This is a genomic window from Pseudomonas sp. yb_9 (assembly GCF_043103635.1).
Classification (GTDB): Bacteria; Pseudomonadota; Gammaproteobacteria; order Pseudomonadales; family Pseudomonadaceae; genus Aquipseudomonas; species Aquipseudomonas monteilii.
This window is the reverse complement of the sequence record NZ_JBICKA010000079.1, coordinates 1-230686: the sequence shown is the minus strand read 5'-3', so window position 1 is coordinate 230686 and position 230686 is coordinate 1. Positions and strand designations below refer to the sequence as shown.

Here is a 230686-nt window from a genome sequence, read left to right as displayed (position 1 = left end):
AAATGCCTCGGACGACGAAGCCTTGAACCAGGCACGCGAAGAGGCGCTCCAGCGTCTTGGCCAGCATCGCACCGCGCTGTATGAACGACTCGCCGAGCTGGAAAAGAACGCAGAGTGGAACACGTTCACCATCGCCTTTTACGGCGAAACCGGCGCGGGCAAATCCACCCTTATCGAAACCTTGCGCATCCTGCTTCAGGAGCCTGGCAAGCGGGCCAGCCAGCAGGCATTCCGCAAGCTGCGCGAGCAATATGGGGTGACGGAAGAAAACCTGCAGCGCCTGCAACAGGACATTGAGCAAGCCGAAGCGCGCCTTGGCGAACTGACGCAACAGCTGAATGCCACGAGGCAGCAGTTTGAACTGCCGTTCAGCGAGGCCCAAAGCGCCCTCGACCAAGCCAATGCAAAAGCCAATGAGCTGACTCAACGGCTTGGCGCTGCACTTGAACAACACGAGCAAGCGCACAAGGACGCATTATCGGCCGTCACCCGACTGCATACGCTGCTCGCCACACGCAAAAGTACCGCCTCGCTCTGGCAAACGCTCTTGGGCCTGTTCAGAAAAATGCCGGAAGAGCTCGAGCTGAATGCAGCCACCGCGTCGCTGACCGAAACCACTCAAGCACGCGATAGCGCTGCCGCGACCTTTAACGCCGAACAGCAGAAGACAAGCCAAGAGTGCCTTACGCTGGAACGGCAGTTGGTAGAGGTAACGACAGCACGTGACCAAGCCTGTGCGGCGCTTGCCACCCAGCAGACACAGGCAACACAACAGCATCAGGCACTTGTGCAGCAGCGCCTTGAAAATGAAAGCCAATTGGCGGACTTGGTGGCCCAACTGCAGCTCCATGCCGATGGTGAAATCATCGGTGACGGCCAAGCCGACTACACCCGAACGACACAGCGCTATGAGTTCGAGCTGGACGGCCAGCCATTCGCGTTGCTGGACGTACCAGGTATCGAAGGAAAGGAAGGCTTGGTACTCGACCAGATTGAGCGCGCGGTGCAAACCGCTCACGCCGTTTTCTATGTCACCAACCAGCCCGCCCCCCCTCAAACGGGCGATGGGCAGCATCAAGGCACACTGGAGAAAATCAAGCATCACCTGGGGGCACAAACCGAGGTCTGGACCATTTTCAACAAGAAAATTACCAGCCCCAAGCACTCCCTGGGTAACCGACCGTTGATCTCCGACGATGAACGCATCAGCCTTACCGGGCTTGACGAGAAGATGGGCGAACAGCTTGGCAAACACTATCAGGAGGTGTTCCCGCTAAGCGCGCTGCCAGCATTTCTTGCTTCAACCGATCACCTCGCGCCGGGGTCACAGAATGCCAAACGGCGCAGCAAAGCGCTTGAAGACTTCGGCGCTGACGAGTTGCTGGAAAAGTCACGACTGCGCGCCTTCCTGCAACTGCTCGGCGACCGGTTAATCCATAACGGCAAAGCCAAGATCGTCCGGGCGAACTTCAACAAAGCCAATGATGTGCTTAACCAGACCACCACGACGCTTTCAGGCGTGCAGCAAACCTTGGGCGCGCTGTCGAGAAAGCTCTCTCAAGAAGAGCAAAGTGCCAAAAGCCAGCTGAACAGTAGCTTCCAAGCGCTGAAAAAACGCTTGGAATCCAGTGGCGAAACCTTGATCGACACGTTCGCCAGCAACGTGCGTAACAGTGTGTATGCGCAGATCGAAGAAAATATCAGCAACGACGCTTTCAAAAGCGCCCTGGCCGAAGCACTCGAAGACCAGAAGCATCAGCTGAGCGAAAAACTGCCCGACGCCGTGAACGCTGAAGTTGGCAAGTTCCAAAAGGCGGCCGAAGATATTCTCAAACGCTTCGAAAAACATGCTCAAGAGCTGACCACAAGCTACGCAAAGCTGGGTAGCTTGCGCTTCAACGAGCATTTCAACCTCAACATAAAAATCGATAACGGCATCAAGGTCATGGGATTGCTGGCCAGCCTTGTGGGGATCGCAGCAGCACCGTTCACTGGCGGTGCCAGCCTGTGGGTCGCTGGTGGGGCAGCACTTACCTTCCTGATCGCGGTCGGCAAAGCGCTTTGGAGCGCAATCGACAAGGACTACAAGAAGTCACAGCAGCGTCAGGCCACTGATAAAAACCTGCGCAGCGCCACCGAGCAACTGAGCGACACGTTGCGCGAGAGCCTTGATAGCGCCCTGGAGGATATGCAAGGGACGATCGAGCAACTCGACCTTGCGCTGGAAGCTCCGGCCAAACAGGCTGCCAACCAGGTGAACACACTGTCTCGCTCGACCAACCGCCTGAAAATCCTCTCTCGCCAAATTGAAATCGCAGGAAATCTGTAATGGAAAACACCCTAAAGACATTCAAGGCCCAACAGACAAGTGCGCTGACACTGCTCGACAGGCTGCAAGGTTTTCTCGCACAGGGCGCACAGGCGGGTATACCGATTGACCCTGCGTTAATCAGCAAGCTGCAGAATGTCATCAACAGCATGTCCGGTGAAAAACTCAAGGTCGCGTTGATTGGCGGCTTCTCGGAAGGCAAAACCTCCATTGCGGCGGCCTGGATGGAAAAACTGGACAGGTCGAGCATGAAGATCAGCCACCAGGAGTCTTCCAATGAGGTGAAAGTCTACGAGGTCGGCGAAGACTTCGTGCTGATCGACACCCCCGGGCTGTTTGGTTTCAAGCAACAGGAGAATGCCGAAACGCACACCATCGAAAAGTACAAGGACATCACCAAAAAGTACGTGAGCGAATCGCACCTGGTGCTTTACGTGATGAACTCGACCAACCCCATCAAGGAAAGCCACAAGGATGACCTGACCTGGTTGTTCCGCACCTTGGACCTTTTGCCCCGTACCGTTTTCGTCCTCAGTCGTTTCGATGAAGTTGCCGATGTAGAGGACGAGCAGGACTACCAGTCCAACCTACAGGTAAAACGCAAGAACGTGGCAGGTCGCCTTCGCGAACAGATCGGACTGACCGATCAGGAAGAAGCCGAACTGTCCATCGTCGCAGTCGCTGCCAACCCCTTCGACATGGGCGTGGAGCACTGGCTGGCCAACCTTGAGCAGTTCAAGGAGCTGTCGCATATCGCTACCTTGCAGACGGCCACCACTGGCAAGATCCAGCAGAACGGTGGCAGCGCCGCACTGGCCAACGAGATGCGCGCCAGCGTAATCCGAGATGTGCTCAACAACCAACTGCCTGTTGCCATCGAGAACGACGAGAAGGTTGCCCAGGAAGTTGGCCGGCTTGAAGAACTCAACACGCGTCTGGTCAATCAACTGGCCGTGACCGGGCAGCAGATCGAAGAGGCGCGCATCAGCCTGCGCAACTTCGCCACGCGCTACTTCTCTGACTTGATTCTTCAAGCCAAAGGTTCCAGCCTGGAAACCTTCGGCGACTTTTTCGAGCGTGAAATCGGTGCTGAAGGCATCATCGTGTCCACCCGCCTGCAAAACGAATTCAGCCGCCAGACCCAATCGATCACGCTCGAAGTTGAAAAGATGCAAGTTGGCTTCGACAGCGAGGTCAACCACTTCAATACCACGGTCAAGGCACTGGGCAAACAAGGCATCAACCATGTGCTCAAAGGCAACCTTATCAGCAACACTACGGTATTGGCCGCGCGCGATGGCATCACGACAATCGCCAAGACGGTAGGCATGGATATCGGCAAATACCTGAAGTTCAAGCCGTGGGGTGCTGTGAAATTCGCCAAAGGTGCCAACGGGGCCCTGGCCTTCGTAGGCGTAGCGCTCGAAGCCTGGGATAGCTGGGAGCAATACAAGCGCGAAGAGGCATTCAAGAAGTCTGTTGCGAACATCGTCAGCAACTTCGAACAACAGCGTCAGGACTTCCTTGACCTGGTGAACTCCGAAAGCTTCAAAGAAAAGTTCTTCCCCGACTACCTGCAGCTCAATTCGCGCCGCCAGGAACTTCAGGCCAACGTAGATGAAAGCCGTGTCCGTCAGCAGCGGTTCCTGGCATGGCGCAATGAGGCAGAAGCCATCGACGCCGAATTCAAAAGGTTGAGCTAACCCGCCTCAGATGCCCGCTGCATGCAGCGGGCACACTACAAACACGGCTGGTTACCAAGCGGACGCACACCGCCGTTCCCAACGTCTTCCTTGCCCGCTATTCAGCTAGCCCCTCGCCGCGCCAAAAACTCCGCTACAGCAGCCTCCAGCCACCCCGCCGCTCGCATCTTCAAATCGGTGCTACCGCACCGCGGGCACACCATAAACCATTCACTCGGCCTCAATGCATCGCTACGCGGGGCGATAGTCTTCTTCCAGTTGCAGTCTTCACACACCAGCGTGAAGGGCTTTGGTTTTATCGGCATGAATGCCTACTCCTATAGAACGTTACCAAGCATCACTGCCCAACCGGCATCACCCCCTGCAACAACTCCACCTTGCGCCGCAACTGCGCCACATGCTCCCGCTCCGCCCGCACCGCCGCCCTCAGCTCACGGTTCTCCATCTCCCAAATCTGCAACCAGCGCAAATCCTTCTGGCAGTGCTGTACCTTCTTGCCAAGCTCCCCCAGCCTCAACCCCTGCTGAATCAGCACCAGCAGAATGATCCCCATCGCCACCAGGGCCCCCGTCGCAACCACTTCCGGCATTGTCATGCTCATATCCTTTGCAGCCCCCGATGTATTCCGAAGACGAGCCAAAGATATGTAATGCAAAACTACACGTCCAGAATGTAGACTTATACAGGTAAAGTAATCGCGCACATGGAGAGGGTATGAAACGCAAGCAATCCATCGAGCAGGTACGCTGGGACCTGGCACTTCGCTATCGCCTGATCGAAACCGTTGCCTGGTGGGAAGGCCGGCTGACCACGGGCCACCTGATGCAGAGCTTTGGCATCAGCCGCCAGCAGGCGTCGAAGGACATCAATACCTACATCACCGAACATGCGCCCGAAAACTTGACGTATGACAAGCAGATCAAGGGCTATGTACCGAGCGAACAGTTCGAACCGCTGTTCATCGACAACAGCGCCAGCGCCTATCTACACCTGCTGTACCAGAACAATGAACGCGCGCCGCACATCGACGGGCTGGCGCTGGCTTATGCGCACACCCGGGTGCTGGAGGTGCCTGACCGCCCCATTCGGCCCGAGGTGCTGCGCCCCTTGCTCAAGGCCTGCCGTGAAGGCCGGCGGCTGGAAACCGAATACGTGTCCTTCAACACCCCCAACGTCGAGGTGCGCCTGATCGCCCCGCACACGCTGGTGTATACCGGCATGCGCTGGCACGTACGGGCTTACTGTGAAAAAAACGGCCAGTACCGCGACTTCGTGCTCAGCCGTCTGCGTGGGCAGCCCGATTTGCTCGACGCATCGCCGAACACACGCGAGCAGGATGAAGACTGGAATGTCGAAGTGCCGGTTATCTTCGCGCCGGATGAGCGGCTGAACGCGGCGCAGAAGGCAATCATCGAAACCGACTACGGCATGACGGATGGGCAACTGGTGGTGCCCAGCCGCAGGGCGCTGGTGAAGTATGTGTTGCAGCGGTACCAAATTGACCACCGCAACATGGCGGTACTGCCCGAGGCCCAGCAGCTGGTGGTAAGCAACCTCAAGGAACTGAAGCCGTGGCTGATGAATGACTAATGCCTGAATGCCGGGGTTATCTCCGGCTTACTTGCGCAGTAGTTCGTGCCTGAAGCGCGCTTCCAGCGAGGGTATTTCAAGCAGCACGTCTTCGTCTTCCCATACGTCGTAGGAGCGTTCCATCTCGATGTCGCCGGCCATGAAATTCTCATCGAAAGGGGCATCTTCATCGATTTCCTCGTAGAGCGACGTGGTGTACCCCTTGATCCAGAGCTTGCGCTTTTCGGCACTGATCACATAGCCGGAGGTGTACTCGCTACCCAGCAAACGCTGGGGTTCTGCCGAACCTTTGCGAGCAAGGCCGGTAACTGCAATGACCAGATGCGCCAGTTCATCCATGTCTGGGCAGACGAACTCGTGAAACGCGGGCCAAAACTCCATATCAGCCTCAGAAGCTCGCCAGCCTTTCGCGTCGTTGACCTCGCTGAGGTCTTCATAGGGGTGCGAATGAAAGGTGCCGATAAGCTCCAGTTGCGGCCAGTACTCTGCAAAGAAATCGCGCTTCATCGCGATGGATTCAAAATCGGGCTTTACCCATTCCGAGTGCCTGAGTGCAGACGTTTCGACCGTTGCTACAACCGCAACCAAGCGCGCAGGCTGGTTGTTGCGCACGGGCAAGGCATACCCCCACAGCAAACCGAATGTTTCGAGCTTTTTGTTGCTCTTGCCCCGCGCGTGCGACCTGTGCGACACCTCGTAAGCTTCGATTGCCGAGGTGAGCAACTGTGGCAGGACGTGATCCTCAATAATTACCTGTGTGCGCATTTATTCCTTCCTGGGGATTGCTGCTGGTCTTTACCGTTCCATGAGTGCCCAGGACACTACCCAGGCGAATAATGGCAATTCGCCTTAATCTTACCTCGTTCAGTTGTTTGAAGTGCGGTAGAGGCGGGCTGAATTCCCCAACAGCCACCCGCCCCATACCCTGGCCTTACCAGCTATAACTCAACTTGGCCGTAACCTCCCGCCCCGGGTTGTAGTAGTTCGCCGTCCCCGACCCCACCACATGCTGTTCGTCAAACAGGTTGCTCACATTCAGCGCAAGGTCCGTCCCTTTGGCAATCTTGTAGTTCAGCGCCGCGTCAAACAGTGTGGTGCCGTCGCTTTTCTTGGTGTTGGCAGCATCCATGTAATAGCCACCCACGTACCGAGCCCCCAGACCAACGCTCACATCCGTGTTGGCAATGTCGTAGTAGCTCCACAGCGAAGCCGTATGCTTCGGCGCCACGGTGAATTCCTTGCCCTTGAGCGAAGTACCGTCATACAGCGCACCGCGCAGCACCTCCGTTTCCATGTAGGAATAGGCACCGATGAGGCTGAGGTTTTGCGTAACTTGCGCCTTGGCTTCCAGGTCCAGGCCACGTGCACGCGACTCACCCACCGTCTGCTGCTCGATGATGCCGCTCGGCAGCACGACGGCGATGGTGACGTTTTCCTGGGTCAGGTCATAAACGGCAGCAGAGAACAACGCGTCCATGCCCAGTGGCGAGTACTTCACGCCCACTTCGTACTGCCTGCCGGTCTGCGGCGTTACGCCAACCTGCGGAGGCGAAACCGACTCCACCATGCTCACGTAAGTGGAAACCTCATCGTTGACGATGTACGTCAGCGCGCCACGGTAGGACGTTTCAGAGAAGTTGTCGCTTTGCTTGTTCACCCCGCCGACGTACTCCGTGCTGGACAGGTCCATGGAGTCATTACGCACACCCGCTGTTGCGATCAGGCGGTCATAGAAGGACAGGTTCTGCTGCAGGAACACGGCCTTGGTGGTGGCGTCGTTTTTCTTGCGGGTGTAGGGCGTAACGCCGCCCGGCACGCCGGTGAATACCGGGTTGGCGATATCGATGGAGGGCGCCAGGCTGTAGACGGAACTCTGTCTGGTGGTCGAGTCGAGGTACTCCACACCCACCAGGGTGCTGCTGTCGATGTGCTCGAACTGGGCGTCGTATTGCAGCATCAGGTTGCCGTTGAGCTGATCGGCATCGCTGTCAGTTCCGAACACATAGCGCGGGATGGTGGTACCCACCCGCGAAGCGCTGTCGCTCAGGTAGACATAGCCAAAGTCATCGCTTAATTCGCTGTAGCGCAGGTTACCGCGCAGCGTGAAGCCGTTATCGAAGTCATGGGTGATGTTGCCACTGAGGCTGGTGCGCTCGACATCGTGGAAGTTGTAGCCGGGCTCGCCGTAGAAGTCGCTGCGATCGTATTCCTTGTCCAGAGGGTAACCCCCGCTGTTTGGCGAGCTGTTGGTCTTCAGGTAATCGAGGATCACTGTGGCCGAGGTGAAGTCGGTAGGTGCCCAGGTCAGCCCGCCCATCACGAAGCGGCTGTCGTCCTGCGAATGGTCGTACTCGCGGTCGCTGTTCTGCATTTTGGCAGTGAAGCGGCCCGCTAAAGTCTGTTCGTCGTTTAGGGCATCGCCCACATCGATGCCGGTCTCGGCATGGTCATAGGAGCCGTAGGTCACGTAACCCTGGCCAAACCTTTCGAAGCGCGGCTGTTTGGTCACGAAGTTCAACGAGCCGCCCGGGTCTGCCGGGCCGAACAGGGTGGAGTTGGCGCCTCGCAGAATTTCGATGCGCTCGTAGGCGTAAGGGTCTTCGCGCACACCCCGCATCGAGCTCAAGGTCAGGCCGTCACGGTACGTGGTGGCCTGAAAGCCGCGGATCTGGAAGTAGTCGTTGCGGTCATCCGAGCCGTAGAAGTCGCTGACCACGCCAGGGGTGTATTGCAGCGCCTCTTCCGTGGTGCTCACACTGCGCTGCTGCATTTCCTTGTTGGTGACCACAGACACGGAAGCTGGTGTGTTGAGGATGCTGGTCGCTACCTTGCCACCTACCCAAAGCTCCTTGGCAACCACCGAGTTGATGTCGTCATCGGCACTGGCCTTGACCTTGGCGTTGATGATGATGGGCGCCAGGCGGTAATCCTCAGTCGCACCAAGCTCCAGCGGGCCGGCAGGTTTTGGCTGCGGCACCACCAGATAGGCACCCGGGCCTTGCTGCTCAGCCTGAAGCTCGGTCCCCTGCAACAACGACGAGAGTGCAGCCGACGTGCCCAGCGTACCCTGCACGCCCGCCGTGTTGCGGTTGGCGATGCTCTGTGCATCGTAGGACAGGCTGATATCAGCCTGGCGCGCAAAGTGGTCAAGCGCCGGCGCCAGCGGGCCGCCAGGAATGTTCCATTGCTGGACCTGGTTGTTGTGCTCAGCGTTTGCAGCTTGCGCAAGCGCAGGCAACGCAGCGCTGCTGACAACCAGGCCCAGGAAAGCAGCGTGCACAGCACGGCTCAAAGGATGGCGCTGTGAAACCGGGGTAGAACTCATTCTCTCGCTCCGTAGGGGGTCGGCGGGGCGGCCTGTAATCCGGCCTTGTTTACAGGCCGGACGAGAATGAGAAATCACCTCATTTATTTTACGACACTATCAGCACGTCCTGCCGGGTGGGCAGCGGGCGGTTCAGCAGCACGCCAACCAACACCGCAAACAACAGCGCGGCAACACCCGCAACCTGCAACACGGCCTGAAAACCACCCATGAAGGCCTGCCGCGCAACGGGAGCTACTGCTTCACGTAACCCCGGGTCGATCAACGCCAGCGCTGCCTGCAAGTCCCCTGCGGCAACCCGCGCGGCCATCGCAGCAACCTGGCCCGTTTGCGCGGGGGCTACAGCAGCCATGGATGCGTGCAGCAACTGCCCGCTGCGCGTAGCCAGCACACCGCCGAGCACGCCAATGGCCAGCACGATCGCGCCAAACCGAATGGTGGTACTCAACCCCGAGGCCATGCCGGTTCGCTCACGCGGCACACACGCCATGATGTTCTTCTGTGTATCGCCATTCAGCAGGCCGGCACCCGCGCCCAGCACCAGGCTGGCCAGGGCGAATGCGCCATAGCCGCCGTGGCGCGTGGCCCAGGCACACAGCAGGTTGCCCGTGCCCACCAGCACCAGGCCCAGTGCAAATATTTGCGCCGGGCTCATGTGGGCAGCCAGGCGCATACCCAAGCGCGGTGTCAGCAGCATGGCGATGGCGAATGGCAACATGCCTGCGCCAGCCGCCAAGGGTGACAGTTGCAAGCCGCTCTGCAAGTAAAGCGGCAGCAGGGTCATCATCACCTGGGCGCAGGCTGCGTAGGCGAACATGCCCAGCAAGGCACCAACGAAACGCCCGCTACGCATCAGCTGCAGGTCGATCATCGGCCGCGTCTGGCTGCGCTCCACCATGATGAACAGGCCGAACAGGAAGGCACTGATCACCAGTCGACCGAGGGTTTGCGCGCTGCCCCAGCCCACCTGGTTGGCATCGATCATCGCCCAGATCAGGTAGCCCAGGCTGCCGGCGAAGGTCAGGCTGCCCCAAGGGTCGAGCCGCGCGGCGGCGCTGTCGCGAGATTCCTCGACACTGCGCAAGACCATCACCGCCAGCAATGCCACCAACGGCAGGTTGATGTAGAAGATCCAGCGCCAGCCCAAGGTGCTGGCAATCACGCCACCCAGCAGCGGCGCCAGGGTGATGGTGGCGCCCATGCAGGCCCCCCAGAAGGCCCAGGCACGCATGCGTTCCTGGGGTTCATGAAAGCGGTTGCCGATCGCCGCCAGGGCCGAAGTCAGCAGCAACGCGGCACCAATCCCCTTGGCGGCCCTGGCCAGGTCGAGGAACAGCAGGTTGGGCGCCGCACCGCAGGCCAGCGAAGCGATGCCGAACAGGGCCAGGCCAAGCAGCAGCATGCGCCGCCGGCCGAAGCGGTCGGCCAGGCTGCCGGCAGGCAGAAGGCAGGCGGCGAAGGCCAGCAAGTAGGCACTGACCACCCACTCGATATCGGCGAAAGAGCCGGACAGGTCACGGGCGATACTGGGCAGGCTGACGGCGACAATGTTGGTGTCGAGGATGATCAACGCACAGACCAGGGAGGCAGTGAGCAGGGTAAAGCGTGCAGAGGGGGCAGGCATGGCAGGCTCCAGATACGGGCTGGTCGCCGCAGCGCCAGCCTTGTAGTGTTGGCCTCACCATAACGCCGCCAACCCCAGGCCTTGTTAGCCCAGGCGGCCTGCGTCATTACCCTGTAGGTAACACCCATGGAAATCCGCCATTTCCGCTATTTTCTCTGCGTTGCCCGCCACGGCCATTTCACCCGGGCCGCCGAGCAACTGGGCATCGCCCCGCCTACCCTCAGCCGGCAGATTCAGGACATGGAGCGTGAGCTGGGCGTACGCCTGTTCGAACGCAACCAGCGGGAGGTCAACCTGACCGCTGCCGGCCAGGCCTTGTTGATCGAGGCCGAGCACGCCGTGCGCCAGTTCGACGCCGCACAATTGGGCGCACAACGGGCCGCCCGTGGTGAAAGCGGGCGCATCGAACTGGGCTATGTGGCTTCAGCCGCCTACTCTGGCATGCTCCAGCAGCAAGTCGCCCGCTACAGCGAAACCTGCCCCGGCGTGCGCCTGAACATCCGCGAACTGCCCATGGCCGAATTGCCCGGCATGGTTCGCGATGGCCTGCTCGATCTGGCCTATGTGCGCTCGCCAATGGAGTTGCCGGAAGAACTTGATGCCATCGCGTTGCATCAGGAAGGCTTTGTTCTCGCCCTGCCCGCCAGCTCACGCATCAACGAAGTGCCGCACGTTCCGGCCGCGCGCCTGGCCAATGAAACCTTCATCCTGCCGGAGCAGATTTCCGGCACGCTGGAGGTGGCGGCACAGGGTGGGTTCGTTCCCCGCCTTGGCCCGCAGCCCGGCAGCCTGGTGGCGGTGATTACGCTGGTATCGCTCGGGCAAGGTGTCGCAGTGGTCCCAGAATCGGTGGTGCAGCGCATCAACCTGCCACAGGTGAACTACCGCCGTATCGTCGATTGCCAGGCCAGCTCTTGGCTCAGCCTGCTTCACAGGCGTTACGAAAAAGCACCGGCGGTAAAGCGCTATGTGGAAGGCGTGAAATGCGGTGCATGACCAATGTTCCTGTATGGCCATGCGTGCTTAAAACTCACGCTCATCATGCTGCTTGCACTACCCAAGAATGATGAGGTTGTGGCTCCAGGACAATTGTGTCAGCAGTGCTGACACTTTCTCATCACCTCGATATAGATCGTAAACTGCCGCATCCTGGACAAATTCAAAAAAACAAAGGGCCCCCATCCACAGGTGCCCTTTGTTTTACAGCCAAGTGAACTCAATCACCCCATCGAACGCGCCCCCACCGGTTGCGCATGGCCGCGCGAAGTCACGATCCCCAGGAAGGAAATCACGATCGCCAGGCCCAATGTCGAACTCACTTCCGCCCGGTGCTCAGGCGTGTACATCATCACCGCCAGCGCCCCGGCGATGAAGATGATCACCGCCCAGGTCAGGTACGGGAAGAGCCACATACGGAACTTCAGCTCGGTGTTCTCCCGCTCCAGGCGGCGGCGCATGCGCAGTTGCGAGATGGCGATGACCATGTACACCAGCAGGGCGATGGCGCCAGAGCTGGCCAGCAGGAACTCGAACACGCCCTTCGGCGCGAAGTAGTTGAGGATGGCGATGGCCGCGCCGATCAGGGTGCTGCCAAACACTGCAGCACGCGGTACGCCAACCGTGGAGGTCTTGTTGAGGAAGGCCGGGGCATCACCGCGCTTGGCCAGCGAGTACATCATCCGCGAAGCAATGTAGATCGACGAGTTCATGCAGCTGGTCACGGCCACCAGGACCACCAGGTCGACCATGAACGCCGCATTGGGGATGTTCATGATTTCCAGCGCACGCTGGTACGAGCCCACCACGGCCAGTTGCGGGTCGTTCCATGGCACCACCGAGATGATCACGAAGATCGACAGGATGTAGAACGTGCTGATACGCCAGATCACCGAGCGGGTGGCCTTGGCGATGTTGCGCGACGGGTCGCTGGACTCGGACGCGGCGATGGTCACCGCCTCGGTGCCGATGAAGCTGAACATCACGGTAATGAACGCGCCCACCACGGCCGACCAGCCCTTCGGCGTAAAGCCGCCGTGCTCGGCCATCAGGCTGCTCAGGCCGCTGACCTCGCGGTTAGGCAACCAGCCCATCAGCGCGGCAAAGCCCAGGCCGATGAAACCCAGAATCGCCGTTACCTTGAGAATGGCGAACCAGAACTCGAACTCACCGTACTTGGCCACGCTGAACAGGTTGGTGCCGGCCAGCAACAGTACCGAGGCCAGGGCGAAGATCCAGCTGTCCACCTGGGGGAACCAGGCGTTCAACACATGCCCGGCGGCCAGCGCTTCGATAGGGATCACCAACACCCAGAACCACCAGTACAACCAGCCGATGGTGTAGCCGGCCCAACGGCCGATGGCCTGGTCGGCATAGGTGGAAAACGACCCGGTGTCAGGGTGCGCTACGGCCATTTCGCCGAGCATGCGCATAACCAGAACCACCAGGGTCCCGGCCACGAAATAGGAAATTATGGTAGCTGGCCCGGCCGCCGCGATGGCATGGCCAGAGCCTACGAAAAGTCCGGCGCCGATGATGCCGGCGATGGACAGCATCGTTACATGACGTGGCTTGAAACCTTGTGCAAGGTTGCCATCAGATCCCACGGTGTTCATTGATGTTGTTCTCTTTTTGCTGACACAAGGATGGACGGGCAGGCGTAGGCGAAAATATCTCCTTTCAAATCAATAAGTCGACAGGATGCTCGCGCGCTGTTGTTGATCTTTGGCACGCATCACAGAGCAAGGTGTCATTGCGGTTCGGGCTTCATTTAAGCCCCGTAAGGCTGTGGGAAATTACACGAGAACGCCTCGGAACTGTTCGATCACGACAGGGCAATTCCATTCACGCCAGATGTCGCGAATGGCATATCCGATCGCGCCATCGGGCCGTCTGAAGCTTTTGTTTTTCATTTGAATGTGCCACTTGGTCTGGCCACGTTCGAGCGCCCACAAAAAAGCCCCAGTCTCCCGGGGCCTCTGTTGCCAAGGCGTCTGCCTACGCCTGCCCGGTGCGCTCGAAGCGCCGGGCCAGCAACAGGTAAGCGAGGATTCCCAGCACGCCATGGGCGGCCACGAACCAGAGTGCGTTGTGGAACGAGCCGGTGCTGGCCACCACATAACCGATCACCAGCGGGGTGACGATACCGGCGACGTTGCCAATGCCATTGAACACGCCGCCGCACAGGCCAACCATCTTCTTCGGCGCCACATCCGACAGCACCGCCCAACCTACCGCTGCCAGGCCCTTGCCGAAGAAGGCCAACGTCATCATGGCAATCACCGCCGCGTTGCTATCCATGTAGTTGGCCAGCACCAGGCTGGTGGACAGCGCCATGCCGATGATGAACGGCGTCTTGCGCGCCCTGGACGGATGCACGCCACGGCGGATCAGCCAATCGGAAACGAACCCGCCAAGGATGCCGCCCGTGAAACCACAGATGGCCGGCAACGCAGCCACCCAGCCTGCCTCCATGATGGTCATGCCACGGCCCTTGATCAGGTAGATCGGGAACCAGGTGATGAAGAAGTAGGTCAGCGCCGTGATGCAGTACTGGCCCAGGTACACCGCCCACAGGTTGCGGCTGGTGAACAGTTGCATCACTTCGGCACGGGTCGGTTTGCTTTTGGTCGCCTTGCGTTCCTTTTCCAGGTCGACCAGGGCGCCGCCTTCACGCATGTAATCCAGCTCTTCGCGGCTCAAGCCTGGCGCGCTGTGCGGTTCGTGGTACAGGCGGAACCACACCACGCTCAGTACCAGCCCCAACACCCCCATCCAGATGAACACCTGCTCCCAACTCAGCGTATGGGTCATCCACGCCATCAGCGGAGCAAACACCACCACAGCCATGTACTGCGCCGAGTTGAACAGCGCCGAGGCGGTTCCACGCTCACGGGTGGGGAACCAGCAACTGACGATGCGCGAGTTGGCCGGGAACGCCGGCGACTCCACCAGGCCCAGCATGAAGCGCATGGAAAACAGCGCGACCGCAGCGGACACACCGGCCAACCCCATCCAGCCGACAGTCCCTTGCAGCAGCGTGAACAGCGACCAGAGGATCAGGCTGATGCCGTACACACGGCGGGCACCGAAGCGGTCGAGCAACCAGCCCCCGGGCACCTGGCCCAGGGCGTAGGCCCAGGCGAACGCGGAAAAGATCATGCCTAGCATGACCGGGTCCAGGCCGAGGTCCTTGAGCACCTCGGTGCCGGTAATCGACAAGGTGGCGCGGTCGGCGTAGTTGATGACGGTGATGACGAAGATCAGCGCCAGGACCAGGAAGCGATGGCGACCGACCCCGGCCACGGCCTGCGGTGCGGCGACGGCGGATTTGCTGTTCATGTAAACCCTCTTGCTTCTCGATGGAAGCGATTGTTCTTGTGAAGAGAAGGTGTGGCCCTTGGGCCTTTTGTTGTCTGCACTGGCCTCTTCGCGGGCGTGCCCGCGAAGAGGCCCTTGAGCTAAACCACCCGATTCGGTGGTAACTCACCCTGAAAACAGGCTTCGAGGTTGTGCAAAACCATGCGCCCCATCTCCAACCGGGTCTGCAACGTGGCACTGCCCCGATGCGGCTGAAGGCTGACCTGGTTGAGGTCCCGCAAGGCCGGCGGCACTTGCGGCTCATCGACGAACACGTCCAGCCCGGCACCGGCGATACGCTGCTCGCGCAATGCCTCGACCAGCGCGTCTTCATCCACCAACTTGCCGCGCGCCACGTTGATCAGGTAACCATTCGGCCCCAGTGCCTCCAGCACCTCGGCCGTTACCAACACCTGCCCACCATCGGCAGCAGCGGCGACCACCAGCACGTCCACCGAACGCGCCAGCTCGACCAGGTCAGCCTCATAGCGGTAACCCGCATCCTGCTGTTCACGCCGCCCGTTGTAGGCAATGCGCATGTCGAATGCCGCCGCACGCCGGGCAATCGCCTTGCCCACCTGGCCAAGTCCGACAATGCCCAGGTCGATACCGCTGGCCCGCCGCGCCAGCGGCAGCTCGACCGTGCCCCACAAGCCATCGCGCACCAGCCGTTCGCCCTCGCCCATACGGCGCAAGGTGTTGATGATCAGGCCCATCGCCAGGTCAGCCACATCGGCGGTGAGTACACCCGGTGTTGTGGTGACATGGATGCCGCGGCTGGCAGCATGGCGAAGGTCCACGGCGTCGGTACCGATGCCGCTGATGGCGATGATCTCCAGCGCAGGCAGCTGATCCATCAGCGCATTGGGCAGCCCTTTGGCACCGCCAGTTACAACACCGCGAACGCGTGGGCCAACGTCGTTGATCAGCTGTTGCGGGTCACGGTGTTGATACAGGCGATGCACCTGATAAGCGCGGACCAATTGGGCATCGATGGCCTCGGGGACGGGCTGGGTCAGCAGCACTTCGATGGCGTTTTCGTTCATGTTGAGCATCCGGCAGTTCGAAGACATGACTCGATGCTAGGCCTGCAATTGATACAGGTCTAATATAGATACTGGATCGAATAATTCAGGAATTGAATCATGGAGCTGCACCAGTTGCGCTGCTTCGTGGCCGTTGCCGAAGAGCTGCATTTCGGCCGTGCCGCCACGCGCCTGCACATGACCCAGCCACCCTTGAGCCGGCAGATACAACTGCTGGAACATTCCCTGGGGGTACTGCTGCTTGAGCGTAACAACCGCCAGGCGCGGCTGACCCTGGCGGGCCAGAGCTTTCTTGAAGACGCCCGGCGCATCCTGCAAATCGCCGACTCGGCCAGCCACTCGGCACGGCGCATCGCCCATGGCGAGGCAGGCCGGCTGACCCTGGGATTCACGGCGGTGGGGGCCTACAGCATGATCCCGCGCTTGCTCGTGCATGCCGGGCAGACGTTGCCGGACATCGAACTGGTGCTCAGCGAACGGGTTTCCAGTACCCAGGTGCACGACCTGGAAGCCGGCCTGATCGATGTCGGCCTGGTGCGCCAGGTGCTGCCCAGTGCGCGCGTGGAGTACCTGCCGATTCACCGCGAACCCTTCGTCGCCGCCCTGCCCGCCGGGCATGCGCTGGCACCGCGTGAGCGGATCAGGCCGAGCGATTTCGATGAGCAGCCGTTCGTGATGTACAGCGCCAACGAAGGGCGCTACTTCCATGACCGCATCGCCAACCTGTTTGCGCGGCATGAAGTGCAGCCGAAGTACCTGCACCAGCTGGGGCAGACGCATTCTATTCTGGGCCTGGTCAATGTGGGGTTGGGGTGTGCGGTGGTGCCTGCCTCGGCGCAGGCGCTGCGCCTGGAGCAGGTGGTCTTCAAGCCCCTGGTGGGGATGGAGCAGCAGGCGGAAATATTTTTGGCGTACTGCCGGGATAACCCTAATCCGGTGCTGGAGGCATTTGTAGAGATGGCGCGGGCCTTCTTTGAAGCAGGATAAAAGGTGATGGCCTCTTCGCAGGCAAGCCCGCGAAGAGGCCGGCAGCCTTAACGCACCAGGCAAGGCCGCTTGTTATCGAAGCTCCACCCCGGAATCAGGAACTGCATCGCCACGCTGTCATCCCGCGCGCCCAGGCCCATGTTGCGGTAGCACTCATGCGCCTTGGCCAGCTGATCCTCATCCAGCTCCACCCCCAGCCCCGGCCGTGCCGGTACCCGCACATGCCCGTCCACAATGCGCAGCGGCTCACGGGTCAGGCGCTGGCCATCCTGCCAGATCCAGTGGGTGTCGATCGCGGTGATCTCACCCGGCGCCGCAGCCGCCACCTGGGTGAACATCGCCAACGAAATGTCGAAGTGGTTGTTCGAATGCGAACCCCAGGTCAGCCCCCAGTCATTGCACATCTGCGCCACCCGTACCGAACCCTGCAAGGTCCAGAAGTGCGGGTCGGCCAGCGGGATGTCCACCGACTGCAACTGGATTGCATGGCCCATCTGCCGCCAGTCGGTGGCGATCATGTTGGTGGCGGTCGGCAAGCCGGTGGCGCGGCGGAACTCGGCCATCACCTCGCGGCCCGAGTAACCGTTCTCGGCACCGCACGGGTCTTCGGCGTAAGCCAGCACGTCGTGCTTGTCGCGGCACAGGGCAATGGCTTCCTTCAACGACCAGGCACCGTTCGGGTCAAGGGTGATACGGGCTTCGGGGAAGCGCTCGGCCAGGGCCGTTACCGCCTCCATCTCTTCTTCTCCCCGCAGTACACCGCCCTTGAGCTTGAAGTCGCTGAAGCCATAACGCGCCTTGGCGGCCTCGGCCAGGCGCACCACTGCTTCCGGGGTCAGGGCCTTTTCGTGGCGCACGCGGAACCAGTCATTCTCGGCATCGGCTTCGTTGCGGTAGGCCAGGTCGGTCTGCTGGCGGTCGCCGATGTAGAACAGGTAACCCAGCATCTTCACGGCATCACGTTGCTGCCCTTCACCCAGCAATGCCGCCATCGGCACGTTGAGGTGCTGACCGAGCAGGTCGAGCAGCGCCGATTCGATGGCCGTTACCGCATGCACGGTAATGCGCAGGTCGAAGGTTTGCAGGCCGCGCCCCGCCGAGTCGCGGTTGGCGAAGGTCTGGCGCATGGCATTGAGCACGCGCTGGTAATGGCCGATCGGCTGGCCGACCACCAGGCTGCGGGCGTCTTCCAGGGTTTGCCGAATTTTTTCCCCACCCGGCACTTCACCCAGCCCGGTGTTGCCCGCGCTGTCGCGCAGCACCACTACGTTGCGGGTAAAGAACGGGCCATGGGCGCCACTGAGGTTGAGCAGCATACTGTCGTGGCCAGCCACGGGGATCACGCGCAGGTCGGTGACCACCGGGGTGCTGGTGTGGACGGCGGGATTGGTCTGCATATTCATGGTTGTTGTCTCGCAGTCATCAGTGGGTCTGGCCCAGGGCCGAACGGGCCTTGAGGTCATCGGAAGGGGCGCCCTTGGGGCGAGTGCGTACAAAGAAGATGGCGATGGCCGCCAGCACCGAGGTCATCGCCAGGCCATACAGCCCGCCCTGGATCGAGCCGGTCTGCTGCTCCAGAAAACCGAAGGTGGTAGGGGCTACGAAGCCGCCGAGGTTGCCGACCGAGTTGATCAGGGCGATCACGGCCGCGGCGATGCGGGCATCCAGATATCCCTGTGGAATCGGCCAGAACAGTGACGACGCCGACTTGAAACCGATGGCGGCGAAGCACACGGCCACGAAGGCAAACACCGGCCCGCCGGTGGTGGACATGAACATGCCGATGGCGGCGACCACCAGCGCCCCGGCCACCCACGCCTGCTGGAACTTCCAGCGCGCAGAGCCGGCCGCGAAGGCGTACATGGCCAGGATCGAGATCAGCCACGGGATCGAGTTGAAGAAGCCGACCTGCAAGTCGCTGAGGTCGCCCATGCGCTTGATGATGCTCGGCAGCCAGAAGGTGGCAGCGTAGATGGTCAGCTGGATGCAGAAGTAGATGAGGCAGAACAGCACAATCTGGCGGTCTTTCAGCAGGCTCCAGGCCGAGGGTTTGACCGCCCCCAACGCTTCGCGCTCTCGCTGCTCGCGGTCGATGGTAGCTACGAGCGCGTCTTGCTCGGCCGGGCTCAACCACTTGGCATCCTGTGGTTTGGAATCCAGCCAGAAGAACACGAAGAAGCACAGCACCACCGAGGCCATGCCTTCGATGAACAGCATCCACTGCCAACCGTGCATGCCCAGGCCCTGAATCTGCATCAGCGCACCGGCCAACGGCCCGGAAATCAGCGAGGCCAGCGCCGAGCCGCTGAGGAAGATGGCAATCGCCTTGCCGCGCTCTGCACCTGGCAGCCAGCGGGTGAAGTAGTAGATCACACCGGGGAAGAAGCCCGCTTCGGCAACACCCAGCAAAAAGCGCAGTACGTAGAACTGGGTTTCGTTCTGCACAAAGGCCATGGCCGTGGCCACCAGCCCCCAGGTGAACATGATGCGCGTCAGCCAAAGCCGCGCCCCCACCTTCTGCAGCAACATGTTCGAAGGCACTTCGAACAAGGCATAGCCAATGAAGAACAGGCCGGCACCAAAACCATAAGCTGCGGCACTGATGCCCAGGTCGCTTTCCAGGTGCGGTCGGATGAAACCGATATTGACGCGGTCGAGGTAGTTGACGATGAACATGATGACGAACAGCGGCAGGACGTGGCGCTTGACCTTGGCCACGGCACTGGCCAACGCGTCGCCTTCAGTCCGCGCAGACGGAGCGAGGGTGTCGTTCACTTGTGAATCTCCCACTAATTGTTTTTGTGCGGGTCTGGGTTGTCTGACATGGCAGTGGGACGAGCATATGCCCGACGAAGTTGTACGACAAGATCAACAAAATCGACAAATACGCAAAATACAAGCTATCAAAATGACCATTTGCTTCGATCTTGCAAAAACTGATTGGCTACGCGTGGGATTGGCAACAGGAAAAAACGGCAAAAAATATTTTTATGGTTTAACTTGTCGTACAAGTACAGCTAGAAGTGGCTCACACCATGGAACCCGAACACACGCACAAACGCGGCCATAGCCGCGCCCATGACTTGGTCTCCAGCCTGACCCAACAAATTTTGTTGGGCACCTTCAGGCCTGGGGACAAATTGCCCTCGGAGAACACCCTGGTGCGCGAGCATGGCGTCAGCCGCACGGTGGTGCGTGAAGCCTTGTCGAAATTGCAGGCCTCGGGGCTGGTGGAGCCGCGCCACGGTATCGGTACCTTCGTGATGGAGCGCCAGCCACAGGCGGGGCTGCGCATCGGCGCGGAGAGCGCAGCCAATGTGCGCGACCTGTTGGAACTGCGCATTGGCCTGGAAGGCCAGGCCGCTGCTCTGGCCGCACTGCGTCGTGACGAGGGGCACCTGGCTCGCATGCGCCAGGCACTGGATGACTACCAGGACCTGGCGGCGGCCGGTGACAGCTGCATCGAGGCGGATCGGCGCTTCCACCTGCTGATTGCCGAGGCCACCGGTAACCTGTACTTCACCGAGATGCTGCTGCAACTGGGCAACAGCCTGATCCCACGCAACCGCATGGCGCTGGCCGAACGCGGCGGGGCGAAGCTGGCGCGGCAGGCCTACCTGGCGAACCTGGAGCATGAGGCCGTGCTCAATGCCATCCGCCGGCAAGACCCGGATGCAGCGCGGGCGGCGATCTGCCTGCACCTGTCCAACAGCCGTGACCGGTTGCTGCCGGATTAGAGGTTGTGCCCACCCGGCCGTTACATCCGGCCGGATCACCTCACCAGGTCAGGCAAATCTTGCCGAAATGCCGGTTGCTTTCCTGGTAACGGAACGCCTCGACGATCTGCTCCAACTCGAAGTGCTTGTCCACCACTGGCCGCAGCCCGTTGGCATCGATTGCCCGCACCATCGCCTGTTGCTGCGCACGGCTGCCCACCAGCACACCTTGCAGGCGGATTTGCCGCACCAGGGCCTGTACCAGCGGCAACTGCCCCGCCACGCCGGTAAGGATGCCGATCAGCGACACATGCCCGCCAATGCGAGCAGCAATCATCGACTGCTCCAACGTCGCCGGGCCGCCCACTTCAATCACATGATCGACGCCGCGATTACCGGTCAGCTCGCGCACTTTTTCACCCCAGGCCGGGGTGCTCTTGTAATTGATAAGGTGATCGGCCCCCAGGGCCTTGAGGCGCTCCAGCTTGGCATCGCTGGAAGAGGTGGCGATTACCGTGGCGCCGGCCAGCTTGGCGAACTGCAGCGCGAAGATCGACACGCCACCCGTGCCCTGTACCAGCACCGTGTCGCCCGGCTTGAGGTGGTCATCGCTCATCAACGCACGCCAGGCGGTAAGGCCGGCTGTAGTCAGCGTAGCCGCCTCGGCGTGGCTGAAGCCCTTCGGTGCCAGGGTGAACGCGGTAGCGCGGGCAGTGACCTGCTCTCGGGCATAACCATCGATGCCATCGCCGGGCACTCTGGCAAAGCCTTCGACATTGGCCTGGCCGTCGAGCCAGTCGGGGAAAAAGGTACTGACCACGTGGTCGCCAACCTGGAACTCGGTGACACCAGCCCCCACCGCGACCACTTCGCCGGCGCCATCGGCCATGGGGATGCGCCGCTCGCTCGGGCCCCACATGCCGCTGACCACAGCGAAGTCGTGATAGTTGAGGGAGCTGGCGTGCAAGCGCACGGTGATCTCGCCGGCCTGGGGTGCGGCAGCCTCGCGGGTGCCGACCTCGACCTTGTCGTAGCCGCCGCCGGGTTGTACGTAGATGGCTTTGCTGGTCATGGGTGGGTCTCCGTATCAGGGGAAAGAGTGGGGTTCAGCATAGACAGGTCCGGCCCTTTCGCGGGCAAGCCCGCACCACAGTGACGCCGCAGGACCTGAAACTTGCACACTACCTGTGGGAGCGGGCATGCCCGCGAAAGGGCCCGTACAGACGACACAACGGTCAGCCCAGCATCACCTTCAGCGCCCGGCAATCGGCAGCATGCCAATCCACCAGTTCCGGCCATGGGTTATCCGGCAAATTCACCAGCACTGTCCGCGCCCCAGCCGCGCGCCCGCAGTCCAGGTCGAACCGGTAATCCCCCACCATCACCAGTTCACTCGGCGCCACGCCCCAGGCACTGGCAATCTTCAGCAACCCATCCGGGCTCGGCTTGGGTGAGGCCTCGTCACGTCCCAGAATGTGCTCCACCGGGAAGCAGTCCGCCAGGCCGATGGCCTCCAGCGTCACATGCGCCAGCTCACGTGCATTACGGGTGAGAATACCCAGCCGGCACCCACGCTCGGCCAGCTCACGCACCAGCTCCACCGCGCCGGTAGCCGCTGTGGACGCAAGCGCCAGGTCGCGCTCATGCTCCAGCAGCCAGGCATGCTTGGCTGCCGCTTCGTCTACCGGCAAGGCCGCCAGGTGGGTGAGGATGTCGTGCTCGGCTGGGATGTCCAACGCCACGCGAATGGCGGCAAAGTCATGCACGGCCACGGTCAGGGTGCCGTCCATGTCGAACACCCAGTTGCGGACCTCGCCCAGGCTCATGCCCAGTCCTTACGGTGGCGAATCAGGCCTTCCTGGCTCGACGATGCCACCAGTTGCCCGGCCTGGTTGAAGATGCTGCCACGGCAGAAACCACGGGAATTACCGGCCCACGGGCTGTCGGTGGCGTACAGCAGCCACTCGTCGGCACGCAGGTTGCCATGGAACCACAGCGAATGGTCGAGGCTGGCGATCTGCATGTCGCGCTGCCACACCGATTTGCCATGCGGTAACAGCGAAGTGGTCAGTAGACCAAAATCCGAGGCGTAAGCCAGCATGTATTTGTGCAGGGCAGGTACGTCGGGCAGGTTGCCGTCGGCGCGGAACCACGCGTACTTCACCGGGTCGCCAGGCTTAGGGTTGAACGGGTCGCGCTCGGTGACCGGGCGAATTTCGATCGGCTTGGCGCACAGCACCTTGTCGCGAATGCGCTCTGGCAACTGGTCGGCCATGGCGCGCGCCAGCTCCACTTCGGTGGGCAGGTTTTCCGGGCCGACTACGTCAGGCATCTGCGCCTGGTGCTCGAAGCCTTCCTCGTCGTACTGGAACGACGCGCTGCAAGTGAAGATGGTCTGGCCCTTCTGAATCGCCGTCACCCGACGGGTGCTGAAGCTGCCGCCATCTCGCACGCGGTCCACCGAGTACACCACCGGCAGGCTGGCATCGCCCGGGCGCAGGAAGTAGCCGTGCAACGAATGCACATGGCGAGCGTCCTCGACCGTCTGGCTGGCCGCCGACAAGGACTGGCCCAGCACTTGCCCACCGTACAGCTGGCGGAAGCCCAGGTCCTGGCTACGTCCACGGAACAGGTTCTCCTCGATGGCTTCGAGGCTCAACAGGTCGACCAGGTCGTCCAACACATGACTCATTGGGGGTTCTCCTCGCAAGGCAACACGTCTCTACAGCGCTCTTTGATAAGGGCAAATGATACAGGGTTTGTCATTCGCGCCGGGCATGGCCGTGCATTCAGGCACGCAGGGTCTTTTCCCAGTGTGCGCGGTCGATGCGGTACAGCACATGCGGGCGCAGCGGGTGGCCCTCGGGCAGGCGGGGGTGTTCGAAGCTGCCGTTCAGGTCCTGCTGCATGCCAATGGCCTGCATCACCTTCTGCGACGGCAGGTTGCTCTCGCTAGTGAACGACACCACCTCTTCCAGGCGCAATTGGGCGAAAGCACAACGCAGGCAGGTCCACGCCGCCTCGCTGGCGAAACCCAGGCCCCAGTGCCGCCGTGCCAGGCGCCAGCCAATTTCCACAGCCGGCGCAAAATCGGCATCGAAGCCGACATGCAGCAACCCGGTCATGCCGATGAACGCACCGCTGTCCTTGCGCTCCAGCGCCCATAAACCAAAACCGTACTCGTTGAAGTGCCCACGCACGCGGCCAATCAGTGCAGCCGCTTCAAGGCGTGTCAGCGGCGCCGGGAAGTAGCGCATTACCTGGGGGTCGGCACACAGCGCGGCGAACTCGCGCAGGTCGTCGTCATGCCATTGGCGCAGCACCAGCCGTGCGCTTTCCAGTTCAAGAATGGGGGTCATCAGGCCTGCTCCGGTTTTGCCGTGTTGCAGTTTACAGCGTAGGCGCGGGCGCAGGTTTCACCCAGCCACCATCAACCGAATGCAATTTTCACATGCTCTTCACTGCCTCCCAACAGGGCGCTTGGCAGGATGCCGCCATCACTGCCGTGCCTGTCGCGGCCATGCCAAATGGAGCAACGCATGCTATCGAGCAATACCCTGGGGCACCCTGCCATCCACGCCCGGCGCAAGCGACGCCTCTCCCGCAAAGCCCTCGGTGCCGCCCTTGGCCTGTGCATGGTCGTGGCGGCGTTGACCACCTGGCTGGCGACGAGGACGCACATCGTGGACCTTGGCAACGAGCAACAACTGAGTGACAGCGGCCTGCTGCAGGATTGGGCCGATGGCGCAGTGATCGTGATGATCCGCCACGCCGAGCGCTGCGACAGCGCGCCCGGCCCCTGCCTGGACGACCCCACCGGCATCACCGTGGCCGGCAGCCAGGCCGCTGGCCGCGTTGGCCAGGGGCTGCACCAACTAGGCCTGAACAACACCGATATGCTCAGCAGCCCGAAACTGCGCACCCGGCAAACCGCACACTTCATCCTCGGCCAGGCGGTGGCCAGCGAGGACTGGCTGGAAAGTTGCGATAAACAGTTCGCCAGTGAAGCACTGTCACGCAAGCGCCCCGGCCACAACCTCGTGCTGGTGACCCACAACGGCTGCATCGACCACTTCGCCCGCCAGCAGAACGTTACCGGTGGCGAGCGTCAGAGTGGCTACGCCAGTGCCCTGTTCGTGTCGGTCGATGGCAACGGAAAGGCACGCATCCTGGGCCGCCTGAACGAACCCGACTGGCAGCGGGTGCTGGCCAGCGCCGCCAAATAGCTCAAGCCCCTGACGCGGTCCCTGTGGGAGCGGGCATGCCCGCGAACACGGGCGCAGCCCGTGCCAAGCACCGCGGTGCCTGCTTCGCGGGCGCGCCCGCTCCCACAAGCGCCTGCGACACCCCACAACCAAGGGCTCCCACAGCACTCACCCGTCATGGCAAGATCAGCACTGGCCCTGATTGCGACCCCACCCATGCCGCTGCCGCTGATCTACCACGAAGACTACAGCCCGGAGTTCCCCGCCGAACACCGCTTCCCGATGGACAAGTTCCGCCTGCTGCACGACCACCTGGTCGACAGCGGGCTGACCACTGATCAGGCCCTGCTGCGCCCGGACATCTGCCCCAACGAGATCCTCGCCCTGGCCCACGACCGCAGCTACATCGAACGCTACATGAACGGAGAACTGTCCCCCGAGGACCAACGCCGCCTCGGCCTGCCCTGGAGCGAAGCCCTGGCCCGGCGCACCGTACGCGCGGTAGGTGGCTCGCTGCTGACCGCCGAGATGGCGCTGCAGCACGGCATTGCCTGCCACCTCGCTGGCGGCACCCACCACGCCCATTACGACCACCCCGCCGGCTTCTGCATTTTCAACGACCTGGCCGTGATCAGCCGCTACCTGCTGGAGGCTGGCCGGGTACACCGGGTGCTGATCTTCGACTGCGATGTGCACCAAGGCGACGGCACGGCACGCATTCTGCACGACACACCCGAGGCCATCACCGTGTCGCTGCATTGCGAACAAAACTTCCCGGCACGCAAGGCACAAAGCGATTGGGACATCCCCCTGCCACGCGGCATGGGCGACGCGGCCTACCTGGAGGTGGTGGACGACGCCCTCAACTACCTGCTGCCCCTCTACCAACCCGACCTGGTGCTGTATGACGCTGGCGTCGATGTGCACAAGGACGACGCGCTGGGTTACCTGCAACTGACCGACGCTGGCGTTGCTACCCGTGACGAAGCAGTGCTGCGCCATTGCCTGGGCCGCGATATCCCGGTGGTGGGTGTGATCGGCGGCGGCTACAGCAAAGACCGCGAGGCCTTGGCCAGGCGCCACGGCATTCTTCACCACAGCGCTGCACGGGTCATCGGTTGTTCACAATGACTGTGGAACCGCTTGTGGATAACCTGCGGGAAAGGCGCTGTAGCCCTTTGCCGGCAAGGCCTGCAGAACACTGATTAATTTTTGACCAGTGCTTCCATGGGCAGCGCTGCGCTAGAATGCGCCTCTTTTCCACAGCCTGCTGCCCACCATGCCCGAACTCAACCCCGCCCCTTCTCCCCTCGCTGTCGTCATCGGTGGCGGCCCTGCCGGCCTGATGGCCGCAGAAGCACTGGCCCACGCGGGCCTGGCGGTCGAGGTGTTCGATGCCATGCCGTCCGTGGGCCGCAAGTTCCTGCTGGCGGGTGTTGGCGGCATGAACATCACCCACTCCGAGCCCTACCCGGCCTTCGTTTCACGCTATGCCGGACGTCAGGGCGAAATCGATGCGCTGCTGCGCGACTTCGATGCCGACGCCTTGCGCCAGTGGATTCACGGTTTGGGCATCGAGACCTTCGTCGGCACCTCGGGCCGGGTATTCCCCACCGACATGAAAGCCGCGCCATTGCTGCGCGCCTGGCTCAAGCGCCTGCGCGACGCCGGGGTAGTTATCCACACCCGCCACCGCTGGCTGGGCTGGAACGCCGATGGCGCCTTGCGGATTGCTTATCCACAGGGCGAGCGTGCGGTGAAAGCTGCGGTCGTGGTGCTGGCGCTGGGCGGTGGTAGCTGGGCGCGATTGGGCTCCGACGGCAGCTGGCAACCGCTGCTGGCCGAACGAGCTGTGGATATCTCACCTTTGCAGCCAAGCAACTGCGGTTTTGAAGTTGAGGGCTGGAGCGCACTGCTCAAGGACAAGTTCGCGGGCGCACCGCTGAAGAACATCGCCCTCAGCGTTCCGGGCAGCGCACCGCGCAAGGGCGAGTTCGTCCTCACCGCACAAGGGGTGGAAGGCAGCCTGGTGTATGCCTGGTCGGCGCCGGTGCGCGAAGCCATCAACCGCAGTGGCCGAGGGGTGCTGTTGCTCGACCTGCTACCGGACAAGCCTGTGGACAAGATTGCCCAGGCACTGGCCAAACCACGCGGCTCGCGCTCCATGGCCAAACACTTGCACAGCCAGTTGGGCATTGATGGAGTGAAGGCTGCGCTGCTGCGCGAGCTGACCGATCAGGCGACCTTTGCCGACCCGCAGGCGCTGGCCCGGGCGATCAAGGCATTGCCGATCACGCTGGTGCGTACACGGCCGCTGGATGAAGCGATCAGCAGTGCGGGCGGGGTGCGCTTCGAGGGGCTGGATAAGGGGTTGATGGTCAAGGGCATGCCGGGGGTGTTCTGTGCCGGCGAGATGCTGGACTGGGAGGCGCCGACCGGGGGGTATTTGCTGACGGCGTGCTTTGCCAGCGGGCTGCGTGCAGGGCGGGCAGCGGCGGATTGGGTTACGCGGATTTCCTGAAAGATTGTCGGGGCCGCATAGCGGCCCCAAAAATCTCAAGGCTTACGCTTACGCGGCCCACCATTGAAGCTCGGCACCTTGCGCACTGCCTTCACCGCCGGCTCCGCATTACCCGCTTCAGTGCTGTCCATCCAGCGCCCCAGCCCACGCTTGGCGCTGTTCTCTTTCGGCTTCTTGGGCTTCTTCGGCTTCTTGATCACCTGGCCCGTGGCATCGGTCATCGGCACCCGGTGATCGGGGATGAAGTCCGGTTCTTCATGGCGCGGCAGCGTCTGGCGAGTCAGCACTTCGATGGCCGCCAGCAGTTGCACTTCATCCGCACACACCAGCGAAATCGCCTCGCCCTTGTTGCCGGCTCGCCCGGTACGGCCGATGCGGTGCACGTAGTCCTCGGCCACGATCGGCAGGTCCAGGTTGACCACCAGCGGCAGGTCATCGATATCCAGACCACGGGCCGCCACGTCGGTTGCCACCAGCACCTGAATCTCGCGGGCCTTGAAGCTGTCCAGCGCGCGCTGGCGGGTGGCTTGCGGCCGGTCACCGTGGATACCATCGGCATTCACACCCTCGGCCAGCAAGCGCTCTACCAGCTGGTCAACGCCGTTGCGGGTTTTGGCGAACACCAGCACCTGCTTCCAGCGCTGTTTGCGCAGCAGGTGGCAGAACAGGTCGACCTTGCGTTTTTTATCCACAGGCACCAGCCACTGCTTGACGCTGGCGGCCGTGGCATTGCGCGGGCTCACTTCGATGCTGAGCGGGTCATTCAGCGCCAGCCCCGCCAGCATGCGGATCTGGTCGGAAAAGGTGGCGGAAAACAGCAACGTCTGGCGCTTGCGTGGCAGCGCGGCGTACACCGATTGCAGTTCTTCGGCAAAACCCAGGTCGAGCATGCGGTCGGCCTCGTCCAGTACCAGCGTTTGTACCTGGTTGAACTTCACCGCGTTCTGCCGGAACAGGTCGAGCAAGCGGCCCGGGGTGGCCACCAGCAGGTCCACGCCACGGCGCAGGCGCATCATCTGCGGGTTGATGCTGACCCCGCCGTACACGGCGTAAGTGCTCAGCGGCAGGTTCTCGGCGTATTCGCGCACGTTGTTATGCACCTGCTCGGCCAACTCGCGGGTGGGCACCAGCACGAGCGCACGGATCGAGTTGCTGGCCACTTTCTCACCCTCCAGGGCCAGGCGCTGCAGCACAGGCAAGGCAAAGCCCGCAGTCTTGCCGGTGCCGGTCTGGGCGGCGGCCATCAGGTCGCGGCCAGCCAGCACGGCAGGGATGGCCTTGGCCTGCACCGGGGTCGGGGTGGTGTAGTCCAGTTGCTGCAGCGTGCGCAGCAGCGGTTCGATCAGGCCGAGTTTGGCGAAATTCATGGCAATACCGTCAGGGGGTTCAGCGAAGGCGGCAAGTTTACCGCATCGCCCCTGCCTACTTGCAGATTTCGCCTTTCAACGGCTGAGGGGGCTGGGGCGCCTTGCGCCACTGTGGCAGGCCGATCAGCACCACCGCACCGATGATCACTGCCATGGCCACGCACTCTTCGGCACCAATCTGTTCACCGGCAAAGACAATGCCCAGCAGCACCGCCACTGCCGGGTTGACGTAGGCATAGCTGGTGGCGGCAGCCGGGCGCACATGCTTGAGCAGGTACATGTAGGCACTGAACGCCAGGATCGAGCCGAAGAACACCAGGTAGGCCAACGCCCCCCAACCGGCTGCGGTCGGCATCTGCGTCATGCGCTCACCCGACACCACGCTGCCCAGCAACAGCACCGCACCGCCCACCAGCATTTCCGCAGCACTGGCCATCGGCCCTTGGGGCAACGGCAAGGTCTTGCTCCACACCGAGCCGAATGCCCACGACGCCGCGGCAAAAATGATCAGTGCCGCACCAATCGGGCTTGCCTGCAAGTTGGAGCCCAGGTTCAGCAGGCCGATACCCACCAGCCCCAGGGCAATGCCTGCCCACTCCAGCTTCGAGTTGCGGTGCCCGAACAGCAGGCCAAACAGCAAGGTGAACAAAGGTACTGTCGCCACCGCCAGTGCCGCCACGCCCGATGCCACGCCGGCATGCTCGGCCACCGTCACGCCGCCGTTGCCACAACTGAGCAGCAGAAAACCGATCGCCCCTGCCGCTCGCCACTGCGGCCAGGTAGGCGCCGGCACACCGCGCCAGCGCAAGAACCCGTACAGCAGGCCACCGGCAATCAGAAAGCGCACCCCGGCCATGAACATCGGTGGCCAGCTCTCCACACCAATTCGAATGAACAGGTAGGTAGACCCCCAGACCAGGTACAAGGCCAGGAAAGCACCAATGAGCAACAACGGGAAACGACGGGCGGCAGGCATGGGAAAACTCGAAATCCGTTTACGGGTGAGTCAGTTTAACGGCCAGCCTGCATGGAGTTACGTTACAGAATGTGTGCAAATGAGCGGCACACTTCTGGTGCGTTCGGCTTGGGGTATGGGGCGCCTCGCCAATCGAGCGCCGCCCGCGCGGCGCATCGCGAGCTGCGCTCGCTCCTACGTTTGTTTCGGGCCAGTTTTCACCGGTATCTGGCGAGGGTTTCGCGGATCTTCGCAGCGGGCACTTTCTGCAAGCGGCACAGGAAGTCGTGTGAAAGTTGCTGGATACCATGGGCCTGACGCAGTTCACCGGCCAGGTGTTGCAACAGGTTGGCCGCCATCTCGGCATCGGCCATGGCCCGGTGCGCGGTACCGGTGTCCGGCAACCCGGCCCAGCGGGTCAGGGTGCCCAGCTTGTGGTTCGGCGCCATTGGCAGCAGGCGCCGCGACAACAGCAGGGAGCAGGCGAACGACTGGCGGCGGCTACGGCCGATGCGGCTCAGTTCGTAGTCCCAGAACTTCTGGTCGAACGCCGCGTTGTGTGCCAGCAACGGGGTATCGCCGACAAACTCGGCCACTTCGTTCATCACCCTGTCCACCGGCGGCGCGCTGCGCAGCATGGCGGTGGTGATGCCAGTCAACCCGGCAACGAAAGCTGGTACCGGTACACCGGCGTTCATCAGGCTCTGGTAGCGCTCGACGATGCGCCCGTCCTCCAGCATCACCACAGCCACTTCAGTGGCGCGGCAGCCTGCGCTGGGGGTGATGCCGGTAGTTTCAAAGTCGATGACAGCAATACGTTCCATTAAAGGGCCTCAATGTTTGAGCAACAGCTTACCTTCAATGGGCACGTAACGGGTGGCCGCGCGGATCAATGACAAGGCGGTAAGCCCAGGCACGCCATACACCACGGCCTCGGTACCGTGGCGCTGGATCACCCGCTCCAGCAGCAGGTCGAAATCACCATCGCCGGAGGCCAGCACCACCTGGTCGACCCGGCTGGCTGCATCGATCACATCCAGGGTGATACCCACATCCCAGTCACCCTTGGCCGAGCCATCGCTGCGCTGAATGAAGGGTTTGAGGCGCACATCGAAACCGAGGTTGCGCAAGATCTGCTGGAACTGCTGTTGCTTGCTGTCGCCACGGTCGATGGCATAGGCCACGGCTTCGACGATCTGGCCTTCACGGCTGACGTCAGCCCATAACGCGGTGTAGTTGAAATGGCAGCCGTGAGCCTGGCGCACGGTGTAGTAGAGGTTCTGCACATCGGCGAACAGCGCGATCTTTTTCACCTTGAACCTCATGGTCGGCCTGGAATACAGAGGGCTGCAAAGCAGCCCCCATAAATGCCAGCAGTATGCCAGACCTGTCAGACGTACGAATCGTCGTCCGAGAAGAACCCGCCATCATCGCTGCCGTAATCGGTGTCGGCATAACCGCCCTGGTCATTCCCCCAACCCCCGTTGTCAGCCACGTGCTGCTGCCCGCCCTGGTCGTTCCAGCCGCCGCTGTCACTGGCCGGTGTCGGCTCTTCCTTGATCACCTCGACCACCTCTTCCGGCTGCGAGTTATGGTTGAACAGGCTGCTGATACCCTGCGCCAGCAACACGCCACCGGCCACACCGGCCGCCGTTTGCATGGCGCCGCCAAGGAAGCTGCTGGCACCACTGCGCGCCGGTGCCGCACCAAAGCCAGGCTGCTGCGCTTGAGGCTGGGAAAAGCCCGGCGCCGAAGGCTCACGCCAGCCACCGCCGGATGCTACGGGGGGCGCCGAAGGGCGTTGTTGTGGCTGCGCGACAGGAGCCGCATTGCGCCCACCCGAGCCAAAGATGCTGGACAGGAAGCCACCACCGCCAGTGCTCTGTGCACTGCTGCTGGCCTGTGCAGCCTCAGCCTGGGCACGGGCCTGCTTCAGTTCGGCTTCCAGCTGCTTGTTCTGCTCGTCGAGGCGCTTGATTGCCGCCTCCTGCACCAGGATGGCCTGGGCCATGTAGTACGGCGCCGCCGGCTGCTGGCGCAGGTGTTGCTCGATGCACGCCTGGGCCTGCGCGTCACGCGGCTGGCTTGGGTCTTCAGCTTGCTTGATGCGGCCGAACAGGCCGTCGATCAGGGATTGTTCTTCAGTGTTCATGGGCGACCTCGTGGGGTAGCGGGACATCGGACAGCGTCAAAGATGGGGCGTACGGCCACAGGATTCAATCACTGTCGCGGTGAAACTTTTTTCAGCAAGTGACAGCCGCACGCCCGCTTTGGGCTAAAGTTACGCCCCTGTTTTATTGCCATGCGATGTTGACTGATGAATCCGCTGAGCGTTCTGCGCGACTCCCTGTACTTCTTCCGCCGCCACCTGCCGAACATCCTCCAGCTGTGCCTGCCGCTGGTGGTACTGGAAGCCCTGCTCACCCAGCTGCTGTACCGGCAGATGGGCGACCAGGCATCACCGGCCTACGGCATGCTGGTGAGCCTGCTGTTCTACCCGCTGTACAGCGCCGCATTGATCCTTTACCTGCACACCCGCAGCAATGGTCAGGACATCGGCAAGCGCGACCTGTTCGCCCGCGCCTTGCAGCTGTGGCCCCAGTTGGCCTTGCTGATACTCATCAGCTCGCTGCTGATCATGGCCGGCCTTGCGCTGTTCATCTTCCCGGGCGTGTGGATCATGATCAACCTGGTGTTTGCCGAGTACCTGCTGGTGCTGCGCGGCCGCCCAGTGGTGCAGGCGATGCGCGAAAGCGCAGCCATGACCACCGGGCACTTCATGCGCATCATGATCTGCGTGGTGGCGGTGCTGGCCCCGATCTGGCTGATCGACGGGCTGCTGCTGATGGCCTTCCCCGAGCCATCACCCGGCATGGAGCTGGGCATGGATAGCCTCAGCGGCTTCCTGCAGCTGTTCAGCACTGTGGTGCTCTACCGCCTGTTCATGCTGCTGGAGGGGGAAGCCGGGGCGTGATGCCCCGGCCCAGCCTGATCAGGTACCCCGCGGCTTGGCCCGCGCCGTGGCTTCGGCCACCAGCGGGTCGTCCGGCCAATAGTGTTTCGGATAGCGCCCCTTCAAATCCTTTTTAACCTCGGCATAGGTCGTACGCCAGAAGTTGGCCAGGTCTTGGGTTACCTGCACCGGCCGACGCGCCGGTGACAACAGGTGAAGCTTGACCTGTTGCCGGCCATTGGCGATGCGCGGGGTGTCGGCAAGGCCGAACAACTCTTGCAGGCGCACAGCGAGAATCGGCGGGTATTCGCTGTAGTCCAGGCGGATATTCGAGCCCGATGGCACCGCCAGGTGAGCTGGGGCCTGTTCTTCCAGACGTTGCGGCAATGGCCAGGGCAACAGGTTGCGCAGTAGCGACGGCAAGTCCAGCGCGGCAAAGTGACTGAGGCGCGATACCTTGCCCAGATAGGGCTGCAACCAGTCTTCCAGGCTGGCGAGCAATGCTTCGTCACCCAGGTCAGGCCATTCGCTTTGCCCGTCCTTGTCCAGGTCCAGCTGGCGTAGCAGTGCCACCCGCGCCTGCCACTGGCGCAGCTCCGGAGTCCAGGTCAGCAGGTTCAGGCCTTTGCGCCGTACCAGGCCAAGCAGTGCCTTGGCGCGCGCTTCGTCACTCAAGCCAGTCAACGGCTCTCGGCTAAGTATCAGCTCCCCGACTTTGGTCTGGCGCTCGGCACGCAGCACTTGCTCACGCTCATCCCAATCAAGCAGATCAACCCGCTCTACCTGTTCGGCCAGCACGTCATCAAGCAATGTCGGGTCGAATTCTGCCGCCAGGTAGATACGTTCTTCGCGCTGGCCTTGACGGCTGCCCAGATCGGCGATCACCAGCCATGGGCTTTTCATTAACGCATCGACCTCGCCGAACAAGGCTGCGCGGCCATTGGCCAGGCGATACTCGGCGCCCCCTTCACGGCGCTGCTGCGCCACCCGGTCGGGATAGGCCAGCGCCAGCAAGGCGCCAAGCCAACGCGGATGATCGGGGTCGGCAACGGCGGCCCCGGCCTTACCGCGCAACAGGCCACGGTATTGGCGTGCCAACTGTCGGGCGCGCTGCACGCCACCCTGGCCGCCACGGCTGGCCTTGCTCTCGCCGCTGACCAGGGCCAGCCGACTGTGCAGGTCGGCACCGCCGCCGCGCTGGATATCCCGCTCGCCAAGCAACGCTGCCACATCACAGGCCATGGTGGCCAAACCCAGGTACTGGCCACGCAGCAACAAATGGGCGATACGGGGGTGGGCCGGCAGTTCTGCCATGGCCTGGCCGTGGTCGCTGAGGTTGTCGCGGCTGCCCGGTTTGAATGCCCCCAGCCGCGCCAGCAGGTCCTGGGCCTGGGAAAACGCCGCATTGGGCGGTTGATCGAGCCAACTCAGCTGGTCAGGTGCAACCCCCCAGCGCGCCAGTTGCAGGGCCAGCCCAGCTAGGTCGGCCTGGAGGATCTCGGCGCTACCATATGCCGCCAGCTGGTCATGCTGGGCCTCGGACCACAGGCGGTAACACACGCCCGGCTCCAGACGGCCGGCACGGCCGGCGCGCTGGGTGGCACTGGCACGGGAGATGCGCTGGGTGTCCAGACGGGTCATGCCACTGCCGGGGTCGAAGCGCGGCACCCGGGCCAGGCCGGCGTCGATCACCACACGCACACCGTCGATGGTCAGGCTGGTCTCGGCGATGTTAGTGGCCAGCACCACCTTGCGCAGGCCTTTAGGCGCCGGGTCGATGGCGGCGCGCTGGGCGTTGAGGTCGAGTTCGCCATGCAGCGGGCACAACAAAATCTCGGGGCGCTCGCCCAGTGCCTCCTGCAAGCTCTGGTGCACACGCCGGATTTCCGCCTGGCCCGGCAGAAACACCAGCACACTGCCGGTTTGGTCGGCCAGCGCCTGCAGCACGCTGTCCACCACCCGTGGCTCGATGAACTCGCCCGGCTGGAAAGGCCGCCCCCAGCAGATATCCACTGGATGCATGCGGCCCTCACTGCTGACCACCGGGGCATCGTCTAGCAACCGCGACAGGCGCTCGCCTTCCAGGGTGGCGGACATCAGCAGAATCTTAAGCGGCGGGTCGTCACGCAGCAACTCGCGGCCATTCAGGCTCAACGCCAGGGCCAGATCGGCGTCCAGGCTGCGTTCATGAAATTCGTCAAAGATCAGCAAGCCCACGCCTTCCAGCGCCGGGTCTGCCTGTAAGCGACGGGTGAGGATACCTTCGGTTACCACTTCAATGCGGGTGTTCGGCCCAACCTTGCTGTCCAGGCGAATGCGGTAGCCCACGGTCTGGCCCACCTGCTCGCCCAGTTCGCTGGCCAGCCGCTCGGCGGCCGCACGCGCCGCCAGGCGCCGGGGCTCCAGCATGAGAATGGTTTGCCCGGCCAGCCACGGCTCGTTCAGCAACGCCAGCGGCACGCGGGTGGTCTTGCCGGCGCCGGGGGGGGCTTCGAGCACGGCTTCGTCACGTTTTCCCAAGGCTTGGCGCAAGGCGGGCAAGACGGCATCGATCGGTAATGAAATCATGGTGGTCCTCGAACAGTCTCGGGAGTATAACGGCGAACCCAGCCTGCTCTATCATGGTCTTAAGCTTCAGGCGCAGGCGCTTCGCTTGCCCTGCTGAATACCTTCTCGGAGATTTACATGCGCATCTCGACCCGCGTCATCGGTGGCACCCTCATCGCCACACTGCTGACCCAACTGACGGCCTGCGGCACCATTTTCTATCCAGACCGGCGCGGCCAGATCGGCGGCAAGATCGACCCTGTGGTTGCCGCAATGGACGCCATTGGCATCCTGTTCTACGTGATCCCGGGCCTGATCGCCTTCGGCATCGACTTCGCCACGGGCGCCATCTACTACCCGGGTGGCCGCACCGCCCAGGTCGACCCGGCCAAGCTGCAAGAAGCCGTCAGCCCCGACGGCAAGGTCGACAACCTGAAGCTGCAGGCCATTCTTGAAAGCGAGCTGGGCCAACGCCTGCCGCTGAACGACCCAAGGCTGATCCAGCACCGCGGCAGCGTCGAGCAACTGGCCAGCCTTGGCCTGGTGCCGGCAGCCTGAAACCCACACGGACATTGACCACGGATGATCACCCCGGCTGAACACCAGCGCCTGCTACGCCTGGCCACCCGCGCATCACTGACGGTGGCCAGCATCCTTGTACTGAGCAAGGCGCTGGCCTGGTGGCTGAGCGGCTCGGTTAGCCTGCTGGCCGGGCTGACCGACTCGGCACTGGATGCCGTTGCCTCGTTTCTCAACCTGCTGGCCGTCCATTACGCCCTGCGACCGGCCGACGACGACCACCGTTTTGGCCATGGCAAGGCCGAAGCGCTGGCAGGCATGGCGCAGGCGCTGTTCATCGCCGTCAGTGCAGTGCTGATCGGCGTGCAGGCAGCCGAACGCCTGCACACACCGCAACCCTTGGGCGGTACCGGTATCGGTATTGCCGTGATGCTGCTGTCACTGGCGCTGACCCTTGCCCTGCTGGCCTTGCAGCGCAAGGTCATTCGCCTGACCGGCTCCACCGCCGTGCGGGCCGACTCCCTGCACTACCGCTCGGACCTGCTGCTGAACGGCAGCATCCTGTTGGCCCTGTTGCTGGCGCGTTTTGGCTGGCCGCAACTGGATGCGCTGTTCGGCCTTGGCATAGCCTGCTACATCCTCTGGAGCGCGCTGCAGATTGCCCGCGAAAGTACGGCGATCCTGATGGACAAGGAACTGCCCGGCGATGTTGGTGAAGGCATGGCCGCCCTGGTACTGGCCATTCCCGGCGTGAAAGGCGTGCACGACTTGCGCACGCGGGTATCGGGCAACCAGTGGTTCGTGCAGTTGCACCTGGAGCTGCCGGGGCAGTTGCCGCTGCATGAGGCGCACGGGTTGTGCGTTGAGGCATCAAAGGTCATCCGCCAGCGTTATCCACAGGCGGATGTGATGGTGCATGCAGACCCGGTATAGCGATCAGTTGATGCTGTAGCCTCGCCCGCTGAAGCAAGCCCCCAGCGCCCGTCGGTAGTTGTCCAGCACATTGGCAGGTTGTGCATACGTCGCCGTCGCGGGGTCGAAGCCAGACTGGCTCACCGCCCAGCGATGGCACTGGTAGCGGTCCTGGTCCTGCTGTTGTTGCCCCTGCCCATACATCGGGTAAGCCACCACGTCATACCCGCCGTTTGACGGTGCTACCGGCATAGGCGCCGGTGCAGCAACGGGCGGGTTGACCACCACATACTCCTGGCTGTCCGCCAGGTACTGGTAATAGGTATCGGCCACCAGGAAGAACAGCGCCCCTCCCAGCCAGACCTCACGCGCATAGGAAGGCAGGTAACTGACCCGTACGCCGTAGGGCGGGGCCACTACGATGTAACTGCCACCGTGTGGGCGGTACCAGTAGCCACCGGAATAGAAGTAATCCGCGCCACGGTAGGGCACTTTCCAGTAACGGTCGGGGAAATGATCAATGGTGTGGCCCGGACGATACTGGGGCCCAGGCCCCCAGCCATTGCCATGGCCATCCGGGCGCCCCTGCCAGTCACCACCGGGCCGTGGGCCACCGGCTTGCCAGTGGTGGTCGTCGCCATGGCGATGGGGAATGTCCTGGTAATAACCCTGGCGCGGCGGCTGGGTCTGGCGCACTTCATCGCGCGAGTTGAGCGGGCGGCCAGGCCAGCCCTCGCCTTGCACCTGCTGGCCGCGCTCGCCATGCCCCTCGCCCGGCCCTTCGGCCAGTGCCCCGAGGCTGATGCTCAAACCCAGCAAACCAACACCTGCCGACTGCCAGATGCGCGACTTCATGGTATTCCTCTCGGTAGAAAATACTGCAACCACAGCCAGTCTACCGCGCCCGTCACGCAGGCCAATTAAATTTCCAGACATGAAAAAAGGGAGGCCGCAGGGCCTCCCTTCAGGAATTGTCGTCCGTGCTCGGCACTTGTGGCGCCGGCTCACCTCACACCGTCTTCTGGAGGGTGTGTAGCCCGGGGGCCTGCAGATCCTGTTGGATGGCTGGCCGCGACCGCCCGCCTAGGGCGCGTCGCCGTGGACTGATGTCCGGGCAGTGATTCTGGTGATAAAGATACCGGACAGGTTGCGGCAGAGGATTGCGAATATTGCTCGGATAAATAGCACTTGCGCAATTTTTCACCCTGGATTGATAATTCGCCGCAATACGAACAGAAAAGGCAAATGCCATGAGCAAACTTGACCGCTACGACCTGAGCATCCTCGCCGAATTGCAGCGCGATGCGCGCATTTCCAACCAGGAGCTGGCCGAACGCATCGGCCTGTCGCCTTCGCCATGCTCGCGTCGGGTCAAGCAATTGGAGGACGACGGCTATATCTCCCGCCAGGTAGCCCTGCTCGACCGCAAAAAGCTGGGCCTGAGCCTGACCGCGTACGTGCTGATCGGCATGGACCGTCACACCCCGGAGCGCTTCGAGACCTTCGAGGCAGCCATCCGCAACCTGCCACAAGTGCTCGAATGCAGCCTGGTCACCGGCATGGATGCCGACTATCAGCTTAAGGTGGTGGTACCCGACATGGACCACTACCAGAAACTGCTTCTAGGCAGCCTGACACGTATCGAAGGCGTTACCAGCGTGCGTTCGAGTTTCGTGCTCAACCAGGTGCTGGCCAGTACCGAGATGCCATTGACCCACCTGCGTTAATTGCCATGGCAGCCGGCGTATAATCGGCTGCTCAGACTGCCTGGAGAACACCGATGGATCCCGCCGTATTCGAAGAATGGATGATGATCATCCTGGTCACCGTGCTGATCGGTTTCATGGGTTTCATCGTCTGGGACCTGGCGAAAAAGTCCAAGGCCGGCAAGTTCGGTACGTTGATCCTGTTCTTCGTGCTGGGGCTGGGGGTGTTGGCCTTTATCATCAAAAGCGTGGTGGTGGGGTTTCTCGAAGGCGTGTAGAAACTTCAGGGCCATTCGCGGGCACGCCCGCGAATAGGCCCTTGAACGAAACTAAAGCTTGGCGGGGACTTCGCGCCAGCAGCCCTGCTCCAGCCCATCCAGCGCCCAATCCCCGATCCGCACCCGCACCAGGCGCAAGGTCGGCAGCCCCACCGCCGCCGTCATCCGCCGCACCTGGCGGTTACGCCCTTCGCGGATCACCAGCTCCAGCCAGCTGGTCGGCACGCTCTTGCGAAACCGTACCGGCGGGTTGCGCGGCCACAGCTCGGGTTCGTCCAGCCGCCGTGCCTCGGCGGGCAAGGTAGGCCCATCGTTCAGCTCCACACCATCACGCAAGCGCTGCAACTGCTCGTCGCTCGGTTCACCCTCCACCTGCACCCAGTACGTTTTGGCCAGCTTGTGCTTGGGGTCGGCAATGCGCGCCTGCAGCCCGCCATCGTTGGTGAGCAACAGCAAGCCTTCACTGTCGCGGTCCAGCCGCCCTGCCGGGTACACGCCCGGGATGTCGATGAAGTCCTTGAGCGTCGCCCGCCCGTCGCCGTCGCTGAACTGGGTCAGCACGTCGAACGGTTTGTTGAACAGGATCAGACGCGGCTCGGCGGGTGGCGCCTTGGGCTGGCGACGTGGGCCGGTGGCAGGCCGCGCCTGGGGGCGGCGCGGCTTGTTACGGGGTGGCAGTGACATGGATCCTCAGCGGAACGGCGGCTCATCGAAGCTGCGCAGTTTACGCGAGTGCAGCGAGTTGAGCTCGGTGCGCAGCAAGTCGAGCGCGGCGATGCCGATCTTCAGGTGCTGGCTGACCGCCCGGTTGTAAAAGGCGTTGGCCGAACCCGGTAGCTTGATCTCGCTGTGCAGCGGCTTGTCAGACACACACAGCAGGGTGCCGTAAGGCACGCGCAAACGATAACCCTGGGCGGCGATGGTACCGCTTTCCATGTCCACGGCTACGGCACGCGACAGGTTGATGAGCGGGCGTTCCTGAGCCCAGCGCAACTCCCAGTTGCGGTCGTCGTAGGTCAGCACGGTGCCGGTGCGCAGGCGCTTCTTCAACTGCTCGCCACGCTCGCCGGTGACCTGGGCTGCGGCTTCCTGCAAGGCCAGTTGCACTTCGGCCAGGGCCGGGATCGGGATGTTCGGCGGTACCACCCGGTCGAGAATGCCGTCACGGCGCATGTAGGCGTGCGCCAGCACATAGTCGCCGATGGTTTGCGACTGCCGCAGGCCGCCGCAGTGGCCGATCATCAGCCAGCAGTGTGGGCGCAGCACGGCCAGGTGGTCGGTGATGTTCTTGGCGTTGGACGGGCCGACACCGATGTTGACCAGGGTGATGCCGTCGCCATCGGCGGCAATCAGGTGGTAGGCCGGCATCTGGTAGCGGTGCCAGATCACGCTGGCCACCAGCGCCTGGGTTTCACCGTGGTCCATGCCCTTTTCGATCACCACATTGCCCGGTAGCACCATGCGCACGAAACGCGGGTCGTCACGCAGCTGCTCCAGGCCATGGCTGATGAACTGGTCGACATAGCGGTGGTAGTTGGTCAACAGGATCCATGGCTGCACATGGCGCCAGTCGCTGCCGGTGTAGTGCACCAGGCGGCGCAGCGAGAAGTCGACGCGGGCGGCATCGAACAGCGCCAGCGGGAAAATTTCGGCACGGTCCCAATCGTACAGGCCATCGGCGATGTTGTCGGTGGCGGCCGAAAGGTCGGTGCTGGGGAACACACGCGCCAGTTGCGCGGCGGTAATACCGCTACCGGCCAGCTCGTCGCCCTGGTCGACCACGTAGGGGTAAGGGATGTTCTGCTCGCTGACGCCGACCTCTACCGTGACGGTGTAGTCGTGCATCAATGGGCGCAGTTGCTCCAGCAGGTAGCTACGGAACGCGGCTGGCTGGGTGACGGTAACGCTGTAGGTGCCGGCCACCTGGACCTTGGCGTAGGCCCGCGTGGTGGCGGCCACTTCGCCGTGGCTGTGGTAGGTCAGGCGCAGTGCCGGGTAGCGGAACAGGTCGCGCTCATCGGCGCCTGGCTCGGTACGGTCCTTCAGGTAACGCTTGAGGGCCTGGCTCAGGGCGCCGGTGGCCTGTTCATGCAAGGCCGCCAGACGGTCGACGGCCTGTTCGGGTGTATCAACGACTACAAAAGCGTGGCTCACACTGTGCTTCCTGTCTGGACATGCATGTGAACCATCTTGCCTGCCTTCTTGGGTAAATACATCCCCATTGATCGGTGTTGGCTTCTTCGCGGGCACGCCCACTCCCACACGATATTCGCAACCCTGAGATCAGCGCGGTTTCTGTGGGAGCGGGCGCGCCCGCTAAGAGGCCAACTCAGCCCTCCCAGACGGGTGTTGCTCTTGCCACCAAAGCCTCAACATCCACACCCCGCGGCAATGCCCCATACACCCGGCCACCAGCTGTCAGCCGGCTACCGATAAAGGCATCACTCACCACCGCGTTCCCCGCCTCCAGCAACAGCTTGGCCTGCAACGCCAGGGCAATGTCCTCCGTCAACTGCCGCGCCCGGTACTGCATGTCGCCCGTGTCGGCAAACGCCCCCTTGAGGTTACCGATGTGCGCTGCCAACCGGGGGTCACCCTGCCCATCGCCCAGTTCGGCAAACAACGCGTCCAGCACGCCCGGCTCCTTGGACAAGGCCCGCAGCACATCCAGACATTGCACATTGCCCGAGCCTTCCCAGGTCGAGTTGACCGGTGCTTCGCGGTACAGCCGAGGCAGGATGCTGTCCTCCACATAACCCGCACCGCCCAGGCATTCGGCTGCCTCGTTGATCATGGCCGGCGCTCGCTTGCAGATCCAGTATTTGCCCACGGCCGTGACCAGCCGGGCGAAATGCGCCTGCTGCGGGTCGTCGGGCTGTTCCAGCGCCTGCCCCATGCGCAGGCTCAGGGCCAGCGCGGCCTCGCTTTCCAGGGCCAGGTCGGCCAGCACGTTCTGCATCAGCGGTTGTTCGTTCAACACCCGGCCACCGACCTTGCGGTGCGCGCAGTGGTGAGCCGCCTGAGTCAGCGCCTGGCGCATCAAGGCGCTGGAGCCGACCATGCAGTCGAAGCGGGTCATGGCCACCATCTCGATGATGGTCGGCACGCCCCGCCCTTCCTCGCCAATCATCCACGCCAGCGCCCCCCGGAACTCTACTTCGCTGGAGGCATTGGAGCTGTTGCCGAGCTTGTTCTTCAGCCGCTGGATGTAGAACTGATTGCGGTTGTCGTCCGGGCGATGGCGCGGCAGCAGGAAGCAGCTCAGGCCTTTTTCAGTCTGGGCCAGGGTCAGGAAGGCATCACACATGGGCGCCGAGCAGAACCACTTGTGCCCCACCAGCTCGTAGGCCTGGCCCGGGCCGGGTGCCCCCACCGGATAGGCCCGCGTGGTATTGGCGCGCACATCGGTGCCGCCCTGCTTCTCGGTCATGGCCATGCCCAGGGTAACCCCCGCCTTGTGCCGGTCACCGATGTTGCGCGGGTCATATTCGCAGGCCAGGATTTTCGGCAGCCAGTATTCGGCCAGCTCGGGCTGCAGGCGCAGCGCCGGCACGGCGGCGAAGGTCATGGTCAGCGGGCAACCGGTCCCGGCCTCGGCCTGGCTGTGCAGGTAGGTCATGGAAGCCCGCGCCACATGGGCACCAGCGCGGGGCTCGGCCCAGGGCAAAGAAGGCAGGCCGTGTTCGACGGCCGTTCGCATCAGTTCGTGGTAGGCGGGGTGGAACTCGACCAGGTCGATGCGATGACCGTAGCGGTCGTGGCTGATGAATTCCGGTTTGTGTGCGTTGGCCAGGAAACCGGCCTGCATCAGCGGGCCGCCAGCCAGGGCACCGTAGGCGTCGATCCGCGACTCGGCCCAGCCTGCACCGAAACGCCGGGACCATTCCTGCAGCGGCAGGTCGAGGCGGTAGAGGTTGGCGCCGTCGAGGGGCGGAGGCTGGTTGGTGACTTCGTGGGTTTCAGCGTACTGGTGCAGGTTCATCGGGGGCTCCTGGATCCGGGTAGGCGTGAAGCCCCCAGTGAAGCACCCCGTGCTGTTCCGTCAAAGTGACATTAATGACTAAACGTGTGGTGGGGTGCCCAAGAGGCCATCGGCGTTACAGCGAACGCCGCGCCTGCAGAATGCTCGGGCTCATCTGCACCTGCGAAATCGCCATGTTCAAGCTCAACTCGAACCGGCTCCCCAACCCGCGCGTCGACTCATGCGCCAACCGCGCCCCCAGCAACTCCCCCATCTGCCGGCAGATCGACAAGCCAATCCCCAACCCGCCATAGCGCCGGGTCATCGACCCATCCACCTGGAAGAACCGCTGGTACAGGGTCGATTGCTCAAGGTCATCAAAACCAATCCCGCTGTCACTGACCGTAAAGGTCAACGCCAGATCCCCCGGCCCTACCCGGCGCCCGCGCACCTGGATCATCACCCCGCCCTGGTGGGTGAACTTCAACCCGTTCTCCACCAGGCAGCCAAGGCAGCGGGCCAATTTCTCTCCATCGCCCTCCAGCGCATCCGGCAGGTCAGCCGGGATATCCAGGCTCAGGTACAAGCCTTTGCCCAAGGCCTGCCCGGCATAACCGGCGCGCAACCCCTGCAACAGTGTGCGCAGGCTGAACGGCGCCGGCTGCGCACGCAGGCGGCCGGCCTGCAATTCAGACAAGGTGAGAATGGCATCGACCATGTCCATCATCCCCTGCGCAGACCCCACCGCCGTGCGGTGATACTGGGCCATCTCGGCCTCCATCGGCAGGGTGTGCATCAGTTCCAGCGAGCCGATCACGCCATTCATCGGGGTGCGCAGTTCGTGGGTCACGCTGGCCAGAAACTCATCCTTCAACCGGTTGCTCCTGGCCAGTTGCAGGTTCAACTGCTCCAGCGTGCGTCCTGTTTCGCGCAAGGTTTGCGCCTGCTGCTCGCGCAGGCTGTTGATGCGGTCGGCCAGCGCCAGCGACAGCAGTGCCACCTCCAGCGCCGAACCCAGCTGGCTGGCATACATGGTGATGAACACGTTCGGCAGGTACCCCAGCACCATCAGCGTGTTGACCAGCCCGCCGAGCAGGAAGGCCGTCCAGGCGATGATGAACCAGCGCGCCACGCGCAAGCCCCGCCACCAGGCGTACAGCCCCGCACTGAAGATGCTCACAGTAAACAGCAAGGCCAGCAGCGTGGCCATGCGCAGGGCAATACCGTAGGGCGCGCTCATCGCCATCACCATGACCAGCGCACCGCCCAGCATCAGTAACTGCAGCAACCGGTCGCAACCACGACTGATGTTGTCCAGTTGCAGGAAATGCCGGGCAAACTGGCAACCGAACAGGCCTGCCGCACCGATGAACAGCGGTGTCGAGGCATTCGCCCACCAGGGGCTGTCCGGCCAGAAATAAGCGACACCCGCACCGTTCACCGACACCTGATAGAAACCGAACGAGGCGATGTAAAGGATGTAATAGAGGTAGCTGACGTCCCGCACACTGAGGTAGATGAACAGGTTGTACACCAGCATCACCAACAACACGCCGTAGATCATCCCCAGCACATACAGGCGCGTGGGCTGCTCTTCCATATAGGCTTCAGGGGACCACAGCGCCAGCGGTGCCTGCACCGAGCCCTGGCTGTGCAGGCGCAGGTAGGCGGTGGTCACCTCGCCTGGCGGCAACTGCAGTTCGAACAGGTAGTTGTTCTGTCGGATCTGCCGGCTGTCGTACGGCAAGGCATCGCCGGTGCGCTGCGCCAGGCGGTAGCCGCCACCGCTATCAGGCAAATACAGCTCCAGGTGGTCCAGCGGCGGGTAAGCGAGCTCCAGTAGCCACTGCCGAGGGGCAGCGCCGGGCGCGGCAACCGGGCGCAGCTCGACCTTGAGCCAGAACACCGAGGTGGAGTAACCGGCATTCAGCACGTCTTTATCGTGGGGGCGGAAATGTTTGGCGAACCCGGGGGCACTGACCTGGGCGATGCTGGCACTGCCATCAAGGTCTTCATACACCTGCATGGCCTTGCCCAATGGAAGGTGCTGCGTAGCGCTGTCGAAATCGACCGCTCCAGCCAGCACGGGCAGCAAGCCCAGAAGCACAATCAGCAAATAGCGCATACAGCCCCAGCATGGTCTGTCCGGTCGCGTCGCGTTTGCCTCCCATCCGTTTGAGACGACGTGATCCTGCAGAACCCGTTTGTCGAGTTATCCGAGCACTCTAGCATAGCTTCGCAACCTGGCAATCGGCCATATCAAAAATCAAGAAAAAGGCTCTAAATCAATACTTTCAGAAGAACTCAACAAATAATTCTGACCGATTGATCAACAAAACTCGTTTGTCGGACGATCCGCCCAAACAGGTTTGGTGGTAAGCTCGCCGACCATGAATACCTACAGCTCCCGCCCCGTTGTCCTCTGTCTCTCCGGCCACGACCCAAGTGGCGGCGCCGGCTTGCAGGCAGATATCGAAGCCCTGATCGCCCAAGGCTGTCACGCCGCGCCCGCCGTGACCGCCCTGACTGTGCAGGATACCGTCAACGTTTCCGACTTCCGCGTGCTCGACCGCGAGTGGGTACTGGCCCAGGCCAATGCCGTGCTGGCCGACTCCACGGTGGCCGCCGTCAAGCTGGGCATGCTCGGCTCGATCGAGATGGTCGACACCGTGGCCGAGCTGCTGGCTGCCCATCCGCACCTGCCGCTGGTGTGCGACCCGGTGCTGCGTGCCGGTGGCGGTGGCCGCCTGGGCAAGGACGAAGTGGGCTACGCCCTGCGCGAACGCCTGCTGCCACTGGCGACCATCGCCACGCCGAACCTGCCTGAGGCGCGCATCCTCGCCGAACTGCCCGAAGGCACCGCCGACGCGTGTGCCGAGAAACTCTTGCCGTTCTGTAGACACCTGCTGATTACCGGCGGTCACGGCGACGAAGACGAAATCCACAACCGCCTGTACACCCAGGACGGCAAGCACCACACCTGGACCTGCCAGCGCCTGCCGGGCAGCTATCACGGCTCAGGCTGCACCCTGGCCAGCGCCCTGGCCGGCCGCCTGGCCCTTGGCGAGCAACTGGAAAGCGCCGTACGCAGCGCACTGGACTACACCTGGCGCACCCTGCGTGACGCCGAACAGCTGGGCAAAGGCCAGTACGTGCCGCGTCGCCTGCCCCTGGACTTCTGCTCCTGATACGAGGCCTTTCATGAAGCTACGCGGTCTGTACGCCATCACCGACAGCCAGCTGCTCGCCGGCCGTTTCCTGTCCCATGTCGAGGCGGCACTGGAAGGCGGCGTGTGCCTGCTGCAGTACCGCGACAAAAGCGACGACGCCGCGCGCCGCCTGCGCGAAGCCGAAGGGCTGATGAAGCTCTGCGAGCGCTACGGCACGCAACTGCTCATCAACGACGACGCCGAACTGGCCGCACGCCTGGGCGTCGGCGTGCACCTGGGCCAGACCGATGGCCCGCTGACCCCGGCCCGTGCCCTGCTCGGCCGCCAGGCGATCATCGGCTCCACCTGTCATGCCAGCCTCGACCTGGCCGCCCAGGCCGCCAGCGAAGGGGCCAGCTACGTGGCCTTTGGCCGCTTCTTCAATTCCGTCACCAAGCCGGGTGCGCCCGCTGCCAACGTCCAACTGCTGGAGCAGGCACGCGCCCAGGTGAAACTGCCGATCGCGGTGATCGGCGGCATCACCCTCGACAACGCCGCCCCGCTGGTCGCCCACGGCGCCGACCTGCTGGCGGTGATCCACGGCCTGTTCGGTGCCGACAGCGCGCAGGAAGTTACCCGCCGCGCCCGCGCCTTCAATGCCTTGTTAGCATCCTGATTTCGAGAGAACCTTTCATGTCCCGTTCCGAAGACCTGTTCGCCAAAGCCCAGAAGCACATCCCCGGTGGCGTCAACTCGCCAGTGCGCGCGTTCAAAAGCGTGGGCGGCACGCCGCTGTTCTTCAAGCATGCCGAAGGCGCCTACGTCGTTGACGAGGACGACAAGCGCTACGTCGATTATGTCGGTTCCTGGGGCCCGATGATCCTCGGCCACGGCCACCCGGACGTGCTGGAGTCGGTACGCAAGCAGCTGGAGCACGGCCTGTCCTATGGCGCACCGACCGCCATGGAAACCGACATGGCCGACCTGGTCTGCTCGCTGGTACCGTCCATGGAAATGGTGCGCATGGTCAGCTCGGGCACCGAGGCCACCATGAGCGCCATCCGCCTGGCCCGTGGCTACACCGGCCGTGATGCAATCATCAAGTTTGAAGGCTGCTACCACGGCCACTCCGACAGCCTGCTGGTAAAAGCCGGTTCCGGCCTGCTGACCCAGGGCGTGCCAAGCTCGGCGGGCGTACCGGCCGACTTCGCCAAGCACACCCTGACGCTGCCGTTCAACGACATCGCCGCCGTCGAGAAGACCCTGGCCGACGTCGGCCAGACCGTGGCCTGCATCATCGTCGAGCCGGTGGCAGGCAACATGAACTGCGTACCGCCGGCGCCCGGCTTCCTTGAAGGCCTGCGCGAGCAGTGCGACAAACACGGCGTGGTGCTGATCTTCGACGAAGTGATGACCGGCTTCCGCGTTTCCCTGGGCGGCGCCCAGGGCCACTACGGCATCAAGCCGGACCTGTCCACCTTCGGCAAGATCGTCGGTGGCGGCATGCCGGTCGGCTGCTTCGGCGGCAAGCGTGAAATCATGGGCTGCATCGCCCCGCTTGGCCCGGTCTACCAGGCCGGCACCCTGTCGGGCAACCCGCTGGCCATGGCCGCCGGCCTGACCACCCTGAAGCTGATCAGCCGCCCAGGCTTCCACGCTGAGCTGACCGACTACACCAGCCGCATGCTCGACGGCCTGCAACAGCGCGCCGATGCCGCTGGCATACCGTTTGTCACCACCCAGGCCGGCGCCATGTTCGGCCTGTACTTCAGCGGCGCCGACGACATCGTCACCTTCGAAGACGTGATGGCCAGCGATGCCGAGCGTTTCAAGCGCTTCTTCCACCTGATGCTGGAGGGTGGCGTGTACCTGGCACCGAGCGCGTTCGAGGCGGGCTTCACCTCCATCGCCCATGGCGACAAGGAGCTGCAGATCACCCTGGATGCGGCTGAAAAGGCCTTTGCAGCCCTGAAGTAACTGCCAGCCTGCACCGGCCTCTGTGGGAGCGGCGGTTCGGCGCCCCGACTTGCCCGCGAAGAGGCCGGTACAGGAAATAATTACCCCAGCACAATCAGCTGACTTCCCCAGCCAAGCAGAAATTCGAGTAAAACTTTGTAAGGTTGGCGCTGCTTATCCCATAATGTGCCACCAGAGACATTGGCCGCAGCTTCACAGAGGTAAGTCGATCCCCATGAACCGCACCGGCCGCGCCCTGACCCTGGGCTGCCTGTTGCTTCTTCAGCCCCTGCTGGCCCTGGCGGAGGGCGGTAACTCGTTGCTCATTCCGGCGACGGGCCGCTGCACCTTGAACGTTCAGCCTGAAGACCTGGCAAACGCCCTCAAGGCCTGCGAGCAGACGGCAACCGCAGGGGATGCCCAGGCACAGTTCGAACTGGGCGAGTACTTCTACACGCAAACGCCAAAAAACCTCGACAAAGCCCTGGACTGGTTCCAGAAGGCTTCGCTGCAAGGCCACGCCGACGCGCAGTACCGCCTGGGGGCCATGTTCTTCCATGGCGAAGGGGTCAAGGCCAACAACGTGCAGGCCTACATCCTGCTGAAGATGGCCGCCGTCAACGGCGCAGAAGATGCGCTGGACATGGCCGACGAAGTGACCGAGCAAATGCCCCGCGACGAGCTTGAGCACGCCACTCAGGTGCTCGGCCAGATCTTCCGCAAGTACCTGCTGGAACTGCAGAACGCCGAAGGGCGTACGCCGTTCTCGCCGCTCCCCTGAGGCTTACTTTTCCGGCATCGGCATCGGGAATGGCATGACATTGCCGCCGCCCTTGGCTTCGCTGATCTTGGCCGTGCCCAGGCGCTCCACCTCATCGATGCGCACGATCGAGTGCATCGGCACAAAACTGCGGACTACCCCCTCGAACTGGCTCTTGAGCTTTTCCTCGCTCGGGTCCACCACCAGTTGCGAGCGCTCGCCGAACACGAACTCCTCGATTTCCAGAAAGCCCCACAGGTCGCTCTGGTAGATCTGCTTGGCATACATCTCGAAGACCTGCCCCTGGTTGAGGAAGATCACTTTATAGATGGCAGGTTCGCGTTTGCTCATGTTCGGCGGGATAACACATGCGTAAGAAAAGGCGGGCATCATAGCAGACAGGTTTGCTGATCTGTGTCGGCTGTACCGGCCCTACATACCGTTGAACGTTTCAGTGCTTTCGCCACTGCCATTCAAGGGTTATTCTTGAGTTCACATCCATTGCCGTCGAGCGGCTAAAAACGACCTTGAACGCACCCATAGAACCCCATCGTTTCATCCTCGAGCCCTTCGAGGCCCACCGTTTCGCCAACCTGTGCGGCCAGTTCGACGAGCACCTGCGCCTGATCGAACAGCGCCTGGCCATCGAAATCCGCAACCGCGGCAATCAGTTCGAACTGATCGGCGAACCCAAGACCACTTCCGCTGCCGAACAGCTGCTGCGCCGTCTCTACCGCGAGACCAAGGCCACCGACCTGTCGCCGGAAACCGTACACCTGTACCTGCAGGAGTCGGCCGTCGAGAACATCGACAACCCGGCCGTCAACGAGGTCAGCGTGTCGTTGCGTACGCGCAAGGGCAACATTCGCCCGCGCGGGCTCAACCAGCAGCGCTACGTGAAGGAAATCCTGGCCAACGACATCAACTTCGGCATCGGCCCGGCCGGTACCGGCAAGACCTACCTGGCCGTGGCCTGTGCCGTTGACGCACTGGAGCGTGAGCAGGTACGCCGTATCCTGCTGGTACGCCCGGCGGTCGAGGCGGGCGAAAAGCTCGGCTTCCTGCCCGGCGACCTGGCGCAGAAGATCGACCCGTACCTGCGCCCGCTGTACGACGCCCTGTACGAAATGCTCGGCTTCGAACACGTGGCCAAGCTGATCGAGCGCCAGGTGATCGAAATCGCCCCGCTGGCCTACATGCGTGGCCGCACCCTGAACAACAGCTTCATCATCCTCGACGAAAGCCAGAACACCACGCTGGAACAGATGAAAATGTTCCTCACCCGCATCGGTTTCGGCTCCACGGCGGTGATCACCGGCGACATCACCCAGGTCGACCTGCCGCGTGGCACCAAATCGGGCCTGGCGCACGTCATCGAGGTGCTGAAAGACGTTCCGGGTATCAGCTTTACCCACTTCCAACCCAAGGATGTGGTTCGTCACCCACTGGTGCAGCGCATTGTCGAAGCCTACGACCGCTTCGAAGCCCACCAGGCCAAGCCCGAGGCGCCCGGCAAAGATGCTTGAACTTGATATTCAACGGGCCACGGACGCTGCCGCCCCGGATGACGCCGCCTTCCGCCGCTGGTGCGAACTGGCCCTGCGCCAGCGCAGTGCCGACTCGGAAATGACCATTCGCCTGGTCGACGAAGCCGAAGGCCGCGAGCTGAACCACACCTACCGGCACAAGGACTACGCGACCAACGTGCTGTCGTTCCCGGCCGACGTGCCTGACGACCTGCTCGATATCCCGTTGCTGGGCGACCTGGTCATCTGCGTGGCGGTGGTCGAGCGCGAAGCGGCCGAACAAGGCAAATCGCTCGAAGCGCACTGGGCACACCTGGTCATGCACGGTTGCCTGCACCTGCTCGGCTACGACCACATCGAGGATGAGGAAGCCGAGGAAATGGAAAGCCTGGAACGGGAATTGCTGGCAGAACTGGGTCACCCCGACCCGTACGCCGACGATGAAACCGACACTCTCACACACTGAAACACGAAGGATCACGAGAACCGCCATGAGCGAAGATCGATCGAGCAACGGGCAGAAGTCCTGGCTGGGTAAACTGACCCAGGCTTTTGCCCATGAGCCGAAAAACCGCCAGGAGCTGCTTGAGCTGCTGCGCGAAGCGCACCAGAACAAGCTGCTGGACAGCGAAGCACTGACCATCGTCGAAGGCGCCATACAGGTCGCCGACCTGCAGGTTCGCGACATCATGGTCCCGCGTTCGCAGATGATCAGCATCAAGGCCAGCCAGTCGCCGCGTGAATTCCTGCCGGCGGTGATCGACGCCGCGCACTCGCGCTACCCGGTAATCGGCGAAAGCCACGACGACGTACTCGGGATCCTGCTCGCCAAAGACCTGCTGCCGCTGATCCTCAAGGAAAACGGCGACAGCTTCAACATCAAGGATTTGCTGCGCCCGGCCACTTTCGTGCCCGAGTCCAAGCGCCTGAACGTGTTGCTGCGCGAGTTCCGTGCCAACCATAACCACATGGCCATCGTCATCGACGAATACGGCGGTGTGGCGGGCCTGGTGACCATCGAGGACGTGCTGGAGCAGATCGTTGGCGACATCGAGGACGAGCATGACGTCGAGGAGGACAGCTACATCAAGCCGCTGCCCAGCGGTGACTTTTTGGTGAAGGCGCTTACCCCGATCGACAACTTCAACGAGTTCTTCGACAGCGAGTTCTCCGATGACGAGTTCGACACGGTCGGCGGCCTGGTGATGAGCGCCTTCGGCCATCTGCCCAAGCGCAACGAAACTACCGAGATCGGGTCTTACAAGTTCCGTATTCTCAACGCCGACAGCCGGCGGATACACTTGCTGCGCCTGACCCCGATCACCCGTTAAGGACTAACATGCGTTGGATCACCCGCCCCGGCTGGCCCGGTAACCTGCTGGCCCTGGCGGCCGGTGCCTCTACCCTCCTGGCCCTGGCGCCGTTCGACATCTGGCCGCTGGCCGTGTTGTCCATCGCCATGCTCTACCTTGGCCTGCGCGAGCTCAGCCCGCGCCAGGCCATGTGGCGTGGCTGGTGGTTCGGTTTTGGCCTGTATGGCGCCGGCACCTGGTGGATTTACGTCAGCATGAACACCTACGGCGGCGCCTCGCCGCTGCTAGCGATTCTGCTGCTGCTGGCGTTCTTCGCCGCGCTGGCCTGGTTCTTTGCCTTGCCGACCTGGCTGTGGGCACGCTGGCTACGGCGCAACGAAGCGCCGCTGGCCGATGCCCTGTGCTTCGCGGCGCTGTGGCTGCTGCAAGAGGTCTTCCGCGGCTGGTTCCTGACCGGTTTCCCCTGGCTTTACGCCGGCTACAGCCAGCTGGACGGCCCGCTGGCGGGCCTGGCTCCGCTGGGCGGCGTGTGGCTGATTTCCTTCACGCTGGCGCTCACTGCTGCCCTGCTGTGCAACCTGCACCGCCTGCGTGCCCGCCCCTCGTTCCTGGCCGTGGGCTGCCTGCTGTTGTTGGCCCCATGGGCACTGGGCCTGGCGCTCAAGGGCCACGCCTGGACCAAACCGGTAGGTGACCCGTTGAAAGTGGCGGCCATTCAGGGCAACGTCGAGCAAGACCTGAAATGGGACCCAGCGCACATCGACGCGCAACTGGCGCTGTACCGCGACCTGAGCTTCAGCTCAAAACCCGTGGATTTGCTGGTGTGGCCAGAAACGGCGGTGCCGGTGCTCAAGGACCAGGCCCAAGGCTACATCGACGTGATGGGCCGTTTTGCTGCCGAGCGGCATTCGGCGCTGATCACCGGCGTGCCAGTGCGGGAAGTGGTGCACCATCAGCACCGCTACTACAACGGCATCACTGTGACCGGTGAAGGTGACGGCACCTACCTCAAGCAGAAGCTGGTGCCGTTTGGCGAGTACGTACCGCTGCAGGACATGCTGCGTGGCGCCATCGAGTTCTTCAACCTGCCCATGTCGGACTTCGCCCGTGGGCCGGAAGACCAGCCACTGCTGCAGGCCAAGGGTTACCAGATTGCGCCGTACATCTGCTACGAAGTGGTCTACCCCGAGTTTGCCGCTGGCCTGGCGGCACGCAGTGACCTGCTGCTGACCATCAGCAACGATACCTGGTTCGGCACCTCGATCGGCCCGTTGCAGCACCTGCAGATGGCACAGATGCGCGCGCTGGAAGCCGGACGATGGATGATCCGCGCCACCAACAACGGCGTGACCGCGCTGATCGACCCGTTTGGCCGTATTACCACGCAGATTCCGCAGTTCCAGCAGGCTGTGCTGTATGGTGAGGTGGTGCCGATGCAGCAACTGACGCCTTACCTGCAATGGCGTTCGTGGCCGCTGGCGATTGTCTGCGCATTGCTGCTGGGCTGGGCGTTGCTGGCAGGCCGCATCGCCAAAACCGTCTGAGTTTTCCTGTACTGGCCTCTTCGCGGGCAAGCCCGCTCCCACAGGATTTTCACAGCCTGGAAGGCATGTGCAGTACCTGTGGGAGCGGGCTTGCCCGCGAAGAGGCCTGCACAGGCGATGCAAGGCTCAATAGAAAACCCGATACCCCACCAACCCCACCACCTCATTAAGCAACTGCCCGCCCTGCCACATCGCCCGGCTCTCCGGCAGCAATCCGCCAAACGGCCGCGCATGATCCTGCCCCAGGAACCCCACCGGCGCCGGCACCACCTCGAACCCCGCTTGCTCGAAGCTCCAGCGCGAGCGCTGCATGTGCCAGGCCTGTGTCACCACCACCACACGGCGAATCCCCAACGGCTGCAGCACCTTGGCCGTGAACTGGGCATTTTCCCAGGTCGTGCGGCTGGCCTCTTCGCGCCACTTCACGTCAACAGCAAAGTCGTCGTGGAGGCGATCCGCCATCAACCGCGCCTCACTCGGCGGCGTGCCATAGTGCAGCCCGCCACTGGTCAGCACCGGCAAGCCCGAGGCCTTGGCTAACTGCGCAGCAAAACGCATGCGTTCCAAAGCCGTGGCCGTGGGCTGGTCGCTACCGCCCCAGGCCGGGTCGCCGCGCTCACGCCCTGCGCCCAGCACCACGATGGCATCCGCCCGCCGCGCAAGACCGGCCCAGTCGTTTACAGCCAACGGAGGCTCGCTTTCCAGCCTATGGGCGGTTTCCTGCACCACCAGCGGCAAACTCATCAGCCACAGGCCACCAAGCCCCACGGCAAAGCACAGCGCCGCCAACCGTGGCCGCCGGGCACGCAGCCACCACGCCGCAAGCAGCAGCAGAAACAGGATGCCCGGCGGCATCAGCCATTGTTTGATGAAGAATCGGATCGGCATCGGCCACACCTCCTTGGCAGGCGTGCAGCCTAGAAGGATCGGCGCCGGTCAACAAGGGTGCGGCCGGCGCCGATCGTGAGTTGTGTGATAGTGAAGAACCGGCGCGCGATAGCCCGCGCCTGGCGTCCTGAACGGCTAGCGATGTGGCAGCGTCCTGGATCTCGCCGTATTGGCGGGGCGTTTCTTGTCCTTGAGCCAGATGATCTTGGCCGATGTCGGCTCCGCTTGCGGGTAACTGCCGACAGAGGCATTGTGGCGCTCCGGGAGGGATTCCAGGTAAGCCTTGATCACTTCGAACTCTGCGTGGCTCAGGCCGCGCAACTCCAGCTCGGCTGGCATCTCGTCGCGCAATCGTACCGAGGTCCTTGCCACTTCCAGTGCCAGGCCAAGCCGGTCGATCAGGCGCTCGTAAAGCTCCGGTTTCATTGCGGGTAGCTGCGTCTCTCCCATCCGTTCACCTCAATTGAAGATAAAGAATATCTCCCCCCACACCTGAGCTTAGCGGCGCCATGAAAAGCAGCCGGGTGCTGCGACCAGCGGCCATTCGCAACGAAGGTTTCCCACGATGCGCAGCGCTGCTGTATGCTACGGCGTTCACTCTAAACGACACCGGAGTGCCGGACGCAGCGAGGTTCCGCTGCCTGGAACAAGGTCTCTCCTCTCTCAGCCAAAAGTAGCCATGCACGAACAATACACGCCCCGTGATATCGAAGCCGCCGCCCAGAAGTTCTGGGACGAGCAACAATCGTTCGCTGTTACCGAACAGCCAGGCAAAGACACCTACTATTGCCTATCGATGTTCCCGTACCCGAGCGGCAAGCTACACATGGGCCACGTTCGCAACTACACCATCGGCGACGTGATTGCCCGTTACCAGCGCATGCTGGGCAAGAACGTCCTGCAGCCGATGGGCTGGGACGCATTCGGCATGCCCGCGGAAAACGCGGCGATGAAAAACAACGTCGCCCCGGCCAAGTGGACATACGAAAACATCGATTACATGAAGACCCAGCTCAAGAGCCTGGGCCTGGCCATCGACTGGGCACGTGAAGTCACCACCTGCAAACCCGACTACTACCGTTGGGAGCAGTGGCTGTTCACCCGCCTGTTCGAGAAAGGCATCATCTACCGCAAGAACGGTACCGTGAACTGGGACCCGGCAGACCAGACCGTACTGGCCAACGAGCAGGTCATCGACGGCCGTGGCTGGCGTTCGGGCGCGCTGATCGAAAAGCGCGAAATCCCGATGTACTACTTCCGCATCACCGACTACGCCGACGAGCTGCTGGAAAGCCTCGACGAGCTGCCGGGCTGGCCTGAGCAGGTCAAGACCATGCAGCGCAACTGGATCGGCAAGTCGCGCGGCATGGAAGTACAGTTCCCGTACGACCAGGCCAGCATCGGCCACGAGGGCACCCTGAAGGTCTTCACCACCCGTCCCGACACGCTGATGGGCGCCACCTACGTCGCCGTCGCCGCCGAGCACCCGCTGGCCACCCAGGCGGCCCAGGGCAACCCGGCGCTGCAAGCGTTCATCGACGAGTGCAAGAGCGGCAGCGTTGCCGAGGCCGACATGGCCACCCAGGAGAAGAAAGGCATGGCCACTTCCCTGCTGGTAGAGCACCCGCTGACCGGCGAGAAGCTGCCGGTATGGGTCGCCAACTACGTGCTGATGCACTACGGCGATGGCGCCGTGATGGCCGTGCCGGCCCACGACGAGCGCGACTTCGAGTTCGCCCACAAGTACAACCTGCCGGTCAAGGCCGTGGTACGCACCAGCGCGGGCGATGAAGTGGGCAGCGACTGGCAGGCCGCCTATGGCGAGCACGGCCAGCTGATCAACTCCGCCGAGTTCGATGGCCTGGACTTCGCCGGCGCCTTCGACGCCATCGAAGCCGCCCTGATCCGCAAGGAACTGGGCAAGTCGCGCACCCAGTTCCGCCTGCGTGACTGGGGTATCAGCCGCCAGCGCTACTGGGGCTGTCCGATCCCGATCATCCACTGCCCGTCCTGCGGCGACGTGCCGGTGCCGGAAGACCAGCTGCCGGTCACCCTGCCCGAGAACGTGGTGCCGGATGGCGCCGGCTCGCCGCTGGCGCGCATGCCGGAATTCTATGAGTGCACCTGCCCGAAATGCGGCACTGCGGCCAAGCGCGAAACCGACACCATGGACACCTTCGTCGAGTCGTCCTGGTACTTCGCCCGCTACGCCTCGCCGAACTACGACAAGGGCCTGGTAGACCCAAAAGCCGCCAACCACTGGCTGCCGGTCGACCAGTACATCGGCGGTATCGAGCACGCGATCCTGCACCTGCTGTACGCGCGCTTCTTCCACAAGCTGATGCGTGACGAAGGCCTGGTTACCTCGAACGAGCCGTTCAAGAACCTGCTGACCCAGGGCATGGTCGTCGCCGAAACCTACTACCGTGTGGCCAGCAACGGCGGCAAGGACTGGTTCAACCCGGCCGATGTCGAGATCGAGCGCGATGCCAAGGCCAAGATCATTGGTGCTCGCCTGAAGACCGACGGCCTGCCGGTGGAAATCGGCGGCACCGAGAAGATGTCGAAGTCGAAGAACAACGGCGTCGACCCGCAGTCGATGATCGAAGCCTACGGTGCCGACACCTGCCGCCTGTTCATGATGTTCGCCTCGCCGCCCGACATGAGCCTGGAATGGTCCGACTCCGGCGTCGAAGGTGCCAGCCGCTTCCTGCGTCGCGTCTGGCGCCTGGCTCAGGCGCACGTCAGCCAGGGCCTGCCGGGCAAGCTGGATGTCACCGCACTGGACGACGCGCAGAAGGTCATCCGCCGCGCCATCCACGCGGCCATCAAGCAGGCCAGCACCGACGTGGGCCAGTACCACAAGTTCAACACCGCCATCGCCCAGGTGATGACCGTGATGAACGTGCTGGAGAAGGCCCCGCAGGCCAGCGAACAGGACCGCGCACTGCTGCAGGAAGGCCTTGAAGCCGTCACCCTGCTGCTGGCCCCGATCACCCCGCACATCTCCCACGAGCTGTGGCAGCAACTGGGCCACCCAGGCTCGGTAATCGATGCCGCCTGGCCGAGTGTCGACGAACAAGCGCTGGTGCAGGACACCATCACCCTGGTGGTGCAGGTCAACGGCAAGCTGCGTGGCCAGGTCGAAATGCCGGCTGCTGCCAGCCGCGAAGAAGTCGAAGCCGCTGCCCGCAGCAACGAGAACGTCGTGCGCTTCATCGATGGCCTGACCATCCGCAAGGTCATCGTGGTACCGGGCAAACTGGTAAACATCGTCGCCAACTGATGGCAGCGCCCGCTCGCAGTCACTGCGGGCGGGCGTAACAGGCCCACAAGGGAGCAACAACATGATCAAACGCAATTTGCTGGTAATCGGCCTGGCGGTCATGCTCAGCGCCTGCGGTTTCCAGCTGCGCGGCACCGGCTCTACCGAGCTGAGCGTGAAGGAAATGGACGTCAGCGCGCGCAACGCCTATGGACCGACCGTGGTCCAGCTGCGTGAAGTACTGGAGCGCAGCGGTGTCAACGTACACGCCGGTGCGCCCTACCGTCTGGTGCTGACCAACGAGCAGGAAAACGAGCGTTCGGCCACCTACAGCAGCGGCAACCGTACTGCCGAATACGAGCTGACCACAGTGCTGAACTACAGCATCCAGGGCCTGAACAACCTGGAACTGATGAGCGACAAGCTGGAAGTACGCAAAATCTACGTGCGTGACGGCTCGAACATCACCGGTTCCGAGCAGGAAGCCAACCGCGCCCGTGAAGAAATGCGCCGCGATCTGGTCAACGCCATGGTCGTGCGTCTGCAGATGCTGAGCCCGTCTCAGCTGGACGAACTGCAGCGCAAAGCCGACGAACGCGCCCAGGCCGAAGCCGCCGCGCTGGAAGCTGCCCGCCGTCAGCAGGCCGAAACGCCTCAGCAGTCGCCGCTGGAAGTACCGGGCAACTAAGCCCGTGCGGGGCACCTTCGGGTGCCCCACCTGTTTCCCATGAAACTTGCCCCCGCCCAACTCAACAAGCACCTGCAAGGCGCCCTGGCACCGGTCTACGTGGTCAGCGGCGACGACCCGTTGCTGTGCCAGGAAGCTGCCGACGCCATCCGTAAGACCGCGCGTCAACAAGGTTTCGACGAGCGCCAGGTGTTCAGTGCCGACGCCAACTTCGACTGGGGCACCCTGCTCCAGGCTGGCGCCAGCCTGTCGCTGTTCGCGCAACGCCGCCTGCTGGAACTGCGCCTACCTTCGGGCAAGCCCGGTGACAAGGGTGCCGCCGCACTGATGGAATACTGCGCCAACCCCGCCGAAGACACCCTGCTGCTGGTCAGCCTGCCCAAGCTCGACGGTAGTGCGCAAAAGACCAAGTGGGGCAAGGCGTTGATCGAAGGCGCGCATTGCCAGTTCATCCAGATCTGGCCGGTGGACGTGCATCAGCTTCCGCAGTGGATCAACCAGCGCCTGCAACAGGCCGGCCTGTCGGCACAGCGTGACGCTGTCGACCTGATTGCCGCGCGCGTGGAAGGCAACTTGCTGGCAGCCGCACAGGAAATCGAAAAGCTCAAGCTACTGGCCGACGGCAACCAAATCACCGTGGAAACGGTGCAGGCCGCGGTTGCTGATAGCGCTCGCTTCGATGTCTTCGGCCTGGTGGACGCCATTCTCAACGGAGAAGCTGCGCATGCCCTGCGTATGCTCGAGGGGTTGCGTGGCGAGGGGGTAGAACCGCCAGTCATCCTCTGGGCCCTGGCCCGTGAGCTGCGCCAGCTGGCTGGGCTAGCCCAACAATTCAGCCAGGGTGTACCGCTGGACAAGGCCTTCAGCCAGGCCCGCCCGCCGATCTGGGACAAACGCCGACCGTTGGTCAGCAAGGCCCTGCAACGTTTGTCAGCACAGCGCTGGGCTCAGTTGTTGCAGGATGCTCAGCGTATCGATGCGCAAATCAAGGGGCAGGCCGAGGGCTCTCCTTGGACGGGTTTGGCTCGCCTGTCGCTGCTGATGGCTGGCCAGCGTCTGGCGCTCCCCCCGGAATAACGGGGGTAGCTGTGGGAGCGGGCATGCCCGCGAATCAGGCGACGCGGTCGATGGCACCGGCTTCGCCGGTGTTCGCGGGCACGCCCGCTCCCACAGGACTGCGATCGACCATAAACATTATCAATTGGCCCCTACCCGCACCAAGCCCTACAGTGCGCCCCGAAACCCACCCAACCCGGGAACCCCGCTATGAGCAAAAAGCCGAAAAAGCACGGCCCCAACAAGGCCAAGTCGATCATCGCCCAGCCCCTGTTCCGCTGCCGCCAGGAACAACCGGTCAAGGGCAAAGGCAGCTACCGCCGCGAAGCCTTCCAATCGAGAGATTGGGAGGCTTCCTACTTTTTGGCTGCATGAAAGCATCGCAAGCGCAGGCATGGTATGGTCGTCACCTGACCTGCAATTCTGGATCTGTGCATGCTCTTCCGTCTTATCCCCCGTTGGGAAACCCGCCAGCTGATCGCGGCCTCCAGCTTCATCCTGCTTGTGGCATGCGCGGAAAAACCCACCGCCGCCGACGCACTGCCGCTGGCCCCTGCGCAACCCGCTCCCGTGGTAACTGTGCCCGGCGCGACGCCTGACGTCAGCACCGAAATCCAGCCTCTGCAAACCTTCGCCCAGTGGCAGGCCGGCTTCCGCCAACAGGCCCTGCAAGCCGGGATTTCACCCAGCACCTTCGACCGCGCGTTCCTCGGCGTCACCCCTGACATGGACGTGATCAAGGCCGACCGCAGCCAGCCAGAGTTCACCCGCCCGGTGTGGGAATACCTCGAAGGCGCCCTATCGCCCCTGCGCGTGCGCAACGGCAAGAAGCTGCTGGAGCAGAATGCCGAGTTGCTGACACGCATCGAACAACGCTATGGCGTGGACCGCCAGGTGCTGGTCGCGGTGTGGGGGATGGAAAGTAATTTCGGCCAGTTCCAGGGCAGCAAGTCGGTGATCCGCTCGCTGGCCACCCTGGCCTACGAAGGCCGCCGCCCACAGTTCGCCCAGGACCAGCTGATCGCTGCGCTGCAGATCATCCAGCATGGTGATATCCAGCCTGAAGCCATGCGCGGCTCATGGGCCGGCGCCATGGGCCAGACCCAGTTCATCCCGACCACCTACAACACCCACGCCGTTGACTTTGACGGCGATGGCCGCCGCGATATCTGGAACAGCACACCCGATGCCCTGGCTTCGACCGCCCACTACCTGCAGAGCTCGGGCTGGAAGCGTGGCCAACCGTGGGGCTTCGAGGTACAGGTGCCGGCTGGTTTCGACTTCTGGCAAGCCGATGGCGCGCTGCGCAAACCGGTGAGCGAGTGGCTGGCGATGGGTGTGAAACTGCCTGCAGGCACGCAACTGCCCGCCAACAGCAACCAACTGTCTGCCGCCCTGCTGCTGCCGGCGGGGGCGCGTGGGCCGGCGTTCCTGGTGCTGGACAACTTCCGCGCCATCCTCAAGTACAACAACTCGTCGTCCTACGCGCTGGCGGTGAGCTTGCTGGGGGATCGTTTCAGCGGCTGGGGCTTCATTGCCGGCAGCTGGCCGAAAGAAGACCTGCCGCTGAGCCGCAGCGAGCGCATGGAGTTGCAGAACCTGCTGAACAGCCGCGGGCATGAGGCCGGGAATGCCGATGGCATCATCGGCGCCAATACCCGCAAGGCCATTCGCAATGCCCAGCAAGGGCTGGGGTGGCCGGCGGATGGCTACCCGACCCACAGGCTGCTTGAGAGCCTGCGTCAGCAGTGAGATTGCTGGGGGCGCGTTGCGCCCCTTCGCGGGCACGCCCGCTCCCACAGATATCGCACCAAACCCTGTGGGAGCGGGCGTGCCCGCGAAGGGCTGCAAAGCAGCCCCGACAATCTCAAACCTCGAACAGATCCTGCTCCAGCACCAACTCCTGCCGATCACTGTCCAACCTCACCCGCGCCCCTAACGGCAAGCACACATTCGGGTCACAGTGCCCGCTGCGCCACCCCGCCAGCACCGGCACACCCAGCGGGGCAAAGGTTTCCTCCAGCAACGGTGCAAGCGCCGCCGTTGTAATCCCGGCAAAATCCCCAACCAGCACGCCCTTCAGCCCTTCCAGCTTGCCCGCCAGACGCAACTGCGTCAGCAGCCGGTCCACCCGGTACAACGGCTCGTTGACGTCCTCGATAAACAAAATGCAGCCCTGGGTATCAAGCTCGGCCAGCGTCCCCATCGTCGCCCCCAGCATCGACAGGTTACCGCCCAGCAGCGGACCACTGGCCACACCCGCCAATACACTGCTCAAGGCATAGTCCGTCGGGTGCACGATCTGGTCGCCTGCCCGCACATGCCCGCCCAACTGCGCCAACAACGACGACTCGGTCGGCGGCAACTTCGCCCCCAGCAAGTCGGCATTGAGCATCCCTCCATGGAAGGTGATCAGCCCGGCATGCCGATAGATGGCCGTGTGCAGCGCGGTTATGTCGCTGTAGCCGATCAACGGCTTGGGGTTGCGCCGAATCAGGTCAAAGTCGAGCCGATCAAGCAGGCGCATGCTGCCGTAACCACCGCGCATGCACAGGATGGCGTCGATGGTCGGATCGGCAAAGGCATCGTGCAAGTCTTGCAAGCGCTGCTGGTCAGAGCCTGCCAGGTAGCCCTGGGCCTGGTTGACAGCGGGGTACAGGCGGCAGCCGTAGCCACGGTCGGCAAACCACTGGCTGACCTTGTGCGTATCCAGCCTCGCCGCGCCTGCCGGGGCGACAATGGCAAAGCAGGCGTTAGTCGGCAACGCGGCTGGCAGGCTCGGTAGTAACGTTTCGGCACAGTTCATTGCGGCTCCTTGCAGCGCTTGGTACACAAACAAAAATGCCGATGCCGCCCTTCGGCGTGCATCGGCATGCGTGCCTCAGACCAGGCTCAGAGCTTGATCTTGGCTTCGTGGGCCTGCTGGTCAGCGTGGTACGAAGAACGCACCAGCGGGCCAGAGGCGACGTTCTTGAAGCCCATCTTGTAACCTTCCTCGGCGAACCAGGCGAAGGTGTCCGGGTGCACGAAACGCTGCACCGGCAGGTGGCTGCGCGACGGCTGCAGGTACTGGCCGAGGGTGAGCATGTCGATGTCATGCTCGCGCATGCGGTGCATCACTTCGATCACTTCCTCGTCGGTCTCGCCCAGGCCGAGCATCAAGCCCGACTTGGTAGGTACATGCGGGACCATCTGCTTGAACTTCTGCAGCAGGTCCAGCGACCAGTCGTAGTCCGAGCCCGGACGCGCAGCCTTGTACAGGCGCGGTACGGTTTCCAGGTTGTGGTTGAACACATCTGGCGGCTCTTGCGCGGTGATTTCCAGCGCGACGTCCATACGGCCACGGTAGTCCGGCACCAGGGTTTCCAGCTGCACGCCCGGCGACAGCGCGCGGATTTCGCGGATGCAGTCGGCGAAGTGCTGGGCACCACCGTCACGCAGGTCGTCGCGGTCCACCGAGGTGATCACAACGTACTTCAGGCGCAAGTCGGCAATGGCGACAGCGAGGTTTTTCGGCTCGTCCAGGTCCAGCGGCTTCGGCCGGCCGTGGCCTACGTCACAGAACGGGCAACGACGGGTGCAGATGTCACCCATGATCATGAAGGTGGCGGTACCACCGGAGAAGCACTCGCCCAGGTTCGGGCAGGAAGCCTCTTCACACACGCTGTGCAGCTTGTGCTTGCGCAGCAGTTGCTTGATGCGGTCTACCTCGGGCGATACCGGAATACGCACGCGAATCCAGTCAGGCTTTTTCGGCAGCTCTTCGGTGGGGATGATCTTCACCGGGATGCGCGCCACCTTTTCGGCGCCACGCAGTTTTACCCCAGCTTCCACCTTCTTCGGCGCTGGGCGCGGGGTGACATCCTGGTTGGGTATCAGGTTCGGCACGGCTTCTTGCACAGTTGTCATATTCAGTCGATTCCGCCCGTGAGGGTCGTCTGCTCAGCGTAGTCGAGGTGCTTGACCAGCTGTCCGCGCAGCCTTGTCCTGACCTCGTCGAGTTCGATCGGACCTGCCAGGTCGCGCAGCTGGGTCATCGCCAGCCCCGCATAGCCGCAGGGGTTGATTCGGCGGAATGGCGCAAGGTCCATGTCCACGTTCAGGGCAAGGCCGTGGAACGAACGGCCGTTGCGAATTCGCAGGCCGAGGGAGGCGATTTTCGCTCCATCGACATAGACGCCCGGGGCGTCGGGCTTGGCAGAAGCCTGCACGTCGTAACTGGCCAGCAGGTCGACCAGCGTCTGCTCGATACGGCTGACCAGCTCGCGCACGCCAAAGCCCAGCCGGCGCACATCCAGCAGCAGGTAGGCCACCAACTGCCCGGGGCCATGGTAGGTCACCTGGCCGCCGCGGTCGGTCTGCACCACCGGGATATCACCCGGCACCAGCAGGTGCTCGGCCTTGCCAGCCTGGCCCTGGGTGAAGACCGCAGGATGCTCGACCAGCCAGATTTCATCCTGGCTGTCCGGGGTGCGCTGCTCGGTGAAGCGACGCATGGCCTCCAGCACCGGTTCGTAGGGCTGCAGGCCAAGCTCGCGAAAACCGAGGCAGGCGGACATCAAAGCACCATTTTCACGAGGCCGGTAGCGCGCAGGGCGCTGTTGATATCGTGCAGCTGGTTCTCGCTTTCGGCAACGATGTGCAATTGCACGGTGGTGTACTTACCTTCCTTGCTCTGGCGCTCGGCCAGGGTGGAAAGGTCGACTTTCGCGTGCTTGCTGAGGATTTCGATCACGGTGTCCTTGAAGCCGACAACGGTATCGCCGATTACCTTGATCGGGTAATCGTCGCAAGGGAATTCGATTTTATGCGACTTGACGTCTGGTTCGCTCATGGCGGAAACGGCCTCGTAAGCCGTGGCAACAACAACGCCCCCGCGAGATACGCGGGGGCATGCAGGTCACGTATCAGTTGAACAACCCGTAGAAGAATAGACGGATGCTATCCCACATACGGCGGAAGAAACCACCTTCCTCGACGCCATCGAGGGCGATCAGGTCGGCACTGTGAACCACTTTCTCGTCCAGTTTGACTTCCACTTTGCCGATCACGTCACCTTTGGCGATGGGTGCGGTGAGCTGCGGGTTCATGGTCATCGAAGCCTGCAGGCGCTTCAATTGGCCTTTAGGCATAGTCATGGTCAGGTCGTCGGCCAGGCCAGCCTTGATCTGGCCGGTGGCGCCCTTCCAGACAGGAGCCTGGGTCAGCTCGGTGCCCTTCTGGTAGAAGGTCTGGGTTTCGAAGAAGCGGAAGCCATAGGTCAGCAGCTTCTGGGTTTCGGCAGCACGCGATTGCTCGCTGTTGGTACCGAACACCACGGCGATCAGGCGCTGGCCGTCGCGAACGGCCGAAGCCACCATGCAGTAGCCAGCTTCGTCGGTGTGGCCGGTTTTCAGGCCATCGACGGTCTTGTCACGCCACAGCAGCAGGTTGCGGTTCGGCTGCTTGATGTTGTTCCAGAAGAATTCCTTCTGCGAATAGATGGCGTAGTGGGCCGGGTCGACGGTGATGATCGCACGGGCCAGGGTGGCCATGTCGTGCGCAGACGAATAGTGGTCCGGGTGCGGCAGGCCGGTCGGGTTCATGAAGTGGCTGTTGGTCATGCCCAGGTCGGCAGCCGTCTTGTTCATCATGTCGGCGAAGGCATCTTCGCTGCCGGCGATGTGCTCGGCCAGGGCGACCGAAGCGTCGTTGCCGGACTGGATGATGATGCCGTGCAGCAGGTCGCTGACGGTCACCTGGCTGCCCACCTTGATGAACATGCGCGAACCGCCAGTACGCCAGGCGTTTTCGCTGACGGTGACCGGGTCGTTTTCACCGATCTGGCCACGGCGGATGTCCAGGGTGGCGATGTAGGCGGTCATCAGCTTGGTCAGGCTGGCCGGCGGCAGGCGCTCGTCACCGTTGTTCTCGACCAGCACGTTGCCGCTGGACGCGTCCATGAGTACGTAGGACTTGGCTGCCAATTGAGGTGGTGCCGGCGTCATCTGCTCAGCCGCGAAGGCGGCAGGCGTGATCATCAGCAGTACAGGCAGGCAAAGTCGTTTGGCAAGGTTGGTGATGTTCATCCGTCTCTCGAAAATCGCTAATGGTCTGAGATGTTCCCTGGGCAAGATCGTGTGCCCAGCGCCAGTCAGTCTAGTTTTTTGGCCGTCGGCCTGGCCCACGAACGTGCGGCTTTATGTCGCTGCGGGCAAAAGCCGTCATTGTACATGGGCGCGCCCGGCAATTCATGACAAAACCGACAGTTTGGTTGCGGCCACGCTGATGGCCGCCCCATATAAACGGTCAGTCTGCTGTGACCAGCTTGGCCTGCCCCAAGTTCGCCAGGCGGATGCTGTCTTGTGCCTGCTGGATCTCGCCCTGGCTGCCAATCGGCCCCAGGCGTACGCGGTGCAGGGTCTGCTGGTTACGCACGATCGAGCTGATGAACACCGGCGCATTGACCATGGTGCTGAGCTTGGAGCGCAGCAGCTCGGCTGCGTCCGGGTTGGCAAAGGCGCCTACCTGCAGGAAGCTGCCGCCGTTGCCCGCCGGCACGTTGTTGCCCCCCACCTGCACCGGCACCACCGGCGCTGCGTGCTGCTGAGGCGGCGGGGTCCATTGCTCGACACGCCCGGTGTTGGCCGGGATCGCCTGGGTCTGGGCTACCTGCGGTTCTTTGAGCACCATCGGCGGCGTCTGGCCACGCTGGGCCCACCACTGCTGCGGGTCGATGCCCTCGACGCGCACATGCGCGGTGCCGATCTCGGCGTAACCGAGCTTTTTCGCAGCCGCATAGGACAGGTCGATAATACGGTCGGAATAGAACGGGCCACGGTCGTTCACCCGCAGAATCACGCTGCGACCGTTGGCCAGGTTGGTCACCCGCACATAGGCCGGCAGCGGCAGCGTCTTGTGTGCTGCGCTCATGCCGTACAGGTCATACAGCTCGCCGTTGGCGGTGTTCTGCCCATGGAACTTGGTGCCATACCACGACGCGGTGCCCTCGGCGCGGTAGTTGCGCGAGTCCTGCATCGGGTAATAGGTCTTGCCCAGCACCGTGTACGGGTTGGCCTTGTAGTTGCCCGTATGCACGGTCGGCGTGGCATCGGGGATCTTGTTCACATCCACGTCCCACCACGGCGCGCCGTCCTTGTGTGCCCGGTTGATGTCCAGGCCTGGCTGACTGCGCACGACGTTGCCACTGCTTTGCTGGGCCGGGCGGTTGGAGGAGCAACTGGCCAGCAGCACGCCAACGGCGAGGCAGGTGAGCAGCTTGAAAGAATTGGCAGAGATGATTGCGCGCATTACTTGACGCCCCGTACTTGAACCAGCTGTTCCGCAAGCTGATGCACCGCCATGGCATACATCACGCTGCGGTTGTAACGCGTGATCGCGTAGAAGTTCTTCAGGCCCACCCAGTACTCGGGGCCATTGTCACCCTCAAGGCGGAAAGCGGTAACCGGCAGATCATCGCGCAGCGAATCATGAACCGACCAGCCGAGCGTGCGCAACTCCCCGACGGTTTTCACAGGCTCGATGCCTGTGGTCAGGCCTTCGTCGGCGCGCGCGCCATCCACCCAGGCGCGGCTGACCACGCCCCCACCGGCCACCCAGCCATGGCGCTTGAAGTAGCTGGCGACGCTGCCAATGGCATCGTCCGGGTTGTTCCAGATGTTGATGTGGCCATCGCCGTCGAAGTCCACCGCAAAGTTGCGGAAGCTGCTCGGCATGAACTGCGGCAGGCCCATGGCGCCGGCGTAGGAGCCTTTGAGCGTGAGCGGGTCGAGCTGTTCATCGCGGGCCAGCAACAGGAATTCGCGCAGTTCCTTGCGGAAGAATTCAGCCCGAGGCGGGTAGTCGAAGCCCAGGGTCGACAGGGCATCGATCACCCGGTAGTTGCCGGTGTTGCGGCCGAAGAACGTTTCCACACCGATGATGGCGACGATGTACTGTGCCGGCACGCCGTATTCCTGCTCGGCACGGGCCAATACCGCCTCGTGCTGGCGCCAGAAGTCCACACCACGGGCGATGCGCGCGTCGGTGAGGAACATCGGCCGGTAGTCCTTCCACGGCTTGACCCGTTCGGCCGGGCGCGAGATAGCGTCGAGGATCGACTGCTTTCGCTGCACGTCAGCGAACACGCCCATCAGCTGCTCAGGGGCAAAGCCATAGTCGCGGCTCATTTCGCCGACAAACTGGGCCACCTGCGGCGAGCCTTGGTAATCACCGGCGTGGGCCAGCTGTACAGCGCCGAACAGGCCCACCGCGCCGATCCACGGCGCACAACGGGCAGCCCAGTTACGCACTGCTTGCATGAAATTCTTCACCTTATTCAAACCTGTGCGATCCATTTGCGGTGCGTGTGGATCGACATCAGAACGCCAAACGCTGACAGCAGCGTCACCAACGATGTTCCGCCATAGCTGATAAACGGCAGCGGCACGCCCACCACGGGGAGAAGGCCGCTGACCATTCCGATATTGACGAACACGTATACAAAAAAGGTCATGGTCAGGCTGCCCGCGAGCAGCTTGCCGAACAGGGTCTGCGCCTGGGCTGTGATCATCAGGCCACGGCCGATCAGCAACAGATAGACAATCAGCAACAGGCAGATGCCGACCAGGCCGAATTCCTCGCCCAGTACGGCGATGATGAAGTCGGTGTGGCTTTCGGGCAAAAAGTCCAGGTGCGATTGGGTACCGAGCAGCCAGCCCTTGCCGAACACTCCGCCCGAACCGATTGCGGCCTTGGATTGGATGATGTTCCAGCCCGTGCCCAACGGGTCGCTCTCCGGGTCGAGGAAGGTCAGTACCCGCTGCTTCTGGTAGTCGTGCATCACGAAGAACCACATCGCCACCGCCACCGGCACTGCCGCTGCCAGCACGCTGAGGATCCAGCGCCAGCGCAGGCCACCCATGAACAGCACGAAGGCACCGGAGGCAAGGATGAGCAGCGCGGTGCCCAGGTCGGGCTGGCGTACGATCAATATGAACGGCACGCCAATCAGCACAAGGCTGATGGCCACGTGCTTCAAATGCGGAGGCAAGGTGCGCTTGGACAGGTACCAGGCGATGGTCGCCGGCATGATGATCTTCATGAACTCCGAGGGCTGGAAGCGGATCACCCCGGGGATGTTGATCCAGCGCGTGGCGCCCATGGCGTTGTGGCCCATCACGTCCACCACCACCAGCAGCAGCACTCCGGTCAGGTACGCCAAGGGTACCCAGCGGGCCATGAATCGCGGCTCCAGCTGGGCGATGACGAACATGGACACCAGGCCTATGCCAAACGAGGTAGCCTGTTTGAGCAGCAGGTCCCAGTTCTTGCCACTGGCCGAATAGAGCACGAACAGGCTGCCGGCCGCGAGGGTCAGCAGGATGATCAGCAAGGGGCCGTCGATGTGGATGCGCTGCAGGAAGCTGGCGCGCCGACGCATCACATCCTCGCTGGAGAGCATGCGATCGAAATTGTTCATCACAGGGCCGATTCCTGGGTCACGGTGGCAGGCGCGAACTCGGGCTTGAGCCGGCCGTTTTCGTCGAGCAGCCAGGCGTCCATGATCTGGCGTACCACGGGGGCAGCAACACCAGAGCCGGACTCACCGTTCTCGACCATCACCGAGACCACGATTTTCGGGTCATCGGCCGGGGCAAAGGCGACGAACAGGGCGTGGTCGCGGTGGCGCTCCTGGAGCTTGTTGCGGTCGTACTTCTCACCCTGCTTGATCGCCACCACCTGGGCGGTACCGCTCTTGCCGGCAATGCGGTACTGGGCGCCAGCAGCCGCCTTGCGTGCGGTACCACGGGCGTTGTGCATCACCTGCTCCATGCCGTGGGTGACCTTGGCCCAGTCGGACTTGTCACGCAGCACGATGTTGTCCATGGGGTTTTCATCCACCGGCGGCTGGCCTTCGATGGTCTTGGCCAGGTGTGGGCGGTTCCACACGCCCTTGTTGGCGATCAATGCCGTGGCCTGGGCCAGTTGCAATGGTGTGGCCTGCATGTAGCCCTGGCCGATGCCGAGAATCAGGGTTTCACCCGGGAACCAGGCCTGGCGGCGCGTGGCACGCTTCCATTCACGCGATGGCATCAACCCGGCGGACTCCTCGAACATGTCGAGGGAAACCCGCTGGCCGATGCCGAACTTGTTCATGTAGCTGGACAGCCGATCGATGCCCATCTTGTGCGCAAGGTCATAGAAGTAGGTGTCGTTGGAACGCATGATCGCGGTGTCCAGATCGACCCAGCCATCGCCGGAACGGTTCCAGTTACGGTATTTGTGGTCGTAGTTGGGCAGTTGGTAATAGCCCGGGTCGAACACCCGGCTGCTGGCGTTGACCACGCCACTGTCCAGGCCGGCAATCGCTACGGCCGGTTTGATGGTCGAACCCGGCGGGTACAGGCCACGCAGCACGCGGTTGAACAGCGGCCGGTCTATCGAGTCGCGCAGTTCGGCATAGGCCTTGAAGCTGATGCCCGTCACGAACAGGTTGGGGTCGAAACTTGGCTGGCTGACCATCGCCAGCACCTCGCCAGTACGCGGGTCGAGCGCCACCACTGCGCCACGCCGGCCGCCTAGCGCGGCTTCGGCGGCTTCCTGCAGCTTGATGTCCAGGCTCAGTACGATGTCCTTGCCAGGTTGCGGGTCGGTGCGTTTGAGCACGCGCAGCACACGGCCACGGGCGTTGGTCTCGACTTCCTCGTAGCCGACCTGGCCGTGCAAGGCGTCCTCGTAGAAGCGCTCGATGCCGGTCTTGCCGATATGGTGGGTGCCGCTGTAGTTCACCGGGTCGAGGGTTTTCAGCTCTTTCTCGTTGATGCGCCCCACATAACCCACCGAATGGGCGAAATGCGCACCCTGCGGATAATGCCGCACCAGCTGGGCAACCACTTCCACACCTGGCAGGCGGAACTGGTTTACCGCCACCCGGGCGATCTGCTCTTCATTCAGCTCGAACAGGATCGGCACGGGTTCGAAAGGCCTACGGCCCTGACGCATGCGCTTTTCGAACAACGCGCGGTCGTCGGCCGTCAGCTCCAGCACTTCGACGATGGTATCCAGCACTTCTTGCCAGTTACCCGCACGTTCGCGGGTCATCGACAGGCTGAAGCTGGGCCGGTTGTCGGCAACGATCACCCCGTTGCGGTCGAAAATCAGCCCGCGAGTCGGCGGAATCGGCTGCACATGCACCCGGTTGTTTTCCGACAGCGTCGAGTGGTAGTCGTACTGGATGATCTGCAGGTAATACAGCCGCGCGATCAGCACACAAATAAGCAGCATGATCGCCACCGCGCCGACCACGACGCGGTTGCGCACCAGGCGGGCGTCTTTCTCGTGGTCCTTGAGACGGATCGGCTGCGACATCGGACTGCTTACAGGCTCATTTGTGGTAAGGGTGCCCGGACAACACGGTCCAGGCGCGGTAGATCTGCTCGCCGATGAGTATCCTTACCAACGGGTGCGGCAGGGTCAGCGGCGACAGCGACCAGCGTTGCTCGGCGCGCGCACAGACCTCAGGCGCAAGGCCTTCCGGGCCCCCCACCATCAAATTCACCGTGCGCGCATCCAGGCGCCAGCGGTCCAGCTCGGTCGCCAGCTGCTCGGTACTCCAGGGCTTGCCATGGACCTCGAGGGTGACAATGCGTTCCCCAGGCTGCACCTTGCTCAGCATGGCTTCGCCCTCCTGACGGATCAGGCGGGCGACGTCGGCATTCTTGCCACGGGTGTTCAGCGGGATTTCCACCAGCTCCAGCGACAGCTCGGCAGGCAGGCGCTTGGCATATTCATGCCAGCCTTCCTCGACCCACCTCGGCATGCGCGAGCCGACCGCAATCAGGCGCAAACGCACAGCGCTGCCCTTATTCGCGGTCTTTGAGCTTGTCGGAGTACTCGTGAGCGTGGTCCGGGCTGTGGTGCTTGCCATCGGCAGCACGGCTTTGCTCGGCACCCTGCCACAGACGCTCTAGGTCGTAGAACTGGCGGGCAGCGGCAGTCATCATGTGCACGATGACGTCGTTCAGGTCCAGCAGCACCCAGTCGCTGTCGCCCTTGCCTTCTTCACCCAGTGGTTGGGCGCCCTTGGCCTTCACGGCTTCGCGGACCTTTTCCAGCATCGCGTTGATCTGGCGGTTGGAGGTACCGGTGGCAATGATCATGTAGTCGGTCAGGCTGTGCTTTTCGCGCACGTCGATGACCTGAATGTCCTGGGCCTTGACGTCTTCCAGCGCTGCCTTGGTCAGGGCGACCAGTTCTTCGCCGTAAATTTTCTGCTTGGTCATATAAAACTCGTTCAACTCGTTGGATGAGGCGCCAGAGGCACCGTCAGTTGGGCGCACGATACAGTTCGTGCGCCTCGATGTAGGCCAGTACGGCGTCCGGCACCAGGAACCTCACCGATTTGCCGCTGGCCAGCAGCTGTCGGATCTGTGTAGCCGACACCGCAAGCGGCGTCTGCCAGACGAACGAAATATTTCCCGCCGGGCCGGACATGGCGGCAGGATCGCTCTCCGAGCGCGCAGCCAGCAGGTTGCGCAGCTCGTCAGGGGGTTCGACGTCGGCATCCGGGCGTTGCAGCACCAGGATGTGACAGTGTTGCAGCAGTTCGTCCCAGCGGTGCCAGGTAGGGAGGCCACAGAAGGCATCCCAGCCCAGCACCAGGAACAGCTGGTCGTTGTCGGCCAGTTCGGCGCGGATCGACTCCAGCGTATCGATGGTGTACGACGGTTTGTCACGCGCAAGCTCGCGGGCATCGACGCTCAGGCAGGCAACGCCTTGCACCGCTTCACGCACCATGGCCAGGCGGTCCTCGGCGGCCACCTGCGGGGTATCGCGGTGCGGCGGCCGGGCGTTGGGCAACAGGCGCAACTCGTCCAGCCCCATGAACTCGGCCACTTCCAGCGCGCTGCGCAGGTGGCCGATGTGCACGGGGTCGAAGGTGCCGCCTAGAATGCCGATGCGCCGGACTGCCTGGGCCTTGCTCAACTCAGCACGACCCCTGGCCGCGCAGCTGGCCATCGCCGATGACCACGTACTTCTCGCAGGTCAGGCCTTCCAGGCCGACCGGGCCACGGGCATGCAGCTTGTCGGTGGAAATGCCGATTTCCGCACCCAGGCCGTACTCGAAGCCGTCGGCGAAGCACGTCGGGGTGTTGAGCATGACCGACGCCGAGTCGACTTCAGCCATGAACTGGCGGGCTTCGCCCTGGTGTTCGCTGATGATCGAGTCGGTGTGGTGCGAGCCATAGTGGTTGATGTGCTCGATGGCCTGGTCCAGGCCGTCCACGACGCGGATCGACAGGATCGCGTCCAGGTACTCGGTGTGCCAGTCGTCTTCGCTGGCCGGTTTGGCTTCAATCAGCGCGCGGGTACGCTCGCAGCCACGCAGCTCCACGCCCTTCTCCTGGAAGCGGCGGGCCATTTCCGGCAGGAAGCGCTCGGCCACCTGCTGGTCGACCAGCAGGGTTTCCATGGCGCCACAGATGCCATAGCGGTAGGTCTTGGCGTTGAAGGCCACGTTCCAGGCCTTGTCCAGGTCGGCATGCTGGCTGACGTAGACGTGGCAGATACCGTCCAGGTGCTTGATGACCGGCACCCGGGCATCGCGGCTGATGCGTTCGATCAGGCCACGGCCGCCGCGCGGCACGATGACGTCGACGAACTGCGGCATGCTGATCAGCGCACCCACGGCTTCGCGGTCAGTGGTCTCGACCACTTGAACCACGGCTGCCGGCAGGCCGGCTTCAGCAAGGCCACGCTGGATGCAGGTGGCGATGGCGCGGTTGGAATGGATCGCTTCGGAGCCGCCGCGCAGGATGGTCGCGTTGCCCGACTTCAGACACAGGCTGGCAGCATCGATGGTCACGTTCGGGCGCGATTCGTAGATGATCCCGATCACCCCCAGCGGTGTGCGCATCTTGCCGACCTGAATGCCCGACGGGCGGTAGCTCATGTCGCGAATCGCACCGACCGGGTCCGGCAGGCTGGCCACCTGGCGCAGGCCGGTGATCATGCCGTCGATGCGTGCTGGGGTCAGCGCCAGGCGGTCCAGCAGCGCCGGCTCCAGGCCATTGGCGCGGCCGGCGGCCAGGTCCTGTTCGTTGGCGGCAGTCAGCTCGGCACGGGCAGCATCCAGCGCATCGGCGGCGGCTTGCAGGGCGCGGTTCTTCTGCGCGGTGCTGGCACGGCCGATCACCCGGGAAGCCTCACGGGCAGCGCGACCCAAGCGGGTCATATAGTCAAGAACGGACTCAGTCATGGGTTCGGTGTCTTGGCGAAGGGGAAATCGGCTGATTATAACTGCCGCGCAGGTGTACGCCCAGCGGCGGGTGGCGGATGGTAGAAAATGGTAGTTCGTCTCACGATTATCTGCGCCTGTGAAATCGAGCGCCGCCCGCGCGGCGCATCGCGAGCTGCGCTCGCTCCTACGTTTGTTTCGGGCCAATCAATCCTGTGGGATTTGCGCGCGAACGCCTTGGCGCAAGGCTCGATATCGTGTCGTACGAACAGGGCGGTCGCGCGCGTTGGCGCAGGTGTTACTGGCCCGAAACAAACGTTGGAGCGAGCGCAGCTCGCGATGCGCCGCGCGGGCGGCGCTCGATTTCAACAACAACGAATACACCACGGCGAGCACACCGAAACCCCACCAATGAAACATACAGATACCATTCAATCGCGCCCCTGGTTCAGCCTCGATTAAGCCATTCATTGCTATCATCCCGCCTCCCCAGCCATGAACCGCCCGCATGCCAGCCCTGCCCGACAGCTTTTTCGACCGCGACGCCCAGACCCTGGCCAAAGCCCTGCTCGGCAAGGTTATCCGCCATCGCCACGGCGACCTGTGGCTTGCCGCGCGCATCATCGAGACCGAGGCTTACTACCTCGCCGACAAAGGCAGCCACGCCTCGCTCGGCTACACCGAAAAGCGCAAAGCGCTGTTCCTCGATGGCGGGCACATCTACATGTATTACGCCCGCGGCGGCGACTCGCTGAACTTCAGCGCTCACGGGCCGGGCAATGCGGTGCTGATCAAGTCCGCCTATCCTTGGCAGGATGCCCTTTCAGGCCCCAACAGCCTGGCGCAGATGCAACTGAACAACCCCGATGCCAGCGGCCAGCTGCGCCCGGATGAGCGCCTGTGCGCGGGCCAGACCCTGCTATGCCGGGCCCTGGGCCTGAAAGTGCCGCACTGGGACGCCCAACGCTTCGACGCCGAGCGGCTGTACGTGGACGATTGCGGCAACGCCGTACCACGGGTCATCCAGGCCGCGCGCCTGGGCATCCCGCACGGGCGTGACGAACACCTGCCCTACCGTTTCGTCGATGCCGAATACGCCCGCTTCTGCACGCGGAACCCGTTACGCCGCGGCCAAGTCGAAGGCCGGGACTTCTTCATTCACGAACAAGGAAGCTGAACATGGGCCAATGGCTCGACAGCCTGACCGGCTGGCTAAGCGCCAACCCACAGTGGCTTGGCCTCGCGATTTTCCTGGTGGCCTGCATCGAATGCCTGGCCATCGCCGGCATCATCGTGCCGGGTACCGTGCTGCTGTTCGCCGTCGCGGTACTGGCCGGCAGTGGCGCCTTCAGCCTGGGGGAAACCTTGCTGCTGGGCTTCCTTGGCGGCCTTTTGGGTGATGCGCTGTCGTATACGGTGGGCAAGTACTTCCACCAGAACATCCGCCGCCTGCCCTTACTGCGCCACCACCCGGAATGGATTGGCAGCGCAGAGACCTACTTCCAGCGTTATGGCATTGCCAGCCTGCTGGTAGGCCGGTTTATCGGCCCTCTGCGGCCAATGCTGCCGATGGTGGCCGGCATGTTCGACATGCCACTGCCGCGCTTCATCGCCGTCAGCCTGGTGGCCGGCGCCGGCTGGTCGGTCGCCTACCTGCTGCCCGGCTGGGCCACTGGTGCGGCCATGCGCCTGCCGCTGCCGGAAGGCTTCTGGCTGGATGCGGGCATCATCGCCGGCACCCTGGCCGTGCTGATCGGCCTTAGCCTCAACAGCAGCCTGCGTGACCAGCGCCACGGCACCCGGCTGGTAGCGGGCCTCAGTTTCATCGCCCTGGCCGGGATATTTATCGGCTGGCCTTACCTACATGAGTTCGATCAAGGCGTTATGACACTGGTTCAGGAACACCGCAGCCAGGCCATCGATGGCACCGTGGTTCTGGTGACGCGGCTGGGTGACTTCCGGACCCAGTTCTTCCTTGGCGGGCTGCTGACAGGCCTGTTGCTGCTTGCCCGGCAGTGGCGACACGCCCTGTTCGCTGTCGGCGCCCTGATGGGCACGGCGATTGCCAACGGCACACTCAAATGGCTGTTCGCCCGGGCACGGCCGGAAGTGCTGACCGACCCGTTGACCAGCTACAGCATGCCCAGCGGGCACAGCTCGGCGTCGTTTGCATTCTTTCTGGTGATGGCCGTGCTGGCGGGGCGTGGGCAGCCACCGCGGATGCGCCTGACCTGGGTGATGCTGGGTTGCATTCCGGCCCTGGCGATTGCCCTGTCGCGGGTTTACCTGGGGGCTCACTGGCCGACAGACATCCTGGCCGGGGCGCTGCTGGCGTGCTGTGTGTGTGCGCTTAGCCTGACCCTGGTGCAACGGCGCCAGACACTGCCAGCCTTGCCGCAGCGGGTGTGGTGGCTGGTGTTGCCGGCGTGTATTGCGCTGCTGGCGTTCTTTGCCATGCATGCGCTGCCACAGGCGTTGCTCAGATATCAGTATTGATGTTGCCTGTACCGGCCCTTTCGCGGGTAAACCCGCGAAAGGGCCGGTACAGGCACTACAGAACCATCATGCAAACAACTCACCCTGAATCCGCTCCAGCAGCTTCTGGATCTCCCCCAACCGCTGCTGCGGTGAGTCCAGGGTCAACAAATCCAACTTGTCCTCTTCCATGAACGGCAGCAGGTACGCCAGCTGATTGGACAGCGCCTGCCGCCCGTCCACTGGCCTCGGCATGTCCAGCGCTTCGACCATCGGGTGCTCACCCAGCGCCACCAGCAGCGCCAACAGGTCGTCGTCCGCCTCCAGCAACGGGCTGTCCGCCTGCTCCGGCAACCATTGCACCTGCCCTACCAGCAACTGGTCCTTCTGCACTTCGGTGCTGTCGAGGTTGAAGCGCCGCACACCTTCGACGCGAATACCCAGCAACCCGTTGTCTTGCTGGACGAAGTCGCGGATGACCGCCTCACAGCCAATCGAGGCGACCATAGGTGGCGCTTTGCCAACCTGCTCGCCCTCAAGGATGCACACCACACCAAAACCTTCGCCCTGCTTCATGCAGCGGCTTATCATGTCCAGGTAGCGCGCCTCGAAAATCTGCAAATCGAGAAAGCAGCCAGGAAACAGCACGGTATTGAGCGGAAACAGCGGTAGCGTCATCACAAGTCCTCAAGCCACCAGGCTGACCGCCAGCGGCAGGAACACCGCCGTGGCCACGCCCATCAGGCTCATCGCCAGCGCGGCAAAGGCGCCGCATTCGTCACTTTCCTGCAGGGCCACCGAAGTGCCCACCGCGTGCGCGGTCACGCCCAGCGACATGCCTCGCGCCTCAGGGCTGTGCACCCCGAAGCGGCTCAGCAGGGCCGGACCGAAGATGGCCCCGATCACCCCGGTAATCAACACGAACACCGCAGCCAAGGCCGCCACGCCCCCCATCTGTTCGGCCACCAGCATGGCGATCGGCGAAGTAACGGACTTCGGCGCCATGGTCATCAGGATCATGTGTTCGGCACCGAACCACCAGCCCAGCAACAGGCAGCACAGGGTGGCGAACAGGCCTCCGACTACCAGCGTAGTAAATGTGGGCCAGAACAGCTGGCGGATACGCCGCAGGTTGAGATAGAGCGGCACAGCCAGGGCGACGGTGGCAGGCCCCAGCAGGATGTTCATGATTTCGGTGCTTTTGCGGTACTCGCTGTAGTCAATACCGCACAGCAGCAATACGCCGATGACCAGCAACATCGACACCAGCACCGGCTGCAGGAAGATCCAGCGGGTCTTTTCGTAGGCCGCCAGCACAACCTGGTAGGCACCGAGCGTAATGCCGATACCGAACAACGGGTGATGGACGACTGCGTCAAGCGCGCCTTGCCAGTCGAGCATCATGGCTGCTCCTCACGTTTGCCCTGGCGCTGGATGAGCTTTTGCATCAGCACCCCGACAAACACCAGCGTCACCAGGCAGGAAATCAGCAAGGCTCCGGCAATGGCCCAGAAATCAGCGGCAATGTCCTTGGCATACACCATTACCCCTACCGCCGGCGGCACCAGCAACAGCGGCAGGTAGCGCAGCAGGCTACTGGCGGCCTCGTTCAACGGCTTGCCCACCTCACCGCGAGCCATGAGAAAGAACAACAGCAGCAACAGGCCAATAATCGGCCCCGGCAAAACCGGCACCAACAGGTGATTGATCGCCGTCCCCAGCAGCTGGAACAGCACCAGCCAGGTCAAACCACGCAACAGCATAAGCATCTCCCTCGGGCATGGTGGCCATTATAAGCACGCCCGGCTATAGACCGATATTCGCCGAAAAGCGGGCAACTTGACTGAAACGGTTAGCCGTGCTGATCTTGCACTTTCGTACCAACTGACAACCTGGAGAGTCCGCGATGCCCTATGTACCGGTTACAGAGCTTTCGCAGTACGTTGGTAAGGAACTGGGCCGCTCTGCCTGGCTCAAGATCGACCAGCAGCGCATCAACCTGTTCGCCGAGGCAACCGGCGATTTCCAGTTCATTCATGTCGACCCTGAGAAGGCGGCAAAAACACCGTTTGGCGGCACGATTGCCCACGGTTTCCTGACCTTGTCGCTGATTCCCAAGCTGATCGAGGACATCCTGATCCTGCCGCAAGGGCTGAAGATGGTGGTGAACTATGGGCTGGACAGCGTCAGGTTCATTCAGCCGGTCAAGGTCGACAGCCAGGTGCGTTTGAAGGTGGACCTGGCCGAGGTGACCGAGAAAAAGCCGGGGCAATGGCTGCTGAAGGCGATTGCCACGTTGGAAATAGAAGGTGAAGAAAAGCCTGCTTACATAGCTGAGTCGCTGTCGCTCTGCTTTGTCTGATGGTTTTTGGGGGCGCTGCGCGCCCCCTTCCCAAGCCGATCCACAAATCCCCCGCACTCGCGTAAACTGCCAGCCTTCGCGCAGCCTAGGGCTGCCCCTGTCGATTTACCAAAGGTGCCCGCCATGCCCTGGCTGCAAGTACGCCTGGCCATCAGCCCGGAACAAGCCGAAACCTACGAAGACGCCCTGCTTGAAGTCGGCGCCGTCTCGGTCACGTTCATGGACGCCGAAGATCAACCGATCTTCGAGCCAGACCTCAACACCACCCCGCTGTGGTCGCACACCCACTTGCTGGCATTGTTCGAGGCCGATGCCGACCCTGAGCAGGTGTTCGCCCACCTGCGCCTGCTGACCGGCGCAGATCTGCCCGAGCACCAGGCCGAAGTGATCGAGGACCAGGACTGGGAACGCAGCTGGATGGACAACTTCCAGCCGATGCGTTTCGGCCAACGCCTGTGGATCGTGCCGAGCTGGCACGATGCCCCGGAAAAGGACGCCGTCAACCTGCTGCTCGACCCGGGCCTGGCCTTCGGCACCGGCACCCATCCCACCACTGCCCTGTGCCTGGAATGGCTCGACGGCCAGCAACTCGAAGGCACCCAGGTGCTGGACTTCGGCTGCGGCTCGGGCATCCTGGCCATTGCCGCGCTGCTGCTGGGCGCCCGTGAAGCCGTCGGCACCGACATCGACGTGCAGGCCATCGAGGCTTCGCGCGACAACGCCCAGCGCAACGGCATTGCCGATGAAAAGCTGGCGCTGTACCTGCCCGAGCATATGCCGGCCATGCAGGCCGACGTGCTGGTCGCCAACATCCTGGCCGGCCCGCTGGTATCGCTGGCGCCGCAATTGTCCCGCCTGGTCCGCCCAGGTGGCCTGCTGGCCCTGTCGGGCATCCTCGCCGAGCAGGGCGAAGAAGTGGCTGCCGCCTACGCTGCCGACTTCGAACTGGACCCGATCGTCGTACGCGACGGCTGGGTGCGCATCAGTGGTCGCCGCCGTTAAGCGGGCCTAGAATAGTCTTCTGCACAGCTCCCGGATTGCCGCATGACCGACAGTTTCGTCACCCAGTGCCCGCATTGCCAGACCAGCTTTCGCGTCACCCACCACCAGCTGAGCGTGGCTCGCGGTGTGGTGCGCTGCGGTCACTGCTTGCAGGTGTTCAATGCCGCCAAGCAGTTGCTGGAGCAGAACCGCGCCAATGCCCCAGCGGTGGCTGCGCCAGTACCCGCTGTGCCGGCCGAACCGCTGATCGAGCAGGCGCCCCCCCCTGAGCCCGCCGTCGAAGTACGCAACGATAGGCCTGACGATGCCTGGGCGCTTACCGCCCAGGCCCTGGATGAGCTTGACCTCGACAAGGAACTGGAGCGCCTGGAACGTCGTGGCCAACCGGCCCCCACACGCCCGACCAACCTGGATGGCGGGCTGCAGGCACGGCGCGACGAACTGCACCCGGACGAGCACGCAGACGACCTGTTCGGCACAGCCACCGACGAGCCCTTTGAACCCCAACAGCCGGCAGAAGCCGCCCCGGTGCTGTTGGAGCCAGAGCCCCTGGCACTGGACCTGAAACCGGCACCCGGCGAGCGCACCGAACCGACCCTGGGCAGCAACCTTGACCTGGAGATCGATGACGAGCCACCCGTCCACCGCGCCCCCGAAATCGATGAGCAGCCCGCCTTCAGCGAGCCACTGGGCGCCAGCGATGACGAAATACCGGAAAAAGGCCTGAGCGCCCGCGACGATGAGCCGCTGGCGCTGCACCTGTCGGCCCGCGACGACGAACCTGACGAGCCCCTACCCGGCGGCCGCCTTGAACCAGGCCTTGCCAGTAAACCCGAGCGCCCGGTACGCAAGGAACCGCTGGTCGACGTGGTCGACGACCCGCTGCAGCTGGGCTGGGAAAAACCCGCCCCCAACTGGGGCAAGCGTTTGTTGTGGGGCTTTCTGACCTTGCTGGCTGCTGGCCTGCTGGCCTTCCAGTACGTGTGGTTCCACTTCGACGAAATGGCCCGCCAGGACCAGTACCGGCCAATCTTCCAGCAGATCTGCCCGATGGTCGGTTGCCAGGTGCCCACCCGGGTCGATATTGCACGCATCAAGAGCAGCAACCTGGTAGTGCGCAGCCACCCCGACTTCAAGGGTGCACTGATTGTCGATGCGATCATCTACAACCGCGCCCCCTTCTCCCAGCCGTTCCCGCTGCTGGAGCTGCGCTTTGCCGACCTCAATGGCCAGCTGATCGCCAGCCGTCGCTTCAAGCCCAGCGAGTACCTGTCGGGCGAGTTGGCCGGGCGTGGCGACATGCCCAGCCAGACGCCGATCCATATCGCCCTGGACATCCTCGACCCGGGGCCGAAGGCCGTGAACTATAGCCTGAGCTTCCGTTCGCCGGAATAAGCGACAAGCGGCAAGCTTCAAGCCACAAGACAAGCGAGCCGATAGCCGGCCTGCTCCCTCTTGCAGCTTGAAGCTTGCTGCTTGTCGCTCGCCCTGATTGTTCAGATTTTATCCAAATCCATCTTTATCCGGTCACCGAGAGCGGGTATCATGCCAACCCTTTTTCGAACTCCAAGATTCGGCCCCACAACAGGGATCACCTATGTCGGCGGTACGCATCGGCCAATACACACTACGTAACAACCTGATCCTCGCGCCCATGGCCGGGGTCACGGACCAGCCTTTCCGTACACTTTGCCAGCGCCTGGGCGCGGGCATGGTGGTGTCGGAAATGGTCAGCAGCGATATGAGCCTGTGGAACAGCCGCAAATCGAGCCTGCGCCGCATCCATGAAGGTGATCCCGAGCCACGCTCGGTGCAGATCGCCGGCGGTGATGCGCAAATGATGGCAGCGGCGGCAAAGGCCAACGTCGAAGCGGGCGCCCAGATCATCGATATCAACATGGGCTGCCCGGCAAAAAAAGTCTGCAACAAAGCTGCAGGCTCTGCTTTATTGAGAGATGAAGCCTTGGTCCACGAAATCCTCCACGCCGTTGTCGGCGCCGTGGATGTTCCGGTGACCCTGAAGATCCGCACCGGTTGGGACCGGGCGAACAAGAACGGCCTGAACGTGGCGAAGATCGCCGAACAGGCCGGCATCCAGGCGCTGGCGGTGCATGGCCGCACACGCGCAGACCTGTACACCGGCGAAGCCGAATACGACACCATCGCTGCCATCAAACAGGCGGTGTCTATCCCGGTTTTTGCCAACGGCGATATCACTTCGCCAGAAAAGGCCCGGGCGGTGCTGGATGCCACCGGGGTCGACGGCTTGTTGATCGGCCGCGCCGCCCAGGGGCGGCCGTGGATCTTTCGCGAGATCGAGCATTACCTGCGCACTGGCGAACACCTGCCAGCGCCGCAGCTGGACGAAGTGGAACGCATCCTGCTGGAGCACCTGGCCGCGCTGCATGCCTTCTATGGCGATGTGATGGGCGTACGTATCGCCCGCAAGCACGTTGGCTGGTACCTGGCAACACGACCCGGCGGCAAGGAGTTTCGCTCCCGGTTCAACGCTTTGGAAGACACACAAGCGCAGTGCGCCAACGTTCGCGCGTTTTTCAGTGAACGTCGACAGAGCCTTGAGACAGAGGACGGACAAGGGGTGGCCGCATGACGATGATGACCGAGACATTTGTGAGTGGAACAACGCCCGTGAGCGACAACGCCAACCTGAAACAGCACCTCAACACGCCGAGCGAAGAGGGCCAGACCCTTCGCGACAGCGTCGAGAAGGCGCTGCACAACTACTTCGCCCACCTGGAAGGCGCGACCGTCACGGACGTGTACAACCTGGTGCTCTCCGAAGTCGAGGCGCCCCTGCTCGAATGCGTGATGAACTACGTGAAGGGCAACCAGACCAAAGCCAGTGAGATGCTCGGGCTGAACCGAGGCACACTGCGCAAGAAGCTCAAGCAGTACGACTTGCTGTAAGCCAGAATCCCAACCAGAAAAGGCGGCTCCCTGAACAGAGGCGCCTTTTTTGCTGACTCCACCGCGTTATTGGAACCCGAAATGACCGACCAGACTACCCGCCTGCCAGTCCGCCGCGCCCTGATCAGCGTCTCCGACAAGACCGGTATCCTCGAATTCGCCCGTGAGCTGCAACAGCTCGGTGTCGAGATCCTGTCTACCGGCGGCACCTACAAGCTGCTCAAGGACAACGGCGTGAACGCGGTGGAAGTGGCCGACTACACCGGCTTCGCCGAAATGATGGATGGCCGGGTCAAGACCCTGCACCCGAAGATCCACGGCGGCATCCTCGGCCGTCGCGGCACCGACGACGCCATCATGAACGAGCACGGCATCAAGCCGATCGACCTGGTCGCGGTCAACCTGTACCCGTTCGAAGCCACCATTTCCAAGCCTGGCTGTGACCTGCCGACCGCTATCGAGAACATCGACATCGGCGGCCCGACCATGGTCCGTTCGGCTGCCAAAAACCACAAAGACGTGGCCATCGTGGTCAACGCCAGCGATTACGCCGGTATCGTAGAAGGCCTCAAGGCCGGTGGCCTGACTTACGCCCAGCGCTTCGACCTGATGCTCAAGGCGTTCGAGCACACCGCTGCCTACGACGGCATGATCGCCAACTACATGGGCACCATCAACCAGGCCAAGGACACCCTTTCGACTTCCGACCGCAGCGAATTCCCGCGCACCTTCAACAGCCAGTTCGTCAAGGCCCAGGAAATGCGCTACGGCGAGAACCCGCACCAGAGCGCGGCGTTCTACGTAGAAGCCAAGAAAGGCGAAGCCAGCATTTCCACCGCCATCCAGCTGCAAGGCAAGGAGCTGTCGTTCAACAACGTGGCCGACACCGACGCCGCGCTGGAGTGCGTGAAGAGCTTCGTCAAGCCGGCTTGCGTCATCGTCAAGCACGCCAACCCGTGCGGCGTGGCCGTTGTGCCTGAAGACGAAGGCGGCATCCGCAAGGCCTACGACCTGGCCTATGCCACCGACACCGAGTCGGCATTCGGCGGCATCATTGCCTTCAACCGCGAGCTGGACGGCGAAACCGCCAAGGCCATCGTCGACCGCCAGTTCGTCGAAGTGATCATCGCGCCGAAAATTTCCCAGGCTGCCCGTGAAGTGGTTGCCGCCAAGCAGAACGTACGCCTGCTTGAGTGCGGCGAATGGCCTGCCGAGCGCGCTGCCGGTTGGGACTTCAAGCGCGTCAACGGTGGCCTGCTGGTACAGAGCCGCGATATCGGCATGATCACCGCCGATGACCTGAAAATCGTCACCAAGCGTGCCCCGACCGAGCAAGAAATCCACGATCTGGTATTCGCCTGGAAAGTGGCCAAGTTCGTCAAGTCCAACGCCATCGTCTACGCCAAGCAGCGCCAGACCATCGGCGTAGGCGCTGGCCAGATGAGCCGGGTCAACTCCGCCCGCATTGCTGCAATCAAAGCTGAGCATGCTGGCCTGCAGGTGCAGGGCGCGGTCATGGCCTCAGACGCGTTCTTCCCGTTCCGTGATGGCATCGACAATGCGGCTAAAGTGGGTATCAGCGCCGTGATCCAGCCGGGTGGTTCGATGCGTGATGCTGAAGTCATTGCTGCAGCCGACGAAGCCGGCATTGCAATGGTCTTCACCGGCATGCGCCACTTCCGCCACTGATTTACGGCAATCGGCCGCACTGAAGCAGGCATCTGCTGCGTTGGGGCCAGTTCCGCTGATGCTCATTGCCAGAAGGCAACTCCGCTCATCGGAACCGGCCCCGCCTTGCATCTACCTGCTTCATTGCGACCTCGTACAGTGTGAGGCCTTGCCTCCCGTCCGAAAGAATTCGAGGTTTTGACATGAAAGTTTTGATCATCGGCAGCGGCGGCCGTGAGCACGCCCTGGCCTGGAAAGTTGCCCAGGACCCACGCGTCGAGAAAGTCTTCGTTGCCCCGGGCAACGCCGGCACCGCCATTGAAGCCAAGTGCGAAAACGTCGCTATCGACGTCTGCGCCCTGGAGCAACTGGCCGACTTCGCCGAAAAGAACGTCGACCTGACCATCGTCGGCCCTGAAGCACCGCTGGTCATCGGCGTGGTAGACCTGTTCCGCAGCCGTGGCCTGGACTGCTTCGGCCCAACCAAGGGCGCGGCCCAGCTGGAAGGTTCCAAGGCCTTCACCAAGGACTTCCTGGCACGCCACAAGATCCCGACCGCCGACTACCAGAACTTCACCGAAATCGAGCCTGCACTTGCCTACCTGCAAGAGAAAGGCGCACCGATCGTGATCAAGGCCGACGGCCTGGCTGCGGGCAAAGGCGTGATCGTCGCCATGACCCTCGAAGAAGCCGAAGCCGCCGTGCGTGACATGCTGGCCGGTAACGCCTTTGGTGAAGCCGGTTCGCGTGTGGTGATCGAAGAGTTCCTCGACGGCGAGGAAGCCAGCTTCATCGTCATGGTCGACGGCCACAACGTGCTGCCCATGGCCACCAGCCAGGACCACAAGCGCGTCGGCGACCAGGACACCGGCCCGAACACCGGCGGTATGGGTGCCTACTCCCCTGCCCCGGTGGTCACCGCCGACGTGCACCAGCGTGTGATGGACCAGGTCATCTGGCCGACCGTGCGCGGCATGGCCGAGGAAGGCAACGTCTACACCGGCTTCCTCTACGCAGGCCTGATGATCGACAAGGCGGGCAACCCCAAAGTCATCGAGTTCAACTGCCGCTTCGGCGACCCTGAAACCCAGCCGGTCATGCTGCGCCTGGAGTCGAGCCTGGTGCTGCTGATCGAAGCCGCCTTCGCCAAGGCGCTGGACAAGGTCGAAGCCCAATGGGACCCGCGCCCAAGCCTGGGCGTGGTGCTGGCAGCTGGCGGTTACCCGGGCGACTACGCCAAGGGCGACGCCATCAGCGGCCTGGACGCTGCGGCCAAGATCGAAGGCAAGGTGTTCCATGCCGGTACTTCGCTCAAGGATGGCCAAGTGGTCACCAACGGCGGTCGCGTTTTGTGTGCCACTGCCATGGGCAGCACCGTCGCTGACGCGCAGCAGCAGGCTTACCGTCTGGCCAAGGAAGTAAGCTGGAACGGCAGCTTCTACCGTACCGACATCGGTTATCGGGCCATCGCCCGCGAGCGCGGTGAGCACCAGCAGTAAGTACAACCGGAACGCCGTAGCGCTTTCAGCGCACGGCATCCGGCTCGTCGACAAGGCCCGGCACGGGCCTTGCCTTCGACTTGGCGCGCCGCGCATAGTTAGTACCCGGCACATCGGCTAAGAAGGGATTTCGTAGTGCGTCGGCTTCGGATTGCCTCAGCTCTGATCGTCAGCTTGCTGACCTTGCTCTGCATGTTCCCGGCAGCTGCCGAACATGACGGAGGCTGGACCGTTCTGCTCGACGAACAGGCCAACCTGCAACTGAGCGATGTGCGCTCCGAGCGCTACCGCAACCAGTTCAGCCCCCTGATTCTCGCCGAGCTGGATGCAGCGCCTGCGGAACAAGCCTTATGGCTGCACTACCGCCTGCAACCCGGCGACCAGGAACAACTGTTGCGGGTATTTGCCCCAGACCTTTCCGGCCTGGACCTCTACGCCCTCGAGGGCGACCAACTTCTGCGTCAGCTGCACCACGGACGCCTGGCCGGCAACGCCAGCCCCACCCTGCGTGGCAGCGACCATGTATTACCCCTGCCCAACAGCAAACAACCGCTGGACATCTACCTGCGCCTCGTTTCCGAACACCAGCTGCGCCCGGCCATCAGCCTGGAGCCGGCAGCCGTAGCGGCCTCAGACCAAAGCCAGCCCCTGCTGTTCGGCATGCTGTTCGGCGGCCTGGTGATGCTGATCATGCACAACCTGATCCGCTTCCTCTACAGCCGCTCCACCACCACCCTGATCCTGGCGCTGTACCACGGCCTGATGCTGCTCAGCGGCCTGATCCTGCTGAACCTCAGCGGCCCTTGGTGGCATGTGTGGCACAACGCGCAAACACCGGCCGCCTACCTGACGCTGGTGCTGGCAGGCCTGGCCGGGCTGTATTTCACCCAACACTTCTTCACACCGTGCAATTCGCCACGGCTTAACCGCCTGCTGCAAGGTGAAATGCTGGTGGTCGGGATCAGCGGCCTGGTGCTGCTGTTTGTCGACACCCTGCCCCTCAACCTGATGACCTACGCCCTGCTGGCCTTGGGCAGCGTGAGCATGCTGCTGGTCAGCAGCTACCACTGGTACCGTGGCTATGCACCCGGACGCCTGTTTAGCCTGGCCATGGTGGTGTTCAACCTGGGTGGTCTGGTACTGCTGCCGGCCTTGCTGGGCTTGACCCGCACCTCGACGCCCTGGTTGCTGTGCATCCTGTTGGGCCTGACCGTGGTCAGCGGCCTGCTGCTGAACCTGGCCGTCAGCGAACGCCTGCGGCGCATGAGCGAGGAGCGCTTCAGCGCCAGCCGTGCATTGGCCGCCAGCGATGCCGAAATCAACGCCAAGGCTGAGTTCCTGGCCAAGATCAGCCACGAAATCCGCACCCCCATGAATGGTGTACTGGGCATGACCGAGCTGTTGCTCGGCACACCGCTGTCGGTCAAGCAACGCGACTACGTGCAGACCATCCACAGTGCCGGCAACGAGCTGCTCACGCTGATCAACGAAATTCTCGACATTTCCAAGCTGGAGTCCCGGCAGATCGAGCTGGATGATGTGCAATTCGACCTTAACGCGCTGATCGAGGACTGCCTGAACATCTTCCGCGCCAAGGCCGAGCAACAGAACATCGAGCTGATCAGCTTCACCCAGCCACAGGTGCCGCGCGTGATCAGTGGCGACCCGACACGCCTGCGCCAGGCCTTGTCGAGCCTGCTGGAGAATGCGCTGAAAAACACCGACCAGGGCGAGATCCTGCTGGTGGTGGCGCTGGACCAGCGTGGCGATGTGCCCCGTTTGCGCATTGCCGTGCAGGACAGCGGCGAGCCGTTGCCCGCCGCCGACCGCGAAGCCTTGCTGCAGGCCGAGTTGCACAGCCACCATTTCCTGTCCAGCAACAAGCTGGGCGGGCACCTTGGCCTGGTCATTGCCAAGCAGCTGATCGGCCTGATGCAGGGCGAGTTCGGCATCAAGAGCAGCACGGGCATGGGCAACACCCTGTGGCTGACCCTGCCGCTGGACCCTTCACGCCTGGAGCAACCACCGGCCGACCTCGACGGCCCCCTACGCGATGCCCGTGTGCTGGTGGTGGACGACAACGACACCTGCCGCAAGGTGCTGGTACAGCAGTGCAGCGCCTGGGGCATGAACGTCAGCGCGGTGCCATCGGGCAAGGAAGCCCTGGCGCTGCTGCGTACCAAAGCGCACCTGCGTGACTACTTCGACGCCGTGCTGCTGGACCAGAACATGCCCGGCATGACCGGTATGCAGTTGGCCGCCAAAATCAAGGAAGACCCGAGCCTGAACCACGACATCCTGGTGGTGATGCTCACCGGCATCAGCAATGCGCCGAGCAAGGTCATTGCGCGCAATGCCGGGGTCAAGCGGATACTGGCCAAGCCGGTGGCCGGCTACACGCTGAAAACCACCCTGGCCGAAGAGCTGGCCCAGCGCGGCCGCGAGCAGGCGGTGCCTGCCAGCCTGCCAGGCATCCCTCAAGCGCTGGACCTGCCCGGCAACTTCCGCGTGCTGGTCGCCGAGGACAACAGCATTTCGACCAAGGTGATCCGCGGCATGCTCGGCAAGCTCAACCTCGAGCCCGACACGGCCTGCAATGGCGAAGAAGCCCTGCAGGCGATGAAAGCGCAGCACTATGACCTGGTGTTGATGGACTGCGAGATGCCGATACTGGACGGCTTCTCCGCTACCCAGCAACTGCGCGCCTGGGAAGCGGCCAACCAGCGCCAGCGCACGCCGGTGGTGGCGCTGACGGCGCACATTCTGGCCGAACACAAGGAACGCGCACGGCTGGCGGGCATGGACGGGCACATGGCCAAGCCGGTGGAATTGTCACAGTTGCGGGAGCTGATCCAGTACTGGGCCAACCAGCGGGAAACCAAGGCAGATCCGGCGCATACTTCCTAGCTGACACAAGCATCTGCATTGCTGAGGACTACGCCCCATGCTCCATGAGTTGTTCAGCGTCTACCTGAAAATGCTCGTGCTCTACAGCCCGTTCTTCGTGCTGTCGTGCTTCATCAGCCTGACCCGTGGCCACTCCAGCAAGGAGCGCAAGCAACTGGCCTGGAAGGTGGCCTTCGCGGCGCTGGTCGCCAGCGTGCTGCTGTACCTGTTCGGGCGGGTGATTTTCGGTATTTTTGGCATCACCGCCGATGCCTTCCGCATCGGTGCCGGCAGCGTGCTGTTCATCTCGGCCCTGGGCATGGCCCAGGGCAAACCGGCCGTGCAGGCCGACAACGTGCAGCAAGATGTGACCATCGTACCGCTGACCATCCCACTGACCGTCGGCCCCGGTACCATTGGTGCCCTACTGGTGATGGGCGTCGGCCAGCCGCACTGGGATGACAAGTTGCTGGCCATCATCAGCATTGCCCTGGCCAGCTTCACCGTAGGCCTGGTGCTGTACCTGTCACACGGTATCGAACGCATTCTTGGCGAGCAGGGCCTGCAGATCGTCAGCCGCTTGATGGGCCTGTTTGTCTGCGCATTGGCAGCGCAGATCATCTTTACCGGTATTAAAGGTTACCTGATGCCCTAAACCTCCATTTCATGGATTTCCTTCAAGGCAATCTTTACCAGTGCCCGCTCGACACTGCGGCGACGTTCCTGATTGAACAGGCGTGTATTGAAACGCACCAGCTCTGCGGCCACCCACATGTTGCGGCGCTCGCGAAACAGAAAGCCATTGGTGAATACCGCCGTGTTGCCAGCCTCGTGGTACACCACAATGTCCACGTAGTTGCCGCTGACTGGCGCACAGGACAACAGTTGAAACTGCGCTCGGTCCCTGCTGCGAGACTCGAAATGCAGCAAGGGTTTGCCGTTTCTCTTCAGCGCCTCGAACGCCAGCGCCATGCTGCTGGAATGCTGAGCCCCTGCCACGGCGTCGATCTTGCTCAACGCTTGATCGACAATTCTGGGCCGCTGCGGGTCCGGCCAATGGACTTCTTCAGCAGACGTCGCGTCCCACCCCAGGTACATCAACTTCTTGCGGTAGTAATCGTATTGTTCCTGCTGCGGTTCTTTAGCCATGTCTTGCAACGTCACGGTCTCGGCCCATAACGAAGCAAGCTTCACGGCCTGGCGCTGCTCAAGGCTGACGCCGGGAGTGAAAGACACCAAGCTTGTGCCTACGACTACGGCTTCATGCTGTTGCATCGCCACCCTCCGGCTTCAACACGCCCAGATCAATGATTTTTCCGACATGCTGTGTTCGCTCAAGCAGATCGTGCAGGCCTTGGCGATCAGCGACAGTCAGGTATTCGCTCAATGTTCCGGCACTGGCCCGCAGGTCTATCCCCTCGGCAGGTGTAGGCTGCAAACGGGTATCGGGACGAATCTGTGATGCAGGCAAGGCACTCTTGAACGCCAACCCACACATATCCAGAGACGCATCAGGCAACATCACGCCCAGCTCGTAGGCGCACTGTGTGGTCTTGTCCTGCTCCGCCAGCGTGAAGGGCTGTAGGTGCTTCTGAATCACCACCTGCGAGAGCAGGGTAACGGCAGCCCGCAGATGGCCCGACAGGCTGGGATGACGGGCCTGCAAATCGTCGCTGAGCCGCTGAACCGGCACCAGTGATTGCCCAACCTGCGCCTGCTGGTGATCACTGCGACTGCGCACGATCACCCAGCCTCGCTCCTCCAGGGCCGTACGGTATCCGCTGTACCAGCGCCCGTAGTGGGTAAACCGTGAGCCGTTCAATTTGTCCGAACGCAGTTGGGCAAACAGAATCGAGTCCAGCGCATACTGCCTCAAAGGCTGCGCCGCGTCCGCGACCAGCAGCGCGGTGCCGCCAACGAGCCACAAGGAGTAGTCTTCCTTACTCATTGCAATACCTCGAATTTCAAACGTGCAGAATGAAGAACGGGGCCCGCAGGCCCCGTTTGCTGTCAAATCTCGTATTCGTCGGCGGCCTTGACGGCCTTGTCCGCGAGTTTCTGTTCGATCGTTGCACGAACCTGATCGGTGTACACCACTTCGTTCAAGGCAAGTACAGCCGAACCGCAGTAACGGTCCTTGCTCGAACTCTTCCATTCGAACACCGTGGTATTCAGGTCGTTTTCGCTTGGCGAAGCGCTGAATGCGTTGACCAGCATGAACAATTCGCCCTCGGGCGTTTCGATGCACGTCCCCAATCCCGTGGTCGAGACGGGGTTGCCTTTGACGTTCTGTTTGTAGATTTTCTGTGCGTCTTCGATGTTGCCGAGTGCAGTGATGGCATCGCCGGCCAGCTTGGCCATGGCCTCGCCTACCGGCCCGCCGAGCAGGGCTTTACCTGCGGCACTGGCGACCTTGAACGCGATCGGGCCCATGGTCAGCGATGCGCTCTTGTCATAGTCACGTTCGTAAGAACGTCGGCCCGCCACCCAGCCCAGGGTGCGCATCACTTCCAGAAACTTGTTGAACCAGGCTTCGGACTCTCCGTCACGGTCATGCAGCCTGGACGCCACGCGAGAAGCAAACTGGAAGGTGGTCTTGGCATCGCGCCGGCTTTGCGCCGACATACCTGCGCTCAGCGCCAGAAGAGATTGTTCGACAACAGCGATGCTATCGCCACTGGAAGCGTTGATATCGTTCATGTAAAGGGTCCTTGAATGCCCCGATGGGAATCATCGAGGGGCATTCACCCTATGCCGTAAACGACGAGGGAACAGGCATGAACCGGTTCCCTCGGTACCTCACTCGGCTGCCGGGTACCAGCGAGGGGTATACACCCACTGCTTGCCGTCAGCACTGGGGAATTGGCAGGTCGTGGACGACCCGACCAGAACCATGGTGCGCATGTCGACCATTTCTGGCAGCAATTCGGCCAATTTGACTACCTTCAGCGTCTGCCCCGGCCTACCGATGTCACGGCCAAGGACTACAGGGGTGTTGCCATCGCGATGACGGCGCACGACTTCCAGCGCCACCCCAAGCTGGTGCGGTCGGGACTTGGAAATCGGGTTGTAGAAGGCCAATACCAGGTCAGCCTGGGCCGCCAGGTCCAGGCGCTTCTCGATGATGGACCAGGGTTTCAGGTTGTCCGAGAGCGACATCACGCAGAAGTCATGCCCCAGCGGTGCACCTGCCTGGGCGGCCGTCGCGAGCGAGGCAGATACGCCAGGCAGTATCTCGAGGTCGACACGGTGCCACGCCGGGTCAGTGGACTCATGCAACGCTTCAAGCACGGCAGCAGCCATGGCGAACACTCCCGGGTCACCCGACGACACCACCACCACCGAACGGCCCTGAGCCGCCAGCTCGAAGGCATGCCGGGCGCGCTGCATCTCTTCACGGTTGTCGGTGCAGTGCAGCACCTGTTCGTCACGGAACGGCCCGGCCATGCGCACGTAGGTTTCATAGCCGAGTACGTCTTCGGCACGCGCCAGCGCGGCCTTCACCGCCGGCACCATCAGTTCGGCAGCGCCCGGCCCCAGGCCGATCACGGCCAGACGACCACGACGGCGGCCAACCTGCGCCACCTCGACCGGGGCTGGCGCCACGGCAATGGCCACACCCTCAAGCTCGGTCAGCCGGGCATCGGGCAACGCCGCCGCAAGCATGCTGGCCACACCGTCTGGGTTGGCAGCGAAACGCAAGGCCACACCCAACGCCTGCGCGGCCTCACGCAAGCCGCTGTCGGCCATGGCCTGCTCGTCCGCCAGCAGGCAAGCCACTGATGGCTCGGCGATGCCGGCCTGCTGCAGTGCGGCACGAATACCGTGCAAGTTACCACCTGCAACAGCCACAACCACCGAACGCGGGTGAATCAGCAGTTCGTCGCGGTTGGCCGGGCGCGCCTGATGCCCCACATGAATGGTGCGCCGAGCCGCCTCGCTGGCCGGTAACTGCGCCTGCTGCAGCCAGGGGGCATCACCTTCGATACGCACCGATTCGCCGGCCAGCAAGTCGGAGACAAAGCGCTTGCCCTGCTCGATATCCGCCAAGGCATAACCCTGCGGCGGGTTCAGCAAGCAGGTACCAAAACGCAGCTCGCCACTGGTGGTAATGGCAGCGGCAACCCCAAGCGCTTCAGCCAGTTCACGCGCCATCACGTTCACGCCGCTCAGGCCACCGAGAAGCGGCACTACCGCGCTGCCATCTTCGGCCACGGCCAGTACAGGCGGCTCGACGCCCTTCTCGCTGAGCAGGCTGGCCAGGCTGCGGATGACGATACCTGCAGCACACAGGGCGATGATCGGCGTGTCCTGCTGGTACAGCCGGCGCAGGGTGTCGCCGAACGCGGCGTAGTGAAGGTCGACACCTTCGACCCGGCCTTCCAGGCCATGGATCGACGCCTGCGGGTAACGCTTCTGGATACGCTGCGCGGTGGCCAGGCTGCCTGGGCCAAGGATGACGATGGCGGGTGCCTTGTGCATGTTCAACCCTGCCATTTTTCACCCGGCACGATGATCAGCGAGAAGTACGGCGACGACTGCGGGTCGACCTGGTCCAGCGGCACGATCTTCTGATTGGCCATGGTGGCCCGCTCCACATACAGCGCACGCCCGTCCAGGCCCAGTTCGGCGAGCACCTCGCGCACCTTGGGGAAGTTGCGGCCAAGCTTCATGATCACCGCAGCATCGGCGTCGGCCAGGCGGCGCTTGAGCTCTTCGGCCGGCAATACACCCGACAACACCGACAGGCTCTGGTTGCGGTACACCAGTGGCGCGCCCAGCACCGAAGCCCCACCCAGCATCGAGCAGACGCCCGGGATCACTTCGGCCTCATACCGCTGCGCCAGGCGATCGTGCAGGTACATGTAGGAGCCGTAGAAGAACGGGTCGCCTTCGCAGATCACCGCCACGTCGCGGCCGGCATCCAGGTGCTCGGCCACCTGCACGCTGGCTTCGTCGTAGAAGTCGCTGATCACCTGCTCATAGGACAGCGGCGCCGGCAGGGCCTCGGTGGTGACCGGGTAGACCAGCGGCAACAGCGTCTGCTCGGCTTGCAGGTGCGCCTCGATGATGCCGAAGGCGTTGCCACGCTTGCCCTTGGCCACGAAGTAGCCCACCACTGGCGCCTCGCGCAGCATGCGCAGGGCCTTGAGGGTGATCAGTTCAGGGTCGCCAGGGCCCACGCCCAGGCCCAGCAGTCGTCCGCGCGGCGCCATCATTCAACCTCCGTGGCCAGGGCGTTGACCGCGGCGGCGGCCATCGCGCTGCCGCCCAGGCGGCCCTGCATGATCACGAACGGCACGCCACGGCTGTCGGCGGCGAGCATGGCCTTGGACTCGGCAGCGCCGACGAAACCGACCGGGAAGCCGAGGATCAATGCCGGCTTGGGCGCGCCAGCGTCAATCATCTCCAGCAGGTAGAACAGCGCGGTTGGCGCGTTGCCAATCACCACCACGCTGCCTTCCAGATAGGGGCGCCACAGCTCAAGGGCTACGGCGGAGCGGGTATTGCCAGCATCCTTCGCCAGGCCCGGCACGCTCGGGTCACGCAGGGTGCAGATAACTTTGTTGTCTGCCGGCAGGCGTGCCCGGGTAATGCCTTCAGCCACCATGTGCGCATCGCACAAAATCGGCGCGCCGTTCAGCAGCGCTTCGCGCCCGGCCCGGCCGGCACCTTCGGAGAACTGCAGGCCGTCGATGGCATCGACCATGCCGCAGGCGTGGATCACGCGCACGGCGAGCTTTTCGAGGTCTGCGGGGATCCGCTCGAGCCGGGCTTCCTCACGGATGATCCGGAAGGAATTGCGATAGATCTCCTGACCATCGCGGATGTAGTCAATCATCAAGGTGCTCCGTCGGCAGGTCGAGCATGGCGCCTGCTTCATTCAAGGTAAGGTCGGTGGCGCGCAGGGCTCCGAAGCCGGGATGGCGCGCATCACGCAGGTACAGGTCATAACGGCCCGGTGAACGGGCCAGCAAAGTGGCCGGGGCTACATGGGCCACGGCGCAGGAACGAGGGCAACCGGACAGGTGCACGCTGGCGGGTACACCAGGGCCCAGCAGCGCGGCCAAGGCAACGGCGTCGGCCTTGGTTTCGCCAAGGGCCTTGGCGCAGCCGCTGGCGCCGGTGCAGGCGCTGATGCGCGCCAGGGGTTCATGGTCGTGGCACAGCAAGCCCAGCGCAGACAGTTCGGCCTGGGCCTGGTCGATGCGTCGTTCTTGCAGATGGGTCAGCACCAGGCTTTGCCAGGGGCTAAGGCGCAGGCTGCCATCGCCCCATTCACGGGCAATACATGCAGCACCGCGCAACATGGCTGGGGTCAGGCGGCCTTGGGGCGGGGCAACGCCGAGGGCAAGGCCTTGAGCCTGGGGCAGCACCCCCAGCCAGGACGCACGGTGTGGTTCGCGTCGCCATGTGAGCACAGCGTCGTCGCGGCGGATATCCAGCCCGAGCCCATCGACGAAATCGCTTGCCGGGTACACCTCAAGCAACTGGCGCATGCGCGACTGCGCAGGGGTTGCCAGGTCGAGAAAACGTTCCAGCACAGCACGCACCAGTGCCAGGCCTTGCTCCAGCGGCACCGCACCGAGCACCTGGCCATCTGCCGGGCAACCCGCCAGGCCGAACGCCAGCCAGGTCTGCTGCTCCAGGCGCAGGGCCGACAGCCACAGGTCGTGAGGGTGTTCGAGCATGGCCAGGCGTTCGCCGGCATCCAGCTGCACGGCGAACTTGGCCGACAGTTGATGGAAGCGCGGGGTGCTTTCCAGCATAAGGAGGATCTGCTCGGCCAACGGCCGCGCATCCAGCAGCATGGCTGGGTCATGCCCGGCCAGCGGGCTGAGCATCAGGTTGCGCACATCGTCACCGGCCGCTTCACGCGGGCCAAGGCCGGCATCGAGCAACGTGTCGATCAGGGCACGGTGATCGTCGCCGATACCACGGATCTGCAAGTTGCCACGGTTGGTGGCCTCAATTACACCCCCAGCAAACCGCTCGGCTGCCGCCGCCACCGCTTCGGCCTGGTCGGCCAGCAGCAGCCCGCCCGGCAGCTTGATGCGGCAGATGCCGCCATCACGGGCACTGACGATGCGCCAAAACCCCGGGCAGGCCGAGGGGCGGGGCGAAACGTTGGGAGCATGGGCCTGCGTCAAAGGGGCGTCCGGCAATCTGTGAAAATGCGCTTGAGTGTAGAAGGCGCGGTATTATGCCTGCTTTGTCCGGCGGCATGAAAAGCCGGTGGTCGAGCATCCTTAGCGATTAGCAGAAATTAAGCACCGCGTCGCCTTCTTGGCGGGCTCGCCCGCCAAGGGGCGCGAAGCGGCCCCAAAAATGGCGGATTGAAATACATGACCCCTTGGCTGACAGTAGTAGGCATCGGCGAAGACGGCTTCAGTGGCCTGGGCAAACAAGCCCGGCGCGCGCTGCTGGGTGCTGCGCGGATCTTCGGCAGCCCGCGCCAGCTGGCCTTGCTGCCACGCTGCGTGCCCGGCGAACGGCTGGGCTGGCCAAGCCCGTTCTCGCTGGCCCCGGTGCTGGCGTTGCGCGGCGAGCCGGTGTGCGTGCTGGCCAGCGGCGACCCGATGTTCTACGGGGTCGGCGCCAGCCTGGCGCGCCAGGTGCCTGCCGATGAAATGCGCGTGCTGTCGATGCCCTCCTCCTGCGCCCTGGCCGCTGCGCGCCTGGGCTGGCCGCTGCAGGACGTGCAAGTGGTGTCGCTGGTCGCCCGCCCCTTGGCGGCGCTCAATGCCCACCTGCACAGCGGTGTGCGCTTGCTGGTGCTGAGCAACGATGGCGACAGCCCGGCGGCCGTTGCAGCATTGCTTCGCGAACGGGGCTTCGGGCCAAGCCGCCTGCAGGTTTTCGAGCACCTGGGTGGCCAGGAAGAACGCGCATTGGCCGGCACCGCCCAAAACTGGCCGCACGCCGAAGCCGCAGCGCTCAACCTGGTGGCCATCGAATGCCTGGCCTCACCCGAAGCGCCACGCCTGCATCGCCTGGCCGGGCTACCAGACAGTGCCTTCCGGCACGACGGCCAGCTGACCAAGCGCGATGTCCGTGCTATCACGCTGGCGCGCCTGGCGCCCCAGCCCGGCGAACTGCTGTGGGACGTGGGCGCGGGCTGCGGCTCGATCGGCATCGAATGGATGCGTGCCCATCCGGCCTGTCGCGCACTGGCCATCGAGGCCGACGAAGGCCGCCAGGGCTTCATCGAACATAACCGCGATGCGCTGGGTGTACCCGGCCTGCAACTGGTTCGTGGCAAGGCGCCAATGGCACTGCAAGGCCTGGAACAGCCCGATGCCATCTTCATCGGCGGCGGCGTCACCCGTGAAGGCGTGCTGGGCCTGTGCTGGGCGAACCTGCGCCCCGGCGGCCGGTTGGTGGCCAACGCAGTGACCTTGCAAAGCGAACTGGCCCTGGCGCACTTTCGCGATCAGCACGGGGGTGAACTGACCCGCCTGCATGTCGCCCATGCCCAACCCTTGGGCACGTTCGACACCTGGCGCCAGGCGCTGCCGATCACCCTGCTGGAAGTGATGAAGCCCGCCGATGCGTGAAGAAACCCGCGAACAGCCGGCGCCCCTGCGCAGCGGCCTGACCACCGGCAGCTGCGCCACCGCCACCAGCCTGGCAGCGGCCAAGCTGCTGCTCACCGGCCAGCAAGACGATGCAGTGGATATCACCCTGCCCAAGGGCAAGGTGGTACAGATGCGCCTGGAGTTCTGCCGCCTGGTCGGCGAACGCGCCGAAGCCGGCACCCTCAAGGATGCGGGCGACGACCCGGACGTGACACACGGCGCCTTGCTCTACAGCCAGGTGCGTCTGTTGGCCGAGACGGGCATCCGCTTTGTCGCGGGGACCGGCGTCGGCACCGTGACCCGCCCGGGGCTGGTGCTTGCGGTGGGCGAGCCGGCCATCAACCCGGTACCTCGGCGCATGATCACTGAACACCTGCAGCGCCTGGCCGATGAGTGCGGCTATCCCGGCGGTTTCGAGGTCACGGTCAACGTGCAGGGCGGTGAGCAACTGGCCCTGAAAACCATGAACCCGCGCCTGGGCATACTGGGCGGGCTGTCGATCCTCGGCACCAGCGGCATCGTCCGGCCGTTCTCCTGTGCAGCCTATATCGCCTCGATTCATCAAGGCATCGACGTGGCCCACACCAACGGCTACACGCATATCGCCGCCTGCACCGGCAACGCCAGCGAAGACACCATGCGCCGCGTCTACGGCCTGCCAGAAATCGCCCTGATCGAAATGGGCGATTTCGTTGGCGCAGTGCTCAAGCACCTGCGCAAGGTGCCGGTACCACGCCTGAGCCTGTGCGGTGGCTTTGGCAAGATCAGCAAACTGGCGGCCGGGCACATGGACCTGCACAGCCGCCACTCCAGCATCGACCTGCCGCAACTGGCGGGCTGGGCTGCAGACATTGGCGCTGACGAAGCGTTGCAGGCCGCCATCACCGGCGCCAACACCAGCCAGCAAGCACTCGCTCTGGCTCACGCGGCCGGCGTTGCCCTCGGTGACGCAGTGTGTGCCCACGCGCTGGCCTTCGCCCGCAGCGTGGTGCCGGCACAGGTGCAAGTGGAAGTGTTCGCCATCGACCGCCAAGGCGGCATCGTTGGCCGGGCGGGTGTGCAATGACCGCGCGCATTCTGCTGTTGGGCGGCGTCACCGAGGCCTTGGCCATCGCCCGTCGCCTCGGCCCGCAGCACGTCTACAGCCTGGCGGGTATCGGCCGCGTGCCGCAGGACCTGCAATGCCAGGTGCGGGTCGGCGGCTTTGGCGGCGCCGAAGGCCTGGCCAGCTACCTGCGCGAGGCCGGTATCACGCTGCTGATCGATGCCACCCACCCTTATGCCGCGCAGATCAGCCGCAACGCCGCCAGTGCTGCGCGTATTGCCGGCATCCCGTGCTGGGCCTTGCGACGCCCGGCCTGGCAGGCGCAAGCGGGGGACGACTGGCGCGAGGTCGAGGACTGGGCGGGGTTGATCGAGGCGCTCAAGCCGTTCCGCAGGCCGCTGTTCACGCTGGGGCGAGAGCCGCTGCAACATCTGGACGAAATACCGCCGGAGCAGTTCTGGACCTTGCGGGCGTTGGAGACATACGCTGGCAACTCTCGGTGCGAAGTCATTGGTGCGCGGGGACCCTTCAAGATCGAAGACGAACGCAGTCTTTTTGATGAGCGGGGTATTGATGTGCTGATCAGCAAGAACAGTGGCAGCGTGGCGACGGAACCGAAACTGGATGTGGCTCGAGAACGAGGAATTCCGGTTCTGATTCTGAAGCGACCACTTTTACCTGGCGTGGATCGCGATTTCGACTCTCAGGAATTGCTGGTGGCTGCATTGGAAGGCTTCGATGATGATGCCGGCGCGGATTTCATGGTCACCCGGGATCAACCGGAAGATCAAAAACGGGAAGATTTATAGGTCGCTGCACTTTCTGCTCGGTACGACGAAAGTTATTTGTCGCCCTCAAGATCGAGCGCCGCCCCCGCGGCGCATCGCGAGCTGCGCTCGCTCCTACGTTTGTTTCGGGCCAATTATTCCAGTGGGCATTGCGCGCGAATTCTTTGGCGCATGGCTGGATATTGCGTCGTACAAACAAGGCGGTCGCGCGCGCCTGCCACAGGCGTTACTGGCACGAAACAAACGTAGGAGCGAGCGCAGCTCGCGATGCGCCGCGCGGGCGGCGCTCGATCTCATAAGCGCTGCATACCTGTCGGCAAGCACCTGTCAGCCTCACATCTTCTCTGTCAGCACACAGCCAATTTCAGAACACTCCTACAGTCCGCTCGGTCTCACCTGAATAGCCTTCGCCCACCCCGCTGAATTAAGCTTTAGCCCCCCCCCCCGGAAGGTTTCACCCATATGGAAATGCAATGGTGGATCTGGCTGGTCTTCGGTATCGCGCTGATCCTGCTCGAACTGGTCCTGCCGACGTTCTTCATCCTCTGGTTCGGCATCGGTGCCGTGCTGGTCTCGCTCATCTCGCTGGCCGCCCCCAGCCTGCAACTGGACATGCAGGTACTGCTGTGGGTATTGCTGTCGTCGGTCACCACCGCGTGTTGGTTCAAGCTGTTCCGGCGCAAGCAGCCGGATGTGCGCTGGACCGCCGACAGCGTGATCGGTGAAGTGGGCTTGCTGACCGCTGGCGTTTCGGAATTCCAGAAAGGCCGCGTACGCTTCCAGAAGCCGATTCTGGGTAACGAAGAATGGACCTGCATCGCCGACAGCGAGATCCCTGCTGGCGAGCGGGTGCGCCTTACCGCCATTGAGGGGAACACCGCCCGTGTCATCCGGGCCTGAACCTGCACTAAAAGGGATTTATCATCATGACCAGCCTAATCGTCGTCGCGGCCATCGCCCTGTTCGTCCTGATCACCGTGTTCAAGGGGGTGCGTATCGTGCCTCAGGGCGAGGAATGGATCGTCGAGCGCCTGGGCCGCTACCACAGCACGCTCAAACCCGGCCTGAACATCCTCATCCCCTACATGGATGTGGTCGCCTACCGCCTGCCGACCAAAGACATCATCCTCGATGTGCAGCAACAGGAAATCATAACCAAGGACAACGCAGTCATCGTCGCCAACGCGCTGTGCTTCGCCAAGGTGGTCGACCCGCAGAAGGCCTCCTACGGCGTGCAGAACTTCTCGTTCGCCGTCACCAGCCTGACCATGACCTCGCTGCGTGCCATCGTCGGTGCCATGGACCTGGACGAAGCCTTGTCCAGCCGCGAGCAGATCAAGGCACGTTTGCGCGATGCGATGTCCGAGCAGACCGAAGACTGGGGCGTGACCGTACGCTCGGTGGAGATCCAGGACATCAAGCCTTCGGAAAACATGCAACTGGCCATGGAGCGCCAGGCGGCAGCCGAGCGTGAGCGCAAGGCCGATGTAACCCGTGCCGAAGGGGCCAAGCAGGCGGCGATCCTTGAAGCGGAAGCTCGCTTGCAGGCCGCCAGGCTGGATGCAGAGGCGCAGATCAGCCTGGCCGAGGCCTCGGCGCGGGCGATTTCGCTGGTGAAGGAAGCGGTGGGCAACGAGACCGTGCCGGCCATGTACCTGCTGGGCGAGCGCTATGTCGGGGCCATGGAGAACCTGGCGGGCAGCAGCAATGCCAAGGTGGTGGTGCTGCCGGCAGACCTGCAGGAGACCGTGCGGGGGTTGATGGGCCGTAACAAGGCTTGAGAGTGTCGGGGCGCATTGCGCCCCCATTAACCGGCAACCTGCGGCACTTCACCGCACCCCGCCATTTTTACCTATACTCCGCCTTACAATACCCACCACGATTCCTGACCGGATCTCTCCATGCCCCCACGTCGGCACATTGCCTGGATAGCCTGCCTTGCAGTGCTGTTCAACCTGCTGGCCATGCCGCTGTCTTCTGCTGCGCCCAAGGGCCCGGCCGAGCAGCTGCTGTGGGGGGCTTTCTGTTCCAGCATGGCCAACAAGGCCAAAGTCGACGTCCAGGCCCTGGCCAAGATCGACCTCGGCACGCAAAACGACGACAGCGCCAGCATGATGAACTGCTGGTGCTGCTCGGGCGCCGCACCGCTGCTGGCCCTGCCCGGCTACCCGACACAGTTGCACAACCCGCCGACACTGCTCGCCGGGCTGTTGTCGCCACCCGCTGACTACCAACTCACGCCGCGCCAGCTTTGGCCTGCGCTCAACCCCCGTGCCTCTCCGCTGGCCTGAGTTCATCACGCTGTCTGCCTGAACCTGAACAGAACGGAGATTCACCATGCTCAAGTACGCCCTCGTCATGGCCGCCCTGCTGCTGCCCGGCGCCTTTGCCAATGCCCACGAATACAGCGTGGGCGACCTGCACATCGCCCACCCCTGGTCGCTGCAGTTACCACCCAACGCGCCAAACGTCGCCGCGTATTTCGTGGTGCACAACAACGGCAAGGCCGACGACCGTCTGCTCAGCGTCGACAGCCCCATCACGAATGATGCACAACTGCACGAGCATGCCATGAGCGCCAGCGGCGCCATGAAGATGCAGCAGGTGCCCAACGTGGTGGTACCTGCCGGCAAGGACCTGACCTTCGCCCCCAGCGCCTACCACGTGATGCTGATGCAGCCCAAGGACCGCAGCCTGCTCACCGACGGCAAGCGCTTCCCGTTGACCCTGCACTTCGAAAAAGCCGGCGACATCACGGTTGAAGTGGCCGTGCAGAAGCAGGCGCCAGCGGACCAGCCGCAAGCCCACGAACACGCACACTGACACCTGCTGACAGGCACTCGCCATGAGCCTGCCGCGCAACAGCATCAGCCGTACCACCCGCCCTGACCGTAGGCGCGCCGGTGGCGGATGGCTGAGCCTGTTCGCCATGTGGATGATCTTCATCGGCCCGCTGATTTCCCAGTCGATGCCGATGGACCACCATGTCGGCATGAGCATGCCGATGACGGCTGCCCATCAGCATGGCGGCGACACCCATCACGGCCATGGCAACGATGGCCAGCTCCATGTGATGTGGGAAAAGTGTGGTTACTGCAGCCTGTTGTTCAACTGCCCGGCCCTGCCCCAGGCCCTCAGCCCGCTCAGTGCCGGCAGTGTCGTCCCCACCACCCACCTGCTTGCGCCAACGCACCAGGGCCATGCCCGGCAGGCTGTATTCCCCGGTGCGCGCAGCCGCGCCCCACCTTCCTCGATCAGCGTCTGAACCCATATTTTGCGCACGGAGCCAGGAGGCTTCGCGCTAACTCATGACTGATCGACTGGAATCATTATGTCCGGCTGCACCCCTGTTTTTGCCTTGTCCCTGCGTGGGACCATCGCCGCCCTCTGCGGCTCGCTGCTTGCGCCCGTGGCCCTGGCCGCCGACCCTGGCCATGAAGGCCATGTGCACGAAGCGCCCGAGCTGAGCCCGACGGTAATCACCGCCGTGGCCCCGCGTTCGCCGCTGACCGTGGTCACCAACCCGAAAGACCCGCGCCAGCCCGTACCGGCCAGCGACGGCGCCGACTACCTGAAGACCATCCCCGGCTTCTCGGCAATCCGCGCCGGTGGCACCAACGGCGACCCGGTACTGCGCGGCATGTTCGGCTCGCGCCTGAACATCCTCACCAACGGTGGCTTGATGCTGGGCGCCTGCCCCAACCGCATGGACGCACCCACGTCCTACATCTCGCCGGAAACCTACGACCGCCTCACCGTGATCAAAGGCCCGCAAAGCGTGATCTGGGGCCCGGGCGGTTCGGCAGGCACCATCCTTTTCGAACGCGAACCAGAGAAATTCGGCACCCTCGGCAGCCGGGTAAATGCCAGCCTGCTGGCCGGCTCCAACGGCCGCTTCGACAAGGTGCTGGATGCCGCCGCCGGCAACAGCCAGGCCTATGCCCGCTTCGTCGGTAACCAGTCTCGCTCGGACGACTACCACGACGGCAACAACGACACCGTTCCGTCGCGCTGGGAAAAATGGAACGGCGATGTCGCCCTCGGCTGGACGCCCGATCAGGACACCCTGCTGGAGCTGACTGCCGGCAAGGGCGATGGCGAGGCCCGCTATGCCGGGCGTGGCATGGACGGCTCGCAGTTCAAGCGCGAAAGCCTGGGCCTGCGCTTTGAAAAGTCCAACCTCGGCGAAGTGCTCGACAAGGTCGAGGCGCAGGTCTACTACAACTACGCCGACCATGTGATGGACAACTACAGCCTGCGCACCCCTTCGGGCAGCGGCATGATGGGCATGCCGATGGTCAGCAATGTCGACCGTCGCACCATGGGTGCACGTATCAAGGCCACCTGGCGCTGGGCCGACGTGCAACTGATCAGCGGCATCGACGCGCAGACCAACGAACACCGCCAGCGCGGCGGCATGGGCGTGGATGCGCACAAGGGCCAGGCCTGGACCAAGGACGCCGACTTCCATAACTACGGTGCTTTCAGCGAACTGACCTGGTACGTCAGCGGTGAAGACCGGCTGATTACCGGTGCCCGCCTGGACCGCGCCTCGGCCCGTGACTTCCGTAAAGGCAGTGCCACCGAAGGCGACACCCGCGCCGACACGCTGCCCAGCGGCTTCGTCCGCTACGAGCACGACCTGGCAGCCATTCCGGCCACCACCTACATCGGCCTCGGCCACGCCCAGCGCTTCCCCGACTACTGGGAGCTGTTCTCGCCCAAGCTGGCACCACCCGGGGCGGCCAACGCCTTTGACGGTATCAAGCCGGAGAAAACCACCCAGCTCGACTTCGGCATCCAGTACCGCACCGAGCGCCTGGAAGCCTGGGCTTCGGGCTATGTCGGGCAGATTCGCGACTACATCCTGTTCGACTACCGCACCGGCATGATGGGCATGAGCACCTCTCAGGCACAGAATATCGACGCCCGCATCATGGGCGGCGAACTGGGCGCGGCCTACCAGCTGACCGAAAACTGGAAGGCTGACGGCACGCTGGCCTACGCTTGGGGCAAGAACAGCAGTGATGGCAAAGCGCTACCTCAAATGCCGCCCCTGGAGAGCCGCCTGGGCCTGACCTACAGCCGTGACGTGTGGAGCGTCGGCGCACTGTGGCGGTTGGTGGCGGCGCAAAACCGCATCGCCGAGAACCAGGGCAACGTGGTCGGCAAGGACTACGACAAGAGCGCCGGCTTCGGCGTGTTCTCGCTCAACGGCGCCTACAAGGTGAACAACAACCTCAAGCTCAGCGCGGGGGTCGACAACCTGTTCGACAAAACCTACGCCGAGCACTTGAACCTGGCCGGGAACGCCGGGTTCGGCTACCCGGCTACAGATCCACAGCCGGTCAATGAGCCAGGCAGGACCTTCTGGACCAAGGTCGATTTCAGCTTCTGATAACAACAACGGGCGCAACTTTGGTTGCGCCCATCAGCTGGTCACACAGGAGGTTCCCATGAGAGGAACACGCATCAATTTCTATAACTTGGCCTGGCGTTGGCACTTCTATGCGGGGCTGTTCGTGGCCCCGTTCATGATCCTGCTGGCAATCACCGGGATCATCTACCTGTTCAAGCCGCAGCTCGACCCGCTGCTGTACCGCGACCTGATGGTGGTCGAAGCCGGCCACCATCGACAGAGCGCCGACCTGATGCTGGCCGAAGTGCGCCAGGCCTACCCTAAGGCCCACGTCGGCCAGTACCTGCCGCCGCTGAACGCCGAGCGCAGTGCGCAGTTCGTGGTGCATGACGGCGGGCGTGAACTGAATGTATTTGTCGACCCGTACAGCGGCAAGGTCCTCGGCGAGCAGGACGGCAAGCAAAACCTGCAGGCCATCGCCCGCGCCCTGCATGGCGAACTGATGGTCGGCACGGTCGGTGACCGCCTGGTGGAGCTGGCGGCCGGCTGGGGCATCGTGCTGGTGGTGTCGGGCCTGTATTTGTGGTGGCCGCGCGGGCGCAACGGTGCCGGCGTGCTATGGCCACGGCTGTCGTCACGCGGCAGGCTGTTGTGGCGCGACCTGCATGCGGTAACCGGCTTCTGGGGCTCGGCCTTGCTGTTGCTGATGCTGGTCAGCGGCATGACCTGGACCGGCTTGTGGGGCAAGCAGTACGCCGATGTGTGGAACCGCTTCCCGGCGGCCATGTGGAACGACGTGCCCAAGTCGGACCAGCAGGCGGGTGAATTGAACAGTGCGCACCGCCAGACCGTACCCTGGGCGATGGAGAACACGCCGATGCCGCAGTCCGGCGCGCACGCCGAACACGCCGGGCACCACATGATGTCGGACATGCCCGCAGCACCCCAGGTGAGCTTGCAGCAGGTCGAGGACATCGCCACTGTCCGCCAGGTCGAGCCGGGCTACAGCATCACCCTGCCGACCACGGCAGAGGGCGTGTTCACCATTGCCGTGTTCGCCGACGACCCGCGCAACGACGCCACCCTGCATGTCGACCAGTACACCGGCAAGGTCCTGGCCGATGTGCGCTGGCAGGACTACAGCCCGGTCGCCCGCGCCACCGAGTTGGGGGTCATGCTGCACGAAGGCAAGATGTTCGGCGCCCTCAACCAGATCATCATCCTGCTGGTGTGCCTGATGATCCTGCTGGGCTCGGTGAGCGGCCTGGTGATGTGGTGGAAGCGCCGGCCAACGGGTGGGCTGGGCGTACCGCCGCTGCGCCATGACCTGCCGCGCTGGAAGGCGGCGGTGGGGGTGATGCTGGTGCTGGGGGTGATGTTCCCGCTGGTGGGGGTGTCGATGGTGGTGATGTGGGTTGTCGATAGCCTGGTTGTGAGGCGCCGTCGGGTGCTGGCCAACGCCTGAGCCCTGCATTGCCTGTACTGGCCTCTTCGCGGGCAAGCCCGCTCCCACAGGTTCTGCGCCAAGCCTGAGGGCAGCGCGGCACCTGTGGGAGCGAGCTTGCCCGCGAAGAGGCCGGCACAGGCAGAAGACTGCTACCCAAAAGTCGAGTCGATCTGTCGCGCCCTGAACTGGAACGCGCGTGTTAGCCTAGCCGGCTACCTCAGACAAGAAGACCGACCTTACAAGGGAATGCAGCCTATGACGCAAACCTCATCCACACCGCCCGAAGAGCAACACCTGCAACGCAACCTGACCAACCGCCACATCCAGCTGATCGCCATCGGTGGCGCCATCGGTACCGGTCTGTTCATGGGCTCGGGCAAAACCATCAGCCTGGCCGGGCCATCGATCATCTTCGTCTACATGATCATCGGCTTCATGCTGTTCTTCGTCATGCGCGCCATGGGCGAACTGCTGCTGTCGAACCTCAACTACAAGTCGTTCATCGACTTCTCGGCCGACCTGCTCGGCCCCTGGGCCGGCTACTTCACCGGCTGGACCTACTGGTTCTGCTGGGTGGTCACCGGTATTGCCGACGTGGTGGCCATCGCGGCGTACACACAGTTCTGGTTCCCGGACCTTCCACAGTGGATACCCGCGCTGACCTGCGTAGGGCTGCTGCTGTCACTGAACCTGGTCACCGTGAAGATGTTCGGCGAGATGGAATTCTGGTTCGCCCTGATCAAGATCGTTGCCATCCTCGGCCTGGTCGCCACCGGGTTGTACATGGTCATCACCGGCTTCACTTCACCCAGCGGGCGCACGGCGCAACTGGCCAACCTGTGGAATGACGGCGGCATGTTCCCTAATGGCCTGATGGGCTTCTTCGCCGGTTTTCAGATTGCCGTGTTCGCGTTCGTCGGTATCGAACTGGTGGGCACCACCGCAGCCGAAGCAAAGAACCCGGAGCGCACCCTGCCACGGGCTATCAATTCGATCCCGGTTCGGATCATCGTTTTCTATGTGTTGGCGCTGATTGCGATCATGGCCGTGACGCCGTGGCGCGACGTGGTGCCGGGCAAGAGCCCGTTCGTGGAACTGTTCGTACTGGCCGGCCTGCCGGCGGCAGCCAGCATCATCAACTTCGTGGTACTGACCTCGGCGGCCTCTTCGGCCAACAGTGGCGTTTTCTCCACCAGCCGCATGCTCTATGGCCTGAGCCAGGAAGGTGACGCCCCCAAGGCGTTCGAAAAACTGTCGAGCCGCTCGGTGCCGGCCAACGGCCTGTACTTCTCCTGCACCTGCCTGTTGCTGGGTGCGGTGCTGATCTACCTGGTACCGAACGTGGTCGAGGCGTTCACCCTCGTGACCACCGTTTCGGCGGTGCTGTTCATGTTCGTGTGGACACTGATCCTGCTGTCGTACCTGAAGTACCGCAAAAACCGTGCGGCACTGCACCAGGCGTCGAAGTACAAGATGCCGGGCGGGCGCTTCATGTGCTACGTGTGCCTGGTGTTCTTTGCTTTCATCCTGGTGTTGCTGAGCCTGGAGGCAGATACGCGTTCAGCGTTGGTGGTGACGCCGATCTGGTTCGTACTGCTGGCGGTGACCTATCAGGGTGTGCGCAGCAGGCGCCACCCACGCTCGGCTGTGCGCAACGGCTGATTTCGCCGGGGCTGCTTTGCAGCCCCAATCCTGTGCACATAAATATCCCAGGCACCAATCTGGATCCAACCAACGCCCCAACACCTCGCACACCCCCTCTATTACGCACCTTTTGCCACTAGGCACACCCCTTGCAACACCCCTCCCCGCTTGCCCAACACATAAAAACTCAGCGGAGAGAGCACATGAAGCGTCGCAGTCTGATCAAGGCCTTTACCCTTAGCGCATCGATTGCCGCAATGGGCCTGAGCTGGAGTATCCAGGCCGCCGAGACCATCAAGGTCGGCATTCTGCATTCGCTGTCCGGGACCATGGCCATTTCCGAGACCTCGCTCAAGGACATGGCGCTGATGACCATCGACGAGATCAACGCCAAGGGTGGTGTGAACGGCAAGATGCTAGAGCCGGTCGTGGTCGACCCGGCCTCCAACTGGCCGCTGTTCGCCGAAAAAAGCCGCCAACTGCTGACACAGGACAAAGTCGCCGTGGTGTTCGGCTGCTGGACCTCGGTGTCGCGCAAGTCGGTACTGCCCGTGTTCGAAGAGCTGAACGGCCTGCTGTTCTACCCAGTGCAGTACGAGGGTGAAGAGATGTCGCCGAACGTGTTCTACACCGGCGCTGCCCCCAACCAGCAAGCCATCCCGGCTGTGGAATACCTGATGAGCGAAGACGGCGGCAGCGCCAAGCGCTTCTTCCTGCTGGGCACCGACTACGTCTACCCGCGCACCACCAACAAGATCCTGCGCGCCTTCCTGCACAGCAAGGGTGTGGCCGACAAGGACATCGAAGAGGTGTACACGCCGTTCGGTCACGCCGATTACCAGACCATCGTCGCCAACATCAAGAAGTTCTCCGCTGGCGGCAAGACGGCGGTCATCTCCACGGTCAACGGCGACTCCAACGTGCCGTTCTACAAGGAACTGGCCAACCAGGGCCTGAAGGCCACCGACGTGCCGGTGGTGGCGTTCTCGGTAGGCGAAGAAGAGCTGCGCGGCATCGACACCAAGCCGCTGGTGGGCCACCTGGCCGCCTGGAACTACTTCGAGTCTGTGGATAACCCGGTCAACCAGAAGTTCGTTGCCGACTGGAAGGCCTACGCCAAGGCCAAGGGCCTGCCGGGCGCCGACAAGGCCGTGACCAACGACCCGATGGAGGCCACCTACGTAGGTATCCACATGTGGGCGCAAGCCGTGGAAAAAGCCAAGTCCACCGATGTGGACAAGGTGCGTGAAGCGCTGGCCGGGCAAACCTTCAAGGCGCCATCGGGCTTCACCCTGACCATGGACAAGACCAACCACCACCTGCACAAGCCGGTGATGATCGGCGAGATTCAGGATGACGGGCAGTTCAGCGTGGTGTGGGAAACCGAGCAGCCGCTGCGGGCGCAGCCGTGGAGCCCGTTCATTCCGGGCAATGACAAGCGCCCCGATTACGCAGTGAAAGGTAACTGAGTGTACGGGGCCGCTGTGCGGCCCATTCGCGGGCAAGCCCGCTCCCACAGGGACCGCGCAGTTTTCAAACCGTCCACCGTACCTGTGGGAGCGGGCTTGCCCGCGAAGAATCCAACGCCGATTACCAGGATTACCCGCATGCTCAGACTCCTGCTCACCCTGCTCCTGCTATTGCCCCTGGCAACCCAGGCCAGCGAGGGCGAATTCTTCCTCACCGCCAAGTCCGCCGAGCAGGCCACCCTGCTCGAAGGCTGGGCGGCGCAACCCGATGCCACTCGCCTGCCGCTGCTCGAAAACCTGCGCCAAGGCCGCATCGCCGCTGACGACACCCGCAAAGTACGCCTGAACAACCGCCTGCGCGGCCTGATCGACAACGCCCTGGCCAGCCACCAGTTGCTCAGCGACAACAGCGACACCCGCCTGGCCGCCGCCCAGCAACTGCAAAAAAGCGCACAACCCGCGCAAATGGCCTTCCTCGACCGGCGCTTCGCCAGCGAACCCGACGCCGCGGTGCACGCCGCCCTCGGCCTGGCCCTGGCCAACCTGCAACTGGGCGCCAGCGAGCCGGCAGTACGCCTGGCCGCCGTGCGCCTGCTGGGCGAAACCGGTGACCCGCTGGCCCGCACCCGCCTCGAAGCCCTGCTGCAGCCCGATGCAGAAAGCGACCCAGGGGTGCGCACCGCTGCCGAAACCAGCCTGGCCCAGGTCAAGCGCAAGCTGCTGGTCGGCGAGCTGCTCGGCCAGGCCTTCAGCGGCCTGTCGCTGGGCTCGATCCTGCTGTTGGCCGCGCTTGGCCTGGCCATCACCTTCGGCCTGCTCGGGGTGATCAACATGGCACACGGCGAAATGCTGATGCTGGGCGCCTACAGCACCTACATGGTCCAGGTGCTAGTGCAACGCTACGCCCCGGGCGCCATCGAGTTCTACCCGCTGATTGCCCTGCCGGTGGCCTTCGCGATCAGTGCCGGGGTGGGCATGGCGCTGGAGCGCACGGTCATTCGCCACCTCTACGGCCGCCCGCTGGAAACCCTGCTGGCTACGTGGGGCATCAGCTTGATCCTGATCCAGGCCATCCGCCTGCTGTTCGGCGCGCAGAACGTCGAGGTGAGCAACCCGGCCTGGCTGTCGGGGGGCATCCAGCTGCTGCCCAACCTGGTGCTGCCGTACAACCGCCTGGTCATCATCGGCTTTGCCCTGGCCGTGGTGCTGCTCACCTGGCTGCTGCTCAACCGCACACGGTTGGGCCTGAACGTGCGCGCTGTCACCCAGAACCGCAACATGGCCGCCTGCTGCGGCGTGTCCACCGGGCGCGTCGACATGCTCGCCTTCGGCCTGGGCTCTGGCATTGCCGGGCTCGGCGGCGTGGCCTTGAGCCAGGTCGGCAACGTGGGCCCGGACCTGGGCCAGAGCTACATCATCGACTCGTTCCTGGTGGTGGTGCTGGGCGGCGTCGGCCAACTGGCCGGCAGCCTCTGGGCCGCCTTCGGCCTTGGCATCGCCAACAAGCTGCTGGAGCCGCAGATCGGTGCAGTGCTTGGCAAGATCCTCATCCTTGCGTTGATCATTCTGTTCATCCAGAAGCGCCCGCAAGGCCTGTTCGCCCTCAAGGGACGGGTAATCGACTGATGAACCAGCCACTGCTTGTCACCGCTACGCAAAAGGCCGGCCCGCGCCTGACGCTGGCCATCGGCGCCCTCGTCGTCCTACTGCTGGTCGCCCTGCCGCTGTTGTCACTGCTGCCGGCAGACCATGCCCTGCAAGTGTCGGCCTACACCCTGACCCTGGTCGGCAAGATCCTCTGCTACGCCATCGTCGCCCTGGCCCTGGACCTGGTCTGGGGCTACGCCGGCTTGCTGTCGCTGGGCCACGGCCTGTTCTTCGCCCTGGGCGGCTACGCCATGGGCATGTACCTGATGCGCCAGGCGGCCGGTGACGGCCTGCCGGGGTTCATGACCTTTCTGTCGTGGACCGAGCTGCCGTGGTACTGGGCCGGTACCCAGCATTTCGCCTGGGCCCTGTGCCTGGTGGTGCTGGCGCCGGGGCTGCTGGCGCTGGTGTTCGGCTGGTTTGCCTTCCGCTCGCGGATCAAGGGCGTGTACTTCTCAATCATGACCCAGGCCCTGACGTTCGCCGGCATGCTGCTGTTCTTCCGCAACGAAACCGGCTTTGGCGGCAACAACGGCTTCACCAACTTCCGCACCATTCTCGGTTTCGACATTACCGCGCAAGGCACCCGCGCGGTGCTGTTCCTGCTCACCGTCGGGTTGCTGCTGGCCAGCCTGTACCTGTGCTGGCGCCTGACCCGCAGCAAATTCGGCCGCCTGCTCACCGCCGTGCGCGATGCCGAAAACCGCCTCATGTTCTGCGGCTACGACCCGCGTGGCTTCAAGCTGCTGGTGTGGGTGCTGAGCGCTGTACTGTGCGGCCTGGCGGGTGCGCTGTACGTGCCACAGGTGGGCATCATCAACCCCAGCGAGATGTCGCCGACCAACTCCATCGAAGCCGCCGTGTGGGTGGCCCTGGGCGGGCGCGGCACGCTGATCGGCCCGTTGTTCGGTGCCGGCCTAGTCAATGGCATGAAAAGCTGGTTCACCGTGGCCTTCCCGGAGTTCTGGCTGTTCTTCCTTGGCGCACTGTTCATCCTTGTCACCCTGTACCTGCCCAAGGGCGTGGTCGGCCTGCTGAAGAAAAGGAGCCAGCCATGAGAGGCGTACCCCCGGTCCACCCGGAATTCATGCTGGAACCCGTGTTCGACACCCTCGGCGCCGGGCGTGAGGCCATCGGCCTGGGCCAGAGCCGCAAGGCCGGCCTGGATACCCGCCACGGCACGGTGCTGAGCCTGGAGGACATCAGCGTCAGCTTCGATGGCTTCAAGGCACTCAACGCGCTGAACCTGTACATCGGCGTGGGCGAACTGCGTTGCATCATCGGCCCCAACGGCGCCGGCAAGACCACGATGATGGACGTGATCACCGGCAAGACCCGCCCCGACACCGGCAGCGCCTATTTTGGCGATACCCTCGACCTGACCCGCATGAGCGAATACCAGATCGCCCAGGCCGGCATTGGCCGCAAGTTCCAGAAGCCCACGGTATTCGAGGCGCTTACGGTATTCGAAAACCTGGAACTGGCGCTGAAGACCGACAAGTCGGTGTGGGCCAGCCTGGCCGCGCGCCTGGGCGGTGAGCAGCGCCAGCGTATCGAAGAGGTGCTGACCACCTTGCGTCTGCTGCCCCTGGCTCAGCGCCAGGCCGGCTTGCTGTCCCATGGGCAGAAGCAGTTCCTGGAGATTGGCATGTTGCTGGTGCAAGAGCCGCAATTGCTACTGCTGGACGAACCGGTGGCCGGCATGACCGATGCCGAAACCGAGTTCACCGCCGAGCTGTTCAAAAGCCTGGCCGGCAAGCACTCGCTGATGGTGGTGGAGCATGACATGGGGTTTGTGGGGAGCATTGCCGACCATGTGACCGTGCTGCACCAGGGCAGTGTGCTGGCAGAAGGGTCGCTGGAGCAGGTGCAGGCGGATGAGCGGGTGGTTGAGGTGTACCTCGGCCGATGATCTATTCCAAGGACATGACATGCTGAAAATCGATACGCTGCACCAGTACTACGGCGGCAGCCACATTCTCCGGGGCCTGTCCTTCGAAGCCAAGGTCGGCGAAGTCACCTGCCTGCTGGGCCGCAATGGTGTGGGCAAGACCACCCTGCTGCGCTGCCTGATGGGCCTGGTACCCGCCCGCGATGGCAGCATCGAATGGGAAGGCAAACCCATCACCCGCCTCAAGCCCCAGCAACGAGTACATGCCGGTATCGCCTATGTACCCCAGGGCCGCGAGATCTTCCCGCGCCTCACCGTCGAGGAAAACCTGCTGATGGGCCTGTCCCGCTTCCCGGCCCGTGAAGCCCGCGAAGTCCCCACGTTCATCTACGAGCTGTTCCCGGTACTGGAGCAGATGAAGCAACGCCGTGGCGGTGACCTGTCGGGCGGCCAGCAACAACAACTGGCCATCGGCCGCGCCCTGGCCAGCCGCCCGCGCCTACTGATCCTCGACGAGCCGACCGAAGGCATCCAGCCCTCGGTCATCAAGGAAATCGGCGCAGTCATCCGCCGCCTGGCCGAGCGCGGTGACATGGCGATTCTGCTGGTGGAGCAGTTCTACGACTTTGCCGAAGCACTGGCCGACCAGTACCTGGTCATGGCCCGCGGTGAGATCGTCCAGCGCGGCCGTGGCGAAAACATGCAGGCCGAAGGTGTGCGTGGGCTGGTAACCATTTAATCTGCAAGCAACGACCCTGCGAGACGCTGTCATGAGTTACGAATTACGCGATGCCCTGCCTGCCGACGTGCCAGGCATCCTCAGCATCTACAACGACGCCGTGCGCAACACCACGGCGATCTGGAACGAAACCCCGGTAGACTTGGCCAACCGCCAGGCCTGGTTCGATGCACGCGCGCAGCAGGGGTATCCGATCTTGGTGGCGGTGGATGAGACGGGGGTACTGGGGTATGCCTCGTTTGGCGACTGGCGGCCGTTCGAAGGGTTTCGCCTGACGGTGGAGCACTCGGTGTATGTGCGGGGTGACCAGCGTGGCAAGGGGTTGGGGCCGGCGTTGATGGCGGCGTTGGTCGAGCGGGCACGCGGTTGCGGCAAGCATGTGATGGTCGCAGCCATCGAAAGTGGCAATGCGGCCTCGGTGCGCCTGCATGAGCGGCTGGGGTTTGTGGTGACCGGGCAGATGCCACAGGTGGGGGTGAAGTTTGGCCGGTGGCTGGATTTGACCTTCATGCAGCTGGTGCTGAACCCAGGTGCAGAGCCAACCTGAGATTGATGTTGTCTAAACTGGCCTCTTCGCGGGCACGCCCGCTCCCGCAGGGATCGCACATTCCCCGAGACCTGTGCAGTACCTGTGGGAGCGGGCTTGCCCGCGAAGAGGCCGGTGCAGGCAAACACACTCACATCTGGGTAAACCTGCCCAGCCGCTGGCGCAGCATGCTGTTCTCGCTGCGCAGCGCCTGCACCTCCTGCAACAGCTCCAGCGCCAGCGCCACCCCTTCCCACTCCAGTTCCAGCTCCTGGTGCAGCTTGGCTGCACGCCGGGTCAGCAGCGGCGCCTGATCGTCGAACAACCAGTCCTCAGGCGTTCGCCCGGAGGGTTCGACAATGCCGTGCTCGACGATTTCGATCACGCAGTCCGCCGTGACATCGGCTTCCTGACACAGGGTACGCATGTCCAGTTGAACGATCAGGGTGCTGCTCATGATCACTTACTCCATTGTGCCCTCGGGTTGAACGCGGCCTTTTCGGAAAGCTTGGCCCACAGTTCACGGGTAGATTCGTCAGAAGTCGTCGGCATGACCACCTTGAGCTGCGCGTAAAGGTTGCCGCGCTCGCCCTGCTTGTTCGCCAGGCCTTTGCCCGGTACGCGCAGGCGCTGACCGCTCTGGCTGTCGGGGCGGATGGTCAGGTTGATCTTGCCGTCCAGGGTCGGCACCGCCACCTTGGTGCCCAGTGCCGCCTCCCACGGTGCCAGTGGCACAGTGATGATCAGGTCATGGCCTTCGACATCAAACAGCGGGTGCGGTGCCATGCGGATGGTCAGGAACAGGTCGCCATTGGCCCCGCCACCGCTGCCCGGTGCGCCCTGGCCTTTAAGGCGGATACGCTCGCCGTCGGTCACCCCGGCCGGGATCTTCACGTTCAGCGTCTTGGTGGTGAAGCCGGTGCGCTGGCCCATGGCATTGGTTTGCGGCACCTGGAAGCTGATCTGCTTGGACTCCTTGCTCAGGGTCTCTTCAAGAAACACCGCCAGTTCAAGCTCCACGTCCTGCCCTCGCCTGCCGGCACTGCGTTGTTGCTGACGGGCGCCGCCGAAAGGGTTGCCACCCCCTCGCCCACCGAAGATCGAGCTGAAGAAGTCGGAGAAGTCGCCGCCCTCGAAGCCGCCGCCACCGCCACGGCTTTCCCAGCCCGGTGGTGCCTGGAACGGCCGGCCATGCTGGCCGCCGTACTTGCGGATTTCGTCGAACTCGGCACGTTTCTGCGCGTCGCCCAGCACTTCGTAGGCCTCGTTGGCCTCTTTGAATTTGTCCTCGGCGTCGCGCTCCTTGCTGACATCGGGGTGATACTTACGGGCCAGCTTGCGGTACGCGGCCTTGATCGCCTTGTCGTCCGCCGTGGGCTCTACGCCAAGTATCTTGTAATAGTCTTTGAAGTCCATTTATGGATCACCAATATAAATGTGCGTGTTGCCACTGAAGATAGGGGTCAAGCATAGCCTTTCAAGGCCGCTTTGGGTTTGCCCCATGGCAGACGACTGGTCTTGATTCTGTAGCCAACTGGCATACACTGCGCGGCCGTTTTGCCTCCGGAAGCTCATTCCCCATGTCTGACGTATCCCCGGCCCGCGCCCTGGGCATCGACTTTGGCACCTCCAACTCCACGGTCGGCTGGCATCGCCCTGGCGTGGAATCGCTGATCGCCCTGGAAGACGGCAAGATCACCTTGCCCTCGGTGGTGTTCTTCAACATCGAGGAACGTCGCCCGGTGTATGGCCGCCTGGCACTGCACGAGTACCTGGAAGGCTACGAAGGCCGCCTGATGCGCTCGCTGAAGAGCCTGCTGGGCTCCAAGTTGATCAAGCACGACACCAGCGTGCTGGGCAGCGCCCTGCCGTTCAAGGACCTGCTGGGCATGTTCATCGGCGAGCTGAAAAAGCGCGCCGAAGCTGCCGCTGGCCGCGAATTCGACCAGGTGGTGCTGGGCCGCCCGGTGTTCTTCGTCGACGAAGACCCGGCTGCCGACCAGGAAGCCGAAGACACCCTGGCCGACGTAGCGCGCAAGATCGGTTTCAAGGATGTGTCGTTCCAGTACGAGCCGATTGCCGCAGCCTTCGACTATGAGTCGAGCATCAGCCGCGAAGAACTGGTGCTGATCGTCGACATCGGCGGTGGTACGTCCGACTTCACCCTGATCCGTCTGTCGCCCGAGCGCCACCTGGTCGCCGAGCGCCAGAGCGACATCCTCGCCACCGGCGGTGTGCACATTGGCGGTACCGACTTCGACAAGCAGCTGAGCCTGCAGGGCGTGATGCCGCTGTTCGGCTACGGCAGCCGCATGAAGAGCGGCGCGCTGATGCCCACCAGCTACCACCTCAACCTGGCCACCTGGCACACCATCAACGCCCTGTACTCGCAGAAGTCGCAGCTGGCGCTGGGCAGCATGCGCTATGACATCGAAGACAGTTTTGGCATCGACCGCCTGTTCAAGCTGATCGAACAGCGCGCAGGGCACTGGTTGGCGATGGAAGTCGAGGCCAGCAAGATCGAGCTGACCAACAGTGAAAGCCGCCACATCGACCTTCGCCGTGTCGAGCCTGAGCTGACGGCAGAGTTGACCCGTGTGCTGTTCGAAGAAGCGATCGAAGGGCTGCTGGAGCGAGTGCGGGGTAGCGTGACCGAGCTGCTGGCCAAGGCTGGCGTGAGCGAAGGCCAGGTGGACACGGTGTTCTTCACTGGCGGTTCCAGCGGTATTCCAGCGCTGCGCAACAGCGTTGCGGCGATGCTGCCGAATGCTCGGCATGTGGAAGGCAATATCTTTGGCAGCATTGGTAGTGGGCTGGCCATCGAGGCGCGCAAGCGGTACGGCGCAGCCTGATACATCTCTATGGCATGTACCGGCCTCTTCGCGGGCAAGCCCGCTCCCACAGGGACCGCACAGTACCTGAGACCTGTGCTGTACCTGTGGAGCGGGCTTGCCCGCGAAAGGGCCGGCACAGGTCAGTGAAGAATCAGACCAGCTCGGCCCGCTTCAGCTCACTCTTCAGGTAGGCGTAGTAGATCGGTCCCGCCACCACCCCAGGCAACCCGAATGCCGCCTCGAACACCAGCATCGCCAGCAACAACTCCCACGCCTTGGCACTGATCTGCCCCCCCACGATCCGCGCGTTGAGGAAGTACTCGACCTTGTGGATGACAATCAGGTAGCCCAGCGCCGCCGCCGCCACCCAGATCGACAGCGACAAGCCCACAATGGTGATCAGGGTGTTAGACATCAAGTTGCCGATCACCGGCAGCAAGCCCAGCAGGAAGGTCAGCACGATCAGCGTCTTGGTCAGCGGCAGGTGCACGCCGAACAGCGGCATCACCACCGCCAGGAAGATGCCGGTGAAAACCGTGTTGAGCAGCGAGATCTTGATCTGCGCGAAGACGATGTTGCGAAACGCCTTCACCAGGAGATTGAGGCGCTCGAACAGCGCCGCCGCCAGGGGCTTGCGCCGCGAAACATCAGGGATGCGCTGCAACGCGATGATGGCACCGAGGATCATGCCGATCAGCAGTGTCACGAACATGTGCGCCATGCCCTTGCCCACCAGTTGCAGATCGCTCAGGTGGCTCTTGATCCAGTCACCGATGGCCACCTTGAACTCGGCGGCGCTGGCGGGCAGGTAGCCCTCGATGAAGGGCGGCAGTTGCCCACGGGCGCGCTCGACCAGGGCCATGAACTTGTCCAGCGAGGCGCCGGGGTTTTCTGCCTCGTGCAGCAAGAAGCTGAAGGCACCGGCAATCAGCAGCGTCAGGGTACTGACCACCAGCGTACCGAGTAGCGCCACGGCCAGCCAGCGGGCGCGTTGGCCGGCCAGCAGCGGTTGCAGGCGCGGGGTGAGCATGTTGACCAGCTCGAACACCAGCAGGCCGGCAAGCAGGCTGGGCAGCAACTTCAGGGGCAAGGCCAGCAGCAGCCCGGCCATGACGATGATCAGGCTGGCCAGGGTGATCTGACGGGGGGTAAAGGTCATACAGCCTCGACGGCAGACAGCGGGAATGCCCGCAGTCTGCCAGCCTTGCGCCTGCAGGCATAGGCGCAGGTCATTTCTTCTTCAGGCAGTCGCTCATGAAGGCTTTGCGTTCGTCACCCTTCAGGGCCTTGGTGGTGGCGTCGGCGTTGCAGGTTTTCATCTTCTCTTGCTGGGTTTGCGGCACGTCCTTTTTCAGGCAGGTGCTCATGAAAGCTTTGCGATCATCGCCCTTGAGGGCCTTGGCGGTGGCGTCGGCGTTGCAGGTTTTCATCTTTTCCTGCTGCGCGGTGTTGGCCGCGAAGCCTTGGGCGCTGAACAGCACGGCCAGCACCAGTAATGGAATGTGCAGTACTTTCATGGAGTGGTCTCCTTCGCTCCGCGCCCGATGCACGGGGGTCGAGCTGAGTGTAGCCAAGAGATGCCTGACTTGAGTTTTTAGGTGGTGCAAAGTGGTGCAAAGATCGAGCGCCGCGCGGGCGGCGCTCTATCTCAAAGGCGCCGCCGCTATCGAAGGCGAACGCCTCCAAAATCTGCTTTTCCGAATACCTGTTCCATGAACTACCTGTTCCCCCTCACCGCCATCCTCATCTGGGCCGGCAACACCGTGGTCACCAAGATGTCCGCCGTGTGGCGCAACCGCGCGGCGATCCGCCCGCACCTGGGCAAGGTGTTCGCGCTGGGGGTGCTGGGCATGGCGATGTACCAGAGCCTGGCCTATTTCGCCGCCGGCATTACCAGCGCCACCAACATGGGCATCATCCTCTCGCTGATGCCGCTGATGTCACTGGCACTTTCCATCGCCTGGCTGGGCCAGCGCCTGAGCTACGGTGCCCTGCTGGGCGCAGCGGTGTCGTTCTTTGGCGTACTGGAAGTGGTCAGCGCCGGCCATCCTGCCAGCCTGCTGGCGCACGGCCTGAACAGCGGTGACCTGCTGATGCTGGTGGCCACCCTGGCTTACGCGCTGTACAGCTTCCTGCTGAAGAAATGGCAGCTACGCCTGCCGCCCCTGCAGTTGCTGTACCTGCAGGTGCTGGTGGCCATCGTCGTGCTGCTGCCGTTGTTCCTGCTGTCGGACAAGACCGGCCTGAACAGACACAACATCGGCCTGGTGCTGTACGCCTGCGTGCTGGCCTCGATGATCGCGCCGCTGGTGTGGATGCAAGCGGTGCATCGTCTGGGGCCAAGTCGCACCACGCTGTTCTTCAACCTGCTGCCGGTTGTCACCGCAGTAATCGCCGCCGTGGTGCTTGACGAACAACTGGCCCGCTATCACCTGGTCGGCGGCTTGCTGACCTTGGCCGGGGTGGTGCTGGCCGAGCGATGGACCACGCCCATTCGCCGCTAAAGGCCTGCAGCCTTGAGCCGGGCGGCATGTTCAGTGAACAGCCGCACCGGCTCTGCACCTTTGCCCACGGCGCCGAGCGACTGGTTGACGATATCCAGATGGTCCAACGGGTAGTCGTCGCCAATCACCTGGCCCAGGTGCGAACTGAAACGCCCGACCATGCCGTCACATTGGCCCTTTTCCTTGACGAAACTGCGCGCGAACAGGCGGCAGAATCGGTTGCTGCCGTCTAAGCGGTTGCGCCCCTGGTCGGTCAGGCCGGGCTGCAAGGTGCCGGACCAAGAGTAATAGCGAACACCATCGACTTCATACGCCCCTTCCCCACCCCAGGTCTGCGGCAGGCCCTGTGGATAAACCTGGTTGAACAGCGCCACCCCGGCGCTGGTCAGCGACTGGTGCGAGGCATGCACATCCACCGGCAGCGGGTCGCGGCGCCAGCCGGTTTCCAGCCACACCAGCAACACGGCAAAACCATGCAATACGGCCTTGAGAATACGACCCTGAGGGGAATCGCCCGGTGCCGTGCGTTCCAGGTGGTCAGCCAGCTCGGAACCATGGTTGGGGCCAGCCACCGAGGTGACCGAAGCCACCCGATCCGGCCGCTTGGCCGCAGCGTAGCGCGCACTCAGCGCACCCTGGCTATGGCCGATGAGGTTGACCTTGGCGGCGCCGGTGCGCTGGCAAATGTCTTCGATGATCGCCAGCAACTGATCGCCACGCACTTCACTTGAGTGCAGCGGCGAAACCTGCACCGGAAACACCCGTGCCCCACCCTTGCGCAGGGCCGGCACGATGCCGAACCAGTACGGGTAGAGCACCAACCGGACAAACCCGAGCATGCCCGGCACCAGCACCAACGGGTATCGCGTGGCCAATTCCTGCTGCATTGCCCCAGCCCCTTTCCGTGGACGACCGGCCCACACTACAGCGGCCATCATGACCATCGCAATCGAACTCCGGGCGCGCGCTGTGGTTCCAAACCATACAGACCCTTTGCACGGAGCGGGACCATGTACAAGCAGACCCTGGCAATTCTTCTGGCAAGCGCCACCCTGGCCGCCTGCGGCAGCCGCCCGGAAAACCCGGTGGACTACGTCACCTACCGCGACGAGCCGCTGGTCAAGCAAGTGGAACACGGCATGACCATGCAGAAGGTCATCGCCATCGGCGGCAGCCCGTCGAACGTGATCGACCTGCCGCACGGGGGCACCTGCAACGACTACATCCTCAACCGCGACGGCAAGCAGCAGCCCTACTACGTGCGCTTCGACGCCACCGGCCATGTCGACGCCAAGGGTTTCAAAACCTGCAAACAACGCCAAGAGGACAGCGACGCCTTGCATGGCGCCTGAGTCCCCCCCTCATCTACCGTCCTGACCCGTCTGGAGATAACCATGAGCAACGTTGAACTGACCGATGTGCAAACCCTGCGCGAGCGTGCCCGCCAGCATGTCGAGCAAGGCGCGGTGACCGAAGGCTACAACGCCGACCGCACGGAGATCCTGCGCCTGCTGAACGAGTCACTGGCCACCGAACTGGTCTGCGTGCTGCGCTACAAGCGCCACTACTTCATGGCCAGCGGCATCAAGGCCAGTGTGGCGGCCAGCGAGTTTCTGGAGCATGCCAACCAGGAAGCCGAGCATGCCGACAAACTGGCGGAGCGCATCGTGCAGCTGGGCGGGGAGCCGGATTTCAACCCGGATAACCTGAGCAAGAATTCCCATGCCCAATATGTGGCGGGTAATTCGTTGAAGGAGATGGTGCTGGAGGATCTGGTGGCCGAGCGGATTGCCATTGATAGCTACCGCGAGATCATTCAGTACATCGGCGACAAAGACCCGACTACGCGGCGCATCTTCGAGGACATCCTGGCGCAGGAAGAAGAGCACGCGGACGACATGTCCGATCTGTTACAGGGGCTGTAATCGCAAGGGGCTGCTTTGCAGCCCATCGCGACACAAGGCCGCTCCTACAAGGGATCGCATTCCCCTGTAGGAGCGGCCTTGTGTCGCGATAGGCCGCACAGCGGCCCCCTGCTATTTCCGCCCTTTCACCGCCGCCGGCGCCTTGCCCGCCTTCATTTGCTGCAACAACGGCGTGCACTGGTTAGGATCATCCCCGCTGCTAGGCGCAATCAGCGCCAGCAACCCCGCCGCCGGGCCGGCCACGACACCGAGCGCCACCATTCCCGCACCGCGTAGCGCCAACGGCAGCGCCTGTACACCTGCGCTGGGCTTGGCAAACGGCCCGCGCACATACAGCGGCGAGCGCAGCGAGAACAGCCGCAGCCCTTTCGATTCTGGTGTGATTTTCAAGTCCAGCTGCTCGCTGGCGAAATTGGCCGTACCGTTGATGTAGATAATGGCGTTCTCGGTATCGAAGATGAACAGGCGCGTTGTGGCCAGGCCATCTTTAATCCCCACATCCGCCGCCGCACAATTGATTTTCACATCCTCGTCACCAAACAGTTTGCCGACCACGTAGTTGCCCACATTCAAACCGGCAATCTCCATCAGGCTGCGACTGATGGCGCCATCGTTGATCAGCATGCGCAGGTCACCATTGGCCGTGCCCAGCAAAGCCGCTACCGAGTTGCCACGGCCGCGGATGTCAGCATCACCGTTCAGCTCGCCAAAGCTGGTCTGCATCGGTGCAAAGGAAGGGAACAGTTGCTTGAGCTTGAAACCACGTGCAGTCAGCTGGGCATGTCCCTGCAATGGCACGTTGCGCCCGTCCAGGCGGATCTTTGAGGCCAGGTTGCCGCCCGCCACGCCAAACCGCAGGGGCTCCAGGCGCAGCAGGCCGTCCTCCAGAATCACGTGGGCCGACAAGTCATTGAACGGCAGTTGCGCGCTGTGCACGATGCGCTTGCCCGCAAAGGTGACATCCGCGTCCATGGCGCGCCAGCGCTCGGTGCGGAACTCTTCCACCGGCAGCACCTTGCCGGTCGGCTGTTTGCTGGCACCGCCACGGGCCTTCTGTTCGGCGTTGGAGTCTGCACCGATCAGCGGTGCCAGGTCCTTGAACAGCAACTGGTTCGAAACCAGGTTGCCCGACAGCTTGGGCCGTGGCTGGCTGGCGACGAAGGCCAGGTCACCGTGGATATCACTGTCACCGATCTTGCCGTTGAAGCCCCGGTAGTTGAATGTCGCCCCTTGCGCCGCGTGGAGGTTGGCGTTGAGGCGGCCGTCAGTGGAGTAGGCCGGGGTGTCTGGCAGGGTCACGCCGGTCAATGGATAGAGGTTACCCAGGCTGGCGCCGGACAAGCGCAGGCGCAGGTCGAGGGCACCGAGGTTGCGTGGATCGGTCAGGGTACCGGCGAGCACCACATGGGTATCGGCAATCCGCACGTCGGCCTGCAGCGGGAACGGCTGGCTGGCGTCCTGCAAGGCCAACAGGCCGCCGATTTTGCCAGTGCCGGACACCGGCTGGCCCTTGTAGCGGCCCTGGGCCTTTAGCCCGAAGGCGTAGTCCTGGGCACCACCGGCTTTCTCGGCGCTGGCCTTGCCGACGATTTCGCTGAACGGGATCGGCTTGCCCAGCGGGTCGATCTGCACCTTCATGCTGGTGTGCAGGGTCTGGTCGTCGAAGCTGACATTGCCCTGGTCGAAACCGATGGCGCCGATGTCCAGCTGCCATTTTGAAGGTTCTGCGTTTTCGTCCTTTGGCCCGAGGTCAAAGGCCCAGTTGGCCCGGCCATCGGCCAGGCGGGTGAGGCTGGCCGTAGGTTTGGTGAGGTTGATGCGCGGGATGCTGATCTGCTGGAACAGCAACGGCAACGGCGCCAGGCGGAACTCGACACGCTCCAGGCCGACCATCTTCGGCTCCTTGAGCCAGTCGGGGTTGCCCAACGTCAGGTCTTCGGCGATGAAGTGCGGCCATGGCACCCAGGCACGCCAGCCACCTTCCTCGGGGTCGGTATGCCACTGCACGTCAAGGTTGCCATTGATCGCAAAAGGCCGGTGCAGGGCCTCGGAAACCTTCTCATTCAGCAGCGGCTTGACGCGGTTCCAGTCAAAGGTGGCAATCACAACCACCAGGATCGCCAGCAGTGTCAGCAGGCTGGTGAGAGTCCAGACGAGAATTCTGGCGGGACGCGTCATTGCGGGGTTCTCCTTGCGGCATGGCACAAAACGGGCGCAGCGGTGGCACTTAGTATCTGGGACTGATGAAAACCCGCAGGGTTTTATCGATGGCGCCATGATAGCGAAGTTTTTCCTGGCCTTTTGCTCAGCAATTTGTCGCGCCAGGCCCTACCTGTTACCCGCCCGCAGCAGGGGAAATTCGCCCTACCCATCCCTGAAATGTACGGGATAGAGCCTTTTCAAACCTCTATCAATGCGGTCGATTGTTACCATTACCCGTATGAACTTCTCTCTGGCGTTACGCGGCGTAGCATTGGCTTCGTACCCACTTTCCAGCCCCCGAGAGGAGCACCGACATCATGAAACGCCATCTGCTGACCCTGACCCTGTCCATCCTGGCTGCCAACGCTTTTGCCCTGCCCGCCGCCGAACAACACCTGACCGCTGAGTCGCGCTCCAGCGCTGCCGAAATCGCCCAACCGCTGAAAACCGTAGCCGAAGGTGGTTCTGACCGCCTGATCGAACGCAGTGGCCGTGTCGCCGAAGGGGGTTCTGACCGCCTGATCGAACGCAGTGGCCGTGTCGCCGAAGGTGGCTCTGATCGCCTGATCGAACGCAGTGGCCGCGTAGCTGAAGGTGGTTCGGATCGTCTGGTTGAACTCAGCCGTGTGAGCTGATCGCCATGGTCGAAAAGAACAACTCATGTCACAACGCTTGCTCCCCTCCAGGCCCGGTCATTGACCGGGCTTTGTTTTTTTAACTAGAGTGCCCAGCCTTACCGTCACAGAAGCCCGCACCATGCTGCCGCGCGCCGAACAGAAGCTACAGACCCGCCAGGCCCTGCTCGATGCCGCCTGCCTGCTGATGGAGAGCGGCCGGGGGTTCGGCAGTATCAGCCTGCGTGAAGTGGCAAAGACGGCAGGCATCGTGCCCACCGGGTTCTACCGGCATTTTTCCGACATGGACGCCTTGGGCCTGGCCCTGGTGGCCGAAATCGACACAACCTTCCGTCAGACCATCCGCCTGGTACGGCAAAACGAATTCGAACTGGGCGGCATCACCGACGCCTCGGTGCGCATCTTCCTCGATGTGGTGGCCGCCCACCGCGCGCAGTTCCTGTTCCTGGCCCGCGAGCAGTACGGTGGTTCACAAGCCGTGCGCCAGGCCATTGCCCGCCTGCGCCAGGACATCAGCGACGACCTGGCCACCGACCTTGCGCGCATGAAGCGCTGGCAGCACCTGGACAGCGCCGCGCTGGCGGTGATGGCCGACCTGGTGGTGAAAACCGTGTTCGCCACCCTACCAGAGCTTATCGACAGCCCGGAACCGGGTTATCCACAGGCACTGACGCCGCAGGAAAAGATCACCCAGCAACTGCGCTTCATCTTTGTCGGGGCGCGGCATTGGCAAGGGCTGGGCAACCCACAACCCTAGTTCTGCTACCATGGCGCCCTGCCCGACAGCGACGAGCGCCGAAATGTCCAACCCCCGCCTCACCCTGCCCGAACTGGCCCGCTTCAACCAGCACTTCGCCGAACGCATCGTGCCGCTGTGGCAAGGCCCGGGCTGGAATGCCGACATGGCCCTGCCCTACGAAGCCCTGGATGCCCAGCACCAGCCCTTGCCGGTGCAGCGCTACCGGGCGATGGCCTGCGCACGCCAGCTGTACCTGTTCAGCAGCCGCATCGGGCAACCCGGCGCAGCCGAACGCGCGGCCGCCTTGTTCCGCTCGCTGCAAAAGCATTTCCACGACGCCGAGCACGGTGGCTGGTTCTACAGCATCGACGCCCAGGGCAAGCCGCTGGATCGGCGAAAGGACCTGTATACCCACGCCTTCATCGTCTTTGCCTGCGCGCACTATTGGGGCAAGGTGCGCGAAAGCCTGGTCGAGTCCACCTTGAACGCTGCGCTGGATATTATCGACCAGCAGTTCGCCCGTGACGACGGCCTGTACGAAGCCAGCCTGGGCGAAGACTGGGCCGACCTGGGCAGCGGCCCGCTGCAGAACCCGCAGATGCACCTGGCCGAAGCGTTCCTGCAAGTGCTGGCGGTGCGTGATGATGAACATACCCAACAGTCGCTGCTGCAATTGTGCGAAGCACTGCAAACACACTTCATCGAACCGGCCCACGGCTTGATGCTGGAAAAGCCACGCGGGGCTGTGGATAACTGGTTTGAGCCGGGGCACCAGTTCGAGTGGTTCTACCTGCTGCATACCTCACCGCTGCTGTGTGACACGCCACTGCATGCGTCCCTCGACCGGGCATTCGGCTTTGCCGAGCAGTACGGGGTGAAAGATGCGGCAGTGCTGGCAATGCTGGATGTGGATGGCAAGGTGATCGACGCCACCCAGCGGATCTGGGCGCAGGCGGAGTACCTGCGGGCGCTGGTGCTACGTGAGGCGGGTGAGGCGAAATTGGCCAGCCAGATGCAGGCGCTGGAAGCGCGGTTCCTGCGGGAAGCGGGCTGGTATGAATGCCGGGATGGGGAAGGTAATGTCAGCCGGCATGATATGCCTTCGACTACGCCCTACCACTTGGCGACCTGCCTGGAAGGGTTGCAGCGCCTGGGCTGACGCCATCGCCGGCAAGCCAGCTCCCACAGGTACAGCGCAGCTCCTGAGGATTGCACAATCCTGTGGGAGCTGGCTTGCAGGCGATGGCCCGCAACCCGGCCCCAGTCGTTTAACCGACTGACATTAACCTTTGACCGACCGGTCGATGGAGAACCCTGCCCAATCCTGGCTCACCGGCATCAGCTCCAGGCTATTGATGTTGATGTGAGCCGGCTGGTTGAGGATCCAGAAGATGGTCTCGGCAATGTCCTGCGGCTGGATCGGCTCGGCACCCGCGTAGGTCGCGTCGTACTTGGCCTGGTCCCCCCCGAAGCGCACCAGCGAGAACTCGCTCTCGCACAGGCCCGGCTCGATGTTGCTCACCCGCACGCCAGTCCCGCGCAGGTCGCAGCGCAGGCTCAGCGAGAACTGGCCAACGAAAGCCTTGGTGCCGCCGTACACGTTGCTGCCCGGGTACGGGTAGTTGCCCGCCACCGACCCCACGTTGAGGATCGACGCCCCACGGCCGTGGGCGATCAGGCGTGGCAGCAGCAGCCGGGTGGTGTACATCAGGCCCTTGATGTTGGTGTCGACCATGGTTTCCCAGTCGTCCAGGCTGCAGTTCTGCGCCGCATCCACGCCCAGCGCCAGGCCGGCGTTGTTCACCAGGCCGCGCAGCTTGTCGAAGCCGGCCGGCAGGGTGGCGATGGCCTGTTCCATGGCCTTGCGGTCACGTACGTCCAGCACCAGGCCATGCACTTCGGTCTTGGCCGACAGTTCCGCGCACAGGGCGTCCAGGCGCTCCTTGCGACGGCCAGTGAGCACCAGTTTCCAGCCGGCCTCGGCAAAGCGGCGGGCGGTGGCCTCGCCGAAACCGGACGTGGCGCCAGTGATGAATACGGTGGACGTCATGCTCTGTTCCTCACGGTAGGTTGTCATGGCAGCTTTGCAGCATGCCCGCGCCGGGCGCGGGCAGCAAGCCAGTCAGGCGGCTGTTCATTTTTTGTTCATCTGCGGCAAACCCTTGCAGCAGAGGGCCCGGCGCCAGCTATGCGCATGTTATCCACAAGGCTTTCCCCACGGATTGGGGGCAACTTGTCCACGGTGCGGAACCCTTTCAGCGCTGCGTGGTCAGTGGATATCTTTTCGATGATGACGCAAGGCTTTCAAGCATGCCGCCTGCAGCGCTCTATCCAAGGTTTTTTCACAGACTTATCCACAAGGCATGCACTGTCATCGAAGTGCTTGCAGGGCTTTGAAAAAACGCGAAAAATCATCCACAAGCACGACATGATCAAAAAATGATCAGGCCTCTACAGAGCCTGATATTGAAGGGCTTGAGCGAGATGCCACCATGTTTTCCACAGGCGGTTCCACATTATCCGTGGAAAAGATCCGGCCTGTGGAAAGATGGGCTCGGGAAGGAAAACCGGGGTATGAGGAAACAGGCCCACGGCAAGTTGTCCACATTGAGAATGGGGCCGCTCAGCGGCCCCGAATGAAACTCAGTGCCCGCCAAGGTAGGCGTTGCGCACCTCTTCGTTGACCAGCAACTCCTGCCCGGTCCCGGTCATGCGGATCTGCCCGTTGACCATCACATACGCCCGGTCCGACAGCTTCAGCGCATGGTTGGCGTTCTGCTCCACCAGAAAGATGGTCATCCCGCTCTTGGCCAGCTCGCGCAAGGTCGAGAAGATCTGCTTGACCACAATCGGCGCCAGCCCCAGCGACGGCTCGTCCAGCAGCAGCAACTTCGGCCGGCTCATCAGCGCCCGGGCAATCGCCAACATCTGCTGCTCACCCCCGGACATGGTCATGGCCCGCTGGTTACGCCGCTCCTTCAAGCGCGGGAACAGCTCGTACATACGCTGCATGTCTTCGTCGGCATGCTTGTCGCCGATGGGGATGGTGCCCATCATCAGGTTCTCCTCGACGGTCATGTCGGGAAACACCCGGCGCCCTTCCGGCGACTGAGCGATGCCGTTGGAGGCGATGTAGTGCGACGACTTGCGGGTGATGTCGGTGCCGCGATAAACGATGTGCCCCGACGCTGCCCGAGGCTGGCCGAAAATAGACATCAATAGGGTCGACTTGCCCGCACCGTTGGCACCAATCAGGCTGACCGTCTCGCCCTCATTGATGTGCATCGACACCTTTTTCAGTGCCTGGATCGGCCCATAAAACACGTCCAGGTCCTTCAGTTCGAGAATGGGCGCACTCATACCAGTTCCTCTTCGTCTGCACCCAGGTAGGCGGCGATCACCGTCGGGTTGTGGCGGATGTCTTGCGGGGCGCCTTCGGCAATCACGTTGCCGTGGTCCAGCACCACGATATGGTCGGAAATGCTCATGACCATGCCCATGTCGTGCTCGATCAGCACCACGGTGATGTCGTGCTCGTCCCGCAACACACGGATCATGCGGCTGAGAGCTTCGGTTTCCTGCGGGTTCAGGCCTGCTGCCGGTTCGTCCAGGCAGATGATCTTTGGCCGCGTGCACATGGCCCGGGCAATTTCCAGGCGGCGCTGCTGGCCGTAAGACAACTCGCCGGCCAGGCGGTTGGCGCAGTCCACCAGGTCGACCACTTCCAGCCAGTAGAAGGCGTGGTCCAGCGCATCGCTCTCGGCCTTGCGGTAGGCCTTGGTGTTGAGCACACCGGCCAGCAGGTTGCGGTTGACCCACATGTGCTGGGCCACCAGCAGGTTTTCCACCACCGACATTTCCTTGAACAGGCGAATGTTCTGGAAGGTACGGGCCAGGCCTGCGCGGTTGACCAGGTGGGTGCCGCCGAACATTTTGTAGTACAGGCGGTTGGCAAAGCGCGCCGGCGACACGAAGTCCGCCGCCTGGAAGCGCTCGCCAAGCAGCTGGATGACGTTGGTGTGGGTGCCACGCACGTTCAGCTCGATGCGCCCACCGCTGGCCTTGTAGAAGCCGGTCAGGCAGTTGAACACCGTGGTCTTGCCCGCGCCATTGGGGCCGATCAGGGCGAAGATCTGGTTGCGCTTGACCTTGAGGCTGACGTCGCTGAGCGCCTTGATGCCACCGAACTGCATCATCAGGTTGTCGACCGAGAGAATGATATCGTCGCTCATGGCGCCACTCCTTTACGCGGGGTCACACCGGTACGGCTGATGCGGATCAGCCCACGCGGTCGCCAGATCATCATCAGCACCATCAGCACGCCGAACAGCAGTACCCGGTATTCGGAGAAGCTGCGCAGCAACTCGGGCGCCACGGTCAGCACGAACGCTGCGATCACCACGCCCACCGTCGAGCCCATGCCACCCAGTACGACGATGGCGAGGATCAGCGCCGACTCGAAGAAGGTGAACGACGACGGGTTGACGAAGCCTTGGTAAGTGGCAAAGAACACCCCGGCCAGGCCGGCAGTGGAAGCACCCAGGGTAAAGGCCGAGAGCTTGACCAGTACGTGGTTCAGGCCCATCGAACGGCAGGCGATCTCGTCTTCGCGCAGCGCTTCCCACGCCCGGCCGACCGGCATGCGGGTCAGGCGGTGCTTGATGTACAGCACAGCCAGCACAACGATGAACAGCACCGCGTAGATGAACACGAACTTGAGGTTGGCGTTGTAATCGAAGCCGAAGAACTCGTGAATCGGTACGCCGCCGTCCTTGGCCCGACGGCCAAACTCCAGGCCGAAGAAGGTTGGCGGCGGGGCCGGCATGCCGTTGGGGCCACCGGTGAACGACAGCCAGTTGTTCAGCACCAGGCGGATGATTTCGCCAAAGCCCAGGGTCACGATCGCCAGGTAGTCACCGTGCATCCTTAGCACCGGGAAACCGAGAATACATCCCGCCAGCGCTGCGGCGATGGCCGCCAGCGGCAGTACGCTCCAGAAGCCCAGGCCCAAATACTGGTAACCCAGCGCCAACCCGTAGGCACCAATGGCATAGAACGCCACATAACCCAGGTCGAGCAGGCCGGCCAGGCCGACCACGATGTTAAGGCCAAGGCCCAGCAACACGTAGATCAGGCCGAGGATGACCACGGTCAGCAGGTACTTGTTGGCAAACACCGGGAACACAATGGCAATCACGATCAGCGCGGGGATGATGTAACGCAAGCGCGACTTGTAGTCCGGTGCGTTCACATGCACGCCCGAGCCACCGCTTTCAAAGCCCTGGAGCATGCGCGTGCCTGCAGCGGTCTGCAGGTACAGGCTGAGCAGGAAGCGCCCCAGCATCACCCCGCCCACCAGCCAGGCCACGCGCCGCGGCTCGGCATTGAAGCTGTAGCCGTCGAGCACCACGCCGACGACCGGGCCAAACACTATGAGTGCCAGCAGGCCGGCGACGATGGTCTCCAGCAGGCTGCGTTTAAGGTCGAAACCCTTGGTTTCGGTAACAGCGGCAGTTTTGGCAACGGACATGTTCACACCTTAGCCACGAGCGGGCGACCCAGCAGGCCTTGTGGGCGGAAGATAAGGATCATCACCAGCAGCGAGAAGCTGAACACGTCCTTGTAGTCGGAGTTGATCAGGCCAGAGAACAGCGACTCGGAAATACCCAGGATGATCCCGCCGAGCATGGCGCCAGGCAGCGAGCCGATACCACCGAGCACAGCGGCGGTGAACGCCTTGATGCCGATGATGAAGCCGGCGTAGAAGTCGAAGGTGCCGTAGTTCATGGTGATCAGCACGCCGGCCAGCGCGGCCATGACTGCACCGATAACGAACACATAGGAAATCACCCGGTCGGTGTTGATGCCCAGGATCGAGGCCATCTTGCGGTCTTGCTGGGTGGCGCGGCACATGCGGCCGAGCTTGGTGTACTTGATCACGTAGGTGAGCAGGCCCATGCCGACGAAGGCTGCCACCAGAATGAAGATCTTGGTGTAGGTCAGTTGCACGAAGCCGGTGCCGACTTCGACACGCATGGCACCTTCAAGCAAGGTCGGAACACCTTGCTGGCGGGCACCCTGGCTGATCTGTGCATAGTTTTGCAGGATCAGCGAAATACCGATGGCGCTGATCAGCGGTGCCAGGCGGGTAGAGTTACGCAGGGGTTTGTAAGCGATGCGCTCGATGGTGAAGCCGTATACGCCCGTAACGACGATGGTGAACAACAGCGTGCCCAGCATCAGCAGGGGGAACGACTCGACACCGAAGTAAGCCAGCAATGCCAGGCTGATCGCCGCGAGGTACGCGGAGATCATGTACACCTCGCCGTGCGCGAAGTTGATCATGCCGATAATGCCATAGACCATTGTGTAGCCGATGGCGATCAGGCCATAGACCGACCCGAGGGTCAGGCCGTTGACCAGTTGCTGCAGGAAAATACCATCCATAACGCAATCTCACCTGATTGAGATTGCACGAGCGCCGACCACGGCGCGGGCCACCGGTGCGGGGCCCTCGCAGCGCAGAACTGTGCAGATCTACGAATAAAGACAGGTACCGCGGGGCTTGGGCCCGAGCATCAGCCCGGGCCGTGGGCCGTTGTTATTTTTGTTTTTCCAGCTGGTGGTATTTACCGTCTTTGTCCCACTGGTAGACCACGTAGTCGGACACGGTCAGGTCACCCTTGCTGTCCCACTTCTTCTCGCCCATCACCGTCTTGACCGGGTTGGCCTTGAGCCACTTGGCGGCGTCTTCGCCCTTGTTCGACTTGGCGCCATTGAAACCGGCGGCCAGGGCTTCCAGGGAGGCGTAGGCATACAGGGTGTAGCCTTCAGGTTCGGTGCCGTTCTTGCGGAACTCTTCAACCACCGCCTTGCTGTCTGGCAGCAGGCGCGGGTCGGCGCCGAAGGTCATGTACACGCCATCGACGTATTGCGCACCGCCAGCGGTGGCCACCAGTTCGTCGGTGACGATGCCGTCATCGGACATGAACTTGACGTCCTTCAGGCCCTGCTCACGCAGCTGGCGTACCAGCGGGCCAGCCTCCGGGTGCAGGCCGCCGAAGTAGACCACGTCGGCACCGGTGGAGCGGATCTTGGTCACCACGGCGCTGAAGTCTTTCTCGCCACGGGTCAGGCCTTCGTACAGCACAGGCTTCACGCCACGTTTTTCCAGCTGCGCCTTGGTGGCATCGGCCAGGCCTTGGCCGTAGGTGTCCTTGTCGTGCAGCACCGCGACTTTCTTGCCCTTGAGTACATCGACGATGTAGTCGCCGGCCACGATGCCCTGCTGGTCGTCGCGGCCGCACATGCGGAACATGGCGCTCAGGCCGCGTTCGGTCACCTGCGGGTTGGTGGAGCCCGGGGTGATGGCGATAACGCCGGCTTCGTCATACACCTCGGAGGCCGGGATGGTGTTGGAGGAACAGAAGTGGCCGACCACGCCGATCACCTTGTCCTGGTCGACCAGGCGGTTGGCCACGGCTACGGCCTGCTTGGGCTCGCAGGCGTCATCGCCTTTTACCAGGACGATTTTTTCGCCATTCACGCCGCCGGCGGCGTTGATCTTGTCGGCCGCTGCCTGCGCACCTTTCATGTACTGCTCGCCAAACGCTGCGTTCGCCCCGGTCATCGGGCCCGCTACACCGATCTTGACGTCGGCCTGAACATACGAAGAAACACCCAGTGCTGTAGCCACGGCCAGAGCCAGGAAACCTTTCTTGTAAAACGTCTGCGACATGAGGTGGTGCTCCTAGAGTTTTTTTGGTTGGCACTACAACTTCTCAACCCTGTGCTCAGAGCAAGGGCCGTGCCATAGGGTTTGTCTTCCGGGAAAACAGACTGTGCTGGGCGCCAGCAGGCGACCGGCGGCCTTTTCTTTATTGAGCGTGCAACCGTCTGCCACGCGGCAGGCGCCACCACACGTACAGACAAGGAGCAACCGCCATGTGCCATCATTGCAACCCTGGCAAGTGTTTACGTGCAACCGCCCTGTAACAGCGGACGTCACCGAAGTGCACACCGCTGGTGCGCGACTGCTACAGGCGGCACCGTTTGAAGGCTAGCCGGTGCACGGAAAAACACCTCTGTTTTGGCTGTTCCGGCCTCTTCGCGGGCAAACACGGACACAACAAGCCCCAAAAGGCTGGCACAATGTCCGCCATTCGCCGCTTCCGGAGCCCCCCTTGATGAGCGAGAGCGCATTCGCCGAGCGCATCGTGCACAACCTGCTCGACACCGACTTCTACAAACTCACCATGATGCAGGGCGTGCTGCACAACTACCCGGACGCCGACGTCGAATGGGAATTCCGCTGCCGCAACGGCGAGGACCTGCGCCCGTATCTTGGCGAGATCCGCCACCAACTCGAACTGCTCAGCGACCTCACCCTGGATGATGGCCAGCCGGCCTTCCTCGAGCGCATCAGCTTCCTCAAGCCCGACTTCCTGCGTTTTCTGCGGCTGTTTCGCTTCAACCTGCGCTACGTGCGCATCGGCATCGAAAACGACCAGCTGTTCCTGCGCCTGAAAGGCCCGTGGCTGCATGTGATCCTGTTCGAAGTACCACTGCTGGCCATCATCAGCGAAGTGCGCAACCGCCACCTGCACCCACGCATGCGCCTGGCGGAGGCCCGCGACCAGCTGTACCGCAAGTTCGACTGGCTGCGCGCGCATGCCAGTGACGATGAACTGGCCGAACTGCAGGTAGCCGACTTCGGCACCCGGCGGCGCTTTTCCAGCCGTGTGCAGGAAGACGTGGTGCGGGTACTGCGCGACGACTTCCCGGGCCGCTTCGTCGGCACCAGCAACGTCGACCTGGCATGGAAACTGGATATCAAGCCACTGGGCACCATGGCCCATGAATGGATCATGGCCCACCAGCAACTCGGCCCGCGCCTGATCGACAGCCAGATCGCCGCGCTGGACTGCTGGGTGCGCGAATACCGCGGGCTGCTCGGCATCGCCCTGACCGACTGCATCACCATGGATGCCTTCCTTGGCGATTTCGACCTGTACTTTGCCAAGCTGTTCGACGGCCTGCGCCACGACTCCGGTGAACCGGTGGCCTGGGCCGAGAAGGCCATTGCCCACTACCAGAAACTGGGTATCGACCCGATGACCAAGACCCTGGTGTTTTCCGATGGCCTCAACCTCACCCGTTCGCTGGAAATATTCCGTGCCCTGCGCGGTCGCATCAACGTCAGTTTTGGCATCGGCACCAACCTGACCTGCGACATCCCGGGTGTGGCCCCGATGAGCATCGTGCTTAAAATGACCGACTGCAACGGCGCGCCAGTGGCCAAGATCTCGGACGAAGCCGCCAAGACCCAATGCCGCGACGAGAACTTCGTCGCCTACCTGCGCCACGTATTCAAAGTCCCCAGCAAGGAGTAACCCATGCAAGCGGTTCAGCAAGAGATTGCCCAGGCGCTGAAGGTACAGCCGCCGTTCGCCGACACTGCCGCACTTGAGGCCGAAGTCGCCCGGCGCGTGGCGTTCATCAAGGACTGCCTGGCCAACGCCCGGCTCAAGACCCTGGTGCTGGGCATCAGCGGTGGCGTCGACTCGCTGACCGCCGCCCTGCTCGCCCAGCGCGCCATCAACGAGCTGCGCGCCGAGACCGGCGACAAGGCCTACACCTTCATTGCCGTGCGCTTGCCGTACCAGGTGCAACATGACGAGCATGACGCCCAGGCCTGCCTGGACGTGATCAAGGCCGATGAAGTGCACACCGTCGACATTGCCCCGGCAGTGAGGGCGCTGGCCGCTGAGGTTGTAGAACTGAAGAATGGCTCGCCAACCCTGGTGGACTTCGTGGTGGGCAACGTCAAGGCGCGTACGCGCATGGTCGCCCAGTACACCATTGCCGGCGCACGTGCGGGCCTGGTGATCGGTACCGACCACGCCGCCGAGGCGGTGATGGGCTTCTTTACCAAGTTTGGTGATGGTGCCTGCGACCTGGCGCCGCTGAGCGGGCTGGTGAAGAGCCAGGTACGGGCCATTGCGCGCAGCTTTGGTGCGCCGGAGTCACTGGTGGAGAAGGTGCCGACTGCAGACCTTGAGGACCTGGCACCGGGCAAGCCGGACGAAGCGTCCCATGGCGTGACCTACCAGCAGATCGATGCCTTCCTGCATGGTCAGCCGGTTGATCAGGCGGCGTTCGACATCATCGTTGCCACCTACCGCAAGACCCAGCACAAGCGCGAACTGCCGTTCGCCCCTTGAAAAGCTTCGCGGGCACGCCCGCTCTCACAGGTACTACACAGCCTTCAGAGTGTGTGGTGATCCTGTGGGAGCGGGCGTGCCCGCGAATAGGCCCGATAGGCCTACTCAGCTGTCATTACTTGACGACAACCTTGCCCTTCATCATCGAGATGTGGCCCGGGAAGGTGCAGAAGAAGCTGTAGTCACCACCGGCTTCCAGCTTGGTAGCGTCGAACTTCACTTCGGTTTCTTTCTCAGGCGCACCGATCATCTTGGTGTGAGCGATGATCGCGGCGTTGTCAGCCTTGATGTAGTCCTTGTCCAGGCCCTGGCTCATGCCTTCGGTAGCAATGCCCTGCATGTCGGCAGTCTTGCTGATCACCAGGTTGTGGCCCATCACGTTTTTCGGCAGGTTGCCCGAGTGGGTCAGTTTGACGGTGAATTCCTTGCAGCTCTTGTCGACGGTGATTTCCTTGGTGTTGAAGGACATCTGGTCGGTCGAGTCGACAGTTACCGAGCACTCGGCGGCGAAGACAGAGGCGCTGGCGAGGGTCAGCAGGGATACCGCTACAGCTTTCGCAAACATCATGAATCTCCTTGGCAGGGTTTTATCAATTGCGAGACTGCCTGAAACCGTTCAGCCCCTTGCTGATATGGGTCAAGGGGGTGTCAAGAGGCCAGCCAGTAGAATTGTTCAATGGATTGTATACAACCAATCTAAGGGCACATCATGCCCTTTTATTAGACGATGGGACAACCTCTCATTTAGGAGCAATACCAAATGCCCATCTCTGCCTTCATCAATAGCCTGCTCGCCGCCTATGCCCACGGGGCTACCGGCGCCATCTGCGAATTCTCCCGCCCGGAATGAACGCGGCCTTGGAAGCAACGGGCATGCGCCGTACCCTGTGCACCTGAGTGACAGGAGATGAGCAATGCCCGTACGTTCCGTTTGTGTGTTCTGTGGTGCCAGCATTGGCGCCAACCCTGCTTACCGTGAAGCTGCCGTCGCGCTCGGCCAGGCCATTGCCCGCCGTGGCCTGACCCTGGTGTATGGCGGCGGCGCCGTGGGCCTAATGGGCGTGGTGGCCGACGCGGCCATGGCAGCAGGTGGCGAAGTGGTCGGCATCATCCCGCAAAGCCTGCTGGACGCTGAAGTCGGCCACAAAGGCCTGACGCGCCTGGAAGTGGTCGATGGCATGCACGCACGCAAGGCACGCATGGCCGAGCTGAGCGATGCCTTCATCGCCCTGCCGGGTGGGCTGGGTACGCTGGAAGAGTTGTTCGAGGTTTGGACCTAGGGGCAACTGGGCTATCACGCCAAGCCGCTGGGGCTGCTCGATGTGAACGGCTTCTACGACAAGCTGGGCGGGTTCCTCGACCATATCGTCGAAGAAGGCTTTGTGCGGCCGCAACATCGGGCAATGTTGTTGCTGGCGCAGCAGCCGGATGCGCTGCTGGACGGGATGGACAGCTTTGTTGCGCCAGTGGCGCCAAAGTGGGTCGACAAGCAGCCTGATTGAAGCTGAGATTTTTGGGACCGATTTGCAGCCCCAAAAATCGATCAGTTAACGCGGAATGACTGGCTGGCGCGGCTTCTTGTTGCCCTTGCCACCCTTGGCCGCTTCCTTGCGCTCTTTGGCCGCCTTCTCGTTACGTGCAAACGCCTCGGCCTTGGCCTTCTCGCGCTTGTCCCACGGCTTGCTGCCATCGCTGGCACGCGGTGGCAGGCCGGTGTGCTGGGTCAGGATCTTCTGATCCTTGCCCACCTTGTGGCTGCCCGCCGGCGTCGAGTTCTTGCGGCGTGCGCTCTGGTAGGTATCGGTCTGCGGCTGGTGCAGCGGGATCAGCTGGTGCTTGCCCGGGCCAATCAGGTCGGCACGGCCCATACGCTGCAGTGCTTCACGCAGCATCGGCCAGCCTTTCGGGTCGTGGTAGCGCAAGAACGCCTTGTGCAGGCGGCGCTGCTCGTCGCTCTTGACGATCTCCACCCCTTCGCTCTTGTAGGTCACCTTGCGCAGCGGGTTCTTGCCCGAGTGGTACATGGCCGTGGCCGAAGCCATCGGCGACGGGTAGAACGCCTGTACCTGGTCGGCGCGGAAGCCGTTGCCCTTCAGCCACAGGGCCAGGTTCATCATGTCTTCGTCAGTGGTGCCCGGGTGCGCGGCGATGAAGTACGGAATCAGGTACTGTTCCTTGCCCGCCTCTTTCGAGAACTTCTCGAACATGCGCTTGAAGCGGTCGTAGGTGCCGATGCCCGGCTTCATCATCTTGTCCAGCGGGCCACGCTCGGTGTGCTCCGGGGCAATCTTCAGGTAACCGCCCACATGGTGGGTGACCAGCTCCTTCACGTACTCCGGCGACTCAACGGCCAGGTCGTAACGCAGGCCCGAGGCGATCAGGATCTTCTTCACACCCGGCAAGGCACGGGCCTTGCGGTACAGCTCGATCAACGAGCTGTGGTCGGTGTTGAGGTTTTCGCAGATGCCGGGGAACACGCACGACGGCTTGCGACAGTGCTTCTCGATGTCGTGGCTCTTGCAGGCGATGCGGTACATGTTGGCGGTCGGGCCGCCAAGGTCGGAGACCACGCCGGTGAAGCCCGGCACCTTGTCGCGCATCTCTTCGATCTCGTTCAGGATCGACTCGTGCGAGCGGTTCTGGATGATGCGGCCTTCGTGCTCGGTGATCGAGCAGAAGGTGCAGCCACCGAAGCAGCCACGCATGATGTTTACCGAGAAACGGATCATCTCGTAGGCCGGGATGCGCTCCTTGCCATAGGCCGGGTGCGGCACACGGGCGTACGGCATGCCAAACACGTAGTCCATTTCTTCGGTGCTCATGGGGATGGGCGGCGGGTTGAACCACACATCCACTTCGCCATGCTTCTGCACGAGGGCGCGGGCGTTGCCCGGGTTGGTCTCCAGGTGCAGCACGCGGTTGGCGTGGGCGTAGAGAACCGGGTCGTTACGCACCTTTTCGAACGACGGCAGGCGGATCACCGATTTTTCACGGGTCACGCTCGGGCTGTCGAGGATCTGCACCACTTTGGCTTCGTTCGGGTCTTCCTGGTCGCCCTTGGCCTGCTCGATCGCGCAGGCCTGGGTGTCCTGGGTGTTCACGTACGGGTTGATGATCTTGTCCACGCGACCAGGGCGGTCGATGCGGGTCGAGTCGATCTCGTACCAGCCTTGCGGGGTATCACGGCGCACGAAGGCCGTGCCGCGCACGTCAGTGATGCTCTCGATCTTCTCGCCGTTGGACAGGCGCTGGGCCACTTCGACCACCGCACGCTCGGCGTTGCCGAACAGCAGGATGTCGGCACTGGCGTCGATCAGGATCGAGTGGCGGACCTTGTCCTGCCAGTAGTCGTAGTGGGCGATGCGGCGCAGCGACGCCTCGATGCCGCCGAGTACGATCGGCACATGCTTGTAGGCTTCCTTGCAGCGCTGGCTGTACACCAGGCTGGCGCGGTCCGGACGGCTGCCGGCCAGGCCACCAGGGGTGTAGGCATCGTCCGAACGCATCTTCTTGTCTGCGGTGTAGCGGTTGATCATCGAGTCCATGTTGCCGGCGGCCACACCGAAGAACAGGTTCGGCTCGCCGAGCTTCATGAAGTCGTCTTTCGACTGCCAGTTCGGCTGGGCAATGATGCCCACGCGGAAGCCCTGGGCCTCCAGCAGGCGGCCGATGATGGCCATGCCGAACGACGGATGGTCGACGTAGGCATCACCGGTCACGATGATGATGTCGCAGGAATCCCAGCCGAGCAGATCCATCTCCTCCCTGCTCATCGGCAGGAAAGGTGCTGGCCCGAAGCATTCGGCCCAGTACTTGGGATAGTCGTAGAGTGGTTTGGCTGCTTGCATGTCAGTGACCGGTTCTGGTGTGCAGGGAAATCGCGGGCGCGGAATATAGCACAAATTTTGACCAAATCCGACTGTCTTCGTGGGGATTGGTGGGGTGGGCGATGATTGGATGTGGGCTGCCAGGTGCCTGGCTTGAGGTTTGCGGTGGGGCATATATCGATCTCATAGGCGCTGAATTCGTTGCGGGCACGCCCGCTCCCTCTACCGGATACATTTCCAAACTCTTGTCAGGCAGACAACCAGCCGAACCTGTTGAAAGATACGACCCTCCAGCACCACTCCGTTCCAGGCCCTCTCCAGCCAATCAGGCCCGGCATCCACTTTCTGTATAACGGGCGCGAGGCATATGCATATCTATCCAGGCATCTTCGCAGCCCTGAGCGCGACATTGGTACTGAAAATCGCAACCGTCGTACCAGCCCTGATCCTGGCTGACATCATCGACAACCTGTCCACTTCAGCCTCGTCTTCCCTGTTTCTGCTCGGTGCCTTCGCAAGTCTGATCGCACTGCAAGCCTCGCTGACCCCTTTGCAAGCCTGGTGCCTTGCGCGCCTCTGCCAGGAACGCGTGAAACAACTCTCTATCCGCTGGTGTCGAGCATTGCTGGACAAACGCTTCGAAGCCTATGGACAACTCCATGGCGGAACGCTGGTAAAGGTACTGGATAGAGGGATAACGGCACAGGAGCGATGGCTGGGCTTTCTGATTGGTTCGGCATGGCCGGTACTGGCAGAAGCTGCAGTGTTGATTACGCTCTTCGCCTACTTGGATGCTACTTCGGTACTGATCGGCCTCGTACCCTTGAGCCTGGCATATCTGTGGGCCAATGATCGTCTGGTGCGCTGGCGTCGGCGACATATCGAAGCAGTCAACTCACGAGAAGACGAACTGGCGGAACAATGGGTGGATACCTTCGCCAGCGCATCAACGGTCAAGCTGGAGAGGGCCGAAGATGCAGCAATGATTCCCGTCAACCAGACACTCTCGGGCTATGCCGACTCAGCGGTACGGGTTGCCCACAGTGGCGGATGGCTCCAGGGCCTGCGTACGTTGTTCATTGGCCTGGGCAGTGGCGGATTGCTCATGTGGGGCATCCATGATCAATCTCAGGCAACACCGCACCTGAGCCTAGGCGAGCTTGTTGCGCTCTTCACGCTGGTGAGTGGACTGCTCACAGGCGTTGCACAACTGGCGGAAGCCTGGCGATTGCTCGATCAGTTCCGGCTCGACAAACGCAAGCTCGAACACTGGCTGCAACTTCCGGTGTTCGGCCCGACAGAATCCATAAAGGCAGAGCCCTCAGATGAAAACGCAGGGCTTTGCATTACCCCCTGCCAACTCAGCGCCCGAAACGCGCTGCAACTGCTGATCGATGAGCCTTTGGTAATTCGTGCAGGAGAACGGGTTGCGCTGGTTGGGCCCAGCGGGTGCGGCAAGTCCACACTTCTGCATGCGCTGGCAGGAACGGTATTCCAGTTGCGCAGGCATGTTCACTTGCACGGTAGGTGCCTAGCTGCACTCGACGGGCGTGAGCAGTTCAATAGTTTACGACTCTGCCCTCAGGATGCGCACTTCATACCCGGTTCGATGCCCCGGGCGGTATTGTTCGAGCATGCTCATGATCGCGCTCAAATCGAACGATGGCTTGAGTGCCTGGGGCTAAGCAAAGACTGGTACGAGCTTGAACTGGACGCACGCGCAGAATCCATTTCGGGTGGAGAAGCACGCAGGCTGACGTTGCTACGCTTGCTTAACCGGCCCGGCGAATTCAATTTCTTTGACGAGCCCACAGCTGGGCTTAATGCCGGATCGTCAGAGCGCACCTGGGACCTGTTATTCGAAACATTCCAAGGGAAGGGATTGATCTGCGTGACGCATGATCAGAGCGCGTTGTCGCGGTTTGACCGGGTTATCACCCTGAGCGAGGGGCGCATCGTCAGTCAAGCAAGAACGAAGATCGCTCAGAACGCTGAGCCAGCAGGCGCACCGCACACCCTGTGGGAGCGGCTTTAGCCGCGAACACTGGCATAGCCGGTGCCATCCTCCGCGATGGATTCTTCGCGGCTGAAGCCGCTCCCACAGAGTTCCTGTTAAGCCGGTAGATATTCGCAGCCTAATTAAACCGCGCTTTATTCATCATCATCGAAGTTGTACATACCCGGCGCGAGGTTCTCGAAGCGGGTGTACTTGCCGATGAACGCCAGGCGTACGAAGCCGATGGGGCCGTTACGCTGCTTACCGATGATGATTTCCGCCACGCCCTTGTGCTCGGTCTCGGGGTGGTACACCTCGTCGCGGTACACGAACATGATCACGTCGGCGTCCTGCTCGATAGCACCGGATTCACGCAAGTCGGAGTTCACCGGGCGTTTGTTCGGGCGCTGTTCCAGGGAGCGGTTCAGCTGCGACAAGGCGATGACCGGGCAGTTGAATTCCTTGGCCAGGGCCTTGAGCGAGCGGGAGATTTCGGAAATTTCGTTTGTCCGGTTGTCGCCAGCCGACCCCGGAATCTGCATCAACTGCAGGTAGTCGACCATGATCATGGCGATTTCGCCGTGCTCACGGGCCAGCCGACGGGTACGGGCGCGCATTTCCGAGGGGCTGATGCCAGCGGTATCGTCGATGAACAGCTTGCGGTCGTTGAGCAGGTTCACCGCCGAGGTCAGGCGCGGCCAGTCATCGTCGTCCAGCTGACCGGAACGCACCTTGGTCTGGTCGATACGGCCCAGCGACGAAAGCATACGCATGATCAGCGATTCGCCTGGCATCTCGAGGGAGAACACCAGCACTGCCTTGTCGGTACGCAGCACGGCGTTTTCCACCAGGTTCATGGCGAAGGTGGTCTTACCCATCGACGGACGGCCCGCGACGATGATCAGGTCGGCAGCCTGCAAGCCACTGGTTTTTTCATCCAGGTCGGTAAAGCCGGTGGACACGCCAGTGATATCGCTGTCGGAGTTGAACAGCGTATCGATGCGGTCGATGGCCATGGTCAACAGCTCGTTGACGCCTACCGGGCCACCGGTTTTCGGCCGCGCCTCGGCGATCTGGAAGATCTGCCGTTCGGCATCGTCGAGGATTTCTTCGGCGTTACGCCCCTGCGGGTTGAAGGCGTTGTCGGCGATGTCGGTACTGATGCTGATCAGTTGGCGCAATGTGGCCCGCTCGCGAATGATCGCGGCATAGGCCTTGATGTTGGCCACCGACGGGGTGTTCTTGGCCAGCTCGGCCAGGTACGCCAGGCCGCCGATTTGCGAAGAGAGGCCTTCTTTATCCAGCTGCTCGTGCAGGGTTACCACGTCGAATGGCTGGTTGGCGTCGGCCAACTTGTGCACGGCACGGAAGATCAGGCGGTGGTCATGCCGGTAGAAGTCGCCATCCGACACCTGATCCAGCACTCGCTCCCAGGCGTTATTGTCCAGCATCAGGCCACCGAGCACGGCCTGTTCGGCCTCGATGGAATGCGGCGGCACCTTCAGGGCTGCGGTTTGCAGGTCTAGCTGTTCGGAGTTGGTGATCTCGTTCATGGCCACGAAAGAATTCTGGAGGATGAAAAAGACAAAGGGCACGGCCTGTCGAAAACAGGACCGTGCCCGATGTTAACCGCCTGGCTCGCAAGGAGCCAGCCAGTCAGCGCAGCTTAGGCAGCTACGACAACCACGCGTACGGTGGCTTCAACGTCGCTGTGCAGGTGCACGGCTACGTCGTATTCGCCAACCTGACGGATGGTGCCGTTCGGCAGACGAACTTCAGCTTTAGCCACTTCAACGCCGGAGGCGGTCAGGGCGTCAGCGATGTCGTGGGTGCCGATCGAACCGAACAGCTTGCCTTCGTCGCCAGCGGTGGCAGTGATGGTCACTTCCAGCTCGGCCAGTTGGGCAGCGCGGCTTTCAGCCGAAGCTTTCTTGTCAGCGGCTGCTTTTTCCAGCTCGGCGCGACGCTCTTCGAACGCAGCCAGGTTGGCGGCGTTGGCAACGGTGGCCTTGCCGAATGGCAGCAGGAAGTTACGGCCGTAACCAGCCTTAACTTTTACTTTGTCGCCCAGGTTGCCCAGGTTAGCGACTTTTTCCAGCAGGATCAGTTCCATTTGGTAAAACCTCTTAACTTTTAACCTTCACCGTTCGCGGAGTCATTCCCCTTGGGGGGCTTGCGACCGCGAAAATCAATCAGGCTGTCGACAATGGCCAAAACCACCAGCAACGGATAAATCAGCTGCATGATCAGCGGCAGCGTCACGTACATGCCTACCAGCCAGAAACCGGCCAGTCGACCCTGTGCCACCAGCCCGTGCATCAAGGCGATGCCGGCCAGCACCAGAACCAGGCTGGAAGCCGATGCCAGGATGATGAACTGCGGGCCGATAAACGGCGCCACCACCATCACTGCCACCAAGACCGCCATGGTCTGTTTCGGCAACTTCAGTTCGCGAAACTCGCGACCGAAGCCCCCAGGGTTGTACAACGCTGCCTGCCAGTAGCGCGCCAGCATTAACGCCAACACACTGAACAATTGCACCGTCACTGCTGTGGAAGCGACCAGCACAGGGCGGATCAGCTCACCGGAGAGCACCGGTTGCCCCTCGATTTTCGGCATGGCTTCGGCAAACGCCTTGGCCAGCACATCGAAGGTTTGCGCCAGCGCCAGATCAAGCACGAGGCTAAACGCCACGGCGAACACGGCACTGGCCAGCAACACCCGGCTCCAGGGATGCTCGGCACGCAGCATGGCGGCCAGGGCCAGGGCACCCGCAATCACCAGAAAGGTGATGGGATCGCCCATGACCCACACGGCCAGCCCGGCCAGCAGGCCGCCGACGATGACCGTTGTAGCATCCTTGAACCCACGCCGCAGCAGCACAAGGCTGCCGGCAGCGGCACTCAACCAGAACAGCAGCGGCAGTACCGCGCTGATGACCACCACCAGGGTGGCCTGCACACGACCGCGCATGATGAAACTTGCTAACGCTCGCATGCTAATCCCTTACTGCTTGTCGACGACCCGGTCTCAGCGGCCGTGGCTGTCGGTGTAGGGCAGCAGGGCCAGGAAGCGGGCGCGCTTGATAGCGGTAGCCAGCTGACGCTGATAACGAGCTTTGGTACCGGTGATACGGCTTGGAACGATCTTGCCGGTTTCGGATACGTAAGCTTTCAGGGTGTTGAGATCTTTGAAGTCGATCTCTTTCACGTCTTCAGCAGTGAAGCGGCAGAATTTACGACGACGGAAGAAACGTGCCATTTAATAGGCTCCTCTAAAGGTCCGTGGATTACTCGTCAGCGTTATCGCTGGAGTCGCTGTCATTGCTGTCGTCGCCTTCGGCGGAGTCAGCATGCTCAGGACGCTCGCGACGCTCACGGCGCTCGCTGCGGTTCTCTTCAGCCTTCAGCATCTCGGACTGGCCGGTAACGGCTTCGTCGCGACGGATGACCAGGTTACGGATAACGGCATCGTTGTAGCGGAAGTTGTCTTCCAGCTCGGCCAGGGCCTTGCCGGTGCACTCAACGTTCAGCATCACGTAGTGAGCCTTGTGAACATTGTTGATTGCGTAGGCCAGTTGACGACGGCCCCAGTCTTCCAGGCGGTGGATTTTGCCACCATCTTCTTCGATCAGCTTGGTGTAACGCTCAACCATGCCGCCGACTTGTTCGCTCTGGTCCGGGTGAACCAGGAAGATGATTTCGTAATGACGCATGAATGCTCCTTACGGGTTAGTAGTCTGCCAGTGAATCTGGTCAGACAAGGAGTGAATGACACTGTATGTCTTGCACGGAGGGGAGGCACATGAGCGCCTGCCAGCTCGGCAAGGGGCGCAATTGTAGAGAAGGCGTAGCGCACAAGCAAGGCAATTGGCGAATATTTGAACAGTCAGAAACATATTCACAGGCTATCGGCCTCTTCGCGGGCAAGGCCGCTCCCACAGGCGCGCACCACACTCGAATCAGGTGCGGATCCTGTGGGAGCGGGCTTGCCCGCGAAGAGGCCGGAACAGGCTTACGCGATCAGCGCTTGGCCTGACGCTGGCGCACGGCTTCGAACAGGCAAACGCCGGTCGCCACCGAAACGTTCAGGCTGCTGACGCTGCCGCCCATCGGCAACTTCACCAGGAAGTCGCAATGTTCGCGGGTCAGCCGACGCATGCCCTTGCCTTCCGCGCCCATGATCATCACCAGTGGCCCGGTCAGGTCCTGCTGGTAGATCTCCTGCTCGGCCTCGCCGGCAGTGCCCACCACCCACAGGCCGCGCTGCTGCAGCTTCTCCAGCGTACGCGCCAGGTTGGTCACGGCCACCAGCGGGATCACCTCTGCCGCACCGCAGGCCACCTTGCGCACAACCGGCGTTAGCGTGGCCGATTTATCCTTGGGCACGATCACGGCCGTGGCACCCGCCGCATCGGCCGTACGCAGGCAGGCGCCCAGGTTGTGCGGATCGGTCACACCGTCCAGCACCAGGATCAGCGGCGGGGTTTCGGTGCGCTCAAGCAACTCTTCGAGCATCAACTCACCCCACACCTGGCTTGGGCTGACCTCGGCGACCACGCCCTGGTGCACGCCCTCTACCCAGGCATCCAGCTCACGGCGCTCGGCCTGGCCGACCGGCACGCGGTTTTCCGCCGCTAGCGCCAGCAAGGTTTCCAGGCGTGGCTCGCTGCGCCCTTCCGACAGCCAGATCTGCTTGACCCGCTTCGGATGGTGCTGCAGCAATGCCTGCACGGCGTGCACGCCGTAGATCTTTTCCAGCTGACTCATGACTTGCTCTTGCTCTTGCGTGGCGCACCGGACTTCGGCGGGCCTTTACGGTGCTTGGTTGGCTTGCCGGAACCGGAGGACTTGCCACCTTTGTCCGACTTGCTGCTGGCATGGCCGCCACTGCGTGCCTCGCTCATCAGCGCCTTTTTCATTTCGCGGCTCTTGCGCACTTCGGCGTTACGCTGCACGGCGTCTTTCGGGAAGTACGCCTCGGCGGTTTCGCTCTTGCGGCTACGCGGTTTAGGCGTGGCTTTCGCTTCGGTCACCGGCTGCTGCTCAACCTTGTCGGCTGCTGGCGCGGCGCCGCGCTGCTTGCGGCCGATCGGTGCGGCGAGGGTCTTTTCCGACACTTCGAAGTCGATCTTGCGCTCGTCCAGGTCAACACGCATGACCTTGACTTCGATGGTGTCGCCCAAGCGGAAGCTGCGCCCGGTGCGCTCGCCCGACAGACGGTGGTGCACAGGGTCGAAGTGGTAGTAGTCGCCCGGCAGCGCACTGACGTGCACTAGGCCCTCTACGTAAATGTCGGTCAGTTCGACGAACAGGCCGAAACCGGTCACGGCAGTGATGACACCCGGGAAGGTCTCGCCCACGCGATCCTTCATGAACTCGCACTTGAGCCAGTTCACCACGTCACGGGTGGCTCCGTCGGCCCGGCGCTCGGTCATCGAGCACTGCTCGCCGAGTTGCTCCAGGGTGTTCTCGTCGTACGGGTAGATACGCGCCTTGGGAATGCTCATGGCGCCGGCACGCTTGACGTGCGGGGTATCGACCTTGGAACGGATGATACTGCGGATGGCGCGGTGCACCAGCAGGTCCGGGTAACGGCGGATCGGCGAGGTGAAGTGGGTGTACGCCTCGTAGTTCAGGCCGAAGTGGCCATTGTTCTCGGTGCTGTACACGGCCTGGCTCAGCGAACGCAGCATCACGGTCTGGATCAGGTGGAAGTCCGGGCGCCCGGCGATGCTCGCCAGCAGGGCCTGGTAATCCTTCGGTGAAGGGTCCTTGCCTTTGTGCAGGCTCAGGCCCAGCTCACCGAGGAAGGCGCGCAGCTTTTCCAGGCGCTCCGGCGGCGGGCCGTCGTGCACGCGGTACAGGGCTGGCACGCCGTGCTTTTGCAGGAACTCGGCGGTGGCCACGTTGGCCGCCAGCATGCATTCCTCGATCAGCTTGTGGGCATCGTTGCGCACGGTCGGGCGGATTTCCGCGATCTTGCGCTGGTCGCCGAAGATGATGCGGGTTTCCTGGGTTTCGAAGTCGATGGCGCCTCGGGTGTGACGGGCATCTACCAGCACCTTGTACAGGTTGTACAGGTTCTTCAGGTCTGGCACGACGTCCTTGTATTCCTCGCGCAGTGCCTTGCCTTCGCGGGTGCGGGCGTGCTCGAGCATGCTGCTGACCTTGTTGTAGGTCAGGCGGGCGTGGGAGTGGATAACGCCTTCGTAGAACTGGTAGTCGACCATCTGGCCGGCTTTGTTCATGGTCATTTCGCAGACCATGGCCAGGCGGTCGACGTGCGGGTTCAGCGAGCACAGGCCGTTGGAAAGCTCTTCAGGCAGCATCGGCACTACACGCTCGGGGAAGTACACCGAGTTGCCGCGCTGCTGGGCTTCGACGTCCAGGGCCGAGCCCAGGCGCACGTAGCTGGACACATCGGCAATGGCCACGTACAGGCGCCAGCCACCGGAGAACAGGCGCAGCTTGCCCAGCGGTTCGCAATAGACAGCATCGTCGAAGTCGCGCGCATCTTCGCCGTCGATGGTAACGAACGGCAGATGGCGCAGGTCGACGCGCTTCTCTTTGTCCTTCTCTTCGACTTCGGAGCGGAACTTGCGCGCTTCCTTGATCACGTCCTTGGGCCAGACGTGCGGGATATCGTAGCTGCGCAAGGCAACGTCGATTTCCATGCCCGGCGCCATGTAGTTGCCGATGACCTCGACCACGTCGCCTTGCGGCTGGAAGCGCGGGGTTGGCCAGTGGGTGATCTTGATCTCGACGAACTGGCCGATCTTCGCGCCGCCATTACGCCCGGCGGTCACCAGCACTTCCTGCTGGATCTTCGGGTTGTCCGGGGTTACGTAGCCGATGCCGCCTTCTTCGAAGTAACGGCCGACCACGCTTTCGTGGGCACGGGAGATGACCTCGACCAGCACACCTTCGCGGCGGCCACGGCGGTCGACGCCAGAGACACGGGCCAGGCCGCGGTCACCGTCAAACACCAGGCGCATCTGCGACGGGCTGAGGAACAGGTCTTCGCTGCCGTCATCGGGAATAAGGAAGCCAAAGCCATCGCGGTGGCCGGAGACGCGACCACAGATCAGGTCCAGTTTGTCTACCGGGGCATAAGTGCCGCGCCGGGTATAGATAAGCTGGCCGTCACGCTCCATGGCACGCAGGCGGCGGCGCAGGGCTTCGATCTGGTCTTCTTCGTACAGACCGAACTCGGCCGCCAGCTCCTCACGCGCGGCCGGTTCGCCACGGTCGGCGAGGCGCTGCAGGATCAGCTCACGGCTGGGGATAGGGTTGTCGTATTTTTCCGCTTCGCGAGCGGCCTCGGGATCGAGGGATTGCCAATCGGCCATCAGAAGGGGTTCACCTTGGGGTATATAGATAGGAATTCTGGCATAGGCGTATTGAAACCGGAAATGTCAGCCTTGGACAGCCCCACCGGCGCTTCCGGCGAACAGGAATAGGCCTGCGGAATCAACAAGTTGAATTTTTTGAAATTTTTTTCGCTTGGGGGGTTTACAGCCCCCCGGACCGTCCGTATAGTGCGCACCACAACGACGGACAACCCCGAAGTTGTAGTAGAGATGAACGACGCTGTAAAGCATCAAGTAACCTCAAATGTGTGCCCAGGTGGCGGAATTGGTAGACGCGCTGGTTTCAGGTATCAGTGGCTTAACGGCCGTGGAAGTTCGAGTCTTCTCCTGGGCACCAAATATTTTCAAGTAATAGATAACCAAGGATCTGTTACTACTGTGTGAAGCTGACAATAGTCGCCTTCTGCAGATGATGTAAAGCTTTGCCCAGGTGGCGGAATTGGTAGACGCGCTGGTTTCAGGTATCAGTGACTTAACGGTCGTGGAAGTTCGAGTCTTCTCCTGGGCACCATACAAAAACCCACTAGCTTGCTAGTGGGTTTTTTCTTGCCTGCGGTTTTTGCATCCCTCCTCTTTCGGTCATAGGTACAAACCTTTGCCGGCCTCTTCGCGGCTAAATCATCCTCTTGCACCATGGTCTGACCATGAATTTCTCGTCACCCGGCCACTTGAGAAACGATTTCGTTTACCATTGTTTCCAAATATGTAGCCGTAAGCGAGGAAGTACCCGCATGACGATCCGCCCGCAACCGCTGATGCGTACCTTGGCCGCCGCCGTGCTGAGCCTGGTCATCGGCGCTCCGGCCGCCATGGCAGACGCACCGGTCACCCTGACCATGTACAACGGTCAGCACAAGGAAATCGGCGAAGCCATCGCCAAGGCCTACGAGGCCAAGACCGGTATCCACATCGATATCCGCAAGGGCAGCAGCAACCAGCTGGCCAGCCAGATCATCGAGGAGGGCGACCGTTCGCCAGCCGACCTCATCTACACCGAAGAGTCCCCGCCCCTGAACAACCTGGGCGAACTGGGCCTGCTGGCGAAGATCGACGACGCCACCGCAAACATGATGCCCAAGGAGTACGTAGGCGCCAACGGTACCTGGATGGGTATCACCGCGCGCACGCGCATCGTGGTGTACAACCCGAAGAAGGTCGATGAAAAAGACCTGCCGACCACGGTGATGGACTTCGCCAACCCTGAGTGGGAAGGCCGCGTCGGCTACGTACCCACCAGCGGTGCATTCCAGGAGCAGGCCGTGGCCATCCTGAAGATGCACGGCCGTGAAGCCACCGAAGAATGGCTGACTGGCCTGAAAGCCTTCGGCAAAACCTACACCAACAACATGGTCGCCCTCAAAGCCGTGGAAAGAGGTGAAGTGGCTGCGGTACTGGTGAACAACTACTACTGGTATGCACTTGAACGCGAACGCGGCAAGCTCGACACCAAGCTCTACTACCTGGCCGATGGCGATGCCGGCAACCTGGTGACCATCTCTGGCGCTGCTGTAGTCAAGGCCAGCAAGCACCCGAAAGAAGCCCAGGCCCTGCTCAACTGGATGGCCAGCGAAGAAGGCCAGCGGGTGATCACCCAGACCACCGCCGAGTACCCGCTGCACAAGGGCATGGTTTCCGACCGGGGCCTGAAGCCGTTCGAAGATCTGCGCCCGCCGAAAATCTCGCCGGCCGACCTGGGCAATGCCGAGGAAGCCATCGAGCTTGAACGCGAGGTCGGCCTGCTCTGATGACCGCTGCCTTGACCGAGCCGGTGCCGGTACGCTTCGTGCCGCGCCGCAAGCGCCCCTCCATCTGGGTGGTGCTGCCTGTGCTGTTCCTGGTGGCGATGAGCTTGCTGCCGCTGCTGTATGTCGCCATCAAAGCCTGGGAAGCCGGCTGGCGTGAAGCCTTGCACCTGCTGTGGCGCCCCTTTGTCTGGGGACTGATGCGCAATACCCTGATGCTGATGGTCGGGGTGACGCTGGCCTGCATGGTGGTCGGCCTGGCCCTGGCCTGGCTGCTGGAGCGCAGCAACCTGGCTGGCCGACGCCTGTGGGGCGTGGTGCTTTGCCTGCCCTTCGCGGTACCGTCGTTCGTCAGCAGTTTCACCTGGGTATCGCTGAGCTCGGACTTCGAAGGGCTGGGCGGGGCCATCCTGGTCATGGCCCTGTCCAAGTACCCATTGGTGTTTCTGCCGGTGGCCGCCACCCTGCGCAACCTCGACACCTCGCTGGAGGAGTCGGCGCGCACCCTGGGTTGCAGCCGCTGGGGTGTGTTCATCAAGGTCACCTTGCCGCTGCTGTGGCCCTCGATGCTCGGCGGAGCGCTATTGATCGCCCTGCACATGCTGGTGGAGTTCGGGGCGCTGTCGATCCTCGGCCTGCAGACCTTCACCACGGCGATCTACCAGCAGTTCGAACTGGAATTCAGCAATGCCAACGCGGCCATGCTGTCTGCCGTGCTGTTGGCGATGTGCCTGGTGATGCTGTGGCTGGAATTGCGTGTACGCGGCAAAGCCCGCCATGTGCGCATCGGCCAAGGCGTGGCACGCCGCGCGCAACCCGTGCGGCTGCGTGGCTGGGCCGTACCGGCGCAGCTACTCTGCGTGGCTCTGGCAGTGCTGGGCAGCGGTATCCCGCTGGCCATGCTCGGCTACTGGCTGAGCGTGGGTTCGTCGGCAGCATTCCCGGTGGGGGCTATCTCCAAGGCGCTGTTCACTTCGCTGTCGGTGTCGCTTGGCGGTGCCGGTTTCTGTGTGCTGCTGGCGCTACCGATCAGCTTCCTGGTGGTGCGCTACAAAGGCCGCCTGGCGATCTGGGCCGAGCGCTTGCCGTACCTGCTACACGCCCTGCCCGGCCTGGTGATTGCCCTGACGCTGGTGTTCTTCGCCCTGCACTACGTGCCGGCGCTGTACCAGACCACGGCGTTGCTGCTGTTGGCGTATGCGCTGCTGTTCCTGCCATTGGCGCAGTCACCGGTGCGCACCGCGCTGAACAAGGCCTCGCCAACACTGGAGGAAGCCGCGCGCACCCTGGGCGCCAGCAGCTTCACGGCATTCTGCCGGGTGACCCTGCCGATCATCTTCCCGGCCATGGCGGCAGCGTTTGCGCTGGTGTTCCTGGATGCCATGAAAGAGCTGACAGCTACCCTGCTGCTCAGCCCGACCGGGATGACCACCCTGGCTACCGAGGTGTGGGCGCATACGGCCAACGTCGAGTTCGCCGCAGCGGCTCCTTACGCGGCATTGCTAATCGTGGTGTCGGGGCTGCCGGTTTATCTGCTGACTACGCGGATGTACCTGAACAAGGCATAAAGCGCGAAGCCCTCATCGCCGGCAAGCCAGCTCCCACAGGTACCGCGTCGCCTTCAAGGCCTGCGCAGTACCTGTGGGAGCTGGCTTGCCGGCGATGAGGCCATCACAGACATCACGCGATGTTGCGCAGCATACGCCGCACGATTGGCCCATGTGCCTTGCCAACCGGCAGCATGTAGAGCCGGCCAAAACGGTTGAAGCACTGCACCGACGTGGTGACGCTCAAGTGCTGCCGGCCCTGCCCCTCTTCATCCAGAACCATGCTCACCATGACCGCAAGGTGCGTGTCACGCGAAGTCAGGACCAGTTGCTGGTCGCTGATAGCCTCGACGGCAAAGAAATCCAGACGCTCACCCACTGCCGGAACCCGCTCAGGATTACGCGATGAGAAACCGTCAATAGTGGCAACGTTGAACCAGCGAGAGATGAAGTCGCGTAGGCGAAAGGCCATGGTCAGCCAGCCCGGAACGTCCGAAGTCATGGCGCAATAGGCCTGCAGGGCGGTCATGGGCGCAGTGACGGAAATGCCATCGCGATGAAGAAAGTCCAGTTCAGCCGGAGCGGCGACCAGTCGGGCGGACATGAACAACTCCCTTTGTCATGTTTCTCCGCCATCATAGCACCGCCCCACACGATTCGCGTCAGGCCCTGAACTGCCCCAGGCTCGCCCGAAGCTGTGCAGCCAGATCATCCAGCACCTTGCTACTGGCCGTGGTCTGCATCACCACCTCGGCCGAGCGCTCGGCCTGGGCATGGATAGTCTCCACCCGCCCACGCACCGCCTGCGCGCCGCTCGCCTGCTGCTCGGCCGCGCGGGTAGCCAGGCCGATAGCTGCGTGAACTTGCTCCACCGCCGCCTGCACAGACTGCTGACGGCGCTCGTTGTCACGCAGCACCAGCAGCCCTTCACTGGCCTTCAGCCCGGCCTGGCTGATCGTCGCCACAGCCTCCTTGGCGCCCTTCTGCAGCGCAGCGATATGCGCCTGGATATCCCCTGTGGAGCTTTGCGTCTTGCTCGCCAACGCCCGCACCTCATCCGCCACCACGGCAAAGCCGCGCCCGGTCTCACCGGCCCGGGCCGCTTCGATGGCCGCATTCAAAGCCAGCAGGTTGGTCTGCTCGGCGATGCCGTGGATCACCGTCAGCACCACTTCGATCTGCTCACTCTGCTTGGCCAGGCGCTCGATCACCTGAGAACCTGTCTCCACCTGGCCAGCCAGGTTTTCGATCAGCCCTGCGAGCTGGGTCGAGGTGCGGCTGTTTTCGTCGGTGGCCTGGCGGATATCCACCACCTGTTTCAAGGCCGCCTGCATCGCATGGCTTTCGGCCTGGGCTTCATCGGCCATGCTCGAAAGGTCGCGCAGGCTGGCTGCCACTTCATCGCGCTGTAGCGCAGCAGCAGCATCGGCACCGGCATTGCGCTGGGCCATCGCGCCAATTTCCACACCGGTACGCTGGGCCACCTCGCCCGCTTCGCGCACAATCGGTTGCAACTTGTCGACAAAGCGGTTCACGGCCGAAGCCATGTCGCCGATCTCGTCTCGGCTGTCGAGGGGCACACGCTTGGTCAGGTCGCCCTCGCCTGCCGCCAGGTCGTCAAGGGCAGTAATCAGCAGGCGCAGCTTGCTCAGCACACGACGACCTAGCACCATGGCCACCACCAGCAACACACCCAGACCAACCAGCACCAGGCCCAGACCAATGCGCCAGCGCAGCTCGCCGGCAGCATCGCGAACGGTTTGCGCGGTGTTGGCCTGCATGGCAGCGGCACTGCCCTGAGCTTTTTCCAGCCGCTCACGCAGGGTTTTGCCGCTGTCAGCAGCAGCGCCGACCAGGCTGTCGCCTACCAGTTGCTCGCCACTGGCGATCAGGGCCGCAAAGCGCTGATCGAGGGCCTTCAGTTCCTGCTCGATACCCGCTGTGGAAACCCCCATCACCACCTTGCCGATTTCTGCGCCATTGGGGCTGATCGAAGCCTCGACGAAGTAAACGGCAGGATCGCGCCGGGCTGCATCGATCACTTTGTCCAGCGCTCGCTCGCCCTGGCCTTTTTCCATCAACGCCTGGTTGATCGGGTTTTGCCGGTTCAGATAGCGGGTCAGGTGCTGGCCCTGGGCGTCGTCGTACACCACGAATAGCACGTTGGGATTGCGCTGGGCACGCCGTGCAAAGTCTGAAAGCACAGGCACATCGTTGTCCCAGATGGCACGCGGGGCAACCGAGGCCAACAGCTCTGCCATATCGTTGGCGGAGTCCTTCAGGTTCTTTTCCAGGGTGCTGCGCAGTTGCTGCTGTTCGCTTTGCAGCCGTGCCGACAACCCTGCGCTCAGGCGCTGACGGGTGCTGCTGGATAGACCGTCCAGGCCCGAGCGCACATCCTGCCCGGCTTGCTCCAGTTCGCCGGCCAACTGACGGCTGTCATTGCCCAAGCGCTCGCCAAGGTCGGCCTCCAGGGCAGTGACCGTGCTTCGGGTAAGCGCAACGGCAACCAGCACCTGCACCAAAAGAGCGATACCAAGGGCAACAAACACAGGCCGCAAAAGGCGGCTTCGTAACAGTGAGAGGATGGCAGACACGGTGTAACCCTCGTGTTTTCTGGCGCCACTATTTTGATGGCATCTACAGAAACTTCTTACAGCAAGGGTTGTGCCGGAGACAGCAGGCATAAACGCCAAGGTTCAGCCAGGTGGTTGACTGATCTCGCTCGACGCAGAAATGAAAACGCCGCAGCCCCTTTCAGGGCCACGGCGTCAGATCAGCCTGGAGGGCAGATCAGGCGAACGGATGACGCAGTACGATGGTCTCGTTGCGGTCCGGGCCGGTCGAAATGATGTCGATCGGCGCGCCGATCAGGTCTTCGATGCGCTTGATGTAGGCGCGAGCGTTGGCCGGCAGCTCTTCCAGGGTTTTAACGCCCACGGTCGACTCGCTCCAGCCTGGCATCTCTTCGTACACCGGCTCCAGGCCGATGTAGCTGTCGGCATCGGAAGGCGCGTCGATGACGGCACCGTTCTCGTTCTTGTAGCCAACGCAGATGTTGATGGTTTCCAGGCCGTCCAGTACGTCCAGCTTGGTCAGGCAGATACCCGAGATGCTGTTGACGTCGATGGCGCGACGCAGGATCACGGCATCGAACCAGCCGCAACGACGGGCACGGCCAGTGGTGGAACCGAACTCGTGGCCACGCTTGGCCAGGGTGGCGCCGGTTTCGTCGAACAGTTCGGTCGGGAACGGACCGGAACCTACGCGCGTGGTGTAGGCCTTGGTGATACCCAGGATGTAGTCCAGGTACATCGGGCCAACGCCGGAGCCGGTGGAGATACCGCCAGCAGTGGTGTTGGAGCTGGTGACGTACGGGTAGGTACCGTGGTCGATGTCCAGCAGCGAGCCCTGGGCGCCTTCGAACATGATGTCCTTGCCGGCGCGACGCAGGTTGTGCAGCTCGGCGGTGACGTCGAGCATCATCGGTTTGAGCTGTTCAGCGTAGGCCATGCACTCGTCCAGGGTTTGCTGGAAGTCGATGGCCGGCTCTTTGTAGTAGTTCACCAGCTGGAAGTTGTGGTAGTCCAGCAGCTCACCCAGCTTGGCCGCGAAACGCTCGCGGTGGAACAGGTCGCCTACGCGCAGGCCGCGGCGCGCAACCTTGTCTTCGTAGGCTGGGCCGATACCACGGCCGGTGGTGCCGATCTTGGCTTCGCCACGGGCTTTTTCGCGGGCCTGGTCCAGGGCCACGTGGTACGACAGGATCAGCGGCGCAGCAGGGGAGATGCGCAGGCGCTCGCGCACCGGTACGCCCTTCTCTTCCAGCTTGGTGATTTCACGCATCAGCGCATCCGGGGCAACGACCACGCCGTTGCCGATCAGGCACTGTACGCCTTCACGCAGGATGCCGGACGGAATCAGGTGCAGAACGGTTTTTTCACCGTTGATCACCAGGGTGTGACCCGCGTTGTGGCCACCCTGGTAGCGCACTACGGCGGCAGCATGTTCGGTCAGCAGATCGACGATCTTGCCTTTGCCCTCATCACCCCACTGGGTGCCCAGGACGACGACATTCTTACCCATTACATTGGTCCTCATTCACGCAAACTTGGTTGCCGGCCTACTGCCGACGCAGAAACTCACTGGGCCAGCGGCAGAACCTGCCAGCGCCCGTCTTGCTGAATCAATTGCCGATCACAATCCGCCTCGAGAGCAGCACTCAACGGCTGGCCAGGCAGGGCCTGGACCACACGCTGGCCCTCGTTGCGCAACTGGCAGACTTGCTGCCAGAGGGCCGCATCACCACTGTCCGGCATCCAGATGCCGCCCGTTGGCAATACGACCTCCGCTCGCCCCAGTGTGACCAGGGTCTTCAAATCCGTGGAGAAACCGGTGGCCGGGCGCGCCCGGCCAAAGTCGGCGCCGATGTCGTCGTAACGCCCGCCCTGGGCGATCGACTGACCTTCGCCTGGCACGAACACGGCGAACACCACGCCCGTGTGATAGTGGTAACCGCGCAATTCGCCGAGGTCGAAGTACAGCGGCAAGTCCGGATAGCGCGACGCCAGGCGGTCAGCGATCGCCAGCAGGTCGTCCAGCGCTGCCAGCACGCTGGCCGGGGCACGGCCCAGGCGCACGCGGGCTTCGGCCAGCACTTCACGGCCACCGCACAGCTCGACCAGGGCGCGCAGCATGTTGCCCAGGTCTTTCGGCAAGTCGGCGGTCAGCGCCTGCACTTCATCGACAGCCTTGCGTTGCATGGCGTCGAACAACTGCTGCTCCACCGCACCGGACAGGCCAGCGGCACGGGCCAGGCCACGGTAGATACCAACGTGGCCCAGGTCCATGTGCACATCCGGCACATCGGCCAGCTGCAGCGTGGCGAGCATCAGGCTGATGACTTCGACATCACTGGTAGGGCTGGCATCGCCATACAGCTCGGCACCCAGCTGGATCGGGCTGCGCGAGGTCGACAGTGCACGCGGCTGGGCGTGCAGCACGCTACCGGCATAGCACAGGCGGCTCGGGCCTTCACGGCGCAGGGTGTGGGCGTCGATGCGCGCCACTTGCGGGGTGAAGTCGGCGCGGAAGCCCATCAGGCGGCCGGACTGCGGGTCCACCACCTTGAAGGTGCGCTGATCCAGGTCCTGGCCGGCGCCGGTGAGCAGCGACTCCAGGTACTCGATATGCGGGGTGACGACCAGCTCGTAGCCCCAACTCTGGAACAGGTCCAACACCTGGCGGCGCGCGATCTCGATGCGCGCAGCCTCAGGTGGCAGTACTTCCTCGATGCCATCTGGCAGCAGCCAGCGGTCTACCGTTGCCATTACGCCATTTCCCCTCTGGTCCGGGCGGCTTGCCAGCAGGCGAGCCGTCAGTAAAGCCGGTATCGCGCACAGCAGCGGGCAGCACTGATCCCAGCGCAGCCACCGTACCCGATACCCTCAAATTGCCTTGCGACCTGACCAAACCGTCAACTGGCGCGTTGCCAATCAACCTTGCAGACGCAAAAAAGCCGGGAAATTTCCCGGCTGCCTCATCATACACCCCTTTTCATTCAGGATGCACCCCGCCTGGTGTTTTAGCTGCCAGGCGGGGCGCCGCTGCATGAAGATCAGGGCCTGAGCATCACGGCTTGCTCTTGTCCAGGAAGCGGAAGAACTCGTTCTTCGGGTCCAGGACCAGCACGTCGCTCTTGTTCGAGAAGCTCTCGCGGTACGCCTGCAGGCTACGGTAGAACGCGTAGAAATCGGCGTCCTGGGTGTAGGCCTTGGCATAGATGGCGGCCGACTGGGCGTCGCCGTCACCGCGGGTTTCTTCTGCTTCGCGATAAGCTTCGGCCAGCAGTACACGGCGCTGACGGTCGGCATCGGCACGGATACCTTCAGCCAGTTCGTTACCTTTGGCGCGGTGCTCACGAGCCTCACGCTCACGCTCGGTGCTCATGCGGTCGAACACGCTGCGGTTGACTTCCTTCGGCAGGTCGATGGCTTTGACGCGCACATCAACCACCTCGATACCCAGCTCCTTGTTGGCCATGCGGTTCAGCGATGCGGTGATGTCAGCCATCAGCGCGTCACGTTCACCGGAAACCACCTCGTGCAGGGTACGTTTACCGAACTGGTCACGCAGTCCGCTTTCCAGACGACGTGAGAGACGCTCGTCGGCGATCTGCTTCATGCCGGAGGTGGCGGTGTAGAAGCGCTCGGCATCCTTGACGCGCCACTTGGCATAGGCGTCGACCATCACCGCTTTCTTCTCCAGGGTCAGGAACCGCTGGGTCGGGGCGTCGAGGGTCATCAGGCGGGCGTCGAACTTGCGTACCTGGTTCACGTACGGAATCTTCACGTGCAGGCCTGGCTGAACATCCGCCTGGACTACCTTACCGAAACGCAGCAGTACCGCACGCTCGGTCTGGGACACGATGTAGAAGCTGTTCCAGGCCACGATGGCCAGCACCACGGCGGCGATCAGGGCGATCAGCGATCTGTTGCTCATCAGCGGCTCTCCCTAGTGCGCAGCGGCTGCTGTTGCTGTTGCAGGTCCTGCGCCGCACGTGCGGCCGCATCGTTGACCGATGGCGACACGCTGCCAGTTGGCGCGGACGGGTTGCGGCTGCCTTCGACCATCTTGTCCAGTGGCAGGTAGAGCAGGTTGTTCTGCCCGTCCTTGGTGGCCACCATGACCTTGCTGGTGTTGCTGTAGACCTCTTGCATGGTCTCCAGGTACAGGCGCTGACGGGTCACGTCAGGTGCCTTGCGGTACTCGGCGACCAGCTTGGTGAAGCGGTCGGCCTCACCCTTGGCCCGGGCGATGACTTCGTCGCGGTAACCGTTGGCGTCCTCGATGATGCGCTGGGCCTGACCACGGGCTTCCGGCACCACGCCATTGGCGTAGGACTCGGCCTGGTTGCGGGCACGCTGCTCGTCTTCGCGGGCACGGATCACGTCGTCGAAGGCTTCCTGCACTTCACGCGGGGCTGCCGCGCTCTGTACGTTGACCTGGGTAACGGTGATACCGGTACGGTAGTTGTCGAGGAAGCGCTGCAGGCGTTCGCGGATATCCACGGCCATCTGCTCACGGCCTTCGGTGAGCACCTGGTCCATCGAGGTGGAACCCACCACGTGGCGCAGGGCACTGTCGGTCGCGTGCTGCAGGCTTACCTCAGGCTGGTCGACGTTGAGCACGAAGTCCTGCAGGTTGCTGATCTTGTACTGGACGGTCAGCGGCACCTCGACGATGTTCTCGTCTTCGGTCAGCATCTGGCCCTGCTTGGTGTAGGCACGCTCACGCGTGACGTTTTCCATGTACTTGCGATCGATCGGCGGGAAGTAGATGTTCAGGCCGGGACCGACCGTCTCATAGTACTTGCCGAAGCGCAGCACCACGGCCTGCTCCTGCTCGTCGACCACGTACACGGCGCTGTACAGCCAGATGGCAGCCAGCACCGCCAGGCCAATGCCCAGCAGGCCAAGGCCACCGCCCTTGCCGACATTGCGGTCACCGCCGCCACGTTTCTTGCCACTGCCGAACATGCCATTCAGGCTGTCCTGCAATTTGCGGAAGGCCTCGTCCAGATCCGGCGGACCTTTCTTGTCACCACCACCGCCACCGCCACCACGGCGGCCGCCCCAGGGATCCTGATTGTTCGAGTTGCCACCCGGCTCGTTCCAAGCCATAGCGCTCTCCATCTGATAAAGCAAAGACGCGCCCACGGCGCGCCGTCCAATGCTACAGAATGCCTGTCACTGCTGCCCGGCGACCTCGACGAGCATTTATTGCAAAGTGTGTTGCTCGACAAACACTTGCGGCTCCATGCCTTCGCGGCTGACCAGGCGATTCAGTTCGACCATGGGCAGTCGCACGCTCAGCAGGCTGCGCCCTTCTTCATCATGCTCTTCACTCTGCACGGCACCCAAGGCAAAGAATTGCGCGCGCAAGCGGGCAAAACGCTGCTCCAGGCACAGGGTACCGACAAACAGATCATCCCCCAGCAACTCGGCAATTGCCTGGCCGACCAGCTCCAGGCCACGCCCATCGCGTGCCGATACCCAGACCCGTTCCGGCTTGCCATCGGCATTGCGCTGGATCTGCGGCTCGACATCTTCGAGCAAGTCGAGTTTGTTATACACCTCGAGGATCGGCAACCCTTCGGCACCAATCTCACCCAAAACCGCGAGCACCTGCTCAATCTGCTCCATGCGCTCTGGCTCATGGGCGTCGATCACATGCAGCAACAGGTCGGAGTTGCTCGACTCTTCGAGCGTAGCCCGAAATGCCTCGACCAGCTTGTGCGGCAGGTGGCGAATGAAGCCCACGGTGTCGGCCAGCACGATCGGCCCCAGGTCGTTCAGCTCAAGCCGGCGCAAGGTCGGGTCGAGCGTGGCGAACAACTGGTCTGCGGCGTACACCTCGGATTCGGTGAGCGCGTTGAACAGCGTGGACTTGCCGGCGTTGGTGTAACCCACCAACGACACCGACGGGATGTCTGCGCGCTTGCGCCCACGGCGCGCCTGCTCACGCTGGCTGCGTACCTTTTCCAGGCGTGACTTGATCTGGCGTATGCGCACCCGCAACAGGCGGCGATCGGTTTCCAGCTGGGTTTCACCCGGGCCGCGCAGACCGATACCACCCTTTTGTCGCTCAAGGTGGGTCCAGCCGCGCACCAGCCGCGTGCTCATGTGCTCCAGCTGGGCCAGTTCGACCTGCAGCTTGCCTTCATGGGTACGCGCCCGTTGGGCGAAGATATCGAGGATCAGCCCGGTACGGTCAAGCACACGACACTCGAACACACGTTCAAGGTTGCGCTCCTGACTGGGCGTGAGGGTGTGATTGAAAATCACCAGGTCTACCTGCTCGGCATGGACCAGGTCGTGCAATTCCTCGACCTTGCCACTGCCAATCAGGTATTTGGCGGAAGGCTGATGCCTTGACACCGTGACCAACGAGACGATGTCGGCACCGGCCGACAATGCCAGCTCCTGAAACTCCTGCGGGTCTTCGCGCGCCTCAGGGTTCTGACCTTCCAAGTGAACGAGCAACGCCCGCTCACCACCACCGTGGCGCTCAAAGAACAATGCAGGCTCCTATCAGGCGTTGCCTGGCTCGCTGTCGCCGTGTTCGGAATCGGACGGGCTTGGCAGACGAACCGGACGGGCAGGCACGACAGTCGAAATGGCGTGCTTGTAGACCATCTGGCTGACGGTGTTCTTCAGCAGTACCACGAACTGGTCGAATGATTCGATCGAGCCCTGCAGCTTGATACCGTTGACCAAGTAGATGGATACCGGGACCTTTTCTTTTCTCAAGGTGTTCAAGTAAGGGTCTTGTAGCGAATGCCCTTTTGACATATGCCGCACTCCTGTAAGGATAAATAATAGAAAATCAATAAAATCGATAAATTAGGCCGCCCCTTCGCAAGAATAGACGGCAATCAGCAGGGACTCAGCCCAATATGGAGATGGCCCCAAGGTATTTCAAGGTGCGGGACAGATTGTCGCAGGCCAGGCTGTCAAGCCAGTGTACGTCAGGCCAGCCACGCAACCAGGTGAACTGCCGCTTGGCCAGCTGCCTGGTTGCAATGATACCGCGTTCACGCATCTCATTCTCAGTCAGCTTGCCATCCAGGTAATCCCAGACCTGTCGATACCCCACTGCCCGTATAGACGGCAGCCCGGCGTGCAAGTCACTTCTGGCTCGCAGCGATCGGACCTCGTCAACGAAGCCCTGTTCCAGCATCTGCGAAAATCGTAACGCAATTCGCTGATGCAAAATGTGACGATCTGTAGGAGCAATCGCCAAACTGGCGACAGTATAGGGCAAATGTCCGTCAGCGCCTGCGTCTGCGCCGCGACTTTCCGCGAATTGACGTTGGCGATGAGCCGTCATGCTCTCGCCACTCACCCGGTACACTTCCAGCGCCCGGATCAGCCGCTGCGGGTCGTTGGGGTGGATGCGCGCCGCTGACACCGGGTCAACCTCGGCCAGCTGGCGGTGCAGCTCGGCCAGGCCCAGCGCTTCGGCCTGAGCCTCCAGCTCGGCGCGCACGGCAGCGTCAGCCGCCGGCATGTCTGCCAGGCCCTCGATCAACGCCTTGTAGTAGAGCATGGTGCCGCCCACCAGCAGCGGTATCTTGCCGCGTGCAGTGATCTCGGCCATGGCCTCCAGGGCGTCAGCACGGAACTGCGCGGCCGAATAGCTCTCGGCCGGGTCGCGGATGTCAATCAGCCGGTGCGGGTGGGCAGCGAGGATTGCTTTCGACGGCTTGGCCGAACCGATGTCCATGCCACGATAGACCAGCGCCGAATCGACGCTGATCAGCTCGCAAGGCAGCACTTTGGTCAACTCGATAGCCAGGTCGGTCTTGCCGGCCGCCGTCGGGCCCATCAGGAATATTGCAGGGGGCTTGCCGCTCATTTCATCGACCGCGCAGGAAGAGTTTGTCCAGGTCGTCCAGGCCCATCTGGGTCCATGTGGGACGGCCATGGTTGCACTGGCCGCTGCGCTCGGTGTTTTCCATGTCGCGCAGCAGGGCGTTCATCTCGGGAATGGCCAGGCGCCGGTTGGCGCGCACGGCGCCGTGGCAGGCCATGGTGCCGAGCAGTTCGTTGAGGTGCGCCTGGATACGGTCGCTGGTGCCGTATTCCATCAGGTCGGCGAGCACATCCTGCACCAGCCGGTTGGCCTCCGCCTGCTTGAGCAAGGCCGGGATCTGGCGGATCGCCAGGGTCTCCGGGCCCAGGCGCTGAAGCTCGAAGCCCAGGCGCTGGAACCACTGCGCGTGTTCTTCGGCGCAGTCCGCTTCGCGCTGGCTCAGGGCCAGGGTTTCAGGCACCAGCAGCGGCTGGCCGCTCAGGCCTTCGCTGGCCATGGCCACCTTCAGGCGCTCGTACATGATGCGCTCGTGGGCGGCGTGCATGTCCACCAGCACCAGGCCAACGGCGTTCTCGGCGAGGATGTAGAGGCCCTTGAGCTGCGCCAGCGCATAGCCCAGCGGGGGAATGTCACCCTGGCTCTCGGGAAGGGCCGTCGCCGGCGCCGCACCGTTTTCCAACGGTTTGTAAAACTCGCGGTACACCGCCTGCGCTTCGGCAGCCGGCACCGGCTGTGACGGGCGTGGGGTGTACTGATACTGGTAGCCCGCACCACTGCCGCCATTGGAGAACGACTGCTGCGGGGCACGCGGCTGTTCAAGCACCGGCGAAGCCAGGCGCATTTCGCCCTGCGGGCCGAACTCACCGGCCTGCTGGCCAGTCGGGCGAATGGCCTCTGGCACGGCGGCAGGCGCGGCCAGCTGGTCTTCCGGGCGCACATCGGCCAGGGCACGGTGCAGGGTGCCGTACAGGAAATCGTGCACCGACCGCCCTTCGCGGAAGCGCACTTCGTGCTTGGTCGGGTGCACGTTGACGTCCACGCCGTTGGGCTCCAGCTCCAGGAACAGCACGAAGGTCGGGTGCCGGCCATTGAACAGCACGTCGCGGTAGGCCTGGCGCACGGCGTGGGCGACCAGCTTGTCGCGCACTGCGCGGCCATTGACGAAGAAGTATTGCAAGTCTGCCTGGCTGCGCGAGAAGGTCGGCAGGCCGACCCAGCCCCACAGGCGCAGGCCGTTGCGCTCGACGTCGATCGGCAGCGCCTGCTCCATGAAGCCCGGGCCGCAGATGGCACCTACCCGCCGGGCACGCGCTGTTTCGTCGTGGGCCTCGTGCAGGCTGAGGATGCTCTTGCCGTTATGCCGCAGGTGGAAGCCGACATCGAAACGTGCCAGCGCCAGCCGGCGGATCACTTCCTGCAAGTGATCGAATTCGGTTTTCTCGGCCTTGAGGAACTTGCGCCGCGCCGGGGTATTGAAGAACAGGTCGCGCACTTCCACCGAAGTACCCACCGGGTGCGCCGCCGGCTGTACGCGCGGGAGCATGTCCCGGCCTTCGGTTTCCACCTGCCAGGCCTCGGTAGCGCTGGCGGTACGCGACGTCAGGGTCAGCCGCGCCACGGAGCTGATCGAAGCCAGGGCCTCGCCACGGAAGCCCAGGCTCAACACCCCTTCCAGGTCTTCCAGCTCGCGAATCTTGCTGGTGGCATGACGGGCCAGGGCCAGCGGCAGGTCGTCGGCAGAAATGCCGCTGCCATCGTCGCGCACCTTCAGCAGCTTGACGCCGCCCTGCTCCACTTCCACGTCAATGCGTCGGGCACCGGAGTCCAGGCTGTTTTCCAGCAGTTCCTTGGCGACCGAGGCTGGCCGCTCGACAACCTCGCCAGCGGCAATCTGGTTGGCCAGCCGCGGGCTGAGCAGCTGGATGCGCGAACCGCCACTCATTGCGAGGCCAATGTGGTGGCGGGGATGTCGAGACGCTGGCCAACCTTCAGCTCATCGGTCTTGAGGCTGTTGGTGCTGCGCAGGCTGGCCACGCTGACCTGGTAACGCACGGCGAGCATCGCCAGGGTTTCACCAGGGCGTACCGTGTGCTCACGCGGGCCAGCGGCAATCTTGCCGGTGTCACGCAGCCAGGCGATATAAGTGCCAGGCGGCGGGTTTTGCTGGAAGTACTGGCGCACACCGGTGTGGATCGAACGGGCCAACGCCTGCTGGTGGCTGGCGGTGGCCAGCTTGGCGGCTTCATTGTTGTTCGAGATAAACCCGGTTTCAACGAGAATCGATGGAATGTCCGGCGATTTCAGCACCATGAAGCCGGCCTGTTCCACGCGCTGTTTGTGCAGCGAGGTGACGCGACCCATGTTACCCAGCACCTTCTGCCCCACGTTGAGGCTGGAACTGAGGGTGGCGGTCATCGACAGGTCCAGCAGCACGCCCGCGAGCATGCGGTCCTTGTCATCCAGGCTGACGTTGCCGGCACCACCGATCAGGTCGGAACGGTTTTCCGTGTCGGCCAGCCAGCGCGCGGTCTCAGAGGTAGCGCCACGGTCAGACAGGGCGAACACAGAGGCACCAAAGGCGGCGCGTGACGGCGCGGCGTCGGCATGGATCGAGATGAACAGGTCGGCGCCCTTCTTGCGGGCGATTTCCGTGCGTTTGCGCAGAGGAATGAAGTAGTCGCCAGTACGGGTGAGCTCGGCACGGAAGCCTTTTTCGCTGTTGATCTGGCGCTGCAGCTCTTTGGCGATCTGCAGCACGATGTCTTTTTCGTGCTGGCCGCGCGAGCCGGAGGCCCCCGGGTCTTCGCCGCCGTGGCCGGCGTCGATGGCCACCACGATGTCACGCTTGCCGCTCGGTACCGGTGGCAGCTTGATGGCGGGCTGGGCCGGGCTTACCGGCACCGCCGGCGTGGTCGCAGGCGTCTGCACCGGCGCCGGGGCCGGTGGCGGCGCGCTGGCCGCAATGGCGTCGGCTTCCTGGTCGTACAGGTCGACCACCAGGCGGTTGCCGTACTGGGCATTCGGCGCCAGGGTGAAGCTTTTCGGGGTGACCGACTTTTTCAGGTCGACCACCACGCGCAGGTCGGTCGGGGTACGCTGGGCCGAACGCACGCTGCTGATCGGCGTGTTGGAGGTGGCCACGTTCAACGGCGCGGCCAGGGTCGCACCATTGATGTCGATAACCAGGCGGTCCGGCGCGCTCAGGGTGAAGACGCTGTGCTGCACGGGGCCAGACAGGTCGAAGACCAGCCGCGTGTTGTCTGGCGCGCGCCACAGGCGCACGCTCTTGACTTGAGTGACGGCCAGAGCGTCAACGGTCACCGTTGTCAGCAGCAGACCAACGATGGCGACCAGTGCGCGTATGCGCATACCTACCCCACTTACTGTTTATAGTGTTTGGCCAGTGCCACGCACCAGGCCTCGCCGCGAGCCCCCTGCGGCGAAAGGATCAGCGAGCGTCCGCCCGCTTGGGGGCTTATGGTAATGGTCAGGTCAGGCTTTGGCAAAACGCCCGCACCCTTTTGTGGCCACTCGAACAGGCACAGCGGGTCGCCCTCGAAATAGTCACGAATCCCCATGAACTCCAGCTCCTCCGGATCGACCAGGCGATACAGGTCGAAGTGGAATGCTCGGACCTCACCGATCTCGTAGGGTTCGACCACGGTGAAGGTCGGGCTTTTCACTGCACCCGTATGGCCCAGGCCGCGGATCAGCCCACGGGAAAGCGTAGTCTTGCCAGCCCCCAGGTCGCCTTCCAGGAAGATCACGCCGCGACCACCGGTCACCTCGGCCATTTTTGCACCGAAGTCGACCGTAGCCGCTTCATCGGCCAGAAACAGGGTTATGCCAGACACGCAGAATGCTCCTCCAACAACGCTCGAATGACCGGCGCCAGATCACTGGCCGCCAGGCCTCTACCTTTTACACCCAGCCGCTCGCCCGCACAGGCGTGCAGCCACACCCCCAGCCCGGCAGCCTGCCAGGCATCCAGCCCCTGGGCCAGCAACGCCGCCAGCACACCGGTCAGCACATCGCCAAAGCCAGCACCGGCCATGGCCGGGTGGCCACGCTCGCACAGCATCAACTGCCCGGCAGGGTCGGCCACCAGGGTACCGGCCCCTTTAAGCACGCACACGCTGTTATACCGGCGCGCCAGCTTGCGCGCAGCACCCGGGCGGTCGGCCTGCACCGCCTCGGTGGAAATGCCCAGCAACCGCGCTGCCTCGCCCGGGTGCGGGGTGAGGATGCTGCCACTGGGCAGGGCCAGCGGGGTACGCGCCAGCAAATTCAGGGCATCGGCGTCCCACACTTGCGGCCGCTCGGCATTGGCCACCGCCGACAGCAAGCTGCGGCCCCATGCCGCCTGCCCCAACCCCGGGCCGACCACCAGCACCGAGGCTCGCTCCAGCACACCCATCAACTGATTGGCCGAACTGACGCCCAGGCACATTATCTCGGGCAAGCGCGCCAGGCTGGCCGGGACATGTTCGGGCCGGGTTGCCACGCTGACCAGCCCGGCACCGCAACGCAGCGCGGCTTCGGCGCTGAGCAGCACGGCGCCGCCGGTGCCAAGGTCACCGCCGACCACCAGCGCATGGCCAAAGTCGCCTTTATGGGCATGCGCATGCCGGGCCGGCAGGTGCGCGACGGTCACGCTGCTGAGCAGTTGAGGGGCATGGCTGGGGTGTTTGGTCTGCGGCATGGGGTCAAAGGCTCCAATGTCTGGCAGAATTATACGCACCTGAACCCGTATTGCCTGCCCATCCATGTCCGTCTGTACGCCTGACCTCGCCCAACTGGCCCAATCGATCAAGATTTGGGGCCAAGAACTCGGTTTTGCCCACGTTGGCATCGCCGGGGTCGACCTTGGCGAACACGAACATCACCTGCAACGCTGGCTGGATGCCGGCTACCAGGGTGAAATGGACTACCTGGGCGCGCATGGCAGCAAGCGCTCGCACCCCGATCAGCTGATCCCCGGTACCGTGCGCGTGGTGTCGCTGCGCATGGACTACCTGTCCGGCGACACGCAGATGGCACAGCGCCTGGCACAGCCTGAAAAAGCCTACATCTCGCGCTACGCGCTGGGCCGGGACTATCACAAACTGGTGCGCAAGCGCGTGCAGTTCCTGGCCGACCGCATCCAGGAGGCTATCGGCCCGTTCGGTTACCGCGCCTTCGTCGACAGCGCCCCGGTGCTGGAAAAGGCCCTGGCCGAACAGGCCGGCCTGGGCTGGATCGGCAAGAATACCCTGCTGCTCAACCGCAAGGCGGGCAGCTACTTCTTCCTCGCAGAGCTGTTTGTCGACCTGCCAATACCGGTGGACGAAGCCACCACCAGCGAACACTGCGGCCGCTGCCAGGCCTGCCTGGACATCTGCCCGACCCAGGCCTTCGTCGGGCCCTATGTACTGGATGCGCGGCGCTGCATTTCATACCTGACCATCGAACTGAGGGGCGCGATCCCTGTCGAGCTGCGCGCGAAGATGGGCAACCGGGTGTTCGGTTGCGACGACTGCCAGATCGTCTGCCCGTGGAACCGCTTTGCCAAGCACAGCCAGGAGCAGGACTTCCAGCCACGGCATGGGCTGGAAAATGCCGAACTGGCGGACATGTTCCTGTGGGATGAGCGGACGTTCCTGCGCAAGACCGAGGGTGGGCCGTTGCGGCGGGCGGGGTATGAGCGATTCTTGCGCAACCTGGCGGTGGGGCTGGGCAATGCGCCGTCCACAATTCCTGTGATCGAGGCGCTGAAGGCCCGGCGAGAGGATGCATCGGAGCTGGTGCGCGAACATGTGGAGTGGGCGCTGGCCCAACACAACGCTCAATAGCAGCCAGCGCGCTCTCACAGGGTCCGCGCCGCGCCGACAATTCCCTTATTGCTGGTCGTTGTAGTGGAACTTGGGCATTTCCCAGTGAAAACGGATTGCCAGCAACCGCAGCAGGAACCCGCCAAACAAGGTCAGCAGCATCGCCTGCTCTGCCGGCACCTTGAAATACACACACCCCAGGTAGAACCACGCAGCCGCGAACGACACGCTGGCATAGAGCTCGCGCCGGAACACCAGCGGAATGTCGTTACAGAAGATATCCCGCAAGATCCCGCCAAATACTCCGGTGATCACCCCGCTGATCGACGCCACCAGCATGCCCTGCCCCATCTCCAGCGCGGTCATGCAGCCAATCAAGGTAAAGGCCACCAGCCCCAGGGCATCGAGCACCAGAAACAGCGAGCGCAGGCGGCGCATCATCGGCGCAATGAAGATGGTCAGCAGCGCCGCGAAGCTGGTCAGCACCAGGTATTCCGGGTGTTTCACCCAGGTCAGCGGGTAATGCCCGAGCAGCACGTCGCGCACCGAGCCGCCACCCAGGGCGGTGACGCAGGCGATCAGCACCACGCCGAACCAGTCCATGCCGCGGCGCCCGGCAGACAGCGCGCCAGTCATGGCTTCGGCAGTGATGGCGATGAGGTAGAGCATCAACAACATGGTGCGGGTCCGTGCGAGAAAGGCGCGCAGTCTAACCAGTTGCTTGAAGCACCAAAAGGGGTCGCAGATACAATATCTGCGCCGTTTCAGCTCACACCTTGATGAAGTGCTCGCGGTAGTGGCGCAGCTCGGCGATCGATTCGCGAATGTCGTCGAGCGCCAGATGGGTATTGCCCTTCTTGAAGCTGTCACGCACATTCGGCGCCCAGCGCGCGGCCAGCTCCTTCAGGGTGGAGACATCCAGGTTGCGGTAGTGGAAGTAGTTTTCCAGGTTGCGCATGTGGCGATACAGGAAGCGGCGGTCCTGGCAGATGCTATTGCCGCAGATGGGCGACTTGCCCTTTGGCACCCACTGTTCGAGGAAGGCGATGGTCTGCGCCTCGGCTTCAGCCATACTGACCTTGCTCTCGCGCACGCGCTGGGTCAGGCCCGAAGCACCGTGGGTGCGGGTGTTCCATTCGTCCATACGCGCCAGCACTTCGTCACTGTGATGGATAGCGATCACCGGCCCTTCGGCCAGGGTGTTCAGCTCACTGTCGGTGACGATGGTGGCCATCTCGATGATGACGTCGCTGTCCGGATCCAGGCCAGTCATTTCCAGGTCGATCCAGATCAGGTTCTGTGGGTTTTGCATGCAGGGGCTCCTCGTATAGGCCGTCATAGTAGCCTAGTGGCCAGGGCGCGCCCATTCACTACACAAAGGTAAGCGGAAAAGTCCAACGCCTGGCGTGCTAAACTGCCTGCCGTTTTCAATGCCCCTCACCGGGCCTCTCTCACGGTACCTTCATGGCCAAACGCCAGCTCAATCGCCGCCAGAACTGGCGGATCGAAAAAATCCAGGGCGAGCGCGCCGCTCGCGCCGCCAAACGCGAGCAGCACGTGCTGCAAGAACTGGAAGGCGGCGATTTGGGGCCTGAGCAACTGGGCCTGGTGATCGCGCACTTCGGTGTGCAGGTAGAGGTGGAAGCCCAGGACGGCGAATCCGCAGGCCAGGTGTTCCGCTGTCACCTGCGCGCCAACCTGCCAGCACTGGTCACCGGCGACCGCGTGGTATGGCGTGCGGGCAACCAGGGCATTGGCGTGATCGTGGCGCAGATGCCGCGCAGTACCGAGCTGTGCCGGCCGAACAATCACGGGCAGCTGAAGCCTGTGGCAGCCAACGTCGACCTGATCGTGATCGTGTTCGCCCCGGCCCCGGAGCCGCACCCGAACCTGATCGACCGCTACCTGGTCGCTGCCGAGCACGCGGGGCTGCGCCCGCTGCTACTGCTGAACAAGGCCGACCTGATCAACGACGAGAACGGCCCTGGCCTGCATGCGTTGCTGGAGGTTTACCGCGAACTGGGCTACCCGCTACTGGAAGTGTCGGCCCACCACGGTGACGGCATGCAGCGCCTGCAACAGCAGCTCGACGGCCACATCAGCGTATTCGTCGGCCAGTCGGGCGTGGGCAAGTCGTCGCTGGTCAACAGCCTGCTCCCAGACGCCGGCACCCGAGTCGGCGACCTGTCGGAATGGTCTGGCCAGGGCACCCACACCACTACCACGGCGCGGCTGTACCACTTCCCCAACGGCGGCGACCTGATCGACTCGCCGGGCATCCGCGAGTTCGGCCTTGGCCATGTCAGCCGCGACGATGTGGAAGATGGCTTCATCGAGTTCCGCGACCTGTTCGGCACCTGCCGCTTCCGCGACTGCAAGCATGACCGCGAACCGGGCTGTGCGCTGCTCAAGGCGCTGGACGAAGGGCGCATCAAGCCGCAGCGCATGAACAGCTACCGCTCGATCATCGCCAGCCTGACGGAAGACAGCTACTGACCTGTCCGCTCCCACAGGCTCTGCCCCAGGCTCAAGGGCTACGCGAATCCTGTGGGAGCGGGCGCGCCCGCTCCCACAAGTTACGCGCTGGCTTCAGCTACAACGCAATCCTTTAGGGATTACTGCTCCTTGGCGTCATCCATCTTCAGCGTGCCATCTTCAAAGATGTTCAGCTTCTGGCGCAGCTCACGCGGCTGCATCGGCGCTTGTTCGGTATCCCCCGGTGCAGCCGGCGCCGCAGCCCCTGGCGCAGCACCACTGGCGGGTGGTGCAGCAGGATCGGGGGCCGGCGCTTCCGGCGCACCCTGCTCACCCTCGATATTGCGCTGTGCCTTCTTGGTCAGCACGATGATGTCGATGCGGCGGTTGACCGGGTTGAACGGGTCCTTGCGGTCGAACAGCGACGACGAAGCGTAGCCCACCACCCGCGCCACCTGCCCGTCCGGGTAACCACCGGCCACCAGCGCACGGCGTGCGGCGTTGGCGCGGTTGGCCGACAGCTCCCAGTTGCCGAACTCGCCAGTGCCGGCATACGGCTTGGCATCGGTGTGACCACTGATGCTGATCTTGTTCGGCACCGCCTTGATGGTGTCGGCCATGGCCAGCAGGATATCTTCGAAGTACGGCTGCAGACGCGCGCTGCCGATGTCGAACATCGGCCGGTTCTCGGCATCCATGATCTGGATGCGCAGGCCATCCTGGGTGATCTCGAACAGGATCTGGTCCTTGAACTTCTGCAGTTGCGGGTTCTCTTCCACCTTGTTCTGCAGCTCTTGCAGCAGCAACTCCAGACGCTCACGCTCGACCTGCTCGGCCATGGTCTCGACCTGGTCTTTGTTCAGCTGGGTCGTGGTCTCGGGCACCGGCTCGGATTTGGCTTCCGGGTTGATGGTTTTTTCCGGTGCCAGCTCAGGCGAACCACCCAGGTCGATGACATAAGGCGTGCCGCTTTCCGAAAAGCCGATCGGGTCCTTGAAGTAGCCGGCGATGGCGATCTTCTGCTCCGGCGTGGCCGTGGACATCAACCACAGCACAAGGAAGAACGCCATCATTGCCGTAGCAAAGTCGGCAAAGGCGATTTTCCAGGCGCCACCGTGGTGGCCGCCGCCAAAGCGCTTGACGCGCTTGACGATGATGGGCTGATTGTTCTCCATGACTCAGCGACCGCGAACCGCTTGTTCCAGCTCGGAGAAGCTTGGGCGGTGCTTGGGGTAAAGCACCTTGCGCCCGAACTCGACCGCCAGCGAAGGTGGCATGCCCGAGGCCGACGCAACCAGGGAAGCCTTGATCGACTCGTAAAGGTTCAGCTCTTCCTTGGCATCGTGCTCCAGGCACTTGGCCAACGGGCCAAAGAAGCCGTACGCCGCCAGAATACCGAAGAAGGTACCGACCAGTGCCGCACCTACGTGCATGCCGATGGCTGCCTGGTCACCCTCGCCCAGCGAGGCCATGGTCACCACGATACCCAGTACCGCCGCAACGATACCGAAACCGGGCATGCCGTCTGCGATGCCGGTCACCGCATGGGAGGGGTGCTCCAGCTCTTCCTTCATGCTCAGCAGTTCCATGTCGAACAGGCCTTCAAGCTCGTGCGGAGCCATGTTGCCGGTGGACATGATGCGCAGGTAATCACAGACAAACGCTGTCATGCGCTCATCGGCCAGCACCGTCGGGTACTTGGCGAAGATCGGGCTGGCTGCTGCGTCCTCAATGTCGGCCTCGATGGCCATCATGCCTTCGCGACGGCTCTTGTTGAGGATCTCGTACACCAGGCCCAGCACCTCCAGGTAGTAGGCGTGGGTGAAGCGCGAGCCGAACATCTTCATCGACTTCTTGATGACGTGCATGGTCATGTGGCCAGGGTTAGCCTGCAGGAATGCACCAAAGGCCGCACCGCCGATGATCAGTACTTCGAACGGCTGGATCAGCGCCGCGATCTTGCCGTGGGAGAGCACGTACCCGCCGAGCACGCTCGCGAATACGACGATGATGCCGATAATTTTAGCCATAGGTTCAAAGCACTTGCTGTCGTGGTCAGGGGAAGAGACGGGAGCTTTAAAACTCTTCTTCTACTTATCGGCAGAACTGCGCCAGACTATAGCCACTCAATGCGAAAAGCCAGTTCGGACTGATGTCAAAATGCCAATTGAAACCAAGGTGCCCGCTCAGGCCCCACGTACGCTAGAGGCCTGGGTAAAGCTGCTAGAGAGTGTTCGCATCCCCGTGCCGAAGCACAGCTACGACCGGGTCATGGCCGCCATCAACGATAGCCGCCGCTCGCTGCGTGATATCGCCGAACTGATGCAGGATAGCCCGGCACTGGTGCTGTCGGTGATGCGCGAAGCCAATCACCCCACCAATGCCAGCCAGGCCGAACCCGCCGAAAGCCTGGAAGTGGCCCTTAATCGCCTGGGCCTGGCGCGCATCGAACAACTGCTCAAGCGCCTGCCCTCGGTGCCTGCGGAAGAAATCCCGCCCGTATTCAGCCAGTTCCAGCTGATCAGCCAGCACGCCTCGCAACAGGCCAGCGGCCTGTTCGCCAGCCGCCTGGCACGGCTGTGGCAGGAGATTCACTGGGGCAGCCTGCTGTTTCTGTCACCCCTCTGGCCACTGGCGTTGGCCTACCCCAAACTGCTAGACACCTGGGAGCTACGGGTTATCCACAAGGGCGAAGACGCCGCCCATGTCGAGGAAGAGCTGTTTGGCGTGCGGATCATGGCGCTGTGCCAGACCATGGCGGAGTACTGGCGCCTGCCGCAGTGGGTGACTCAGGGCTACCGCCTGTTGCTGGAAGAGCGCGAGCAGCTGGCTCAGGTGCTGAGTATCGCCCGCGACGAAGACCTGCTCAGCCAACAACACCGCCTGGACGCCGAGCCTGGCCTGCGCCGCTGGTTCAACCAACCGGCCAACACCGTGCTGCTGGCCAACAACCTGGCCCTGGCCGCACAAGTTGGCTGGGACAACCCGCACCTGCTGCGCTGGCAGTTGCTGACCGCGCTGTACCTGCAAACCTCGCTGGAAGATGTGCAGCAGCAAGTGCACCAACAGGCCGCCGCCAGTGCCCGCCGCCACGCCCGGCACGCGTTGTTCCACCCGGCGGAGGCGTTGATCTGGCCCTGGCACCAGCGCCGCCCGCACCCGGACATGCTCGCCCCCCCACCCCCCAGCAGCGACGACCTGGCGCGCTGGCGCAAGCTGTGCCAGCACCTGCTGGCCCAGCCTAGCCCGTTCACCAACACCGTGCACCTGGCCACCCAGGCCCTCGAAGCCCTGCAGGCCTGCGGCATGCAACGCATCCTGCTACTGAGCCTGGACAAAGCCAGCGACTACCTGCGCGTGCAGCAACTTGCTGGCCTGCCCAAGGAGGCTGGCGCCCTGACCCTCCAAGTGTCGCAGAACAAACTGCTGCAAAAGCTGTTGGCCCAGGCAGGGCAATTGCGCATCACCCCGGAAAACCACACCCAGTTCTCGGCACTGTTACCCGCCCCGCTGCGGGCGCTGTTCCGCAGCGAGCATGTGCTGCTACGCTCGCTGGCGGTGAACGACCAGGTGCTGATGCTGATGGTGGCCGACCAAGGCTGCCGGCCTTTGGCCGACATCAGCGTGCAGGCCTTCGGCAAGACCGCGCAATGTACCGAGCGGGCGCTGTCGGTGTTTGCCAACCGCAAGGGCTGAGCCTTGCGCTACAATCGCCCCTCTTTCCACACTGGAGACCGTGGATGACTGACTTTTCCGGCCTGCCCCTGGTGATCGAAGCCGCGGACCTGCTGCCACGCCTGGATTCGCCCCAGCTGATCCTGGTCGATCTGAGCAGCGCCAACCGCTATGTCAGCGGGCATATCCCCGGTGCACGCTTTGTCGAAGGCAAGCGTACCCAGCTTGGCCAGCCTCCTGCACCCGGCCTGCTGCCTACGCTGGGTGACCTGGAAAAACTGTTCAGCGAACTCGGCCACCGCAACGACGCCGTGTATGTGGTGTATGACGATGAAGGCGGCGGCTGGGCCGGGCGTTTCATCTGGCTGCTCGACGTGATCGGCCATAAGCATTACCACTATCTCAATGGCGGCATCCAGGCCTGGCCAGCAGACAAGCTGACCACCGAAGTGCCCGCCAGCGGCAACCATCCGGTGCATCTGCGTATCGACAACGCGCCCACCGCCACCCGCGAGTACCTGCAAAGCCGCCTGGGCGCCGATGACCTGGTCATCTGGGACGCGCGCGGCCCGCAGGAATTCAACGGCGAGAAAGTGCTGGCAGCCAAGGGTGGCCATATCCCCGGCGCGATCAACTTCGAGTGGACCGCAGGCATGGATCTGAACGACCACCTGCGCATTCGCAAGGACATCAAAGCAGTCCTCGAGCAACTGGGCATCACCCCTGACAAGGAAGTGATCACCCACTGCCAGACCCATCGCCGCTCCGGTTTCACTTATCTGGTGGCCAAGGCCCTCGGCTACCCACGCGTCAAGGCCTATGCCGGCTCGTGGAGCGAATGGGGCAACCACCCGGACACGCCTGTAGAAGTTTAAGGAACCTGCATGAAATCCCGTCTGTTCATCATCAGCCAGTACCTGCTGCCGCACCACCTGCTGTCGCGGTTGGCCGGCTGCGTTGCCGAGTGCCGCGCGCGCTGGTTCAAAAACGCCTTTACCGCCTGGTTCGCCAAGCGCTACCAGGTGAACATGTCCGAGGCCCTGGTCGAGGACTTGAGCGCCTACGAGCACTTCAATGCATTCTTCACCCGCGCCCTGAAGCCAGGTGCCCGCCCACTGGACGAAACCCCGGGCGCAATCCTGTGCCCCGCCGACGGCGCCGTCAGCCAGCTCGGCCCGATCGAGCACGGTCGCATCTTCCAGGCCAAGGGCCACGGTTTCAGCGCGCAAGAGCTGCTGGGCGGCGATCCGGCCATGGCCGCGCCGTTCATGGGCGGCGAGTTCGCCACCATCTACCTGTCGCCCAAGGATTACCACCGCGTGCACATGCCGCTGGCCGGTACCCTGCGCGAAATGGTCTACGTGCCGGGCCGCCTGTTCTCGGTCAACCAGACCACCGCAGAGAACGTTCCCGAGCTGTTCGCCCGCAACGAGCGCGTGGTCTGCCTGTTCGACACCGAACGCGGGCCGATGGCCGTGGTGTTGGTGGGTGCAATGATCGTGGCCTCGATCGAGACCGTGTGGGCCGGGCTGGTGACGCCGCCCAAGCGTGAGCTGAAGACTTTCCGTTACGACGAAGCCAGTCGTGCGCCGATCCACCTGGAGAAAGGTGCCGAGCTGGGCCGCTTCAAGCTGGGCTCGACCGCCATCGTGCTGTTCGGGCCAGAGCAGGTGAAATGGGCTGAAAATCTGGGCGCTGGTTCCGCAGTGCGCATGGGGCAGCTGTTGGCAGAGCCTGCACAGGCTTGATTCAGCCGCATGAAAAAGGCCCTGCATGAGCAGGGCCTTTTTTTGGGGGCTTTGCAGCCCCAGACACCCAGGTCAACCGCGGGCTTCGCGGTCGCGCAGGCCCAGCAGGTACAGCACACCATCCAGCCCCAGGGTGGAAATGGCCTGCTTGGCCGACTGGCGCACCAGCGGCTTGGCGCGGAACGCCACGCCCAACCCGGCCAGCGACAGCATCGGCAGGTCGTTGGCACCGTCACCCACGGCAATGGTCTGCTCCAGCTGCAAACCTTCTTCACTGGCCAGCTTCTGCAACAGCTCGGCCTTGCGCTGGGCATCGACGATCGGCTCGACCGCCACGCCGGTCACCTTGCCGTCGACCACTTCCAGCTCGTTCGCAAATACGTAGTCGATACCCAGACGCGCCTGCACCTGGCGGGCAAAGTAGGTAAAGCCGCCCGACAGGATCGCCGTCTTGTAACCCAGGCGCTTGAGTTCGGCGAACAGGTTTTCGGCGCCCTCGGTCAGGCGCAGCGAAGCCCCGATTTCGTCCAGCACGCCCACATCCAGGCCCTTGAGCAGCGCCATGCGCTCCTTGAAGCTGGCGCGGAAGTCCAGCTCGCCGCGCATGGCACGCTCGGTGATGGCCGCCACCTGCTCACCCACGCCGGCCGCCTTAGCCAATTCATCGATGACTTCGGCCTCGATCAGTGTGGAGTCCATGTCGAACACCGCCAGACGGCGGTTGCGACGGAACAGGTCGTCCTTCTGGAAGGCGATGTCGACGCTCAGCGCTTCAGCCAGGGCGAAGAAGTCAGCCCGCAGGGCCTGGGCGTCGCTCGGCACGCCGCGCACGGAAATCTCGATGGCCGCCTTGCCCTTTTTGGTTTCGGCGTCCAGCGCTACCCGGGCCGACAGGCGTTCGATGCGCTCGATGGTCAGGCCGTATTGGCTGATCACCGCACTCACACGCTGCAATTGCTCGGGGGTGATCTTGCGGCTGAGCAGGGTCACGATGTGGCGCGCTTCACCCTGGCCGTCGGCCCAGTGCTGGTAGTCCGCCTCGGAAATCGGCGTGTAGCGGGCCTGCAAGTTCAGCTCGTGAGCCTTGGCCTGCACGCTTTGCAGCAGCGCGGTAGCCACTTCGTTGTCCGGGATATCGACCAGAATGCCGAACGACAAGGTGCCGTGCATGACCGCCAGGCCGATGTCGAGGATGCTCACACCGCCCTGCAGCAGGACGCCGGTGATAGCCGCAGTGAGACCGGGACGGTCCTCACCGGTGATGTTGATCAGGACGATTTCGCGCACAACCTGGCTCCGACTTCGATGAAAAATGCGCATTCTACCGATTTTCCGTGACCATCGGGCGCCAACGATACTTTGCCGACAAAACCCGGGTCGCTATACTCCCCCCACTTTCATGCCATTAAGAGCCGAGCTCAGTGAACCGGCCCACGCCCGTCAAACCAGACAACTTCTTCCTGATGATCTATCGTGCCCTGAGTCAACGTCGCGTGCCGCTGGCACTGCGCATCGCCTGCACCAACATCTTCCTGGTGGCGCTGGCGCTGGTGATCTATGCCTGCGTCATGGGCCTGCAGTTCAAGCAGGCCATGCATCAGCAGGCCGACGCCTTGGGCCAGAGCCTGACCACCCAGACGGCCACGTCGGCAACCGAGCTGCTGGTGTCAAACGACATCCTCAGCCTCAACGTGCTGCTGGGTAACCTGGTGAAAAACCCGCTGGTGGCCCATGCGGCAATCTACAGTGTGGACAACCGCATCCTCGCCGAAGCCGGCCAGCGCCCGCGCAACAGCCTGCTGGGTGAGGCCGAGGGCTTGTACCAGACCAAGATCACCTTCCAGGACGTCACTGCCGGGCAACTGCGCATAAGCCTGGACATGAGCCAGTTCCAGCAGCCGATGCTGATCAGCCTGCAGAGCATGGGTATCCTGGCCGCCATCCTGCTGGTACTCGCGTTGACCCTGAGCCTGCGCCAGGGCCGTTTCATTACCCTGCCGCTGCTGCAGTTACGGGTATGGCTGCGCGACCCGCAACCCTACACCCCGGCCACCAACCGCCAGGACGAGATCGGCGATATCGCCCGCCAGCTGCATGCGCGCCTGGCCCCGCCGCCGCCGCCAGAGCCCGAGCTGGAGGAAGAGGACGACGCGCAATACGACGACCTGCACGAGCCTTCACCGGCCCCCAAGGCCGCACCACGCGCCAGGGTTGCCGCGGTAGAAGACGAGGACGACGACGCCTTCGCCGGCCTGCTGGACGACGACAGTGCACCCAAGGCCGCTGCCGTGGTCGGGTCTGACGAACCGCAGTACAGCGCCGTCCTTGCCGTGCAACTGGGCTCGCAGGAGCAGTTGCGCCGTTTGCCACGCACACGCCTCACCGAGCTGACCGAACGCTACCGCGATTGCCTGGAGCACGCGGCTTCGCTCTACGACGGTGAAACCCACACGCTGAACGATGGCAGCACCCTGGTGCTGTTCCACAGCCGCGAGTGCGGCGAAGACTACCTGACCAATGCCATCTGCTGCGGCGAGCTGTTGCGCGCCCTGGGCCACGCCCTGCAGATTGAAGTGGCCGACAGCGGCATCACCCTGCAGCTACAGCTGGGCCTGGCCTTGGGCAACGACCTGCAAGGGTTGGAGATGGTGGACCTGCTGATGGCCGAAAAGGCCCAGGATGCCCTGGCACTGTCGCAACACAGCCGCAACCTGTTGCTGGTAGAGCGGCAGATCAGCGATGACGCGCTGATTCGCCAGCGTGCGCGTATTCGCCCGATTGCCAGCCCTGAGGGTGCCTGCTGCGTGGAGCGTTTGATGGAGCCTTATCCGTCGATGCTGGAGCGGCAGTTGGCGCGGATGCACGAGCGCAGGGCCTGATAGCGTCTCCCACAAAGTCCGCGTCAACCTTGCAGACATGAAAAAGCCCGCAAACATGCGGGCTTTTTTGTGGCTGGCGGCTTGATCAGAACCGATACACTTCCATATCGGTACGAATCGGCGAAGCCATCGGGATCTTGGACTTCTCCGGCGCCTTCTTCACTTGCACCGGCGCTGCGGGCTTTTTAGGCGACTCTTCGGCAATTGCCGGCTGGTTGGCCAGTGGCTTCACCGCCGTGCTCAGCTGTTCAGCCAGCTTCTGCAGCAGTTGGCCCTGGGCCTGCACCTGCGACGACTCGCTCCCCTCGTGCGGCTGCTCAAGGTGAACGATGCGGTTGTCACGCACATGGCCACGGCGGTCCAACAGGCGCCACTGAGCATCAAGGATTGCCGGCTGGTTTTTGCCCGAGTCCAGGCGGGTGATCGACAACAGCACTTGTACATCCGGGCTGAAACCAGCGGTTGCCGGGGCCAGCACCACGCGCTGGCTGTCCAGGCGCCAGGCAAGCTGACGCACCAGCAGCTGGTCGATATCCGACGAAAGGCTGCCCGCCCAGCGACCGTCGGTCGCCGCGCTCAGGCTGCCATCGGCCTGACGTTGCAGGAACGTCTCGCGCTGCAGGTAATCGGCCACCGATACCGGGCCGAGTACCACGGCCATGCCTGCACTTTGCGAAGGCTGGCCAGGATCACCACTGTCGAGCTGGTACAGGGCAACCGGCTGATGCATGGTGCACCCGCCAAGGCCCAGCAGGCCAGTCATCAACAGCGCAAATGGAAGGCGCAGAAATTTCATCATCCCATCCAGGCGGTCGCCTACAGGCAGACCGCAGTGATACATAGAGATTCAAACGGGCACACGACTACGTCGGCACCGCAAGGGCCATATCATCCGCGAAATAATCGTCCGACTCCAGCATTTCTGCCCGGAACGGCGCTGAAATTGCCGTTCCAGACATTTCTACCGGTTAAGCCGGTACTTCCACCTGCAACCCATCGACGCGCTGGAAGCCGCGCGGCAGCTTGCTGCCCCGCCGTCCGCGCTCGCCCTTGTAATGCTCCAGGTCGTCCGCTTTCAGAGATAGGGTACGCTTGCCGGCTTGCAATACAAGGGTTGCACCTTCGGGGATCACGGCCAGATCGGTGACAAATTCTTCACGGCTGGCCACCCGGTCGCCTGGCACGCCAATGATCTTGTTGCCCTTGCCTTTACCCAGCTGTGGCAAGTCACTGACCTTGAATACCAACAACCGGCCCTCGGTGGTGACTGCCGCCAGCCAGTCCTGCTCGCGGTCGGCCACCGGGCGCGGGGTCATGACCTTGGCGCCGTTGGGCAGGCTGAGCAGGCCCTTGCCGGCCTTGTTCTTGGCCTGCAGGTCTTCGCCCTTGACCACAAAGCCGTAACCGGCATCCGATGCCACCACATACAGTGCATCGTCATCCGGCAGCAGCACGCATTCGAAGGTCGCACCCGGTGGCGGCGTCAGGCGGCCCGTCAACGGCTCGCCCTGGCCACGCGCCGATGGCAGGCTGTGAGCGGCCAGCGAGTAGCTGCGGCCGGTGGAGTCGATGAGCACGGCAAACTGGTTGGAACGCCCGGCCGCAGCGGCCTTGAAGCCGTCGCCGGCCTTGTAGGAAAGGCCTGTAGCGTCGATATCGTGGCCTTTGGCACAACGCACCCAGCCCTTCTCCGACAGCACCACGGTAACCGGCTCGGTCGGCATCAGTTCGTTTTCCGACAGCGCCTTGGCTTCGGCGCGCTCGACAATCGGCGAGCGGCGGTCGTCGCCGTAGGTTTCGGCATCCTTGATCAGTTCGCTACGCACCAGCTTGCGCAGTTTGGCCTCGCTACCCAGCAAGGCCTGCAGCTTGGCTTGCTCCTTCAGCAACTCGTCCTGCTCGCCGCGGATCTTCATCTCTTCAAGGCGTGCCAGCTGCCGCAGGCGGGTCTCGAGGATGTAGTCAGCCTGAATCTCGGTGAGCTCGAAGCGTTCGATCAGCGCCTGCTTGGGGTGCTCCTCGGTACGGATGATATGGATCACTTCATCCAGGTTGAGGAACGCGGTGAGCAAACCGTCCAACAGGTGCAGACGCTTCTCGACCTTGTCCAGGCGGTGCTGCAAGCGGCGGCGAACCGTGTTGGTACGGAACTCCAGCCACTCCACCAGGATGGCACGCAGGTTCTTCAACTGCGGCCGACCGTCGAGGCCGATGATGTTCACGTTCACCCGGTAGCTGCTTTCCAGGTCGGTGGTGGCGAACAGGTGCTGCATCAGTTCGTCGGCATCCACGCGGTTGGAACGCGGGATGATGACGATGCGGCACGGGTTTTCGTGGTCCGACTCGTCACGCAGGTCGGCGACCATCGGCAGCTTCTTGGCCTGCATCTGCGCGGCGATCTGCTCCAGCACCTTGGCCCCGGAAACCTGATGCGGCAGCGCGGTGACGACGATATCGCCATCTTCGACGCGGTACACGGCACGCATGCGGATCGAGCCACGGCCGCTCTCGTACATTTTGAGGATTTCCGCCCGAGGCGTGACAATCTCGGCCTCTGTCGGGTAGTCCGGCCCCTGGATGTGCTCGCACAGCTGCTCGATGGTGGCCTTTGGCTCGTCGAGCAGGCGCACACAGGCGCTGGCCACTTCACGCAGGTTGTGCGGCGGTACGTCGGTGGCCATGCCCACGGCGATACCGGTGGTGCCGTTGAGCAGGATGTTGGGCAGGCGCGCGGGCAGCACGGCCGGCTCCTGCAGGGTGCCGTCAAAGTTCGGCACCCAGTCGACGGTGCCCTGGCCGACTTCGCTCAGCAGCACTTCGGCGTAGCGCGACAAGCGCGCCTCGGTGTAACGCATGGCGGCGAACGACTTCGGATCGTCCGGCGCACCCCAGTTGCCCTGGCCGTCGACCAGGGTGTAGCGGTAGCTGAACGGCTGCGCCATCAGCACCATGGCCTCGTAGCAGGCCGAGTCGCCGTGGGGGTGGAACTTACCGAGCACGTCACCGACGGTACGCGCCGATTTCTTGTGCTTGGCATCGGCATCGAGCCCCAACTCGCTCATGGCGTAGACGATGCGTCGCTGCACCGGCTTCAAGCCGTCGCCGATGTGCGGCAAGGCGCGGTCCATGATCACGTACATGGAATAGTTGAGGTAGGCCTGTTCGGTGAAGTCAGCCAGCGAGCGGCGTTCTACGCCGTCCAGGCTGAGTTCCAGTGAGTCGCTCATGCGGGCCTCGTCATTTCAGGTTCTGGCGCAGCAGCATGGTGCCGCCGCGCTGGGTAAATTCAAGTTGTTTCAGGGCACTCATGCCCAGCAATACGGTTGGCCCGTCTAGGCCTGGCACCACGATTGCGCGTACGCCCTGCAGGCGGATGTCCCCCAGTTGCAGGCTGGCCAGGCGTGTGCGGTAGCCCTCGGTGCGCCCGTTGGCGGTGCTGAGCAGTACCGGGCTGCCCCGCTCCAGGTTCAGGTCCCGAGCCAATGCCTCGGGGATGGCCACGTCGGTAGCGCCGGTGTCGAGCATGAAATGCACCACCTGGCCATTGATGGCACCATCCACCACGAAATGGCCCTGGCCATTGCTCAGCAGCCCCACCTCGATAAAGCCTTCGCCATGCTCGGACTGCACCTGGGTGTTGGGGTTACGCTGGCTGTCTTCCCACTGGCCGAAAAAACGCGTGGCAAGAAACAGTGCCGCCGCCCAGGCGACGACCATCAGCACCCTGCCCGCGCGCTTGCCCGGCGTCTGGCTCATGGTTTGGCGCTCCAGCCACCTTCCGGCGCGTCGAAGCGCCAGACGATCGGGCGTGTTTCACCATCGGCGCGGGCGCCGTTGTTGTTGTCCAGGCCAATCCAGGCGCCCTTGGCATCGATGACAAGCGCTTCGGCCAGGCCGAACGGTTGCGCGTATCGGCGCGACTCCACCAGGGCATCTGCTGCAAACGACCAGCAACGCTCGACCTTGCCGCTGTCGACATCACGCCGGCACACCCGGTAGGCGTTGCGTTCGAGCGTGAACAGCTTGCCCTCGAACCAGGCAAGGTCGGAAAAATCACGCGAAAGCGCTCGGGCATCGGGCATTTGCGCAGGCTGCATCTCGACCCCGGCCTCGCTCAACAGCACACAGCTGCGCCCGCAAGTCCACACCGATTGCTGCCGCTCGATGGCTACCAGGCCACGCCGTTCGCGCTCGGCGGCCAGCCACAGGCGGTCGCCCGCCGGGTTGATCGCCAGGCCTTCGAACAGTGCATTGAAGTTCAGCAGCATGCCGCTGGCGCGGGCCTGGCGAACCATGGCCGGGTCGATTTTCAACCAGTCCGGTTCGCCGTCCACGGGCAACTGCAACACGGCGGCATGGGCCTCACTGGCCAGGTAGAGGTTACCCGCCTGATCACAGGTGATGCCCTCGAAGTCCAGCTCGCCTCCGCGAATGTAAGACGCCGCCCAGTTGCGCGACTTCAGGCCCCAAGGCAGGCCGCTTTCCGGTGGCGATGGCGGGGTGAAGGTCAGCGGTTGCGCACGCCAGGTCGGGTTTTGCTGGTCGAAGCGGTAGATACGGTCGTCGTCGCGATCGGACACGCCCCACAGCCCGCCCCGGCACTCCACCAGGCCCGAAAGGTTGCCACCGCGCATGCCGTCGATCGGGTGTTCGGCACTGAGCTTCAGCTCGGGCCAGTTGCCCGCCAGGCTTGGCAGGGCAACCAGCGCAAGGCAAACGGCAAGAAACTGCCGAATCAAACCATGACCTCGGCCAGGTTGCCTTTGGTTTCCAGCCAGCTCTTGCGGTCGCCGGCGCGCTTCTTGGCCAGCAGCTTGTCCATCAGCTCGCAGGTGGCCTGCACGTCATCCAGGGTCAGCTGCACCAGGCGCCGGGTGTTCGGGTCCATGGTGGTTTCGCGCAGCTGTGGCGGGTTCATCTCGCCCAGGCCCTTGAAGCGGGTGACCTGCGGCTTGCCGCGCTTCTTCTCGGCCACCAGGCGGTCGAGGATGCCGTCACGCTCGGCTTCGTCGAGGGCGTAGTAGATTTCCTTGCCCAGATCGATGCGGTACAGCGGCGGCATGGCCACATACACGTGCCCGGCCTCGACCAACGCCCGGAAGTGCTGAACGAACAGCGCGCACAGCAGCGTGGCAATGTGCAGGCCGTCAGAGTCGGCGTCGGCGAGGATGCAGATTTTACCGTAGCGCAGCTGCGCAAGGTCGGTGGCACCGGGGTCAACGCCAATGGCCACGGCAATGTTGTGTACTTCCTGGCTGGCCAGGACTTCGCCACCGTCCACTTCCCAGGTGTTGAGGATCTTGCCGCGCAGCGGCAGGATCGCCTGGAACTCCTTGTCCCGCGCCTGCTTGGCCGAGCCACCGGCCGAGTCACCCTCGACCAGGAACAGCTCTGCACGCATCGGGTCCTGGCCCGCACAATCGGCCAGCTTGCCGGGCAATGCCGGGCCCTGAGTGATGCGCTTGCGTTCTACCTTCTTGCTGGCCTTGAGGCGGCGTCCGGCATTGCTGATGGCCAGCTCGGCCAGCTGCATGCCCAGCTCGGGGTGGGCGTTGAGCCACAGGCTGAAGGCGTCCTTGACCACGCCGGAAACGAACGCTGCCGCTTCACGCGAAGACAGGCGCTCTTTGGTCTGCCCGGAGAACTGCGGGTCCTGCATCTTCATCGACAGCACGAAGGTGATGCGTTCCCAGACGTCCTCCGGTGCCAGCTTCACCCCGCGCGGCAGCAGGTTGCGGAACTCGCAGAACTCGCGCATGGCATCCAGCAGCCCTTGGCGCAGGCCGTTGACGTGGGTACCGCCCTGGGCGGTCGGAATCAGGTTGACATAGCTTTCCTGGATGCTGTCGCCGCCCTCTGGCAGCCACAGCAGTGCCCAGTCAACGGCTTCCTTGTTACCGGCAAGGCTGCCGCAGAACGGCTCGTCGGGCAGGCGCTGGAACGCGTTGACCGAATCGACCAGGTAAGAGCGCAAACCGTCTTCATAGTGCCACTCGACCTTTTCACCGCTGGCCTTGTCCTCGAAGCTGACCAGCAGGCCCGGGCACAGCACGGCCTTGGCCTTGAGCACATGCTTGAGGCGGCTGATGGAGAACTTGGGCGAGTCGAAGTACTTCGGGTCGGGGCTGAAGTAGACGCTGGTGCCGGTGTTGCGCTTGCCGACCGAACCGACCACTTCCAGCTCGCTGGCCTTGAAGCCATCGGCAAAGGTCATCTGGTATTCGTTGCCGTCGCGCTTGACGCGCACACGCACCTGGGTCGACAGGGCGTTGACCACCGAAATACCCACACCGTGCAAACCACCGGAGAACTGGTAGTTCTTGTTGGAGAACTTGCCGCCGGCGTGCAGCTTGGTGAGGATCAGCTCAACCCCGGACACACCCTCTTCCGGGTGGATGTCCACGGGCATGCCGCGGCCATCGTCGCTGACTTCAAGCGAGTGGTCCGCATGCAGGATGACCTGCACCGAACGGGCGTGGCCAGCCAGGGCTTCGTCGACGCTGTTGTCGATGACTTCCTGGGCCAGGTGGTTGGGGCGGCTGGTATCGGTGTACATGCCCGGCCGCTTGCGGACCGGGTCAAGGCCCGAGAGGACTTCGATGGCGTCTGCGTTATAGGCGCTAGCGCTGGGATTGGCCATAGGGTCTCTTCGTCAGTCTGGTGAGTGCAAAAAAGTCAAAATACAGAAAAATCGAGCGCCGCATACTGCCCGCGGGCAATGCCGGCGAAGGCCAGCAGTGCCGGCAGGTGCTGGGCGAAGCCCTGGAAGCTGTGGTCGCCACCGGCCTGGATGCGCAGGGCACATGCACGGTAATAGTGTTCGGCGTGGCGATAGTCCAGGGTTTCATCGGCGGTCTGCAGCCACACTTGATAGCGGCTGGCATCGACCGGGGCCGGTACTTCCAGCTCGGCCAGGGCCTTCACGTGATCGTGGGTCAGCTCCCAGGTTTCACCACTGTAATGATTGCGCTGGGTGCCCAGGTAACCGTCGAAATGCTTGTGCGGGGTTACCGCCGGGTTGACCAGCAGCGCTTTCAGGCCATAGCGCTCGGCCAGATGGGTGGCATAGTAGCCGCCGAGCGAGCTGCCCACCAGTAATGGCGCACCGAGTTCTGCGATAGCCGCTTCGAGCTGGGCGATGGCCTGGCGCGGGTGGTGGTGCAAGGCAGGCACGCGTAGCTGGGCCGACAGCCCCAGGTGCTGCATCACGGCTTCGAGCTGGCGCGCCTTGGTGGAAAGCGGCGAGCTGTTGAAGCCATGGATATAAAGGATGGAACCCGACATGCTGCCCCCGGAAACTGTGGCGTTGCGCCTGATGATGCGGGCGCAGGGACGCGCAGTGTAGCGCGTTCGCCGGGTTTTGACGCAGTACAACGGGCATCGCAATAATTTCTTCAAATTGCCAGTATCAGCTCCTGTGCAATCCCTGTGGGAACAGCCCTGAATTCCTCTAATAACCTGGGCTATCGAAGTCGAGTTTCACCTCAAAGTCCGTTGCCCGCTCAACCCCGGTCTCCAGCCGCCCATCGGCATGCAGGCGCAACCAGCGGTAACCTGGGTGTTCCTCGCTCACCTGGAAATCCTCACTGCGCGCCGCGAACTGAATGCAGGTCGACGGCGTGGCCAGCAGGCGCCGGCCATCGCGTACTTCATCCCATTCCTGATGCACATGCCCCCACAGCAACGCCCGCACCTGTGGATAAGCCTCGACGATATCGAACAGTGCCTGGGCGTTGCACAAGCCGATCGGCGCGATCCAGGCGCAGCCGATGTCCACCGGCTGATGGTGGAAGCACACCAGGCAATACCGCTCACCTGCGCCTTCCAAGGCGGCTTTCAGCACCGCCAGCTGGTCATCTTCAAGAAACCCGTGGTTTGCACCGCGCACGGCGGTGTTAAGCATGACCACGCGCCACGCGCCAATATCGGTCACCGCCTGCACAAGCTCCGGTGCCACTTCGGCCATGACCCGGGCTTCGTCATGGTTGCCCGGCAACCAGCGGGTGGGCACGGCAAATGGCGTGGTCAGCTCACGAAACGCTTCATAAGAGGCAACACTGGCATCCTGGGACAGGTCCCCCGTGCACAGCAGCAAGTCGACAAGCGGTTGCTCACGCTGCACCTGGGCCACCACATGGCGCAGGCTGTCACGGGTTTTAAGGCCCAACATGCTGCCGGCAGGATCGGCGAAAAGGTGAGCGTCGGTCAGTTGCACCACATGCACAGGGCGCATCAGGTCTGGCCGCATGTCAGCGAACACTTGCCAGTTCGTGACCGCAAGCCAGGCAATGGCTCAGCCATTCACCGAGGAACAGGTTGAGCTGGGCCTTTTCGTCCGGTTGATGCATGGCCTCGTTCGGGTACGGATAGATGCTGCGCAGGCGCCGCGTGTGTTCGGCACTGACCACTTCGGCCATGCGCGCATCGTGATAAACCTGCACCTCAAGATGCGGTACCGGCAACCACGGCAGGCTGTGTTCCTGGCGTACATGCAGGGTGGTGGTGTACGGGCAGGCCAGCACCACGTCGAGCACCAGCACACCGAGCATCTGGTCACCCTGCGTCATGCCGATACGGCGCGAGCTCTGGGTGGTGCGCATGTCGGGCAACAGGCGCATCAGCCGGGCGTAGTTGGCCTCGCAGGCTGCCTGCAGCCCGACCAGATCGACTCGATAGCGCTCGCGCAGCAGGTTCACTTCCACATACCTCGTACTTCGTCGCGGTTCAGCGCCAGCCATTGCAGGCCGATGATGGTCGCCGCGTTGCAGATACGCCCGTCGCGCACAGCCTGCAAGGCGTCCTCGAACGACCACACGCGCACGCGAATGTCTTCGCCCTCTTGTTCCAGGCCATGAAGGCCGCCCGCACCCTCGCTGCTGCACCGGCCAAGGAACAGATGAACGTATTCGTCACTGCCACCAGGCGACGGAAAGTAGCGGGTCATCGGCCACAGTGCACTGAACGTCAGGCCTGCTTCTTCTTCGGCTTCGCGGTGGGCAACTTCCTCGGGTTGTTCGTCCTTGTCGATCAGCCCGGCGACCATCTCGATCAGCCAGGGGTTATCGATCTTGCCCATGGCGCCCACGCGAAACTGCTCGATCAGCACCACTTCATCACGCAACGGGTCGTAAGGCAGTACACACACTGCATCGTGGCGCACGAACAGTTCGCGGCTGATCTCGCGGCCCATGCCTCCGGCAAACAGTTCGTGGCGCAGGTGCACCTTGTCGAGCTTGTAGAAGCCCTGGAAACAGTTGGCCCGCTTGACGATCTCGACCGCCTTGGGCACCGAATTCAATGTGTCTGACATGGAAATCCTCGTTGCTACATCAACCGCCTGGTTACTGCATCGCGCCATCCTACTCTGCACGCCTGCCGGTTTCATCCCTTTCCGCCAACCGCTGGCGCACTCGGGACAGCAGGTCTTCACTCTGTTAGCTTAGTGGCGAACTGAAGGCCGCGCAGACGGTCAAAGGCCGACTTTTCCCTGTTCTGCAAGGATCATCATGACACTTGTCAAACTGACATCCGTGGCCGTGCTGGCACTCGCTCTGGGCGCCTGCCAGAGCCTGTTCACGCCCAACTACCGGACCCCGCTCGAGGTCAAGCGCGACGCCTGGGAGCACGTGAAACCCGGCTGCAGCGAAAGCGACTGCCCGCTGGTGAACATCGACATGGTCCACTTCCCGGCCTTGCCAAAGCTGGACGCCATCGTCGAAAAACGCCTGCTGCAACTGACCGAAGACAATCAGCATGGCACCGCGCCGAGCACCCTGCAGGCCTACGAGCAGCAATACCTGGCCAGCGCCGACAAACGTAACAGCAGCTACCTGCAAGCCAAAGTACGCGAGCAGCATGACGGGCTGGTGATCATCGAATTGTCCAGTTACCTGGACAGCGGTGGCGCCCACGGCATGCCGGGGCGCGGTTTCATCAACTATTCGCGCAAGCTGGACAAGGTACTGACCCTGCAGGACATGCTGGTGCCCGGCCAGGAAGACACCTTCTGGAAAACCGTCGAAGAGTCGCACCGGGCCTGGCTGATGAGCGTGGGCATGGACAAGGACGCCGAGTTCGTCAAAACCTGGCCGTTCAAGAAATCGCCGCACATCGCCCTGACGTACGGCGCAGTCGTGGTCAAGTATGAGGTCTACGCCATCGCGCCCTATTCCATGGGCCACGTAGAGCTGAAGATCCCTTACCCGCGCCTGAATGGCGTGCTCAAGCCTGAACTGTTTCCCGGCCGCGGCTGAGGCTCAACAGCCCGTGCAGTAGCCCTGCCAGCACCAGTGCCGGCAGGGTCGCCCCGAAGTCCGGCGCTTGTGTAGCGATGACATGGTAAGCCGCCACACCCACCACCCAGGCCAGCAGCGCCTGCCAGTGCAAACCACCCACCTGGGCCGGCAGACGACGGCGACGCACCACGTAGTGGTCCATCAGCACCACGCCGAACAGCGGCGCGAACACCGAGCCGATCAGTAGCAGGAAGTTTTCGTACTGGGCCAGCGGCGCCAGCAAAGCGATCAGGGTGCACAGCACACCAATGGCCAAGGCCAGGTGCTCGACCTTCACCGGCACCAGCACACCCGTGGACACGGCCGCCGAATGAATGTCGGCAAAGGCCTTTTCCGACTCGTCCAGCAAAATCAGCAACAGCGGAATACCCATACCGGCGGCCGCCAGGGCCAGCAGCAGGGCATTGACCTCGCCATTGGCAGCGAAGGCCAGGGTGTAAGCCACGCCCAGGCTCATCAGCCAGGTGTTGCCGATGAAGTAGCCCACTACCGTACCGCCAAATACATGCTTGCCGTTGCGGGCGAAGCGCGAGTAGTCGGCGATCAGCGGAAGCCACGAAAGGGGCATGGCAATGACGATGTCGAAGCCCACCGCCAGCGACATCGAGCCGTCCCCGGCGCGGTTCCACAGATCAGCCAGGTCAGCTTTGGCGAACAGGTTCCAGGTCAGCCAGACGCAAGCACCCAGCAGCAACCAGATACCCCAGGCGCGCAGTACCTTGCGCACGAAGGCCAGTGGCCCGCTCACTGCCAGCAAGGTGGCCAGGGCACCGAAGCACAGGGTCCACAGCATCGGGCTGTTCCAGGCACTGTCTTCGCCGAAGGCGCGCGCGCCCAGCAGGCTGGCGGCATCGCGCATGACAATGATCTCGAACGCGCCCCAGCCGACCAGTTGCAGCAGGTTGAGCAGCGCCGGCAGGCGCGCGCCGTGGCTGCCCAGGCTGAGTTTCAGGGTACCCATAGCCGACAGGCCGGTGTCGCTGCCGATCACACCGGCAGCCCCCAGCAACAGTACGCCCACGCCGGTGCCCAGTGCGATGGCCAGCACGGCGCCCGCCAGGCCCAGACCGGGGGCCAGCATGGCGCCGACCTGCAGCACCATCAGGCCGATGCCGAGAGAGAACCAGAGCGAGAACAGGTCGCGGGCACCGAAGATGCGCTGGTGGGTAGGGACCGGGTGGTCGGGGGAAAACTGGCTGGGGGTGGTCATTGTTATGTTCGCCAAAAGAATTAGGGGTTGCACACAGCACCCTGTGGGAGCGGGCGTGCCTGCGAAGCAAGCACCGCGGTGCCTGGCAAGGGCTTCGCCCTTGTTCGCAGGCACGCCCGCTCCCACAGGGTAAGGCGCTGCGACTTAGACTTTGTGGTACAGCTGGCTGCCTTCCTGGCGGAACCGCTCGGCCTGCTCGCGCATGCCTTCTTCGACCGACACGTCCACGGTCTCGATCTTGGCGGCGTATTCACGCACTTCCTGGGTGATCTTCATCGAGCAGAACTTCGGCCCGCACATCGAGCAGAAGTGCGCGACCTTGGCCGATTCCTTCGGCAGGGTCTCGTCGTGGAAGGCACGGGCAGTGTCCGGGTCCAGGCCGAGGTTGAACTGGTCTTCCCAGCGGAACTCGAAACGCGCCTTGGACAGGGCGTTGTCGCGAATCTGCGCGCCCGGGTGGCCCTTGGCAAGGTCGGCCGCGTGCGCGGCGATCTTGTAGGTGATGATGCCGGTTTTCACGTCGTCCTTGTTCGGCAGGCCCAGGTGCTCCTTGGGCGTGACGTAGCACAGCATGGCGCAACCGAACCAGCCGATCATCGCCGCACCAATGCCCGACGTGATGTGGTCGTAACCCGGGGCAATGTCGGTGGTCAGCGGGCCGAGGGTGTAGAACGGCGCCTCGTCGCAGCACTCCAGCTGCTTGTCCATGTTCTCCTTGATCAACTGCATCGGTACGTGGCCCGGGCCTTCGATCATGCACTGCACGTCGTGCTTCCAGGCGATCTTGGTCAGCTCGCCGAGGGTTTCCAGCTCACCGAACTGCGCGGCGTCGTTGGCATCGGCAATCGAGCCAGGGCGCAGGCCGTCGCCCAGCGAGAAGCTGACGTCGTAGGCCTTCATGATTTCGCAGATTTCGTCGAAGTGGGTGTACAGGAAGTTTTCCTTGTGGTGCGCCAGGCACCACTTGGCCATGATCGAGCCACCACGGCTGACGATGCCGGTAACACGTTTGGCGGTCAGCGGCACATAGCGCAGCAGCACGCCGGCGTGGATGGTGAAGTAGTCCACGCCCTGTTCAGCCTGCTCGATCAGGGTGTCGCGGAACAGCTCCCAGGTCAGGTCTTCGGCCACGCCGTTGACCTTCTCCAGCGCCTGGTAGATTGGCACGGTACCGATCGGCACCGGCGAGTTGCGGATGATCCACTCGCGGGTTTCGTGGATGTGCTTGCCGGTGGACAGGTCCATGACCGTGTCCGAACCCCAGCGGATGCCCCAGGTCAGCTTGGCCACTTCTTCCTCGATCGAGGACCCTAGTGCGCTGTTGCCGATGTTGCCGTTGATCTTCACCAGGAAGTTGCGGCCGATGATCATCGGCTCCACTTCCGGGTGGTTGATGTTGGCCGGGATGATCGCGCGGCCACGGGCGATTTCCTGGCGGACGAATTCGGGGGTGATTTCTTTCGGGATGTTGGCGCCGAAGCTGTGGCCGGCGTGCTGCTCCTTGAGCAGGCCAGCGGCGCGGGCCTCTTGCAGCTTCATGTTTTCGCGGATGGCCACGTATTCCATCTCGGCGGTGATGATGCCTTGGCGGGCATAGTGCATCTGCGAGACGTTGGCGCCGGCCTTGGCGCGGCGCGGGTTGCGCACGTGGGCAAAGCGCAGCTTGGCCAGTTCGGCATCGTTCAGGCGCTGCTGGCCGAAATCGGAGCTCAGGCCGTCCAGGCGCTCGGTGTCACCACGGGCGTCGATCCACGCCGAACGCACGTCGGCCAGGCCCTTGCGCACGTCGATGATCACGTTGGGGTCGGTGTACGGGCCAGAGGTGTCGTAGACCAGCACCGGGGCATTGGTTTCGCCACCGAAATCGGTCGGGGTGTCGTCCAGGCTGATTTCACGCATGGGCACGCGGATGTCCGGGCGCGAGCCTTCGACATACACCTTGCGCGAGCGCGGGAACGGTTGCACGGACTGCTGATCGACTTGTGCCGATTCGCTGAGGTTGATCGCTTTTTCTTGTTTGGTCATCACAGGCTCTCCAGACGGCTTCCTAGCAGTGGAATGTCGGGGTGAACCTGAATGGCGCGGACGCACCCATGATGGGTGCAGTGCCGGATATGGGGGTGCCTGAAGCTGCATGCAGCTGCGACATTCCCGGACCTGGCACAAGAGGCTCCCCGGGAAGGCGAGCAATCTTGTTCCCTACGCAGGCGCTAACCTGATCAGGTTCAACGGGATCCGCACCTCTGCGATCTCAGCCTTTGCTTCAAGGCACCCCGACAAGAACATGCGCAGTCTAGACTGGAGTGGTCGGCAAAGCCAAGCGGGTAAATGCGCGGTTGATGAAAGGCACACCAGGCGATTGTTGCCGGGGGCGCATGGCACTACACTGGCCCGTCATCCGATACTCAACAGTTCAGTAATTAAATTTCGTACAAGGATTGCCTCTATGCTGCGCAAACTCTCACTGGCGATAGCCGTGTCTTGTGCGTCCAACGGAGTGGTCTGGGCAGCGGACGTGCCCCCGACAGTGAAGACCGACCTGGTCAGCGTCTACCAGGAAGCGGTGGACAACAACGCCGACCTGGCCGCCGCCCGCGCCGATTACGGCGCCCGCCGCGAAGTGGTGCCACAGGCCCGCGCCGGGTTGCTGCCCAACCTGTCGGCTGGCGCCGAGATGATGAACACCCGCACCAAGCTGGACGAGCCTTCCATCACCTCCAACCGCAGCGGTAACTCATGGAGCGCGACGCTGGCCCAGCCCATCTTCCGCGCCGACCGCTGGTTCCAGTTGCAGGCAGCCGAGGCCGTCAACGAACAGGCGGCGCTGGAGCTGTCGGCCACTGAACAGAACCTGATCCTGCAAACTGCGCAGAACTACTTCGCCGTGCTGCGTGCCCAGGACAACCTGGCCGCCACCAAAGCCGAAGAGGCCGCGTTCAAGCGCCAGCTCGACCAGTCCAACGAGCGTTTCGATGTGGGCCTGTCGGACAAGACCGACGTGCTGCAATCCCAGGCCAGCTACGACACGGCCCGGGCCAACCGGATCATTGCCGAGCGCCAGGTGCAGGATGCCTTTGAAGCACTGGTCACCCTGACCAACCGTGAATACACCTCGATTCAGGGTGTGGTGCATAGCCTGCCGGTGCAGGTGCCAACGCCCAACGACGCCAAGGCCTGGGTCGAAACTGCCGGGCGCCAGAACCTCAACCTGCTGGCCACCAACTACGCGGTGTCCGCCGCTGAAGAAACCCTGCGCCAGCGCAAGGCCGGCCATGCGCCGACCCTGGATGCAGTGGCCAAGTACCAGAAGGGTGACAACGACAGCCTGGGCTTCACCAACCCTTCGCAACTAGGCGTGCGTTACAGCGGCGATGTGGAACAGACCAGCGTGGGCCTGCAACTGAACATTCCGATCTACAGCGGCGGCCTGACCAGCTCGCAGGTACGCGAGGCTTACCAGCGCCTGAGCCAGAGCGAGCAGCAGCGCGAAAGCCTGCGCCGCCAGGTGGTGGAAAACACCCGCAACCTGCACCGCGCGGTGAACACCGACGTGGAACAGGTGCAGGCGCGCAAGCAGTCGATCATCTCCAACCAGAGTGCGCTGGAGGCTACTGAAATCGGCTACCAGGTCGGTACCCGCAACATCGTCGACGTGCTCGATGCCCAGCGCCAGCTGTATACCTCGGTGAGGGATTACAACAACAGCCGCTATGACTACATTCTGGACAACCTGAGCCTGAAGCAAGCGGCGGGTACGTTGAGCCCGCAAGACCTGGCGGACCTCAAGCGTTACCTGAAGCCGGACTACAACCCGGACAAGGACTTCCTGCCACCGGACCTGGCGGCTGCAGCGGCCAAGAACTTCGAGCGCAGGCCTTGAGATAGGTGTTGGACCATTCGCGGGCAAGCCCGCTCCCACAGGGGCTGTGCGGTTTTCTACGTATGCATCAATCCTGTGGGAGCGGGCTTGCCCGCGAAAAAGCCAACACAAAAATCAGCGGATGAGCGCGCCAAGGCCATCAAGCAAGCGCCGCAAAGCGCCCTGATTGGCCCGCATCACCGCCCTACCCGCCTCGCCCATGCGCTGGGCATCCTGCGGCAACTCGACCAGCCGCCGCACCGCCCCGGCCAGCCCGTCGGCATCGTCCACCTGCTGCAACGCCCCCGCCTCACGCAGCATCGCGCTGATTTCAAGGAAGTTGAACACATGCGGCCCCATCAGCACCGGCAACGCCAGCGCTGCCGGCTCCAGCGGGTTGTGCCCACCGGTTGCCACCAGGCTACCGCCGACAAAGGCAATGTCGGCCAGCGCATACAGGAACAACAGCTCACCCATCGTATCGCCAAGCAATACCTGGGTTTGCGCCTCGACGGGCGTGCCAGCAGAACGCCGTACGGTAGCGAATTGCTCGCAGCACAGCACATGTACCGCATTGAATCGCTCGGGATGGCGCGGCACCAGGATCAGCAACGCATCGCCATGCACCTGCAACAACTGCCGGTGCGCCTGCAAAATCAGCGCATCCTCGCCTTCATGGGTACTGGCCGCAATCCACACCGGGCGCTGCTCAGCCCCCCATTGCGCACGCAGCGCCTGGGCGCGCGGAAGCAGTTGCTCATCAATCTTCAGGTCGAACTTGATCGAACCGGTGACCTGCACGCACTCAGCGCGCGCGCCCAAATCACGGAAGCGCTGGGCCTCGGTTTCGGTCTGCACGGCAATCAGGCTCATCTGCGCCAGCATTGGCCGTGTCAGCTTGGCAAAGCGCCCATAGCCACGGGCCGAGCGCTCGGACAAGCGCGCATTGGCCAGCGCCACCGGGATGCCGCGTTTGGCGCACTGGTGAATGTGATTGGGCCACAGCTCGGTTTCCATGATGATGCCCAGCTTGGGCTGCACATGGTCGAGAAAACGCCCGGCCGCCCAGGGCAGGTCGTAGGGCAGGTAGCAATGCTGCACGCGCGGTTCGTCGGCGAACATGGCGCGAATGCGCTCGGAACCGGTCGGCGTCATGCAGGTAAGCGTGATTGGCAGTTCCGGGTAGGCCTTCAGCAAGGCCCGCACCATTGGCGCGGCGGCGATGCTTTCGCCCACCGACACCGCATGCACCCAGATGCCTGCCCTGCGCATGGCCGGCAGCTTGAAGGCAAAGCGCTCGCCGATGCGCTGGCCATAGGCCGGCGCCTTGCGTGCGCGCAGGTACAGGCGCAGCGCAACCAATGGCAGGCCCAGGTGAAACAGCAAGGTATAGAGTGTTCTGTTCATGGCGGCGGAGTTTACCCGATCGCACGCAAGTGCACTGCAAAGCGCTCGGCCAGCCACTGCGCCGCAGGCCCCAGTGGCTCATCACGGCGCCAGGCCAGCTCTGCCACCAGTGCAGGCGGGCGCCACTCGCTGTCCAGCTCGACCATATGCGCCTGATAAGTCGGGTACTGCACCACATGCCGCGGCAACCAGGCCCAGCCCAGGCCGCGCATCAGCAATTCGGCCATGGCGTAGAAGCTGTCGGCACGCCACACCTGCGGGCTGACTGCCTCGCCGCCGGGGTAACCGCTTTGCTGTGGCGTAATGAGGAGTTGCCGGTGGCGGGCCAGTTGCTGGCGGGTGACCCGACCCTCACCTGCAAGCGGATGGCCGACGGCGCACACCGTGACCATCTCCACACTGCCCAAGGCGCGCCGCTCCAGTGATGTCGGCATGCTTTCGTGGTGAAAGAACAGGCCCAGGTCGGCGCGGCGTTCCACCAGCTTGCGCGCCACATCACCTTGCGCACCACTGGCCAGTTGCACCTCCAGATAGGGGTAGCGGCTGGCGAGCTCATCGAGGCTGTCTATCACCGGCTGATAAGGCATGGCTTCGTCCTGCGCCACCCGCAGCAAAGCCTCCTGCCCGCGCATCAACGCAAGGGCGCGGCCATCCAGACGTTCGCACTGTCGCAGCAGTTCGCGGGCATCTTCCAGTAACGCACTGCCGTTCTCGGTCAGCTTAGGCTGCCGGCCACTGCTGCGCTCGAACAGGGTGACCCCCAGGTCGGTTTCAAGCAGGGCAATCGCGCTGCTGATGGCCGACTGCGCCTTGCGCTGCTCCCGGGCCACGGCAGAAAACGAGCGCAGTTCAGCGACGCGCAGGAAGGTGCGCAGTTGCTCAAGGTTCCATTGCTCGGCCATCAACCTATCTCCCCAACTGATAGGTAATGACTTTACCCCATCCAGGTAGGGGCTAGAATGCCCGACCAGTTATCGGAGGATCCTGCCATGAATGCCTACACCTACCTCGCCATCGCCATCTGCGCCGAAGTCATTGCCACCGCTTCGATGAAAGCAGTGAAAGGCCTGAGCACGCCATTGCCGTTGCTGCTGATGGTGGTTGGCTATGGCATCGCGTTCTGGATGCTGACCCTGGTGGTGCGCAGCATTCCGGTGGGCATTGCCTATGCCATCTGGTCGGGGCTGGGGATTGTGCTGATCAGTGTGGCGGCGCTGGTGATCTACGGGCAGAAGCTGGATGTGCCGGCAATGCTGGGGATGGCGATGATCGTGGGTGGGGTGGTGGTGATTCAGCTGTTCTCCAAGACTGCCGGGCACTGAAGCTGCCTGTATACTTGCCAGCTGTCCCAGTCTTCGAGGTACCGCCATGCCATCTGCCATTTCCACTGACGTGCTGATCGTCGGCGCCGGGGTCGCAGGCCTCTGGCTCAATGCCCGCCTGCGCCGCCTGGGGTATTCGACAGTGCTGGTGGAGCGCGCCAGCCTTGGCGGCGAGCAGACCATCAAGTCTCAAGGCATCATTCACGGCGGTACCAAGTACGCCCTGCAAGGCGCCCTCACCGGTGCTTCGGAAGCCATTGCCGACATGCCGCGCCGCTGGCGCGAAGCCTTGAGCGGCAGCGGCGAGCTGAACCTGAGCAACACCCGTCTGCTGTCCGAGGCCCACTACCTGTGGTCGCCAGGCACCCTGGCCGGCAACCTCACCAGCTTCTTCGCGAGCAAGGCCGTGCGCGGCCGGGTCGACCAGGTAAAAGGCGAACAACTGCCGCCGGCCCTGCAAGACCGTGCCTTCAAGGGCAAGGTCTATCGCCTGGCCGAACTGGTCATCGACGTACCCAGCCTGCTGGCCAACCTGGCCGACCTGGCGGGCGACAGCCTGTTGGCCGGGGAACGCATCGAGCCGCTGCGCGAAAGCGACGAACTGGTCGGCCTGCGCGTCGATGGCCGCGACATCCGCGCCCAGCGTATCGTGCTCAGCGCCGGTGCCGGCACCGAGGACCTGCTGCATGCCTTGGGCCTGAAGCAGCCGGCGATGCAAACCCGCCCGCTGCACATGGTCATGGCCAAGGGCCCTGACCTCAAGCCGCTGTATGCGCACTGCCTGGGCGGCGGCCCCAAGCCACGGGTAACAGTCACGACTCACCCGGCTGCTGATGGCCAATGGGTCTGGTACCTGGGCGGCGATCTGGCTGAAGCCGATGGCGTGGCACGTGAGCCGGCAGCACAGATTGCGGCGGCGCAGAAGGAAATAGCCAGCCTGTTGCCATGGGTAGATCAAAGCCAGGTCCGTTGGGCCACCTTGCGCGTCGACCGCGCCGAACCTGCGCAGTCCGGCCTGGTGCGCCCGGACAACGCCTTCCTCGCCGACCAGCAACGCCTGTTGGTGGGCTGGCCGACCAAGCTGGCCTTGGCGCCAGACTTCAGCGACCGGGTCATCAGCCACCTGGAGCGCGACGGCATCCGCCCACAGGCACAAGCCGACCTGGCCGGCCTGCCACGCCCACCGCTGGGTGTTCCTGCCTGGGAGCAACTGCTGCCATGACACTGCCCACCCTGCACGACTTCCATCGCCCGCTGGGCAGCACCGGTTTCAAGGTTTCACCGCTGGGCCTGGGCACCGTCAAACTGGGCCGCGACCAAGGCGTGAAGTACCCCACCGGCTTCACCATCCCCAGTGACGACGAAGCCCGCCTGCTGCTGGCCCAGGCCCGCGAGCTGGGCATCAACCTGATCGACACCGCCCCGGCCTATGGCCGCAGCGAAGAACGCCTGGGCCCCCTGCTGCGCGGCCAACGCAACGAGTGGGTGATCGTGAGCAAGGTCGGTGAAGAATTCGACAACGGCCAGTCGCACTTCGACTTCAGTGCCGCCCACACCCGCCGCTCGGTGGAGCGCAGCCTGCGCCGCCTGGAGACCGACCGCATCGAACTGGTGCTGGTGCATTCCGACGGCAATGACCTGGCAATCCTCGAACAGCAGGAGGTCTACCAGACCCTGGCTGAACTGAAGCAGGAGGGCAAGATCCTCGGCTTCGGCCTGTCCGGCAAGACCGTGGCCGGCGGCCTGAAAGCACTGGAACAGGGCGACTGCGCCATGGTCACCTACAACCTCAACGAGCAGGCAGAACGCCCGGTGCTGGACTACGCTGCCGAACACGGCAAGGCCATCCTGGTAAAGAAGGCCCTGGCCAGTGGACATGTCTGCCTGGCCCCGGGCGTTGACCCGGTGCAGGCCAGCTTCGAACTGCTGTTCGCCCACCCGGGCGTCAGCAGTGCTATCGTCGGCACCATCAACCCGCTGCACCTGGCCCACAATGTGGCCACCGTCGCCCGTATCCTGGGCCAGCATTGAGTTACCCCAGGCCCAAGGGCCTGGCGACTGACCCGACGCAAGGAGGAGCCTCGTGGCGCGAACGCTGATCCGCAAGAACCCGAGCAACTTCAAGACACTGCCGCTGCATGTGGAGGCCACGCCCGATGGGCTGATTTATCAAAGTATCGGCATGCCGCTCAACTTTGCCCAGACCCAGCAGCGGCGCAAGGCCATCCAGCTACCCGACACGCAGCACTTCGTGGCCGAACTGGCCAACCTGGGTGTGTCGGTGCGCCTTACCCTGCATTGGCAAAACCGTGATTACTGGGTGCTGGTGCGCCAGCGCCGGCAAGACCGGGGCGATGTGGTGCTGAAACTGATTTCCGGCTATGTACCGGCACAGGAGCTGAACCTGCCGTTGCACACGGCGGTGCAGGAAGTGGCTGAGGAATGCCTGCTGGAAACCCCGGAAGGCTGGCTGGGCGGGCGCTTCAATGATACCTGGCTGCCCGTGCCGTACGCCGCCGCCCTGCACTATCGCGAAACACCGCACTTCCTGCTGACCCCGCAGTCCGGCGCCGCCCGCCCCGTGCACTGCGGCAACCTGATGCTACTGGAGCGGCCACGGGCCTATGTGCACTTGCCCACCGCCTCGCTGCAACTGATCTACGATATGCGTCTGCAGGTGCCCCGTGAAGCCAAAAAGCTCAGCCTGTTCCACGTCGATGAGCGACTGGAGAGCGGCCAGCTGGTGGCGCGACTCAACCGCAAACGGCCAGACCTGTACCTGATGCCGTTGAAGGACGGCCAACCGCTGGCGGAGCTGTATACGCTGAAGAAGGATGAACTGGTACCGGCGAGTACGCGTGGGCTGTACCTGGCAGAGAGTTTTGCCCGGCAGGAAGGTTGGGTGGTGAAGGACGAGCGAGTGCGCTGGAAGGACTGGGTGAAGCAACAGGGGTTGGTGGAGCCCAAGCCGTTGCGGGCATCGCACTTGCAGCGGTTTGGTGACAAGGCGCGGGCGCTGCTGGAGCGGGCTCGGACCTCATTGCACAAGTGACATCCTGGGGCTGCTTTGCAGCCCTTCGCGGGCAAGCCCGCTCCCACAGGACCTGCACAGTTCTCGAGACCTGCGCTGTACCTGTGGGAGCGGGCTTGCCCGCGAAGGGCCGCAAAGCGGCCCCAATCAATTTTTGCGGATTTTCTCGACAATCGCCGTGGTCGAGCTGTTCTCGACCAGACCCAGCACCTTCACGGTACCGCCATAGGCCTTGACGATATCGGCGCCCACCACCTGGTCGATGCCATAGTCGCCACCCTTGACCAGCACATCCGGCTTGACCTGGCTCAGCAGGTTTTCCGGCGTGCCCTCAGGGAAACTGATCACCCAATCCACCGCCCCCAGGCCGGCCAGAACGGCCATGCGCCGGTCGACGCTGTTGATCGGCCGGCCAGGCCCTTTCAGGCGGCTGACCGAGGCATCGTCGTTGACCGCGACGATCAGGCGATCGCCCTGGGCCCGCGCCTGCTCAAGGTAGGTGACATGCCCGGCGTGAAGAATGTCGAAGCAGCCATTGGTGAAGACGATCTTCTCTTTGTGCGCCCGCGCATCATCGATGGCCAGCAGCAACTGCTCAAGGCCCAGCACACCGCGCTCGGAGCCTTCTTCGCGCTGGATGGCCCGGCGCAGTTCAGGGGCGCTGATCGCAGCCGTACCCAGCTTGCCAACCACGATGCCTGCCGCCAGGTTGGCCAGCGCCACCGCGTGGGGCAGGTCCTCGCCAGCCGCAATGGCCGCCGCAAGGGTGGAGATGACAGTATCACCGGCACCGGTCACATCGAACACTTCGCGCGCCCGCGCCGGCAGGTGCAGCGCTGGCTGCCCCGTGCGCAGCAGGGTCATGCCGTGCTCACCACGGGTAACCAACAAGGCGCCCAGGTCCAGGTCCTGCAGCAGTTGCACGCCTTTGGCAACCAGCTCGGCCTCATCGGCACAACGGCCAACGATGGTCTCGAACTCGCTGAGGTTCGGGGTGATCAGGCTGGCACCGCGGTAGATGGAAAAATCCTTGCCCTTGGGGTCAGCCAGCACCGGAATACCCTTGGCTCGCGCCGCCTGGATCAGGCTCTGGTGGTTTTTCAGTGCGCCCTTGCCGTAGTCGGAAAGGACCAGCACCTTGACGCCTTCAAGCAAGCTGTCGACTTCCGCGCCCAGCGACAGCGGGTCGGTGGCGAACGGCTCTTCGAAATCGATACGCAGCAACTGCTGGTGACGGCTCATGACCCGCAGCTTGACGATGGTCGGCTGATGCGCGATGCGCTGGAACACCGAACGCACACCGGCAGCCTGCAGGCTATTGGCCAGGCTGTCGGCAGCTTCATCCTGGCCGGTGACGCCGATCAGCGACGCCGGCGCGCCCAACGCAGCGATGTTCAAGGCAACGTTGGCCGCACCGCCTGGGCGATCTTCGATCTGATCGACCTTGACCACCGGGACTGGCGCCTCAGGCGAAATACGCGAAGTACCGCCATGCCAGTAGCGGTCGAGCATGACATCGCCGACCACCAGTACCGGGGCTTGATCGAAACGCGGCATGGACAACTTCATGGGCAACCCATATGGAAATAATGAACAGGGGCAGGATATTAGCACAGGGTAGACGACGGCTTTATGGCCAGATCGTCCCCGGAAAATTCCCGTGACAATCGGGGCCGTTAAGGCCCCGATCAGGGAGGACTCAGGTGATATCGGCCTTGACCGGCTCATCCAGGCCCATGGCGTGCAGGCGGGCATAATGGCCATTAGCCGCAAGCAGTTCGGCATGGGTGCCACGCTCCACCAGGCGACCCTGGTCCATGACCAGGATCTGATCGGCCTTCTCGATGGTCGACAGGCGGTGGGCGATCACCAGCGTGGTGCGGCCTTGCATTACATGGTCCAGGGCGGCCTGGATGTGCCGCTCGGACTCGGTATCCAGTGCCGAAGTGGCTTCATCGAGGATCAGCAGCGGTGCGTTTTTCAGCAGCGCCCGGGCAATCGCCAGGCGCTGGCGTTGGCCGCCGGAAAGCAGCACGCCGTTCTCACCCACTTCGGTATCGAAGCCCTTCGGCAACCGGTCGACGAACTCCTTGGCGTAGGCATCGGCTGCAGCGGCTTCGATATCTGCGCGCGGGGCGCCAGCCAGGTCGCCGTAAGCGATGTTATTGGCCACGGTGTCGTTGAACAGGGTGACGTGCTGAGTCACCTGCGAAACATGGCGGCGCAGGTTGCGCAGGCGATAGTTCTCGATTTCCACGCCATCGAGCAGAATTTGCCCTTGGTCGTGGTGATAGAAGCGCGGGATCAGCGCGGCCAGGGTCGACTTGCCGCTGCCGGAACGGCCCACCAGGGCGATCATTTGCCCTGGCTCGGCGACAAAGCTGATGTCGCTTAGCACTTCGCGCTCGGTACCCGGGTAGGTGAAGCTCAGGTTGCGCACTTCCAGGCGCCCTTCCACCCGCTCCTTCTCGACAGTACCGGTGTCCAGCTCAGGCTCTTCGTCCAGTTGCTCGAAGATGCTTTCTGCACCGGCCAGGCCCTTCTGGATGGTCGAGCTGACTTCCGAAAGCTGGCGTATCGGCTTGGGCAGCAGGCCGGCGGCGGTGATATAGGCAACCAGGTCGCCCGCCGTGGACTCACCGCGCAGGAACAGCACCAGGAACATGAGCGCGGCCATGGCGCTGTAGATCACCAGCTGCAGCATCGGCGTGTAGAGCGAGCCGGTCTTGGTCATGCGCAATTGCTTGTCGGTATTGCTCTGGCTGGCCTTGCCGAAACGCTGCTCCTCATAGGCCTCGCCACCGAAGCTGCGCACCACGCGGTAGCCCTGGATGGTTTCCGAGGCAACGTGGGTGACATCACCCATGGCCACCTGGATCTTCTTGCTCTGTTTGCGGAATTTCTTGCTGGCAACGCTGACCATCACCGCAATTACCGGCAGGATGGCGACCATCACCAAGGTCAGGTGCCAGTTCATCCACAGCAGATAGGCGAACAGGAACACCACGGTCAGGCCTTCGCGGATCACCACCTTGATGGCATCGGTCGCCGCGCCGGTGACCATGGTCACGTTGAAGGTAATGCGCGAAATCAGGTGCCCGGAGTTATGGTTGTCGAAATAGCGGTTGGGCAACACCAGCAGCTTGTTGAACAACTCCACCCGCAGGTCATGCACCAGGCACAGGGACACCTTGGCCAGGAAGTAGTTGCCGAGGAACGAACCCAGGCCCTGCCACGCGGCGATCAGGATGATCAGCAGCGGCACCGCCTGCAGCAATTGCAGGTCGCGCAGGTAGGGCACGTTGGGGAACAACACCGCTTCGGGGTTGCTCAGCCCATCGACGAAGTATTTGAGGATGCCCGCCAGCATTGGCTGGGTCGAGGCAAAGATCACGAAACCGACAATGCTCAGCAGGAAAATGCCGACATAGGGTTTCACATAGCTCAGCAGCCGGAAGTAGATCTTCAGGCTGGAGTTGTGCTCCGCCGGTCGCGGTGTTTCGGCCATTATCGAGCTCGCTGTTCAGGTTGAACCGGAAATTTTACCACAGGCGCCATTTTCGGCACGCCCCCATGGCAGCATCATGGCAAGGCCGACAGGCAGCCAGCTGATGAACCACTCGGCGCGCGGCGTACCGGTGAGGCTGGCGGCATCGAACTGCATGGCCAGGGTCGAGTACACCCAGAACCCCAGAAGGATCTTGCCAAACAGCGTGCCGCGCGCACGGACGATTTCGCCCAGGGTGAACAACCACACGATGACCCAGAGCAGCATGCCAGGGATCCCCATTTCCACGGCAACATGGGTGAACATGTTGTGGGTGTGGTCAAAGTGTTTACCCACGGCACTTACGTCGTAGGGAGCCCCCAGCCCCAGGCCGGTCCAGGGGTGTGCGGCAATCATATCGATGACGGCATTGAAGATTTCCGGCCGATAGGACGAGCCGCGCTTGGCGATCAGGTCGTATACGACGAAGAACGCCAGGCCGGTGGCAACCAGCGCCAGGATGGAAAACACCTGGCTGTGGCGATCGCGGAACCACAGCGGCGCGATCACCACGGTGATCACCAGGGCCAGAATCGCCCCGCGGCTCTGGCTGAGCATGGCAAACGCGCCCAGACAGACCAGCGCCGCCAGCCATAACAGCTGCAGACCACGCTGGCGCGGCGGGTCGTACAGCAAGAAGAGCACCGCCGAGCCAATGACATAAGCCCCCAGAATCGGGTGCGAGATCTCGCCAATGCCTGCCAGACGGGCCAGCAACGATTTGCCCTGCAAACCGTAGAAATTGATGATCGAGACCAGCGCAGCGACGGCCAACAGGCTGCTGCCAAGCAGCAACAGCTGACGAATGCGGGCCCTGCCTTGCTGCGCCAGCAGCGGGAATGCCAGCAGGAATACCAGAATGTAGACAAGGCGCTTGATCTCGCGCCCTGGGTCTTCTGCGGGCGACCAGGCCAGGCTCAGCCCGCACCACGCCAACAACAGCAGCACACTCACCCACAGCGCCGGCTGGCGCCTCCAGGCTTGCACCAGCACTTCACGGGCAGACCACGCCAGTACCAGCGTTGGCAGCCACAAAAACAACACCAGCCCCTGCTGGTAAACCTTGTTGCTCGGTGCCAGGGCAATTGCTGCCAGGAACCAGACCAGACCCAAACCTAACCAGGCCCGTGCCCAGTTTTTTTGATACAACATCCTTTCCCCCGATGAATCAAAGACACCATCCATGGTGCAACAGCATTATTTTCGGCATTATTGCCGGTCATTTTGCTCGCCAGACGACAAGGCTCTATTCATGCAATGCTCCCGGCTCACCCAGGTCGACTTCGATCAGCTGACACAAGGCGCACAGGTGCTTGAGGCAGACAGCCATGGCGCCAAAGTCTACCTGCTCAAGGATGGAAATTTCCTCAAGGTTTTTCGTAGGAAGCGGCTGATTTCATCTGCACTGTTGCGCCCCTACTCGCAGCGCTTCGTCGATAACGCCGCGCGCCTGGCGCAACTGGGCATCCCTACGCTCGAGGTGATCAGCCAGCACAAGCTCGACCTGCCAGGCCGTACCGCCGTGCTGTATCGCCCGCTGCCCGGGCGTACCCTGCTGCAAATGTCGCGCGATGAAGGGTTCAGCTGGGATACCTACCTGCCGCAGCTGATTCAGCTGGTTCGCCAGCTGCACCACAGTGGCGTGTACTTCCGCTCGCTGCACCTGGGCAACGTGGTGGTTACCCCCGACCAGCGCCTGGGCCTGATCGACGTGGCCGACATGCGTTTCCTGCGCCCACCGTTGTCGGCACGCATGATTCGTCGCAATGTGCAGCACATGGTGCGCTATATCGAGCGGGAGAACCTGGGTGACCGGTTCCCCCTCGCTGCGTTCGAGGCGGCCCTGCTGGCACGCTGAACGTCATTTGCGCAGCAAGCTCTGCGAGCCATTGCAGAAGGCCTGCCAGGCTTGCTCCGGCGCCAGCGCCTGACGCTGCCGGGCGGCTACCGCCTGGGGGCTGAGGGACGTGCATCGTTCGATTGCTTCGGCCCATGCCCCTTCATCGGCTACCGGCAGGTAACCGCCGGTATCCTGCAACTGTTCGCGAAACACTTGCAGGTCGCTGCACACCACCGGCACGTCGGCCATGACCGCCTCCTGCACCACCAGCCCCAGGCCTTCAGAGCGAGAAGGCACCAGTAGCCAATCGAACGCCCGATACAACTGCTGCAGGTCTTCACGGTGACCGCACAGGTGAACGCGCGCGGCCAGGCCCAGTACATCGATACGCTCTTGCAGCACGGCGTGCAGAGGACCTTCGCCAATAATGGCCAACTGCAGGTCCGGCTGATGTGTGCTGGCCCGGGCAAACGCCTCGATCAGCATCTCGAAGCCTTTGCTTTCCACCAACCGCCCTACCGCGCCCAGCATCACCCCGCTCGCAGCAGGCAACTGCAGCGCCTGCCTGGCCCTGTCACGGCTCAACAACGGCTCGACGAACGCTAACGGGTCAAGCGCCATGCGCAGGGTCTGCACCGGCCTGCCCAAGTCGTGCTCCAGCGATTCGGCCAGTGTATGCGATACCGCTGCGATGCTCAGGCGCTCGGCGGGGAACATACGCAACAAGCGTACATCGCTACTGTTCAGGCGCGTCTTGCCATGGAACAGCACCTTTGCCCGCACCTGAGGGCTGTTCTGCAACAGCGGTAGCACCAGCCGCGCGACACCAATACCGTCGAGCAGCACGACCTCGGCCTTGGCCTCGGCAAGCGCCTTGCGCAAACGCAAGCGCAACCAGGGCCGCAACAGGCGCCACAGGTGCCGCCCTTTCAGCGCACGCAGTGGCATGTGCCACTCCCGGGTCGAGCCAAGCCCGCAACACAACCCGCTTCCCAGCAGCAACCAGTTACTGATCCGGGCATCGGTACCTGCGTGCGACAGCACTTGGCGATGCACCTTGTGGATGGACATGTACGGCGTTCCACCCGCCCACATCATATTGACGATGTTCATGGGCCCTCTCCCGCTCATGTCAGGTGGGACAGCGACTTCATTGAACAAAAAGGGTGATACCCATGCCGATCAAGGCACCCGTCACCAGCGTCAATGCCAGTTTGATCCGATCACGTTGACGGCGTTTGGCCTTGCGCTCCACTTCGATGGGCAAGGTCACGTGATTACCGAATCCAGTGTGCAATACTGCATCACCCTCCAAGGTGACCGCTGTCAGATTTAACTCAGCGTAGCGTCGGGAAAGCGCCTTCTCTCCAGCATAGGCGGCAAATGGCGCGCAGCGCTGGTAATCACTCAAACGCCGCAGACCGGGGTTGAGCGAAAACGCCTGCCATTCAGCCTTGTCGGACAGCAGCGGGTAGCAAGGCACACCCGCGATCACCTGCCGATCGCCCAAGTGGATGTAAGGGCTGTGGATGGCCAGGTCGTGAGCATGGCTGCGCAGCCACACCTGCAACAGGTTGGGGCTCACATCCAGAATGGCCCGCGAGTCTTCGACAAAGCCTTGGCGATAGAAATGCCAGTCGTCCTCGCAGTGGAAGATGTACGGCGTCTTGACGTGGCTGTAGGCCAGGTCGATAGACGGCAACTGGCCAAGCTTGGGCCGGTTGACGAACACCTTGCAGTACGGTTTCCAGTGCTCTGGCACAGCGGCATGCACAGCATCGTCACCGGAATCTTCGGTGATGAATACCTCGCGAATGGGCGCGGTGTTGTAGCGGTCGAAACTCTCAAGGGTATCTTTGAGCAGATCGAACCGCCCACAACTGGTCACGACGAGCGTGACGTCACTCTCATTTGAAAAGCGCACCGGACTCCCTCCGCATTGCGACAAACGGCCTTCAACAACCCGCTCCTGGGCGTGAAAGCTCTTATTTAGATGCCCAGCTTCAGGCGCAGCCGCTGCCATGCAGACAATGGCGGGTGGGGCCTGAGCGCCGGGCGCATGTGGTCGACGATGCTACGTCCAACTGCGGCGAAACTGAAACGGGAAACCGCCAGATGGCGACCATTTTCTGCAATCTGCCGGGCCAGTTCAGGGTCTGCCCGCAAACGGCGGAGCTTTTCCTGAAGGGTCGGGATGTTGTCATAGAACACCACGTTGTGCATGTCCTGCAGGCCCAGCGCGCGGTTCTCTTCTTCGCCCTGGTCGTATGCCAGCAATACACAGCCACAAGCCATGGCTTCGAAATTCTTGATCATGTATTCGCCCATGCCGACGTCGGCACTGACGAAGAAACGGATACGGTTGAGCGTGTTGCAGTAGTCTTCGCCCGACTTGGTACGGGTGACCAGCAGGTTCTCGACCTGCCCCAATTCGTCCAGCAGCGCCTTGCGGCCGCTGTAGGCCACGCTGTTGACACTGCCGACGAAGGCCAGTTCGATGTCGCGCTCACGCCCTTGATCGGCCAGCAACTGCTCGTCATAGCCCTTGGGCACGAATACCGCATCGAAGCCTTCCTGGCGCAGGCGTTCGCTGACCATGTAACCCGAGCTGATGACCCGCGCCCATGGCAGCTGCCGGTAATGGGCGCTGAACTTGCCGGTGTACTTGCACGGGATGTAGTTCTGGTAGGCGTCGTGCTCGAGGATGACCAGGTTCGGCACGGTGCGGATGAAGGCCACCTGGCGAATCTCCTGCTTGAAGCGCAGGAAGAACACGATGCGGTCATAGCGCTCGACCTGCACTTCACGCTTGAAATAGCGGCGCAGGTTGCGCTGGTCATCGCTGCTCAGCCAGCGCAGGTCGCACTCGCAGTTGGCCGCGACGCCGTCGTACAGGCGGTCGAGAATAGCCCGCTGTTCCTTCTGTACCAGAAATAGGACTTTCATAACGTTCCTTGGGCGCTCTGCGCCATCGCGGTCAACCATGGGGCGTGCTTACAGTTCACGCCGCCAGAACAGTTCGTGCCTGCGCACGGCCTTGCGGAAGAACTCGTTCTCCCCGTAAGGCGAGGGCTGCCGCCCGGCCAGCCAGCGTTGCAGCAGGCGGCGCAAGCGGCGCTTGAAGGGGGCCGGCGGCTGCAAGTCGTGCATCATGCCCAGGGCCATGGCCTTGTCGCGCTGCGTGGCCAGATCCAGCACCAGGCTGCAGGGTGCCCAAGCCTGCGCTGCGCTCAACTGCGGCGGCAAGGCCACGCCGTCGCCACTGTCGCCCATCGGCCAACGGTCGTTGTCGTGCAGGTGATTGGCGTAGCACAACAAGGTTTGCGGCTGCCAGGCCACGCCTTGCAGGGCCTCCAGCACGGCTGCCTGCGCGCAGATGTGGTCGGGGTGCGGGTCGAGCTGCGGGTGCGGCATCACCAATACTTCAGGCTTGGCCATTTCCAGCAAGGCCCGCAGGTCGGCCAGCAGGTTGTGCCAGGTTGGCGCGCCATCGCGGTCGGCCGGCAGCGGGAACGGGTTGAACTGGCGGAACACACGGATATCGGCCAGATCGGCTTCACGGGAAGCAGCCTGCAGATCGGGCGCGGCCTGCATGGCAGGCAGTTGCAGGCAGAAGTAACCCAGCTGCACACAACGTGACTCCGGCACACCCGCCCAGCGCGGCACGGCGATGCTGTCCCAGGCACGCAAGCGGCCCTTCAGGCGGGCGGCCTCGGCTTGTTCCAGGCCCATCTGCTGGTAGTGTTCGGCTTCGATTTCGCCAGCTGTCAGGGTGACCACCCAGGTTTCGTCGGCCTGGCTGTAGAGGCCATATGCGGCCAGCTCGGCGTCATCGGCGTGCGGCGCGATCACCATCACCCGGCGCCGTTGCAACTCGACAGCGGGGGTTATCCACAGGCGCAGCTGGCCTTGCAGCCGACAATGGCGACCGCGCAGGCGCAAGGTACCCGCTTGCAAGGGCACGGCCAAGCCGGTCAGGTTGAGAAACCGCACGCCATCAACACCACGCTCGAACGTTTGCCGGTCAGCCTGCTCAGCAGCGCCCAGCTCTACCCGAGGGTCGAGAAACCGCCCCAGCCAGGTGCTTTTTACCTGCAGCTCAAGCATGAGGGTTTCGTCACCCTGCAGCACGCAATCGGCCTGGAGCTGGCCATCGCGCAGGCTGGCAGGCACTTCCCGCGCCTGTTCACCGAAGTCGTAGGCGTAGTCCTCGCCCGGGGCATAGAACAGATGGTCGGCAAACCAGGCTTCGTGAGCCGCCCAGACCAGCGGCAGCAGCAGCAATGGCAGCCACCACCAGCTGAAAACACCCAAGGCGAGCAACGCAACCAGGCCCACCAGCAAGCCCAGGCGCTTGTTGCGCCGGTGGCGCTTGAGCAACTGCTGCTTGCGGCTCACGCCTGGTACACCGGCACAGGGTTGCACCAGCGGTCCTTGTACTCGCGGTCGGCACGGCCGAACGAGAACCGCAGCGGCTTGTTGCGCGCACGGGCGTCTTCCCAGGCGGCCTGGGTATTGAGGAAGCTCAGCACACTGCCCGGGCTGAAAGCCTTGGTTTCAGGGTCTACGCCGCCATTGATGTACTCGACGCTGATCCATTCCGGCGCTTCAACGCGGTACACCAGCTGAATGGCAATCGGCTTGCCATCCAGCAGCAGTACCGAGCCGATCAGCAGCGCTTGCAGGCGCTCCAGCACCTGGGCCATGTGCTCGGCACCAGTGGCCGGGAAGCCCCAGCGGCGCTGGAACAGGTCGCAGTACATGCTGGCGATTTCCTGCGCACTGAAGTCGCTGATCGGGCGTACCACGCCACCTGCTTCTTCCAGCAGGCGCAGTTCGCGGCGCTGGTTGTAGCGGAACTTCTTCGACAGGTCTTCAGGGGCGCGGGCCATGGCCAGCTGTTCCTTCTGCGCCTTGAGGCCGCTGAAGCGGCCCTGGTTCAGATCGGACAGGTAGCGCGCGGCATGGCGCAGCGGTGCAGCAGCATCGGCTGCCGCCGGCAGGATGATTTCGGCATTGCCCAGATCGAACAGGGCTTTCTTGCCGGCACGTTTGAGCACATCCTTGGACAGCGCCAGGTGACGCCCCCAGGTCGGGATGGCGGCCTTCAGCTCACCCGCCTGATGCCAGCCCAGGTATCGCACCGGGATCTGTGCCAGGTCTGCCAGCTGTTCGACCACCAGCGGATGAGTGGCAACACTGCCACCAAAGCGCGCCCATGCCTCGGCATAGGCCTTGGTGTCTATAACTTGCCAACCACGTTCGCGGAAGGCCTGGATTCGATTGAGCATCAAGCCTGCCCCACCAGCGCGCTTACCTGCGGCAACTGCCAGAAGGCCTCACGCACCGCTTGGTCAGAGAAACGTTCACGCAGACGCTGCAGCATGTGCTCGGCACAGGCCTGACGCTGCTCGCCGTCCAGCACAGCCAGATGCTTCAGCCCCTGCGCCAACTGTGCAGCATCGCCCAGCGGGAACAGCACACCCACACCCTCGACCACTTCGCGAGCCCCGCCGCACGCCGTGGCGAGCACCGGCACACCGGCGACCATGGCTTCGAGCAGGACCATGCCGAACGGTTCATGGTCAGAGCTCAGGGCAAACACGTCGAACGCCTGGAAATAGCGCCGTGCATCCGGTATCTGGCCCAGGAAGTCCACCTGCCCGGCAATGCCCAGCTCGGCGGCCTGGGCCTTGAGCTTGGCCTCCAACCGGCCCTTGCCGAGAATCGCCAAACGGGCGCCGGCTGGCAGCACTGGCAACGCCTGAGCAAAACCACGCAACAGGGTCGCCTGGTCCTTGTCCGGGTGCAGGCGCCCGACATTCCCGACGATCCATGCCTGTGCATCCAGGCCCAGGGCCTGGCGTGCTTCGGCGCGCGGCACCAGTGCCGCTTGCAGGGCGTCGATATCAATGCGGTTGTACAGGGTCTGGATGCGGTCGGCCGGCCACTGCGGCAGGCAGCGGCGCATATCGTCACGCACGGCGTCCGACACGCCCAGCAGGCTCAGGCGCTTGCTGAACAGGTTGGCGAACAGCCGGCGGCCTTTGCGCTCGTAGTCGCCAAAGGCATGGTGCACGCCAATCACCGGCAGGCCGGTACCCAGCAGAGCCACATAGATCGGCTTGAAGCGGTGGGCAATGCAGAACGCGAAATTGCGCTCGGCCGCGATCCGCCGCAAGGCACGGATGGCGCCGAGCTTCAGGCCACGCACGGCCTTGGAGCTGAATTCCAGAAACAGCACCTCGTCCGACGCGCAGCCCGCCGCTACCTGCGGGTCGGCAGCGCCGGTGAGGAACACCGTGGTGACCTGGTAGCCACGCCCCTGGAACAGGCTGGCGTACTGACGGGCGCAATCCAGGAAAGGCCCGTCATAGCCATGGCAGAACTGCAGGATACGCGGTTCAGAGCGGCTGGTCATAGGCGGCAGCGCCGTCCTTCACGACCAAGATGTCTTCCATGATCAGGTACTGCAGGTCCGAGCCGAAGAACATGTTCAGGGCATCGGTCGGCGAGCAGATCATCGGTTCGCCACGGCGGTTGAGCGAGGTGTTCAGCGACACGCCGTTGCCGGTCAGGTCTTCCAGCGCCTTCATCATGTCGTAGTAGCGTGGGTTGTACTCACGCTTGAGCACCTGGGCACGCGAAGTACCGTCCTCGTGGACCACTTCCGGCACACGGGTTTTCCACTCTTCAGCCACTTCGAAGGTGAAGGTCATGAACGGCGCAGGGTGGTCGACCTTGATCATCTGCGGGGCGACGGTGTCGAGCATCGACGGGCAGAAAGGTCTCCAGCGTTCGCGGAACTTGATCTGGTGGTTGATGCGGTCAGCCACGCCTTCAACGCTCGGGCAGCCAATGATCGAACGGCCACCAAGGGCACGCGGGCCGAACTCCATGCGGCCCTGGAACCAGGCCACCGGGTTGCCGTCGACCATGATCTGGGCGATTTGCTGAGGCATGTTCTCCAGCTTGCGCCACTTCGGCTGGTTCGGGTGACGGGCGCAGGCCGCGATCACGTCTTCGTTGGAGTACGACGGGCCGAGGTAGACGTGCTCCATCTTCTCGACCGGTACGCCACGGGCGTGGGAAACATAGGCCGCGGCGCCAACGGCAGTACCGGCGTCGCCAGAGGCCGGCTGGACGAACAGCTCTTTCACGTCCGGGCGGGCGATGATCTTCTGGTTCAGCTTCACGTTCAGCGCGCAGCCGCCAGCGAAGGCCAGCTTGCCGGTTTCACGCAGGGTGTCGCCCAGGTAGTGGTCGATCATCTGCAGCGCCAGTTTCTCGAACAGCGCCTGCATGCTGGCCGCGTAATGAATGTACGGCTCGTCGGCGATGTCGCCTTCGCGCTTGGGGCCCAGCCATTCGATCAGCTTCGGCGAGAAGTAGAAGCCCTTGCCCTTCTCTTTATAGCGGCGCAGGCCGATAACGTTGGCATACTCGGTGTTGATCACCAGTTCGCCGTTTTCGAAGCTGGCCAGGCGCGAGAAATCGTACTTGCTGGCGTCGCCATACGGCGCCATGCCCATGACCTTGAATTCACCGTCAAGCATCTCGAAGCCGAGAAACTCGGTGATCGCGCCGTACAGGCCCCCCAGGGAGTCCGGGTCGAAGAACTCCTTGATCTTGTGGATCTTGCCGTTCTCGCCGTAGCCAAAGAAGGTGGTGGCGTATTCGCCTTTACCGTCGATGCCGAGGATGGCGGTTTTTTCCTTGAAGCCCGAGCAGTGGTAGGCACTGGAGGCATGGGCCAGGTGGTGCTCGACCGGCTCGATCTTGACCTTTTTCGGGTCGAAGCCCAGCTGCTCCAGGCACCAGACGATCTTCTTGCGGTAGCGTTTGTAGCGACGGTTGCCCATCAGGATGGCGTCGAGGGCACGATCCGGGGCGTACCAATAGCGCTTGGCATAGTGCCAGCGCGCCTTGCCGAACAGGCTGATCGGGGCGAACGGGATGGCTACCACGTCGACGTCGGACGGCTTGATGCCTGCCTGCTCCAGGCAGAACTTCGCCGACTCGTAGGGCATGCGGTTCTTCGCATGCTTGTCACGCACGAAGCGCTCTTCTTCGGCGGCGGCAATCAGCTTGCCGTCAATGTACAGGGCCGCGGAAGGGTCATGGCTAAGGGCGCCGGACAGGCCAAGGATCGTCAATGCCAAGGGATTAGCCTCTTCATTCGGTAAAAATGCGCCAGCGGCCTCTTGGGCGGGTGGCGGCTAAAGGGCGGGATTATAACGCAAAGATCAGCAGAGGCACTGCATTAACCTGCGGGAGCGGGCTTGCCCGCGAAGCAGGCGCCGCGATGCATGGCACCGGCTTTGCCGGTATTCGCGGGCGAGCCCGCTCCCACAGGAGAGTTGTGGTGCCTGATTACTCGGCGATCAGCCAGTCCATGCGGTAGCTGCCATCGGTCTGCGCCAGCTCCTTGGCCAGCCACGGCAGCAGCTCCTTGAGCTCTTCTTCCAGCCCCCATGGCGGGTTGGCGATGGCCAGGCCAGAGCCATTGAGCCCCTGCGGGCTGTCCTGGTGATGCACATACAGCTCGACCCGCAGCAGTTTCGGCGCACCGGTGCTGGTCAGGTCCTGGTAGTAGCGAGTCAGCGAGCGCTGGTCCTTGATCGGGTACCAGATGGCCGCGACGGTCTGGCGCATGCGGCCAATCGCCTCTTTCATGGCGTTGGTGCAGCGCTTGAGCTCATCGGCCTGCTCGAACGGCGGGTCGATCAGCATGATCGCGCGCTTTTCCTGCACGGGCAGCAAGGCACGCGGCACATGCCAGCCTTCGCCCAGGTGCACGACCACGCGGGGGTCTTTTTTCATGTTTTCTTTGAGCAGCGGCCCGTCTTCGGGGTGCTTCTCGTTGAGCAGGGCACGGTCTTGCTGGCGCATCAGGCGGCGGGCCAGCTCGGGCGAACCGGGGTAGTAGCGCAGCTCGCCGTCGGCGTTCAGGCGCTTGATGACGCGCAGGTAATCGGCAGCCATGGCTGGCAGGTCGTCACGATTCCACAAGCGGGCAACGCCTTCCAGATACTCGCCGGTACGGGTTGCCTGGTCGCCTTGCAGGTCGTACAGACCAAGCCCTGCGTGGGTATCGATATAGGCGAACGGCTGCTCCTTGCGCGACATCAGGGCGATGAGGCGGGTCAGCACGATGTGTTTGAGGACGTCGGCGTGGTTGCCGGCGTGGAAGGCGTGACGATAGTTCATGGCAACTCCTGCGGGGGTGGCAAGTTTACCTTGCCTTGCAGGCGGAGTCAGGCCTGGCTGTCGATCGGTGTTAGCTCCATTCGCGGGCAAGCCCGCTCCCACAGGACTTGCGCAGATCTCTAGTTCTGCGAAGCACCTGTGGGAGCGGGCTTGCCCGCGAAGAAGGCAACACCGAATCAGCGGGTGTTACTTGTCAGCGTGATAAGCCGCATCAGCAGTCTCGAAACGCTTGACCATCGACTGCGACGGGCTGCCCAGCTTGCTCACCAGCACAATGGCAATGCTGGCGAACAGGAAGCCCGGGATGATCTCGTAGAGCCCGAGGGTGTCGAAGTTCTTCCACAGGATCACGGTCAGCGCGCCCACCACGATACCGGCCAGCGCGCCGTTACGGGTCATGCCTTTCCACAGCACCGAAATCAGCACTACCGGGCCGAAGGCCGCACCGAAACCAGCCCAGGCATAGGCCACCAGGCCCAGCACGCGGTTTTCGGGGTTGGCCGCCATGGCGATGGCGATCAGGGCAACGGCCAGTACCATCAGGCGGCCGACCCACACGAGCTCACCCTGCGAAGCGTTCTTGCGCAGGAAGGCTTTGTAGAAGTCTTCGGTCAGGGCACTGGAGCACACCAGCAGCTGGCAGCTCAGGGTGCTCATTACTGCCGCCAGGATGGCCGACAGCAGCACACCGGCGATCCATGGGTTGAACAGGATCTTGGCCAGTTCGATGAACACACGCTCGTGGTTTTCGGTAACCGGACCCGCCAGGCCAGGGTTCGCCGAGAAGTAGGCGATACCGAAGAAGCCCACGGCACAGGTACCGGCCAGGCACAGGATCATCCAGGTCATGGAGATACGGCGGGCGCTGGCGATCGATTTCACCGAATCGGCAGCCATGAAGCGCGCCAGGATGTGCGGCTGGCCGAAATAGCCCAGGCCCCAGCCCATCAGTGAAATGATGCCAATAAAGGTTGCGCCCTTGAGCATGTCGAAGTTGGCCGGGTTCACTGCCTCGATGGCGGCGAAGGTGGTGTCGAAACCGCCGGTCGAGATCAGCACGATCACCGGGGTGAGGATGAGCGCGAAGATCATCAGCGACGCCTGCACGGTATCGGTCCAGCTCACCGCCAGGAAACCACCCACGAAGGTGTAGGCGATGGTAGCCGCAGCGCCGGCCCACAGGGCGGTTTCGTAAGACATGCCAAAGGTGCTTTCGAACAGCCGGGCACCGGCAACGATGCCAGAGGCGCAGTAGATGGTGAAGAACACCAGGATGACGATGGCCGAGATGATCCGCAGCAGGCCGCTGTTGTCTTCGAAGCGGCTGGAGAAGTAGTCCGGCAGGGTCAGTGCATCACCGTTGTGCTCGGTCTGCACGCGCAGGCGGCCGGCGACGAACAGCCAGTTCAGGTAGGCGCCGACGGTAAGGCCGATGGCGATCCAAGCTTCGGAAAGGCCGGAGAAGTAGATCGCGCCCGGCAGGCCCATCAGCAGCCAGCCACTCATGTCGGAAGCGCCAGCGGAAAGCGCGGTCACCACGCTGCCCAGGCTACGACCGCCGAGGATGTAGTCGGAAAGGTTGTTGGTGGCGCGATAGGCGGCGAAGCCGATCAGCACCATTGCCGCGATGTAGATCACGAAGGTGATCGTTAGTGGGTTGCCCATACGTGTGCCCTGGCGTTTGTTTTTATCTCATTAGCAACCGCAGTCATGGCGGTTGCACCCAGGCGGCGAATGCTATGCAACAACACAAAGCGGGTGCAACCCTTTTTCATTTGCAAGTTGCACCTGCCCGTGCATTTTCCGATAAAGCTGCTTTTTTGCTCCTTTTTGGCGTATCAAACCGTTTTTTCAGAATAAAAAGCACAGAAAACGTCCCTTTCCATCGCGTGGAAATGACTGTCAGACGAGTTGCACCTTTTACACAAAAAATTCGGGTTGCACCTGGTTGCACCCAAATTATCCTACAGATACTCTTGACGCCAGCTTAGGCCACAACCGTGGCAATAACGAGGATAAGAAATGGCGACTACCACCCTTGGGGTCAAACTCGACGACCCGACCCGTGAGCGACTCAAAGCAGCTGCGCAGTCCATTGACCGCACGCCGCACTGGTTGATCAAGCAAGCGATCTTCAACTACTTGGAGAAGCTCGAGGGTGGTGCCACCCTGACCGAACTCAACGGTCATGTCAGCAACCTGGCCGACGACGCCGGCGAAGTCCAGGCAGACCACAGCCACCAGTGCTTCCTCGAATTCGCCGAAAGCATCCTGCCGCAGTCGGTGCTGCGCTCGGCAATCACTGCCGCCTACCGCCGCCCCGAGCAGGAAGTGGTGCCAATGCTGCTGGAGCAGGCGCGCCTGAGCGCCCCGCTGGCAGAGGCCACCAACAAGCTGGCCGCCGGCATCGCCGAAAAGCTGCGCAACCAGAAGAGCGCCGGTGGCCGTGCTGGTATTGTTCAGGGCCTGCTGCAGGAATTCTCACTGTCGTCCCAGGAGGGCGTGGCGCTGATGTGCCTGGCCGAAGCCTTGCTGCGCATCCCCGACAAGGGCACCCGCGACGCACTGATCCGCGACAAGATCAGCACTGGCAACTGGCAGCCGCACCTGGGCAACAGCCCGTCGCTGTTCGTCAACGCCGCCACCTGGGGCCTGCTGCTGACCGGCAAGCTGGTCAGCACCCATAACGAATCCGGCCTCACCTCCTCGCTCACCCGCATCATCGGCAAGAGCGGCGAGCCGATGATCCGCAAGGGCGTCGACATGGCCATGCGCCTGATGGGCGAGCAGTTCGTGACCGGTGAAACCATTGCCGAAGCCCTCGCCAACGCCAGCCGCTTCGAGGCCAAAGGTTTCCGCTATTCCTACGACATGCTCGGCGAAGCGGCACTGACCGAGCACGACGCACAGAAGTACCTGGCGTCCTACGAGCAGGCCATCCACTCGATCGGCAAAGCCTCCCATGGCCGCGGCATCTATGAAGGCCCGGGCATCTCCATCAAGCTGTCGGCGCTGCACCCACGCTACAGCCGCGCCCAGTACGAGCGCGTGATGGAAGAGCTGTACCCGCGTCTGCTGTCGCTGACCCAATTGGCCAAGCAGTACGACATCGGCCTGAACATCGACGCCGAAGAGGCCGACCGCCTGGAGCTGTCGCTCGACCTGCTCGAGCGTCTGTGCTTCGAACCATCGCTGGCTGGCTGGAACGGTATCGGCTTTGTTATCCAGGCCTACCAGAAGCGCTGCCCGTACGTGATCGACTACGTCATCGACCTGGCCAAGCGCAGCCGCCACCGCCTGATGATCCGTCTGGTAAAAGGCGCCTACTGGGACAGCGAGATCAAGCGCGCCCAGGTCGAAGGCCTGGAAGGCTACCCGGTCTACACCCGCAAGGTGTACACCGACGTCTCCTACGTGGCCTGCGCCCGCAAGCTGCTGGCCGTGCCAGAAGCCATCTACCCACAGTTCGCCACCCACAACGCCCACACCCTGTCGGCCATTTACCACATTGCCGGGCAGAACTATTACCCGGGCCAGTACGAGTTCCAGTGCCTGCACGGCATGGGCGAGCCACTGTACGAGCAAGTGGTCGGCAAGGTTGCCGATGGCAAGCTGAACCGCCCGTGCCGTGTGTATGCACCGGTCGGCACCCACGAAACACTGCTGGCCTACCTGGTACGCCGCCTGCTGGAAAACGGCGCCAACACCTCGTTCGTCAACCGCATCGCCGACCACTCGATTTCCATCCAGGAACTGGTTGCCGACCCGGTCGCCAGCATCGAGCGCATGGGCACCCAGGAAGGCAACATTGGCCTGCCGCACCCGCGTATCCCGCTGCCGCGTGAACTGTATGGCAGCGAGCGCGCGAACTCGGCCGGTATCGACATGGCCAACGAACACCGCCTGGCGTCGCTGTCCTGCGCCATGCTGGCCACCGCTCACAACGACTGGAAAGCCGCCCCGCTGCTGGCCTGCGCGGCCAGCCAAGGTGCCGCCGCACCTGTACTAAACCCGGCAGACCACCGCGACGTGGTGGGCCATGTACAGGAAGCTACCGTCGCCGATGTCGACAACGCCATCCAGTGCGCGCTGAATGCTGCACCGATCTGGCAGGCCACCCCGCCCGCCGAGCGCGCCGCCATTCTGGAGCGCACCGCCGACCTGATGGAAGCCGAAATCCAGCCGCTGATGGGCCTGCTCATCCGCGAAGCGGGCAAAACCTTCGCCAACGCCATTGCCGAAGTGCGCGAGGCTGTGGACTTCCTGCGTTACTACGCGGTACAAGCCCGCAACGACTTCAGCAACGACGCCCACCGCCCACTGGGCCCCGTGGTGTGCATCAGCCCTTGGAACTTCCCGCTGGCGATCTTCACTGGCCAGGTGGCCGCTGCCCTGGCCGCCGGTAACCCGGTGCTGGCCAAGCCAGCCGAGCAAACCCCGCTGATCGCCGCCCAGGCCGTGCGCCTGCTGCTGGAAGCCGGCATCCCTGAAGGCGTGCTGCAACTGCTGCCAGGCCGCGGTGAAACCGTCGGTGCCGGCCTGGTGGGTGATGAGCGCGTCAAAGGCGTGATGTTCACCGGCTCTACCGAAGTAGCCCGCCTGCTGCAGCGCAACGTCGCCGGCCGTCTGGACAACCAGGGCCGTCCGATCCCGCTGATCGCCGAAACCGGTGGCCAGAACGCCATGATCGTCGACTCCTCGGCACTGACCGAGCAGGTGGTGATCGACGTGGTGTCCTCGGCCTTCGACAGCGCCGGCCAGCGTTGCTCTGCCCTGCGCGTGCTGTGCCTGCAGGAAGACTCTGCCGACCGCGTGATCGAAATGCTCAAGGGCGCCATGGCCGAAAGCCGCCTGGGCTGCCCGGACCGCCTGGCCGTGGACATTGGCCCGGTGATCGACGCCGAAGCCAAGGCCGGCATCGAGAAGCACATCCAGGGCATGCGCGAGAAAGGCCGCTCGGTCTATCAAGTGGCAATCGCCGATGCCGCCGAGATCAAGCGCGGCACCTTCGTGATGCCAACCCTGATCGAACTGGAAAGCTTCGACGAGCTGAAGCGCGAAATCTTCGGCCCGGTACTGCACGTGGTGCGCTACAACCGTCGCAACCTGGACCAGTTGATCGAGCAGATCAACAACTCCGGCTACGGCCTGACCCTCGGCGTGCACACCCGCATCGACGAGACCATCGCCAAAGTCGTGGAAACCGCCAACGCCGGGAACATGTACGTCAACCGCAACATCGTCGGTGCGGTGGTGGGTGTCCAGCCGTTCGGTGGTGAAGGCCTGTCTGGTACCGGCCCGAAAGCCGGCGGCCCGCTGTACCTGTACCGCCTGCTGTCGACCCGCCCGGCCGATGCCATTGGCCGCCACTTCCAGCACCAGGATGGCGAAGGCAAGCCGGACCGCACCCTGCACGATCAGCTGATCAAGCCGCTGCACGGCCTGAAGGCCTGGGCAGAAAGCAACCAGCTGGCCGACCTGGCCGCGCTGTGCAGCCAGTTCGCCAGCCAGTCGCAGAGCGGCATCGCCCGCCTGCTGCCAGGCCCGACCGGCGAGCGCAACAGCTACACCATCCTGCCGCGCGAGCACGTGCTGTGCCTGGCCGACAACGAGGCCGACCTGCTGGCCCAGTTCGCTGCCGTGCTGGCGGTGGGCAGCTCGGCGGTATGGGCTGACGGAGAACCCGGCAAAGCCCTTCGCCAGCGCCTGCCGCGCGAGCTACAGGCCAAGGTGAAGCTGGTTTCGGACTGGAACAAGGATGAAGTGGCGTTTGACGCCGTGATCCACCATGGCGACTCGGACCAGCTGCGTGGCGTTTGCCAGCAGGTGGCCAAGCGGGCCGGGGCGATCGTGGGTGTGCATGGGCTGTCCAGTGGGGATCATCAGATTGCGCTGGAGCGCTTGGTGATCGAGCGGGCGGTGAGTGTGAACACTGCGGCTGCTGGTGGTAACGCCAGCTTGATGACCATTGGCTGATAGCTGTTGGAAAAAAAGGAGAGCTTCGGCTCTCCTTTTTTATGGGCGTGTGGTTTGAGATGTTCAGGGCCTGTGAGATCCAGCGCCGCCCGCGCGGCGCATCGCGAGCTGCGCTCGCTCCTACGTGTGTTTCGGGCCAATTATTCCTGCGGGATTTGCGCGCGAACGCTTTGGTGCATGACACGATATCGCGTCGTACAAGCCAGGCGGTCGCGCGCCTCTGGCACAGGCATGACGGGCCCGAAACACACGTAGGAGCGAGCGCAGCTCGCGATGCGCCGCGCGGGCGGCGCTCGATCTCACAGGCGCTAAAGGACAAAAGGTAAGCGCCTGAATACCCCAATCCCTTTCTAAACCCATATCACCCAAACCTATTAACCTCCCCCCCTCCCCATCCAACTCCCTACACTCGCAGCATCCCGCCTCAGGACCGCCACCATGCCCGAGACCCTGCTCAGCCCCCGTAACCTCGCCTTCGAACTCTACGAAGTACTCGACGCCGAAGCCCTCACCCAGCGCCCGCGCTTCGCCGAGCACAGCCGAGAAACCTTCGACGCGGCACTGACCACCGCCCGCACCATCGCCGAAAAGTACTTCGCCCCGCACAACCGCAAGTCCGACGAAAACGAGCCGCGCTATGTTGACGGCCGCGCCGAACTGATCCCCGAGGTGAAACCTGCCGTCGATGCGTTCCTTGAAGCCGGTTTTCTCAACGCCAACCGCGACTTCGAAGCTGGCGGCATGCAACTGCCCAGCCTGGTCTCGCAGGCCTGCTTTGCCCACTTCCAGGCCGCCAACGCCAGCACCACGGCCTACCCGTTCCTGACCATGGGCGCAGCCAACCTCATTGAGAGCTTCGGCACCGACGAACAGAAGCGCCTGTTCCTGCAACCCATGATCGAAGGTCGCTACTTCGGCACAATGGCGCTCACCGAACCCCACGCAGGCTCATCGCTGGCCGACATCCGCACCCGGGCAGAACCGGAGGGCGACGGCAGCTACAGGCTCAAGGGCAACAAGATCTTCATCTCCGCCGGCGACCACGAGCTGTCGGAAAACATCGTGCACATGGTGCTGGCCAAGCTCCCGGACGCCCCGCCCGGAGTTAAGGGCATTTCGCTGTTCATCGTGCCCAAGTACCACGTCAATCCGGACGGCAGCCGTGGCCCACGCAACGATGTGCTGCTGGCCGGGCTGTTCCACAAGATGGGCTGGCGTGGCACCACCTCCACCGCGCTGAACTTCGGCGACAACGGCCAGTGCATCGGCTACTTGGTCGGCCAGCCTCATCAGGGCCTGGCCTGCATGTTCCAGATGATGAACGAGGCACGCATCGGTGTTGGCATGGGCGCAGTAATGCTCGGTTACGCCGGTTACCTGTACTCGCAGGAATACGCCCGCCAGCGCCCGCAGGGTCGGCTGCCGGATAACAAAGACCCACACAGCCCGGCCGTGCCGATCATCGAGCACAGCGATGTGAAGCGCATGCTGCTGGCCCAGAAGGCCTACGTAGAAGGCGCCTTCGACCTGGGCCTGTACGCCGCTCGCCTGTTCGACGACACCCAGACCGCCAGCGAAGAAAGCACTCGCAAGCAGGCTCAGGCATTGCTCGACCTGCTGACCCCTATCGTCAAATCCTGGCCCTCGGCCTTCTGCCTCAAGGCAAACGAACTGGCCATCCAGATTCTCGGCGGCCACGGCTATACCCGCGAATACCCGGTAGAACAGTACTACCGCGACAACCGCCTGAACCCGATTCACGAAGGCACCGAAGGCATCCAGTCGCTCGACCTGCTCGGCCGCAAGCTGGCACAGAACAACGGCGCCGGCCTCAAGCAACTGATCCGCCTGATCGCCAGCACAGGCGAACGTGCCAGCCATCACCCGAACCTCGACCCGCTGCGCCAGCCGCTGGAGCAATTGGTCAACCGGCTGCAAAGCGTGACCCTGGCGCTGCTCGGCGACCTGGCCCAGGGCAAAGTCGCAGGCGCCCTGGCCAACTCGGCCCTGTACCTCAAGGCGTTCGGCCACTGCGTGATCGGCTGGCGTTGGCTGGAACAGGCCATTCACGCCGAGCTTGGCTTATTCAAGGGTAACCCCGCTGACCGCGACTTCTACCTCGGCAAGCTGCAAGCGGCGCGTTATTTCCTGACCTGGGAAGTACCGGGCTGCCATAATGAGCTGGCATTGCTAGAGGCGCGCGACGACACTTGCCTCACCATGCAGGACGAGTGGTTCTAAGGGGGAGCCACCGGGTACACGGAGGCTTGTGCATGTTTGATTCCAGCGCCCTGCTGCGCCAGCGCTTTGCCGCGCTGCGCAGTACGGCCGAATTGTTTTCCCTGCGGCATGTGAAACAGTCGCACCAGGCGCTGTCGGTTCGCCGCAATGTTGCCGAACCTCCCTTCTTCAGCCAGGACGAAGGCGCCATGCTCACCGTGCGGATCAACGGCGTGGAGGCTTACGCGGCCACCGCCGACCTGTCCCAGGCGGGCCTGCAGCACGCGTTGGAGCAGGCCGAGGCCCTGGCCCGGCAGATCGCCCGGCACAGCTTGCTCGATCTGCGCGACCAACCCGTGACCAACGCCCGTCACGACCATGTTTCACCCAACTTCGACCAGCCTGTGCCGTCCCTCGCCGACTGCCTTGGCTTGCTTGCCGCCGAGTCGGCCAGCGTCCCCAAGGACGACCGCCTGGTGGACTGGCAAGCCAGCCTGGGCCTGACCCTGGTCGAGCAAACCTACCTGAACTCGGCCGGCGCCGAACTGCGCCATGCCCAGCGTTTCCTGTTCCCGGGGCTGGGCGTGACCGCTAGCGACGGGCAGGACAGCCAGAGCCGCAGCCTGGGCCGCGACAACTTCGGCCAGCAGGGTGGCTTCGAGATCATCGAGCGCTGCGGGTTGGTGGGCGCCGCCCGGCAGGTCGCCGACGAGGCGCTGCAACTGCTGCTGGCCCCCAACACCCCAAGCGGCCCGCGTGACCTGCTGCTGATGCCGGACCAGATGATGCTGCAGATCCACGAGTCCATCGGCCACCCGCTGGAAATGGACCGCATCCTCGGTGACGAGCGTAATTACGCTGGCACCAGCTTCGTCAAAGCCAGCGATTTCGGCCACCTGCAATACGGCTCCAGCCTGCTGAACGTGACGTTCGACCCGACCATCGGCGAAGAGCTGGCCAGCTACAGCTTTGACGACGACGGCACCCCGGCCAGCAAGCAGTTCCTGATCCGCGACGGCCTGCTGTTGCGCCCGCTGGGCGGCGCATTGTCGCAATTCCGCTCTGGTCTGGACGGCGTGGCCAACAGCCGCGCCTGCGGGTGGAACCGTGCACCGATCGACCGCATGGCCAACCTGAACATCGAGCCGGGCGACCAGAGCCTGGCGCAACTGGTGAAGGGCATCGAGCATGGCATCCTGATGCGCACCAACCGTTCCTGGTCCATCGACGACGCGCGCAACAAGTTCCAGTTCGGCTGCGAATGGGGCCAGCTGATCGAAAACGGCGGGCTCAAGGGCATCGTCAAGAACCCCAACTACCGCGGCATCTCCGCACAGTTCTGGCGCAACCTGGCGGCGGTTGGCGACCGCAGCACCTTCCAGGTACTTGGCACGCCCAACTGCGGCAAGGGCGAGCCCAACCAGGTGGTGCGGGTCGGTCATGCCTCGCCGGCCTGCGTATTCCGCCAGATTGACGTATTTGGAGGAGACGCCTGATGAAGCACGCTTTCGAAACCCTGGTCGGGGATGTGCGCGCCGCCCTGCAAGCAGGCGAGCAGTTCACCCTCGGCTACAGCGCCGAACAGTCGCAATTCGTGCGTTTCAACAATGCCAAGGTGCGCCAGGCCGGCACTGTAAGCCAGGCCAGCGCGCAACTGCGGTTGGTCCGTGATGGCCGCCAGGCGGAACAGCAGGTGACCTTGAGTGGCGACGCGCAACTGGACCGCCAGCGCCTTGGCGATGCGCTGGAGCAACTGCGCCAGACCTTGCCACTGTTGGCCGTTGACCCTTATCTGCGGCTAGACGAAAGTGCCTGGCAAAGCCACAGCCTGCAGGTGCAGCCCGTGCCCGAACTGGACGAAGTACTGGCCCTGCTCGACCACGAAGCAGGCGAGCTGGACCTGGTCGGTATCTACGCTGCCGGTCCGATCTGCCGGGGCTTTGCCAGTTCGTTCGGTGCCTTTGGCTGGCACCAGGCCAACAGCTTCAACTTCGACTGGAGCCTGTTCCATGAAAACGGCCAGGCGGTGAAGGCCAACTATGCCGGCCAGGTGTGGAGCGCGGATGACTTCATCGCACGTCTGCGACAGGCGCGGGAACAGCTGGGCTTCCTTGGCCGCCCGGTAGTCACCCTCAAGCCCGGCAGCTATCGCGCCTACTTGGCACCAGCCGCCATGGACGAAATCGCTGGCATGCTGTGCTGGGGCGGCTTTTCCGCACAGGCCCTGGCCACCGGCAATAGCGCATTGCAACGTTTGTACAACGGCGATGCACGGCTGAGCCCGCTGGTGAGCTTTACCGAGCAGGTCAGCGGCTCGCTGAGCCCGGCGTTTTCCGATGAGGGGGCTCCACGCCTGGATGTGCCATTGATCCAGCAAGGTGAGGCTCGGCAGCGATTGATCAGTGCGCGCAGTGCGGCCGAATTCGAGTTGCTGGCCAATGGTGCCGACAGCTACGAGTCGCCGTGCGCACTGAGCCTGGCACCGGGTAACTTGACGAGCGAGCACATTCTTGAGCGCCTGGGCACCGGGCTGTACATCAGCAACCTGTGGTACCTGAACTACTCTGACCTGCCGGCAGCGCGCATGACCGGGCTGACCCGGTTCGCGACTTTCTGGGTGGAAAACGGGCAGATCCAGGGGCCCGTGAGCACCATGCGCTTCGATGACAGCCTGTACAGCTTGCTCGGCAGCCAGTTGGAGGACCTGACCCGCGAGCGCGAGATGATCTTGTCGACCAGCACCTATGGACAGCGCAGTACCGGGTCGAGTCATTTGCCGGGGGCACTGGTCAAAGGCCTGACCCTGACACTGTGATAGGCATTAGCGGCCTCTTCGCGGGCAAGCCCGCTCCCACAGGGTATTCACCACCCTCAGATGTGGTGCAGTACCTGTGGGAGCGGGCTTGCCCGCGAAGGGGCCGGCACTGACAAACGAGGAAGTCATGCCCGATCGAGCACCGCTAGACCCCGTCACCGCCCGCTGGATCCCCTGGGTGGTGGCCATCGCCTTCTTCATGCAGTCCCTGGACGGCACCATCCTCAACACCGCGCTGCCGGCCATGGCCCGCTCGCTGGCCGAAGACCCGCTGCGCATGCAGGGCGTGATCATCGCCTACATGCTCACCGTAGCCCTACTGATCCCTGCTTCGGGCTGGATCGCCGACCGTTTCGGCACCAAGCGCATCTTCTTCAGTGCCATCCTGCTGTTCAGCTTCGGCTCGCTACTGTGCGCCGCAGCCAATAGCCTGGGCTTTCTGATCTTCGCCCGCGTCGTGCAGGGCCTGGGCGGTGCGCTGATGCTGCCGGTCGGGCGGCTGGTGGTGTTGCGCGCCTACCCGCGCAGCGAGCTGGTGCGAATCATGAGTTTCATCACCATCCCCGGCCTCCTCGGCCCGTTGCTGGGCCCGACGGTCGGCGGCTGGCTGGTGGAAATCCTCAGTTGGCACTGGATCTTCCTGCTCAACCTGCCCGTCGGCCTGCTCGGCTGCCTGGCCGTGTGGAAGTTCATCCCGGACCTGCGCGGCGCCGAGCGCACCACGTTCGACGGCCCCGGTTTCCTGCTGTTCGGCGCCGCGATGGTACTGATCACCATCGCCATGGAAGGCCTGGGCGAGCTGCACCTGCCGCACTTGCGGGTGATGTTGCTGCTGTTCGCCGGCATGGCGTGCCTGGCCGCCTACTGGCTGCGTGCCGGGCGCGACCCGGAGCCTTTGTTCTCGCCCAGCCTGTTCCGCGTGCGCACCTTCGCCATCGGCATCCTTGGCAACCTGTTCGCCCGCTTGGGCAGTGGCGCCCTGCCGTTCCTGGTGCCGTTGCTGCTACAGGTCGCACTGGGTTACTCACCGGCCCAGGCCGGCATGAGCATGATCCCGCTGGCGGCAGCGGCCATGCTGGCCAAGTCCGTTGCCCGCCCGCTGATCGAGCGCTTCGGTTACCGCATCATCCTCACCGGCAACACCCTGCTGCTGGGCCTGCTGCTGGCCAGCCTGGGGCTGGTCGACGAGCAGACGCCCTACGCCGTGCTGCTGATTCAGTTGGGCTTGCTGGGGGCGGTCAACTCGATGCAGTTTACCGCGATGAACACCGTGACCCTGATCGACCTGGACGACGCCAGCGCCAGCAGCGGCAACAGCCTGCTGTCGGTGGTCGCGCAGCTGGCCCTGAGCCTGGGCGTAGCCTGTGCCGGCGCACTACTCGGTGGCTTCACCGCTGCCGGCAGCGCTGAAGGCGTGGAGTCCACCTTGGGCGCCTTCCAGCTGACCTTCGTCACCATCGGCGTGATGGCCATGCTGGCGGCAGCGATCTTCCTGCAACTGGCGCCCACGGACGGAAGGCGTGCCCGTCGTCCGGAAGAACACATGGAGTCGTAGGGCGAATGGCCATGAGGCTGGTAGACTATGCGGCATTTTTCGCTTCGCACCGCAGGCCAGCCTCGTGACCACCGAATCCACCGCCTTTGCCACTCTGCCGTTGTCCGCCGCCATGCTGGCGAATCTGGACGCCCTCGGCTATGCCTCGATGACGCCGATCCAGGCCCAGAGCCTGCCGGTCATCCTCAAGGGCCAGGACCTGATCGCCCAGGCCAAGACCGGCAGCGGCAAGACCGCCGCCTTCGGCATCGGCCTGCTGAACCCGATCAACCCGCGCTACTTCGGCTGCCAGGCGCTGGTGCTGTGCCCTACCCGCGAGCTTGCCGACCAGGTGGCCAAGGAGCTGCGCCGCCTGGCCCGCGCCGAGGACAACATCAAGATCCTCACCCTGTGCGGCGGCGTTTCGCTGGGCCCGCAAATCGCCTCGCTGGAGCACGGTGCGCACATCATCGTCGGCACCCCGGGGCGTATCCAGCAACACCTGGACAAGGGCACTCTGGTACTCGATGGCCTGAACACGCTGGTACTGGACGAAGCCGACCGCATGCTCGACATGGGCTTCTTCGACGCCATCGCCAGCATCATCGGCAAGACCCCGTCACGCCGCCAGACCCTGCTGTTCTCGGCCACCTACCCGGCCGGCATCAAGCAACTGGCCGCCGACTTCATGCGCAACCCACAGCAGGTGAAAGTCGAAAGCCTGCACACCGACAACCAGATCGAACAGCGCTTCATCGAGATCGACCCGCAGCAGCGCCTGGAGGCCGTCACCCGCGTGCTCGGCCACTACCGCCCGCAGTCCTGCGTGGCGTTCTGCTTCACCAAGCAGCAGTGCGAGGACGTGGTTGCCCACCTGACCGCCAAGGGCATCGTCGCCCAGGCGCTGCACGGCGACCTGGAGCAGCGCGACCGCGACCAGGTGCTGACCATGTTCGCCAACCGCAGCAGCTCGGTGCTGGTGGCTACCGACGTGGCCGCGCGCGGCCTGGATATCGATGGCCTGGACATGGTCATCAACGTGGAGCTGGCGCGTGATGCCGAAATCCACGTACACCGCGTGGGCCGTACCGGCCGTGCAGGTGAGAAAGGTGTTGCAGTCAGCCTGGTGGCACCGGCCGAAGGCCACCGTGCCCAGGCTATCGAGGAGCTGCAGAATAGCCCACTGCGCTGGGACCAGCTGGACAGCCTGAAGAACAAAGGCGGCGAGCCGCTGCTGCCGGTGATGAGCACCCTGTGCATTGCAGCCGGACGCAAGGACAAGCTGCGCCCAGGCGATATTCTCGGGGCACTGACCGGTGATGCCGGCATCCCGGGCAAGCAGGTGGGCAAGATTGCCATCTTCGACTTCCAGGCGTTCGTTGCCGTGGAGCGGGCGCTGGCCAAGCAGGCCATGCAGCGGCTGAACAGCGGCAAGATCAAGGGCCGCGCCCTGAAAGTCCGTATCGTTTGATATTTTTTGGGGCTGCTTCGCAGTCCATCGCAGTGGCCCCGGCTATTCATGAGGTAACACCGTGCATTCCACCGACGTCATCATCCTCGGCGCCGGCGCCGCCGGCCTGATGTGCGCCCAGCTCAGCGCCCGTCGTGGCCGCCGGGTGCTGCTGCTCGACCACGCCAACAAGCCCGGCAAGAAGATCCTCATGTCCGGCGGCGGGCGCTGCAATTTCACCAACATGTACACCGAGCCGGCCAACTTCCTGTCGCAGAACGCGCACTTCTGCAAGTCGGCCCTGGCCCGCTACACCCAGTGGGACTTCATCGAACTGGTGTGCAAGCACGGCGTGGCGTACCACGAGAAGAAGCTCGGCCAGCTGTTCTGCGACAACAAGGCCAGCGACATCCTCGACATGCTGCTGGCCGAGTGCGACGAGGCTGGCGCCGAAATCCGCATGCACACCAGCATCGAACAGATCGAAAAGACCGAAACCGGCTACCTGCTGCAGACCAGCGGTGGCCAGTTCGCCTGCCAGTCGCTGGTGATCGCCACCGGCGGCCTGTCGATCCCGACCCTGGGTGCCACCGGTTTCGGCTACCAGGTGGCGCGCCAGTTTGGCCACACCCTGCTGCCGACCCGCGCCGGGCTGGTGCCGTTCACCATCACCGAGCCCCAACTCAAGGCACTGTGCAGCGAGTTGTCCGGCACCTCGCTGGACTGCACCGCCAGCTGCAATGGCAGCAGCTTCCGCGAGAACCTGCTGTTTACCCACCGCGGCCTGAGCGGCCCGGCGATCTTGCAGATTTCTTCGTTCTGGGAAGCCGGTGACACGGTGGAGATCAACCTGCTGCCGGACCGCGATGCGCTCACCTGGCTGCAACAGATGCAAACCGAGCGCGCCAACGCCGAACTGAAGACCGTGCTGGGCGAGGTGTTCACCCGCAAGCTGGCCAACCTGCTGGCCGAGCAATGGTTCGAGTCCAGGCCGATGAAGCAGTACACCCCGGCAGAGCTGGCACAGATCGCCGAAAAGCTGGCGACCTGGCAAGTGGTACCGGCCGGCACCGAAGGCTACCGCACCGCCGAAGTCACCCTGGGCGGCGTGGATACGCGCGAAGTGTCGTCCAAGACCATGGAATCGCTGAAAAGCCCGGGGCTGTACTTCATTGGCGAAGTGCTCGACGTCACCGGCCACCTGGGCGGGTTCAACTTCCAGTGGGCCTGGGCATCGGCCAACGCCGCAGCGCAGTTCGTGTAGAGTAGAATCCATTCAGCAGCACGGAACGCTTCTTGCTGGCCCGTGCTGCAATGCATTCTTCGCTTACTGCCTAGCAGGCCATCATGTCATCGAGCTCGTTCCGTCAGTCACTGCGTCGCCTGTGGGGCCAAGACAAGTTCAGCTACAGCATCCGGGTCACCATCGCCCTCACCGGCAGCCTGGCCCTGTGCTGGTACCAGAACGAGATGGCCCTGCTGATCCCCCTGTTCCTCGGCATCATCGCCAGTGCCCTGGCCGAAACCGACGACAGCTGGCAAGGCCGTCTCAGCGCCCTTGCCGTTACCCTCGTGTGTTTTGCCATCGCCGCGTTGGCGGTGGAGCTACTGTTCCCCTACCCCTGGGTTTTCGTTGTTGCCTTGGCCTTGGCCGCATTCGGCCTGACCATGCTCGGTGCTTTGGGCGAACGCTACGGTGCCATCGCTTCAGCGACCTTGATCACAGCGGTTTACACCATGATCGGCGTGGACCAGCGCGGAGGCCAGGTGACGGACTTCTGGCACGAGCCTTTGCTGCTGGTGACGGGGGCGGCCTGGTACGGGCTGCTGTCGGTGCTGTGGCAGGCACTGTTCTCCAACCAGCCGGTGCAGCAAAGCCTGGCCAAGCTGTTCTTCGAGCTGGGCAGCTACCTCAAGCTCAAGGCCAGCCTGTTCGAGCCGGTACGCACCCTCGACGTCGAGGCCCGGCGCCTTGAGCTGGCGCAGCAAAACGGCAAGGTGGTGGCGGCGCTCAACGCAGCCAAGGAAATCATCCTGCACCGGGTCGGCAACAGCCAGCCGAACTCCAAGGTCAGCCGCTACCTCAAGCTGTATTTTCTGGCCCAGGACATCCACGAGCGGGTCAGTGCCTCGCACTACCCCTATAACGCCCTGACCGACGCGTTCTTCCACAGTGATGTGATGTTTCGCTGCCAGCGCCTGCTGCGCAAGCAGGGTTCGTCCTGCCAGGAACTGGCGCGCTCGATCCGCCTGCGCCAGCCGTTCGTGTTGGCCAGCGGTTATCCCGAAGCCCTCGAAGACCTCAACGCTTCGCTAGAGCACCTGCGCATCCAGAGCAACCCGGCCTGGCGTGGCCTGTTGCGTTCGCTGCGGGCACTGGCCGCCAACCTGGCAACACTGGACCGCCTGCTAAGCGCCGCCAGCAACCCGGACAGCCTGGCCGACGCCAGCGACAGCAGCCTGCTCGACCGCTCCCCACGCTCGCTGAAAGACGTGTGGACACGCCTGCGCACCCAGCTGACGCCGACCTCGCTGTTGTTCCGTCATGCCCTGCGGCTGCCGCTGGCACTGTCGATCGGCTACGGCATGGTGCACCTGATCCACCCCACCCAAGGCTACTGGATCATCCTGACCACGTTGTTCGTGTGCCAGCCCAACTACGGCGCAACCCGGCGCAAGCTGGTACAGCGAATCGTCGGCACCGCCGTCGGCCTGACAGTGGGCTGGGCGTTGTTCGACCTGTTCCCCAACCCGGTCATCCAGTCGCTGTTCGCCGTGGTCGCCGGGGTGGTGTTCTTCGTCAACCGCACCACCCGCTACACCCTGGCCACGGCGGCGATCACCCTGATGGTACTGTTCTGCTTCAATCAGATCGGCGATGGATATGGGCTGTTCCTGCCGCGCCTGTTCGATACCCTGGTGGGCAGCCTGATCGCCATCCTGGCGGTGTTCCTGTTCCTGCCTGACTGGCAAGGGCGGCGGCTGAACAAGGCACTGGCCAATACCCTCGCGTGCGCCAGCGTATACCTGCGCCAGATCATGCAGCAGTATGCCCACGGCAAGCGCGACGACCTGGCCTACCGCCTGGCCCGGCGCAATGCCCACAACGCCGACGCGGCGCTGTCCACCACCTTGGCCAACATGCTGATGGAGCCTGGGCATTTCCGTAAGGAAGCGGATGTGGGCTTCCGTTTCCTGGTGCTGTCACACACCCTGCTCAGCTACCTCTCCGGGCTGGGTGCACACCGCGACACGGCGTTGCCGGCGGAGGTCCAGGAGCAGCTGATCGAGGATGCCGGGCAAAGCCTGGCCAGCAGCCTGGACGAAATAGCCAATGGGCTGGCGGCGCGCTTGCCGGTGGCGATTCACAGTGATGAAGAAGAGGCGCTGGCCAATGCCCTGGAGCAGATGCCGGAAGAACTGGATGAGCACCAGCGGCTGGTGCAGACGCAGTTGGCGTTGATTTGCCGGCAGTTGGCGCCGTTGCGGACCTTGGCGGCGCATTTGATCAAGGAAGGAGCACCCGCCTGACTTTTGTGTGGC

Annotated in this window: 203 protein-coding genes, 2 tRNA genes, 2 pseudogenes and 1 riboswitch (1 of these 208 cut by a window edge); of the genes and pseudogenes, 91 read left to right on the top strand and 116 right to left on the bottom strand. The window is 63.1% G+C overall.

Annotation, left to right across the window (positions count from 1 at the left end; all coding sequences use genetic code 11):
- Positions 1–2329, top strand: partial view of a DUF726 domain-containing protein gene (locus ACF8MI_RS21830; protein ID WP_200928824.1) — the 3' portion only. Its footprint begins 917 nt before the window's first position; the window shows 2329 of its 3246 coding nt (coding positions 918–3246); its start codon lies off the left edge, out of view; the stop codon is at positions 2327–2329.
- Positions 2329–4032: a LeoA/HP0731 family dynamin-like GTPase gene (locus ACF8MI_RS21825; protein ID WP_060498469.1), complete on the top strand. Its 1704-nt coding sequence runs from the start codon at positions 2329–2331 to the stop codon at positions 4030–4032. Before ACF8MI_RS21830 ends, ACF8MI_RS21825 begins: the two co-directional genes overlap by 1 nt.
- Positions 4033–4369: 337 nt before the next feature.
- Here ACF8MI_RS21825 and ACF8MI_RS21820 read toward each other — a convergent pair whose 3' ends face one another.
- The gene (locus ACF8MI_RS21820) at positions 4370–4627 is read right to left on the bottom strand and encodes a hypothetical protein (protein ID WP_104833914.1); all 258 of its coding nucleotides are present in this window, start codon (positions 4625–4627) and stop codon (positions 4370–4372) included.
- Positions 4628–4746: 119 nt separating this feature from the next.
- Here ACF8MI_RS21820 and ACF8MI_RS21815 point away from each other — a divergent pair, with 119 nt between their 5' ends.
- A complete protein-coding gene (locus ACF8MI_RS21815) occupies positions 4747–5622 on the top strand; it encodes a YafY family protein (protein WP_104833913.1) in 876 nt (291 codons plus the stop codon).
- Positions 5623–5649: 27 nt separating this feature from the next.
- Here the strand turns inward: ACF8MI_RS21815 and ACF8MI_RS21810 are convergent, their stop codons facing one another.
- From ACF8MI_RS21810 to ACF8MI_RS21800, 3 genes are all read right to left on the bottom strand, one after another.
- Positions 5650–6387 carry a hypothetical protein gene (locus ACF8MI_RS21810; RefSeq protein ID WP_104833912.1) on the bottom strand — a complete coding sequence of 246 codons (738 nt, stop codon included), beginning with the start codon at positions 6385–6387 and terminating at the stop codon, positions 5650–5652.
- 166 nt (positions 6388–6553) lie between these two features.
- A complete protein-coding gene (locus ACF8MI_RS21805; RefSeq protein ID WP_200928825.1) occupies positions 6554–8947 on the bottom strand; it encodes a TonB-dependent siderophore receptor in 2394 nt (797 codons plus the stop codon).
- Between the two features lie 88 nt (positions 8948–9035).
- Positions 9036–10571 (bottom strand): MFS transporter, encoded by a 1536-nt coding sequence (locus ACF8MI_RS21800; RefSeq protein ID WP_082426363.1) that lies wholly within the window; start codon positions 10569–10571, stop codon positions 9036–9038.
- 126 nt (positions 10572–10697) lie between these two features.
- Between ACF8MI_RS21800 and ACF8MI_RS21795 the strand changes: the two genes are divergently transcribed.
- A complete protein-coding gene (locus ACF8MI_RS21795; protein ID WP_060498474.1) occupies positions 10698–11567 on the top strand; it encodes a LysR family transcriptional regulator in 870 nt (289 codons plus the stop codon).
- A gap of 224 nt (positions 11568–11791) precedes the next feature.
- Here the strand turns inward: ACF8MI_RS21795 and gabP are convergent, their stop codons facing one another.
- From gabP to ACF8MI_RS21780, 3 genes are all read right to left on the bottom strand, one after another.
- Complete coding sequence (gene gabP / locus ACF8MI_RS21790) at positions 11792–13183, bottom strand: GABA permease (protein ID WP_060498477.1); 1392 nt, start codon at positions 13181–13183, stop codon at positions 11792–11794.
- Positions 13184–13565: 382 nt separating this feature from the next.
- On the bottom strand, positions 13566–14909 hold the full coding sequence (locus tag ACF8MI_RS21785; RefSeq protein WP_060498478.1) for an MFS transporter: 1344 nt from the start codon (positions 14907–14909) through the stop codon (positions 13566–13568).
- A gap of 119 nt (positions 14910–15028) precedes the next feature.
- Positions 15029–15973 carry a 2-hydroxyacid dehydrogenase gene (locus ACF8MI_RS21780; protein WP_200928826.1) on the bottom strand — a complete coding sequence of 315 codons (945 nt, stop codon included), beginning with the start codon at positions 15971–15973 and terminating at the stop codon, positions 15029–15031.
- Positions 15974–16072: 99 nt separating this feature from the next.
- On the opposite strand from ACF8MI_RS21780, the gene ACF8MI_RS21775 reads away from it, so the two are divergent.
- Complete coding sequence (locus tag ACF8MI_RS21775; RefSeq protein WP_060498480.1) at positions 16073–16960, top strand: LysR substrate-binding domain-containing protein; 888 nt, start codon at positions 16073–16075, stop codon at positions 16958–16960.
- Positions 16961–17007: 47 nt separating this feature from the next.
- Here the strand turns inward: ACF8MI_RS21775 and gudD are convergent, their stop codons facing one another.
- Together gudD and ACF8MI_RS21765 are read right to left on the bottom strand one after the other, a co-directional pair.
- The gene (gudD, locus tag ACF8MI_RS21770) at positions 17008–18363 is read right to left on the bottom strand and encodes a glucarate dehydratase (protein ID WP_104833905.1); all 1356 of its coding nucleotides are present in this window, start codon (positions 18361–18363) and stop codon (positions 17008–17010) included.
- Between the two features lie 19 nt (positions 18364–18382).
- On the bottom strand, positions 18383–19735 hold the full coding sequence (locus ACF8MI_RS21765; RefSeq protein WP_060498482.1) for an MFS transporter: 1353 nt from the start codon (positions 19733–19735) through the stop codon (positions 18383–18385).
- 260 nt (positions 19736–19995) lie between these two features.
- On the opposite strand from ACF8MI_RS21765, the gene ACF8MI_RS21760 reads away from it, so the two are divergent.
- Complete coding sequence (locus ACF8MI_RS21760) at positions 19996–20697, top strand: FadR/GntR family transcriptional regulator (RefSeq protein ID WP_019097491.1); 702 nt, start codon at positions 19996–19998, stop codon at positions 20695–20697.
- Between the two features lie 40 nt (positions 20698–20737).
- On the opposite strand, the gene ACF8MI_RS21755 is transcribed toward ACF8MI_RS21760, so the two are convergent.
- The 4 genes from ACF8MI_RS21755 to ACF8MI_RS21740 all read right to left on the bottom strand — a co-directional run bounded on the left by ACF8MI_RS21755 (position 20738) and on the right by ACF8MI_RS21740 (position 24035).
- Positions 20738–21748, bottom strand: coding sequence for an NAD(P)-dependent alcohol dehydrogenase (locus ACF8MI_RS21755; protein ID WP_060498483.1), 1011 nt, complete (start codon positions 21746–21748; stop codon positions 20738–20740).
- Between the two features lie 163 nt (positions 21749–21911).
- Positions 21912–22502 (bottom strand): HAD family hydrolase, encoded by a 591-nt coding sequence (locus tag ACF8MI_RS21750; RefSeq protein ID WP_060498484.1) that lies wholly within the window; start codon positions 22500–22502, stop codon positions 21912–21914.
- On the bottom strand, positions 22499–23368 hold the full coding sequence (tesB, locus tag ACF8MI_RS21745; protein WP_016712127.1) for an acyl-CoA thioesterase II: 870 nt from the start codon (positions 23366–23368) through the stop codon (positions 22499–22501). Before tesB ends, ACF8MI_RS21750 begins: the two co-directional genes overlap by 4 nt.
- Positions 23369–23465: 97 nt before the next feature.
- Positions 23466–24035, bottom strand: coding sequence for a GNAT family N-acetyltransferase (locus tag ACF8MI_RS21740; RefSeq protein WP_019097494.1), 570 nt, complete (start codon positions 24033–24035; stop codon positions 23466–23468).
- Between the two features lie 180 nt (positions 24036–24215).
- On the opposite strand from ACF8MI_RS21740, the gene ACF8MI_RS21735 reads away from it, so the two are divergent.
- The 3 genes from ACF8MI_RS21735 to ACF8MI_RS21725 all read left to right on the top strand — a co-directional run bounded on the left by ACF8MI_RS21735 (position 24216) and on the right by ACF8MI_RS21725 (position 27402).
- Positions 24216–24902, top strand: coding sequence for a histidine phosphatase family protein (locus ACF8MI_RS21735; protein WP_104833902.1), 687 nt, complete (start codon positions 24216–24218; stop codon positions 24900–24902).
- A gap of 195 nt (positions 24903–25097) precedes the next feature.
- The gene (locus ACF8MI_RS21730) at positions 25098–26012 is read left to right on the top strand and encodes a histone deacetylase (protein WP_200929491.1); all 915 of its coding nucleotides are present in this window, start codon (positions 25098–25100) and stop codon (positions 26010–26012) included.
- 148 nt (positions 26013–26160) lie between these two features.
- A complete protein-coding gene (locus tag ACF8MI_RS21725) occupies positions 26161–27402 on the top strand; it encodes a TIGR03862 family flavoprotein (protein ID WP_104833901.1) in 1242 nt (413 codons plus the stop codon).
- Between the two features lie 35 nt (positions 27403–27437).
- Here the strand turns inward: ACF8MI_RS21725 and ACF8MI_RS21720 are convergent, their stop codons facing one another.
- The 5 genes from ACF8MI_RS21720 to ACF8MI_RS21700 form a co-directional block, all read right to left on the bottom strand.
- Positions 27438–28769: a DEAD/DEAH box helicase gene (locus ACF8MI_RS21720; protein WP_060498489.1), complete on the bottom strand. Its 1332-nt coding sequence runs from the start codon at positions 28767–28769 to the stop codon at positions 27438–27440.
- Positions 28770–28824: 55 nt separating this feature from the next.
- Positions 28825–29745: a drug/metabolite exporter YedA gene (yedA, locus tag ACF8MI_RS21715; RefSeq protein ID WP_156867664.1), complete on the bottom strand. Its 921-nt coding sequence runs from the start codon at positions 29743–29745 to the stop codon at positions 28825–28827.
- 197 nt (positions 29746–29942) lie between these two features.
- Positions 29943–30548: a PolC-type DNA polymerase III gene (locus ACF8MI_RS21710; RefSeq protein ID WP_060498491.1), complete on the bottom strand. Its 606-nt coding sequence runs from the start codon at positions 30546–30548 to the stop codon at positions 29943–29945.
- Positions 30549–30557: 9 nt separating this feature from the next.
- The gene (locus ACF8MI_RS21705; protein ID WP_156867665.1) at positions 30558–31049 is read right to left on the bottom strand and encodes an NYN domain-containing protein; all 492 of its coding nucleotides are present in this window, start codon (positions 31047–31049) and stop codon (positions 30558–30560) included.
- A gap of 65 nt (positions 31050–31114) precedes the next feature.
- On the bottom strand, positions 31115–31876 hold the full coding sequence (locus ACF8MI_RS21700) for a DUF2076 domain-containing protein (RefSeq protein ID WP_060498492.1): 762 nt from the start codon (positions 31874–31876) through the stop codon (positions 31115–31117).
- Between the two features lie 165 nt (positions 31877–32041).
- Between ACF8MI_RS21700 and ACF8MI_RS21695 the strand changes: the two genes are divergently transcribed.
- Complete coding sequence (locus ACF8MI_RS21695) at positions 32042–32698, top strand: YciC family protein (RefSeq protein ID WP_156867666.1); 657 nt, start codon at positions 32042–32044, stop codon at positions 32696–32698.
- A gap of 18 nt (positions 32699–32716) precedes the next feature.
- Here ACF8MI_RS21695 and hrpB read toward each other — a convergent pair whose 3' ends face one another.
- Positions 32717–35245 (bottom strand): ATP-dependent helicase HrpB, encoded by a 2529-nt coding sequence (hrpB, locus tag ACF8MI_RS21690; RefSeq protein WP_104833898.1) that lies wholly within the window; start codon positions 35243–35245, stop codon positions 32717–32719.
- Positions 35246–35362: 117 nt separating this feature from the next.
- On the opposite strand from hrpB, the gene ACF8MI_RS21685 reads away from it, so the two are divergent.
- Positions 35363–35782, top strand: coding sequence for a polyribonucleotide nucleotidyltransferase (locus tag ACF8MI_RS21685; RefSeq protein WP_200928827.1), 420 nt, complete (start codon positions 35363–35365; stop codon positions 35780–35782).
- 24 nt (positions 35783–35806) lie between these two features.
- Positions 35807–36676 (top strand): cation diffusion facilitator family transporter, encoded by an 870-nt coding sequence (locus tag ACF8MI_RS21680; protein WP_060498496.1) that lies wholly within the window; start codon positions 35807–35809, stop codon positions 36674–36676.
- Positions 36677–36679: 3 nt separating this feature from the next.
- On the opposite strand, the gene ACF8MI_RS21675 is transcribed toward ACF8MI_RS21680, so the two are convergent.
- Positions 36680–37510 carry a DUF6515 family protein gene (locus ACF8MI_RS21675; RefSeq protein WP_060498497.1) on the bottom strand — a complete coding sequence of 277 codons (831 nt, stop codon included), beginning with the start codon at positions 37508–37510 and terminating at the stop codon, positions 36680–36682.
- 395 nt (positions 37511–37905) lie between these two features.
- On the opposite strand from ACF8MI_RS21675, the gene ACF8MI_RS21670 reads away from it, so the two are divergent.
- Together ACF8MI_RS21670 and ACF8MI_RS21665 are read left to right on the top strand one after the other, a co-directional pair.
- Positions 37906–38382 carry an Lrp/AsnC family transcriptional regulator gene (locus tag ACF8MI_RS21670; protein ID WP_016712159.1) on the top strand — a complete coding sequence of 159 codons (477 nt, stop codon included), beginning with the start codon at positions 37906–37908 and terminating at the stop codon, positions 38380–38382.
- A gap of 53 nt (positions 38383–38435) precedes the next feature.
- Positions 38436–38639, top strand: a complete 204-nt coding sequence (locus tag ACF8MI_RS21665) for a DUF2788 domain-containing protein (protein ID WP_003249787.1) — start codon at positions 38436–38438, stop codon at positions 38637–38639.
- A gap of 51 nt (positions 38640–38690) precedes the next feature.
- Here ACF8MI_RS21665 and ACF8MI_RS21660 read toward each other — a convergent pair whose 3' ends face one another.
- From ACF8MI_RS21660 to ACF8MI_RS21645, 4 genes are all read right to left on the bottom strand, one after another.
- The gene (locus ACF8MI_RS21660) at positions 38691–39323 is read right to left on the bottom strand and encodes a pseudouridine synthase (protein WP_060498499.1); all 633 of its coding nucleotides are present in this window, start codon (positions 39321–39323) and stop codon (positions 38691–38693) included.
- A 6-nt stretch (positions 39324–39329) separates the two neighbouring features.
- Positions 39330–40793: an AMP nucleosidase gene (amn, locus tag ACF8MI_RS21655; protein WP_060498500.1), complete on the bottom strand. Its 1464-nt coding sequence runs from the start codon at positions 40791–40793 to the stop codon at positions 39330–39332.
- A gap of 175 nt (positions 40794–40968) precedes the next feature.
- Positions 40969–42621 (bottom strand): acyl-CoA dehydrogenase family protein, encoded by a 1653-nt coding sequence (locus tag ACF8MI_RS21650; protein WP_060498501.1) that lies wholly within the window; start codon positions 42619–42621, stop codon positions 40969–40971.
- Positions 42622–42736: 115 nt separating this feature from the next.
- Entirely contained in the window at positions 42737–44725 is a 1989-nt protein-coding gene (locus tag ACF8MI_RS21645; RefSeq protein ID WP_200928828.1) for a hybrid sensor histidine kinase/response regulator, read from the bottom strand.
- Between the two features lie 265 nt (positions 44726–44990).
- Here ACF8MI_RS21645 and ACF8MI_RS21640 point away from each other — a divergent pair, with 265 nt between their 5' ends.
- From ACF8MI_RS21640 to ACF8MI_RS21625, 4 genes are all read left to right on the top strand, one after another.
- Positions 44991–45788, top strand: a complete 798-nt coding sequence (locus tag ACF8MI_RS21640) for a hydroxymethylpyrimidine/phosphomethylpyrimidine kinase (protein WP_104833893.1) — start codon at positions 44991–44993, stop codon at positions 45786–45788.
- Positions 45789–45801: 13 nt separating this feature from the next.
- Positions 45802–46425: a thiamine phosphate synthase gene (gene thiE, locus ACF8MI_RS21635; RefSeq protein WP_200928829.1), complete on the top strand. Its 624-nt coding sequence runs from the start codon at positions 45802–45804 to the stop codon at positions 46423–46425.
- A 17-nt stretch (positions 46426–46442) separates the two neighbouring features.
- Complete coding sequence (gene hemL / locus ACF8MI_RS21630; RefSeq protein WP_104833891.1) at positions 46443–47726, top strand: glutamate-1-semialdehyde 2,1-aminomutase; 1284 nt, start codon at positions 46443–46445, stop codon at positions 47724–47726.
- A 214-nt stretch (positions 47727–47940) separates the two neighbouring features.
- The gene (locus ACF8MI_RS21625) at positions 47941–48486 is read left to right on the top strand and encodes a tetratricopeptide repeat protein (RefSeq protein WP_016712168.1); all 546 of its coding nucleotides are present in this window, start codon (positions 47941–47943) and stop codon (positions 48484–48486) included.
- 3 nt (positions 48487–48489) lie between these two features.
- On the opposite strand, the gene ACF8MI_RS21620 is transcribed toward ACF8MI_RS21625, so the two are convergent.
- Positions 48490–48816 (bottom strand): DUF1820 family protein, encoded by a 327-nt coding sequence (locus ACF8MI_RS21620; protein ID WP_060498505.1) that lies wholly within the window; start codon positions 48814–48816, stop codon positions 48490–48492.
- Between the two features lie 176 nt (positions 48817–48992).
- On the opposite strand from ACF8MI_RS21620, the gene ACF8MI_RS21615 reads away from it, so the two are divergent.
- Genes ACF8MI_RS21615 through lnt form a run of 4 tightly spaced genes read left to right on the top strand, consistent with a single transcriptional unit; the run spans position 48993 to position 52848 of the window.
- Positions 48993–49991 (top strand): PhoH family protein, encoded by a 999-nt coding sequence (locus ACF8MI_RS21615; protein WP_060498506.1) that lies wholly within the window; start codon positions 48993–48995, stop codon positions 49989–49991.
- Positions 49984–50457, top strand: coding sequence for an rRNA maturation RNase YbeY (gene ybeY, locus ACF8MI_RS21610; protein WP_060498507.1), 474 nt, complete (start codon positions 49984–49986; stop codon positions 50455–50457). Before ACF8MI_RS21615 ends, ybeY begins: the two co-directional genes overlap by 8 nt.
- 25 nt (positions 50458–50482) lie before the next feature.
- The gene (locus ACF8MI_RS21605) at positions 50483–51322 is read left to right on the top strand and encodes an HlyC/CorC family transporter (RefSeq protein WP_016712172.1); all 840 of its coding nucleotides are present in this window, start codon (positions 50483–50485) and stop codon (positions 51320–51322) included.
- An 8-nt stretch (positions 51323–51330) separates the two neighbouring features.
- Positions 51331–52848, top strand: a complete 1518-nt coding sequence (gene lnt, locus ACF8MI_RS21600) for an apolipoprotein N-acyltransferase (protein ID WP_200928830.1) — start codon at positions 51331–51333, stop codon at positions 52846–52848.
- A gap of 126 nt (positions 52849–52974) precedes the next feature.
- On the opposite strand, the gene ACF8MI_RS21595 is transcribed toward lnt, so the two are convergent.
- Both ACF8MI_RS21595 and ACF8MI_RS21590 read right to left on the bottom strand, forming a co-directional pair.
- A complete protein-coding gene (locus ACF8MI_RS21595; RefSeq protein WP_200928831.1) occupies positions 52975–53736 on the bottom strand; it encodes a YdcF family protein in 762 nt (253 codons plus the stop codon).
- A 135-nt stretch (positions 53737–53871) separates the two neighbouring features.
- Positions 53872–54186, bottom strand: coding sequence for a hypothetical protein (locus tag ACF8MI_RS21590; RefSeq protein WP_019098017.1), 315 nt, complete (start codon positions 54184–54186; stop codon positions 53872–53874).
- A gap of 229 nt (positions 54187–54415) precedes the next feature.
- On the opposite strand from ACF8MI_RS21590, the gene leuS reads away from it, so the two are divergent.
- The 5 genes from leuS to ACF8MI_RS21565 all read left to right on the top strand — a co-directional run bounded on the left by leuS (position 54416) and on the right by ACF8MI_RS21565 (position 60497).
- On the top strand, positions 54416–57022 hold the full coding sequence (gene leuS, locus ACF8MI_RS21585; RefSeq protein WP_200928832.1) for a leucine--tRNA ligase: 2607 nt from the start codon (positions 54416–54418) through the stop codon (positions 57020–57022).
- A gap of 61 nt (positions 57023–57083) precedes the next feature.
- Positions 57084–57689, top strand: a complete 606-nt coding sequence (gene lptE / locus ACF8MI_RS21580) for an LPS assembly lipoprotein LptE (protein WP_060498510.1) — start codon at positions 57084–57086, stop codon at positions 57687–57689.
- A gap of 39 nt (positions 57690–57728) precedes the next feature.
- A complete protein-coding gene (gene holA, locus ACF8MI_RS21575) occupies positions 57729–58766 on the top strand; it encodes a DNA polymerase III subunit delta (protein ID WP_060498511.1) in 1038 nt (345 codons plus the stop codon).
- 189 nt (positions 58767–58955) lie between these two features.
- Positions 58956–59120 carry an alternative ribosome rescue factor ArfA gene (gene arfA, locus ACF8MI_RS21570; protein WP_104833888.1) on the top strand — a complete coding sequence of 55 codons (165 nt, stop codon included), beginning with the start codon at positions 58956–58958 and terminating at the stop codon, positions 59118–59120.
- A gap of 60 nt (positions 59121–59180) precedes the next feature.
- Entirely contained in the window at positions 59181–60497 is a 1317-nt protein-coding gene (locus ACF8MI_RS21565; RefSeq protein WP_060498513.1) for a lytic murein transglycosylase, read from the top strand.
- A gap of 115 nt (positions 60498–60612) precedes the next feature.
- On the opposite strand, the gene ACF8MI_RS21560 is transcribed toward ACF8MI_RS21565, so the two are convergent.
- The 14 genes from ACF8MI_RS21560 to ACF8MI_RS21495 form a co-directional block, all read right to left on the bottom strand.
- Complete coding sequence (locus ACF8MI_RS21560) at positions 60613–61551, bottom strand: LD-carboxypeptidase (protein ID WP_060498514.1); 939 nt, start codon at positions 61549–61551, stop codon at positions 60613–60615.
- A gap of 86 nt (positions 61552–61637) precedes the next feature.
- Positions 61638–62654, bottom strand: coding sequence for a lipoyl synthase (gene lipA / locus ACF8MI_RS21555; protein WP_223623450.1), 1017 nt, complete (start codon positions 62652–62654; stop codon positions 61638–61640).
- 2 nt (positions 62655–62656) lie between these two features.
- On the bottom strand, positions 62657–63304 hold the full coding sequence (lipB, locus tag ACF8MI_RS21550) for a lipoyl(octanoyl) transferase LipB (RefSeq protein ID WP_019098023.1): 648 nt from the start codon (positions 63302–63304) through the stop codon (positions 62657–62659).
- Positions 63304–63579 (bottom strand): DUF493 domain-containing protein, encoded by a 276-nt coding sequence (locus ACF8MI_RS21545; RefSeq protein ID WP_200928833.1) that lies wholly within the window; start codon positions 63577–63579, stop codon positions 63304–63306. Before ACF8MI_RS21545 ends, lipB begins: the two co-directional genes overlap by 1 nt.
- Before the next feature lie 73 nt (positions 63580–63652).
- Positions 63653–64813 carry a D-alanyl-D-alanine carboxypeptidase family protein gene (locus ACF8MI_RS21540; RefSeq protein ID WP_016712184.1) on the bottom strand — a complete coding sequence of 387 codons (1161 nt, stop codon included), beginning with the start codon at positions 64811–64813 and terminating at the stop codon, positions 63653–63655.
- 220 nt (positions 64814–65033) lie between these two features.
- Complete coding sequence (locus ACF8MI_RS21535; protein ID WP_156867983.1) at positions 65034–66035, bottom strand: septal ring lytic transglycosylase RlpA family protein; 1002 nt, start codon at positions 66033–66035, stop codon at positions 65034–65036.
- A complete protein-coding gene (gene mltB, locus ACF8MI_RS21530) occupies positions 66035–67045 on the bottom strand; it encodes a lytic murein transglycosylase B (protein ID WP_025754323.1) in 1011 nt (336 codons plus the stop codon). The genes ACF8MI_RS21535 and mltB overlap by 1 nt, the downstream gene beginning before the upstream one ends.
- A gap of 17 nt (positions 67046–67062) precedes the next feature.
- The gene (gene rodA, locus ACF8MI_RS21525; RefSeq protein ID WP_060498521.1) at positions 67063–68166 is read right to left on the bottom strand and encodes a rod shape-determining protein RodA; all 1104 of its coding nucleotides are present in this window, start codon (positions 68164–68166) and stop codon (positions 67063–67065) included.
- Positions 68167–68204: 38 nt separating this feature from the next.
- Complete coding sequence (gene mrdA, locus ACF8MI_RS21520) at positions 68205–70094, bottom strand: penicillin-binding protein 2 (protein WP_060498517.1); 1890 nt, start codon at positions 70092–70094, stop codon at positions 68205–68207.
- 16 nt (positions 70095–70110) lie between these two features.
- Positions 70111–70578 carry a 23S rRNA (pseudouridine(1915)-N(3))-methyltransferase RlmH gene (gene rlmH / locus ACF8MI_RS21515; protein WP_060498518.1) on the bottom strand — a complete coding sequence of 156 codons (468 nt, stop codon included), beginning with the start codon at positions 70576–70578 and terminating at the stop codon, positions 70111–70113.
- Between the two features lie 10 nt (positions 70579–70588).
- Positions 70589–71008 carry a ribosome silencing factor gene (gene rsfS / locus ACF8MI_RS21510; protein WP_016712189.1) on the bottom strand — a complete coding sequence of 140 codons (420 nt, stop codon included), beginning with the start codon at positions 71006–71008 and terminating at the stop codon, positions 70589–70591.
- Positions 71009–71051: 43 nt separating this feature from the next.
- Positions 71052–71744, bottom strand: coding sequence for a nicotinate-nucleotide adenylyltransferase (gene nadD, locus ACF8MI_RS21505; protein WP_060498519.1), 693 nt, complete (start codon positions 71742–71744; stop codon positions 71052–71054).
- A complete protein-coding gene (locus tag ACF8MI_RS21500; RefSeq protein WP_060498520.1) occupies positions 71713–72984 on the bottom strand; it encodes a glutamate-5-semialdehyde dehydrogenase in 1272 nt (423 codons plus the stop codon). The genes nadD and ACF8MI_RS21500 overlap by 32 nt, the downstream gene beginning before the upstream one ends.
- 186 nt (positions 72985–73170) lie before the next feature.
- Positions 73171–73434 (bottom strand): hypothetical protein, encoded by a 264-nt coding sequence (locus tag ACF8MI_RS21495; protein ID WP_125474422.1) that lies wholly within the window; start codon positions 73432–73434, stop codon positions 73171–73173.
- 37 nt (positions 73435–73471) lie between these two features.
- On the opposite strand from ACF8MI_RS21495, the gene ACF8MI_RS21490 reads away from it, so the two are divergent.
- The gene (locus ACF8MI_RS21490) at positions 73472–74140 is read left to right on the top strand and encodes a DNA-3-methyladenine glycosylase (protein WP_104833882.1); all 669 of its coding nucleotides are present in this window, start codon (positions 73472–73474) and stop codon (positions 74138–74140) included.
- A 2-nt stretch (positions 74141–74142) separates the two neighbouring features.
- Entirely contained in the window at positions 74143–75459 is a 1317-nt protein-coding gene (locus ACF8MI_RS21485; protein ID WP_060498527.1) for a bifunctional DedA family/phosphatase PAP2 family protein, read from the top strand.
- A 66-nt stretch (positions 75460–75525) separates the two neighbouring features.
- Here the strand turns inward: ACF8MI_RS21485 and ACF8MI_RS21480 are convergent, their stop codons facing one another.
- Genes ACF8MI_RS21480 through ACF8MI_RS21470 form a run of 3 tightly spaced genes read right to left on the bottom strand, consistent with a single transcriptional unit; the run spans position 75526 to position 77201 of the window.
- Positions 75526–76116, bottom strand: coding sequence for an LON peptidase substrate-binding domain-containing protein (locus ACF8MI_RS21480; RefSeq protein WP_016712194.1), 591 nt, complete (start codon positions 76114–76116; stop codon positions 75526–75528).
- Positions 76117–76125: 9 nt separating this feature from the next.
- Complete coding sequence (locus ACF8MI_RS21475) at positions 76126–76842, bottom strand: LrgB family protein (RefSeq protein ID WP_060498528.1); 717 nt, start codon at positions 76840–76842, stop codon at positions 76126–76128.
- Positions 76839–77201 (bottom strand): CidA/LrgA family protein, encoded by a 363-nt coding sequence (locus tag ACF8MI_RS21470; RefSeq protein WP_060498529.1) that lies wholly within the window; start codon positions 77199–77201, stop codon positions 76839–76841. Before ACF8MI_RS21470 ends, ACF8MI_RS21475 begins: the two co-directional genes overlap by 4 nt.
- A gap of 143 nt (positions 77202–77344) precedes the next feature.
- On the opposite strand from ACF8MI_RS21470, the gene ACF8MI_RS21465 reads away from it, so the two are divergent.
- From ACF8MI_RS21465 to ACF8MI_RS21425, 9 genes are all read left to right on the top strand, one after another.
- Positions 77345–77800: a MaoC family dehydratase gene (locus tag ACF8MI_RS21465; protein WP_060498530.1), complete on the top strand. Its 456-nt coding sequence runs from the start codon at positions 77345–77347 to the stop codon at positions 77798–77800.
- Between the two features lie 123 nt (positions 77801–77923).
- Positions 77924–78802: a 50S ribosomal protein L11 methyltransferase gene (gene prmA / locus ACF8MI_RS21460; RefSeq protein WP_060498531.1), complete on the top strand. Its 879-nt coding sequence runs from the start codon at positions 77924–77926 to the stop codon at positions 78800–78802.
- Between the two features lie 42 nt (positions 78803–78844).
- Entirely contained in the window at positions 78845–80197 is a 1353-nt protein-coding gene (locus ACF8MI_RS21455; RefSeq protein WP_200928834.1) for a DUF3426 domain-containing protein, read from the top strand.
- 202 nt (positions 80198–80399) lie between these two features.
- Complete coding sequence (gene dusB, locus ACF8MI_RS21450) at positions 80400–81413, top strand: tRNA dihydrouridine synthase DusB (RefSeq protein WP_016712200.1); 1014 nt, start codon at positions 80400–80402, stop codon at positions 81411–81413.
- Positions 81410–81730, top strand: a complete 321-nt coding sequence (gene fis, locus ACF8MI_RS21445) for a DNA-binding transcriptional regulator Fis (protein WP_019099786.1) — start codon at positions 81410–81412, stop codon at positions 81728–81730. The genes dusB and fis overlap by 4 nt, the downstream gene beginning before the upstream one ends.
- Positions 81731–81811: 81 nt before the next feature.
- Entirely contained in the window at positions 81812–83419 is a 1608-nt protein-coding gene (purH, locus tag ACF8MI_RS21440) for a bifunctional phosphoribosylaminoimidazolecarboxamide formyltransferase/IMP cyclohydrolase (protein ID WP_060498534.1), read from the top strand.
- Between the two features lie 182 nt (positions 83420–83601).
- Positions 83602–84897 (top strand): phosphoribosylamine--glycine ligase, encoded by a 1296-nt coding sequence (gene purD / locus ACF8MI_RS21435; RefSeq protein ID WP_016712203.1) that lies wholly within the window; start codon positions 83602–83604, stop codon positions 84895–84897.
- 135 nt (positions 84898–85032) lie between these two features.
- Positions 85033–87804, top strand: coding sequence for a hybrid sensor histidine kinase/response regulator (locus ACF8MI_RS21430; protein ID WP_104833880.1), 2772 nt, complete (start codon positions 85033–85035; stop codon positions 87802–87804).
- Positions 87805–87841: 37 nt separating this feature from the next.
- Positions 87842–88438, top strand: coding sequence for a MarC family protein (locus tag ACF8MI_RS21425; protein ID WP_016712205.1), 597 nt, complete (start codon positions 87842–87844; stop codon positions 88436–88438).
- Here the strand turns inward: ACF8MI_RS21425 and ACF8MI_RS21420 are convergent.
- From ACF8MI_RS21420 to cobG, 7 genes are all read right to left on the bottom strand, one after another.
- Positions 88435–89019, bottom strand: a complete 585-nt coding sequence (locus ACF8MI_RS21420; RefSeq protein WP_200928835.1) for a hypothetical protein — start codon at positions 89017–89019, stop codon at positions 88435–88437. The two genes, ACF8MI_RS21425 and ACF8MI_RS21420, sit on opposite strands and share 4 nt — an antisense overlap.
- Before the next feature lie 25 nt (positions 89020–89044).
- The gene (locus ACF8MI_RS21415; protein ID WP_164525122.1) at positions 89045–89731 is read right to left on the bottom strand and encodes a hypothetical protein; all 687 of its coding nucleotides are present in this window, start codon (positions 89729–89731) and stop codon (positions 89045–89047) included.
- Between the two features lie 62 nt (positions 89732–89793).
- Positions 89794–90483, bottom strand: a complete 690-nt coding sequence (locus tag ACF8MI_RS21410; protein WP_060498538.1) for a hypothetical protein — start codon at positions 90481–90483, stop codon at positions 89794–89796.
- Positions 90484–90582: 99 nt separating this feature from the next.
- Complete coding sequence (gene cobJ / locus ACF8MI_RS21405) at positions 90583–92280, bottom strand: precorrin-3B C(17)-methyltransferase (protein ID WP_104833877.1); 1698 nt, start codon at positions 92278–92280, stop codon at positions 90583–90585.
- Positions 92268–93002: a precorrin-2 C(20)-methyltransferase gene (locus ACF8MI_RS21400; protein ID WP_177337099.1), complete on the bottom strand. Its 735-nt coding sequence runs from the start codon at positions 93000–93002 to the stop codon at positions 92268–92270. Before ACF8MI_RS21400 ends, cobJ begins: the two co-directional genes overlap by 13 nt.
- A complete protein-coding gene (locus ACF8MI_RS21395; RefSeq protein ID WP_016489386.1) occupies positions 92999–93625 on the bottom strand; it encodes a precorrin-8X methylmutase in 627 nt (208 codons plus the stop codon). The genes ACF8MI_RS21400 and ACF8MI_RS21395 overlap by 4 nt, the downstream gene beginning before the upstream one ends.
- Positions 93618–94949, bottom strand: coding sequence for a precorrin-3B synthase (gene cobG / locus ACF8MI_RS21390; RefSeq protein WP_104833876.1), 1332 nt, complete (start codon positions 94947–94949; stop codon positions 93618–93620). The genes ACF8MI_RS21395 and cobG overlap by 8 nt, the downstream gene beginning before the upstream one ends.
- 180 nt (positions 94950–95129) lie before the next feature.
- Between cobG and cbiE the strand changes: the two genes are divergently transcribed.
- From cbiE to ACF8MI_RS21305, 17 genes are all read left to right on the top strand, one after another.
- Entirely contained in the window at positions 95130–96341 is a 1212-nt protein-coding gene (gene cbiE, locus ACF8MI_RS21385; protein WP_164525125.1) for a precorrin-6y C5,15-methyltransferase (decarboxylating) subunit CbiE, read from the top strand.
- On the top strand, positions 96334–97428 hold the full coding sequence (locus tag ACF8MI_RS21380) for a cobalt-precorrin-5B (C(1))-methyltransferase (protein ID WP_060498542.1): 1095 nt from the start codon (positions 96334–96336) through the stop codon (positions 97426–97428). Before cbiE ends, ACF8MI_RS21380 begins: the two co-directional genes overlap by 8 nt.
- The gene (locus tag ACF8MI_RS21375) at positions 97425–98216 is read left to right on the top strand and encodes a cobalt-precorrin-6A reductase (protein WP_223623462.1); all 792 of its coding nucleotides are present in this window, start codon (positions 97425–97427) and stop codon (positions 98214–98216) included. The genes ACF8MI_RS21380 and ACF8MI_RS21375 overlap by 4 nt, the downstream gene beginning before the upstream one ends.
- A gap of 441 nt (positions 98217–98657) precedes the next feature.
- Complete coding sequence (locus tag ACF8MI_RS21370) at positions 98658–99095, top strand: NfeD family protein (protein ID WP_104833875.1); 438 nt, start codon at positions 98658–98660, stop codon at positions 99093–99095.
- Positions 99096–99121: 26 nt separating this feature from the next.
- Positions 99122–99976 (top strand): SPFH domain-containing protein, encoded by an 855-nt coding sequence (locus tag ACF8MI_RS21365; protein WP_016712216.1) that lies wholly within the window; start codon positions 99122–99124, stop codon positions 99974–99976.
- 120 nt (positions 99977–100096) lie between these two features.
- Positions 100097–100486 (top strand): DUF2946 domain-containing protein, encoded by a 390-nt coding sequence (locus tag ACF8MI_RS21360; protein WP_060498544.1) that lies wholly within the window; start codon positions 100097–100099, stop codon positions 100484–100486.
- Positions 100487–100532: 46 nt separating this feature from the next.
- Positions 100533–101018 carry a copper chaperone PCu(A)C gene (locus tag ACF8MI_RS21355; RefSeq protein WP_060498545.1) on the top strand — a complete coding sequence of 162 codons (486 nt, stop codon included), beginning with the start codon at positions 100533–100535 and terminating at the stop codon, positions 101016–101018.
- 22 nt (positions 101019–101040) lie between these two features.
- Positions 101041–101460: a DUF2946 domain-containing protein gene (locus tag ACF8MI_RS21350; protein ID WP_200928836.1), complete on the top strand. Its 420-nt coding sequence runs from the start codon at positions 101041–101043 to the stop codon at positions 101458–101460.
- Between the two features lie 66 nt (positions 101461–101526).
- The gene (locus ACF8MI_RS21345; RefSeq protein ID WP_060498547.1) at positions 101527–103593 is read left to right on the top strand and encodes a TonB-dependent copper receptor; all 2067 of its coding nucleotides are present in this window, start codon (positions 101527–101529) and stop codon (positions 103591–103593) included.
- Positions 103594–103651: 58 nt separating this feature from the next.
- Complete coding sequence (locus ACF8MI_RS21340; protein WP_104833871.1) at positions 103652–105019, top strand: PepSY domain-containing protein; 1368 nt, start codon at positions 103652–103654, stop codon at positions 105017–105019.
- Between the two features lie 237 nt (positions 105020–105256).
- Complete coding sequence (gene cycA / locus ACF8MI_RS21335; RefSeq protein WP_060498549.1) at positions 105257–106663, top strand: D-serine/D-alanine/glycine transporter; 1407 nt, start codon at positions 105257–105259, stop codon at positions 106661–106663.
- A gap of 185 nt (positions 106664–106848) precedes the next feature.
- On the top strand, positions 106849–108114 hold the full coding sequence (gene urtA / locus ACF8MI_RS21330; RefSeq protein WP_016712223.1) for an urea ABC transporter substrate-binding protein: 1266 nt from the start codon (positions 106849–106851) through the stop codon (positions 108112–108114).
- A gap of 138 nt (positions 108115–108252) precedes the next feature.
- Positions 108253–109740, top strand: coding sequence for an urea ABC transporter permease subunit UrtB (gene urtB, locus ACF8MI_RS21325; protein WP_060498551.1), 1488 nt, complete (start codon positions 108253–108255; stop codon positions 109738–109740).
- Positions 109740–110819, top strand: a complete 1080-nt coding sequence (gene urtC / locus ACF8MI_RS21320) for an urea ABC transporter permease subunit UrtC (protein ID WP_060498552.1) — start codon at positions 109740–109742, stop codon at positions 110817–110819. Before urtB ends, urtC begins: the two co-directional genes overlap by 1 nt.
- Positions 110816–111673 carry an urea ABC transporter ATP-binding protein UrtD gene (gene urtD / locus ACF8MI_RS21315; protein WP_082426368.1) on the top strand — a complete coding sequence of 286 codons (858 nt, stop codon included), beginning with the start codon at positions 110816–110818 and terminating at the stop codon, positions 111671–111673. The genes urtC and urtD overlap by 4 nt, the downstream gene beginning before the upstream one ends.
- Before the next feature lie 19 nt (positions 111674–111692).
- Positions 111693–112391, top strand: coding sequence for an urea ABC transporter ATP-binding subunit UrtE (gene urtE, locus ACF8MI_RS21310; protein ID WP_104833870.1), 699 nt, complete (start codon positions 111693–111695; stop codon positions 112389–112391).
- Positions 112392–112422: 31 nt separating this feature from the next.
- Positions 112423–112938 (top strand): GNAT family N-acetyltransferase, encoded by a 516-nt coding sequence (locus ACF8MI_RS21305; protein ID WP_060498554.1) that lies wholly within the window; start codon positions 112423–112425, stop codon positions 112936–112938.
- A gap of 130 nt (positions 112939–113068) precedes the next feature.
- On the opposite strand, the gene ACF8MI_RS21300 is transcribed toward ACF8MI_RS21305, so the two are convergent.
- Together ACF8MI_RS21300 and cbpA are read right to left on the bottom strand one after the other, a co-directional pair.
- Positions 113069–113374, bottom strand: coding sequence for a chaperone modulator CbpM (locus tag ACF8MI_RS21300; RefSeq protein ID WP_060498555.1), 306 nt, complete (start codon positions 113372–113374; stop codon positions 113069–113071).
- A gap of 2 nt (positions 113375–113376) precedes the next feature.
- Positions 113377–114333 (bottom strand): curved DNA-binding protein, encoded by a 957-nt coding sequence (gene cbpA / locus ACF8MI_RS21295; RefSeq protein WP_019098567.1) that lies wholly within the window; start codon positions 114331–114333, stop codon positions 113377–113379.
- Positions 114334–114497: 164 nt separating this feature from the next.
- On the opposite strand from cbpA, the gene ACF8MI_RS21290 reads away from it, so the two are divergent.
- The gene (locus ACF8MI_RS21290; RefSeq protein ID WP_060498557.1) at positions 114498–115769 is read left to right on the top strand and encodes an Hsp70 family protein; all 1272 of its coding nucleotides are present in this window, start codon (positions 114498–114500) and stop codon (positions 115767–115769) included.
- Positions 115770–115902: 133 nt separating this feature from the next.
- On the opposite strand, the gene ACF8MI_RS21285 is transcribed toward ACF8MI_RS21290, so the two are convergent.
- A complete protein-coding gene (locus ACF8MI_RS21285) occupies positions 115903–116910 on the bottom strand; it encodes an AI-2E family transporter (protein ID WP_060498558.1) in 1008 nt (335 codons plus the stop codon).
- A 70-nt stretch (positions 116911–116980) separates the two neighbouring features.
- On the bottom strand, positions 116981–117268 hold the full coding sequence (locus ACF8MI_RS21280) for a PsiF family protein (protein ID WP_060498559.1): 288 nt from the start codon (positions 117266–117268) through the stop codon (positions 116981–116983).
- A 195-nt stretch (positions 117269–117463) separates the two neighbouring features.
- Here ACF8MI_RS21280 and ACF8MI_RS21275 point away from each other — a divergent pair, with 195 nt between their 5' ends.
- On the top strand, positions 117464–118255 hold the full coding sequence (locus ACF8MI_RS21275; RefSeq protein ID WP_200928837.1) for a DMT family transporter: 792 nt from the start codon (positions 117464–117466) through the stop codon (positions 118253–118255).
- Here the strand turns inward: ACF8MI_RS21275 and ACF8MI_RS21270 are convergent.
- Entirely contained in the window at positions 118252–119142 is an 891-nt protein-coding gene (locus ACF8MI_RS21270; protein WP_060498561.1) for a triacylglycerol lipase, read from the bottom strand. The two genes, ACF8MI_RS21275 and ACF8MI_RS21270, sit on opposite strands and share 4 nt — an antisense overlap.
- 123 nt (positions 119143–119265) lie before the next feature.
- On the opposite strand from ACF8MI_RS21270, the gene osmE reads away from it, so the two are divergent.
- Complete coding sequence (osmE, locus tag ACF8MI_RS21265) at positions 119266–119607, top strand: osmotically-inducible lipoprotein OsmE (RefSeq protein ID WP_016712236.1); 342 nt, start codon at positions 119266–119268, stop codon at positions 119605–119607.
- 42 nt (positions 119608–119649) lie between these two features.
- On the top strand, positions 119650–120180 hold the full coding sequence (locus ACF8MI_RS21260; protein ID WP_016712237.1) for a bacterioferritin: 531 nt from the start codon (positions 119650–119652) through the stop codon (positions 120178–120180).
- A gap of 111 nt (positions 120181–120291) precedes the next feature.
- Here ACF8MI_RS21260 and ACF8MI_RS21255 read toward each other — a convergent pair whose 3' ends face one another.
- Complete coding sequence (locus tag ACF8MI_RS21255; RefSeq protein ID WP_164525128.1) at positions 120292–122358, bottom strand: AsmA family protein; 2067 nt, start codon at positions 122356–122358, stop codon at positions 120292–120294.
- A 341-nt stretch (positions 122359–122699) separates the two neighbouring features.
- On the opposite strand from ACF8MI_RS21255, the gene ACF8MI_RS21250 reads away from it, so the two are divergent.
- From ACF8MI_RS21250 to ACF8MI_RS21240, 3 genes are all read left to right on the top strand, one after another.
- Positions 122700–123017 (top strand): hypothetical protein, encoded by a 318-nt coding sequence (locus tag ACF8MI_RS21250; RefSeq protein ID WP_200928838.1) that lies wholly within the window; start codon positions 122700–122702, stop codon positions 123015–123017.
- A 121-nt stretch (positions 123018–123138) separates the two neighbouring features.
- Positions 123139–123774, top strand: a complete 636-nt coding sequence (locus ACF8MI_RS21245; protein ID WP_019098907.1) for a TetR family transcriptional regulator — start codon at positions 123139–123141, stop codon at positions 123772–123774.
- A gap of 43 nt (positions 123775–123817) precedes the next feature.
- Positions 123818–124915: an AGE family epimerase/isomerase gene (locus ACF8MI_RS21240; protein ID WP_060498563.1), complete on the top strand. Its 1098-nt coding sequence runs from the start codon at positions 123818–123820 to the stop codon at positions 124913–124915.
- Between the two features lie 123 nt (positions 124916–125038).
- Here ACF8MI_RS21240 and ACF8MI_RS21235 read toward each other — a convergent pair whose 3' ends face one another.
- From ACF8MI_RS21235 to ACF8MI_RS21210, 6 genes are all read right to left on the bottom strand, one after another.
- Positions 125039–125806, bottom strand: coding sequence for an SDR family oxidoreductase (locus ACF8MI_RS21235; RefSeq protein WP_060498564.1), 768 nt, complete (start codon positions 125804–125806; stop codon positions 125039–125041).
- Positions 125807–126399: 593 nt separating this feature from the next.
- Positions 126400–127116, bottom strand: coding sequence for an ABC transporter ATP-binding protein (locus tag ACF8MI_RS21230; RefSeq protein ID WP_016712243.1), 717 nt, complete (start codon positions 127114–127116; stop codon positions 126400–126402).
- Complete coding sequence (locus ACF8MI_RS21225; RefSeq protein ID WP_200928839.1) at positions 127113–127988, bottom strand: ATP-binding cassette domain-containing protein; 876 nt, start codon at positions 127986–127988, stop codon at positions 127113–127115. The genes ACF8MI_RS21230 and ACF8MI_RS21225 overlap by 4 nt, the downstream gene beginning before the upstream one ends.
- The gene (gene livM, locus ACF8MI_RS21220; RefSeq protein WP_060498566.1) at positions 127985–129286 is read right to left on the bottom strand and encodes a high-affinity branched-chain amino acid ABC transporter permease LivM; all 1302 of its coding nucleotides are present in this window, start codon (positions 129284–129286) and stop codon (positions 127985–127987) included. Before livM ends, ACF8MI_RS21225 begins: the two co-directional genes overlap by 4 nt.
- A gap of 2 nt (positions 129287–129288) precedes the next feature.
- Positions 129289–130203 carry a branched-chain amino acid ABC transporter permease gene (locus ACF8MI_RS21215; protein WP_014592581.1) on the bottom strand — a complete coding sequence of 305 codons (915 nt, stop codon included), beginning with the start codon at positions 130201–130203 and terminating at the stop codon, positions 129289–129291.
- Positions 130204–130357: 154 nt separating this feature from the next.
- On the bottom strand, positions 130358–131494 hold the full coding sequence (locus tag ACF8MI_RS21210; RefSeq protein ID WP_060498567.1) for a branched-chain amino acid ABC transporter substrate-binding protein: 1137 nt from the start codon (positions 131492–131494) through the stop codon (positions 130358–130360).
- A 448-nt stretch (positions 131495–131942) separates the two neighbouring features.
- On the opposite strand from ACF8MI_RS21210, the gene pncB reads away from it, so the two are divergent.
- Both pncB and nadE read left to right on the top strand, forming a co-directional pair.
- Positions 131943–133148 carry a nicotinate phosphoribosyltransferase gene (gene pncB / locus ACF8MI_RS21205; protein WP_060498568.1) on the top strand — a complete coding sequence of 402 codons (1206 nt, stop codon included), beginning with the start codon at positions 131943–131945 and terminating at the stop codon, positions 133146–133148.
- Positions 133149–133151: 3 nt separating this feature from the next.
- A complete protein-coding gene (gene nadE, locus ACF8MI_RS21200; protein ID WP_200928840.1) occupies positions 133152–133979 on the top strand; it encodes an ammonia-dependent NAD(+) synthetase in 828 nt (275 codons plus the stop codon).
- A gap of 115 nt (positions 133980–134094) precedes the next feature.
- Here the strand turns inward: nadE and azu are convergent, their stop codons facing one another.
- Positions 134095–134544 carry an azurin gene (azu, locus tag ACF8MI_RS21195; protein WP_025752457.1) on the bottom strand — a complete coding sequence of 150 codons (450 nt, stop codon included), beginning with the start codon at positions 134542–134544 and terminating at the stop codon, positions 134095–134097.
- Between the two features lie 349 nt (positions 134545–134893).
- Here azu and ACF8MI_RS21190 point away from each other — a divergent pair.
- Positions 134894–135481, top strand: a pseudogene (locus ACF8MI_RS21190) (TIGR00730 family Rossman fold protein).
- Positions 135482–135526: 45 nt separating this feature from the next.
- Here the strand turns inward: ACF8MI_RS21190 and ACF8MI_RS21185 are convergent.
- On the bottom strand, positions 135527–137827 hold the full coding sequence (locus tag ACF8MI_RS21185) for a YgiQ family radical SAM protein (RefSeq protein WP_025752453.1): 2301 nt from the start codon (positions 137825–137827) through the stop codon (positions 135527–135529).
- A 346-nt stretch (positions 137828–138173) separates the two neighbouring features.
- Here ACF8MI_RS21185 and ACF8MI_RS21180 point away from each other — a divergent pair, with 346 nt between their 5' ends.
- Positions 138174–139841, top strand: a complete 1668-nt coding sequence (locus tag ACF8MI_RS21180) for an ABC transporter ATP-binding protein (RefSeq protein WP_200928841.1) — start codon at positions 138174–138176, stop codon at positions 139839–139841.
- A 116-nt stretch (positions 139842–139957) separates the two neighbouring features.
- Here the strand turns inward: ACF8MI_RS21180 and dnaB are convergent, their stop codons facing one another.
- The 7 genes from dnaB to rnr all read right to left on the bottom strand — a co-directional run bounded on the left by dnaB (position 139958) and on the right by rnr (position 147153).
- Entirely contained in the window at positions 139958–141355 is a 1398-nt protein-coding gene (gene dnaB / locus ACF8MI_RS21175; protein ID WP_060500398.1) for a replicative DNA helicase, read from the bottom strand.
- 113 nt (positions 141356–141468) lie between these two features.
- On the bottom strand, positions 141469–141915 hold the full coding sequence (gene rplI / locus ACF8MI_RS21170) for a 50S ribosomal protein L9 (protein WP_003249568.1): 447 nt from the start codon (positions 141913–141915) through the stop codon (positions 141469–141471).
- 20 nt (positions 141916–141935) lie between these two features.
- Complete coding sequence (locus ACF8MI_RS21165) at positions 141936–142799, bottom strand: hypothetical protein (RefSeq protein ID WP_200928842.1); 864 nt, start codon at positions 142797–142799, stop codon at positions 141936–141938.
- A gap of 33 nt (positions 142800–142832) precedes the next feature.
- Entirely contained in the window at positions 142833–143063 is a 231-nt protein-coding gene (rpsR, locus tag ACF8MI_RS21160; RefSeq protein WP_003249563.1) for a 30S ribosomal protein S18, read from the bottom strand.
- A 28-nt stretch (positions 143064–143091) separates the two neighbouring features.
- Positions 143092–143517, bottom strand: a complete 426-nt coding sequence (gene rpsF, locus ACF8MI_RS21155; RefSeq protein ID WP_003249557.1) for a 30S ribosomal protein S6 — start codon at positions 143515–143517, stop codon at positions 143092–143094.
- A gap of 307 nt (positions 143518–143824) precedes the next feature.
- Positions 143825–144571 (bottom strand): 23S rRNA (guanosine(2251)-2'-O)-methyltransferase RlmB, encoded by a 747-nt coding sequence (gene rlmB / locus ACF8MI_RS21150; protein ID WP_060500394.1) that lies wholly within the window; start codon positions 144569–144571, stop codon positions 143825–143827.
- Positions 144568–147153: a ribonuclease R gene (gene rnr / locus ACF8MI_RS21145; protein ID WP_200928843.1), complete on the bottom strand. Its 2586-nt coding sequence runs from the start codon at positions 147151–147153 to the stop codon at positions 144568–144570. The genes rlmB and rnr overlap by 4 nt, the downstream gene beginning before the upstream one ends.
- 271 nt (positions 147154–147424) lie before the next feature.
- Here rnr and ACF8MI_RS21140 point away from each other — a divergent pair.
- The 4 genes from ACF8MI_RS21140 to ACF8MI_RS21125 all read left to right on the top strand — a co-directional run bounded on the left by ACF8MI_RS21140 (position 147425) and on the right by ACF8MI_RS21125 (position 150484).
- Positions 147425–147511 (top strand) — tRNA-Leu (locus ACF8MI_RS21140).
- An 87-nt stretch (positions 147512–147598) separates the two neighbouring features.
- A tRNA-Leu gene (locus ACF8MI_RS21135) sits at positions 147599–147685 on the top strand.
- Positions 147686–147905: 220 nt separating this feature from the next.
- A complete protein-coding gene (locus ACF8MI_RS21130; RefSeq protein ID WP_164525133.1) occupies positions 147906–148919 on the top strand; it encodes an extracellular solute-binding protein in 1014 nt (337 codons plus the stop codon).
- Positions 148919–150484 (top strand): iron ABC transporter permease, encoded by a 1566-nt coding sequence (locus tag ACF8MI_RS21125; protein WP_060500388.1) that lies wholly within the window; start codon positions 148919–148921, stop codon positions 150482–150484. Before ACF8MI_RS21130 ends, ACF8MI_RS21125 begins: the two co-directional genes overlap by 1 nt.
- A 112-nt stretch (positions 150485–150596) precedes the next feature.
- Here the strand turns inward: ACF8MI_RS21125 and ACF8MI_RS21120 are convergent, their stop codons facing one another.
- From ACF8MI_RS21120 to ACF8MI_RS21055, 14 genes and pseudogenes are all read right to left on the bottom strand, one after another.
- Positions 150597–151067, bottom strand: a complete 471-nt coding sequence (locus tag ACF8MI_RS21120; RefSeq protein WP_200928844.1) for a DUF2867 domain-containing protein — start codon at positions 151065–151067, stop codon at positions 150597–150599.
- Positions 151068–151125: 58 nt separating this feature from the next.
- A complete protein-coding gene (locus ACF8MI_RS21115; RefSeq protein WP_371058791.1) occupies positions 151126–151830 on the bottom strand; it encodes a methyl-accepting chemotaxis protein in 705 nt (234 codons plus the stop codon).
- Positions 151831–152031: 201 nt separating this feature from the next.
- Positions 152032–152136: pseudogene (locus ACF8MI_RS21110) on the bottom strand (hypothetical protein); the annotation flags it as partial.
- Positions 152137–153256: 1120 nt separating this feature from the next.
- Entirely contained in the window at positions 153257–154549 is a 1293-nt protein-coding gene (locus ACF8MI_RS21105) for an adenylosuccinate synthase (RefSeq protein ID WP_016712316.1), read from the bottom strand.
- Between the two features lie 56 nt (positions 154550–154605).
- On the bottom strand, positions 154606–155793 hold the full coding sequence (locus ACF8MI_RS21100; RefSeq protein ID WP_003249540.1) for an ATP phosphoribosyltransferase regulatory subunit: 1188 nt from the start codon (positions 155791–155793) through the stop codon (positions 154606–154608).
- Positions 155794–156094: 301 nt separating this feature from the next.
- The gene (hflC, locus tag ACF8MI_RS21095; protein ID WP_060500380.1) at positions 156095–156964 is read right to left on the bottom strand and encodes a protease modulator HflC; all 870 of its coding nucleotides are present in this window, start codon (positions 156962–156964) and stop codon (positions 156095–156097) included.
- Positions 156964–158145: an FtsH protease activity modulator HflK gene (hflK, locus tag ACF8MI_RS21090; RefSeq protein ID WP_060500378.1), complete on the bottom strand. Its 1182-nt coding sequence runs from the start codon at positions 158143–158145 to the stop codon at positions 156964–156966. Before hflK ends, hflC begins: the two co-directional genes overlap by 1 nt.
- 96 nt (positions 158146–158241) lie before the next feature.
- Positions 158242–159543, bottom strand: a complete 1302-nt coding sequence (gene hflX / locus ACF8MI_RS21085; RefSeq protein ID WP_016712319.1) for a ribosome rescue GTPase HflX — start codon at positions 159541–159543, stop codon at positions 158242–158244.
- Between the two features lie 12 nt (positions 159544–159555).
- Positions 159556–159816 (bottom strand): RNA chaperone Hfq, encoded by a 261-nt coding sequence (gene hfq, locus ACF8MI_RS21080; protein WP_003258160.1) that lies wholly within the window; start codon positions 159814–159816, stop codon positions 159556–159558.
- Positions 159817–159910: 94 nt separating this feature from the next.
- On the bottom strand, positions 159911–160882 hold the full coding sequence (miaA, locus tag ACF8MI_RS21075; protein WP_104833861.1) for a tRNA (adenosine(37)-N6)-dimethylallyltransferase MiaA: 972 nt from the start codon (positions 160880–160882) through the stop codon (positions 159911–159913).
- Position 160883: 1 nt separating this feature from the next.
- A complete protein-coding gene (gene mutL / locus ACF8MI_RS21070; RefSeq protein WP_200928845.1) occupies positions 160884–162782 on the bottom strand; it encodes a DNA mismatch repair endonuclease MutL in 1899 nt (632 codons plus the stop codon).
- A complete protein-coding gene (locus ACF8MI_RS21065; RefSeq protein ID WP_016712322.1) occupies positions 162779–164209 on the bottom strand; it encodes an N-acetylmuramoyl-L-alanine amidase in 1431 nt (476 codons plus the stop codon). Before ACF8MI_RS21065 ends, mutL begins: the two co-directional genes overlap by 4 nt.
- A gap of 11 nt (positions 164210–164220) precedes the next feature.
- Positions 164221–164685 carry a tRNA (adenosine(37)-N6)-threonylcarbamoyltransferase complex ATPase subunit type 1 TsaE gene (gene tsaE / locus ACF8MI_RS21060; RefSeq protein ID WP_373690385.1) on the bottom strand — a complete coding sequence of 155 codons (465 nt, stop codon included), beginning with the start codon at positions 164683–164685 and terminating at the stop codon, positions 164221–164223.
- On the bottom strand, positions 164682–165542 hold the full coding sequence (locus ACF8MI_RS21055) for an NAD(P)H-hydrate dehydratase (RefSeq protein WP_060500370.1): 861 nt from the start codon (positions 165540–165542) through the stop codon (positions 164682–164684). Before ACF8MI_RS21055 ends, tsaE begins: the two co-directional genes overlap by 4 nt.
- A gap of 64 nt (positions 165543–165606) precedes the next feature.
- On the opposite strand from ACF8MI_RS21055, the gene queG reads away from it, so the two are divergent.
- Positions 165607–166671, top strand: a complete 1065-nt coding sequence (gene queG, locus ACF8MI_RS21050; RefSeq protein ID WP_060500368.1) for a tRNA epoxyqueuosine(34) reductase QueG — start codon at positions 165607–165609, stop codon at positions 166669–166671.
- Between the two features lie 45 nt (positions 166672–166716).
- Here the strand turns inward: queG and ACF8MI_RS21045 are convergent, their stop codons facing one another.
- Both ACF8MI_RS21045 and orn read right to left on the bottom strand, forming a co-directional pair.
- Entirely contained in the window at positions 166717–167328 is a 612-nt protein-coding gene (locus ACF8MI_RS21045) for a trimeric intracellular cation channel family protein (RefSeq protein ID WP_020193322.1), read from the bottom strand.
- 91 nt (positions 167329–167419) lie between these two features.
- The gene (gene orn, locus ACF8MI_RS21040) at positions 167420–167962 is read right to left on the bottom strand and encodes an oligoribonuclease (protein WP_016712326.1); all 543 of its coding nucleotides are present in this window, start codon (positions 167960–167962) and stop codon (positions 167420–167422) included.
- Between the two features lie 152 nt (positions 167963–168114).
- Between orn and rsgA the strand changes: the two genes are divergently transcribed.
- Positions 168115–169146, top strand: coding sequence for a small ribosomal subunit biogenesis GTPase RsgA (gene rsgA / locus ACF8MI_RS21035; RefSeq protein ID WP_060500365.1), 1032 nt, complete (start codon positions 168115–168117; stop codon positions 169144–169146).
- A gap of 119 nt (positions 169147–169265) precedes the next feature.
- Here the strand turns inward: rsgA and motB are convergent, their stop codons facing one another.
- Positions 169266–170300: a flagellar motor protein MotB gene (gene motB, locus ACF8MI_RS21030; RefSeq protein ID WP_060500363.1), complete on the bottom strand. Its 1035-nt coding sequence runs from the start codon at positions 170298–170300 to the stop codon at positions 169266–169268.
- A gap of 3 nt (positions 170301–170303) precedes the next feature.
- Positions 170304–171155, bottom strand: a complete 852-nt coding sequence (gene motA / locus ACF8MI_RS21025; protein ID WP_016712329.1) for a flagellar motor stator protein MotA — start codon at positions 171153–171155, stop codon at positions 170304–170306.
- 130 nt (positions 171156–171285) lie between these two features.
- On the opposite strand from motA, the gene ACF8MI_RS21020 reads away from it, so the two are divergent.
- From ACF8MI_RS21020 to asd, 3 genes are read left to right on the top strand one after another with little or no spacing between them, the layout of a single operon-like run.
- The gene (locus tag ACF8MI_RS21020) at positions 171286–172821 is read left to right on the top strand and encodes an HDOD domain-containing protein (protein ID WP_060500361.1); all 1536 of its coding nucleotides are present in this window, start codon (positions 171286–171288) and stop codon (positions 172819–172821) included.
- A gap of 44 nt (positions 172822–172865) precedes the next feature.
- Complete coding sequence (locus ACF8MI_RS21015; protein WP_060500359.1) at positions 172866–173675, top strand: rhodanese-like domain-containing protein; 810 nt, start codon at positions 172866–172868, stop codon at positions 173673–173675.
- 9 nt (positions 173676–173684) lie between these two features.
- Positions 173685–174548 carry an archaetidylserine decarboxylase gene (asd, locus tag ACF8MI_RS21010; RefSeq protein ID WP_016712332.1) on the top strand — a complete coding sequence of 288 codons (864 nt, stop codon included), beginning with the start codon at positions 173685–173687 and terminating at the stop codon, positions 174546–174548.
- 72 nt (positions 174549–174620) lie between these two features.
- Here the strand turns inward: asd and serB are convergent, their stop codons facing one another.
- Positions 174621–175835, bottom strand: coding sequence for a phosphoserine phosphatase SerB (gene serB / locus ACF8MI_RS21005; RefSeq protein WP_060500357.1), 1215 nt, complete (start codon positions 175833–175835; stop codon positions 174621–174623).
- A gap of 134 nt (positions 175836–175969) precedes the next feature.
- Between serB and ACF8MI_RS21000 the strand changes: the two genes are divergently transcribed.
- Positions 175970–177427 (top strand): AhpA/YtjB family protein, encoded by a 1458-nt coding sequence (locus ACF8MI_RS21000; RefSeq protein WP_164525138.1) that lies wholly within the window; start codon positions 175970–175972, stop codon positions 177425–177427.
- A gap of 85 nt (positions 177428–177512) precedes the next feature.
- On the opposite strand, the gene ACF8MI_RS20995 is transcribed toward ACF8MI_RS21000, so the two are convergent.
- From ACF8MI_RS20995 to ACF8MI_RS20955, 9 genes are all read right to left on the bottom strand, one after another.
- Positions 177513–178223: a membrane integrity-associated transporter subunit PqiC gene (locus ACF8MI_RS20995; RefSeq protein ID WP_060500352.1), complete on the bottom strand. Its 711-nt coding sequence runs from the start codon at positions 178221–178223 to the stop codon at positions 177513–177515.
- Positions 178224–178395: 172 nt separating this feature from the next.
- Positions 178396–180654 carry a DNA topoisomerase IV subunit A gene (parC, locus tag ACF8MI_RS20990; protein WP_016712337.1) on the bottom strand — a complete coding sequence of 753 codons (2259 nt, stop codon included), beginning with the start codon at positions 180652–180654 and terminating at the stop codon, positions 178396–178398.
- A gap of 10 nt (positions 180655–180664) precedes the next feature.
- The gene (locus ACF8MI_RS20985) at positions 180665–181183 is read right to left on the bottom strand and encodes a TIGR02281 family clan AA aspartic protease (RefSeq protein WP_200928846.1); all 519 of its coding nucleotides are present in this window, start codon (positions 181181–181183) and stop codon (positions 180665–180667) included.
- A complete protein-coding gene (locus tag ACF8MI_RS20980; protein WP_019097696.1) occupies positions 181180–182166 on the bottom strand; it encodes an esterase-like activity of phytase family protein in 987 nt (328 codons plus the stop codon). The genes ACF8MI_RS20985 and ACF8MI_RS20980 overlap by 4 nt, the downstream gene beginning before the upstream one ends.
- Complete coding sequence (gene parE, locus ACF8MI_RS20975; protein WP_104833857.1) at positions 182163–184067, bottom strand: DNA topoisomerase IV subunit B; 1905 nt, start codon at positions 184065–184067, stop codon at positions 182163–182165. Before parE ends, ACF8MI_RS20980 begins: the two co-directional genes overlap by 4 nt.
- Positions 184068–184102: 35 nt before the next feature.
- Entirely contained in the window at positions 184103–184711 is a 609-nt protein-coding gene (locus ACF8MI_RS20970; protein WP_060500346.1) for a YqiA/YcfP family alpha/beta fold hydrolase, read from the bottom strand.
- A 166-nt stretch (positions 184712–184877) separates the two neighbouring features.
- Complete coding sequence (gene cpdA / locus ACF8MI_RS20965; protein WP_060500344.1) at positions 184878–185675, bottom strand: 3',5'-cyclic-AMP phosphodiesterase; 798 nt, start codon at positions 185673–185675, stop codon at positions 184878–184880.
- A 1-nt stretch (position 185676) separates the two neighbouring features.
- Positions 185677–186129: a DUF1249 domain-containing protein gene (locus ACF8MI_RS20960; protein WP_016501905.1), complete on the bottom strand. Its 453-nt coding sequence runs from the start codon at positions 186127–186129 to the stop codon at positions 185677–185679.
- Entirely contained in the window at positions 186120–186737 is a 618-nt protein-coding gene (locus ACF8MI_RS20955; protein ID WP_156867739.1) for an NUDIX domain-containing protein, read from the bottom strand. The genes ACF8MI_RS20960 and ACF8MI_RS20955 overlap by 10 nt, the downstream gene beginning before the upstream one ends.
- Positions 186738–186933: 196 nt before the next feature.
- Between ACF8MI_RS20955 and ACF8MI_RS20950 the strand changes: the two genes are divergently transcribed.
- Entirely contained in the window at positions 186934–187680 is a 747-nt protein-coding gene (locus tag ACF8MI_RS20950; protein ID WP_060500340.1) for an RsiV family protein, read from the top strand.
- Here ACF8MI_RS20950 and cytX read toward each other — a convergent pair.
- On the bottom strand, positions 187649–188932 hold the full coding sequence (cytX, locus tag ACF8MI_RS20945) for a putative hydroxymethylpyrimidine transporter CytX (protein WP_104833855.1): 1284 nt from the start codon (positions 188930–188932) through the stop codon (positions 187649–187651). The genes ACF8MI_RS20950 and cytX overlap by 32 nt on opposite strands.
- Positions 188933–189076: 144 nt before the next feature.
- The gene (thiC, locus tag ACF8MI_RS20940; protein ID WP_060500337.1) at positions 189077–190957 is read right to left on the bottom strand and encodes a phosphomethylpyrimidine synthase ThiC; all 1881 of its coding nucleotides are present in this window, start codon (positions 190955–190957) and stop codon (positions 189077–189079) included.
- Positions 190958–191111: 154 nt separating this feature from the next.
- Positions 191112–191218, bottom strand: a riboswitch (TPP riboswitch).
- A 160-nt stretch (positions 191219–191378) separates the two neighbouring features.
- On the opposite strand from thiC, the gene ACF8MI_RS20935 reads away from it, so the two are divergent.
- Positions 191379–192812, top strand: a complete 1434-nt coding sequence (locus ACF8MI_RS20935) for a TolC family outer membrane protein (RefSeq protein ID WP_060500335.1) — start codon at positions 191379–191381, stop codon at positions 192810–192812.
- A gap of 114 nt (positions 192813–192926) precedes the next feature.
- Here the strand turns inward: ACF8MI_RS20935 and waaA are convergent, their stop codons facing one another.
- Together waaA and ACF8MI_RS20925 are read right to left on the bottom strand one after the other, a co-directional pair.
- Positions 192927–194198, bottom strand: coding sequence for a lipid IV(A) 3-deoxy-D-manno-octulosonic acid transferase (waaA, locus tag ACF8MI_RS20930; RefSeq protein WP_060500332.1), 1272 nt, complete (start codon positions 194196–194198; stop codon positions 192927–192929).
- Between the two features lie 11 nt (positions 194199–194209).
- Positions 194210–195100: a LysR family transcriptional regulator gene (locus ACF8MI_RS20925; RefSeq protein WP_104833853.1), complete on the bottom strand. Its 891-nt coding sequence runs from the start codon at positions 195098–195100 to the stop codon at positions 194210–194212.
- A gap of 87 nt (positions 195101–195187) precedes the next feature.
- Here ACF8MI_RS20925 and ACF8MI_RS20920 point away from each other — a divergent pair, with 87 nt between their 5' ends.
- Genes ACF8MI_RS20920 through ACF8MI_RS20905 form a run of 4 tightly spaced genes read left to right on the top strand, consistent with a single transcriptional unit; the run spans position 195188 to position 198572 of the window.
- Positions 195188–195520, top strand: coding sequence for a multidrug efflux SMR transporter (locus tag ACF8MI_RS20920; protein WP_008095055.1), 333 nt, complete (start codon positions 195188–195190; stop codon positions 195518–195520).
- 46 nt (positions 195521–195566) lie between these two features.
- Positions 195567–196742, top strand: a complete 1176-nt coding sequence (locus ACF8MI_RS20915) for an FAD-binding oxidoreductase (protein ID WP_060500328.1) — start codon at positions 195567–195569, stop codon at positions 196740–196742.
- Positions 196739–197551 carry an aldo/keto reductase gene (locus ACF8MI_RS20910; RefSeq protein ID WP_060500326.1) on the top strand — a complete coding sequence of 271 codons (813 nt, stop codon included), beginning with the start codon at positions 196739–196741 and terminating at the stop codon, positions 197549–197551. Before ACF8MI_RS20915 ends, ACF8MI_RS20910 begins: the two co-directional genes overlap by 4 nt.
- A 52-nt stretch (positions 197552–197603) precedes the next feature.
- Positions 197604–198572 (top strand): hypothetical protein, encoded by a 969-nt coding sequence (locus ACF8MI_RS20905; RefSeq protein ID WP_060500324.1) that lies wholly within the window; start codon positions 197604–197606, stop codon positions 198570–198572.
- 126 nt (positions 198573–198698) lie between these two features.
- Here the strand turns inward: ACF8MI_RS20905 and hldE are convergent, their stop codons facing one another.
- The 3 genes from hldE to ACF8MI_RS20890 all read right to left on the bottom strand — a co-directional run bounded on the left by hldE (position 198699) and on the right by ACF8MI_RS20890 (position 203250).
- On the bottom strand, positions 198699–200120 hold the full coding sequence (gene hldE / locus ACF8MI_RS20900; protein WP_019097686.1) for a bifunctional D-glycero-beta-D-manno-heptose-7-phosphate kinase/D-glycero-beta-D-manno-heptose 1-phosphate adenylyltransferase HldE: 1422 nt from the start codon (positions 200118–200120) through the stop codon (positions 198699–198701).
- Positions 200121–200250: 130 nt separating this feature from the next.
- Positions 200251–202059, bottom strand: a complete 1809-nt coding sequence (gene msbA, locus ACF8MI_RS20895) for a lipid A export permease/ATP-binding protein MsbA (protein ID WP_060500321.1) — start codon at positions 202057–202059, stop codon at positions 200251–200253.
- 15 nt (positions 202060–202074) lie between these two features.
- The gene (locus ACF8MI_RS20890; protein WP_060500319.1) at positions 202075–203250 is read right to left on the bottom strand and encodes an O-antigen ligase; all 1176 of its coding nucleotides are present in this window, start codon (positions 203248–203250) and stop codon (positions 202075–202077) included.
- 100 nt (positions 203251–203350) lie between these two features.
- On the opposite strand from ACF8MI_RS20890, the gene ACF8MI_RS20885 reads away from it, so the two are divergent.
- Positions 203351–203956 (top strand): hypothetical protein, encoded by a 606-nt coding sequence (locus ACF8MI_RS20885; RefSeq protein ID WP_016712356.1) that lies wholly within the window; start codon positions 203351–203353, stop codon positions 203954–203956.
- A gap of 3 nt (positions 203957–203959) precedes the next feature.
- Here the strand turns inward: ACF8MI_RS20885 and ACF8MI_RS20880 are convergent, their stop codons facing one another.
- The 9 genes from ACF8MI_RS20880 to putP form a co-directional block, all read right to left on the bottom strand.
- Complete coding sequence (locus ACF8MI_RS20880; protein WP_060500317.1) at positions 203960–205051, bottom strand: glycosyltransferase; 1092 nt, start codon at positions 205049–205051, stop codon at positions 203960–203962.
- A gap of 37 nt (positions 205052–205088) precedes the next feature.
- On the bottom strand, positions 205089–205862 hold the full coding sequence (locus ACF8MI_RS20875; protein WP_104833849.1) for a glycosyltransferase family 2 protein: 774 nt from the start codon (positions 205860–205862) through the stop codon (positions 205089–205091).
- A 65-nt stretch (positions 205863–205927) separates the two neighbouring features.
- Positions 205928–206884: a glycosyltransferase gene (locus ACF8MI_RS20870; RefSeq protein ID WP_019097680.1), complete on the bottom strand. Its 957-nt coding sequence runs from the start codon at positions 206882–206884 to the stop codon at positions 205928–205930.
- Between the two features lie 48 nt (positions 206885–206932).
- Positions 206933–208336 carry a PIG-L deacetylase family protein gene (locus ACF8MI_RS20865; RefSeq protein ID WP_060500311.1) on the bottom strand — a complete coding sequence of 468 codons (1404 nt, stop codon included), beginning with the start codon at positions 208334–208336 and terminating at the stop codon, positions 206933–206935.
- Positions 208333–209229 carry an antimicrobial resistance protein Mig-14 gene (locus ACF8MI_RS20860; RefSeq protein ID WP_060500308.1) on the bottom strand — a complete coding sequence of 299 codons (897 nt, stop codon included), beginning with the start codon at positions 209227–209229 and terminating at the stop codon, positions 208333–208335. Before ACF8MI_RS20860 ends, ACF8MI_RS20865 begins: the two co-directional genes overlap by 4 nt.
- Positions 209229–210359: a glycosyltransferase gene (locus tag ACF8MI_RS20855; protein WP_060500306.1), complete on the bottom strand. Its 1131-nt coding sequence runs from the start codon at positions 210357–210359 to the stop codon at positions 209229–209231. The genes ACF8MI_RS20860 and ACF8MI_RS20855 overlap by 1 nt, the downstream gene beginning before the upstream one ends.
- A complete protein-coding gene (locus ACF8MI_RS20850; RefSeq protein ID WP_016712363.1) occupies positions 210343–212100 on the bottom strand; it encodes a carbamoyltransferase in 1758 nt (585 codons plus the stop codon). Before ACF8MI_RS20850 ends, ACF8MI_RS20855 begins: the two co-directional genes overlap by 17 nt.
- 211 nt (positions 212101–212311) lie before the next feature.
- The gene (locus tag ACF8MI_RS20845) at positions 212312–213148 is read right to left on the bottom strand and encodes a 23S rRNA (adenine(2030)-N(6))-methyltransferase RlmJ (protein ID WP_016712364.1); all 837 of its coding nucleotides are present in this window, start codon (positions 213146–213148) and stop codon (positions 212312–212314) included.
- Between the two features lie 186 nt (positions 213149–213334).
- On the bottom strand, positions 213335–214813 hold the full coding sequence (gene putP, locus ACF8MI_RS20840; protein ID WP_060500301.1) for a sodium/proline symporter PutP: 1479 nt from the start codon (positions 214811–214813) through the stop codon (positions 213335–213337).
- 357 nt (positions 214814–215170) lie between these two features.
- Here putP and putA point away from each other — a divergent pair, with 357 nt between their 5' ends.
- The 8 genes from putA to yccS all read left to right on the top strand — a co-directional run bounded on the left by putA (position 215171) and on the right by yccS (position 230674).
- On the top strand, positions 215171–219124 hold the full coding sequence (gene putA, locus ACF8MI_RS20835; RefSeq protein WP_104833847.1) for a trifunctional transcriptional regulator/proline dehydrogenase/L-glutamate gamma-semialdehyde dehydrogenase: 3954 nt from the start codon (positions 215171–215173) through the stop codon (positions 219122–219124).
- Between the two features lie 438 nt (positions 219125–219562).
- On the top strand, positions 219563–221365 hold the full coding sequence (locus ACF8MI_RS20830; protein WP_164525143.1) for an acyl-CoA dehydrogenase: 1803 nt from the start codon (positions 219563–219565) through the stop codon (positions 221363–221365).
- Between the two features lie 32 nt (positions 221366–221397).
- On the top strand, positions 221398–222840 hold the full coding sequence (locus ACF8MI_RS20825) for a TldD/PmbA family protein (RefSeq protein ID WP_200928847.1): 1443 nt from the start codon (positions 221398–221400) through the stop codon (positions 222838–222840).
- On the top strand, positions 222840–224159 hold the full coding sequence (locus ACF8MI_RS20820; protein WP_104833845.1) for a TldD/PmbA family protein: 1320 nt from the start codon (positions 222840–222842) through the stop codon (positions 224157–224159). Before ACF8MI_RS20825 ends, ACF8MI_RS20820 begins: the two co-directional genes overlap by 1 nt.
- A 127-nt stretch (positions 224160–224286) precedes the next feature.
- Complete coding sequence (gene mdtD / locus ACF8MI_RS20815) at positions 224287–225714, top strand: multidrug transporter subunit MdtD (RefSeq protein ID WP_060500985.1); 1428 nt, start codon at positions 224287–224289, stop codon at positions 225712–225714.
- Between the two features lie 112 nt (positions 225715–225826).
- Complete coding sequence (dbpA, locus tag ACF8MI_RS20810; RefSeq protein WP_232333298.1) at positions 225827–227164, top strand: ATP-dependent RNA helicase DbpA; 1338 nt, start codon at positions 225827–225829, stop codon at positions 227162–227164.
- A gap of 61 nt (positions 227165–227225) precedes the next feature.
- Positions 227226–228407, top strand: a complete 1182-nt coding sequence (locus ACF8MI_RS20805; protein WP_200928848.1) for an NAD(P)/FAD-dependent oxidoreductase — start codon at positions 227226–227228, stop codon at positions 228405–228407.
- Positions 228408–228490: 83 nt separating this feature from the next.
- Positions 228491–230674 carry a YccS family putative transporter gene (gene yccS / locus ACF8MI_RS20800; RefSeq protein ID WP_200928849.1) on the top strand — a complete coding sequence of 728 codons (2184 nt, stop codon included), beginning with the start codon at positions 228491–228493 and terminating at the stop codon, positions 230672–230674.
- Positions 230675–230686: the final 12 nt, after the last annotated feature.

Coding starts and splice junctions, on each gene's coding strand:
- ACF8MI_RS21590 (WP_019098017.1), bottom strand. CDS start 54,186: ATGGGAGAGACGCAGCTACCCGCAATGAAACCGGAGCTTTACGAGCGC.
- ACF8MI_RS21560 (WP_060498514.1), bottom strand. CDS start 61,551: ATGAACTGTGCCGAAACGTTACTACCGAGCCTGCCAGCCGCGTTGCCG.
- ACF8MI_RS21710 (WP_060498491.1), bottom strand. CDS start 30,548: ATGGAACGTATTGCTGTCATCGACTTTGAAACTACCGGCATCACCCCC.
- ACF8MI_RS21225 (WP_200928839.1), bottom strand. CDS start 127,988: ATGAGCGACGATATCATTCTCTCGGTCGACAACCTGATGATGCAGTTC.
- rodA (WP_060498521.1), bottom strand. CDS start 68,166: ATGCGTCGGCGCGCCAGCTTCCTGCAGCGCATCCACATCGACGGCCCC.
- ACF8MI_RS21810 (WP_104833912.1), bottom strand. CDS start 6,387: ATGCGCACACAGGTAATTATTGAGGATCACGTCCTGCCACAGTTGCTC.
- ACF8MI_RS21240 (WP_060498563.1), top strand. CDS start 123,818: ATGTCCAACCCCCGCCTCACCCTGCCCGAACTGGCCCGCTTCAACCAG.
- ACF8MI_RS20955 (WP_156867739.1), bottom strand. CDS start 186,737: ATGTCAGACACATTGAATTCGGTGCCCAAGGCGGTCGAGATCGTCAAG.
- ACF8MI_RS21365 (WP_016712216.1), top strand. CDS start 99,122: ATGACCAGCCTAATCGTCGTCGCGGCCATCGCCCTGTTCGTCCTGATC.
- cycA (WP_060498549.1), top strand. CDS start 105,257: ATGACGCAAACCTCATCCACACCGCCCGAAGAGCAACACCTGCAACGC.
- ACF8MI_RS21260 (WP_016712237.1), top strand. CDS start 119,650: ATGAGCAACGTTGAACTGACCGATGTGCAAACCCTGCGCGAGCGTGCC.
- ACF8MI_RS21395 (WP_016489386.1), bottom strand. CDS start 93,625: ATGATTGACTACATCCGCGATGGTCAGGAGATCTATCGCAATTCCTTC.
- ACF8MI_RS20820 (WP_104833845.1), top strand. CDS start 222,840: ATGAAGCACGCTTTCGAAACCCTGGTCGGGGATGTGCGCGCCGCCCTG.
- purD (WP_016712203.1), top strand. CDS start 83,602: ATGAAAGTTTTGATCATCGGCAGCGGCGGCCGTGAGCACGCCCTGGCC.
- ACF8MI_RS21355 (WP_060498545.1), top strand. CDS start 100,533: ATGCTCAAGTACGCCCTCGTCATGGCCGCCCTGCTGCTGCCCGGCGCC.
- hldE (WP_019097686.1), bottom strand. CDS start 200,120: ATGAAGTTGTCCATGCCGCGTTTCGATCAAGCCCCGGTACTGGTGGTC.
- ACF8MI_RS20915 (WP_060500328.1), top strand. CDS start 195,567: ATGCCATCTGCCATTTCCACTGACGTGCTGATCGTCGGCGCCGGGGTC.
- ACF8MI_RS21815 (WP_104833913.1), top strand. CDS start 4,747: ATGAAACGCAAGCAATCCATCGAGCAGGTACGCTGGGACCTGGCACTT.
- ACF8MI_RS21780 (WP_200928826.1), bottom strand. CDS start 15,973: ATGAACGAAAACGCCATCGAAGTGCTGCTGACCCAGCCCGTCCCCGAG.
- ACF8MI_RS21670 (WP_016712159.1), top strand. CDS start 37,906: ATGAGCAAACTTGACCGCTACGACCTGAGCATCCTCGCCGAATTGCAG.
- ACF8MI_RS21760 (WP_019097491.1), top strand. CDS start 19,996: ATGGAACCCGAACACACGCACAAACGCGGCCATAGCCGCGCCCATGAC.
- ACF8MI_RS21645 (WP_200928828.1), bottom strand. CDS start 44,725: ATGCGCTATTTGCTGATTGTGCTTCTGGGCTTGCTGCCCGTGCTGGCT.
- ACF8MI_RS21665 (WP_003249787.1), top strand. CDS start 38,436: ATGGATCCCGCCGTATTCGAAGAATGGATGATGATCATCCTGGTCACC.
- ACF8MI_RS21625 (WP_016712168.1), top strand. CDS start 47,941: ATGAACCGCACCGGCCGCGCCCTGACCCTGGGCTGCCTGTTGCTTCTT.
- ACF8MI_RS20870 (WP_019097680.1), bottom strand. CDS start 206,884: ATGAAAGTCCTATTTCTGGTACAGAAGGAACAGCGGGCTATTCTCGAC.
- waaA (WP_060500332.1), bottom strand. CDS start 194,198: ATGAACAGAACACTCTATACCTTGCTGTTTCACCTGGGCCTGCCATTG.
- hflC (WP_060500380.1), bottom strand. CDS start 156,964: ATGAGCAACAGATCGCTGATCGCCCTGATCGCCGCCGTGGTGCTGGCC.
- ACF8MI_RS21055 (WP_060500370.1), bottom strand. CDS start 165,542: ATGCCGCAGACCAAACACCCCAGCCATGCCCCTCAACTGCTCAGCAGC.
- ACF8MI_RS21755 (WP_060498483.1), bottom strand. CDS start 21,748: ATGACCAGCAAAGCCATCTACGTACAACCCGGCGGCGGCTACGACAAG.
- ACF8MI_RS21400 (WP_177337099.1), bottom strand. CDS start 93,002: ATGATGGCGCCGCGCGGACGACTGCTGGGCCTGGGCGTGGGCCCTGGC.
- ACF8MI_RS21345 (WP_060498547.1), top strand. CDS start 101,527: ATGTCCGGCTGCACCCCTGTTTTTGCCTTGTCCCTGCGTGGGACCATC.
- mdtD (WP_060500985.1), top strand. CDS start 224,287: ATGCCCGATCGAGCACCGCTAGACCCCGTCACCGCCCGCTGGATCCCC.
- dusB (WP_016712200.1), top strand. CDS start 80,400: ATGTCGGCGGTACGCATCGGCCAATACACACTACGTAACAACCTGATC.
- ACF8MI_RS20825 (WP_200928847.1), top strand. CDS start 221,398: ATGTTTGATTCCAGCGCCCTGCTGCGCCAGCGCTTTGCCGCGCTGCGC.
- cpdA (WP_060500344.1), bottom strand. CDS start 185,675: ATGCGGCCAGACCTGATGCGCCCTGTGCATGTGGTGCAACTGACCGAC.
- gudD (WP_104833905.1), bottom strand. CDS start 18,363: ATGAATATGCAGACCAATCCCGCCGTCCACACCAGCACCCCGGTGGTC.
- rplI (WP_003249568.1), bottom strand. CDS start 141,915: ATGGAACTGATCCTGCTGGAAAAAGTCGCTAACCTGGGCAACCTGGGC.
- urtD (WP_082426368.1), top strand. CDS start 110,816: ATGAGAGGCGTACCCCCGGTCCACCCGGAATTCATGCTGGAACCCGTG.
- ACF8MI_RS21820 (WP_104833914.1), bottom strand. CDS start 4,627: ATGACAATGCCGGAAGTGGTTGCGACGGGGGCCCTGGTGGCGATGGGG.
- lnt (WP_200928830.1), top strand. CDS start 51,331: ATGCGTTGGATCACCCGCCCCGGCTGGCCCGGTAACCTGCTGGCCCTG.
- ACF8MI_RS21795 (WP_060498474.1), top strand. CDS start 10,698: ATGGAAATCCGCCATTTCCGCTATTTTCTCTGCGTTGCCCGCCACGGC.
- ACF8MI_RS20885 (WP_016712356.1), top strand. CDS start 203,351: ATGCAATGCTCCCGGCTCACCCAGGTCGACTTCGATCAGCTGACACAA.
- ACF8MI_RS21255 (WP_164525128.1), bottom strand. CDS start 122,358: ATGACGCGTCCCGCCAGAATTCTCGTCTGGACTCTCACCAGCCTGCTG.
- putA (WP_104833847.1), top strand. CDS start 215,171: ATGGCGACTACCACCCTTGGGGTCAAACTCGACGACCCGACCCGTGAG.
- ACF8MI_RS20925 (WP_104833853.1), bottom strand. CDS start 195,100: ATGGCCGAGCAATGGAACCTTGAGCAACTGCGCACCTTCCTGCGCGTC.
- cbpA (WP_019098567.1), bottom strand. CDS start 114,333: ATGGACTTCAAAGACTATTACAAGATACTTGGCGTAGAGCCCACGGCG.
- osmE (WP_016712236.1), top strand. CDS start 119,266: ATGTACAAGCAGACCCTGGCAATTCTTCTGGCAAGCGCCACCCTGGCC.
- ACF8MI_RS21300 (WP_060498555.1), bottom strand. CDS start 113,374: ATGAGCAGCACCCTGATCGTTCAACTGGACATGCGTACCCTGTGTCAG.
- prmA (WP_060498531.1), top strand. CDS start 77,924: ATGCCCTGGCTGCAAGTACGCCTGGCCATCAGCCCGGAACAAGCCGAA.
- ACF8MI_RS21495 (WP_125474422.1), bottom strand. CDS start 73,434: ATGAATGGCTTAATCGAGGCTGAACCAGGGGCGCGATTGAATGGTATC.
- ACF8MI_RS21695 (WP_156867666.1), top strand. CDS start 32,042: ATGAATCCGCTGAGCGTTCTGCGCGACTCCCTGTACTTCTTCCGCCGC.
- ACF8MI_RS21375 (WP_223623462.1), top strand. CDS start 97,425: ATGACCGCGCGCATTCTGCTGTTGGGCGGCGTCACCGAGGCCTTGGCC.
- dnaB (WP_060500398.1), bottom strand. CDS start 141,355: ATGAACGAGATCACCAACTCCGAACAGCTAGACCTGCAAACCGCAGCC.
- ACF8MI_RS21285 (WP_060498558.1), bottom strand. CDS start 116,910: ATGACCTTTACCCCCCGTCAGATCACCCTGGCCAGCCTGATCATCGTC.
- ACF8MI_RS20920 (WP_008095055.1), top strand. CDS start 195,188: ATGAATGCCTACACCTACCTCGCCATCGCCATCTGCGCCGAAGTCATT.
- mltB (WP_025754323.1), bottom strand. CDS start 67,045: ATGCAAGCAGTGCGTAACTGGGCTGCCCGTTGTGCGCCGTGGATCGGC.
- tesB (WP_016712127.1), bottom strand. CDS start 23,368: ATGAGTCATGTGTTGGACGACCTGGTCGACCTGTTGAGCCTCGAAGCC.
- orn (WP_016712326.1), bottom strand. CDS start 167,962: ATGCAAAACCCACAGAACCTGATCTGGATCGACCTGGAAATGACTGGC.
- ACF8MI_RS21230 (WP_016712243.1), bottom strand. CDS start 127,116: ATGAGTGCGCCCATTCTCGAACTGAAGGACCTGGACGTGTTTTATGGG.
- ACF8MI_RS21250 (WP_200928838.1), top strand. CDS start 122,700: ATGAAACGCCATCTGCTGACCCTGACCCTGTCCATCCTGGCTGCCAAC.
- ACF8MI_RS21105 (WP_016712316.1), bottom strand. CDS start 154,549: ATGGGTAAGAATGTCGTCGTCCTGGGCACCCAGTGGGGTGATGAGGGC.
- ACF8MI_RS21800 (WP_082426363.1), bottom strand. CDS start 10,571: ATGCCTGCCCCCTCTGCACGCTTTACCCTGCTCACTGCCTCCCTGGTC.
- urtB (WP_060498551.1), top strand. CDS start 108,253: ATGCTCAGACTCCTGCTCACCCTGCTCCTGCTATTGCCCCTGGCAACC.
- putP (WP_060500301.1), bottom strand. CDS start 214,813: ATGGGCAACCCACTAACGATCACCTTCGTGATCTACATCGCGGCAATG.
- ACF8MI_RS21680 (WP_060498496.1), top strand. CDS start 35,807: ATGATCACCCCGGCTGAACACCAGCGCCTGCTACGCCTGGCCACCCGC.
- ACF8MI_RS21720 (WP_060498489.1), bottom strand. CDS start 28,769: ATGAATTTCGCCAAACTCGGCCTGATCGAACCGCTGCTGCGCACGCTG.
- ACF8MI_RS21280 (WP_060498559.1), bottom strand. CDS start 117,268: ATGAAAGTACTGCACATTCCATTACTGGTGCTGGCCGTGCTGTTCAGC.
- ACF8MI_RS21475 (WP_060498528.1), bottom strand. CDS start 76,842: ATGATGCTCGACTGGCAAGGCGCGCTTGACGCAGTCGTCCATCACCCG.
- ACF8MI_RS20995 (WP_060500352.1), bottom strand. CDS start 178,223: ATGAAATTTCTGCGCCTTCCATTTGCGCTGTTGATGACTGGCCTGCTG.
- azu (WP_025752457.1), bottom strand. CDS start 134,544: ATGTTTGCGAAAGCTGTAGCGGTATCCCTGCTGACCCTCGCCAGCGCC.
- ACF8MI_RS21130 (WP_164525133.1), top strand. CDS start 147,906: ATGACGATCCGCCCGCAACCGCTGATGCGTACCTTGGCCGCCGCCGTG.
- ACF8MI_RS21020 (WP_060500361.1), top strand. CDS start 171,286: ATGCCAATTGAAACCAAGGTGCCCGCTCAGGCCCCACGTACGCTAGAG.
- ACF8MI_RS21120 (WP_200928844.1), bottom strand. CDS start 151,067: ATGTCCGCCCGACTGGTCGCCGCTCCGGCTGAACTGGACTTTCTTCAT.
- ACF8MI_RS21455 (WP_200928834.1), top strand. CDS start 78,845: ATGACCGACAGTTTCGTCACCCAGTGCCCGCATTGCCAGACCAGCTTT.
- ACF8MI_RS20910 (WP_060500326.1), top strand. CDS start 196,739: ATGACACTGCCCACCCTGCACGACTTCCATCGCCCGCTGGGCAGCACC.
- nadE (WP_200928840.1), top strand. CDS start 133,152: ATGCAAGCGGTTCAGCAAGAGATTGCCCAGGCGCTGAAGGTACAGCCG.
- ACF8MI_RS21545 (WP_200928833.1), bottom strand. CDS start 63,579: ATGAGCGAACCAGACGTCAAGTCGCATAAAATCGAATTCCCTTGCGAC.
- ACF8MI_RS21350 (WP_200928836.1), top strand. CDS start 101,041: ATGAGCCTGCCGCGCAACAGCATCAGCCGTACCACCCGCCCTGACCGT.
- ACF8MI_RS21275 (WP_200928837.1), top strand. CDS start 117,464: ATGAACTACCTGTTCCCCCTCACCGCCATCCTCATCTGGGCCGGCAAC.
- ACF8MI_RS21650 (WP_060498501.1), bottom strand. CDS start 42,621: ATGAACCTGCACCAGTACGCTGAAACCCACGAAGTCACCAACCAGCCT.
- ACF8MI_RS21620 (WP_060498505.1), bottom strand. CDS start 48,816: ATGAGCAAACGCGAACCTGCCATCTATAAAGTGATCTTCCTCAACCAG.
- ACF8MI_RS21540 (WP_016712184.1), bottom strand. CDS start 64,813: ATGAACATCACCAACCTTGCCAAACGACTTTGCCTGCCTGTACTGCTG.
- hflK (WP_060500378.1), bottom strand. CDS start 158,145: ATGGCTTGGAACGAGCCGGGTGGCAACTCGAACAATCAGGATCCCTGG.
- queG (WP_060500368.1), top strand. CDS start 165,607: ATGTCCGTCTGTACGCCTGACCTCGCCCAACTGGCCCAATCGATCAAG.
- msbA (WP_060500321.1), bottom strand. CDS start 202,059: ATGGCCGAAACACCGCGACCGGCGGAGCACAACTCCAGCCTGAAGATC.
- ACF8MI_RS21370 (WP_104833875.1), top strand. CDS start 98,658: ATGGAAATGCAATGGTGGATCTGGCTGGTCTTCGGTATCGCGCTGATC.
- ACF8MI_RS21305 (WP_060498554.1), top strand. CDS start 112,423: ATGAGTTACGAATTACGCGATGCCCTGCCTGCCGACGTGCCAGGCATC.
- rnr (WP_200928843.1), bottom strand. CDS start 147,153: ATGGCCGATTGGCAATCCCTCGATCCCGAGGCCGCTCGCGAAGCGGAA.
- ACF8MI_RS21015 (WP_060500359.1), top strand. CDS start 172,866: ATGACTGACTTTTCCGGCCTGCCCCTGGTGATCGAAGCCGCGGACCTG.
- ACF8MI_RS21045 (WP_020193322.1), bottom strand. CDS start 167,328: ATGTTGTTGATGCTCTACCTCATCGCCATCACTGCCGAAGCCATGACT.
- ACF8MI_RS20860 (WP_060500308.1), bottom strand. CDS start 209,229: ATGCTCAATCGAATCCAGGCCTTCCGCGAACGTGGTTGGCAAGTTATA.
- ACF8MI_RS21490 (WP_104833882.1), top strand. CDS start 73,472: ATGCCAGCCCTGCCCGACAGCTTTTTCGACCGCGACGCCCAGACCCTG.
- cytX (WP_104833855.1), bottom strand. CDS start 188,932: ATGACCACCCCCAGCCAGTTTTCCCCCGACCACCCGGTCCCTACCCAC.
- ACF8MI_RS21185 (WP_025752453.1), bottom strand. CDS start 137,827: ATGCAAGCAGCCAAACCACTCTACGACTATCCCAAGTACTGGGCCGAA.
- ACF8MI_RS21725 (WP_104833901.1), top strand. CDS start 26,161: ATGCCCGAACTCAACCCCGCCCCTTCTCCCCTCGCTGTCGTCATCGGT.
- hfq (WP_003258160.1), bottom strand. CDS start 159,816: ATGTCAAAAGGGCATTCGCTACAAGACCCTTACTTGAACACCTTGAGA.
- urtE (WP_104833870.1), top strand. CDS start 111,693: ATGCTGAAAATCGATACGCTGCACCAGTACTACGGCGGCAGCCACATT.
- ACF8MI_RS21565 (WP_060498513.1), top strand. CDS start 59,181: ATGCTCTTCCGTCTTATCCCCCGTTGGGAAACCCGCCAGCTGATCGCG.
- ACF8MI_RS21605 (WP_016712172.1), top strand. CDS start 50,483: ATGAGCGAAGATCGATCGAGCAACGGGCAGAAGTCCTGGCTGGGTAAA.
- holA (WP_060498511.1), top strand. CDS start 57,729: ATGAAACTTGCCCCCGCCCAACTCAACAAGCACCTGCAAGGCGCCCTG.
- ACF8MI_RS20830 (WP_164525143.1), top strand. CDS start 219,563: ATGCCCGAGACCCTGCTCAGCCCCCGTAACCTCGCCTTCGAACTCTAC.
- lipB (WP_019098023.1), bottom strand. CDS start 63,304: ATGTCCGCCTGCCTCGGTTTTCGCGAGCTTGGCCTGCAGCCCTACGAA.
- dbpA (WP_232333298.1), top strand. CDS start 225,827: ATGCTGGCGAATCTGGACGCCCTCGGCTATGCCTCGATGACGCCGATC.
- thiE (WP_200928829.1), top strand. CDS start 45,802: ATGAAGCTACGCGGTCTGTACGCCATCACCGACAGCCAGCTGCTCGCC.
- rlmB (WP_060500394.1), bottom strand. CDS start 144,571: ATGAGTCAGCTGGAAAAGATCTACGGCGTGCACGCCGTGCAGGCATTG.
- mrdA (WP_060498517.1), bottom strand. CDS start 70,094: ATGTCGCAGCCGATCCGTCTCAAGGACCACGAGAAAGACGCCCGCCTG.
- ACF8MI_RS21730 (WP_200929491.1), top strand. CDS start 25,098: ATGCCGCTGCCGCTGATCTACCACGAAGACTACAGCCCGGAGTTCCCC.
- yccS (WP_200928849.1), top strand. CDS start 228,491: ATGTCATCGAGCTCGTTCCGTCAGTCACTGCGTCGCCTGTGGGGCCAA.
- ACF8MI_RS21595 (WP_200928831.1), bottom strand. CDS start 53,736: ATGCCGATCCGATTCTTCATCAAACAATGGCTGATGCCGCCGGGCATC.
- ACF8MI_RS21215 (WP_014592581.1), bottom strand. CDS start 130,203: ATGGATGGTATTTTCCTGCAGCAACTGGTCAACGGCCTGACCCTCGGG.
- rsgA (WP_060500365.1), top strand. CDS start 168,115: ATGGCCAAACGCCAGCTCAATCGCCGCCAGAACTGGCGGATCGAAAAA.
- ACF8MI_RS20890 (WP_060500319.1), bottom strand. CDS start 203,250: ATGTTGTATCAAAAAAACTGGGCACGGGCCTGGTTAGGTTTGGGTCTG.
- purH (WP_060498534.1), top strand. CDS start 81,812: ATGACCGACCAGACTACCCGCCTGCCAGTCCGCCGCGCCCTGATCAGC.
- ACF8MI_RS21245 (WP_019098907.1), top strand. CDS start 123,139: ATGCTGCCGCGCGCCGAACAGAAGCTACAGACCCGCCAGGCCCTGCTC.
- ACF8MI_RS21485 (WP_060498527.1), top strand. CDS start 74,143: ATGGGCCAATGGCTCGACAGCCTGACCGGCTGGCTAAGCGCCAACCCA.
- ACF8MI_RS21410 (WP_060498538.1), bottom strand. CDS start 90,483: ATGAACGATATCAACGCTTCCAGTGGCGATAGCATCGCTGTTGTCGAA.
- ACF8MI_RS20950 (WP_060500340.1), top strand. CDS start 186,934: ATGACACTTGTCAAACTGACATCCGTGGCCGTGCTGGCACTCGCTCTG.
- ACF8MI_RS21750 (WP_060498484.1), bottom strand. CDS start 22,502: ATGAGCCTGGGCGAGGTCCGCAACTGGGTGTTCGACATGGACGGCACC.
- ACF8MI_RS21465 (WP_060498530.1), top strand. CDS start 77,345: ATGCCCTATGTACCGGTTACAGAGCTTTCGCAGTACGTTGGTAAGGAA.
- ACF8MI_RS21065 (WP_016712322.1), bottom strand. CDS start 164,209: ATGCGCATACGCGCACTGGTCGCCATCGTTGGTCTGCTGCTGACAACG.
- ACF8MI_RS21805 (WP_200928825.1), bottom strand. CDS start 8,947: ATGAGTTCTACCCCGGTTTCACAGCGCCATCCTTTGAGCCGTGCTGTG.
- ACF8MI_RS21700 (WP_060498492.1), bottom strand. CDS start 31,876: ATGAACACTGAAGAACAATCCCTGATCGACGGCCTGTTCGGCCGCATC.
- ACF8MI_RS20935 (WP_060500335.1), top strand. CDS start 191,379: ATGCTGCGCAAACTCTCACTGGCGATAGCCGTGTCTTGTGCGTCCAAC.
- ACF8MI_RS21380 (WP_060498542.1), top strand. CDS start 96,334: ATGCGTGAAGAAACCCGCGAACAGCCGGCGCCCCTGCGCAGCGGCCTG.
- ACF8MI_RS21340 (WP_104833871.1), top strand. CDS start 103,652: ATGAGAGGAACACGCATCAATTTCTATAACTTGGCCTGGCGTTGGCAC.
- ACF8MI_RS20880 (WP_060500317.1), bottom strand. CDS start 205,051: ATGAACATCGTCAATATGATGTGGGCGGGTGGAACGCCGTACATGTCC.
- lipA (WP_223623450.1), bottom strand. CDS start 62,654: ATGACAACTGTGCAAGAAGCCGTGCCGAACCTGATACCCAACCAGGAT.
- ACF8MI_RS21425 (WP_016712205.1), top strand. CDS start 87,842: ATGCTCCATGAGTTGTTCAGCGTCTACCTGAAAATGCTCGTGCTCTAC.
- ACF8MI_RS21180 (WP_200928841.1), top strand. CDS start 138,174: ATGCATATCTATCCAGGCATCTTCGCAGCCCTGAGCGCGACATTGGTA.
- ACF8MI_RS21685 (WP_200928827.1), top strand. CDS start 35,363: ATGCGCATCTCGACCCGCGTCATCGGTGGCACCCTCATCGCCACACTG.
- ACF8MI_RS20970 (WP_060500346.1), bottom strand. CDS start 184,711: ATGTCGGGTTCCATCCTTTATATCCATGGCTTCAACAGCTCGCCGCTT.
- ACF8MI_RS21360 (WP_060498544.1), top strand. CDS start 100,097: ATGCCCCCACGTCGGCACATTGCCTGGATAGCCTGCCTTGCAGTGCTG.
- ACF8MI_RS21675 (WP_060498497.1), bottom strand. CDS start 37,510: ATGAAGTCGCGCATCTGGCAGTCGGCAGGTGTTGGTTTGCTGGGTTTG.
- hrpB (WP_104833898.1), bottom strand. CDS start 35,245: ATGATTTCATTACCGATCGATGCCGTCTTGCCCGCCTTGCGCCAAGCC.
- motB (WP_060500363.1), bottom strand. CDS start 170,300: ATGGAGAACAATCAGCCCATCATCGTCAAGCGCGTCAAGCGCTTTGGC.
- arfA (WP_104833888.1), top strand. CDS start 58,956: ATGAGCAAAAAGCCGAAAAAGCACGGCCCCAACAAGGCCAAGTCGATC.
- ACF8MI_RS21165 (WP_200928842.1), bottom strand. CDS start 142,799: ATGCGAGCGTTAGCAAGTTTCATCATGCGCGGTCGTGTGCAGGCCACC.
- ACF8MI_RS21210 (WP_060498567.1), bottom strand. CDS start 131,494: ATGTCGCAGACGTTTTACAAGAAAGGTTTCCTGGCTCTGGCCGTGGCT.
- ACF8MI_RS21115 (WP_371058791.1), bottom strand. CDS start 151,830: ATGGCCGATGAAGCCCAGGCCGAAAGCCATGCGATGCAGGCGGCCTTG.
- ACF8MI_RS21500 (WP_060498520.1), bottom strand. CDS start 72,984: ATGACTGAGTCCGTTCTTGACTATATGACCCGCTTGGGTCGCGCTGCC.
- yedA (WP_156867664.1), bottom strand. CDS start 29,745: ATGCCTGCCGCCCGTCGTTTCCCGTTGTTGCTCATTGGTGCTTTCCTG.
- ACF8MI_RS20845 (WP_016712364.1), bottom strand. CDS start 213,148: ATGAACTATCGTCACGCCTTCCACGCCGGCAACCACGCCGACGTCCTC.
- livM (WP_060498566.1), bottom strand. CDS start 129,286: ATGTCCGTTGCCAAAACTGCCGCTGTTACCGAAACCAAGGGTTTCGAC.
- cobJ (WP_104833877.1), bottom strand. CDS start 92,280: ATGGCAGGGTTGAACATGCACAAGGCACCCGCCATCGTCATCCTTGGC.
- ACF8MI_RS21705 (WP_156867665.1), bottom strand. CDS start 31,049: ATGAGGTTCAAGGTGAAAAAGATCGCGCTGTTCGCCGATGTGCAGAAC.
- nadD (WP_060498519.1), bottom strand. CDS start 71,744: ATGGCCAGCTGCGCGGCCAGGGGTCGTGCTGAGTTGAGCAAGGCCCAG.
- rpsF (WP_003249557.1), bottom strand. CDS start 143,517: ATGCGTCATTACGAAATCATCTTCCTGGTTCACCCGGACCAGAGCGAA.
- parE (WP_104833857.1), bottom strand. CDS start 184,067: ATGGCCAATCCCAGCGCTAGCGCCTATAACGCAGACGCCATCGAAGTC.
- asd (WP_016712332.1), top strand. CDS start 173,685: ATGAAATCCCGTCTGTTCATCATCAGCCAGTACCTGCTGCCGCACCAC.
- ACF8MI_RS21660 (WP_060498499.1), bottom strand. CDS start 39,323: ATGTCACTGCCACCCCGTAACAAGCCGCGCCGCCCCCAGGCGCGGCCT.
- ACF8MI_RS20855 (WP_060500306.1), bottom strand. CDS start 210,359: ATGACCAGCCGCTCTGAACCGCGTATCCTGCAGTTCTGCCATGGCTAT.
- gabP (WP_060498477.1), bottom strand. CDS start 13,183: ATGAACACCGTGGGATCTGATGGCAACCTTGCACAAGGTTTCAAGCCA.
- ACF8MI_RS21825 (WP_060498469.1), top strand. CDS start 2,329: ATGGAAAACACCCTAAAGACATTCAAGGCCCAACAGACAAGTGCGCTG.
- hemL (WP_104833891.1), top strand. CDS start 46,443: ATGTCCCGTTCCGAAGACCTGTTCGCCAAAGCCCAGAAGCACATCCCC.
- ACF8MI_RS20985 (WP_200928846.1), bottom strand. CDS start 181,183: ATGAGCCAGACGCCGGGCAAGCGCGCGGGCAGGGTGCTGATGGTCGTC.
- ACF8MI_RS21735 (WP_104833902.1), top strand. CDS start 24,216: ATGCTATCGAGCAATACCCTGGGGCACCCTGCCATCCACGCCCGGCGC.
- ACF8MI_RS21535 (WP_156867983.1), bottom strand. CDS start 66,035: ATGCGCGCAATCATCTCTGCCAATTCTTTCAAGCTGCTCACCTGCCTC.
- ACF8MI_RS21415 (WP_164525122.1), bottom strand. CDS start 89,731: ATGAGTAAGGAAGACTACTCCTTGTGGCTCGTTGGCGGCACCGCGCTG.
- urtA (WP_016712223.1), top strand. CDS start 106,849: ATGAAGCGTCGCAGTCTGATCAAGGCCTTTACCCTTAGCGCATCGATT.
- ACF8MI_RS21100 (WP_003249540.1), bottom strand. CDS start 155,793: ATGGCAACGGTAGACCGCTGGCTGCTGCCAGATGGCATCGAGGAAGTA.
- thiC (WP_060500337.1), bottom strand. CDS start 190,957: ATGACCAAACAAGAAAAAGCGATCAACCTCAGCGAATCGGCACAAGTC.
- ACF8MI_RS21480 (WP_016712194.1), bottom strand. CDS start 76,116: ATGACGCTACCGCTGTTTCCGCTCAATACCGTGCTGTTTCCTGGCTGC.
- miaA (WP_104833861.1), bottom strand. CDS start 160,882: ATGAGCGGCAAGCCCCCTGCAATATTCCTGATGGGCCCGACGGCGGCC.
- cbiE (WP_164525125.1), top strand. CDS start 95,130: ATGACCCCTTGGCTGACAGTAGTAGGCATCGGCGAAGACGGCTTCAGT.
- mutL (WP_200928845.1), bottom strand. CDS start 162,782: ATGAGTGGCGGTTCGCGCATCCAGCTGCTCAGCCCGCGGCTGGCCAAC.
- ACF8MI_RS21640 (WP_104833893.1), top strand. CDS start 44,991: ATGAATACCTACAGCTCCCGCCCCGTTGTCCTCTGTCTCTCCGGCCAC.
- ACF8MI_RS21785 (WP_060498478.1), bottom strand. CDS start 14,909: ATGAACAGCAAATCCGCCGTCGCCGCACCGCAGGCCGTGGCCGGGGTC.
- ACF8MI_RS21235 (WP_060498564.1), bottom strand. CDS start 125,806: ATGACGTCCACCGTATTCATCACTGGCGCCACGTCCGGTTTCGGCGAG.
- ACF8MI_RS21470 (WP_060498529.1), bottom strand. CDS start 77,201: ATGCTGTTGCGTGGTTTGACCTGGCTGGTGCTGTTCCAGCTGCTGGGG.
- ACF8MI_RS21125 (WP_060500388.1), top strand. CDS start 148,919: ATGACCGCTGCCTTGACCGAGCCGGTGCCGGTACGCTTCGTGCCGCGC.
- urtC (WP_060498552.1), top strand. CDS start 109,740: ATGAACCAGCCACTGCTTGTCACCGCTACGCAAAAGGCCGGCCCGCGC.
- ACF8MI_RS21740 (WP_019097494.1), bottom strand. CDS start 24,035: ATGACCCCCATTCTTGAACTGGAAAGCGCACGGCTGGTGCTGCGCCAA.
- ybeY (WP_060498507.1), top strand. CDS start 49,984: ATGCTTGAACTTGATATTCAACGGGCCACGGACGCTGCCGCCCCGGAT.
- rpsR (WP_003249563.1), bottom strand. CDS start 143,063: ATGGCACGTTTCTTCCGTCGTCGTAAATTCTGCCGCTTCACTGCTGAA.
- ACF8MI_RS21270 (WP_060498561.1), bottom strand. CDS start 119,142: ATGCAGCAGGAATTGGCCACGCGATACCCGTTGGTGCTGGTGCCGGGC.
- motA (WP_016712329.1), bottom strand. CDS start 171,155: ATGGCTAAAATTATCGGCATCATCGTCGTATTCGCGAGCGTGCTCGGC.
- ACF8MI_RS21775 (WP_060498480.1), top strand. CDS start 16,073: ATGGAGCTGCACCAGTTGCGCTGCTTCGTGGCCGTTGCCGAAGAGCTG.
- leuS (WP_200928832.1), top strand. CDS start 54,416: ATGCACGAACAATACACGCCCCGTGATATCGAAGCCGCCGCCCAGAAG.
- fis (WP_019099786.1), top strand. CDS start 81,410: ATGACGATGATGACCGAGACATTTGTGAGTGGAACAACGCCCGTGAGC.
- pncB (WP_060498568.1), top strand. CDS start 131,943: ATGAGCGAGAGCGCATTCGCCGAGCGCATCGTGCACAACCTGCTCGAC.
- parC (WP_016712337.1), bottom strand. CDS start 180,654: ATGAGCGACTCACTGGAACTCAGCCTGGACGGCGTAGAACGCCGCTCG.
- rsfS (WP_016712189.1), bottom strand. CDS start 71,008: ATGACCAAGCAGAAAATTTACGGCGAAGAACTGGTCGCCCTGACCAAG.
- lptE (WP_060498510.1), top strand. CDS start 57,084: ATGATCAAACGCAATTTGCTGGTAATCGGCCTGGCGGTCATGCTCAGC.
- ACF8MI_RS21290 (WP_060498557.1), top strand. CDS start 114,498: ATGTCTGACGTATCCCCGGCCCGCGCCCTGGGCATCGACTTTGGCACC.